The sequence below is a fragment of the Bradyrhizobium sp. USDA 4474 genome, assembly GCF_054057515.1.
Map to the genome: position 1 here is coordinate 506,359 of NZ_JBSRZJ010000002.1, position 224,905 is coordinate 731,263.

Genomic DNA, 224,905 nt, shown 5'->3' on the forward strand with positions numbered 1-224,905 from the left:
GAGGATCTGTCCGACGTTCATGCGCGAGGGCACGCCGAGCGGGTTGAGCACGATGTCGGCATGCGTACCGTCTTCGAGGAACGGCATGTCCTCGATCGGCACGATCTTCGACACCACGCCCTTGTTGCCGTGGCGGCCGGCCATCTTGTCGCCGGGCTGGATCTTGCGCTTCACCGCAACGAAGACCTTGACCATCTTCATCACGCCGGGCGGCAATTCGTCGCCGCGCTGAAGCTTCTCGACCTTGTCGAGGAAGCGCTGTTCAAGCCCCTTCTTCGACTCGTCGTACTGCTTCCGCATGGCCTCGATCTCGGCCATCAGCTTGTCGTTCGGAGACGCGAACAGCCACCACTGCGACTTCGGGTATTCCTCGAGCACCGCACGGGTGATCTTGGTGTCCTTCTTGAAGCCCTTCGGACCGGCAATGCCCTGCCGCCCCTCGAGCAGCTCGGCCAGACGGTTGTAGACGTTGCGGTCCAGGATCGCCTGCTCGTCGTCGCGGTCCTTGGCCAGACGCTCGATCTCTTCCCGCTCGATCGCCAGCGCACGCTCGTCCTTGTCGACGCCGTGGCGGTTGAACACGCGGACTTCCACGATCGTGCCCTGCACGCCCGGGGGAACGCGCAGCGAGGTGTCGCGCACGTCGGAGGCCTTTTCGCCGAAGATGGCGCGCAGGAGCTTTTCTTCCGGCGTCATCGGGCTCTCGCCCTTCGGCGTGATCTTGCCGACCAGGATGTCGCCGGCGCGCACTTCAGCGCCGATGTAGACGATACCGGCTTCGTCGAGGTTCTTCAGCGCTTCTTCCGAAACGTTCGGAATGTCGCGGGTGATTTCCTCGGGTCCGAGCTTGGTGTCGCGGGCCATCACCTCGAATTCTTCGATATGGATCGAGGTGAAGACGTCTTCCTTCACGATCCGCTCGGAGAGCAGGATCGAGTCTTCGAAGTTGTAGCCGTTCCACGGCATGAACGCGACCAGCACGTTGCGGCCGAGCGCGAGCTCGCCGAGATCGGTCGACGGACCGTCAGCGATGATGTCGCCCTTCTTGACGATGTCGCCCACCTTCACCAGCGGACGCTGGTTGATGCAGGTCGACTGGTTGGAGCGCTGGTACTTCATCAGACGGTAGATATCGACGCCCGACTTGGTCGGATCGAGATCTTCCGTCGCACGGATGACGACGCGGGTCGCGTCGATCTGGTCGATCACGCCCGAGCGGCGCGCCGCGATCGCGGCGCCCGAGTCACGCGCAACCACGCCTTCCATGCCGGTGCCGACGAACGGCGCCTCGGCGCGAACCAGCGGCACCGCCTGGCGTTGCATGTTCGAGCCCATCAGCGCGCGATTGGCGTCGTCGTTCTCGAGGAACGGGATCAAGGCCGCGGCGACCGAAACGAGCTGCTTCGGCGACACGTCCATGTAGTCGACCTTGTCGGGCGTCAGCGGCACGACGTCGCGGGTGCCGCTCGCGCGGCAGACCACCAGGTCTTCGGTGAAGCGGCCCTTGGCGTCGACAGGCACGTTGGCCTGAGCGACCGAATAGCGGCCCTCCTCCATCGCCGACAGGTACACGACCTCGTCGGTGACGCGGCCGTCCTTGACCTTGCGATACGGCGTCTCGACGAAGCCGTACTTGTTGACGCGCGCGCAAAGGTGGCGAGCGAGTTGATCAGGCCGATGTTCGGACCTTCCGGCGTCTCGATCGGGCAGATACGGCCGTAATGCGTCGGATGCACGTCGCGCACCTCGAAGCCGGCGCGCTCGCGGGTCAGGCCGCCCGGTCCGAGCGCCGAGAGACGGCGCTTGTGGGTGATCTCGCTGAGCGGGTTGGTCTGGTCCATGAACTGCGAGAGCTGCGAGGAGCCGAAGAACTCGCGGACGGCGGCGGCCGCCGGCTTCGCGTTGATCAGGTCCTGCGGCATGACCGTGTCGATGTCGACCGAGGACATGCGCTCCTTGATCGCGCGCTCCATGCGCAGGAGGCCGATACGGTACTGGTTCTCCATGAGCTCGCCGACCGAGCGCACACGGCGGTTGCCGAGATGGTCGATGTCGTCGATCTCGCCCTTGCCGTCGCGCAGGTCCACCAGCGTCTTGATGACGCAAAGGATGTCTTCCTTGCGCAGCGTGCGCTGGGTGTCGGGCGCATCGAGGTCGAGGCGCATGTTCATCTTGACGCGGCCGACCGCGGAGAGGTCGTAACGCTCGGCGTCGAAGAACAGCGACTGGAACATCGCCTGCGCCGAATCCAGCGTCGGCGGCTCGCCCGGACGCATCACGCGGTAGATGTCGAACAGCGCGTCCTCACGCGTCATGTTCTTGTCGGCCGCGAGCGTGTTGCGGATGTAGGCGCCGACATTGACGTGGTCGATGTCGAGCAGCGGCAGTTCCTTGTAGCCGTGCTCGTTGAGAGCCTTCATCGACTTGTCGGTGATTTCCTCACCGGCTTCAGCATGGATCTCACCGGTCTTCGGGTTGACGAGGTCCTCGGCGAGGTAGTTGCCGACGAGTTCCTCATCCGACAGACGCAGCGCCTTGAGCCCCTTCTCCTGGAGCTGGCGGGCGGCGCGGACGGTGAGCTTCTTGCCGGCCTCGAGCACGACCTTGCCGGTATCGGCGTCGATCAGGTCGTTGATGGTCGAGTAGCCGCGGAAACGGTTGGCGTCGAACGGAACGCGCCAGCCTTCCTTGGTCCGCTTGTAGAGGATCTTCTTGTAGAACGTGGACAGGATCGCCTCGCCGTCGAGGCCGAGGGCGAACATCAGCGACGTCACCGGAATTTTGCGGCGACGGTCGATACGCGCATAGACGATATCCTTGGCGTCGAACTCGATATCGAGCCAGGAGCCGCGATACGGGATCACGCGGGCAGCGAACAGCAGCTTGCCCGACGAATGGGTCTTGCCCTTGTCGTGATCGAAGAACACGCCAGGCGAACGGTGCATCTGCGAGACGATGACGCGCTCGGTACCGTTCACGATGAAGGTGCCGTTCATCGTCATGAGCGGAATATCGCCCATGTAGACGTCCTGCTCCTTGATGTCCTTGACCGACTTCGCCCCGGTTTCTTCGTCGATATCGAACACGATGAGGCGCAGCGTCACCTTGAGGGGTGCCGCGAAGGTCATGCCGCGCTGGCGGCACTCGTCGACGTCATACTTCGGCTGCTCGAACTCGTAGCGGACGAATTCCAGCATCGAGGTGCCCGAGAAGTCGGAGATCGGGAACACGGAACGGAACACGGCCTGCAGGCCCTCGTCGAGGCGCCCGCCGGCGGGTTCGTCGACCATCAGGAACTGGTCATAGGACGCCTTCTGAACCTCGATGAGGTTCGGCATCTCGGCGACTTCCTTGATGTGTCCGAAGAACTTGCGAACGCGTTTGCGACCGGTGAATGTCTGCTGCGCCATCGTGGCCTCTCATTTTCGTCGCCCGCTCCGGGCGAACCGTCCGGAACGCGGCTGCCACCGCTCCCCGGGTTGAATTTTTCGAACCCGCTTTGGGGCCGGAGACTCAGGTTTCAGGCGGGAATGTCCTGAATCTGTTCTTCAGACCTTCAAAACGCAAAACGACGCGCGGGGCGCTAGCGCGCGCCCGCCCGTCACAACGATCGTCTTCACGGACTGAAAAAGCCCGAAATAGCCTGCTCTCCCAACGGCCTACAGGGAAATCCGGTATCCCTGCCCACCGCGCTTTCGTGCTGTCGAACCGATATGGGGCGACAATAATGAAGATTCGAGAGGTTAACCCTCAAATCCCCACACATTTTCGTGTTCAGCCTGCGTCGGGACCATCCGTCGCACGCCTTTTGCATCTGGCGCAGCCCTTTAGGGGGCAGGACCAAGATCCCGGACCGCAGCCCGGGATCTCGCCAGCAAGCGTTGCTTACTTGAGCTCGACCTTGGCGCCAGCCTTCTCGAGCTGGACCTTGATCTTCTCGGCCTCGTCCTTGTTCACGCCTTCCTTGACAGGCTTCGGCGCGCCCTCGACGAGGTCCTTTGCTTCCTTCAGGCCCAGGCCGGTGATGGCGCGGACTTCCTTGATGACCTCGATCTTCTTGTCGCCGGCAGAGGCGAGAACGACCGTGAACTCGGTCTTCTCTTCCGCCGGAGCGGCAGCAGCGCCGCCGCCAGCCGGGCCGGCCACGGCGACAGCCGCGGCAGCCGAAACGCCCCACTTCTCTTCGAGGAGCTTCGCGAGTTCGGCAGCTTCGAGCACGGTGAGGCTCGAGAGGTCGTCAACGATCTTCTGCAAGTCAGCCATTGTTCAGTTTCCTTGAGTGTAAGTCTGGTTCGGGTTTGAGTTTTGCGAAGGGCGTCAGGCCGCTTCGCCCTTAGAGGCATGAGCCTGGATGACGCGCGCGAGCTTGCCCGCGGGCGCGTTGGCGAGCTGAGCGAGCTTGGTCGCCGGGGCCACAAGCAGGCCGACGATCTTGCCGCGCAGTTCATCAAGCGACGGCAGCGAGGCAAGCGCCTTCACGCTGTCGACATTCAGGACGGTCTTTCCCATCGAGCCGCCAATGATGACGAACTTTTCGTTCGCCTTGGCGAATTCGACGGCGACCTTCGGCGCCGCTACCGGATCGTTCGAAGTGGCGATCACGGTCGGCCCCTTCAGCATGGGGCCGATGGCAACGACGTCAGTGCCTTCAAGAGCAATTTTGGCGAGACGGTTCTTCGAGACCTTCACCGAGGCACCAGCCTGCTTCATCTGCATGCGCAGCTTCTGCATCTGGGCAACGGTCAGGCCGGAATATTGGGCAACGATCGCGACGCTCGTGGTCTTGAAGACCCCGTTGAGCTGTTCGACCGCTTCCTTTTTTGCCGCTCGTTCCACAGCAAGCTCTTTCCGGTTGGCGGTCATCGCGAAAAGCGGGACCGCCGGGTTGCACCCATCGCCCCACCCAGAACCTGAACCTCAGGGCCAAAACCCATCGGACACGCGCCGGGCGAGACGACAATTCAAAGCCTGCCCTCCGGGAGCCCATGGGCCCACGGCGTGTCGAGGTCCGAACCAAACTTCTTCCGCGACCACCCCGAGGTGGGACGCGAAGTGAAATCCGGTCTTCACCCGTCTATGCAGGCCATGCGATTAAGCCGTTGAGAACTCGAAATATCCCGCGGGCGCCTGCAGTCTTGGACAGGACAAGGCCAGCCGGCGAACCGCCTGACCTCTGCCCGCATCCCACCGGCCGATGGATTTTCCTTCCTTTCCGGGCAAATCCTTGCGGACGTCCTGAAAAGGAATGATCTCCTGCGTGTCGGGTTTTCGGAATGCGTGCACGAACGCGCCAGCCAGGGCCGGCACGTCCGGAAGCGGTTCTTTAACCGCTCTTTGCCGGATTGCCAAGAGCAAAATTCACACCAGTTCCAATCCGTTGCCATAGGGCCTGAAACGGGCCGATTCAAGCCGGTTTGACCCCAAAAGGCAGCGGCTTGCCCTCGAAGAACGCGCTCAAGTTCGCCAGCACGCAGTCCTGCATGGCGACGTGCGATTCGAGGGTATGGCCGCCGATATGAGGGGCGAGCACCACATTGGGCAGCACCGTCAACGCGTCGGGCGCGTGCGGTTCCTTATCGAAGACGTCGAGGCCGGCGCCCGCGATGGTCTTGTCGGTGAGTGCAGCAACCAGCGCCTTCTCGTCGACGACCGAGCCGCGGGAGATGTTGACGACATAGCCGTCCGCGCCGAGGCGCTTGAGAATGTCGGCATTAACGACGTGCTGGGTCTCGGCCCCAGCGCGGACCGCGACCATCAGCACGCTGCACCAATCGGCCAGCGCCTCCAAGGCGGGAAAATATTGATAGGGCAAGTTGTACTTGCTGCGGCTGCAATAGCCGATTTCGGCCTCGAAGGCGGCACAGCGCGCCGCGATCTTGCGGCCGATCTCGCCCATGCCGTAGATACCGATGCGACGGCCGGCCATGCCGGCCTGCGGGCGCATCATCGGAGACTGTTTCGACGCCGCCCAATCGCCGCTGCGAACATATTGGTCCGCGACCAATATCCGCCGCGTCGCCGCCAGCATCAGGATCATCGCGAGGTCGGCCACTGAGGCCGCATTGGCGCCGGGGCTGTGGCCGACGGCGATGTTGCGGGCAGCTGCCGCCTTCAGGTCGACGCCGTCATAGCCGGTGCCATAGCAGACGATCGCGCCAAGTTTTGGAAACAGGTCCATCGCCTCGGCGCCGAGCGGCGTGCCGCCCGCGGTCAGCAGCGCGCGGATGCCTGCCAGCTCGTCCGCCGAAAACACCTCCCGTGCGGGCTTGCCGGCGGTGTCGAGCAACTCGAAGCGCTCGGCGAACCGCGCCATCATCGTCTTGGGAAAGCGCGAGTAGATCAGGACCTTGTCGGCCATTGCTCTGGTTTCCGGTGAGTGACGCGCACAAGCGACGAGGGGCGGAATCGGTTGCCCAATTCCGCCCCTCGCCTCATGCAATCCCAGGCTTAGCCGAGAATGGTGCCCGGCTCGACCTTCACGCCCGGGCCCATCGTCGAGGACACCGCAACGCGCTGGATGTAGGTCCCCTTGGAGCCAGCCGGCTTCGCCTTCGAGACAGCATCGGCGAGCGCCTTGATGTTCTCGACCAGCTTCTCCTCGGAGAACGAGGCCTTGCCGACGCCGGCCTGCAGGATGCCGGCCTTCTCGACGCGGAACTCGACCGAGCCACCCTTGGCACCCTTCACCGCACCGGTCACGTCCATGGTCACGGTGCCGATCTTCGGGTTCGGCATCAGGCCGCGCGGGCCGAGCACCTTACCGAGACGGCCGACCAGCGGCATCATGTCGGGGGTGGCGATGCAGCGGTCGAAATCGATCGCGCCGTTCTGCACCTTCTCGACCAGGTCTTCGGCGCCGACGACGTCGGCACCGGCGGCCCTGGCTTCGTCAGCCTTGGCGCCGCGGGCGAACACGCCGACGCGGAGCGTACGGCCGGTGCCGTTCGGCAGGGTCACGACGCCGCGGACCATCTGGTCGGCGTGACGCGGATCGACGCCGAGATTGATCGCGACCTCGATGGTCTCGTCGAACTTCGCCTTGGCGCGTTCCTTGACCATCTTGATGGCGTCCGCGAGCGGGTAAAGCTTTTCGCGGTCAACACCTTCGCGGGCTTTGTTCAAACGCTTTCCGATTGCCATGACCGCTTACCCCGCCACTTCCAGACCCATCGAGCGGGCAGAGCCCTCGACCATCTTCATGGCCGATTCGATGGTGTCGCAATTGAGATCCTTCATCTTCTTCTCGGCGATCTCGCGCACTTGCGCCTTGGTCACCTTGCCGGCCTTATCACGGCCCGGCGCCTTCGAGCCGGACTGGATTTTTGCGGCCTGCTTGAGGAAGAAGGACATCGGAGGGGTCTTCATCTCGAACGTGAACGAACGATCGGCGTAGATCGTGATCACGACGGGAATCGGGGTGTTCTTCTCTTCCTTCTGGGTCTGGGCGTTGAACGCCTTGCAGAACTCCATGATGTTGAGACCGCGCTGACCGAGCGCGGGACCGATCGGGGGCGAAGGATTCGCCGCACCGGCCGGGACCTGAAGCTTCAGGTATCCGGTCACTTTCTTTGCCATGTATCACTCCTGTTGTGCCGGCCTTAAGCCGGCGGTTTCAGGTTCGTGGTCTGGGTCGGATGCGGCTGGCAACCGCCCTCTCCCTCCCACGGCCTCTTGTCGCGCGAGGCCTATAGCCTCACGCCTCGTCCGATCAGACCTTCTCGACCTGACCGAATTCCAATTCGACCGGCGTTGCGCGACCGAAGATCGACACCGCGACCTTCACGCGCGAGCGCGCCTCGTCGATTTCCTCGACGACACCCGAGAACGAGGCGAACGGACCGTCGGCCACGCGCACGTTCTCGCCGATCTCGAACGACACCGACGCCTTCGGCCGCTCCACGCCTTCCTGCACCTGGTGCAGGATGCGCATGGCCTCGTTCTCCGAGATCGGCATCGGCTTGTTCTCGGCGCCGAGGAAGCCGGTGACCTTCGGCGTGTTCTTGATCAGATGAAACGCCTCGTCGGTCAGCTTCATCTTCACGAGCACGTAGCCGGGGAAAAACTTGCGCTCGGCGTCGATCTTGCGGCCGCGGCGCACTTCCGTGACCTTCTCGGTCGGAACCAGCACCAGCTCGAACAGCTCCTCGAGCCCGCGCTGCTTGGCCTGCTCGCGGATCGATTCGGCGACCTTTTTCTCGAAGTTCGAATAGGCGTGGACGATGTACCAGCGCTTGTCGGACAGTTGAGCCGTTGCTGTAGCCATCAGTGAATGCCCAAAAGGAAGGTGATGAGATAACGGATGATCTGGTCGGCGGCGAAGAAGAAGATCGAGGCCACGGCGACCATCACGAACACCATGATGGTGGTGATCGTGGTCTCACGACGGGTCGGCCAGGTGACCTTGGCGGTCTCCGAGCGCACTTCCTGCAAGAACTTGAACGGGCTGACTGCCATCGTTTGAGACGCCATTAAGATTTCAGGGATCCGAACAGCCTGATGTGGCCCAGCCCTCTGTCTCGAAGGATGAGCCGGAAACCGGGCTCTGATGTTCGGGGAATTTCTAAGCCGCGCCGGAAATCCGCGTTTAACGGGCCTGCTGCGAGTGCGGGGTATCTACTGCGGTTGGGGCCAAACGTCAAGATGTGGGCGGGGCCGAATGCACACAAGCCCGGCTCTGGGAATTGATGCGGATCAAGGCTTTACCGGGTGCCGATGAACCATGCTCCGAGCTTTCGGCCCGTCAATGTCCTGCCTGTCGATCGTTGGGATCAGCTGGCAGGAGTGGCAGGGCTCGAACCTGCGACCCCCGGTTTTGGAGACCGGTGCTCTACCAATTGAGCTACACTCCTACGGACCCTTGCGTCGCCGCCGGATCAGGGGCGCTTTCAAGCACAGGGGACGGCTAAATTGCAAGGACGGATTGCAAGGGTGAAGCGCGCTGGCTTCGCTTGTTTGTACAGCAGCTTCTGGGCCACTCTCCAATCCCGATAATCAAGAACAACCGGGAGTGCCCATGACTGCCACAGCCACCCAAGCCGCGACCGCCCCGAAAACCCCACCGATTCCCGAAGCTAAGCCCGAGACGCTGGGCCTGTCCCGCTCCCGCCTGCTGGCGATGTCGGGCGCGTTCAAGCGCGAGATCGACAAGGGAACCGTCCCCGGCGTGACTGTGCTGGTGGCCCGCCATGGCCAGGTCGGCTGGTTCGAGGCGCTCGGCAAGCAGAGCCCGGCGGGCCCGGCGATGGCGCTTGATTCGATCTTCCGGCTCTTCTCGATGACCAAGCCGATCGTTTCGGTCGGCATCATGGCGCTGGTCGAGGACGGCCACCTCCTCCTCGGCGATCCCGTCGCCAAATTCATTCCGGAGTTCGCCGACCAGAAAGTTGGCATCGTCAGCGGCGACAAGCTGGAACTGGTTCCGCCAAAGCGGCCGATGACGGTGCAAGACCTGCTCCGCCACACCTCCGGCCTCACCTACGAGCACCAGGGCGACGGGCCCGTGCACAAGCTCTATCAGGAGTCCCGCGTCCGCAGCCGCAAGATCAGCAATGCCGAGCACGCCGCGCTGGTGGCGAGCTTCCCCCTCGTCTGCCACCCCGGCGATGAATTCAACTACAGCCGCTCCACCGACATCCTCGGCCGCATCATCGAAATCGTCAGCGGCAAATCGCTCGGCACCTTCCTGACTGAACGCATCCTCGCGCCCTTGCAGATGACCGAGACCGGCTTCTCCACCTGCGCGGCCAATGCACACAGGCTCGCCCAGCCGTTCGAAACCGATCCCTGGACCGGCGACAAGGTCGCGCTGTTCAACATGCTCGAACGGCCGGTCATGGAATCAGGCGGCGGCGGCCTGGTCTCGACCACGATGGACTACGCCCGCTTCGCTCTGATGCTGCGCAACGGCGGCACGCTCGACGGCGCCAGGATCATCGGGCGCAAGACGCTCGAGCTGATGGCATCCGATCACCTCGGACCCGATGTCGTCGCCAACGGCACGCTGCTCTCGCCCGGCCATGGTTTCGGCCTCGGTTTCGCCGTCCGCCGCGACGCAGGCATCGCGCCCTTTCCGGGCAGCGTCGGCACGTTTTTCTGGAGCGGCATCGCCGGCACGTTCTTCTGGATCGATCCCAAGGAGGACCTGTTCACGGTGTTCATGAGCCAGGGTCCGGGCCAGCGCGATTTTACGCGGACCCTGGTCAGGGATCTGGTATACGCGGCGGTGGATTGAGGCGACGCTCTCGTGCCCCGGACGCGAGAGGGCCCTAGCTGATCGTCGCGCCGCCGTCGATCACCATGGTCTGGCCGGTCATGAAGTCGCCGGCCTTTGAGCCCAGGAAGACGGCGGCGCCAGCGATCTCGTCGGGGATGCCGATGCGCAGCAGCGGCGAGCGCGAGGTCGAGGCCTTCAAATTCTCCGGATTGTCCCACAGCGCTTTCGCGAAATCGGTCTTGATCAGGCCGGGGGCTATGCAGTTCACGCGGATATTGTGCTTGCCGTATTCGCAGGCAAGGTTGCGCGCGAGCTGCATGTCGGCGGCTTTCGAGATCGCGTAGGCGCCGAGGATGGTCGAGCCTTTCAGGCCTCCGATCGAGGAGACGATGATCACAGAGCCGTCCTTGCGCTCGATCATCTGCGGCACCACCATCGAGATCAGCCAATTGTTGGCGACGATATTGTTGTCCAGAATCTTCCTGAACTGATCGTCGGAGATGCCGGCGAGCGGACCGTAATAGGGGTTCGACGCGGCGTTGCAGACCAGCACGTCGATCTTGCCGAAGGCGCGGTTGCTCTCGTCGACGAGGTTCTGCAGATTTTCCTTGGAGGAGATGTTGGCGGCGATCGCGACCGCGGTGCCCTTGCCGAACTTCTCGTTGATGCCCTCGGCGACTTCTTCGCAGACGTCAGCCTTGCGCGAGGAGATCACGACCTTGGCTCCGTGCTCGGCCATGCGCTCGGCGATCGCAAGCCCGATGCCGCGCGTCGAGCCGGTGATGACGGCAACTTTGCCCTTCATGTCGAACAAGGTCATGTTTCTCTCCCAGAGTACGATTTCGATTTGGCTTAAAATTCTACGCCGCGTCCGCGCACGGACAGCGACGTCACGCGAGCTTCTTGACTTCCGGTCCCGCCGGCTGATGCATCTCGGCATGTGCATCGTCGGCGATCCACGGCTGCTGGTTCACCATGGGCAGCCGCCAGACGCTGCGCTCGGGGCTTGCGAAATAATCGAGCCGCGTGATCGAGACGTTGTCGATGTCGAACGACAGCGCCCGTTCGACCTGGCCGTCGAGTGCGAGGCCGATCGCGGCCTTGATGGTGCCGCCATGCGCGACCGCGATCACATCCTGCCCGGCCGCCTCATTGTTGATCCGTTCGACCGTTCGGCGCGTCCTGACATAAAGATCCATGAAACTTTCGCCGCCGGGCGCGGGCTCGTTGATGTCGGCGAACCAGTTCGAGCCGACGGGACGGCTGGCGATGAACGCGGCACGGTTCATGCCCTGCCATCTTCCGAGATTCTGTTCGGCCAGGTCAGCCTCCCACTTCATCGATTCAGGCTTCGGGTAGCCCGCCGCCCAGATCGCTTCGGCTGTTTGATGCGTGCGCATCAGATTGCTCGAATACCAGACCGCCTGGCGCGGCAGCACCTTGGCAACGGCATTGAACACATAGGTGTCGCTGGTGTCGCAGGGGAGATCGCTCTGCCCGTAGATGTTGCCGCCGTCATTGCGCACCGGTGCGTGGCGAACCCACCACCACCGTGTCGTGACTACATCAGGCTTGTCCGCGGTTGCCATTGAAGCTCTTCCATCCCGTGTGATGTCGCTGTACGTGAGTAGCGAACGTGTCTCAAGACACTTTACCGTTTGAAATTCTGTTTGAAATTCCGTCGCGCGGCAAGCGTCGCGCAAGTACCAAAGGAGGAACGCATGGGCCGTCTGCAAGGCAAATCCGTCATCATCACCGGCGCCGGCAGCGGCATCGGTCGCGCAGCTGCGCTGCTGTTCACCAGGGAAGGCGCCAAGCTGATCGCGGTCGATCGCACCGACGCAGTGAAGGAGACCGTCGACGAGGTGAAGAAGGCCGGCGGTGTTGCCGAGGCCATGATCGCCGATGCCGGCTCCGAGAAGGACGTCATCGCCGTGATCGACAAGGCCGTGAACACGCACGGCCGGCTCGACGTGATCTGGGCCAATGCCGGTATTTCCGGCGGACTCGTTCCACTCGGCGAGCAGACCGTGGAACATTGGCAGGAGGTGCTGCGCGTCAATCTGATCGGACCGTTCCTTGCGGTGAAGCATGCGATGCCGCACATGGTGAAGCAGCAATCCGGCGCGATCGTGCTGACCGCATCGGTTGCGGGACTCAAGGCCGGCGCCAGCGGGCATCCCTATGCCGCGAGCAAAGCCGGCGTAATCAGCCTGGTGCAGACCACCGCTTATTCGCTCACCGGCACAGGCGTGCGCATCAATGCAGTGTGCCCCGGCTTGATCGAGACGGGCATGACCAAGCCGATCTTCGACCGCGCCAAGGAGCGCGGCACCCAGGACAAGATCGGCCAGCTCAATCCGCTCAAGCGCCCCGGCCAGCCGCACGAACTTGCCGCGATGGGATTGTTCCTGGCGAGCGACGAAGCGTCCTATGTGAACGGCCAGGCCTTCCCGGTGGATGGCGGGCTGACGGCCTCGATGCCGTATACGGGGAAGCCGGTTTAGCGTCGGTCTCGTGTCCCGGACGCGCTGCAACGCGCGAGCGTTGCTGCGCTGCGTCCGAGGCGCGAGAGCGAAGTTTCGGCGCACAACTTTCTCCACCTCGCGCTCGCAATGACGGAGTATGCGGCAACGACTTCGCTCCTTCGATTCGCATCTTCATTGCAGACACAGCTTCGCATCCTCGCGGCATCTCGCCCGAGCTTTGCTTTGTCGCCTACCCTCAGATGAAAGAGGGCGCAGGGAAGACCGGGTGCTGACCTCGCACCCGCGGTCCACTGTGCGATCTAGTTGCGCTACAAGAGGCTGCACAGCGGCATACAGGTGAAGCCCAAACATCCGGCCTTCCCTGCGCAGTGGTTTGACGGCTTATGTCGTGATCTCCCCGGGGAGCGATGCACTATTGCCCCCGTCGGCTCGCAGATGACTGACACGAGGGCCCGGTTGGGCCACACGCATCACCACGAGCCTTGACGCACAGACTCCGGGCGCCAGGACCACACGATTTTGCCGTACGCGGATCACACCGGTCGTTTGCGCGACGCTTTGCTCACGGTTGCCCGCCCTGCAGAACCCTTCGCGCCGATGCGGCCCACGCCCACCGCCGTCCGGCCCGCGTCGTGACGATCGCGATACGCCCCTCTTCCATGGGCCGGGTTGCCGCGACACATACGCCGTTTCCGAATTTCGGTAAAGTGGAATATTTTCGGATGCACAGCTTGTCCCACGGCTGGGGTGTTTTGCCCGACAGGCAACGCAAGCTGTTGTTGTGGGCTCCGAGGCCCTTCTAGCCTGTGTTGATTTGCCCGACTGGCCGTCACATTGGTATGGTTCATGCAGTAATCTCAGCCTGTTCAGCTCCGACAAGAAATGGCCATGCCCAATCCGATCTTCCCGAGTTCGCGCGCCGACCGCATCCGCAACTTGCTCGCCGAGCTTGTTGCCTTCGACACCGTCAGCGATCGCACCAATCTGCCCCTGATCGCGCATATCGAGAGCTATCTCGCCTTCCTCGGCGTCAAGGGCGAGCGCATCACCGACGAGACCGGCCAGAAGGCTTCGCTCTGGGTCACGATCGGGCCGGAGGACAAGCCCGGCCTCGTGCTGTCGGGCCATACCGACGTCGTGCCTGTCGTCGGCCAGGACTGGAGCCATGATCCGTTCAAGCTCGCCGAACGCGACGGCAGGCTCTACGGCCGCGGCACCACCGACATGAAGGGTTTTGTCGCGGTGTGCCTCGCCATGGTGCCGGAGATGCTGGACGCGAAGCTGACGACGCCGATCCATCTGGCGATCTCCTATGACGAGGAGATCGGCTGCGTCGGCGTGCGGCCGATGCTGGCCGTGGTCGCGAAGAAGAAAGTGAGACCGCTCGGCGCCTTCATCGGCGAGCCGACCGAGATGAAGGTCATCATTGGCCACAAAGGCAAGCACGGCGTGCGAGTGACCTTCCACGGCCTCGCCCGCCACTCCTCGATCGCACCCGATGGCGTCAATGCCATCGAATATGCCGCCGAGCTGATCACCGAGATCCGCCGCCGTGCGGTGAAGCTCGCAAGCGAGGCCGAGCGCAACAGCCTCTACGACGTGCCGCATTCGACGCTGCTGACCAGCATCGTGCATGGCGGCGCGGCGCTGAACATCGTGCCGGATACCTGCACCGTGGACTTCGAATGCCGCGGCATCGGGATCACCGAGTCCAGGGAAGTGACGGACGCGATCATCGCCTGGGCCAAGGCCGAACTCGAGCCTGCGATGAAGGCGAAGAGCCCTGAATGCGGCATCGCGTTCGAGGAGATCCTCGACTACCCCGCCCTCGACACCAAGGCCGACGCCGCCATCGTCACGCTGGCAAAGCAGCTAGCCGGCCGCAACGACCACGCCAAGGTCGCGTTCGGCACCGAAGCCTGCCTGTTCGCCAGCATGGCCGACATCCCCTCGGTGGTGATCGGTCCCGGCTCGATCGCGCAAGCGCATACGCCTGACGAGTTCGTGGAGACGGCCGAGCTTGAGAAGTGCGCCGAGTTCGTGGAGAAGCTGATCGCGCATTGCGCGAAGGCGACGTCGTAGGGGCCGGCGCCTCATCGCTCCTGCAAGGCCAGCCGCACGCCGACGGCGCAGTAGATTGTCCCGACCACCTTGCCCTGCCACTTCACCACGGCGGGATGGCGGCGCAGCAGATTGCCAAGTCGGCCGGCACCGACTGCGAACACGATCGTACTGACGAGGCCGATCAGCACGAAGACAGCCCCGAGCGTGGCGAGCTGAAGTGCCATCGAGCCGTGCTCCGGTCGGACAAACTGCGGCAGGAAGGCGAGGAAGAACAGCGCTGTTTTCGGATTGAGCACCTCGGTCAGCACAGCCTGGCGGAAGGCGCGGCCCGCGCTGATCGGAGGCGCACTGTGCAACTCGATCGGCGCCTTCTCGAGCATGGCGCGAATGCCGAGATAGATCAGGAACGCTGCGCCCGCATATTTGACGATGCTGAACAGCAGTGCCGAGGTTGCGACGATCGCCGACAGGCCCACGATGGCCATCGCGGTGTGGATCAAATCGCCTGCGGCAATCCCCGCCCCTGTCGCGATGCCGACCCTCGTTCCGGAACTGGCCGCGCGCGCCATGGTCAGCAATGTCGCTGGACCGGGAATGAAGACGAACCCGAGCACGATGAGGATATAGGTGATGAGAGTCGTGTGATCGATCATCCGTCATCTCGCGTGGCTTGGGTGCACAAGAATACAATGATCCGCTCGGTTGCGAAAGGCGCCGCCTCCTCGTCATCGCGAGGAGCTCGCGACAAAATTGCGCAGCAATTTTGCGCAGATGCAACGAAGCAATCCAGACTGCCTCCGCGCAAAGATTCTGGATTGCTTCGCTGCGCTCGCAATGACGGAGCGCGCGGGCATGGCGAGGCAGCAAAACAAAAAAAGCGCGGCGATCAATCAGCCGCGCCTTCGTTATTCCTACACCGCGCCCGCCTTCTGCGCATACTCCCACGACGCCTTTGACAGCGGCACGGTGCGCTTGGCGGATTCCAGTGCCTTGGCATTGGCGGCGGTGCCGTCGCGGACACGACCGGCGATTCCCTGCGTGATGCCGGCGAGGCGGAACAGATTGTAGGCGAAGTACCAGTTGAGATCGGGCACCGTCATCTTGGTGACGTTGCAATAGATCCGCGCGGCTTCCTCCACGCTCGGGATGTTGAGCGCCTTGAGGTCGGCGCCGTCGAGCCCCGGCATGATCCACTGCATCAACAGGTAGGTGAAATCGGCCATGGGATCACCGAGCGTCGACAGCTCCCAGTCGAGCACCGCCTGCACGCGCGGTTCCGTTGCATGGAAAATCATGTTGTCGAGGCGATAGTCGCCGTGGACGATCGAGACGCGCGCCTGTTCCGGCACGGTCTTGGGCAGCCATTCGGCGACCTTCTCGAACTCCGGAATGTGCTGGGTTTCGGATGCGCGATACTGCTTGGTCCAGCGGTCGATCTGGCGCGCGAAATAGTTGCCCGGCTTGCCGAAATCGCCGAGGCCGATCGCGCCAGGATCGTACATGTGGAGCTGTGCCAGCGTCTCGATCTTGCTGGTGAAGATTTTTCGCCGCGCGTCGTTGTCCTGGCTCGGCAGCGTCGGATCCCAGAACACGCGGCCGTCCTCCATCGACATGATGTAGAAGGCCGCGCCGATGATGCTGTCGTCCTGGCACAGCGCGTAGGCGTGCGCGACCGGAAAGCCCTGCTTTCCAAGGGCTGCGATGACGCGATATTCGCGATCGACCGCATGCGCCGAGGGCAGCAATTTGCCGAACGGCTTGCGGCGCATCACGTAGGAGCGCGTCGGCGTGTTCAGGCGATAGGTCGGATTGGACTGGCCGCCCTTGAACTGGAGCACGACCAGCGGGCCTGCAAAACCTTCGACGTTGTCGCGCATCCAGGCCTCGAGCCTGAGCTCGTCGAAGCGATGACGCTCCTCGACCGGCTTGGTGCCCGAGAACTCTTCGTCTTTCCTGACGCCATCAGCCACGGTGACGCTCCCTCTTCAGTCCGGATATGATCCTAATCGGTAACCGCTGACGCACTTGCGTCAAGCGGTCACCGAATGCGGGTCATCTCTTGCCGTTTCTTCAGAGCGGGCGCTTCGTCCCGCTCTCTCGCTTAATGCTTGGGAGAATTGGCATACTTCCGAACCTCCAACCTTGCAATGGCGCGATTGTGCACCTCGTCCGGGCCGTCGGCGAGCCGCAGCGTACGGATGTGGGCGTAGTCCTTGGCGAGGCCAGCATCGTCAGAGACGCCCGCGCCACCGAACGCCTGGATCGCCTCGTCGATGATCTTCAGCGCCATGTTCGGTGCTGCGACCTTGATCATCGCGATCTCGGCCTGCGCGGTCTTGTTGCCGACCTTGTCCATCATGTCGGCGGCCTTGAGGCAGAGCAGACGCGTCATCTCGATATTGGTGCGGGCTTCGCCGATGCGCTGCTCCCACACCGAGTGCTCGACGATCCTCTTGCCGAAGGCGGTGCGCGAGGAAAGCCGCTTCACCATCTTTTCCAGCGCTTCCTCGGCCTTGCCGATGGTGCGCATGCAATGGTGAATGCGCCCCGGCCCGAGGCGGCCCTGCGCGATCTCGAAGCCGCGGCCCTCGCCGAGCAGGATGTTCTCCTTGGGCACGCGCACGTTCTCGAGCAGCACCTGGGCGTGGCCGTGCGGCGCGTCGTCAAAGCCGAACACAGGCAGCATCTTTTCGACCTTGATGCCTGGCGTGTCGAGCGGCACCAGGATCTGCGACTGCTGCTGATGCTTGGCGGCGTTGAAATCGGTCTTGCCCATCAGGATCGCGATCTTGCAGCGGGGGTCGCCGACGCCCGACGACCACCATTTGCGGCCGTTGATGACGTAGTGATCGCCGTCCTTCTCGATGCGGGTCTCGATGTTGGTGGCGTCGGAGGACGCGACCGCCGGTTCCGTCATCAGGAAGGCGGAGCGGATCTCGCCGTCCATCAACGGGCGCAGCCATTTGCGCTTCTGCTCCCTGGAGCCGTAGCGGATGAACACTTCCATGTTGCCGGTGTCGGGCGCGGAGCAGTTGAACACTTCGGAGGCCCAGGTGATACGCCCCATCTCTTCCGACAGCAGCGCGTATTCGAGATTGGTCAATCCCGCACCGCGGAATTCGTCATCCTCATGCTCGCTCGGCGGCATGAACATGTTCCAGAGGCCTTCGGCCTTCGCCTTCTTCTTGAGGTCTTCGAGAACAGGGATGACCTTCCAGCGATCGCCACTCTTGTCCTGCTGATCATAGATCGGCACCGCCGGACGCACGTGCTTGGCCATGAAGGATTGCACGCGCTCGAGCCATTCCTTTTGCCTGGGCGACATATCGAAGTCCATGGGACGCTCCTCGTTCTCTCTTTGCGATCTCGTTTGTGGCGGACTGTCCTGCCGCAATGTGCGGCCCGCAAGCGCGAATGCGCGTTTGCGAGCTTCCGGAACCGGTTCGGTCGATGCGAACGGTTGCGATTGCGGATTGACTTTCTCCGACCTTCAAACGATAGTTTCATACACCTGTTTGAATTGCAACTCCCTCCCTGAGGGCAATCCATGGCCAGCGATCATACGAGGTCTGCCATTCTCGCCGCCGCCGAACGGCTCTACTCCGATCGCGGCTTCGGCGACGTCACGCTGCGCGACATCGTCGCGGAGGCAAACGTCAATCTGGCTGCGGTGAATTATCATTTCGGCTCGAAGGACGAACTGATCGCGGAATTATTCGTCACGCGGTCGATCGCGACCAACCGCGAGCGCCTGCGCGAATTGAAGGCGGCCGAAGAAGCAGGCGGCGGACACGCGCCGATCGAGGTGATCTTGCGCGCGCTGGTGGGGCCGACGCTGCGCGGTTGCCTGGGCCCCGAGAACCAGCGCTCCACCGCGGCGCGCTTCATGATCCGCGCATCCATCGAATCCGTGCCGCCGATCCGCCGCATCAAAAACCGCGAGATTGATCACCTGCGCAAATTCGCTGGCGCCATGCGACGGGCCCTGCCCGATCGCAACGATGTCGATATCTATTGGGGCCTGAATTTCGCACTTGCCATGGCGCACCACACCATTCGCGAGAGCGAGCGCCTGACCAAGCTGTCGGACGGCCAATGCGATCTCGACGACGTCGAGGACGTGGTCGCGCGCGTCGTCAGCGTGGCGACGATGGCGCTGACGGCGGGACAGACGGAGTCCGAGGCGCCGTCGAAGGTGGCTGCGCGGTAGCGCTCACATCATCGCGATGCAGTCGATCTCGACGTCGAACGGGCCGAACCATTCCGGCGTGCAGATGAAAATCCGCGCCGGCGGATCGACCGGGAAGTAGCGGGCATAGACCGTGTTGAAGGCGGCGAAATGTTTCGTCGCGGTGCAGTAGACGTTGCACTTCATGACGTTGTCGAGCGAGGCGCCAGCGGTCTGAAGGCACAGCTTCATCTGCTCCATGACGATCTCGCTCTGCCGCTCGATCGGCATTTCCGCAAGCTCGCCCGTTGCCGGATCGAATGGCGGCAGGCCGGCGACGAAGATCATGTTGCCGGCGCGTGTGACGGGTGAGGTCGGCGCCTTCCAGCGATCCAGATAAGACGAGATCGGTTCGACGCGGAGCGCTTCGCGTTTCATGGGCGGCCACCTTCGGTACGAGCGAGACTGTCGCCTGACTACATCATCATGCAGCCGACATGCTTCGCTTCTGATCGAAGTGTGATCGCCCTGAGGAGAGCTAGCTGCGCTGCGGCATCTCCTCGGCCTCTTCCTTGGCGAGCAGCAGCAGCATCTCGATGCCCATGTCGCCTTCCTGCGGCGAGCGGATGAACTTGATCTCTTCGGCACTTTGCCGCAGCGCGGCAATGATTGCCACAGCCTGATTGGCCGTCGCCGCCTCGGTCGCCAGAATGGCCTTCTGGTCTTTCGCTTGGAACCCGATGGTGTAGGACATGATGCACTCCCTCCCGTACCCACCTCGAGGGATCGAATCAGAGTCGCGAGCAAAGCGAAAGCCTGTGTGAGTACGGACCGGAGTTATCTGGGGATTGCGCGCAAGCCCAGGTAAGGCCGCATAAGCGTCACACTGCCGCCGCTCTCGCTAGATGATCCCCTGCTTCTTCAACTCCTCGATCTTCCCCGCGTCATAGCCGAGCTGACCGCCAAGAACTTCCTGGGTGTGCTCGCCGAGCAGCGGCGGCGCGCGGTAGGTCCTGATCGGGGTCTCCGAGAACGTCAGCGCGTTGCGGATCAGCGACAGGTCGGGCGCGAAGGGATGGTCGACCTTCACCCGCATGCCGCGCGACTGCACGTGCGGATCGGCGAACACCTGCTCGAAATTGTTGATCGGGCCGGACGGGACGCCGGCCTCCTCGAGCTTGTCCAGCCAGTAGGCCACCGGCTTGGTCAGGAACAGGCCGGCGAAGATCGCCATGATCTCCTTGCCGTGCACGACGCGGTCGTTGTTCTTGATGAAGCGCTTGTCGTTGGCAAGCTCCGGCCGGCCGAGCACGGCGCAGGTGCGCTGGAACTGGCCGTCGTTGCCGACCACCAGCATCAGCTCGCCGTCGGTGCAGCGGAACACGCCCGCGGGCATGCCGCCATTGCCCCAGGTGCCGCGGCGGGGCGGCGTCTTACCATTGACGAGGAATATCTGCAGCCAGTGCGACAGCGAGGCAATGACGGTGTCGAACAGGCACACGTCGATGTGCTGTCCCTGCCCGCCATTGACGTCGCGATGGTACAACGCCGCGAGCAGCCCGATCGAGGTGTTCATGCCGGTCATGTAGTCGACGATCGACGGGCCGACCTTCATCGGGCCTTCGCCGGGTTCACCGTCGATATGACCCGTGACGCTCATCAGGCCGCCCATCGCCTGGAGGATCGCGTCGTAGCCGGCACGCGGCGCGTAGGGGCCGGTCTGGCCGAAGCCCGTCACCGAGCAATAGATGATCTTGGGATTGATCGCCTTGATCGTCTCGTAGTCGAGGCCGTAGCGCTTGAGATCGCCGACCTTGTAGTTCTCCATGAAGACGTCGGCGTCCTTGGCCAGTTCGCGGATGATCGCCTGCCCCTCCGGCTTGGCGATGTTGACGGTGACCGACTTCTTGTTGCGGTTGGCGCAGAGATAGAACGAATTGTTGTTGTTTGCCTTGCCCTCGGGGTCGGTCAGGTATGGCGGGCCGAAGGCGCGCGCATCGTCGCCGGTGCCGGGCCGCTCGATCTTGATCACGTCCGCGCCGAGATCGCCCAGCATCTGGGCCGACAAGGGCCCGGCGAGCACACGCGTGAGATCAAGGATCTTGATGCCTGAGAGCGGCAGGGCCGACATGTCTTTCCTCCGGGGAACTGGATATTGGCACGGCGGCGAGATCGCGGGCCGCGCTCCCTGCGGATACACCATTTTGCGGCGCCGAGCCCTGCGCGCCGGACATACGGCCATCCCCCCGCCTCGCAGCGGAGGTCCCCCGCGATGCCCGATTCCGCGTTGCGAATATTACCAGATGACCTCACGTCGCGGCGGCCACAGCCAATTGCGGACGCCTCCGTCCAAGCAAAACCAGGATCAGCACCGTCGCGCAGGATATGACCAGCGTCAGGCCAAGCGCGCCGCGGCTGCCGAACTGAGTAAGCAGGCCTGCCAGAAGCGGGGGCGAGATTGCGGAGGCCAGATTGAGCGGCAATGCGATCATCGACATCGCCTTGGCGAATTCGGCCTGGTCGTAGAAGACGAGCGGAATCGTCGCCCGCGCCACAGCCATCGCGCCGCTGCCGGCGCCATAGAGCAAGATGAAGGTCGCAACCGCCCAGGTCGCGCCCTCGCTCAGCATCAAGATCACCATGGCAACGGGAAGCGCGGTGCCAGCGACCAGGCCAGTGGTGATGCCGTCCCATCGCCCGCCGCCGAGGAAGTCGAGGCCGCGCGCGCTGACCTGGATCACGCCCAGCATCGATCCGAATGCGAGCGCCTGCGCCGGCGCAAGGCCCTCCGCCCTCAGCAACTCGAGCAAAATGGCACCGATGCCGAAATTGACGAAGGCGTTCATCGTGATCACGCCGACAACGAGACCGAAGGTACTTTTCGGAATCACAGGCGGCGGCGCAGCCTCGGCGGCGTCGCCACGATCGTCAGTCACAATTTTCCGGCGCGGCGCGACAAACGCATAAAGCGGAAGGTTGATGGCGAGCATCATCGCGGCATAGACCAGACAAGTGCCGCGCCAGCCGAGCCAATCGCCGAGAAACGACGTGGTCGGCCAGAAGATGCTGCTGGAGAGACCCGTCACCAACATCAGGCCGCCGATGGCATTCTTGGAGCCGCGTCCGGCGACCTCGTTCAGCATGATGTAGGCGCCGGTCGACAGCGTGGCGCTGCCGCCCATACCGAGAATGACCCAGCCGGCGAAATAGAGCAGCGGCTCACGCGCGAAAGACAGAACGACGTAGCCCGGCACGGAGACGACGGTGCCCACCATCATCACCTCGCGTGCACCGTGCTGCGCAAAGGCCTTGGCGAGCCAGGGTGCGCACAGACCCATCGTGACATAAAGGACCGAGCTGCCCGCAAACACCGCCGACAGGCTCATGCCGAGATCGGCTCCGAGATCGCGACCGATCACGGCCGGAAGGCCGATCGTTCCCCATCCGATGAGCTGGGTGATTGCAAGCACCAGCAGGACCCCGATCAGCCTGCTGTCGGATTTCAAGAACCGCATTCCAGTCGTCGCCTGCCCGGCAGGCGTCGATTACGCCTGTGAGCCCTGTCTTACCCGGAGAGTCCGCTCACGGGAACGCCGGCCGCCGAATGGCAGAAGGCAGCCGGGAGCATGTCAGGCAGACGTCAGGCCCGGGATGATCGTCCCTACCCCGCGATCCCGAGCAGGGATCGCGCTTCGGCCGCAGTCGCCACGCGCCGGCCGTGGCGCCTGACAGCTTCACAGGCGATGCTCACGAGTTCCGCATTGCTGCGGGCCAGGCGCGTCTTGTCGACCCTGATGTTGTCCTCGAGCCCGGTGCGAACCGCGTCGGCGCCGCGCGCCAGGGCCCAGTCCATCACCTCGGCCTGATGGCGTCCGATCCCGGCCGCCGTCCAGGTCGCTTGCGGGATCAGGCGTCTCAGCTCTCCCAGCAGGATGTCGAGCACATGCTCGTCGGCCGGCATCGCGTTCTTGACGCCCATGACGAATTGTACGTGCGGGCGCGCGTCCATCAACCCCGCTTCGATCAACCGACGGGCGCCGTGAAGATGCGACAGATCGAAGATCTCGATCTCAGGACGGACGCCATTCGCCTTCATGCCGGTGGCGAGAGTCTCGACCAGGGCGGCGCTGTTCTCATAGACGATGGTCGGGAAGTTCACCGAGCCCGTGGAGAGCGAGGCCATGTCGGGCTTGAGATAGAGCGAGGATCCGCGCGCCGAAGGATCGCGGCCGCGCCCTCCGGTCGAGAACTGCACGATCATCCCGGGACAATGCTTCCTGACGCCCTCCTGCACCAGGGCAAAGCGCTCGGGGTCTGAGGACGGCGTTTCGTCGTCGTTGCGAACGTGGATGTGCGCAAGCGTGGCACCGGCCTCGAAGGCCTGGTGCGTCGACTCGATCTGCTCTGCCGGCAAGATCGGCACCGCGGGATTGTCCTTCTTGCGCGGAACGGAGCCGGTGATTGCGACCGCAACAACAGCGGGATTCATCCTGCTAACCTCATCATCATCGCGCTCGCGCGTACAAAGCTTCAATCGACGGTGAGTCCATACCACGAAGCCTCGCCGCTGCGAACATCATCCGTCGCAGCGGCGTTGACTTCAACCGTCAGGTCCGAACGGCGGCAGCACTGTCCTGCGTGTCTTCGCGCCGACGATCGTAGTCGGCCCGCGCCATCGGGACGGCTTTGGGATTACCGAGATCGTCGATGCTAATGCGATAGGTCTCCCGGGCCGTGAGGGCCGCCAGCGCCGCGATGACGGTGATGCCGAAAGCGATCGCCCCCACCGTCAAGGGAATGTTGGCCGAGCCGGGAGGGGCCACGCTCGCAAACAGCGCCGGAAGCAACGCAGTAATGGTCGTTCCGATGTTCTGCGAGATCGCCATCGCCGACACGCGGGTGCGCGTCGGAAACAGCTCCGGATAGAAGCTCGGAAAGATCGCGTTGTAGCCCTGATAGACGACGCCCCACATCAACAGCGAGATCACGATCGCGAGAGGCACGTTCTTGATGCTGATGGCGTAGAGATAGAAGAAGGCGAGCACGCCCGAAAGCAGCGCACCCACGATGATCGGAGGCTTGCGACCGACCTTGTCGGAGAGATTGCCGACGAAGGGAATGACGAACACGGCGACCATGTTGCCGAGCACGGGGATCCACAGATAGACGTCCTTGGCAAAGCCGACGCCGTAGGCCGGCTGGACCGCGTAGGCCGCGCCAAAGATGGTCGCAACGACAGGAATGACGTTCATCAGCGCCATGCAGATGACGCGGAGCATGTCGGGCCAGCTCAGCTTGATTGCCTGGACAATCGGCGCCTGCGGCTTTTCTCCCCGTTCGCCCTCGCGGTCAAAAGCGGGGGTTTCGTCGACTTCGCGGCGAATGATGTAGCCTGCGACGATGACGAAGAAGCTGAGCAGGAACGGAATCCGCCACCCCCAGCTGTTGAAGGCCTCCGTCGGCATATAGGCCGCCAGCGGCAGGAAGACCGCAGCTGCCAGAATCTGTCCGGCCTGCACGCCCTGAAGGGCGAAGCTTGCGTAGAAGCCGCGCCGACCGAACGGTGCGTGCTCCAGGATCATCGAGCTTGCGCCGGAGATTTCGCCGGCCACGGCAAAGCCCTGCACCAGGCGCAGAAGGACCAGCAGAATCGGCGCCAGGATGCCGACCTGCTGATAGGTTGGCAGGATGCCGACCGCCATGGTCGAGATGCCCATCAAGAACATGCAGACGAGCAGAACCGTCTTGCGGCCGTGGGTGTCGCCCCAATGACCGAGCACGAAGGCCCCGATCGGCCGCGCAACATAGCCGACGCCATAGGTCGCAAGCGATGCGACGATCGCAACCGTTGGATTGTCGGACGGGAAGAAGATCTGCGGGAAGACCAGCGATGCCGCAGTCGCGTAGATGAAGAAGTCATAATATTCGAGAGCCGACCCGATCCAGCCGCTTGCAGCAGCCTTCCCGGACTGGCTCATGTGTTGGATCGCGCGCGTCGTAGCCATAGCAAAGTTCCTCCCGATCTGTTCGTTTGTTGTCGTCCCGTCAGCGGGCTTCGTTGGACAATTGGGCAGCAATCCCCGGGCGCTCCTGCGGTGTCCGCGAACGCTGGCATTGCCGGTCGGTGTCTTGAGTGAGTACTACAATAGGCATTCGCCGGCCTAACACAATTACCCAGTTATGCGATAAACCTAACATGATGTTATGGGGCAAGCTCCATCCCGCATGCTGCTGACGACGCCGCGGAATTCATTCCGGCGGATTGAACGTCCGGACGAAATACACGGGATCCCGGCCCTTCCTGAGACGATAGAGCTGCGCCGGGCGGTTCGGGCCACGCCGCATGTTGGCCACCGGCTCGATCATGTCGGCCGACAGGATCCGGGTCCGGAAGGCGCTCTTCTCCAGCGGACGATCGAGTACGATCTCGTAGACACGCTGCAAATCCGGCAGCGTGAATTCCGCCGGCATAAGGTAAGCGGGCAGCGAGGTATACTCCACCTTGTTGCGCAGCCGCTGGATTGCGCTGGCCAGGATGTCGCCATGGTCGAAAGCGAGCTTCTCCTTGAACCCGCCGCCGATCGGACACCATCGCGCATCCGACGTGAGCACGCTCGCGTATGCCGGGATCAGCGCGAAATAAGCGTGCGTCGCCGACCAGCCGCGCGGATCGCGCGTCGCACTTCCCCAGCTGCCGAGCTGCTCAAGGTAAGGGCTGCTGACGCCGCTCTTCTCCTTCAGCTTGCGCGCCGCACATTCCGCAAGATCGCGGTCCTTCGCGACGTCGACGAAGCCGCCCGGCAGCGCCAGGCTCAGCGGAAAGGGTTCATCCTCTCCGGCCGGGCGCTGCACCAGCAACACCTGCAGCCTGTCGTCGAGAATCGCAAAAATCACGACGTCGACCGTGGTCAGCGGCCTCGGGAAGTCCAGATGTCCCGGCTTTCCAAGCCCTTGTCCAGACCCCTGGGTCCGATCCTTGCCCCGCATTGGTAACCTCCCTGTTCGGCCTTGACAGTAGCATACTTAGTTGTACAGTCCAACTTAGTTAGTTGCTCAGACCAACTTATCTAGTTCCTGGAGAAAGCCATGTTCGGCATCCGATTCATCAAGGCCCAGCCCACCACCTATTTGATGAAGTACCGCGCCAGCGCGGTCGTGGCCGAGGGTACCGGGCTCTCGGCGCTCTACTACGCGCCGGTGACCACGCTCGTCGCCGTGCCGGTCGGCAGCCGCGATGCCTCCTTCATCTTGCAGCAGATCGCGCGCGACTTTCAGACGCTCACCGTCCAAGGCCACGTCACCTATCGCGTCCGCGAGCCGAAGAAGGCGGCCTCGATGCTCAATTTCACCCTGAAGTCCGACGGCAAGACTTACGAGACCGACGATCCCGAGAAGCTGCCGGAGCGCATTCTCGGCACGGTCGAGGTGCTCGCGCAGCAGGCGATCAAGGAGCTGACGCTGAAGGATGCGCTGCAGGCCTCCGACCGCATCGCCGACATCGTCGCAGGTGGCTTGCGGGCGCGCGCCGACATCGAAGCCCTCGGCATCGAAATCCTCGGCGTGTCGATCCGCGCCGTCAAGCCGACGCCCGATACAGCCAGGGCGCTGGAAGCACAGGCGCGCGAAGCGATTTTGAAGAATGCGGACGAGGCGATCTTCGCGCGGCGCAATTTCGCCGTCGAGCAGGAGCGCGCCATTCGCGAGAGCGAGCTCGACACCGAGATCGCCGTCGAGCAGAAGAAGCGCTCGATCCGCGAAACTCAGATGGACGCCGAGGCGAGCGTCGCCGCCAAGCGCAACGAGCTGCGTCAGGCCGGCATGGCCGCGGACATTGTGCTGGAAGGCAAGCGCAAGGACTTCGTCGGCCTCAACGCCGAGAACACCCGCACGCTGGCCGATGCCGAGGCCTATCGGGTCGGCGCGCTGATGAAAATCTTCGAGGGCGTCGACACCCGCGTGATCCAGGCGCTCGCAGCCGCGGGCATGCAGCCGGGCCAGCTGATCGCGCAGGCATTCTCCGGCATCGCCGAAAAGGCCGAGAAGATCGGCCAGCTCAACGTCTCGCCCGATCTGCTCAGCCAGCTGCTGGAGAAGCCGAAGCCGACGGAGGCCGCCAATGCCCGCCGCCAATGACCGCAAGATCGTGCTGGTGACGCGCAAGACCAGGCTGGAAGACCTGGTCGCGCGTTACCTGACGGCGGCCCAGGCCCGCTTCCATGTCGAGCATCTCGGCGCCGACTTCTCCGACTATGAGCACGAGCACGAGGTCTATCAGGCGCAGAAGCATGCGACGCTGCAGGCGCTGGAGCAATGGGGGCGGTATCAGGTGATCGAGCGCGGCTTCCTGGCCAGCTTCATCTTCGCGCCCGATGACATCGTCGTCGCGCTGGGCCAGGACGGCGTGGTCGCCAACACGATGAAATATCTCGACGACCATCCGCTTGTCGGCCTCAATCCGGACCCCGCGCGCTACGACGGCATCCTGCTTCCTTTCGCACCGCGCGACCTCGCAAAGCTGCTGCCGGAGGTCGCCGCTGACAAGCGCAGCAGCCAGGCCGTGACGATGGCGGAAGCGCGGCTCAGCGACGGTCAGGTGCTGCACGCCGTGAACGACCTCTTCATCGGCCCCCGCACGCATGTCTCGGCGACCTACGAGATTACCGCCGGCGGGACGACGGAGCGGCAATCCTCGAGCGGGCTGATCGTCTCGACCGGGCTCGGATCGACCGCATGGTTCAAGAGCATCGTCACCGGCTCGCTTGCGATCGCCGGCAGTTTTGGCCGGCCGCCGCCGCTGGGCGGCTACGATGCCTTGCCTTGGGACGCGCCCGAACTGCGCTTCGCCGTGCGCGAGCCCTTTCCGAGCCGCAACTCCCAGACCAATCTCGTCTGCGGCCGCCTCGCGTCCGAGGAGCAGCTGCGCATCCGCTCGCTGATGGCGGAGAATGGCGTCATCTTCAGCGACGGCGTCGAAGCCGACCGCCTCGATTTCAACGCCGGCGCCGAGGTCACGATCGGAATTGCCAGGCGGCGCGGCCGGCTGATCGTTTGACCGGGCTAGATTCCCAGCGCGTTCTCGCCTGCTTCGCGACCCGGCACGCTGACATGGACTTCGTGGCCCTCACGGAGCGCCAGGGACGCTGCGGCGACCGCCGACTCGAACGCGGCTTCCTTCGTGGCGTATCTGCTCCTAACGGTGCCGTCGTGCAGCACGCCCCATTCGTCCTGGACCGGTACGATCGCGTATTGGGCAAGACCCATTATCCCTCTCCTATCGCTGCCGCGGCTTGCCTATCGCTGCGTCACTTGCGGATGCGCCGCCGTCACCCGCCACACCGTATTGCCGCTGTCGTCGGCGACGAGCAGCGCGCCTGATTTATCGATCGCAACGCCGACGGGCCGGCCGCGCGCCTGATTGTCGGTGTTGAGGAAACCGGTGACGACGTCCTGCGCCGGCCCGCTCGGCTTGCCGTCTGTGAACGGCACGTAGACGACCTTGTAGCCATTCAGCACCTGCCGGTTCCAGCTGCCGTGCTCCCCGACGAAGGCGCCGCTGCGATAGGCGTCCGGCAGCTTGCTGCCGCTGGAGAAAGCAAGTCCGAGCGGCGCGACATGCGAGCTCAACGCATAGTCGGGCACGATGGCTTTTTCCACGAGGTCCGGCCGTTGCGGCTTGACGCGGGGATCGATGTGCTGGCCGTAATAGCTGTAGGGCCAGCCGTAGAAGGCCCCCTCCTTCACCGACGTCATGTAGTCAGGCACGAGATCGGGCCCGAGTTCGTCGCGCTCGTTCACCACGGCCCACAACGCGCCGGTCTGCGGCTCGAAGCTGAGACCGTTCGGATTGCGCAAGCCGCTGGCAAAAATCCGCCAGCGGCCGCTGGCGCGATCGACCTCGAGGATGTCGGCGCGATTGTGCTCGGCCTCCATGCCGTTCTCGGTGATGTTGCTGTTGGATCCGACGCCGACATAGAGCTTTGAACCGTCAGGGCTCGCGACGAGACTTTTGGTCCAGTGGTGGTCGATCGGACCGCCGGGCAGCGGCGTCAGCACCGTGCCCGGCTTGGTGATCTTGGTGTCGCCTTCGGCGTAAGGATATTTCATGATCGCGTCGGTATTGGCGACGTAGAGATCGTTGCCGACGAGCGCGACGCCGAACGGAGAATTGAGATGGTCGAGGAAGACGCTCTGCGTATCCGGCACGCCGTCGCCATTGGTATCGCGCAACAGCGTGATGCGATTGCTGGGTCCGGTATCGCCCCCGGAGGTCGCCCAGGACTCGACGTAACCCATCACGATCTCCTTGGGCCGCTTGATCGCGGCAGCCTTCGGCGCCTTGGATTCCACTACCAGCACGTCGCCATTGGGCAGCACGTAGAGCGAGCGCGGGTGCTGCAAGCCGGTCGCGAATGCCTTGGCCTGCAAGCCTTGCGCGACATCAGGCGTCTCGTCCTTCTTCCAGCCGACGATGCGGGCAATGTGCATCGGCGGCAGCAGATATTGCTGGATGTCAGGGAGGACAGGATTGGCGCCGATCTGCGCCTTGGGGTCGCCGCTGCCGTCCTTGCAGCCGGCGAGAAGAGCGAGGAGCGAGGCGCACAGCAGCGCGCGTGTGGGGAAAGACATCATCGCGCAACTCCCACGCCGTGGCGATACACCATGGCCCATCCGAGCCAGCCGGTCACAGGCAGGATCAGCACGGTGAGCACCGAAAGAACGAGCCCCCACGGCCACACCGAGGTCCAGGCATCACGCGTGTGTATCAGCAGATTGATGACGGCAAGGATCATGGCGACGACGTTGCCGATCAGATGCGGCCAGGCCGGCGCCTGCGCGCGCACCAGGCCGTTGCCGAGGAAATCGGTCAGGCCGGCAATCGCCGCCAGCACGCCGAAGATGACGCCGACGAGCAGAAGCCAGGCGGAGAAATCCGCCCACATCATTTCAGCTGAGACGAGATAGGTGATGTCAGTCAGCAGCGCGCCAACGAAGCACGCGATGGGGATCGGCACCAGCATCGGATGAATCGGATGGCCTGCGATTTGCGCCGTCGAGCGCGCGCGCACGATATCTTGCACCGAGGACCTCGTGTGGCATGTCGCCCCGCCCGAACGGCCAACTCGTGCTCGCGGTGATGGTTCCTGGGCTCGTTTGCGCGCGATCTTGACACGACGACCGGAGCGACCGCGAGGAACTCACCGCTATTGGCAGCCTTGAGTTCGACCAGCATCCGGAGACCGCCACATGGACCAGCGAGACGAGGGCCCGTCGTTCAGCCCAGCCTCCAAGCTCGACGGCGTCTCGCGGCGCCAAACCGAGCAGATCGAATCCCAGAGCCGGCCGAACGCCGCACTGATCCACGAGACGATCCGCGCCGAGGGCGAGCAGGAACTGGAGCGGCGATGGTGGGCCATCCTGCTGTCCGGACTCGCCGCCGGCCTTTCGATGGGATTGTCCCTGATCGTCCAGGGTGAGTTTCACGCGCTGATCTCCGACGACGCCGGCCGCCGGCTGATCGCCCCGCTCGGCTACACCGTCGGCTTCCTGATCGTGGTGCTGGGGCGGCAGCAGCTCTTCACCGAGAACACGCTGACGCCGATCCTGCCGCTGCTGCACAACCGGGATCTCGGCACCCTGGCAAGCGTGCTCAAGCTGTGGGCCCTGGTTCTCGTTTCCAACATCGTCGGAACCTGGGCGGTCGGATCCGTGCTCGCGCATACCAGCATCTTCGAACCGCGGATCTTGGACGCTTTCGTCGATCTCAGCCGCCACACCATCGAGGGGACGTTCGCGACGACGCTGGTCCGCGGGATCTTTGCCGGCTGGCTGATCGCCCTGATGGCCTGGCTGCTTCCAGCCACCAAGGGATCGGGCGCGCACATCATTGTCGTGATGACCTATGTGGTCGCGCTCGGCGAGTTCGCGCACATCGTCGCGGGCTCGGTCGAGTGCGCCTTCCTGGTGCAAAGCGGTCGTGCGTCGCTGGCGCAATATGCCTCGGATTTCTTCCTGCCGACCTTGCTGGGCAACATCCTGGGCGGAACGACGCTGGTCGCCCTGCTGAATTACGGGCAGGTCGCGGCCGAAATCGACGATCACCGAGAATAGATCGGGCGGATAGCCGCTTCCCGAAGGGCGCGAAGCTCATCAGGCAGGGAGCGGCCCGACCGCAAGATAAGCTTCATAGGCGCGCTTCAGGCCATCCTGAAGCGACGTCGTCGCGCGCCAGCCGAGCTTATCGAGGCGGCTGATATCAAGCAGCTTGCGCGGTGTGCCGTCAGGGCGCGAAGTATCGAAGGAGATATCGCCGCGATAGCCGACGATCCCGGCGACGACGCGGGCGAACTCGGCGATGGCGATGTCCTCTCCGGTGCCGACGTTGATCAACTCCGCGCCGGAATAGGTCTTCATCAGGTGCACGCAGGCATCCGCCATGTCGTCGACATAGAGGAACTCGCGCCGCGGCGTGCCGGTGCCCCAGACCGCGACGCTCTTCGCACCCGACAGCTTCGCTTCGTGAAAGCGGCGGATCAGTGCAGCCACGACGTGGCTCAATTCAGGATGATAATTGTCCCCGGGACCATAGAGGTTGGTCGGCATCACGCTGATGAAGTCGCTGCCATACTGGCTGCGATAGGCCTCCGCCATCTTGATGCCGGCGATTTTCGCAATCGCATAAGGCTCGTTGGTCGGCTCCAACGGGCCCGTCAGCACGCTGTCCTCGCGCAACGGCTGCGGTGCGAGCTTCGGATAGATGCAGGACGAGCCGAGGAACATCAGCTTCTCGGCGCCATTTTGATGCGCGGCCTGAATCACGTTCGCGGCGATCGCGATGTTGTCGTAGATGAACTCGGCGCGCAGCGTGTTGTTGGCAACGATGCCGCCGACTTTGGCCGCGGCGAGGAAGATCACCTGCGGCCGCGCCTTCGCGAACCAGTCGAACACGGCGGCCTGGTTGCAGAGATCGACCTCGCGCCGGTCGACGGTCACGACGTTCACATTCTCCCGCGCCAGCCGGCGCACGATCGCGCTGCCGACCATGCCGCGATGGCCGGCGACGTAGACGCTCTTGCCGGTCAGCTCAAACGCTGCGCTTGCCATTTGCGACATCCCGCTTGGCATCAGCCAGATCGCTCGCCATCATCTCTTCGACCAGCTGCGTGAAGGTCCGCTTCGGCTTCCAGCCAAGCACCTGCCGCGCCTTGCTGGAATCGCCAATGAGGAGATCGACCTCGGTGGGGCGGAAATAGGTCGGATCGATCTTCACCACGACCTTGCCGCTGATGGCATCGACCCCGGTCTCGTCGACACCTGCGCCGCGCCATTCGACGCGGCGGCCGACTTGCGCAAAGGACAGCTCGACCATCTCGCGCACCGAGTGCATCTCACCGGTGGCGAGCACGAAATCGTCGGGCTTGTCGGCCTGGAGGATCATATGCATGCCCTCGACGTAATCCTTGGCATGGCCCCAGTCGCGCTTGGCCTCGAGATTGCCGAGGTAGAGTGTCTCCTCCAATCCGACTTCGATGCGCGCGACCGCGCGGGTGATCTTGCGCGTGACGAAGGTCTCGCCGCGGATCGGGCTCTCATGGTTGAACAGGATGCCGTTCGAGGCAAACATGCCATAGGCCTCGCGGTAGTTCACCGTGATCCAATAGCCGTAGAGTTTTGCCACGCCGTAAGGCGAGCGCGGGTAGAACGGCGTGGTCTCCCTCTGCGGGATCTCCTGCACGAGACCATAGAGCTCGGAGGTCGAGGCCTGGTAGAACCGCGTCTCCTTCTCCATGCCGAGGATGCGGATCGCTTCCAAGAGGCGCAGCACGCCGATGGCGTCCGCATTGGCGGTATATTCCGGGCTCTCGAAGCTGACGGCGACGTGGCTTTGCGCGGCGAGATTGTAGATCTCGGTCGGGCGGACCTGCTGCACGAGACGGATCAGATTGGTCGAATCCGTCATGTCACCGTAATGCATCAGGAACGGTACGTTGCCGACATGCGGGTCCTGGTAGAGGTGGTCGACGCGCCCGGTGTTGAAAGACGAGGAGCGCCGCTTGATGCCATGGACGATATAGCCGAGCGACAGCAGATGCTCGGCGAGATACGCGCCGTCTTGCCCGGTCACGCCGGTGATCAGAGCAACCCGTTCGCTCATAATATGGACTTGCTCCCAAAGGCACCGCGGCAGGCGCGGTCAGCGCCACGTCAAAAACTCCCCTTCTTTGACATATCGGTCGCCGGGGTCAACCTCGCAGGCTCGCCCCGGGCGGGTTTCCCGGGGCGTCCTGCTCGAATGCGGCCACTGGCAGCGATAATTGCGAGATCCTACTGCGAGCGATCCGAGGTCCAGCCCTTGTAATCCTTGATGTTATCTCGGGTCACAAGCTTCGACGGCAGCAGTTCGACGGTCGAGGCCGGCTTCTGCCCATTGAGAATGCCGACGCCGATCTGCACGGCGCGCCGCGCCATGAAGAACGGATCCTGCGATGCGGATGCCTGGATCTGCGGCGACGCCGGATCCTTCAGCGCAGCCTCGATGTCGGGAGCACCGTCGACGGAAGTGATGATGATGCCGCTGCGGTTTTGCTGTTTCGCCGCGAGATCGGTCCCGATCGCCTGCGGATCATTGATGGCGAAGATCGCATCGATCTTGGGGAAGCGCGTCAGATAGCCCTGCGCGACGGTGAGGCCGCCTTCGCGCGAGCCCTTGCCGTCCTGGTCGCTGGACAGAACCTTGATCCCCGCGTTCTTCCCGAACACGTTTTTGCAACCCGTAACACGGTCGATCACGGCGGAGACCTGCGGCCCATTCTCGATGATGACGTCGCCCTTGCCTCCCAGCTTGTCGACGATGTATTGGCAGGCAATCTCGCCAGCCTGGACGTTGTTGGTGGTCACGGTGGCATCGGCGCCTTCGGCTGCGGTGTCGACCGCGACGACGACGATGCCCGCCGCCTGGGCTTTCTTGATCGCGGGGCCGATCGCCTTGGGATCACCGGGGTTCAACAGGATCAGGTCGACGCCGGCGGCGATGAAATTGTCGATCTGGGTGACCTGCTTGCCGAGGTCGTATTCGAAGCCGACGGTGGTGATCTTCACATTGGGGTTGGTCTTCTTGGCCTCGAACTCGGCGCCCTTCGACAGGGCGACGAAGAACGGATTGCCCATGGACCCCAGCGAGACGCCGATCGATTTGAGCTCCTTGGCAAAGGACGGCGTGGTGGTCAGTGCAAGCGCCACCGCGGCGCCAGCGAGCATTGTCTTCTTCAACATTGTCTTCCTCCCTGGTCTGTCTTCATCCCGGGCACGGCAGACCAGTTGCCGCAACCGAATCTCATATCTCTAGGTTCTGGCCGAGCCTTGCAGCCGGTAGCGATCCAGCGCCACGGCGCCGATGATCACCAGTCCCTTGATCACATATTGCCAGATATCAGAGACGCCTGTCAGGATCAGGCCGTTCGAGAGAACGGCGATGATCAGCGCACCAACCAGCGTTCCCCAGATCGAGCCGATGCCGCCGACGAAAGACGTGCCGCCGAGGATCACCGCGGTAATGGCGTCGAGCTCGTAGCTCTGTCCAAGCTGCAAGCCGTTGGCCGCATAGAGCCGCGCCGCCTGCATGCCGCCGCCGAGGCCGGCCAGCATGCCCGACACGCCATAAACGAAGATCAGAACGGCCCATACCTTGATGCCGGCCAGCCGCGCCGCGCTCTCGTTGCCCCCGACCGCATAGATGTGCACGCCGAGCACGGTCCGGCGCAGCACCAGCCATGACACGAGGATGACGAGCAGCGCGATCACCGAGAGCCACGGGATCGACGCCACGCCGGGCACGAGCGTCAGCGAGCCATTGCCGATGAAGGCATAGGGGATCGACGGATTGAACACGGTGGTGTCGGCGCCGAGCAGCCGCGCCAGGCCGCGCACGGCGGTGAGCGAGCCCAGCGTGACGATGAAGGGCGGCAGGCGCAACAGCGCGATCAGCGCGCCGTTGATGACGCCGAAGCCAAGACCGGTGAGCACCGCGACCGGCAGCCACAGGGCACCGAGCTCGGGCAGCTTGGAAATGGTCAGGCCGGCCATTGCGGACGCCGCCAGGATCGAGCCGACCGAGAGGTCGATGCCGCCGGTGAGGATGACGAAGGTCATGCCCGCAGCGAGCACGGTGTTCACGGCGGCCTGCTGCAGCACGATGCCGAGATTCTGCCCGGTGAAGAACCGGCCGTCCGATAAATAATGAAAGCCGCCGCAGAGCAGCAGCAGCACCGGCAGCATTCCGGCCGCGCGGATCAGCAGCCTGACGCGCTGGCGCTTCGTTGCTTGCGCGGCGGCAAGTCCGTCCGCCGTGGCGGCCTTCGCCGGCGTCGATCCGTTGTCAGGCATCGAGATGCTCCGTCCCCGTGGCAAGCGCCATGATATCCTCTTGAGTTAACGGCGCAGTCTCTGTTCGTCTGACTTCGCCCGCGATATGCCCGGACCGCATCACGATGACACGGTCGCAGATACCGATGATCTCGGGCAGATCCGACGAAATGACCAGGATCGCGGTGCCCGCCTTCGCGAGATTGTCGATGATCGAATAGATTTCGGACTTGGCGCCGACATCGACGCCGCGCGTCGGCTCGTCGAGGATCAGCACCTTCGGCGCAATGGCGAGCAGCCGCGACAACAGCACCTTCTGCTGGTTGCCGCCGGAGAGGCCACCGGCGGGGACACCGACATTGGCGGCGCGGATGCTGAGGCCTGCGAAAGCCCGGTCGGCGCGCTCGCGTGCCTTGTCGCGATCCAGGAACCAGCCGAGCCTGGCATCGCGACCGAGCACGGCGAGATTGATGTTGTCCAGGCACGACATGTCGAGGAACAGGCCCAGCGCCTTGCGGTCCTCGGTCAGATAGGCGATGCCGGCCGCGAGCGCCTCGCCGGGCGTGCGGATGTCGATCGGCTGGCCTTCAAGTTCGAGACGACCCGAAATCTTCGGTGCTGCACCGACGATGAGATGCGCAAGCTCGGTGCGGCCGGCGCCGATCAGGCCGGCAAGGCCCACCACCTCGCCCGCATGCACGGTGAGCGAGCAGCCCTTGACGCGGTGCCCGTCCGCCATGTCGGTGGCGGTCAGCACGGGGTGCCCCTTCCCGGCCTCGGGATCGTGATCCTTCTTGTAGAAGGAGGAGACGTCGCGCCCGACCATCATGCGGACGATGGCATCGGCGCGGATATCCTGCTTGTCGAGCGAGCCGACCAGGCGGCCGTCACGCAGCACGGTGACGCGGTCACCGAGCGCATAGACCTCGTCCATGCGGTGCGAGATGTAGATGATGGCGAGCCCTTCGGCGCGCAGTTGCCGGATCAGCGCGAACAGTCGCTCGCTCTCGCCGGCCGACAGCGCGGTGGTGGGCTCGTCCATGATCAGGATTTTCGAGCGCGTGTGCAGCGCACGCGCAATCTCGACGAGCTGGCGCTGGCCCATGGAAAGATGTGCCACCAGTGTCGATGGCAGGAAGTCGGCGCCCAGGCGCTGCAGAATTGGACCAACGCCCTCACGCATGGTGCCACGCGCCAGCAAACCTGAACGCGAGACCTCGCGACCGAGATAAATATTCTCCGCCACGCTCAGATTGGGGGCCAAAGACAGTTCCTGATAGATGATCGAGATGCCCGCCGCACGCCCGCCGAGCGGCCCCTCGATCCGCGCCGGCTTGCCCTCGATCCGGATTTCACCCCCCGGATCGGGCCGGTAAGCCCCCGACAGGATTTTCATCAGGGTCGATTTGCCCGCGCCGTTCTCACCCATCAAGGCGTGAATCTCGCCGGCATAGACCGTCAGGTCAACCGCGCGCAGTGCCTTGATGCCGAAGAAGGATTTCGACACTCCCCGCATCTCGAGGATCGGATCGTTCATCGTGCCTCCCGGCGCACGTTTCCCCTGTCCGCGTTTGGTTTTTCAAGCACGGTTGGCGTATTAAACAAAACGCCGCTGCACAGGGCAACAGCGAACAGACAGAATTGGGGACGCGAGGCGATGCTAATGGCGCGGCCGATACAATTCGCGCCAGGCGGAAAGCCGCTCGGCATACGCGTCCACCAGCACGCGGTCAGGCTCGAACGTCTCGACGCGGTGCGGGGGCGTGCAGATGGCGGGGATTGCCTCGCCGGTGACAGCAAGCCGCCCTAATCTCGCCGCACCGAACGCAGCCCCGGTTTCGCCGTCGGCAAAGCGATGGATCGGCACGTCAAGCACATTGGCCAGCACCGACAACCAGAACCGGGACCGCGAACCGCCGCCGATCACGTCGGCTTCCGTGACCACGATGCCGGCATCGCCAAGTGCGTCCCGGCAATCCGCGAGTGCGAAGGCGACGCCCTCGAGCACGGCCTGCACGATCGCCGTGCGGTCGGTGCCGTGGTTCAAGCCGTCGAGCATGCCGCGCACGAGGGGGTCATCATGCGGCGTCCGCTCACCCGCGAGATAAGGCAGGAAGCTCACCGGAGACGGCGTCCGCGGCTGCGCCCCCAGCGGCGCCAGCAGTTCGGCCTCGGCGACGCCGAACAGGCGCGCGGCCCAGGCCAGACAGGACGCCGCCGACAGGATCGCGCCGGCCTGGATCCACATGCCGGGAATCGCATGGCAAAAGGTGTGGACCACGCGGTCCGGATTGGCAGCGATATGGTCGGTCGGCACCAGCAAGGCCCCCGAGGTGCCCAGCGAGATGAATCCAGTTCCCGGCCTGATCGCGCCGATGCCGATGGCGCCCGCCGGATTGTCGCCCGCCCCGCCCGCGATCATGGGGCACCTCGCCATGCCCCAGCGCTGCGCCAGGTCAGGTCGCAGCGTTGCCGCCGGCGCACATCCCTCGACCAGACGCGGCATGTGCGCGCGCGACAGGCCCGTCGCAGCCAATGCCGCATCCGACCAGTCCCGGCGCGCCGCGTCGAGCCAGAGGGATCCCGATGCATCCGAGACGTCCTCGATCGCCTCCCCTGACAGCACCAGGCGCAGATAGGCCTTCGGTTGCAGGATAATTGCCGTCGCCGCAAAAATCTCGGGCTCATGCACGGCGACCCAGAGCAGTTTTGGCGCCGTGAATCCGGGCATCGCCTTGTTGCCGGTCGTAGCACGCAAAGCTGGCCAGCGCCGTTCGAGGATCCGACACTCCGCGGCGGAACGTCCGTCGTTCCAGAGGATGCATGGCCGCAGCGGCCTGTCGCGCGCGTCGAGCAGCGTCGCGCCGTGCATCTGGCCTGATAACCCGATGCCTTGGATCGCCGCCAGCTCTTTTCCATGCGACGCCTTCAACGCGTCCAGCGTGGCGAAGGTCGCCTCGATCCACTGTGCGGGATCCTGCTCGAAATAGCCTTGATGCGGCGAGGCGATTGTCAACGCCCGGCTCTCGCTCGCAATCACGCGCTGGGTATGGTCGACCAGAACGGTCTTGACGGCCGAGGTCCCGAGATCGATGCCGAGATACATGACTGAACTGCTTCCCGAATTGGACACGAGCCGCGGTGGCCTTCAGGCCGCTCCCGATGTAATCCAGCCCAGCGAGACGAATATCGATTTCTTCAACTTACGGAAGATTGTCCCGCAAGAAAATGTCGATACGGATTCGCTCCTGATCGTGGCTGATCGGCTCTTCCATGCAATGCGCCAGCAGCACCCGCGCCGCGGAGCGCGCCTCGTGGCCGGGATCCTGATTGATGATGGCGTCGCACGTGCCGCGGACCAGGAAACGTCGCGTGTGCTGCGTCAACTCGTGGGTGATCCACACCACCTCGCGGGCGCGGCCGGACGCCTCGAGCGCATCGGCGATGCCGCGGTTTCCGGCGCCGCAACAATAAATGCCGCGGAGATCGGCATGGCGCTCGAGCAACCCGAGGGTGAGCTCTCGCGTGCGCGCGCTGTCGTCGCGGCCCTCGATGACAGGGAGCGCGCGCAGGTTCGGATACTCGCTCGACAGGATCTGATGGAAGCCGAACTGGCGCTCGGTATGATCGCGCAGCGACAGCGATCCGGCGATCACGGCGACCGTCCCCTCACGCCCGGCAAGGAAGCGCCCCATCAGCGTCGATGCAGTGCGCCCCGCGGCCGGATTGTCGATGCCGACATAGTGCAGGCGGCGCGAGCTCGGCGCATCCGATACAAGGGTCACCACGGCAACGCCACGCCCGCTGAGTTCGTCGATCGCGGCCCGCACCCTGGGATGGTCGAGCGCAATGACCGCGACGCCCTGATAGGCCGGCGACAGATCCTCCAGCACGCCGGCCAGCACGTCAGGATCGAACACGTCGACATGGACGATATCGATGAAGCCGCGCTGACCGGCGAGCCAGTCTGCGGTGCGCTGGACCTGCTCGGTCAGATTGGTCATGAAGCTGTTGCTGCCGGACGGCAGCACGAATGCGAAGCGAAAGCTCTGCCCGCGCGCGAGCCGCGCGGCCGCAACATCCGCATGGTAGCCGAGTTTGGCCACTGCAGCCTCGACACGCGCGACCGTCTTGGCACGCACGCCCTGGCGCCGGTTGACGACGCGATCAACGGTGGCGAGCGAAACGCCCGCCGCACGCGCGACGTCCTCAAGCGTGGCGCGAACCGCCGGTTGCGCCGCACCAGAACTCATTCGCGCGCCGCCCACAGCATGCCGCGGGTCATCAACGTCCGGATCTCCGGGACGTCGAGCTCATAGGCGCGGTGGCCGAGCGAGGAATAGAACACCCTGCCCGCGCCGTATCGTTTTTTCCAGACCACGGGCATCACCACGCCATCGATCCAGGACGCGTGCTCGCCGGTAAAGGTCGTCGTCGCCAACACCTCGATGGCGGGGTCGACATGCATGTAATATTGCTCGGAACGGTGCTCGAAACTCTGCAGGCCCTTCATGATGGGGTCGTCAGGCTTCGTCAAATCGACCTTGTAGTCGATGATGTTGCCGGGATGGGCAACCCATTGCCCGCCGCACAGGAACTGGTAGTCCACGGAATCGCGAAACGCATCGCACATGCCGCCATGGTGACCGGCGAGCCCGACGCCGCCACGCACCGCCGCGCAGAGATTGAGCGCGTCCGCCTTCTCGATCTTCGACATGGTGTAGATCGGGATGATCAACGAGAGATCGTGTATCGCGGGATCGCCGAACGCCTCTGTCGTCGTTTCGATCCGGACCTCAAAGCCTTCCGCCTTCAGCCAGCCGCGGATCATCGAGGCACAGAGATCGGGATCGTGTCCCGGCCAGCCGCCCCAGACTATCAATGCCTTGCGCATGGTCATTCCCTCAGTCGATCTGCCCGGTTTCACGCCCGGCCGGCAGCATCGCCGGCCGCTCGACGCGGTTCTCGATCTTGACGCGCCGTCCTTCGTCGGCGGAGGTCTGGAACGCCTCCATCACCTCCAGCACGTGGAAAGCGAGCGCGCCGCTGGCGCGGTGCGGCCGGTCGTGCAGGATCGCGGACGCCATGTCGGCGACGCCGATGGAGCGGAACTCGCCTTCGACATGACCGTGTGTCAACGGCACGGTTTCCCATTCGCCGCCGGTCTTGGCGACCTGCACCTCGCCGCCGAAGCGGTTCGGGTCGGGCACCAGCATGCTGCCCTTGTCGCCATAGATCTCGATCGGCGCGTGCCGGTGCTTCGGCACATCGAAGCTCATCGCGATCGAAACCACCGCCCCGCTCTCGAATTCGAGCGTCCCTGCGACGTGGGTCGAAACCTCGACCGGGATCAACGTGCCGTTCATCGGCTGGCTGGTGACCAGACGCTCGGATCTTGGGCGCGCGGTCGAGCCCATCACGCTTGCGACTGGACCGAGCAACTGCACGAGATCGGTGATGTAGTACGGGCCCATGTCCAGCATCGGCCCGCCGCCGCGCAGGTAGTAGAATCCCGGCGCCGGATGCCAGCGCTCGTGGCCGGGGCAGCCGAAGAAGGCGCTGCCTGCGACGGGGGTGCCGATCGCGCCGTCATCGATCAGCTTGCGCGCGGTCTGGTGCCCGCCGCCGAGGAACGTGTCGGGCGCACAGCCGACGCGAAGTCCCTTCTGCGCGGCGAGATCCACCACCTTGCGCGCTTCCGCGACGTTGATGCCGAGCGGCTTTTCGGAATGGACATGCTTGCCGGCGTTCAACACCGCGAGGCTGACGTCGGTGTGGGCGAGCGGGACGGTGAGATTGATGACGATCTCGACGTCGTCACGTTTAAGCAGCTGGTCGACCCGCATCGCCGGCAGCCCGAAAGCGGCGCCCTGGCGCTCGGCGACATCGCTGCGCATGTCGGCGAGCGCCCTCACCTCCATCACCGGGAAGCGCTGCGCCGCCTTGATGTAGGCGGTGCTGATCACACCGCAGCCGATGATTCCGACCCCGACTTTTCTCATGATGATCTCCGTGAAGTCCTGGCTGTCTCTTGGCTATCCCTTGACCGCGCCTGCGGTGAGGCCGGCGACGATGTGCTTCTGCGCCAGCAGGAACAGAATGATCGTCGGCAGGATGGTGAGCGTGATGAAGGCGAGGATCAGGTGCCATTCGGACGAATATTCGCCCTGATAAACCATGATGCCGAGCGGCCAGGGATAGAGCGCATCGGTGTTGAGCATCACCAGCGGCAGCAGATAGGCGTTCCAGCTGTTGACGAAGGTGATGGTGCCCACCGTCGCGAGAATCGGCCGCGACAGTGGCAGCGTTACGTGGCGAAAGAACTTGATGTAGCTGCAGCCGTCGACCAGCGCCGCTTCCAGCAGCTCATGGGGAATGTCCTTGAAGAAGCGCCGCAACAGCAGGACGCTCATGGCAAGGCTGAAGGCCACCTGCGGCAGCGCGACGCCGAAATAAGTGTCAAGCAGCCCGAGATCGCGCACCTTGATGAACAATGGCAGCACGGCAGTCGCGGCCGGAAACAACAGGCCGAGGGTCAAATAGCTCAGCAGCATCGAGCTGCCGAAGAACCTGATATGGGCGAAGGTGAACGCCGCCATCGAGGCCACGGTCAGGGTCAACGTCACCGTGAGGGTCGAGATGATCAGCGAGTTGCGCAGGAGCTGCCAGTAACGTCCCGAGAACAGGATGTCCGCATAATTCTGCCACTCCCAATGCTGCGGCAGGCCGAAGGGATTGACGCGCAATTCGCCGAGCGATTTGAAGCCGCCGAGCAGGGTCGCGAGCAGCGGCACCAGCACGAAGATGGCAACGACTGCGAGGAACGCCGCCTTGAACGGTACGGCGGGATCCAACGGCGCGCGATTGGTTTCGGCATTACTCATCGCGCATGAACCATCGCTTGTAGGTGAAGGCAAAGGTTACGCAGATCGCGAACAGGATGACGCCGATGGCGCTGCCATAGCCGACCCGCATGCGCGAGATGCCGTTGTTGTAAAGGAAGCTCACCATGGTGTTGGAGGAATCCGCAGGTCCCCCGCGCGTCAGCGGCATGACGAGATCGAACAGCTGCAGCGAGCCGACGATGGCGAAGAACACCGAGAGCCGGATCGTCGGGTAGAGCAAGGGGATCACGACATGGCGCAACGCCTGCGAGCGTGTCGCACCGTCGATCCGTGCCGCCTCGACGAGGCTCTTGTCGAGGCTCTGGAGCGCTGCGATGAACAGCATCATGTGGAAGCCAAAGTACTTCCACACGATCACGATCAGCACCGCCAGCATCGCCGTATCGGTCGAGGCCAGGAGATGCGGCGGCTCGGCGCCGAAGGTGCGCCAGATCGATGCGACGAGACCGTAATCGCCGTCATAGACGAAGGAGAAGATCAACCCGGTCGCGATCTCCGCGAAAATATAGGGCATGAAGAACAGCATGCGCAGCGCCACCGCGCCGCGAAACTTCTCGGCCAGCATCAAGGCGAGGGTCAGCGCGAGCGGCAGCTGGATCGCGAGCGAGACTGCGATGATCAGCCCGTTATTGCGCAGCGCGAGCCAGAACGCGCGCGTTTCCAGCACGAAGCGATAATTGTCGAAGCCGATCCAGTGGGTCGGCCTGCCGAAACCGTTCCAGCTGAAGCCGGAGTACCAGGCCGCCTCGCCGATCGGCAGCACCACGAACAGCGTGAACAGCAGCAGTGCCGGCGGCAGGAACAGGATCAGCACGGTGAAGCGATTGTCCCAGCTCGGGCCGCGCACGGCGGCCTGGGGGGCCGCCTCGCCAGCAACGCCGACCGGCGATGGCATCGCGATCCGTCGCGCCACGGTCAGTTACCTTGCTTGTACGCCGCCTCGATCGCTTTCGCCGCGTCCTGCGGGCTCATGCTGCCGCCGGCGATCTCCGCCGAGACGTCGTTGACGACGCGGCCGACGGAGGGGCCGAGGCTCTGGTCATAGAAGTTCTGGTGGTACTTCGACTTTGCGAGATTGGACGCGATCAGCTTCATGAAGTCGCTCTTGAGACCCGCCTCGCCGCCCTTGACGACGGGAACGATGAAGTTGCCGGCGGCGAGCCGCGCCTGCACGTCCTTGGAGATGAAGTACTTCAGGAAGTCGACGGCCTCCTTGGGCGAGTCCTTGGTGACCAGCCAGCCGGTGATGCCGCCGAGGGTGTCTGACGGCTCACCCTTGCCGCCGGGTACGACCGGAAAATCGAACCAGCCAAGCTTGTCGTCGGAAAGACCGACCTTGTCGGCGGCGAGCGCGCGCTGGGTGTGATAGAAGGAGGAGATCGCCAGGATCATCGCGGCCTTGCCGTCACCGAAATAGCCGACGGCCTGCGGGTTCTTGAAGCCGAGGAAGCCGTTCTGGAACGGCTGGAGATCGACGAGCTGCTTGAACAGCTCACCGGATTTCTGGAAGGTGTCGCCTGCGAAGCCGCCGTTTTCACCCTTCAGCGCTGCATCGAAGGCCGGCTTGCCGCCAATGCGCACGGCGAGATGGGTCCAGTAGAAATGCAGCGGCCACTTATCGGCGCCGCCAACCACAATCGGCGTAACGCCGGCTGCCTTGAGCGTCTTCACTGCAGCAAGCAGATCATCCCACGTTTTGATCGCCGCGGAATCGACCTTCGCCTTGGCCATCAAATCCTTGTTGTAGAGGAAGCCGACCTGCGAGAGCGAGATCGGAAGTCCGAAGACGCGGCCGTTCTGGGTGAAGGCGGCAAGCGCCGCCGGTGCGATCGTGTCGCTATAGCCGTCGCTCTTCACAGAATCAGTGATATCTTCCAGCACGCCTGCCTCGATCTGGGTCTTCAAGACGCCGCCGGCCCAGCTGTAGATGATGTTCGGCCTGTCCTTGGATTGCAGGATGGTCGGCAGCTTGGCCTTGTAGGCCTCGTTCTCCAGGAACTGCATCTCGACCTTCACGCCGGGATGCGACGCCTCATAGGCGCGCGCGACCTCCTCCCAGATCTTCACCTGGGCCGGATTGACCTCGATGTGCAGCCATTTAACGGTCGTGTCGGCCAACGCGGAATTGGCCAAAAGCAGGCATGCGGCAGCGGTGAGTCCCAGCTTGGCGAGCAGCCTCATCACATCCTCCCAACAGGCTCTTATTGTTGGAGGCGATCCTGCCTGCAAGTTTTGAGGTGCGCAACTAAAATTCTGACCTATGCACCTCACGGAACCGACTAGGCTGACCGCTGCCGACGGCTACGGCTCGTTCGGCACCAAGCGCCGTGATGGCGTCATTGCTTAAGCTGGAGCGCCGCAACGCCGGCGAGACTGAGATCGCTGATCGCAACTCCGGCTGCGCTTGACGCTAGTTCGCGGATGCCCGCCTTACGATCGTTGCAGCACCACGCGATGGCCGCCGTGGAGAAGCGACTCGGCCGCTGCGCGACCTAGTCCGTCGGCGCTGCCGGTGATGAACACGATGGCCATTAGGCCGACTTTCGCTGCGGCCGAGCCGCCGGCTTCTTCGACGCTGCCTCCTTCGGCTTCTTGCCTTCGATTGGCATCAGCATTTCCTTCTGCCCGGCGGAGGCCCTCTTCGGCTTCTTGGCCGGCTTGGGCCCCTTCGCCGGCGCGGCCTCCTTGCCAACGGATCGACGGAGAGCTTCCATGTGATCGACGACGTTCGTCGCCGCCGGCTTTGACTTCGGCGTGATGGGCTTGCCGGCGCGCTTCTGGTTGATGAGGTCGATGAGCGCGGTCTCGTAGTGATCCTCGAATTTCTCAGGCTCGAACCGCCCGGCCTTCTGGTTCACGATGTGCTTGGCGAGATCGAGCATGTCCTTGGTGACCTTCACGTCCTGGATCTCGTCGAAATACTCGGCCTCGCTACGCACCTCGTACGGATAGCGCAGCAGCGTGCCGACCAGACCTTTGTCCATCGGCTCGAGCGCAATGACGTGCTCGCGGTTGGTCAGCACCACCCGGCCGATGGCCACCCTTGTTCATCTCGCGAATGGTCTCTCGGATCACGGCGAAGGCGTCGTGCCCGACCTTGCCGTCAGGGCGGATGTAGTAGGGTCGGATCAGGTAGCGCGGATCGATGTCGCGCTTGTCGACGAACTCATCAATCTCAATGGTGCGTGTGGACTCCAGCGCGATCTCCTCGAGCTCCTCTTTCGTGACCTCGATGAACTGATCTTTCTCGAGCTGGTAACCCTTGACGATGTCCTCGTTCGGCACCTCGTCGCCGGTGTCCGCATCGACCTTCAGGTACTTGATGCGATGGCCGGTCTGCCGGTTGAGCTGATTGAAGGAAATCTTCTCGCTCTCCGAGGTGGCGGGATAGAGCGCGACCGGGCAGGTCACCAGAGACAATCGCAGAAAGCCTTTCCAATTGGCGCGCGGTGCCATGTACGCAGAACTCCGGTCTTGGGGTACTTGAGTCAAGACGAATGGGGGCACCGGGTTCCGACAACCCAGAAAGCCCTACCGCATGATTTCTAAGGGAAGGGGTATCGACTCTTTCGTTCCCGTTACGCTCTGATTGGTGTATCTCTGATCGACCCGCGAGCTGGCGCATGCCGGACCCGAAGCAGATGGAAAGGATGGCCGCTGCTGCCCGCCGACATTCGATGCGGGCCCCTGGATTGGCTCCTGACGCCGATCTGCCGCCGGAATACTGGCGGGCTCTGCTAGAGGACGCTTGCGCGAGCGTTTTTTCGGCGGTGAAGGCGGATGTAAATAGCCGGCGGACCACAGCCCAGGCCGCATCGACAATTTTATGCGGTGCATTGAGCAAATCTGCCGGAATAGTCGCTCGCTACGCTTTTGACTCCGGTCTGTTGCGCCCGTGACCGTTCGGCGCTGGAGAAATGCTTCGCGCGCTGCCCGCGGCGCCGGGTGTGTGATTCCTCACAATTGAATGAACTGGCGATCAAGACGGGCGGCCTCTGGACAGCCGACAAGTGCCAGCGTCGTATCGACCTCGGCACTGAGGATTTCAAGCACGTGACTGGCCCCTTCTTCGCCCGCAGCAGCGAGCCCGTAAAGGATGGCACGTCCCAACAACACCGCTTTGGCACCGAGCGCCAACGCCTTTACCGCATCGGCTCCGCGGCGGATGCCGCCATCGACGAGAAGCGGCGGCATCACCTTCTGGTTCGAGATTTCCGCCAACAAATCTATCGGTGCCGAAACGTCCTCGATCTGCCTTCCGCCATGATTGGACAGAACCACGGCATCGACGCCCAGTTCCTGGCATCGACTTGCGTCGGTCGGAGTCATGATGCCCTTGACGATGAGAATTCCCGGCCAGGCGTCGCGGAGCGCCTGAAGATCCTGCCAGCCGAAGCTGGCATCCATCTGCCGGCGCATCAAGGCTGCTTGCGCGCTCACGTCGGTTGCATTGGGGCTGGCAAAATTTGCGAGCTGGGGCAGCCCATGGCGGATTTGGCTGAGCGCCCACCTTGGATGAGTTAGGGCGTCCAGAACCGATCGGGGAGTCTGGCGGAACGGAATCGCAAACCCGTTTCGCAGATCGCGCTCTCTCTTGCCATTCACCGCAACATCAACGGTGAGAATCAGCACACCGTAACCCGCGTCCTTGGCCCTGCGGACAAGCTGCTGCGCCAGATCTCGCTGCACGACGTAGAGCTGGAACCAAAGGTCGCCACCCGCCCGCTCCGCGACGTCCTCAATTGTCGCGTTCGATGCGGTCGAAAGTACAAACGGGATCCCTGCACTGCGGGCAGCCCGGGCTAACGCTACATCACCGTCAGGCCACAGAGCACCATTCAGGCCTGTCGGTGCGACCACGAAGGGCGTTGGAAGCGTCCGTCCGAACAGAGATATGGACGAGCTGCGCTGGCTGACATCGACAAGCCGTCGAGGCGCAAAATTGATCGCAGCAAAAGCTTTGAGATTTCGGTGCAAACCACGTTCGCTTTCGGCTCCCCCGTCAAGATAGTCGAACACCATTCGTGGAAGGCGACGCCTGGCCAGGCTTCGATAGTCATCTACGTTAATCGGGGTCACCGTAAGCCCTCGAGCCACGCCGTTCTTATCATGGAGGCAACCCCGCACGGTTCTTGGCGAGACGCATCGCGGCTAGTCGTGCCTGCCTTCAAGCATTTTCGCGTGGACCGTTCAAGTCTCGGTGAAAGTGACCGCCGCGTTCTCGTCTTCGCTGAAGCCGACGCTCGTGCGACGCGGGCTGCGGTTGACCATGAGACGGACGACGTCACCGCGGGCGTAGTGCCCCGTGGGGTCATAGGCCGCTTTGGCGATTGCAATCATTGAAAGGTCTACGTCAGCGTAGAGGATGCCTTCCTTGTCCTGTGGCAAATGCTCGCACATCGGCTGGCCATCGGGACCGAAAATCATCGAATAGCCGCCACCTGGCTTTGCTCCCTCCGCGTTCAGCAAATCTGCCCTTTCCGGCGTATCGCAAAGCATGTCGAACATATCCTGACCGGTAATGGCCGACGCATGCAGGACGAAGCAACCTCCCTCCAGCGCGTAGATCTGGCTGGCGGCGAGATTCACCTCATGGCCCAACGCGTAGGCTTTGCCGCGATACAGCGTGAACGATGGCCACGACGCCACGTGAACTTGCTCGTTCATCGCGTACATGGCGTATTTCGACAACGGCTGAATGTGCTCGGCACAGCACAGGGCTCCGAGGCGTCCGACGCTGCTTTCGACGACGCGGAAATCAGACCCATCTCCTTCACCAAATAGCGTACGTTCGACGTGGGTCGGCTTGAGCTTTCGGCGCTTGAAGATGATCTTTCCCGCATCGCTGATCAAAACCTGACTCAGGTAGAGCGTCCCGCCGTCGATTTCGGAGAAGCCCATCACAACATTGATTTTCGCTTCGGCGGCGGCCGCGCAGAGATCGAGTATTTCGGGTCCATCCGCGCGCAGCGAATTGGCGTGATAGCGGGGTACAAACTGCATTCCCCAAGCCGGCGTCCCGAGCCAAAGCCACCAAGGATAGCCTGGAATCCAGACCTCGGGGAATGCCAGCAGCTTCGCCCCCGCTGCACCCGCCTCCTTGATGAAACCAATCGCCTTGGCCACGGCAGCTGGCGCATCCATGAATACCGGCGCGGCCTGAACGACTGCGACCTTGAATTTCGTGTCCTGCATGCGAGATCTCCGAACCAGATTTCAGGTTGTGGGGAATGAAGCGGATCGGTCGAGATCGGACCCGGCCATGCGCCGGCGTATCCGGAACGGATCGAGCCGCCATTTTTCCGGAATGAGGGAAACCGCGCCGCCCGGGGCGGCCACCATGGTCAAGATCGCGAGCAGTCCGACCCCGATGAAGTACCAGGCGCCATAGCCTGCGAAGGTCTCTCGGAGCAGGAAATAGACGATCGTGCCGACGATCGGGCCCTCCAGCGTTCCGATACCCCCGAGAACGGCAATGAAGATCGCCGCAGCGGTCCAGTTCAACGAGAAAGAGGCATCCGGCGTGACCTGAAGCGTATTCATATACGAGACCGCGCCAGCAAGCCCTGAGATGACGGCGCACAGCACCCAAAGCGCGATCTTCGCGCGAGCGACTGGGACACCGCTCGCCAGCGCGGCGGGTTCGGAGTCACGCACGCTCATCAATGCAAGGCCCAGCGAGCCGCGCAGCACTTGTCTGCTTGCGACCAGCGATCCGACGCCGACGAATAGCGCCGCCCAGTAGACTCCCGCATTGCGCGTCCACCGATCGATATCGCTCATCGCTTCCAGCGGCATGCCGCCTCCGGCGCCCAGCCATGGCGAATTCAAGATCAATATCCGCATCATCTCGGCAAGAACCCACGTACCAACCGCGAAGTAAGCGCCGCTCAGACGGAACATCGGCCAGGCCGAGACGAGGGCGAAAACGGCAGCGAAGACCGCGGCGGCAGGCAGCAGCAGAAACGGATTCAGATGCAACTGGTTCGAGAGCGCGAAGAGTGAATACGACCCTACGCCGACGAAGACGTGCAAACCGATAGCGACCAGGCCGCCATAGCCTGCCAGCAGATTCCAGGCGAGCGCGACCGCGAACAGCGTGAAGACTTCGACGAGCAACCTCTGGACGGCGAACGTCGACAGCCAAGGCATCGAAACTGCAAGCGCAGCGACAATGAAGAGCCCCGCGCTGACGGACATCCGCGCCAACGCCGTCCTGGAATTCGCTCGCGACACGGTGACGGTGGTCATGACGACGCCTTTCCAAACAAGCCCTGAGGGCGAGCGAGCAGAGCCACGAGGAACGCGAGGTGACCGAAGAAGGGACCGAGACCCGAGGCGATCTTCGCCCCGAAAAGCTGCGCGACGCCGATCACGAGTCCACCAAACAAGGTGCCCCAGATATTGCCGAGCCCGCCAAGCACAACTGCCTCGAACGAATAGAGCAGCCGCTCGGGCCCCGCCGTTGGTGAGAAGGGTGTCCTGAGGGCGTAGAGCACGGCTGCCACGCCGATCATTGAAAAGATGACCCCGGTCACCATGCCGAAGAGTCGGCGATCATTCACGCCCACCAGCCGTGCGGTGCCGGGATCATCCGATACGGCCCGCGCCTGACGCCCGAAATGGCTGTGACCGACCAGCCAATGCGTCGCACCGAGCAGTGCGATGCTCGCGAGCGCAGAGACGAGGGGAAGGACTCCAATGGAGACGCCAAGAACGTTGAACCCGAGACCTGCGAGATCCCCGGCCTGCAGGCTTCGCGTATCCGCGGTGAAAATCTCCTGAAGGACGTTCTGCAAGACGATGGAGAGGCCGAATGTCAGCAGCAGCGGAGCCAGAGCATCCTTTCCGACAACACGGTTGAGCAGGATGATTTGAAGAATCCAACCGAGCGCGAACATCACCGGTATGACCACGAGCAGCGCGGTCAAGGCACCGACGCCCGCTGCGCTCATGACCACACTGGTCAGATAGGCCCCGACGACGATCAGATCGCCATGGGCGATGTTGATCATGCGCATGACCCCGACGCTCAAGCTCAGGCCAAGCCCGAACAGCGCGTAAAGCGCCCCCAGCATCAGCCCGTTCAACAACGTTTCCGCGGCGATCTGCATCATCAATCTCCGAAATACGCGGCCGATACGCGCGCGTAATCGGCCGTCTTCGAGATGCCCTCGAGCACGATGTTTCCCTTCAGCATGCAGTAGTACCTGGACGATTTGGAGAGCGCGCGACGCACGTTCTGTTCGACAAGGACGACCGCCATGCCCTCCCCGATGACGGTGCCGAGCAGCTCGTAGACCGTCTCGACCGCCACAGGCGAAAGGCCGAGCGATATCTCGTCGCAGAGTAGGAAGTCGGGATTCGTGACGAGCGCCCGGCCGACCGCCACGAGTTGCTGCTGACCGCCGGACAGCGCCGTAGCGGGACGCGCGCGCAACTTCTGAAGAGCCGGCAGTTCCCTATAGAGACGATCTGGCGTCCACGGACCTCGACGGCCGTTTTTCGCGGCGAGAAGCAGATTCTCCTCGACCGTGAGGCTCGGAAACAGCCGACGACCTTCCGGCACCAGCGCAATTCCACGCGTCAGCTGATTGATTTCGGCGGAGCCGCCGACCGGCTTTCCGTCGAGCAGCACGCTCGGAGCGGCAACCGGGACAGAACCGACGATGGCGCGAAGCAGCGTCGATTTTCCGGCGCCGTTCGCGCCGATCAGCGAAACGACCTCGCCGCGTGCGATCGAGAAGTTGATGCCGAACAAGGCCTGGAACATGCCGTAGTTGGCATCGAGATGCTCAGTGCACAGCATGGGACGCCTGCTCGTCGAGATCGGATCCGAGATACACGTCACGAACTTCGCGACTGCTCATGACTGCGGTGGGCGCCCCGTCGCCGAGCAATCTTCCCTCCGAGAGCACGAGCAGGCGATCGGCGGACGAGACCAGCGCATGGACGAGATGTTCGATCCAGATCACGGTCACGCCGGCTCTATGGATCGCGGTGACGAGTTCGAGAAGCTCGCCGACTTCGGCGTCCGTCAACCCACCCGCGACTTCGTCGAGCAGCAGCAACCGCGGTTCGGTGGCAAGTGCCCGCGACAGTTCAAGCCGCTTGCGCTGGAGCAAGGTCAGGCGACCGGCTGCCGTGTCGCCGAGACGCTCGAGGCCGCAACGAACGAGTGCTTCGCGTGCTTTCTGCTCAGCTCGTTTGCCGTGCAGAGCAGCCCCGAAGGTGGCCGCCACGAGCGCGTTCTCGAACACGGTCATGCCCTGGAATGGTTGGGGGATCTGGAATGTCCTGCCGACGCCGGCGCGGCAACGCGCATCGGCGCCGAGCGCGGTGACGTCTTCCCCATCCAGGTAAACCGCTCCGGAATCGCAGCGGAGGTTACCGGAGATCAGGCCGAACAGAGTGGTCTTACCCGCTCCGTTCGGCCCGATGACTCCGACGAATTCGCCTGTCCCGACCTGAAGCGTCAGGCCGGGAATCACGACCATGTCGCGATAGCGCTTGCTGACGTCCCGCAGTGCGAGCAATGCTGTCATGGCCGTCAGCTCTTCAGAAGCTCGAGCTTGCGCTCAATCTTGATTTCGGGCGCCGTGCTGTTGCTCGTGATGAACAGGTGCGGCTTTCCGCCTTCCTCGACATGCCATTGCCCGCCGACGACCCGGATCTTCGAGACGTTGGCGATTCCGCTCGCGCCGAAGTCGAGATTTCCGATGACCGTATCGGTCTTGAGCTTGCGCAGGCTCTCGACGACCTTGCCCGGGGATTTCGGATCGCCGCTTGCCTTCAAGGCTTGAACGCCGGCCTCGAACAAGGCGTGCGCGACGCCGATCGGTTGCGTCCACTCCCGCTTCGTGGTTTCCCGGTAGGAGGCGGCAAGCTCGGCGGCAGTTTGCCCGGTCAGGCTGGAGCGGAACGGGTAGCTCGGCAACCACCAGATCTCGGTGGACATGCCCTCCGCGCGCGGCCCGAGAGCCGCCACACCGCCCGGGAAGAGCAAGGCCTTGGCGATGGTGCAAACCTTCGGCTTGAATCCCATCTGAGCGGATTGATTCAGGAAGGTCGCCCATTCGGGCGGATTGAAAAGGCCGGTGACGATCTCAACGCCTTCCTTCTTGAAGGCCTGGATGTGGGTCGAGAAGTCGTCCGCTCCGACCGGGAAGCGCCCGACGTCGATGATCTTGTAGCCGGCCTTGGCGAAGGCGCCCGGCATGCCTAGCTTCGCATCGCCCATGGCATTGCCGGGAACGTCGTTCGAAAAGACGGAGCCGACCACCTTGTTCGTCCCCGCGTCTTTCCAGATGTCGAGATAGACGGCGGCGATGTCCTCGATCCCCCAGAAGAAATGAAACACGTTCTTGAAGCCCTTGGCCGGATCGCCCTTCATCGGGAACATCCACGCCTGCCACGGGCCCATGGTCGAAATGCAGGGTACGCCGTTGAGCTCGCATTGTTGCGATACGGCCGGACCGATCGAGACCTGCGCAAGCATCAGGTCGATATTCTCCTTGTTGATCAGCTCGGCGGCGAGGTTGGACTGACGATCCGGACTACTCTGATCATCGCGCGCGATGATCTCGACCTCATATTTCGACCCTCCCACCGTCAATCCGCCGGCGAGCGATTTTCTGACCTGATCGAGAATGAAATCGTCCGCCTCGGCAAACGGCGCGAACGGCCCAGTCTTCGGACTGATGTAACCGACGCGAATTTTCTTGTCCGCGGCAGCCCACGCGCGACCGGTCGAGCCGAGCGTCGCCCCCGCCGTCAACGCCGCGGCGGCCTTGAGAAAGTCGCGTCGCGCGGGGTCGGCAATACCGGTCTCGGGGACAAGACTGGGGTTATTCTTCCAAACCATGAATGCTCTCCGATGCAAAGATGCTGACCGAATTGACGGTCCACATTGGTCAGATCTGTCGAAGGCGGCTTGGTTCGGACGGAACAGAAACTTGTCTGAGACGGCTGGACGAGGTGCCCGTGCCACCGGAAAGCAATCCGGGCCAACCCGGGAAATTGGCATATTTCATGCTTGATCGGCCCCGAAATTGAGCAATAAACTTCACACCGGCGGATGATCCTGTCTGTGATGGACCGCCGAAGGGGCACCCAAGAACCCCATCTTAACGGATCGAGGGGAATCAAGAGATGCTTCTGGAAGCCGCAAAAGCTGCTTCGATGCAGCCGTGCTTCGCCTCGACGGCGAGCCTTCCGCCGCGAGAGCGCTTCGACTATTGGCACGACGTTGTGAGCCGCAATCTCGTCGACCTGGACTACCGGCTGATCGGCGAAGCTCAGTTCGATGCGAGCTTCCACTCCACACCCATCAATGGTCTCGACCTGTGCCGCATCAAGGCTTCTCCCCATGTGGCTCAGCGAAGCACTGAAGGCATCTCCCGCGCAGACCACTCGATGCTGGTCTTCAACTTCGTCCTGTCGGGCTCGTTGGTCGCGGAGCAGGATGGGCGCTTGGCGCACCTCAAGGTCGGTGATGGAGCACTGTGTGACGCTACGAGACCCTATAAACTTCAATCAAACGAAGCTTTCGAGGTCGCCTCCGTTCGCCTGCCACGCGAGCAGTGCCTTGGACGAATTCCGCACTTGCATCGCCTTGCCGCGTGCAACTTCAGCGAACGCGGAGAACTGGCGCCGATGGTCTTCGGCTATCTCTCCCATCTCGCCGACCGCGCGCCAAATCTGACCAGCCCCGCTGCAGGTCTCAAGATATCGCAGAACTTCAAGGATCTTCTCCTTGCCATGCTGGCGGAATTGGCCGAAGCGCTCCCCCCATCATTGACGGAGTACCGGAGCCTGGCGCTGATGAGGGTCAAGGATACGGTCGAGCGCAACGTTCACGATTCCGACCTGACACCGGCGACGATCGCAGCCCAGCTCAAGCTGTCGCCTCGCTACATCAACCAGTTGCTCGAAGCCGAGGGGACCTCGTTGTCGCGCTACATATGGTCGAGGCGGCTGGATCGTTGCGCCGAACAGCTGAAGGATCCTGCTTTGCGCGCGCGCGGCGTGTCACAGATCGCAATGGACAACGGGTTCAACGATCTCAGCCATTTCAGCAAGGCCTTCCGGATCAAGTTCGGCGTGGCGCCGCGCGATTATCGAAATGGGAAGGCAATGCATTCCTAGAGTACACGGTCCGACCATCATGGCGGGACTTCCGATCAGCGTTTGCGGCTTCCCGCCGACGTCAGCCGCCTCAACTCGTCCAGCAGTTTCACCGCCGGAACGGCCAGGAGACCTCGCCGGCGGCGAAACGCCACCAGCCTTCGCCTGCCATCGACCCCGGTGATCGAAAGGGGAGCAATGAGACCGGCACGCCGCTCCGGCTCGAACATCGGCTCAGCCATCCAACTCAGAAAGCCGGAATCGACAACGAGACTCTTCAGCACCGTGATCGAGCGGGTTCTGACGATCACGTCGGGCATGCCGAGGCCTTGTTCGGCGAACACACGCTCGACGTGCTGATGCGGACCGGTGCCGGGCGGCGGGATCGTCCATTTCTCGTGAAGCGTATCGGCGAGCGTCAACTTTCGACGACGCCTCAGAGGGTGCCCGGACGAAACGATCACGTGGCTCGTGTCCTCCCAGCAGCAATCTCGGATCGCAACGATTTCGTCCGTGTCGGGCGCTTCCGCGCCCAAGGCGAGATCGATCTCGTGCTTCGACAAACTCGCTGCCAATAAGTCCCAGACGCCTTCAAAGACTTCGAAATGAAGACCGGGCCATTTGGTCAAGGTACGCTCGATCGCGGGCGGCAGGATCGAACTCGCGATGCTCGCCACCGCCCCGACCCGGACGGTCCCCTTCGCTGCGCCGCGCAGCGCCTGAATTTCCTCCAAGGCCTGCGTGGCCTCGACATGCAGCGAAGTCGCGTGCGGCAAGAAGGCTTTTCCGATGTCGGTCAGTTGCATGCCCTTGGAGTGGCGCTCGAAGAGCTCCGCGCCGATTTGCTGCTCCAGCCGTTTGATTGCCCGGCTCAGCGCGGGCTGCGTCATGTTCAACAAGGCAGCCGCCCGGCCAAGGCTCCCCGCCTTGACGATCGTGGTGAAGGTCGTCAGCTGTTCGATGCTCAAGGCCATAACCAAGTGTAATGGCTTTTCCTGATTTATTCAATTCTCTGCAATGACCTCCCTCCCCTAGTCTCCGGCCGAAGACAAAAACGGGATGGGAACGGACATGGCCACTGGGACGGATACGTTCGAGCAACGACGCGTGACTGCGCCGACGGTGCGCGATGCCGTCGTCGACCTGCTGCGTCGTCTCAACATGACGTCTGTCTTCGCCAACCCGGGATCGACGGAATTGCCGTTATTCCGGCACTTCCCCGACGATTTTCGCTACGTGCTCGGACTTCAGGAGGCCGTGGTCGTCGGCATGGCCGACGGCTTTGCGCAGGCAACGCGCAACGCCGCCTTCGTCAACCTGCATTCGGCGGCCGGCGTCGGCAACGCGATGGGAAACATCTTCACCGCGTTCAAGAACCGGACGCCCCTCGTCATCACGGCCGGCCAGCAGGCACGTTCCATCCTCCCTTTCGATCCGTTTCTCGCGTCCAGAGAAGCTACCGAGCTTCCGAAGCCCTATGTGAAGTGGAGCATCGAACCGGCACGCGCCGAGGACGTGCCCCATGCCATCGCGCGTGCCTACTACATCGCGATGACGCAGCCGTGCGGGCCCGTTCTTGTCTCGGTGCCCGTGGACGATTGGGATCGGCCCGCCGAGTATCTGCCGACACGCACGGTCAGCCAGCAGGTCCGCCCCGATCCAGCCATTCTCGACCAGATCGGAAGCGCTCTCGATCGTTCGAAGCGGCCGGCCTTCGTCGTCGGAGCGGCCGTTGATCGCGACGGAGCCTTCGACGAGGTCCGGCAGCTCGCCGAAGCGCACAATGCGCGAGTCTTCACGGCGCCGATGAGCGGCCGCTGCGGCTTCCCCGAGAACCATCGATTGTTTGCCGGGTTCCTGCCAGCAATCCGCGAGAAGATCGTTCAGCTGCTGCAGGGACACGATCTCGTCTTCGCGATCGGCGCGCCGGCATTCTCGTATCATGTCGAGGGGTTCGGTCCGCATCTGCCTGATGGAGCCGAGCTCGTCCAGTTGACCGACGATCCCCAGACCGCCGCATGGACGCCGGAGGGAATGGCTGCGATCGGCAGCGTGCGGCTCGGCCTCCTGGATCTTCTGGCACGTGCCAGGCCACCGACGCGCGCCACTCCTCCTGCTCGCATCATCGCGCGGCGCGTGGAGCCGACGGCACCGCTGTCAACCGCATTCGTGATGCAGACCATCGCCGATACAAAGCCCGCCGACGGCATCATCGTCGAGGAAGCGCCTGGCGCCAGGCCTGTGATGCAGGCGCACTTGCCCATCACGCAGAGCGAAGCCTTCTACACGATGGACAGCGGCGGCCTCGGTTACGGCATGCCGGCGGCCGTCGGCGTGGCCCTCGGAAAGCCGGGACGCCGTGTGGTTGCCCTGATGGGCGACGGCTCGAGCCTCTACTCGATCCAGGCCATCTGGAGCGCAGCACAACTTCGTCTGCCCGTCACCTTCGTCATTCTCAAGAACGGGCGCTACGCCGCGCTGCAGGACTTCGCGCCCGTGTTCGGCTTCAGTTCGCAAGAGCACGTCCAGGGCACCGATCTTCCCGGCCTCGATTTCATCTCGATCGCAAAGGGCCTCGGCTGCTCTGCAGTCCATGCCGGGAGCGCCAAGGGCCTCCACGACGCTTTGACCAAGGCATTTTCGTCCGAGCGACCGACCCTGATCGAAGTCGAGGTCGAGGACAGAGACCTGCACACATAGAACAAAACCGAGGGAGCAGACATGAACACGATTTCGATGTTGATCGGCGGCGAGCAACGAGCGGCCACCGGAAACGCCACGTTCGAGCGCCTCAATCCGCTCGATGGCCAGATTGCAACGCGAGCACCGGCAGCCACAGCGCACGATGCAGTTGCAGCTGTCGAAGCAGCCGCAGCAGCCTTCCCGAGGTGGTCTGCCACAGGTCCCTCGGAGCGCCGTGCCCTTCTGACCAAAGCCGCGCACGCGCTGGAAGCCAAGGCCCCAGCATTTGCCGCATCGATCGCGGCCGAGACCGGCGGCTCGGAGATATGGGCTGGGTTCAACGTCCATCTCGCGGCCGGCATGCTGCTCGAAGCCGCGGCGATGACAACGCAGATCAACGGCGAGATCATTCCCTCTGATGTGCCCGGCAGCTTCGCGATGGCGGTGCGGCAGCCCGCCGGGGTGGTCCTGGGCATGGCGCCCTGGAATGCGCCTGTGATCCTCGGCGTGCGAGCCATCGCGCTGCCGCTGGCTTGCGGCAATACCGTCGTTCTGAAAGGGTCCGAGCTGTGCCCCGCGACGCACGGTCTGATCGTCGAGGCATTCAAGGAAGCCGGTTTTCCCAAGGGCGTCGTCAACTACGTCACCAACGCTCCGTCGGACGCAGGACCTGTCGTCGAAGCGATGATCGCGCATCCCGCCGTGCGCCGGGTCAATTTCACGGGATCGACACGCGTCGGAAAGATCATCGCCGCCGCCTGCGCGAAGTATCTCAAGCCGGCGGTCCTCGAACTCGGGGGCAAGGCGCCACTCGTCGTTCTTGATGACGCCGACATCGACGCTGCCGTGAACGCGGCGGCATTTGGTGCTTTTGCCAATTCGGGACAGATCTGCATGTCGACCGAACGGATCATTGTTGACGAGGCTATCGCCGACGAGTTTGTGCGCCGCCTCGCCGACAAGGCGTCCAAGCTGCCGCTTGGCGATCCGCGAAAGGGCCCCGTCGTTCTCGGCTCGGTCGTCGACATGACCACTGTCAAGCGCTGCAACGACCTCATCGATGACGCACTCGCGAAAGGTGCGAAACTGCTTTGCGGCGGGAAAGCTGAAACCACGCTGATGCCTGCAACGCTGATTGATGGCGTCACATCGGACATGAAAATCTACAGCGAGGAGTCCTTCGGACCGATCAAGCCGATCGTTCGGGTCAGGGGCGAAGACGCGGCGATCGCCTGCGCAAACGACAATGCCTACGGCTTGTCGTCCGCCGTGTTCACCAGGGATACGGCGAGAGGCATGCGCGTCGCCTCGCGCATTCAATCCGGGATCTGCCACATCAATGGCCCCACCGTGCATGACGAGGCTCAGATGCCGTTCGGAGGGGTCAAGGACAGCGGGTACGGACGATTTGGCGGCAAGTCTGGTATCGCCGAGTTCACGGACACCCGCTGGATGACCATTCAGACAAGCGAACGACATTACCCGTTCTGATCAGGCGCGAGCCCGATCTCGATCTCCAATGAAATGATGCCGCCTCCCTCGGGGAGGGGCGAGGAAGCTCGTCCAGATGGAGCACAGAATGTCAGTTCGGCAGCAACAACGCCCTGGGATTGCCATTCTCGGCTCCGGCGCGATGGGATCCTTTTTCGGCGGCTGTCTTGTCGAAGGCGGATCGGACGTCACCCTGATCGACCTGAATGTCCCGCATGTGGAGGCGATCCGAAAGCACGGTCTCGTCCTGAAAACAGACGCGGGCGAGCGGTCCATCCGCGTGCCGGTTCTATTTCCCCACGAAGTAGCGACGGTGTTCGATCTCGTCATCGTCTTCACCAAGTCGATGCACACAACGGCGGCCCTCTCGGCGGTCCGCTCCTGCATCGGCCCGGAGACGGTCTTGCTGAGCCTTCAGAACGGACTCGATAACAAGCTTGCGTTGGCCGCCTTCGCTCGCCCCCAGAACGTCCTGATCGGCATCACGACCTATCCTGCAGACCTCGTCGCGCCGGGTCACGTGGAGTCGCACGGTGCGGGGATCGCCCGGCTGGCGACGACCGCCGAGCCTGCGACGCCGATTCTGAAGCTGCTGCCCGACCTCCTTGCACGCGGAAGATTGAACGCCACCGTCGATCCTCAGGTCGAAACCGCCATCTGGGAAAAGGTCGCGTTCAACGCCGCTCTCAATACGCTTTGCGCGCTCACGCGCTCGACGGTTGGCCAGATCGGCACTGACGCCGCCACGCGGGGCCTGGCGTTCGCCATCGCTGCGGAAGTCTGCAACACCGCTATTGCATGCGGCTTTGCCGTCAATCGTTCGCACGTCGACCAGACCCTGGCGTCCGCCATGCAACATCACACGCACCACAAGCCTTCGATGCTGCAAGACGTGCTCGCCGGAAAACCCACCGAGATCGAGGCGATCTGCGGTGGCGTCGTGAGACACGCAAAGGAACGCGGCCTCTCAACGCCGATGACAGAAACTGTTTTAGCCTTGATCCGGCACATCGACGCAAAGATCGCCCGCAATGCCTGAACAGCAAAGTCCTGTGCAGTGATGCGGGCACAGGAAAGATCGTGTTGGCAGTTCAACCACACGGCGCAAAACAACAGGAGGAACTGAAGTCATGACAGAGTCGTACCCCATGGGTCCCTTGTCTGCTCCGCACATCGCGGCAACCGGCTCCGGACCAACTCGCATTCCTGGTGAGGTTAGAAGCAGCGGCGACAGCGCACATTCCTCACTGGACATCGGGCAGTTCCTTGATGATGGCCCCTGGACCGTCGTGCAGAAAATCGTCGTCTTCATCGCTGCCCTGTCGATCATCATGGACGGGTTCGATGGACAGCTGATCGGCTTCGCTGTGCCAGTTCTGATCAAGGAGTGGGGTGTTACCCGCGGCGACTTTGCTCCCGCCCTTGCAGCCGGGCTGGTCGGAATGGGAATAGGAAGCGCCTTCGCCGGCCTCCTCGCCGACCGGTTCGGACGACGCGGCGCCGTGATCGTCAGCGTGATGGTATTCGGGCTGGCTACCTTCTGCATCGGCTTCGCCGCCAACCTCTGGCAGATCGGCGCGTTGCGCTTTGTTGCGGGACTCGGCATTGGCGGAGCCTTGCCGAGCTCCACCACCGTTGCGGCGGAATTCACACCCGCACGACGGCGGACGCTCGCCATTACGGCGACCATCGTCTGCGTCCCGCTTGGAGGCATGCTCGCCGGCCTTTTCGCCGGCGTGGTCCTGCCGAACCTCGGTTGGAGGGCCCTATTCTTTCTCGGCGGAACTCTGGCCGTGCTCCTGGGCTTCGTTCTGCTCTTCATTCTCCCGGAGACGCCGCGCTTTCTGGCGCGCCGGCCGGCGCGTTGGGCCGAGCTGCGCCGGCTCGTTGGGCGCATGTCGCGACCGGTTACAGCCGACATCGTGTTCACAGATCTAAGCGAGCAAAGAATCGAAAAACGCGAGGGTTTTCCCGCATTGTTCGAAAAGGGTCGGGCTCGCGACACGATCGCGCTCTGGTGCGCCTTCTTTCTCAACCTGCTTGCCGTCTATAGCGCCTTCACGTGGCTGCCGACGATGCTGACGTCCGAAGGGCTGGACGTCGCGATTGCGGGGTCCGGTTTGACGGCCTACAATTTCGGAGGCGTGCTCGGCGCATTAACGTGCGCCATGGCCATCACCCGGTACGGCTCCCGCTGGCCGCTCCTGCTGTGCGGCCTCCTCGGCGCCGCCACCGCGCTTTACCTGACCCGCGTGAACATCGCGCTGGAGGCAAGCATTCTGATAGCAGGATTCGGTGTGCAGGGCTTCTTCGCCAACGCGGTGCAGTCGACCATGTATGCCGTGTGCGCGTATGTCTACCCGACCTCAGTCCGGGCCACGGGCACGGCCTCCGCCCTCGCCTTTGGCCGGCTTGGAGCCATCCTCAGTGCCTTTGCCGGCGCAACGGTGATCACGGTCGGCGGAAAGGACGGTTATCTCCTGATGCTGGGCGTCGCCATGATCGGCCTCACCCTCTCGCTCGCTGTCGTCGGTCGTCATATCCCCGCGCGCAAAACATGACGAGAGGTCGTTGCAGCCGCCCGACACATCAGGAACATTCCGGGAGGAACCCTCAGTGCGAACACAAGTAGGTATCGTTGGAGCTGGTCCGGCGGGGCTAATGCTCTCTCATATGCTGCATCTGAGCGGCATCGAGTCGATCATCATTGAAAGCCGGTCACAGGACCAGATCGAGCAGACGATCCGGGCCGGCGTGCTCGAACAGTCGACCGTAGATCTGATGACCGAGATCGGTGCCGGAGATCGCATGAAACGCGAAGGCTTCGTGCATGGCGGCTTCGAATTGCGTTTCGGCGGCCGCGGGCATCGCATCGATCTCCAGAGCCTGGCAAACGGCCGCAGGATCACGGTCTACCCGCAGCACGAAGTTCTGAAGGACCTGATCGCGCTTCGCTTGCGTACCGGCGGCCAGATTCATTTTGAGGCCAAGGCATCCAGCATCGACGGCCTCACCTCCGACCAGCCCGTCATCCGATTCACCACCAAGCAGGGCGAGACGCGCGAACTGTCCTGCGACTTCGTCGCCGGATGCGATGGCGGTTATGGTGCAAGTCGCGCCGCAATACCGGAACACTCGGTTCGCCGCGACTATTTCCGTGTCTACCCGTTCGGCTGGTTCGGCATCCTGGCCAAGGCACCTCCATCGTCTGAAGAGTTGATCTACACTCACCACGAACGCGGCTTCGCGCTGATCTCGACGAGATCTCCGGACGTGCAGCGCATGTACTTCCAATGCGACCCCACCGACAGCGTCGATAACTGGTCCGATGATCGGATCTGGAATGAGCTGCAGGCCCGGGTAGGCGGCGACGGGTTCGAGCTCAAGACAGGTCCGATCTTTCAGAAGGGGATCATCCCCCTCCGCTCCTTCGTCTGTGAACCGATGCAGCATGGGCGACTGTTCCTTGCGGGCGACGCGGCGCACTCCGTCCCCCCGACCGGCGCCAAGGGCTTGAATCTGGCGGCGGCGGACGTGCACGTCCTCGCCCGGGCCCTGTCCTCGTATTACGCCCAACGATCGACTACGCTCTTGGACTCCTATTCGCACACCGCGCTTCGGCGCGTGTGGCGCGCCCAGCACTTCTCCTGGTGGATGACGTCGATGCTCCATCGCTTCCATGAGGGGACCGAATTCGACCTGAAGCGCCAACTCGCTGAGCTTGAGCTCGTGGCCTCATCCAAAGCGGCCGCGACAACTCTCGCCGAAAACTACGTAGGGATGCCGTTGGCGTGACGCTCCGATCGCCACGACCAGCAATCGAGGGCAATTCGAGTCGTTAGCACTCGCCGGCGTCCGTCCCCTACCGACAACCGGAACACCGACGCTGGAGAACGCCCACGTTAGCGCCGCCTTCAACCGCGTGCGCGTCCATCTCGAACAGGCCGTTCCTCGCCGGCCAGAACGGTGCCTGCTAAACGGAGATGCGATCGCCGCCCATATCGCTGGATCATCCGAGCTGAACACGATAACGACGCTCAGGCCGCCACTGTGCGGTGGTGGCCAGCGGCCTGCCCTCCATCGACATGGAGAATCTCGCCTGTCACGAACCCCGCGCCATCGAGGTACAGCACCGCATCGACCACGTCGGAGATGTCTCCCATCCGGCCCATGGGGTGGAGTGCAGCCAAGGCATGATGCGCCTCCGGCGGATGCATCGGCGTTTTGATGATGCCGGGCGAGACGGCGTTGACGCGGACACCAGTGCTCGCATACTCGATCGCGAGCGCCCTGGTGGCGGCATTCAAGGCGCCTTTGGTAAGCGACGCCAGGGCGGCCGGGACGCTGTTCATCGGCTGATCAACGAGACTCGTCGTGATCGTGACGACATGGCCGCCCCCCTGCCTACCCATGATGTCTAGCGCACGTTGGGTCATGTGAAAGAACCCCTCAACGTTCGTCGAGACGTAGGCTGCATAGTCGGCCCGCGTGTAAGCGGTGAACGGCTTTGCCATGAACATGCCGGCGTTGTTGACCAGCGTATCGACCCGGCCGAAACGCTCGAGCGCCGCGCTGAACACCCGCTGCGCCGTTTGGGCATCGCCGACGTCGCCCGGCACGACCAGCATGTCGGCATCAACGCCTGATTTGATTGATCGGGAGGTCGCGACGACCGCGTAGTTTCGCTGCCGAAAGGCCTTTGCAATTCCGGCGCCGATCCCCTGGGATGCCCCGGTGACGATCGCGACTTTCCGTTCTGTGCCCATGACCGTCGCCCTCATGCTGCGCCGCTTGCCGCAAGTGGATCGTAGCTGTCTTGCCGAAGCATCATGTGGAGTTGCCGTCGCCTCACCCCCATATTGCCGCCGTCAAAGATTGGCAGTGCCAGCGCATCCTGGAGCAGACGAGCGAACGGCGCATCGTGATCGTAGCTGTCGACGCCAACCACCCGCATAAGATCGGTAATCACGCGCACCGCCGCTTCCGAGCCGAAGATTTTCGCCTCGATGGCGAGTTCATCCGCACCCGGCGACTGCGTATCGACCGCGTGACACGCCCGCCAGCTGAGATAACGCGCGGCCTCGATCGTGGTCTTGGCATCGGCCAGCGCATATCCGACCGCCTGATGCTCGATGATCGGGTGAACGCCGCCGCGCTTTTCGGTCCGGGCAAAATGCAGCGCGAACTCAAACGCCGCGCGCATCAGTGCCACGCCGAAGATGCCGACGAGCGCCGCGGTCCCCGTGAAGGCGGCCGCCGTCAGCGCGAGACCCGCCCCCTCCTTACCCAACAGATTACGATGCGGTGTTGCAACATTCTGCAATCCGAACTGCGGGACGAGATGCGCGCGATGGCCGATCGTGTCGATGGCGCATTCGAAGACAAGGCCCTTCACCGGTCCTTCGACAGCAATGATCGAGATCGCTTCACCGGGGGGCGCTGCGGAATCTGTTCGGCACACGACACACAGGACGTCGGCGCCCTCGCGATTCCAGCCGGTGGCTGAGGACACCCATTTCTTGCGGCCGTTGATCACCCAATCGTCGCCCTCGCGTCTCGCGGTGGTGCGAACCCCTTCGCCCGGCGGAGGCGAGCCGGAATTGGCGCTACCGCCGGGCTCGCTGGAGCAGAAACCGGCGAGCGGCGCGCCACTCGTCCTCAGGAACGGCACAAGCAGGCGCCGGCACTGGTCCGGCGAGCCGCCGAGCAGAATCGGGAGCAAGCCGAGCACGGTGCCGAGCATCGTCAGCGTCACGCTGGCGTTCACGCTGTAGAATTCCTCGGCCAGGATCGCCATGTCGATCAAGCCTGAATTTTCGCCCCCCGCCGGCGACGGAATGCATTTGCGCAAATAGCCGGCCGCGACCATCGCCTCATAGGTGGGCCGGGTCGCGAGAAAGCGTTCTTCCGGAGTTGCCAGCAGTTCGGCCCGCCGAGCCTCGCTGAGCACCTCCTTGGCGAACTTGCGCGAAGCGCGCTGAAGATCCCGCTGTTGCGTCGTGAGCGTGAAATCGATCGCCATAGCGATGTCCTCTGATCCCGGATGCCAGCCGTCAGGCATGGCTATCCCTGGCTCGGGAAGAAATCTTGGCCGGCAGCGCCCGATTTCTTGGCGTGGGGTGAACCGGATCAGTCAGGGTGCACTGCTCGCGCGCCGAAACTCGCGCGGAGCCAAACCGTGGCTGCGCTTGAACAGACGGTTGAAATGCGAGACATCGCGAAAGCCCGCGGCGAAAGCGATTTCGGCTATGGTCTTGCGAGCGGACTTGGGGTCAACCAGCACGCGCGTGCAGGCAGCAATCCGCCGGTCGTTGACGTGTTCGTTGACAGAGCGATCCGTCATGGCGAAGAGACGATGCACGTAACGTTCGGAGCAATGGAACTTCGCGGCAAGCGCCACCGCGCCCAGTTCAGAATCCTCACTGTGACGTTCGATATGTTCGATCATCATCGACAGCAGGACGGGGATGTGCACGCGCTCGGCGGACACATCGTTCAGCACGTCGGGCGCGTGTGCGATCAGATCGACCACATGCGCACCGACCGTGGCCGAGGTCATTGAGCGCCGATGGTCCGCCAGACAGATTTCGGCATAGCCGGCAAGGGTCTTCGACAGCGCACGGCCCATCTCCGTCCGAGACAGGTTGAGCCGTGGACGATCGAGCAGCCCACTCGGCAGCAGCCTTCGCGGGACGGCAAAGCAAAAGAGCTTGAAGTTGTGGCAGTTGGCGATCTCGAACGGCTCCGTCGTATCGGCGATGGCGAGATCGCCGGGCGCACAGGTCTGCTCGTGGTTCCGTTGCGTGGTTCGCCCCAGCCCTTCGATCTGGAGATTGAAGAAACAAAGATCGTCGGTGCTCCCGGAAATATGTGAGGCAAGACGACGTACCGTATGCCGCGTCGCGGTCACCAGCGAGACCTGGATTGGCGCAGCGTCAGCTCTGGAAATGGCACCTTCAAACGGCTCGTCCGCAATCCTGCGCGGCTCAAGGCGAACAAATGCCGCGGCAAGGTCGTCCGCCCAGCTTCCAAAGGGTTGATCCGCGCGTCGCGGCCTGGTCGACCATTCCATGAGCACCCCATAGAATTGCAAGGGTCCCGGTCGGCATAGGATATCGCCCGCGCAATGTGCGGTCAAATTCCGGGCAAATGGCAAGTTCGCGCTTCACACCGAAGAGATCGAGGGCGCGAAGCCCGGCATCCGCGGGTACTCGATTCCGCGGGTTCATGGGTGGGTCGCCCCAAGCGTGGCGCTGATGAAGAGGATCTGAACGCCAAACATCGGCGTGATAACAGGCGAAGGGCTGCGCCCTCGTCTTGCGAGCATTGCGCGTCGAAATCCGCCGGTGCTCACACGGATTCGAACGCCGACCTCGAGCCACTCATCAAACAAGGACTCGCTAACACGGGCGCAGGATTCGCGCCTCGTTGTACTGACGTGTATACTCTCCCTATCCGGGTGGTAACCTCATGGACACGCGCGAAGCGATTGGGGTCATAGCCGTCTCTCTCGTCCCGTTTCTGGTCTCGGTTGGAGCGGCGCTCTCGGTTGGGGGGCCCCGGAAATGGCCATTTCTCACCGACGCTTTTTCGCTTCTAGAGCGTTTCACGTTTTGATGGAAGCGTATCCGGCGTTTTCGAAGTAGTTGCTGCATTCGTTGGGCTGGATGGTTGTGATGAGGCCGCCGATATGGCGACAAATGTCGTCGATCGTGCGCTTCTGGGCGGAGCGCATCCAGTGCTTGATCTTGGCGAAGGTTTGTTCGATCGGATTGAGGTCGGGGGAGTATGGCGGTAGGTACCAGAGCCTGGCGCCGGCGGCTTTGATCAGGCTGCGCAGGGCAGCCGATTTATGGCTGCCGAGATTGTCCAAGATGACGATGTCACCCGGCTGAAGCTGCGGGACGAGAACCTGCTGGACATAGGCGCGGAAGCATTCGCCGTTGATCGGGCCATCGAACAGGCAGGGTGCGGTGAGACGGTCACAGCGCAATGCGCCAAGGAATGTCAGCGTCCGCCAGTGACCATGTGGCGTGAAGCTGCGCACCCGCTCGCCTTTTGGTCCCCATCCGCGCAGTGGGGCCATATTGGTTTTGATCCAGGTCTCGTCGATAAAGACCAGGCGCCGGGGATCGAGTTTGGCCTGCCATGAGCGCCAGCGCTGGCGTCTACGCGCGATGTCGGAGCGAGCTCGCTCGAGGGCGAGCAGCGTTTTTTTTGAACCGCAGTCCCTCGCGCCGTAGAAACAGCCAAACCGCATTGTGGGAGACCTTGACCCCGCGCGCGAAAAGCTCGTCCTTGAGGGCGTGAAGCGTCAAATGCGGCGTCTGACTGATCCGCTCCTTGATGAAGGCGCGATGTGGCTCAAGCACGGGCTTGCGATGGCCGCCCATCTTTCCGGGCGCTACCGAGCCGGTCGTCCGATAACGCTGCGACCACTTCACAACCGACGAAACCGCAACCCCAAACCGTGTTGCTACCGAGCGGCAGCTCTCGCCCTTTACAACTGCCGCAACCGCACGCTTACGCAGATCATTGGAAATTGGTCGGACCATCGGATGCTGGCCTCCATCCCAGCCAGCATCTTGAATCATATTCGTCTCCGATCCGGAATCCCTTCCGATTCAATAAATTCGTGAACCGCTCTAGCCAGCTTACTGGCCGGAAAGGGGTTCGGCTTTCTGCTGTGGCTCCCGGTTCCATCGCAGGATGTTGCCGGTTCTTGACCTTGTTCCAGTGCTTCTGCCGACCTGCCTGATAAGGACGGTCACGGCGCTTTCAGACCTATGTTGCAAGCTGTGCGGAATAAATCGGGCCCAAAGTCACCGCATTCGAAACGCGGTTCGGATAGGAGTCTGTCTAGTTATAGCGCATGATCAGGCGTACTTCGTGATCCTCCGTATTTTGGTCACCTTTTGATCGCGATGTGAGTAGTCCAGATTGCGCAGCCAAGGTGTCAGTGATTTCAACAGCACAGCGGATTGCACAATGCGATTGAAAAGCGCTGCATTATTTGCCGTCGGTTTGTTGTTTGGAGGTTTTTGGCTGCACGGCGGCGCGCGATGTCAAACCTCGCTGGCCCCGCCACCTTTGGTGACCCAACAAGGTTCGCCAACACCGGCTACCTGCCAGTGGGGCGGTCTCAGTCTGTGCCGCAACCCGGCGACAGCCAAAGGTTCGTCGTCTCCGCCGACAGTGGCGCCAGAAGTCCCGATGAATCCGCCGCCCGTTATCTTCGCCTCGCCGCCATCGGCGACCACCCAAGGTGCGTCGCCACCGGCTACCAAAAACGCTTCTCGACCAATGGCGATCGATGACGTTCCAGCGCCAAGAGCGGCCGCCAAAAGTTCGGCACGATCCGCAGCCACCAAGCACTCGCCACCGCCTGCCAATGACAAAGACGCGCCGGCACCGGCAACCGGCAACATTTTGGCAACGCCGGCTATAGACATTTTGCCCAAGTCGCGCACGGGCAAGCTGTCTCCGTCGCGGGAGACCGGTCCCGATGGCTTTACAGTAGGTATCGACGATGACGAGCAGACAGGCGAGCCGGCGCTCATTACAACTCGCCCAAAACAGTCCAAGGTCAGGCAAAAGGCCGACGTTGCCGAGAGACCATCGGCGAAACAGTCGCTGAGCGATCAAGCAGAAATTGAGAAGCTGAAGTCCAATCTCACGATCTGCCGAGGCTGCTAGAAGGTAAGGTGCCCGCAGAGCACGCCATCCGGGCGCGCCCCGGCTTCGGCCAAACCGGTTGAGGTGTTGGCGCGAGGCTGAAGATGCGCCGCCTAGCAGGACGCAGCGGACCATCGATGATCCCTCCAGCGCAGGACATTGAGGTGATGAGAGTTCGCGGCATCCTGCCGCCTCCTTGAGAATAGCCCAAACCTCTCGCAAGGTGCGCCTGCCCGCTTCGGCGGCGCCTTGACCGCGAGATCGGCCGCGTCGGCGGCGAATGGGCTCAGCAGTGCCAATCCAGCGGCTGCAGCACGTCACCTTTTCCAAGCGCAGTGATTGCCTTTCGCAATTACGGTCGGTCAAAACGCGCCGCTCAGCTTCTCGGAAAGTACTTTGGTCGCAGAGCACTTCTTTCCATGCTCATTGCAGGGGCCGCAAGATGGTCAAGAGCCGGTCCGGCGGACAGTGGGTAATCCCCGCGTCCTGCCGCTTCAATCATCCCGACGGCAGCTTCGCCGGCGTCGTGCTGACGAGCGTCGACGTCGCCTATTTCATCCGCGGGCCGAGGGCCAGGTGATGCTCGATGTGTCCAAGATCACCACCGTACATCACCCACAGCCGTACCGTGAACATCTGGCTGAGTGGCTGTTAGGCCGGTCGCAGCGACAAGCCGGTCGTCGACAAGAAGGCGCTGGAGCGCAGAAGCAACAAGCTCTCGCGGTTCTGCGAACCTCATCGCGACATGCTGCCGCTGGACGCGTCGGTGACTCCGGCGGCTGGTAGGCTAGATCCAATCGGCCACCTTCGGGAAGCAGGCCCGCTTGCGCTGGCTCCAGACGTAATCCGATCCGCCGCAAGGCGGGCGTGGACGCGTCGTCGCCGGGCATTCGTTCCAGACGCGCGCGCCGGTGCCCCAGCCGTCGACCACACAGGCCCCCATCATGGTTGAGTGACAGCCGGGACCGCAGAGACCGCCGGCGTGGGCGGCGCTGACGGCCCCCAGCAGCAGCACAGATGCGGCGAAGGCCAGCAAGACTCCTGGACGGTGCTTCGTCATACGCGCTCCTCCGTCAGCCGATGCCGTCGCACTGTCAGTGGGTGGTATCGGTCTGCCGCGCAGCATAGCACGAATGCCAATTGCCGTCCTCCGTTAAAACGGGGGACGGCGATGTTTGAATGCGAGCCGCAGAGACGCGGGCCCACCCATTTTTGCGAGCGCGCCGCTCAGCTTCTCGGACAGTAGTTTGGTCGCGCCCGCAGCCTTCAGCTGCACGATCTGATCGGAGACGCTCTGGCCGTCGGTCGAGACCCGCGCATAGCTAATGATATCACTCATGGAAATCCTCACTCTCTTGCGCCGTTGCCCACATCGCCGTGAGCACTTCCGGGCCACCGCGCGCTTGTGAGCTAGATGCTCGAAACGTAGAAGATCGTCCCGTCGGACACGCATGTTGATCTGAGTTTGCGCCCGCCTGGGTGGCGGCGATACGTGTGAGAGATGCGACCGCACCGTCGGCGGCCTTGCGCCTGATTTCGTAGGATCACCAAAGCCGAGTGGGGTTACTCACAGCAGAGACAATGAGGTCGCGATAGAGATGCCGCACGTCTCACAGGAGGCTCACGATCTCGACGAAAACTTAAAACTGACTTTGCACCGCTGCGCGATGACGAACTGGCCGCCCCGCCGTCTCTGGCAAACGATGCCCGATTACGAACGCTAACGACCCGCGCTTCCAGCTGACCTTGCAGGTCGTGCAGTACACGTATCGCGGAACGGTCTAGTCCCGGCCAAGACCGGACGGCCTGTGCCACCCAAGTCCACCGTGATCCTTCGCACAGTGGAACCGAACGATGCGGCCTATATTCCCGAGTGAGTTTCGTAGTGTGGTTATCTCATAACGGGACAGAATATATGACCAAGTTTGCGGAGATCGTTCACGAATTCACTGCCGAAGAACTCGAAGCAATTTGCGGCGGTATGAAATGGGACCAAAACTACAGAAACCCAGAAGTCATTGATGCCCGTGGCGGCTCATTTACGATGTTGGGATGCACCATAACTTACGACCCGAGTGGCAAAGTGACGAGCGTTGGTCGGACATAACGACGACACGCCCTTCGCAATTTGTCGCCGACGCGCATTATCAATAAGCCCAACCAACCGCCGCTCCACCATATCGCCCGCCAAAACGGCTCCCGGGCCGAAGACCGCCCATCAAAGCATGGCAGTCCGTTCGGAGGTAGGGTCCAATATCCGCTCAGGGTCCAATCGGGTCGTTTGGCCCGATCGATGCCGCATGCTGTACCCCTCAACTGCACACGCGTGTTCCAAGAGAAAGCCAATCGCGTCCGTGCTGGTCTGCAAGTGAACCGCCACAACTGCAATAGGCTCATGACTTTGTCCAAAGAGACAGAAGACCCTTTCATTCGGCGGGACTAAAGACTGCGCGGGAAATGCGAGCGGCAGAGCAGGACCGCATAGTCAGCCAAGTCTACAAGGGCACGGCTGCCTTACCGCCACGCTCCGCGCCTTAATTGGCCGCAGTCCATCACTTACATTCGCGGCTTCTGACCTGTCTCACCGTGCTGGTTTTGAGGCAACTCAGCCACACGTGTTCCACCAACCTGGCCGCCGACAACCGCTGCGAGGAAGATGCCTGCGGCCAGTAAGCATCCGCCCACAAATCCGTAAAAGCGCCAGTCCTGATCATTCATGATTTGCTCCTGACGGCTAACGCTACGACGGGAGAAATGTTCTGGGAGCACGGACGCGGAGCATCGGCCCAGCCACTTCTTACCAATCCGAACCGCCACTGGAACTCATCTGCGCAACTGAGAGTTCTATTCGCTTAGGCCGGAAGGAGGCCGAAACCTTGACTCGCTTGCGGCAAGCCATCGACAAACTTGGTCCCTACCAATCACTCACGCTCTTAGCCGTGCCGGTCTGTCTGGTTGAGCCTTTGAAGCTCGTTGCTGTGGCGTTGGCGGGTGAAGGCCACTGGATCACCGGCACAACCATGATCATCGCAGCGTATGCCGCCAGTCTACTCATTGTGGAACGACTGTTCGCGGTGGTGAAGCCGAAGCTACTGAAGCTTCACTGGTTCGCGAAGCTGTGGGCTTGGCTCATTGTCATACGATACAAGCTCACACGTCCGTTTCGGGGCACGTTGGCTTCGTGACGAGCGCATGACGACGTTGAGCACTTGTGAGGAAAGAGCCATTAGCATCCTCCGGGAATTGCAAGCTGCGGAAGACGAGTTGATCGGTAAGACGGTTATCATGACTGACGGCAAAGCTGGAACGATTGATCATGTCCATCTCGACGAAGTGCACGGACTTCGGATTTCAATCGCCGGGCATGAAGGTGAATGGCCGATTTCAACCGTCAAGCTGCTCCAGAACTGATGGCTGAGCATCAACTTCACCGAAACCGCGCCGCCCCGTGACCAAAGCTGGGTTGTGGAAGTCGTTTGACGTCTAGCGTTAACATCAGTCGCGATCTTTCGGAAGATCGGCATGCGGGATGAAAGCGGGGTTGCCGCGGCTGGGGGAAAACCGCAACCATCGGCATGGGCCATGGTCACTGCGCTAGTGATGAGCGGCCCGGGCCCGGCTTGCCCAGCAGCCATACGGCGCCCCCACAAGCAAACCGCAGCCGCCGGCATGGCCATGGTCACGCCGACATTTGATTCGAGCTTCCACTCATTGACGCTATCCGTTCGGCTTACCGTTCCCGAAACGCCCGTGTCATGCTGTCCTCAAGCGGCTTGGCGATGTACTGAAGGAAGGTCCGCTCCGAGGTCTTAATGAAGACTTCGGCCGGCATTCCGGGCGTCGGGCTGAAATTCGGCAGGTTCGCAGCTTCTGCTGCGTTCAGGCGGACCCTCGCGACGTAGACGTCTGTAGGACCCACTTGCATCGACTTGTGCTCATCCGGCAGGGAATCCGCCGAAAGATAGATAACATCGCCGCTGATCATCGGTGTGACGCGTTGGCTGAGAGCGGTAAGCCGCACCATCGCGTGCTGACCTCGCCTCACGCTATCGATATCTTGCGGCCTCACGCGCGCCTCGATGATGAGTTCAGCGTTGAGCGGCAGTATCTCCATGATTGGCTTGCCGGGTTCGACGACGCCTCCTTCGGTGTGATACCGCATCTTGACCACGATACCTTCGACCGGAGCGACTATGTTGATTCGATCGAGCACCGCCTTTGCACTGAGAACCCGCTCGTTGACGTCTGCAAGCTCGCCACGGACATCGCGCAACTGGTCGACCGCCTTCTTCACCGCGTCCCTTCGTAACCCCGTGATTTGCTCCAGCGAACGGGCGATGCGTTCCTTTGCGTCACCAATGTCTGCCATGATCCGTCCGACTTCGCCCTCCAGGTTCGCCTTGGTTCGCTGTAAAAGCAAGACATCCGGCTTCTTCACCAGACCAGATTGGAGAAGACGCTGCTTCGTGTCGATGTCCTCATCGAGGAGCTCCATCTGACGCTTGACACTGTCGAGCTGCACTTTCGAACCCTCGATGCGCTCCTCAATCGCCTTGATGCTCGCCTCGACCGCGGCGATATCGCTCTTCAAATTATTGCGGCGGGCAACAAGCGTCATTCGCTGAGTATTCAGAATCTCGAGGATTTCCGGATCGCTGGCCCTTTCGGTCAACTCGTCCGGAAAGCTGACCGCATCCTGTTCGTGAATTTCGGCCTGCAGGCGCGTGTCCTCTGCAACCAGGCGACTCTGTCGGATCTGTAGCCGTCGCAGTTCAGCCTTCGGCGTCGTGGGATCGAGCTCCATCAACGTCTGGCCGGCCTGCACAACATTGCCTTCCCGCACGGCGATCTTTCGGATCACGCCTCCCTCGAGATGCTGGATCGTCTTGTTTTCACCCGTGGCGACGAACACGCCTGAGGCAACCACCGCACCGGCGATAGGGGCCGTGCTGCCCCACACGCCGAAGCCCATGACGGTCGACGCGATGATCAGGACCCCTCCGAGCGTGGCTGCCTTCGTCGAACGCGGGAGATCCGCATCCCAGGATGGCCTTTCCTGGACCCGTTTTCGCCTGACTGCGTCAATAAGGAACTTCATGAATAAGCCCCTAGGATAAACCGTACGTCACGCATTGAGGATCGGCGGCCCGCCAGCAGACGGTCCGCTCCCATTCGGCGGCTTGCGGCCAGAAAGGAGATGGATCATTTCTTCTCGCGCTCCGAATGCCTGCACCGACCCATTCTGCAGGATCAAGATCTTGTCGACGCTCTGCAGCAGCGCGGGGCGCTGCGTGACCGCAACGATGGTCGTGCCCTTCTGCTTGGCTCGGGACAGCGCCTTGGCCAGCGCGATCTCTCCACTCGTATCGAGATTGGCGTTCGGTTCGTCGAGCACCACGAGACGCGGGCTACCGTAGAACGCGCGAGCTAGTCCGATCCGTTGCCGCTGGCCTCCTGACAAGGGGCTGCCATCCATGCCGATGACGGTTTCGTAACCCTGAGGAAACTCGGCAATCATCTCGTGCACATCAGCGGTTTCCGCTGCATCGAAAATATCGGCGTCGCGTGCATCGTCCCGCATACGCGCAATATTGGCCTTGATGGACGCTGGAAAGAGCTGAACGTCCTGCGGTAGATAGCCGACGCACTCGCCGAACTGGCGCGGATCCCAGTTGCGAAGGTCCATCAGGTCGAGCCTTACGTTGCCGGCGGTGGGCATGATGGACCCGACGAGCATTCTCGCGAGCATGGTCTTGCCCGTGCCGGACGGGCCGACAATCGCGAGGGATTCGCCGGGCTCGAGCTGAAAACTCACGCCGTTCAGGATCACCTTTTTCGTGGCCGACGGCACGTAGAGAATACGCTCTACGCTGAGACGTCCTTCCGGTCTCGGCAGTCGCAGCCGACGCAGATTGAGCGGGGTGTTTTGCAGAAGCGTCCTGATGCGTTGATAGGCGGACCGCGCGTGAACGTAGCTCCGCCAGCCCTCGATCGTGCCTTCAAGCGGGGCGAGCGCGCGGCTGGACACAATGGAGGCGGCAATGATCATGCCACCTGTAAGGTGCGCCTCCAGCGCAAGGACCGCGCCCCAACCGAGGATTGCGATCTGCGTCCCCAACCTCAGGAATTTGGAGAGGCCGGTCATGAAGATGTTGCGGTCCTGAGCGATCACCTGCGCCTTGAGCGATTCAACGGTCTCCTGGCCCCACACTCGAACGCCCTCAGGAATCATGCCCATGGCGTTTATCACTTGCGCGTTGCGTGCCATGGCTTCGGCCTGAAGGTTGGCGCGAGTTACGAAGGCGCTCGCCCGGGTAAACGGATCGGCCGTGACACGCTGGTTCAGCAAGGCCAGCGCGGTCAGGCCAAGACCGGCGGTGGTGACGATCACTCCAAGCTGCGGGTGAATGAGGAACACCACGATCAAATAAACGGGCGCAATTGGCGCATCGAACATCGTCAACAAAACCGGCCCGGTTATGAAGGACCGAAGCTGCTGCAGATCGGCAAGTGTCTGGAATTCCCGGCTCGAGCCGCTTTGTGCCGCCTTCGCCGCCGCACTGAGCACAGGACCGCCCAGCCGCGCCTCGGTGTCAACGGCAACTCGCATGAGAATGAACCGACGCATCATGTCCATGAGCACATGTGCTGCAATCGCAAATATGACAATTGTCGTGAGCATGATCAGGGTATCGACGCTCCGGCTGGTCAGCACGCGATCGGACATGTTGAAGAGGTAGATTGGAATCGACAACGCCAGCAAGTTGACCACGAATGAGAAGAGCCCAATCGTCAGAAAATTTCGTTTGATCGACGCTAGACCTTTGGAAAGAGTTTCCCGGTATTCGTCGCCCCCGGTGGCTTTCTGCAATGGCGACGATCCGCGGCCACCACCGCCTCCGCCGCTCCCGGTTCCACCGCCGTTCGATCCGCCTGAGTTCGATACTTTTCGGTCCTCGGCCGTCGCATTGACCGCCGCCCGCGATCCGTCCCGCATCGCCAGTGGAGGGCTCGCTTGCGGGTCCTTCGAGTGCACCTGCGGATGCCTTGCCTCGGCCCGTTGGCTGAACACCGGGTTGGACGCCCCCATGTCTGCCCGGGGTGACGCCCGGACCTGACCCTGTTCCTCAGGAGCGGCGACGGGGCCATGGTGCGCATCGAACCTTACGACACTCGGCGCGCGCGGATTCCCGCCGGCCCGCGCAGCGTCCGATGAATTTCCGATGCCCCATCTGTCCATCACCCGGCTCTTCCGTTTGTGCTGATCTGCTAATGCATCATGTGTGACATCGGATCATCGTGATGCACCATGGTCGTCACGTGAACGACGGGATGCGGTGTCGGATCCACGATTTTCGTGTCGTTGAGGAATGCGACGATCTCCGGAGCAAGCGCGTGAGGATCGTTCCAGTGCCCGCCGCTTCCACCAGAGCATCCGCCCTGAGGGAGCATGTTCGCCTGAATTAGCACGGAATCGGAGTAAACCTGCCCATCGACAAAGGCCTGATCGGGCTTCACGGAGACGATCGACGCCAGGTTGAGGTCCATATCATGACCGGCAATGACTGACTGCTCCGCCGCACCATTCCCTATGAGTGGATTACCGGGCGCAGGCGACGTCTCCTCCTGCAGCACGTAGTTGCTGTCCTGTAGCAGATTGGTTTGCCAGATTGCGTTGACATCGTAGTAATCGCCAGTCACGTACAAGACATGAAGCGTTCCGCCGTAGCCGTGAATCTGAGATGCCAGCGATGGATCCATGCTGGTCTGGCCATTTTCGATCTGGTTGACGATCTGCTGAAGGCCGCCATTGAGCGGTTTGACGCTCTGGCCTCCGTATGTATCGATCGTCGCCGCATTGATGAGGTGGTTTCCGCCGAGACTGATTGACGGCTCACCAAGTCCGTCGGCGCCGCCCGCGCTATTCGCGGAGTGAATGATGTCGTTATTCACCAGGATATTGTACTGATAGATCATATTGGCGGAGTGGTACGATCCGCCCACGATGATCATATCGTACTTGAAGTCACCGTTCGTGAGCTGAGCCACGTTCATCAGCTGATTCTCGCCAGCCACAACCTCGTAGTGCGTGTCCGAGCTCTTCTGCTCGACGACATCGTTGTTGGAGAGGTAGTTGACCTGCGTCAGCGTGTGGACCTGGTGGTAATTTCCATTGACGACATCGATATCCCACGTTGCGCCAGGCGCTCCCGGAGATCCGGCATAAACCGACGCGTGCTGGACAAACCCGGCAGCGTTGGTCGACTCGTCGGGCGTAAAATGGACGCCGCCGGAGGTTTCGCCGCTGCCGCTCGTTTCGACATGATCTCTATTCGCACTGGCGTTGACCTGGAAGATCGCGTTCGTGGTGTAATCGTTTCCCAGCACGATCATTGTCTTGCAGGCGCTTCCGAGATCAACGATCTGCGCGGCGTTAGTCAGGTGATTGTCTCCGACATCGGCCCATTGTCCGAGCTGGTGACCAGTGTCCCCGGGCTTATGGTCGAGCGGCGATGTCAGATTTTGATGAAGAGCATCCGGCTCCGTCGCGTCGGGCTGCCCGTTCAATTGGTAGCCCTCCTTGACGGACGGGGGATTGCCTGAACCACCATGGCTGTTGTTCCAGTCCTTGTCCGCCGCGCCCAGTGCGGAAACGATCGCGGACGTGTCGTGCGGAAGCTTCCAGGATTCCGGAATGGCATCACTGACCTGGTGGATCATCGTACCAAGCAGTTGATCCGAAATCTGGATGAGGTGGTTCATGATCGGGGGATAGGTGGTCCCGATCAGGTCATTGCCGTCATTGAAAAGCGCGTTGACTTGATGAGTCTCAATCTCGCTTTGCTCGCCACCGGGGTGATACACAACCTTTACGTCGAAGCTGGCGCCGGCACCGCCTCCGCCACCGCCACCGCCACCGCTGAAGAACGGCGGCGGCGCCGGCGGCAGCAATCGATCTGGCGCGTCGGGAACGTCTGCCTCAGGCCATATTATTTTTGGCAGATGTGACTGTGGCACCCGAACGAATTGATGGGTGTCGTCCGGCAGGTTTCCTGGAGGTTCTACGGCGGTGGTCTGAAGATCGTCGAAGCTCAGTGGGGCGCTATTCTGTAGCGGACGTGGCGTATCGTCCCCGTCGGCGGCACGCGCGCCGGGGCCTCCGTCAAGTTGCACACGATCGCGTGCTATGTCATCGAAGAGATGGAGGTAACCGGAAAAATAAGAGATTGCTTCCGTCAAGCCGCCCGGAATCATTGTCGATCTCCGCTGACAGATTGCGTCTCCGCGAGCTTAAGCGCACGTTGCAATACCGCTTGCTGCCAAAACGACGAGGCCCGCGCGGCTCGAAGCCGCGCGGGCCATGGAGACGACTAATGTGTGATGTCGTGCGCGTCGTGCAGGTCGTTCCCTGCCACCTGCATCGTCAGGCTGTTGAACTGGATGTTGGCACCCAGCGTGATCGTCTGCGTGAAGGCAGACTGCGTCAGGGCGGCGTCGGCGTGAGCGGCGATGCCGCTGGCGGACGTACCGGTGACGTCGCCGACATGGCTGTGGTCGGCACTGGAGTCACCGCCAAGGGCCTTGGCCTCCATGCTGAACCCGCCGCCATGCTCGGTCTCGCCACCGGTGAAGGTGACGTTCGCGTTCTCAACATGTCCATTGTTCACCAGGTTATTCACCTGATCGATATTGAACTGGTTGCCGTCGCCGTTCAGCGTTTGGTTCACGACCTGCGGCATGATCAACGAATCGCTGAAGTGGCTCATGTCGTGCATATCGATCACCGGCGAGCTCAGGCCGGTTGCATGCAGATCGAGGTCGACCTTGACGTCCACGTTGACCTTGCTTTCGACGGTGTTCTCGACATTATTGTCGACAGCGTTGTCGACTTTGTTGTGAACGTCGTTGTCGTTGTGGTCGAAGTTGCCGTTGGCGTTCAGATTGCCGTTGGCATTCAGGTTGCCGTTGCCGTTCCAGTTGTCGTTGCTGTTGTCGCTCGAGTTGTCGCTTGAGTTGTAGAGCGCCTGCGAAGCAGTCTGCGTCTGATCCTGACCTTGGCCCTGACCCTGGCCCTGGCCTTGGCCTTGTCCCTGCAGATTCAACTGGCCCTGGCCCTGTCCCTGCAAGTTCAGCTGGCCCTGAGCTTGGCCCTGTAGTTGGCCCTGTTTCTTGGACATGAGATACTCCTGTTTGGGTTTGGAGCATCGTCAACGTTCGCGGTCGCTGATCTTCTGCGTCTGCGGCCTCTCACGTCTTTCGATACTGCTCTGCGTTGAGCCGGGTTCTCCCGACTGCAGACATCGCCTGATGTCCGCGCAGCTAGCATCGTCCAAGTCCTGAGAGGCGTTCAAATGGCTTTCCGAAGTAGTCGGCGTGATCCGTCTACTACCATTGAGGTATCCCGGATGCTTCATTGCTGCAGGTGAGCCTCGAGCTTGGGCAGAAACTCCCAAATATCCCGATTGATGCGGATCATCGCGCGGACCGTCTCGGAAAGCGACTTTAGACGAGCCTCATCGACCGGTCGCGTTTCTCCAAACGCGAGGCTTGCGCGGGTCTGAACGACGCGCATGGATTGGGTCTGGACTATCTCGCCGCTCTCGTCGACCGCATACATGCAATGCGTGAGCTCGTTACGAACCTGCGTCGTGTCGTTGAATCGGTCGATGAGCTTGTTCAAGTCTCTATTAAGAGCTTGATCTCTAATCTTGATCTTGGCCAGCCGTTGAATCAAATCGAGACGGGCTCGCGTCGTGTTCAACGTGGCAAACACCAACGCAGCCGAGGCTTCGTCCGTACTAAGCAAAAGCATCAGAACGTAAATGAACAGGCTCTCATTGTTCGACCAATTGAAGATGAGATTGCCAATGAGCGCGAGAACGTTCGTTCTATGGCCGGCAGACTCCGGCGCGGTCGCCTCAAGCGCGCTGAAATCCGGTTTGGGAGGTAGTCTGCTCACAGTCATTGGCTTGACCCCCGCGTGGACGTCCCGACGACCAGCAGTCCCTTGCCAAGCCGACGAACATTGGCATTCTAGCTTACTTTGACGCTACCGCGCTACGCTCGTTCGCGCCGACGGCCCGCTAGCAATGGTGGAAGCTCGATGCTGAGGTGGCTTTTTACAATGATCGACGTGGCCCGTGTGCGCAATGCCGCAGTCGCGACGATCCAGCCATTGGTTGAGGCAAGCAGATGCCGTCTCGACGACATTCCGAGTTCGATCTGGCTTGAGCCGTATATGATCGGGCTCCTAGGCATGCTGATCACCCTGGCAGCGGAGCGGCAAACGCGCCCAATCAAGGGGGCTGCGATGCGCCAGGTTCAGACAGAAGTATGGCGCACGATTACCGGGTTGGACTATCGGATAGGAGAAGAGATTATGCTTCTCAGTGCCAGCCAGGACGAGCAATTCCTCGCGGGGTGCATGGACGCCGCGAGCATAGCGTCCGATCTATACGACTACGAAGCGGTCGCTCCGCTCGGATTGGATGCCCCGAATCTACAGGGCTCTTCGCTCTCTGCCGATCAAGTCGCAGTTCGTCAGGTCCGGGACATCGTCCGATGGCGCGAGACATTCGACACCTACGTCATGCGTCGGCAGTAATGCCCTTATCGGGCTTCAGCGACTAATTCGATCCCGATCCCCAATTGATCCTCAAGTTACCATCCCCAAGGTGCCTATCGGTTGAAGTTGGAGTAAGCGTCATATGATATGACGGCGGCCGCTTTCTTGGAAGGCCACACTGGTGGACCGGGGCGGCCGCCACGCCGCTGTCACCCACGCTGACGACGAGTACCCCGTCGATGCTTTCACGCGCCAAGCCCTGTTGAACCTCGGCATTGCTGTAGGACCGCGTTGGTGGGAATAGTCCGAGAGCATCGTCGGCTACGACGCCACGCTTGCGCCTTCAGCGATTTGACTTTGGATGTTTATAAGGAGCGGACCAGGGCCGGACACATAAGCAACCATGTGGCTGACTGGGCGGCGTCGCGACATAGAGATAGAGATAGAGATAGAGATAGCGGCAATGCGATCATGGACCTGTCCCCATCATCAGTGCGGAACGTCTGCCCGGTCAAGAAGCGAGGCTGCTCGCTGCGCCACGAGCCGCTCGGTCTCGACGATGACGCGGCGGTCAGGCGCGCGGAAGCGATCCTGCTGCCTGCGTTCGATCGGGCGATACGAAGGTTGCGCCGAAGCTGCAACCAGCGGTCGCCGTTACTGGCACATTGGATTGGGTGTTTGCGGAATATCGCGCCGTCGGCTGGGAGTGGTTGCAGCGTGAGAGAGATATCTTTGCGACGTTCATGGTCGAGCATTATCGAAAGCGAACCACCAATCAAATCATCAGTGGCGCTAAGAAACGCGCACCTATCGCGACAAGGAGGAGAACAGTGCGTGATCTCGGTCCGAATGGAACGGCAGCCCCGCTGGATTCACGGTCCGAATAAGGTCGCGTAAGTTCTTGAAATCATTGGAGCGGGTGAAGGGAATCGAACCCTCGTATTCAGCTTGGAAGGCTGCTGCTCTACCATTGAGCTACACCCGCGACAGGGGCTCCCTAACACGGCCGGGCGGCGGCCTCAACTACCCGAGGCACGGCTTTCGCCGGCTTTCCGGCCTTGCGCACAGGTCCGGTTCCCCCCAGCGGCGCCTCCCCTTAACAGGCACGGCCATCCAGCCTATATTGAGAGCTCCCGCAATCAACGAAAGGAGGTGATCCAGTGTCTTTTACCAAGCGCTGTCACCTCGCTGGGATCGCCCGCTAGGCTTTGAAAGAGGCTTGGCATCGGGGCGCTCTCAGCCCTGGACCAGCGAGCAAGAAATCGGGCGCGACGGGATCTTCCCGCCGCGCCTTTTCATTGGCCTGGCCATTTCGCCGACATGGCGCGCATCCCTCAGAGCGCCGCCTCGCCCCCGAGCATTTCCCGGATCTTCCGCGACAGGTCAGCCTTCCGGTACGGCTTGCGGAGCAACGCCACGCCGGGATCGAGGTGCCCCTCGTGAACGATGGTGTTGTCGGCATAGCCTGAGGTGTAGAGCACCCGCACGCCCGGCCGACGGAGCCGGACAGCGTCTGCCAATTCCCGCCCGTTCATGCCGCCTGGCATGATGATGTCGGTAAACAGAAGATCGAAGCTCGCTCCCCGGTCGACCAACGCCAGCGCGGTTGCGCCATCGCTGGCGATCAGCGTGCGATAGCCGAGGCTGCCGAGCTGCGCGATGACGTAGCCCTGCACCAGCGGATCATCCTCGACCACGAGGATGGTCTCGTGTCCATGCGTCAGCGCGGGCGCCGGCGCCGGCCCGGTTCCCGCGGTCGCATCGCCCGCCGATCGCGGCAGCAACAGCCTCACCACCGTACCGCGTCCCTCTTCGCTCTCGATCGCCACCGTGCCGCCAGTCTGCTTTGCGAAGCCGTAAACCATGCTCAGTCCAAGGCCGGTGCCGCGACCGACACCCTTGGTGGTGAAGAACGGCTCGAACACGCGGTCGCGAATCTCGGCAGGAATGCCGTGCCCGGTGTCGGCGACCGCGACCATGACATAGGAGCCGGCTTCGCCGTCGCCATTGTCCGCGCCATCGAGCTCCCGGTTGGCGGTCTCGAGCGTGAGCCTGCCGCCGTCAGGCATCGCATCGCGCGCGTTGACGGCGAGATTGACGATCGCAGAGGAAAGTTGCGACGGATCAGCCATGGCCGGCCATGCATCATCAGCAAGTCGCGTCACGATCTCGACATGCTCGCCAAGGATCGGCCGCAACAGCTTCACCGCCTCGAGGACGAGCGCGTTGACATCGATCTCGCGTGGCTCCAGCGGCTGGCGGCGGGCGAAGGTCAGGAGCTGCGACGTGATCTCGGCGCCGCGGGAGGCCGCATCGTCGATCAGCGCGGCGATCGAGGCGAGCTCGGGCTTGTCCGCGAGCCCCTCCTGGATGATCTCGATGGTTCCGATGATGACGGTCAGCACGTTGTTGAAGTCGTGCGCGACGCCGCCGGTGAGCTGACCGATCGCATCCATCTTCTGTGACTGGCGAAGCCGCTCCTCGGCCTCGTGCTGCGCGGTGAGATCGGTAGCGGAGCCGCGATAGCCCATGAAACGCCCGTCGTCGCCAAACACCGGCTGCCCGTTGACGCTGAAATAGTGCAAACGCCCGGCCGCATCGCGGCCGCGATACTCGAACTTGCGGAACGGCTCGTGGCGGTCCAGCGTCGCCATGTGGTCGCGCCATTTCTGCGCTTCGGAGTTTTGATCGAAGGCGGCATCCGGACGTCGTTTCCCGATCACGGCCTTACTGTCCATGCCGAATGCACCGGCCCGATCCGATATGTAGGTGAACACGTGATCCGGACCGGTTTCCCAGAACCAGTCGGAGGCGGTCTCGGCATAGTCGCGAAAGCGCTGCTCGCTCGCGCGCGCGTCGTCTTCCGCGCGCCGGCGGATCTTCAGATCACGATCGAGATTCGCATTGGCCTCGCGGAGTTCGCCATAGGCACGCTCCAGGTTGGCACACATGGCGTTGAACGCGTCGATCACCTTATCCAGCTCGTCGGGATCGTCAGGAGGCCGGCGCTCCAGACTTAATGGCGGAGGCGGCCGCGCCAGAGTGTACTTGCTGACGAACTCGGCGATGGCGACCAGGTGCCGGGTCACCAGAATGTGGAACATGTAGATGATGAACAGCGAGACGAGGAACGTCTTTGCCGCCTGACTTGCCAGGATGACGAGGGCCCGGTTCAGCAGTTGCTGATAGATGTCGCTGAGCGTCGCCTCGACATGGAGCACGCCGATTGGACGCGCGGTCCCTTGAACGGTGTAGGTCAGCGGATAGTCGCGCGTCACGACCGAGCGGCTAACGGGTTCGCCGACGGCAACACGGATGGGATGCGGCCGATCGGCGATCTCGCGGACCTCGGCGGCGCGGAGACCGGGCAGCCGCAGGATTCCTTCGAGCTGGAGCTTGAGCTGGTTCTCGTCGAGACTCCACAGGCTCTCGCCGAGGCTGCCCGTGGTGCTGCGACCGACCTCGTCGAGCCTTGTCTCGATCACGCCGACTTCGCGATCGTAGTCCAGATACAGCTGCAGCGCAGTCAGGGTCAGCGTCACGACCGAGGAGAACAGCAGCACGGCTGCAAGCAGGCGTGGCCCGACACCGCTGCGCGCCCCCTTGGATATTCGCGACAAAAACGTCGCGAGCACCGGGGGCGTAAACGCAACCCCGATAGTGCTCAAATCCTGCTCCGCAGCCGCCGGCGCAACAGCGCGGCTGCGATCGGGATTCTCGTCACTTGCCTTGCCCATGCACCCCGTCCCGGAAAATGGCGACATTCCTCTTCGGCCTGCCGGTCGCAGCCGCACACAATTCAACGGTTTTGATTCTCTTTCAGCACGCGTCGCGCGCAGCAATCCTGCCGGCCCTTGGGCGATCTGGGGTCGGCGGGGTCATATCTTGCGCCCAGCGGCAGGATCTTGGCGCAAACTATCACCTCGCGTGCTACAATGACATTGGTGATATCAAGGATAATGGCGGCCGAGCGGTGAGCTTGTGGCTCCGCGGAACGGCCATCTCCGGTAGATGGCGCTCGCATCAGAACTCAATGGTAGCAAGGGACGGCCGAGAAGCGCTCATGTGGCAGATCATCATCATCTGCCTTTCGCTGTTTGTAGCCGGTTCATCCCACGCGCAGTCGGTCATCCGGCTGGCTCGGATCGCCGACATTCCGGATCAATATGTCGGCGGCGAGCTTCTGCGCGCCGTCTACGCCAAGCTGAACATCAAGCTCGAATTCGTGGACGTCCCCGGCAAGCGGGCGCTCGCGCTGTCGAGCGCCGGTGCGGTCGACGGCGAAATCCAGCGGATCGGAACGTTGTCGGCCGAATACCCGACGCTGCTGCAGGTGACGCCAGCGATCAACTACATCGAGCCCGCCGTGTTCACGACCAAGCTCCATTTCGACGTGGATGGCTGGAATTCGATCAGGGCGTTCCGCATCGGAATCGTCCGCGGCGTCGGCTCGTCGGAAGCCGGGACGCGCGGCATGGACAGGGTCACGGCGACGATTGGCATCGAGAATTTGATCAGGATGCTCGATGCCGATCGTTTCGACGTGATCGTCAGCGACCTCTTCAGCGGGCTGGTCGCCGTCCGCAAGCTTAATCTCCAGGGCAGAATCTATCCGCTCTCGCCGCCGCTCGAGCGTATCCGCATCTTCCATTACCTGCACGAGAGCCACCGCGACCTCGTGCCGAAGGTTGGACAGGTGATCGCCCAGATGGAGGCAAGCGGCGAGCTGGCGGCGCTGCGCGAGTCTCTCGTCAGGCAGGTGCTGAGCGCCCCCTGACGATGGCGGCCTCGAGATCGCGAAACCGCGCGCGCAACGCCGACGCCGCAATCCGCGCGGCTGAGAAGCCGAAGACGGCGAGCACAGACGCGCGCTTGCCGCGGCGGCTTTCGACGATGCGCTCGCTACCACTCTCGACCGAACTGCCTAAATTGCGATGATGGCCCGCCCGGTCGTGCAGATCGGCAAGCTCCGACGTCCCTGCTCGCCGTGCATCACAGGGCGCCTCCGATGAGCGATCAACTGCTGTTGTGGCCATCAGTCGCCTCGACATTGGCGAGCGTTCACCCCGAGGGCGGCAATCGGGTTCCAGGGACGGTTTCACCCGGCGCAATATTTTCAGTCTCCCCATTGTCGGCTGCGGCTACGATGATACCGTCCTCGAGCTACGTGCCCAACAGAAGAGGTGGAGATGCTTTACGCGATCCTGGCTTACCACGTGGAAGGCGAGATTTTGTCGTGGACGCCGCAGGAGGACGCCGCCGTCGTCGCCAAAATCATCGAGGTTCAGGAACCCTTGAGGGCCAGCGGAAATCTTGGGCCGGCCGCCCGTCTGGATGACACAAGGAAAGCCCACACCTTGCGTGGCCCCGGCGCGGGAGTCGTCCTGGATGGGCCGTTTGCCGAGACCAAGGAGCAGCTTCTGGGCTTTCATCTCGTCGACTACGACACGGATGAGGAGGCGATCGCGGCCGCGCGCAAGCTGCGTGAGGTCAATCCGAGTGCGGTTTACGAAATCCGACCGATCAAGCTTTACGTCCCGGCCGATGGGTTCGGCGCGCCAGCGACAAAAGGATGATGGATCGCGCGGCGCTTCAGGTCTCGCCCGCCGCCGCCGTATCCAGGCGGCGGCGGATCAGCAGCGCGCCAAAGGCCAGAAACCAGAAATAGGACGCATATTGCGGGGCGAACGCGGCCACTACGGTCCCCGGAACCAATGCAGCCAGCGGGAACAGGGCCGCGATCAGCTGGGAACGGAAGCCTCGCATCACGAGCCACCACAACCATGCATTCAGCCCGGCGATGACGGAGAGATGCAGGCCATACAGCACGGCCACGGCGCTGCTCCTGTCGTAATTGCCATAGAGTCCGTTGGTCACCGGCAGCAGGACGATCGACAGCAGGAACACCAAGTTTAACAGCACGACGTGGCGGCCCGCTTCCGGTTGGCGGGCGAGCCGGCGGTGATGGCTGATCCAGAACACACCGGCGATGATGAAGCTGAGGATCAGGCCGGTCAGGCGCCCGGAGTAGAGTTGGCCGAGATCGCTCCATGTCGGCATCGCCTTGAACTCGCCCGCCTTGGGCAGATCATTGGCGAGCAGCGTCATCGCGACACCAAAGACGGTGTTGCTCAATGATTCCAGCCGGCGCATCTCGAAAAGGTCGGGCGTGGGATCGGCCATCTCTGCAAATCTGTCCGGGCTGGAACTTGAGCTGCCCTTTCCCCTAAATCCTCAGGCGGCTTGCGTCCAGCCGCATTGCGATTCGCCCGGGGATCGTTGATTCTGGCGGCATCACACTGGGGCGATTCGTGACGTCATATCTGGACACGCTCAATGCGGAGCAGCGCCGCGCCGTGGAGCATGGCGTGGCCGATGGCGTGACCGTAGGCACTCCCCTGCTGGTCATTGCGGGCGCGGGCTCCGGCAAGACCAACACGCTTGCCCACCGCGTCGCCCACCTGATCGTCGCGGGCGCCGCCGATCCACGGCGCATCCTGCTGATGACGTTCTCCCGCCGCGCCGCCGCCGAGATGGCCGGACGCGTCGAACGCATCTCCCGCAAAGTGCTCGGCGAGAACAACGCCGCGATCATGCGCGATGCGCTGACCTGGGCCGGCACCTTCCATGGCATCGGCGCGCGGCTGTTGCGCGAATATGCTGAGCGGATCGGCGTCGATCCCGCCTTCACCATCCACGACCGCGAGGATTCCGCCGACCTGATGAACCTGGTCCGGCACGAGCGCGGGCTGTCCAAGACCGAGAGCCGCTTCCCGGCCAAGGGCACCTGCCTGTCGATCTACTCGCGCTGCGTCAATGCCGAGATGGAAATCGAGAAGGTGTTGGGGACGCACTATCCCTGGTGCGCTGGCTGGGCCGCCGAGCTGAAGGGGCTGTTCGCCGCTTACGTCGAGGCAAAGCAGGCCCAACACGTGCTCGATTACGACGATTTGCTGCTCTACTGGTCGCAGATGATGAGCGATGCACTGATCGCTGACGAGATCGGCGGACGCTTCGATCACGTGCTCGTCGACGAATATCAGGACACCAACCGCCTGCAATCCTCGATCCTGCTTGCGCTGAAGCCGGACGGACGCGGGCTCACCGTGGTCGGCGACGACGCGCAGTCGATCTATTCATTCCGCGCCGCCACCGTGCGCAACATCCTGGATTTTCCGCAAAGCTTCTCGCCGCGCGCGGAAATGATCACGCTCGACCGCAACTATCGCTCGACGCAGTCAGTGCTGGCGGCGGCCAACGGCGTCATTGGGCTGGCACGCGAACGCTTCACAAAAAACCTCTGGACCGACCGGACCTCGTCACAGAAGCCGCAGCTCGTCACCGTCCACGACGAGGCCGACCAGGCCCGCTACATCGTCGAGCAGGTGCTCGCCAATCGCGAGCAAGGCGCGCTGCTCAAGCACCAGGCAGTGCTGTTCCGGACGTCCTCGCATTCGGGTCCGCTCGAGATCGAGCTCGCGCGCCGCAACATTCCGTTCGTGAAATTCGGCGGGCTGAAATTCCTCGACGCCGCCCACGTCAAGGACGTGCTGGCGCTGCTGCGCTTCGCCGAGAACCCGCGCGACCGCGTCGCAGGCTTTCGCATCCTGCACCTCTTGCCGGGCATCGGTCCCGCCACCGCGCAGCGCGTGCTCGACCAGATGGCGGAGAGCATGGACCCGCTGCACGCGCTCGGCCAGCTTGCCGCGCCGCCGCGCACCGGCGCTGATTGGACCGACTTCGTCCGTGCTGTCGAAAACCTGCGCTATTCGGAATGGCCTGCGGATCTCGAGCGCGTGCGGCTCTGGTACGAGCCGCATCTCGACCGCCTCCACGAGGACTCCGAGACGCGCCGCGCCGACCTGATGCAGCTCGAGCAGATCGCGAGCGGCTATTCCTCGCGCGCACAATTTTTGACCGAGCTCACGCTCGATCCGCCTGACGCGACCAGCGACAAATCAGGGCCGCCCTTGCGTGACGAGGATTATTTGATCCTCTCGACCATCCATTCAGCCAAAGGCCAGGAATGGAAATCGGTGTTCGTGCTCAACGTTGTCGACGGCTGCATGCCCTCCGACCTCGGCGCCGGCACCAGCGCCGAGCTCGAGGAGGAGCGCCGGCTGCTCTATGTCGCGATGACGCGCGCCAAGGACGATCTGCACCTCTTGGTGCCGCAGCGCTTCTTCGTCCACGGCCAGGCCGCCAACGGCGACCGCCACGTCTACGCCTCGCGCACCCGCTTCATCCCGGAGCAGCTGGTCTATCTGTTCGAGCGCACCGCTTGGCCGAAGGTCTCCGCGGCTGGCACGCGCGCTGCATCGCAGGGACCGAAGATCGACATCGGGGCGCGGATGCGGGGGATGTGGCGGTAGACGCAAGAGATCAGTCTCAGGGCCTGTCAGGATATCAGGAACAACAGAGGTCCTGACATGAAAGCCGTCGTCGTCGAGCAGTACGCCCCTATCGATCAGATCGAACTGAAGGACATCCCGCACCCGCCAGTGGAGTCTGGACAGTTGCGTATCCGGGTGGAAGCTGCCGGTATCGGCTTTGTCGATGGCTTGAAAGTTCAAGGGCTCTACCAAACCAAGGATCCCCTGCCCTTCATTCCGGGGACGGAATTCGCGGGTGTTGTCCAGGAGGCGCCCGGCGCACCGGGCGGCTATCAACCCGGCATGCGCGTAATGGGCATGACGCGGTCGGGCGCGCTCGCCGAGGAGATCGTGGTCAAGCCCGATGCACTCCATCCCTTGCCGGACGGCGTCACCGCCGAAGTCGCCGCATCGTTTCGCGCCAATTACCTGACCGCGCTCTATGCGCTGAGCGGGCGTGCCACGATCGTTGCGGGCGAGCAGTTGCTGGTGCTGGGCGCTGCCGGCGGCACCGGCACCGCGGCCGTGCAGATCGGCAAGCTGCTCGGCGCTCGCGTGATCGCAGCGGCATCGACAGCGGAGAAACGTGAATTCGCGCAGGCGCACGGCGCCGACGCCGTGATCGACTACACCCAGGCCGGCTGGCGCGACACGCTGAAGGAATTGACCGGAGGACACGGCGCCGACGTGATCTTCGATCCCGTCGGCGGCGAGATCTCGGTGCAGGCCTTTCGCTCGATCGCCTGGCGCGGGCGCCATCTGGTCGTCGGCTTCGCCGGCGGTGCGATCCCCGCGCTGCCGTTCAATCTCCCGCTGCTGAAAGGCGGCGCCCTGCTTGGCGTCGATCTCGCACAGATCCCCACGCGCGAGCCCGATTTGCAGAGGCAACTGATGTCGCAGCTGACCGGCTGGCTTGCCGAAGGCAAGCTGAAGCCCGCAGTCGGTCGCGTGTTCGCGCTCGAGGAGTTTCGCGAGGCTTTCAAGACGATGCAGACGCGCGCAGCACTCGGCAAGATGGTGGTGCGTATGCCGGGATAGGCCTCACAAACGGAAACCGAGCATTTCCGAAAGCCGCCTTGTCGCGCGGCGGCGGTCCATTAAATCTGGCCGATCCTCCCCACAGAGACCTGATCGATGACTGCACCGCTCGAATTCGGACTGGATACCTTTGGCGACGTCACCAAGGACGCCACCGGCAACATGCTTGCGCATGCCCAGGTGATCCGCAACGTCGTCGACGAAGCGGTGCTGGCGGACGAGCTCGGCCTCGACTTCATCGGGCTCGGCGAGCATCACCGTTCCGATTTTGCGATCTCCTCGCCCGAGACCGTGCTCGCGGCCATCGCGTCGCGCACCAAGCGCATCCATCTCGGCTCCGCCGTGACGGTGCTGAGCTCGGACGATCCGATCCGCGTCTTCCAGCGCTTTGGCACGCTGGATGCGCTCTCGAACGGCCGCGCCGAAGTGATCCTCGGCCGCGGCTCGTTCACTGAATCCTTTCCGCTGTTCGGCTTCGATTTGGGCAAATACGAGGAACTGTTCGAGGAGAAGCTCGACCTGTTCGCCGCATTGCTGTCGCAGAAGCCGGTGACGTGGCAGGGCAAGCTGCGCCCGCCATTGAAGGATCAGCTGGTCTATCCGCCGGTCGAGAATGGTCAGCTCAAAGCCTGGATCGGCGTCGGCGGCAGTCCGAAATCGGTGGTGCGCGCCGCGCATTACGACCTGCCGCTGATGCTCGCCATCATCGGCGGCGATCCCGAGCGCTTTGCGCCTTACGTCGACCTCTATCACCGCGCCTACAAGGAGTTCGGCCGTCCCGCGCAGCCGATCGGCGTGCACTCCCCCGGTTATGTCGCCGAAACCGATGAGCAGGCGCGCGAAGAGCTGTGGCCCGACTACAAGGCGATGCGCGACCGCATCGGCCGTGAGCGCGGCTGGCCGCCGATGGGCCGCGACGAGTTCATCAGCGAAGCCGAGCACGGCTCGCTCTATGTCGGTGCACCCGAAACCGTCGCACGCAAGATCACCAAGACGGCAAAGGCGCTCGGCGTTGCCCGGTTTCAGCTGAAATACTCGGCGGGACCGTTGCCGCATGAGAAGCTGATGAAGAGCATCGAGCTCTATGGGCGCAAGGTGGTGCCGATGGTGCGGGAGATGATGGGGTAGTGGGCTGAGACAGCCCGCCAGGCCGGCGAACGGCCGGTAAGACTAGTCTTCGACCAACAGCAGTTCTTGTTGCCAAAGATGCGGCTACAAGACAGATCAGCATTGCGGGACGGCCGGTACGCATCCTCACAGGACGATGTCGAACGCGTGGCCGCGCCCGTGAAATACGTTTGCCGTGCCAGCCGACGACTCCTGCAATGGCAATCTGAGGAGGGTGCCCGGCACGAGGTCAGTCATAACGGCATCAGGCCAGACTACCCGCTGCGGCCGAGCCAGCGCTGGGTCGGGAACAGCTGCAATTGCCAGCGTCGAGCGGTCGCACCCCACACGCCGGTGGGCATGAACAGCATGATCAGGATGGCGAGCGTGCCGAGCACGACCAGATAGAGACTGCCAAATTGGGCGAGATAGGTGACGAGCCCCCACAGCAGGAGCACGCCGACCATCGGACCTTCGATGGTGCGCACCCCGCCGATCACGACGATGAAGATGACATAGGCGGTCCAGTCGGTGACGCTGAAGGCCGCATCAGGCGAAATACGCGCCTTCTGCAAATACACCACGGCGCCGACCATGCCGGTGGCGAACGCGACCGCGATCCACAGCACGTGGCGAGTCCGCGTGGTGCGGACGCCGACGCTGCGCGCCGCCGCTGCGTTGTCACGGCTTGCGGCCAGCGCAAGGCCGTGGTGCGAGCGCATGAAGGCGTAGATGCCAAGCGTGACCAGCACGGCGAGCAACAGCGCCAGCCAGTAAACCAGTACGTCACGCGCGGCCGCCGGGCGCAGGCCAAGCAGCGCCTGCACCGCCTTCAGGCCGATCATCTGCGACAGTTCGCCGGGCGAGATCGACATCCCGGTGCCGCCGCCGAGCGACTTGAACTGGGCGCAGATCAGCCGCAACGCTTCGGCGGCGACCCAGCTGCCGATCGCGAAATATGGCCCTTCCAGCCGGAATAGCAGCGGCCCGAGCACCGCCGCGACCAGCGCCGCGAACAGTCCGGCCAGCGGGATCGCCGCAACGGGATCGAGCCCGGCCATCACGATGCCGGCAAACAGCGCATAGGCGCCGAGCCCGACAAACGCCTGCTGCCCGACCGATACCAGCCCGCCCCACCCGGCCAGCACGTTCCAGAGCTGTGCCAAGGTCAGCATGGTGAAGACGAAGATCAGATCCTGGATCAGGTTGCGCGAGGCGATCGCGGGCAAGGCGGCCAGCGCCACGATCAGCGCGATGCCGGCCAGCGCCGCGACGCGCGACAGCCGTGTGCCGACCCGAACCTGCCACACCGGCGCCTCCGCCGGGCGCTGCTCGCGGCTTGCCGGGATATGGATGCTTTCGACGCTCATGTCCGCCTCGCCGGGAACAGGCCGCGCGGCCGCACCATCAGCACGGCAAGGAAGGCGAGATGGCCGGCCAGGATCTGCCATTCCGGATTGATCCGCCCTCCGATCGCCTGCGCCAGCCCGAGCACGATGCCGCCCGCCAGCGTCCCCCACAGGCTGCCGAGCCCGCCGATGATCACCGCCTCGAATGCGTAGAGCAGCCGCGCCGGTCCGATCGACGGATCGAAGCTGGCTCGGATACCGAGCACAATAGCGGCGATCACCGACACTGCGAGCGACAGTCCGACCGCGATGGCGTAGACATTGCGCTCGTTGATGCCCATCAACTGCGCGATCGCGGGATTATCCGCAGTGGCGCGGAAGGCGCGGCCGAGCGAGGTGCGATAGAAGATGAGCTGGAGCAGCGCGACGGCCGCGACCGCCGTCAGCAGCGCGGTCAGCGGCGCCAGCCCGACGCTCAGGCCAGGAGCGAGCGCCACCGACGAGGATTCGAAGGCGCCTGCCTGCAGCCTGCGGCTGTCGGCGCCGTAGCCGAGCAGCAATCCGTTCTGGATCACGATCGACAGGCCGAAGGTGACGAGCAGCGGCGGCAGGATGTCGTCGCCGAGCACCCGCTCCAGCACCAGCCGCTGCAGCACGAAACCGAGCACGAACATCGTGATGACGACCAGCAGGGATGCGACTGCCAACGGCAAACCGAGCGCGTTGGTGGCGCTGAGCACCAGATAGGCGGCAAGCAGGATCAGATCGCCATGCGCCAGATTGACCAGGCGCATGATGCCGAAGATCAGCGACAGGCCGAGCGCGAACAGCGCATAGACGCCGCCGAGCAGCACGCCTTCGATGATGGTGTCGAACCCGCTCATCGCTCCCTCATGCTCCGAAATAGGCCGCGCGGATCGTGTCTTGATCGACATCCCCAGGCCGTCCGCTCAGTGTCACCCGTCCCTCCTGCAAACAGTAGAAGCGATCCGAAGCCCGCAATGCGCGGGCGATGTCCTGCTCGACGAGCACGACGGCGGTGCCGCCGGAGCGGATCTGCGGCAGCATGCGGTAGATGTCCTCCACCACGATCGGCGCGAGGCCGAGGCTGATCTCGTCGCACAGCAGGACCGTTGGGTTGGACATCAGAGCGCGGCCGATCGCCACCATCTGCTGCTGCCCGCCCGACAGCGCCGTGACGGCGCCGCGCCGCCGCTCCTTCAGCACCGGGAACATGCGGTAGACCGCAGCGAGATCCCACGGCGCGCTGCGTTCGCCGCCATATGCGCCGATCAAGAGGTTCTCCTCGACGCTGAGCGAGGGAAACAGCTGGCGGCCCTCCGGCACCAGCGCGAGGCCGAGCCGGACGATGCTGGCGGCGGACGCATCGCCGATCGCCCGTCCCCCGAGGCGGATCGCATCGGGACGGTTCTTCACCAGCCCGGCCAGCGATTTCAGCATGGTCGACTTGCCGGCGCCGTTGGCGCCGATCACAGCGACCGCCTCGCCCTCGTTCAGCTCGAAGTCGATGCCGAACAGCGCCTGGAAGTCGCCGTAGAACGCATCGAGCGCCGTGACATTGAGCAGCACGGTCATGCCGGCACGCCCATATAGATGGTCTCGACCTCGCGCGAGCGCATCACCTCGACTGGTGCGCCCTCGGCGACGACCTTGCCAAAGTTCAAGACGACCAGCCGCTGCACCACCGCGAGCAGCGCATGCACCACGTGCTCGATCCAGATGATGCCGACGCCTTCGGCATGGATGGTGCGGATGGTCTCGACCAGTTCGTGGCATTCGGCATCGGTGAGGCCGCCCGCGATCTCGTCGAGCAACAGTGTGCGCGGCCGGGTGGCGAGCGCCCGCGCCAGCTCCAGTCGCTTGCGATCGAGCAGCGGCAGGCTGCCAGCGAGCCGATTGGCCTTGGCTTCGAGGCCGGTCAGATCGAGCATGCGGCCGCAATGCTGGATCGCATCCGCCTCCGACAGGCCGCCGCCGAACAGCGCGGCGACCGCAAGGTTCTCGAACACCGAAAGATGGTCGAACGGTTGCGGGATCTGGAACGAGCGCCCGATTCCGGCGCGACAGCGTGCCTCGGCCGAGAGACCCGTGATGTCGGCGCCATCGAGAACGATGCGGCCGGCGTCGGGCCGCAGCAGCCCGGTGATCAGGTTGAACAGGGTCGATTTACCGGCGCCGTTCGGCCCGATCACGCCCAGCGCCTCGCCGGAGGACAGCGTCAGGTCGATCGCGTCTGCAACCACGATGGCGCCGAACCGCCTCGAGATGGCATGGAGTGCGAGCATGGTTGCCTACATCCGGTTTCGGCGTAGAGGAGATGCGCAGCAACGCCACGCATCTTCTGCCTTCGATGAAGCAGCTGGCTTGCGCTAACTCAACGCCTGCATGTCGCCGCCGAGCGGAATCTGAGGCGCCAGCTTGTTGTCCGTGATGACCATGTTGTACTTGTCGCCGCTGAGGCGCCACTGGCCTCCGACCAGCGGCGTCTTGGCGATGTTCTTCGCGGCGAACGGCGGCACGGCGCTGGAGCCGAACTCGATCTGGCCGACGATCGTTTCGAGCTTGGTGGCGCCGATCGCCTTCGCGAGCGCCGCGCCGTCGCCCGGATCGCTGGAGCGCTTGATCGCGTCGATCGCGACCTCGAACAGCGAATGCACGAAGCCGATCGGCTGGGTCCATTGCTTGCCGGAGGTCTGCTCATATCCCTTGGCGAGATCGGCGGCGCTGAGGCCGCTGAGGCTCGATTTGTAGGGATGCGTCGGCGTCCACCACACCTCGGTCGAGATGTTGTTGCCGCCCTTGCCGAGCGCCTGCACCGACGCCGGGAATAGCAGCGCCTTGGCGACCGATACGACTTTCGGCTTCAGCCCCTTCTGCCGCGCCTGGTTCCAGAACGTAGTGAAGTCGGGCGGGATGATCACGCCGGTGACGATCTCGGCATCGGCACCACGAAACGCCGCGATCTGCGAGCTGAAATCGTCGGTGAGGTTCTGGAAGCGGCCGGGATCGGTGAGCTTGAAACCCTGCTTGGCCAACACGGGCGGGAAGCCGATGGTGGTGTCGCCCCAGGCGTTGCCGTCGGCATCGTTGGGGAACAGCGCGCCGACCGACTTGTTCGTCGCGACCTGGCTCCACATGCTGGTGAAGACGCCGATCACGTCTTCCAGCCCCCAGAAGTAATGGAAGGTATAGTCGAACGGCTTCCAGCTCTTGGGATCGCCCGGATTGGCCTGCCGGCCGATGAAGTTGGTCTGCCACGGCGCGACGGAAGAGATGCACGGCACCTGCTCGAGCTCGCACTGTGTCGCCACCGGATTGTTGGTTTCGGGCGTGGCGCCGACCACGATCAGGCCGACATTGTCGCGGGTGATCAGCTCCTTGGCGACCTCGGCGGCGCGGTTCGGGTTCGACTGGCTGTCTTTTGTCACCACCTCGACCTGATAGGTTTGTGATCCGACCTTGACGCCATCCTTGATGAACTTTCTGAACTCGCCGAGCACGAAATCGTCAGCTTCGGCAAAGGCCGCCAACGGACCGCTCTTCGGCGAGACATAGCCGATCTTGATCGGCTTGTTGGCCGCGCGCACGGAAGGCGCGAACAATGTCGTCGTGCCTGCGGCGGCGAGACCACCGGCGATGCCCTGCAGCACACGGCGACGATCGAAAGACTTCATGTTCAATAGATTTTTGGTCATTTCCCCTCCCTTGAGGCAAGCCGGTTTTCAAGCCGGCTGCCGTCCATTCCGTTCTGAACAATTATCCGCGCAGCGTCGCATCACGCGGCGGCGACGGACTTCGCCTGAGCCTTCGCGCTACGGCCGAGGATCTGGCCGAGCACGTCGAGCAGCACGTCGGGGGCATTCACTGCCGCCTCTCTGGCGCGCCAGGCGACATACATGTCGGGACGCACCAGCACGCAGCCGTCCTCGTCGACTTCGCTCTGGCGATACCAGTCGGCATAGATGTCGAGCGCGTCGCAGCCCTGTGGACCGATCGTCACCACATCGACCGGCAGGCCGTAGGCCTTCTCGACCGCGGCGGCGGCGGCTTTCCAGCCATCGCCGCCGATCCCAGTGAGTAGCGTGAAGCGGCCCTTTCCGGTGAGATCGAGCGTCGACTTGCGCTGGCCCTGATGCTCGATCCAGACATGCGGCAGATGCGCGCCGGGCCAGGTCGTTGCCTGATAATACAGTTCGTGATCCCTGGTGAAGGCCGGCATCGGCGTGCCGTCGGACACTACGGCGGTCGAGCCGTAGCGCTGGTTCAGCTCGACGCCGTGGCAGTTGAACTCGTAGCTTTTCCTGGCGATGGCCTCATAGAGCTTCTTGCGCCGCGCCTTGCCCTCGGTGGTCGGCGCCTTACGTGCCGCGATCGCCTTGCGGGCCTCGGCTGGATCGGTCGAGGCGACCAGCCCCACCGCCTCGAAGATCGGCGGGAAATCGCCGATACTCTTGTTGGCGCGGGTCACGATCTGCTTGCCGACCGGCTGGCGCTCCGCCGAATAGGTCTCGAGCAGCGACGGTGCCGCATGGCCCTCGAGCACCAGCTTCAGCTTCCAGCACAGATTAAAGGAATCCTGGATCGAGGTGTTGGAGCCGAGGCCGTTGGTCGGCGGATGGCGGTGCACGGCATCGCCGACGCAGAAGACGCGACCGGACGAATAGTGGCCGGCATACATCTCGTTCACGGTCCAGGTCGAGGTGGAGCGGACCTTGACCTCCAGCGCCTCGTCGCCGACGAGATTGCGCACGATCGAGATCGCCTCGTCATTGCTGAGCTTGCGCTCGCCCTGCTCGATGTCGTAGCCCCAGATGATCAGCCATTCGTTCCACGGCCGCACCATGCGGATCAGGCCGGCACCGATGCCGCCAATCTCAGCGCCAGGCTGCAGCACCCAGTACAGCACGCTCGGCCGGTGTGTGACGTATTTGCTCAAGTCGGCCTGCACGATGATGTTCATGCTGCCGGCGCGACCCATCTGCCCCTCCATCGGCAGCCCGATCACCTCGGCAACCCGGCTGCGGCCGCCATCGGCGCCGATCAGATACTTCGCGCGGATCTGGTAGGTCTCCCCGGATAGCCGATCCTTCACCGTTGCCGTGACGCCGTCGGCATCCTGCACCAGGTCGACGAACTCGGTGTTGAAGCAGAGCGAAGTGCCGCGCTGGCCGGCGGCCTCGATCAGGATCGGCTCGAGCAAATTCTGCGGCAGGTCGCAGATCCGGGTCGGGCTGGCGAGATCGTAATCCGCCTTGCGCGAGGGATGATTGCCCCAGGAATAGAGCCGACCGAACTCCTCGCCGGCGAGACTTTCACAGAACACGTTGTTGGCCATCAGATGCTGCGGCACCGCCTGCGCCACCGCCTTGTCCTCGAGGCCGAGATCGCGCAGAACCTCCATCGCACGCTGGTTGGTGATGTGGGCGCGCGGCGTGTCAGCCAGCCAGCCATATTTCGTCACCAAGATGTGCTTGACGCCGTACATGCCGAGCAGGGCCGCCGCCGTCGCGCCGGCCGGGCCGCTGCCGACGACAAGCACATCGGTCTGAACAGGTTTGCTGGTCATCATGCTCTCCTTGCTCGTGTTGTTGGTTGCGATCGTCATTCCGCGGCCATCATCGGCCGGGGCACCAAACCTGCGCCGGGCTTCATCTGGAAGTCGTAGGTCATCAGGTGCCACGGGCCGGAGACCCGCTCGCCGTTCGGCAGCGCTGCTTCGTTGCGCGGCTCGACGCGCGCGATGAGTTCGTCCTTGACGCCGAACACCACGTCGCTGCGCAGATATTGGTCGCCATCGAGGAAGACGTGGGTGATCAGCGGCTCGTAGCCTTCGGCCTTGACCAGGAAGTGCACATGCGCGGGGCGCATCGGGTGACGCTGCGTGGCGGTGATGAGATCGCCGACCGGGCCGTCGGTCGGGATCGGATAGCTGCACGGCAAGATTGTGCGGAACGAGAAGCGGCCGTCAGCATCGGTGACGAAGCGCGCGCGCAGCGACGGCCCGTGGGCCGCATAATCGGCCTTCTGCGAATCGTAGAAGCCGTCATCGTCGGCATGCCAGACGTCGATCTCGGCACCGGCAAGCGGCTTGCCGGCGAGGTCGGTGACGCGGCTCTGCACGAACATCACCTCACCGTCGATGCCCTCGGAGATATTACCACCGTGCGGCGTCACGCGGTGCTCGCCGACATAGAACGGGCCGAGCACCGTGGTCTCGGTTGCGCCCTCGCGCTCACGGTGATTGACGGCGTCGACCAGCATCGAGACGCCGAGCACGTCGGAGAGCAGGATGAACTCCTGGCGCAGCGGCGTGCAGGTCCGGCCGGTGCGGGTCAGGAACTCGATCGCCTGATTCCATTCCTCGAAGGTGAGTTCGGTGCGGCGCACCAGATCGTGGAGCGATTTCACCGTCTCCTCGATGAGGAACTTCAGCCGCTTGTTCGGCGTGTTGGCGAAGCTGCGAACCACCTCGTCAGTGAGGTCATGCTCGTTGAAATTGGCCATCGTGTTGTCCTTGATCCCTGAGGTTCAGTCCTGCGCGGGCGCTTCGCCGCGCCAAGCTGCCGCGATCAATTGCTCGATCGGGGCGCGATCAATCGGTCTTGGATTGCCATATGGCTTGCGCACCGCCATCTCCGCAGCGCGTGCGATGCCGTCCTCGGGCATTCCGATGTCGGCGAGCGCGCGCGGCAGCGCGAGCTTCCGAGCAAGGTCAAACAGGCCCTGCGGAGCATTGGCGCTGTGCAGCGCCCGCGCGGCTCGAGTCATGGCCTCGGGCGCGGCGGCGGCGTTGTAGGCGGCGGCGTGTGGCAGCACGATCGCGTGAGTTTCGGCATGCGGCAGGTTGAACATGCCGCCCAGCACGTGGCAGAGCTTGTGGTGCAGCGACATGCCGACCGCGCCGAGGCAGACGCCGCACAGCCAGGCACCATAGAGCGCATCGCGACGGGCGCCGGGATCGGCGGGCGCCACCATGATGCGCGGCAGCGCGCGGGCGAGCGCGGCGATGCCATCCTCCGCCATCAGCGAGGTCAGGGGATTGGCGTCGGGCGCATAAAGCGCCTCGACGGCGTGGGCGATCGCGTTCAGGCCGCTGGCAGCGGAGATGTGCGGCGGCAGGCTGACGGTGAGATCGACGTCGTAGATGACGGTATCAGGCACCAGATCCTGGGAATGCTGCGTGGTCTTGATGCCGTTGCTGGTCTCGCCAAGAATCGGCGTCATCTCGGAGCCGGCATAGGTGGTCGGCATCGCGATATGCGGCAACCCCGTGCGCAGCGAGAGCGCCTTGCCGAGTCCGACCGTCGAGCCGCCGCCGATCGCGACCAGCCCGTCGATGTCGCGGGACTCCACAATCCGAAGCGCTTCGTTGGTGACTTCAACCGGCGTATGCATGCGAGCGCCGGTAAACAGTCCGGCGAGCCTGTCGCCGAGGCCTGTGCCGAGCCGTCGCCCGAGGTCGTGCTGCTCGCTTGTGGTGAGCACCAACGCCCGCTTGATGCCGAGGCGCTCTGCCTCCTCGCCGAGTCGCGCCGAGGTGCCGGTACCGAACAGGACGCGATATTGCTGCGAGCAATAAGCAAACGCGCCCTTCCCCGCACCACCGGCCATCACAACGGACGTGGCTCCGGCATCGGCCAGCGCGATGCTCATGGCAATCCTCCCAAGCCGCCGAACCGGCGATCTCATGTCGTTGGGAGGAAGCTAGGGGCGGGCTGGCGCGGCGGGCCTGCACGAAACCGAAGAAAATCTGCACAAAACCGGAAAAATAATGCAGGGCTGAATCGGGCCTTCGACCGCCGGGGCCGCGATCAGCGGAAGCTAGTGGCTGTGTCGGTATCGTCCGGGTGTTATGCCAGTAAAGCGGCGGAACATCCGCGTGAAATGCTCTTGATGGGAGAAGCCGCAAGCCAGCGCGATCTCGGCCAGACTCAGGGTCTCGTCGGCAAGCAGCGCCCTGGCGCGCTCTATGCGCAAATTGAGCACGTATTGATAAGGCGAGACGCCGCTGGTCGCCTTGAAAAGCCGCACGAAATACTCGGTGCTGCGGCCACACAGCTGCGCCAGCTGGTCGAGCCGGATATCGCTGTCGATGTTGGCATCAACGAATTCGCGGATCCGCGCCATCTGCTTGACGCTGAGCAGGTTTGGATGCTTGCCGGCCTCCACGCTCGGCTTGTGGAAATTAATCGCGACAAAGCGGTTGGCAATCGCCTGCGCGATCGGATCGACGAACAGCGACGAGGCCGGCAGGCCGCCGGTGATGGTATCGCCGATCGCCGCGGCGAGATGCTCGAGCACAGCGTCCTGATCGCCGAGCATCGGCGCGAGACCACCGATCACGCCGGGTGCCCCGTCAGGGCCGGCGAAAAGGTCGGAGCGCAGATAGATGTGGGTGGATTCCAGCGGCTCGCGCAGGAGCACGTTGCATGCATGGCCCGCCGGCAGGAAGAAAACGCCACCGCGCGGGATGTGCCGAGCAACCGACTTGCCGTCCATCACATACGTGATGTCGACCGGGCCGCCCCGATGTAGCACCATCAGATTGTCTGAAAGTGCGTGGAAGTGCCCATCAAACGGCCGTTCGCGCTGGACCGAGGCAAACGCCGATGACCAGCCGAGCCCTTCGCTCGAGCCGCGGAATTCGGCCTGGAAGCGGTTCAGGATCCCGTGCGTCTCCTGCACCCCAAAATTCGACGTCGCCTGCATCCGACAGACCAAGGGCTCGCGGCTTCGGTGCCGCGGAGTAAAACCCAATGGCCCTCAATTTTCAATCCAATCGCTTCCATCGTTGCTGCAGCGCAATGTCAACACCGGCAACACAGTTCGAAGCTCTCTGAGATTCGTTGCAGGGCTGGACGGCGTCCAATGGAGATCGGTGCGGTCCTCGCGCGCCAGATCGAAGTTCTAACCAATGCTTGCAGCCAAGCGCTTGGCCTCCGTCGTCGCTTGCCGGCGCATCGCTTCGAACTGTTGCCGTTTCGGATCGACGTCTCGATCGGTGGGGAACGACCGAAGTATCTCTCCGAACGACTCTGCGACTTCGTCTTTGAATTCGCCGTGCGGAAGAATGTATGGCTCGTTCCCGACGATTCCTTCGACCACCCGTTCGCCTACGGCGAGAGGGTCCATTCCGGCTTCCAACGGCGAACCGCCGGCCGCGAACGGGCCGCCCGCCGATTGATCAGAACCGAACGTGTTGAGGTGAAGCGTCGTGTCGACGAGATTGCTGCGAACCAGGCCGGGGCAAAGGAGCGAAACGCCAATGTTGTGCGGTCCGAGTGCCATTCGCAACGACTCCGTCAGGCCGCGCACCGCGAATTTGGATGTCGAGTAAATGCCGCCGGGATTGGGAAGAGCGAGGATGCCGGCCATCGAGGAGGTGTTGACGATGTGACCACCTTCTCCATGCGCCCGAATCCGGGGAACGAACGTCGCGACGCCGTTGACGACGCCCCCGACGTTGATGTTCATCACAAAATCCCAATCCGCGAAGCTCGCGTCTTCCATGGGCACCATGCTCGATACGCCTGCATTGTTGCAGAGTATGTGGACCCTGCCGAATACCTTCTCGGTCTCCGTCGCCGCTCGTGCCATTGACTCGCGGTCGGCAACGTCCAGACGGATCAGATGGTAGTTCTTGTTGGAGCGATCGAGGGCGGAAGCCGCCGCATCGAGATGCGATTGACGGACGTCCGCGACAACGACCTTCACCCCATGTTGCAGGAACGCGCGGGCCATTCCGAACCCGATCCCACTCGCGCCTCCCGTGATGAACGCGACCTTATTTTCGATATCTTTCATTTGATGGTGCTCCTGAATCCTTGCGCACGCCCCTCGACGTCATCGCGCCTTCTCGAGCATGAGCGAGAAGGTGGAGTGCAATCCCCGCCACTACGGCCACGGATACCGACCGGCATACTGTGGAACGAATTAGCGTCTCCACCTCCGGCTAGGCTCTTAATCGTAAGTTGCCAGACCCCGCCGCGGATCGCTGTTAGTCCTCGTGGCCCTCGATCATGACGAAATCGGAGGTGCTGGCTTCGTCGCGAATCTTGGCCGCCGCCTGATACTCGGGTGAGTCGTAGCAGGCCTTGGCCATTGCGTAGCTTTCAAACTCGATGACGACGTGACGACGCCCTTGAAGTGCGTCGCCGTGCACTTCGCATGCGCCGTTTCGGACAAGGAACCGCGCCCCGTACTTCTTCAATGGCACGGCGTTGGCCGCGATGTAGTCCTTGTAGCGCTCCGGGCTCGTGACGTTGATGTGACCAACCCAATATCCCTTCTTCGCCATCTCGCACTCCTCCTGCGCTAACGGTCTGCTGACAAACCGGACCACTCACTGGCACCTACCAGCCGCTGCTTCACCACAAGATGCGGCGGCGGGAAGAATCGAATTTATGTTGGCCGTGACCCCACATATTCCGAGATCCATCTTTCCAGGAAAGCAGCGATGTCATCGCTGTTCCTTTCCTGCATCATCAGGTGGCCGTTGCCGCGCAGGCCATGGTCCTCGAGCCGCAGATGGACGGCTCGCACGCCCGCCTGAACGAGATAGTCGACGGTGCCGTGGTCGTGCATGGACCAGGCCGACGCCTCCGATGTCACGACAGCAACGGGCATCGATGCGAGGTTGGGAAGGCGCCTCGCCGGCTCTTTCTGAACGAAGCAGTCCGCCAGCCCAGGTTTCGAAGCCTTGCGGATTTCGCGCCGCAGTTCAGTTGGGCCTTTGAGGGGCGGATCGAACGTCATCGGGATCGCAGTGAGTCCGTAAGAGAGGTCGCCCAGCCCCATCGGCAATTGGGCGAAAGGCGGCCCCATTGGCTCAACCGCGACGATGCCTTTCACCAGGTGCGGTCGACTATCTGCCACGAGCCAACCGAAGGGCGCTCCCATGGAATGGGTGAGCAGGATCGCCGGACCAATGCGATCCAGCAATTCGGCTCCGGCTCGCTGCATAAGCTGTTGCGTCTGTGCCAAAGAGACAAGGAATGGACCTTGCGTCGCGATGAATTGGTCCAGAACTGGATCGCCGACGACACCGGAGCCAGGCCACTGATCATGCTTCTGCGCATTCGGCCAGCTGTTCGGCTGCTTGCCGGGCGCGGTAAACAGCGTCATGGCAAATTCGTAAGTCAGCGGAGGTGTCATGGGACCCAGAGCCTCCGGATGCAGGGGTGAGCGACCATGCCCTGGGCGGTCGACGACATAGACCGGGTAACCCTGTTTCAGAAAGTAAGTGGCCCATCCCGGCCGTCCGTCGGGAGTACCGAGAAAATCCGTTCCCTGCCCCCCACCTCCATGCACCATCACGATGGGATATGGATGCCGGATGTGTTCCGGGATCTGATACTGCACGAACATCTGGCCCGCAGCGATGGTGCCATTCGGTGTCTTCTGGCGGACCAAACCGGTCCAAAAGAATCCCTGATCTGCCAGCACCAAGGGAGCAGTTTTAGCTTCAGTCTGGGTCACGTCCCCCTCCGACTTTCTTCAGAGATCCAGAAAACCGGTCGGCAGCCCAAGATTGCTGCGACCAATGTACTTCGCGAATGTCATGTATTGAGAGGAGATGTGTCCTCGATACATCTGGGCGTCGCCAAAGTATCGAAGCATCCTTGAGCCCTTCCGCGCCGCGGTCGACCCGGCGGTCTGAAACAGGAGCTCGATGGCGTCACAGGCAAGACGTGCGCCGGTCTGCAGCATTCCCCACAGTCGCAAGTTTTCTTCCACGGATGCTTGCAAGCCCGTCCTCGCCCACCGCTGGCAGTAGTCCATGTGCTTGCGCAAACCCTGCAGCAGCACGCCTTCGGCCGCATCGGTCAAGGCTATGGCGCGGCCATAGTTGACCTGGAAATCAGTCTCGAAGGCGCGCTTGATGAAAGGTGGAACAAATGTGTTTTGCGAGAGCAGGATATCGCGATACTCATCGATCGCCGCGCGCGCGGCACCGATGATAGGCGATGTCAGAGACGCGTGATAAGGACCCATGAGAACCCCGACATACATGGGGTTACCATGCAAGCGCGTTCCCGGTGTGCCCTCGGAGAGATCCTGCTTTGCACCCAGCGCGTCGAAGAACGCGGTCATGTGCTCGGGCACGAAGACATTGTCCAGCTTGACGCTGTTCGAGCCGGACCCGCGCATGCCCAAGGTGCGGTCTCCACCCCAATCGCCCAGAATTGTGTATTGCCCCCGCGGCACGACGAAGTTCAGGATTCGCGGCGGGAACGAAGTGTGAAGCAACGTTGCGCCGAGGAAGTGCGTGCTGTGCGGTATTCCCGACGCATACGGCCACACACCATTGATGATATAGCCGCCCTCGACCGGCAGGCACGTGCCCCCGGGGGCAGCCCGGTGCGGTGACGCGAAATGACCGGATGAACCGAAGATTTCGATCTGTGCAGCTTCCGACCAGTGCGAGGCTATGACAGGCGCATGAGAAGCGGCCAACGTCAAGCACCACCCCGCGGACGGATGACCGCGCGAAATCTCCACCATGACGCGAAAAAATGTTTCGTAATCGAACTCGTAGCCACCAAACATTTTGGGCTGCAAGATCCGATAGAATCCGGCATCGATGAACTTCTGCTGGATTTCGTCCGAATAATGTCCCCGCTCATCGGTTTCGTCCTGCGATTCCCGCAGCAGCGTTCTCATCGAAGCCGCGCGGTCCACCAGATCCTGCGGAGTGAGGTGAGGTTCCGGTACCGGCAGGCTCCTGCGCATGGCCTGAACGTTCATTTTCAATCTCCTGATAATTCCGTTGAGCGTGTCGCAGCTAACCGGCGATAGGCATTTATGCCGGCGAGCTCACAATCATTCTTTTGTGGCGCTCGAGCACCCGCGGCGCAGTTTCGTCCAGCATCAGGCAAAGCAAGCCTGCACAAACACAAAGCGTAGCGGCGATCCACATCGAGCTGGACGGACCGAACACGTCGGAAGCGATCCCGGCGAGGGCCGGGCCCGCGAAGCCGCCCGCGAGCTCGCCAACCCCCATGATGAAGCCAAGCGCAGTAGCAACATGGGTCGGCGGGATTGTCTCGGACGGCACAGTGGCCATGAACAACGAGAAGCTGCCAATGGCGAGATTGCCGACACCCATGAGCAACACCATCAAAGGCAACGGTCCGTCGAACATTACGGTTGTCACCGGAGCAATCACGGCAACGAAGCCTGACAGGATGAGAATCGGACGGCGGCCAAAGCGATCCGACAGCGCCGGTACGATGATTGAGGACGCGGCCGTTGCGATACCGGTCGCCGCCACGGCAACGCTCATTGCGCTGGGCGACAGACCGCGAACCTGCACCAGGTAGATCGGAAGGAAGGTTATCTGAATCAGGAGCCAAGACACCATCAGGCAGCTCACGATCGCGCAAACCCAGATGTTGCGATGTTTCAGCATCGTCAAAGGCGGAATCGTGTTGCGCGCTGACGCAGCCGATATCGGAGCGGCACCCGACGAAGGTTCACGGATAAAAGCGACAATCAGGGCCGCCACCACAAAGCCAGGCACCGCCGCAATGTAGAAAGCACTTCTCCAGCCGTAGATCTGCCCAATCGCCACGAGCACCAGAGGAGCAGCAAAATTACTTAGGAGCGCGCTGAAGAAATTCTGCAAAACGCCCATGTTGAAGCCGCGACGGTGCTCCGACGATTCCGCAGCCATGATCGATTGCGCGATCGGAAGTACAGGTCCTTCCGCAAATCCCATAACGAGGCGAGCGGCAAGCAACGTCAGAAACGAATTGGCGAGACCGGATCCTACCGAGCAGATCGAGAAGATCAGTATCGCGCAGACAAGGAGTGTTTTACGATTTTGAAAATAGTCCGAAAGAGTGCCGACGGCGTAGCCGGCGATTGCCCAGGTCAGCGCCAGTCCACCCGCGAGGGCACCGAGCTGAGTGTTGTTCAGCTGCAGCTCAGGCACCAGAAATGGAGATAGAAAGTTCAGCGCCAGACGGTCGAAGAATACGAAGCCAAACGCGGCTCCCATCAAGACGACAACGAGATTTTCATAACTAAAGATGCGAATTCTTGTTCATGATTTCTCCCTAGTGTTTCCCGTTACGGTTGTCTGTGGCCGCGTTCTATGCGCATTGCGCCGGCGCGGCTTCTGATATTTCCTGAGGCGCCAGTCCATTGCGCCGGCTCTCATATAGCCGCCGCATTCTCGCGAACTCGACGACCTGCTCGGCCACGAATGCAAGCTGTTGCGCTATGATCGGATCGCTGCACGCGCCGTCTCCGGAAAATGGCCGCTGCGCGGTGTTAATCACCGCTGAAAATGGAGTCGGCCAACCGCGCAGCGCGTGAACAATGGTCCGCAGAGTCCCCAGCGTCGCGCCCATGGCTTGGGCTCCGCCCGCGCATACGATGGCGCCGACCGCGCGTCCGGCAAGATAGCTGCGAGCATCGGCGCTGAGGTCCTCGGTGTAGTCTATTGCGTTCTTGACCAGGCCGGAGATCGAGCCATGATAGCTCGGGGTGGCAATGATGACCCCGTCTGCTGCGCGTAGTGCTTCGACCAACGCCGTCGCACGCTCCGTACGTTCAATGCTGTCGTAGTGCGGGAGATTCAACGATTGCCCGGCGAAGATCTGCGTTTTCGCACCGAGCCGTGCGGCTTCCGTCAAAGCCAGGCGGAGCGCCCTCTCCGAGGTTGATCCGTCACGCAACGTTCCGCCGAGCCCGACGACGAGGGGTGACCAGTCTTTCATCGCAGCGGCCCACTTCCCCGCGCAGCACGATCACCCGAGGTCCAAGGCTCCTCAAGCGAATGCTGGCCAATTCGGATATGCGAGCACCCTCGCCCGGCATCGAACAATGCCATGCGCGTCTCTCCCTATCGTCGGCGCCATGATTGCGTCTGGCGCCTCTACGTGAGGTGAAAGTAGGACATGCCGGGTGGCTAAGCCTGCACAAACCGGACCGGTTTGCAGGAAACCGACACAAACTGTCCGCTTCGTTTACAGGAAACGAGCCAGCGTTCAGATCGGAAAGGCTGATCGTGGAGTTCTTAATTCATCGCCCGTCGATAAGCGCCCGGCGACAAGCCGGTCATCCGACGGAACGTGTTCGTGAAATGCTGCTGGTGCGCAAACCCGCATCGCCTCGCAACTTCCGCGAGGCTAATGTTTGGAACCGTCAGGAGCAGTTTCGCATGATGAATTCGTACCCCGACAACGTATCGGTGAGGAGACACGCCCAGCGAAGACTTGAACACCCGTATGAAATACTCGGGACTCACGCCGCAGATCGCAGCCAAATCGTCCAGCTTGATGCAATCCGCGATATTGGCTTCGACAAAGTCACGAATCGAGCGGACGCTACGTGCACTCAGCTGGCGTTCCACAGCACACACCGCTTTCCGCTCCCGTGCGTTGAGCACCACAAGGCGATTGGCTATTGCCTGCGCAATCGAATCGGCCAGGAGGGAGCACGAGGTATCGCCCTCACGCACCATTTCTTCCACCACTGCAAGCAGATTGCTGGTTAGGGGCTCCGGCTCGCCCAACAAAGGCAAGAGGCCAAAATCGGAGTTCTGCGCTTTATCTTCAGAGCCGGAAAACAGTTCAGGACGCAGGTACACATGGATCGAATCCAACGGCGTATTCAGCGTCACCTCACAGTCGCGGCGCGGCGGCAGGAAAAAGATTCCCTTCTCCTGCAAGTGCCTGGATACGACGCGCCCATCGATCCGATAGGTAACATCGACTGGTCCGGTAGCTCCAGTCACCAGCAGGGCGTTGGCATTGGCTTCGAAGCGGCCGCTGAACGGCTCTTCCCGCTGAACCGATGCGAACATAGTCGACCAGCCGAGCCCCGCACTGGACGCCTCGCGTTTCACCGCGAACTGTCGCAGCACGGAATGGACCTCGCCTCCGTCGAAAGGCTGCACGGTATGCTCATTTCGTGCTGCGGCTGGCGATGGTGGATCGGAGCGTTTCTGCATTGGCCCTAGCTGCTTGTCAGTTGACGCTGCGACGGTACCGGCCGGGCGTTTGACCCGTCAGCCTGCGGAAGGCACGCGTCAAGTGTTCCTGATGGGAGAAGCCACACCGTAGTGCTATCTCAGCGAGGCCTTCCTGGTCTTGCTCGATCAATCGCTTGGCCCGTTCCACACGGGCCGCGATCACATATTGGTATGGTGATTTGCCCGTCGTTGCCGCAAAAGCCCGAACGAAAGACTTTGTGCCAATGCCGCACACGCTGGCCATCGCAGCAAGGGTAATCTCACCCTCAAGATTGGCTTCTATGAAATCGTTAAGGCGCCGAAGTTCGTAGTCCGGCAGCCCAGCGGTCCGAACCTGCCACGGTTCCCTACTCCTGCTAATCGCGGAGACCCTGTCCGCGAGCGCCCGCGCTATCGGATCGATGAAGAGATCTGAATTCGAGACATTCTCGCAAACCGCCCGCTCAACCGCCTGCGCCAGTTGCTGTATAACCACGTCCCGTTCCACCAGCAGCGGTGTGACGTTCTGAACAGAAACCAAGTTTGCACGAAGATAAATATGCAGAGTATCCAGCGCCCCATGCAATCCCACCTCGCACGCATGACCTGCCGGCAAGAAAAAGATGCTTCCTTTCGGAATGCAACGTGAAGTGACGTGCCCGCCGGATGCGAAGGTCGTCTGCACGGGGCCGCTACGGTGCAACACAATGAGGTCGTCAGCGATAGCTTCGAACCGCCCCTCGAAGGGATTCTCCCTTTGGATCGACGCGTAAATCGACGACCACCCATGCCCCTCGCTCGTTGCACGGATGTCGGCCCCGAATCGTTGCAGAACACCGTGAGTATCGGAGCCTCTAAACTCGCGCTTGGCTTCCATCTCGTGCTCCGCGTGCGTCTGACGGGGCCCACTGCCACGCAATATGCGCGCGTGTTGATCAAGAATGATTCATTATAACCACGATGCTGCAAGCACGCCAGCGCCTTCGCCGGCGGCAAGCTTTGAAGGATTCTCAGGGTCGCCTCTTCGGCATCGCCGGTGATCGCAATGCCTTCGGCTCGGCCCACGCTTGCAACTTCGCGGATCGACTGCTTGGCGAGTTCGAGGAGTTCCGGCCTGTGATAGCGGCTTGCCAACCCGGCCGGGTGACGAATACGATATCCAATCCCGCTGACTGCAACCAGCCACCATACAGCAGCCCGATTGCGCCGGATCCGACAATAGCAACCCCCGTCAATCATCCTCAGTCTTTTGTCCGAGCGGCCGTCTCATGCACCCACTTCCTGCTTCAGCGTCGCACTGCGATTACCCGCATGAGGCGCCTACATTCTCCCTCATCTTTGTACTGAGGCGCTCCAAGGAGCGCGCTCTACGGTTGATCGTCTTGTGCAAGCGGGTCCAGCACCCGGATATTGTCGAGAGCTTTGCCGATGAACATGCTGGACGTCCTGGTCTTTCCTTAGAACGGGTAGTGCTGCGGACCTTCTATCGTTATCCAACGAAGCTCGGTGAATTCGTTGATGACGGCTTTTCCGCCGAAGCGGCCGTACCCGCTGGCCTTTGTGCCGCCGAATGGCATCTGAGCCTCATCGGCGACGGTCGGCCCATTGATGTGGCAGATACCGCTCTGGATACGTTTCGCAATCGTCAGGGCACGGGAAACATCGCGGCCGAAGATCGCGGCGGACAGTCCATATTCAGTGTCGTTGGCGACGCGCACGGCCTCGTCGACGCCGGCGACACGAATGATCGATTTCACGGGTCCGAACGATTCCTCGTTGTAGATTTTCATGTCCGACGTCACGTGGTCGAGCAAGGTGGCTTCGACGACCGTTCCGTTGCGCTTGCCGCCCGCGACGATCTTCGCTCCCTTTGCGGTGGCATCGTTGATGAGCGCATCCATACGCTCGGCGGGCGCCAGATCGACCAATGATCCCAGGACGACATGCTCACGCGGATCGCCAGCCGGCAATGTCGAGGCCTTGGCCGCGAGTTTGGCGACGAACGCATCGGCGATCTTGTGATCCACAATAATGCGCTCCGTGGACATGCAGATCTGCCCCTGATTCATGAAAGCGCCGAAGGCCGCAGCATCGACTGCTTGGTCCAGATCGGCGTCATCCAGAACGACCAAAGGCGCCTTGCCGCCAAGTTCCAGCAGGGCAGGCTTGAGATGCTCCGCCGCGAGCTTGGCGATGATGCGACCGACTTTGGTTGAGCCTGTGAAATTGACCCGGCGTACGGCAGGATTGGAAATCAACGCCTCGACGATCTTCGGCGCGTCCGGAGGTGCATTCGACAGGACGTTGACGACTCCCTTGGGGAAGCCAGCCTCATTCAGAACTTGGCCGATAAGATGATGTGTTCCGGGACAGGTTTCTGACGAACGCAAGATGACCGTGTTGCCGCAGGCGAGCGCCGCCGCGATTGCCCGCGTGCCGAGGATGACCGGGGCGTTCCACGGCGCCATGCCGAGGACGACGCCGGCCGGCTGGCGTACCGCCATCGACCAGATACCGGGCTTATCGGATGGAATGACTTCGCCTGTGATTTGGGTGGTGAGAGCTGCAGCTTCGCGCAAGATGCCGGCGGCGAGATGGACATTGAAGCCAGCCCAAGGCGCCGTCGCCCCGGTCTCCTCGAGCATCAACTTGATAAAGTCATTGGTACGGCTCTCCATAAGATCAGCCGCCTTCAGAAGGAGGCCGCGACGCAGCGAGGGCCCTGTCTCTGACCAGGTCTCGAACGCCTTGGCCGCAGCAGCGACGACCTTCTCGACGTCTGCGAGCGTCGCAGCCGGCGCGCGTGTCGCGACCTTACCGGTCATGGGATCCTTGCGCTCGAAAGTGCCGCCTCCCTCGGCCGCAACCGCACCACCGTCAACGATCAATCCGATATCCATCGATACTCTCCCGATTTTCAAAACATTTATTTCTCTGACCTTGAGGCCGCCCGCTTCGCTGATCTCACCCGCCAGGAACTGCCAGCTCTTCAGTCCCACTCGCCTGTCGTCGCGCTGGGCCCGGAAAGAGGGTCAATGACTGCGAGGCGGAAGCTCGTCTTCGGCCCGCACCGAACTCGCCGCCAGAGCAGCAAATGCCGCCAAGCACGCGAGCGTCGTCGTCGTTTTCATTACAAACTCCTCCCAATCTGCTTCTAATTGCGCGGCGCTCAGGCCTGCGTTCCGCCGTCGATCGGAATGATCGCGCCGGTCATGTATGTGGAAGCGGGCGACGCCAACAGCAGCGCGAGCCCCTTGATCTCATGCAGTTCGGCAAGTCGCCCTAAGGGCACGGTATCTGCAAACGCCGCGGCACCTTCGGGCGTATGCATCCGGCCATTGCCGATATTCGTGCGAAAAGGGCCCGGCGCGATGGCATTGACACGCACATTGTGAGGACCGAGCTCGAGAGCCGCGACGCGCACCACCTGTGCAATGCCGGCCTTTGCCGCGTGGTAGCCGTAACTCGGTAGCGCCGACGCGCGCAGCGCCGCGACGGAAGACGTCACGACGATCGATCCCTGCCGCCGTGGCTTCATGTGTTTTGCCGCCACGCGAATTGTCCGAAAAGCGCCATCAAGATTGACCCGAAGGCAGGCGTCCCAAAGCTCCATGGACGCCACATTGAGCTCGCCTTCGGGCTTGCCGTATCCCGGGCCACCGCTTACGCCCGCGTTCGCAAACACACAATCGAGCCGGCCGTATCTTTCGACGTAAGCATCAACGACAGCTTCGACTTTGCCGGCCTCGGCTATGTCGACGCTGAAGGTCTCAACGGCTCCACCGGCTTCGTCGATGGCAGCCGCCGCCTGCTTCAATTTGCCCTCGTCGATGTCAAGCATTGCGACCCGCCCTCCATTGGCTGCGATCACTTGCGCAATCGCGAGACCAAGGCCAGACGCAGCGCCTGTAACGACGGCGACATGTCCGGACAGGTCAAACAATTCAGCGGCGTTCATCGTGTCTCTCGTCGTTTAACATTCGGTCAGTTTAGACCGTGTACTCATAATTCTTTTCACAGATCAGAGCAGCGCCACAAGATCAGCGAAACTACCGACAAAGGTGGCCTTTAGCTTCCAATCAGTAATGCTATCGTGGCCATTAACAACGTGACCGCGACGGCGGGGACAACGATCCAGAAGGTCTCATTCCTGGTTTCGAACCACTCACAGGCGATATGATACAGCCGCGCCCGCAGCATCTTCATCGCGTTCGAGGCAACCGGCACAATCCAGGCGCAATTCCGAACCGCACGCTCATCGAACGTCCTCATTGGCTGATCAACGGCGGTCCTCTGGTGGATCACATAATTCTCCTTGTCCACACGATACCGACGTCCGCGCATTTATGAGTACACGCCCTAGTCAGCGCGACCAAGCAAGGCGCCGCCATCGATGACGATGTGGGTCCCGGTGACGTAGCTCGACGCTGGCGAAGCCAGGAAAAGCGCCAGCCCCTGTATCTCCTCGGGTCGACCGACGCGGTGAATAGGGCTGCCAGCTTCGAAGCGCTTCTTGAGGTCGGGCGTCGTGAGCTGGGTCAGAAACGGACCCGGCAAGATTGCGTTGACCAGAATGTTGTAGCGGGCGAGCTCAAGTGCGGCCTGCTTGGCGAGGTGCGACACAGCCGCCTTCGATATCTGATAGGGCATACCGACGATAGCACCTGGCCTGACGCTCGCAATCGACGAGGTCAGGATGATGCGTCCGCCGTTCTGTCGCTTCATGTGCGGAACAGCGGCTCGAATGGTCGAAAAGATCGAGGTCAAATTCGTATCGATGACCTTGTCCCACAGCCTGTCCGGGACGGCCTCGATCGCCCCCTCCGGATCCCGTTCGCCGGCCATCGACAGAAATCCCGGTCCGGCATCGATGCCCGCATTGGCGAACACGACATCGAGACGGCCGGTTCGTTCGACCGCTTTGTTGACAGCGGCCTTGACTGCATCGCGATCCGTAACATCGACGGCAACGCCGGCTACATCGCCGCGCACCTTGAGCTCGGACACGGCCTGGTCGAGGCTAGACTCGTCTTTGTCCAGCAAGACGACGCGTGCATCATTGTCGAGCATTGCCTCGGCGAAGGCCCGACCCAGGCCTTTGGCACCGCCGGTAATAACGACAGAAAGGCCGGTGACGTCGAACAGATCCTGGGTTTTCACGTCGAGGCACCTTGTTTCGAGTGACCAACGCCGGATGGGATCCTTGCCGTCCCAGTTCTGCGCCGCTGCGAAGTAGCTGTGATAGATGCCCTCGAGCGCCTCCGTCGTCTCGATCACCTCAAGCATGCCCGGCAAGTCGCGGCGGGTATCGACATAGACGATCCGCACGCCGCGCGGCGAGAGGTCGGAGAACACGACTGGGTAGCCGGCAGCCTCGTAGCGAGCGACGTCCGCATCGAAGTCCTTGGAACAGACGGCCCAGTGATGGAAACCGTGACCTTTGACCTTGACCGTCTCTTGATAGACCGACGGCTTGGTGTCGTGCTGCTCAATGAGCTCGATCATCATGTGGCCGGTAAAGGCGACGGCGAGAGTCAGGCTGATGTCGGTCGGCTGGCCTCGATACACTCCCTTCGCAGGCACGAAAGGACCGCTCACAAACCAAGGCCCGATATTCAGCGCCTTCACATGATGCATCATCGTGTGATCGATGTTTTCGACCGTATAGGCTGCCTGCACCAATCCGCCGACCGGCTGCCCGAACGAGAGTGGCTTCATCGTGCAAAAAACTCCCTACTACCCGCCAAGCGCTCCTTGGCGACCACGAAGTCGAGAACTGCGGGCTCACCGCTTTCGTTGGCCACGAACGCCCGTTCTAGGGCGGCCTCGACCTGGTGGGGATCAGTGACACGCTCGCCGTAGCAGCCGGAGGCGACTGCAAGGCCCGCGTAGTCGAGATCAAGTACGAATTCGGTCCCAATGAACCGCTCATTGAACGCTTCCACTTGGATGTCGCGGATCGAGCCCAAGGCGTGATCGTTGAATATGCACCACGTGACACCGAGCTTGAGTTCGGCGGCAACGGGAAGGATATTCATCACCATCTGGAAGGATCCATCACCCGACGAAGCAGACGGCAGGCCGGTCAGGATAGACGAGGCGTGCGACGGGAAAAGCCGATGCCGCGAAGCCCATTCCATAGAAGCTCGAGGGCACGATCGTCGCGCGTGGCTCAAAGATCTTAAAATACGGGAATGCGCCACCCATACCCTGCGCGAGCACGCCGACGTCGATGGCGACGGTCGCGTTGCGTGGGAACACGCGCTGGATGCGATCGAAGATCCGAATCGGATGAATTGGCGTGGCATTAGAGCTCGCCATGCTTTCGCGCTCTGTTTCGAGCGCAGCGCGCCGGTTCGACAACTCGGCGAGCCACTCCTTGGAGGCCGTGCGCTGACCAGTACCCTTTGTTTTCAACTCCGTGAGAAGATCCTGGAGGACCAGGCGCGCATCTCCCGTGATGCCGATGGTCGCAACGACCGAGCGGCCGAGTTCGTTCGGATCGATATCGATCTGGATATAGGTGGCCGCCGGCGCCGGAATATATTCCGGCTTCCAGTTGTTTTCCTGCTCCTCAAAGCGAGCACCGATGCCGATGACAACGTCGGCATTTGGCAGAAGATACTTTGTGACTTCCTGCCGATGATGACCGATGCCGCCAGCCGTGAGTTCATGATCGTCAGGCAAAATGCCGCGCCCTGCGAGCGTCGTGACGACGGGGCTGCCCAGCATCTCCGCGAGCTGACGCACTTCAGACGTCGCGTTTGCGGCCACGGCGCCGCCACCGGCGACAATTAGCGGCTTTCTAGCCGCGAGAAGAGCCGCCGCCGCGGTCTTGATACGATCGCTATCACCGCGGACCGCAGCGGGTTTGCCGACTGGAAGATAGTCGCCGACGTCAAACTGCATTCTAAGAATATCCGCGGGGATATCGATAAGCACGGGACCCGGCTTGCCCGAGCGGGCAATGGTAAACGCTTGACGCAGGCATTCGACAATGAGGTCCGGTCGATCGACCCGGACGCCCCATTTCGTGATGGCGCCAAAAATCTTGACTTGGTCGATTTCTTGGCTTGCGCCACGATGTGCGTTGCGAGTGGCACCACGGCCCGCGATGATGATCATCGGCAACGCACCGACATAAGCTTCCGCTACGCTCGTGACCAGATTTGTGGCGCCGGGCCCTGCAGTCACACAGCACACGCCAGGCTCGCCGGTAAGCTGCGCATAGCCGGCAGCCATGCTTGCAGCATGCTGCTCGTGCCGCACGAGAATGTGGGAGATCTGCTGTTGTCCGTAGAGAGCGTCGTAAATTCCGATTGTATGGCCGCCAGGCATGCCGAAGATGAACTTCACGCCTTCCGCCTTGAGAACGTCGACGACGGCTTGGCCGCCACTCTTCATCACCATTGACTCGATCCAGTTTTGATCATTGACGACCGCAGCCCCGCTTCGCGCGAGATTTGCTGTGTCGATTAGGGTTGGGCCGAACCGGCTTTCACCAACGGGCATCCGCCATCTTGGAGCGGACGGAACGCTTCATCTCCAGGTACTGTAGCCACTACGTTGTAGAGGTCCCACTTTCCTTTGGACTCCTCGGGCTTCTTGACTTGGAGAAGATAGAGATTGCGCAACACACGGCCATCGATCCGCACCTTCCCGTTTTTGGTTGTGAAGTCATTGACCGGTAGCTCGCGCATCTTTGCGGCGACGGCGTCCGCATCGCGCGATCCGGCGGCGTTGACTGCCTTGAGATAATGGAACACCGCGCTGTACGCCATCGCAGGATCCCAATCCGGCGGATGACCTATCTTTTCTTCGAAGCGCTTCGACCAGGCACGCGTCTCGTCATTCAGGTCCCAATAGAAGGGATTGGCCAGAAGCAAGCCGTGGGCGGTCTTGAGCGTGATGCTTTGGACATGCTCGAGAAAGAGCACGTAAGCCGCGAAGATCGCACCGTTTGAGGTGAGACCGAATTCGACGGCCTGTTTGATGGAGTTGACCGTATCGTCCGAGGAATTTGCAAGGCCGATCACGTTCGGATTGGTCGGCTGCGCCCGCAAGAGGAAGGAGGAGAAGTCGGGAGTGTTCAGCGGCGGGTAGACGGCGCCGAGGACCTTGCCCCCGTTGGCCTCGATTACGGCACTGGTATCGCGCACAAGGGCACGTCCGAATACATAATCGGCGCCGAGGAAGAACCAGCGGTTGCCGCCCCGCTTGAGAACAGCGGCTCCCATTACGTGCGCCAGCGAATACGTGTCGACGGCCCATTGCGTCGTGTAATTATCGCATTTGGGGCCGGTCACGTCGGAACTCAGGGCGCCAACAAATAGCGAAATCTTCTTCTTTTCCTTGGCAAGACTTTGGACCGCGAAAGCAACCGCCGAATTCGGTACGTCGACGACCGCATCGACACCCTCAACGTCATACCAGCGGCGCGCGATGGCCGAGCCGACGTCCGGCTTGTTCTGATGGTCGGCAAAGATAAGTTCGACCTTCTTGCCCAGCACCGGCCCGGCGTCGTCGATTGCCATGCGAACGGCTTCAACGGTCTCGCGACCGCCGGCCACGGCATAAACCGACGACATGTCGTTCATGACGCCGATCTTGATGGGTGCGTCGTCAGCGCGCGCCGAACTCGCCCACATCAACGCACCTGCGAAAACCGCGCCTAGCCACCTCATCGCAAATCTCCTCCCGAGCGAGCGATCCTCCGCGGGCGCGCCCCTTGTGATTTGTGATAACAAATCAAATATGACAGTCAAGAGCCTTGAGCGCGCCCGAGCACGCACGCGCAACCAGCAGCAGCGCAGCACTCCCAGCTTCGTGTTTGAATTTCGATGGTTTGGCAGGACGAGACGGCTAGTGGGCCGGCTGCTTGTCCTGAATTAAGGCCGCGATGATGCGATCGCCACCCTTCATGAGATCTTCTGTTAGCGCTGCCCTTGCTGCCTTGGCATCGCCGGCACTAAGCGCAGCTATAATTCGATGATGGCCGCGGGCGCCTTCCGAGGTCAAGTTGATCGGAATATGGTTGAAAACAGGCCCAATCTGGAGCCACAGCGACTCGATCATGGAAAGTAATAACGGGCTCTTGGCCGCTTCATACACCGTAAAATGGAACTCCTGGTTCAGCGCCCAAAATTGACGCTGCTTATTTCCACTCAAGGATTTAATCTTCTCATGGATGCGCTTGAGGGAAGCAATGACGTCAGGGCTGACGTGCTGACATGCCAGGGCGGCGGCCTCGCCCTCCAGAAGAATCCGAACTCTGCGAATCTCCAAGAACTCATCGATCGTCGTTTCAGGTACGATGACGCGATGGTTGGCGAGCATTTTCAGTGCACGTTCGACGACTAGGCGCCCAATGGCGTCTCGAACCGGCATCGGGCTAACATGTAGGCTTTGCGCCAGGGCTCGGAGCTTCATTTCCGAGCCGGGCGCGAAGCCTCCGGACATGATCATCGTCCGGAGTTCGCGGTACACGCGATCGTTGAGAGTCTCTCGTTCGACAGCGCGAATCGAGCTCTCGAGCCCGACCTTGTCTACCCCTTTAACCATTCGCAGAGCGGCCTCGTCCCCGACAATTCCATCACCTTATCAAGAGACGTGCGCTTGGCAAATCTGACGCCTTCCCCGGATGCGTCCTAGCCGCTCACCGAGGATCCACGCTCCACTCGGCGGCCCGCGGTGCCATGAATCGATTCCCCCCGGTGGGCGCCGCTGCGAACGGGATACCCCGAAAGACCGCGAGACCTCCCTCGTGTCGACCGCGCACCCGGCCTGACGCCGTGAGGACGGTAGGGAATTCGTTGTTGTCCACCGGTCTACTCCTCGCTTGCTGCAGACGTTGATGAGCTTGATCGCACCCGTGGCTGGGCGTTGGCAGCAGAATGTAGGTTGACGCGGGCTGCAAATGACGCGGAGGCTGTCCTTGATCCGCAGTTCAAGTCCGGGGTCAACGTCGCGCCCTCGTATTTGGCGACAATCACGATTGTAGGCTTCCCTAGCGCGAAGCGAGGATGCTGGTCGGTGTCTTTTTGCGGCCTCTTGTCACCATAGGCGAGCATGAACGCCATCCGTCATTTCGTTCTTCCTGGACGTCGCCCAGATCGCTTTTTTTTGATCACCTCACATTCTCCGCTGCCGGCCCAAATCGCTCCCACTTTTCCCCGTCGAACCGAATGAGTTGCTCCTGTTTGATCGGCGCGAAGTCCGTCGGTGACGTGTTGATCGTTATTCCCGGAAGAAGCATGTCGAGCTTCAGATCCTTGAGGCTGGCCGCTTGCTTCATCACGTTCTCTCGCGTGAGATCGTCGCCGCACATCTTGAGCACCTCCGCCAAGGTCTGCGCGACCGAATATCCATAGACCGTGTTGGAATCGGCTTTGTCAGCTCCGGGCATGTATTCGTTCATGAACGTAAGCCAATGCCGGTAGCCCTCGTCGCCGCTCCAGGCCGGGTCGAGCGGATCCTTCAAATATGCGGTCGAGATCACGCCCTTGGCGTTGTCGAGCCCCGCAGGCTTCAAGACTGCGGCCACCGACGTGGAGATGTTGTTCAGGATATGCAGCGGCCGCCATTGCAGCTCACCCGTCTTGCGAATGGCCTGCGCGGCAAATTTAGGCGACGTCACGTCGAAAAACACATTGGCGCCGGATGCCTTCAATTGCGACATCTGGGGATCGATGGTCGGGTCCGTGATCTCATAGGACAATCTGGTTACAGGCTCGAATTTGCCGCCCAGCCCCGCGACGAAACCCTTGACGTAATCCCGTCCCGAGTCGTCGTTCTGCCAAAGTATCCCTATCTTTGCATCGGAAAGCGTTTGAGCGACATACCGGCCATAAATCTGTCCTTCGGCTTGGTAGCTTGGCTGCCAGCCCATCGTCCAGGGAAAGCGCGCCGGGTCGTTCCATCGCTCCGCACCACTGGCCACGAACAATTGCGGCACCTTTTTGCCGTTGAGGTACTTCTGCACAGCGGCATTGTGTGCCGTGCCGAGGATGTTGAAGGTCAGCAGAACCTCATCGCTCTCCACGAGCTTGCGGACTTGCTCGACGGCTTTCGGCGGACTGTAGGCATGATCGTACGAGATGAAGTTGATCTTTCGACCGTTGATGCCTCCGTTCTTGTTGATCATCTCGAAATACGCCGCCTCGACTTTCCCAATCACGGAATAAGCCGATCCCGGCCCGCTATAGGGCATCAGGTTGCCGACCTTGATCTCGGTATCGCTGGCGCCGGGATCATATTGCTTCTGCGCGGATGCGGCCGAAGAAAGGAAAGCGACGCTCAAGGCGACGAACGTCAAGGAGCAGGCGTGTCTCATTGTCAATTCCTCTTCCCAGAGCGGTCACACAAGTCCGAGTTCTTGCAGGAGAGCGTTGCGATCGGCATCGAGCTCTGGGGCAGGCCGATAGTTTGCGAATTGCTCGCCGGCGAACCGGATGGGACAGGCCGCGGTTTTCAACACCATGCCCCCCGGAACCTCCAACGGGACGAACATGTCGCGCGCGTTGAGCTGCGGATCACGCAGTACGCCGGCGATGTCGTTCATCGGTCCGCAGGGAATCCCGGCTTGCGTCAGGATGGGGAGCCATTCCTCGGCGGTTCTGGCTGCCAGCGCCTCTTCGATCCGCGCGGCGAGGGCACGATGATGTTCGCATCGCGACGAATTGGAGAGGAATCGCGGATCGGCTTTGACGTCCCGCATCTGCAGCACATCGCAAAGATCTCTGAACTTCCGGTCGTTGCCGGCGGCGATGATGAGATGCCCGACCTTGCTCTTGAAGACGCCAAATGGCGTGATAGAGGGGTGCCTGGAGCCGATGGGCCCAGGAACGACTTGCTCGACTTGATAGCGGACGAGGGCATTCTCGAGCAGAGATATCTGCGTATCTAGCATGGAAATATCGACGTGCTTACCGCGACCGGTGCGGGCGCGCTCGATCAACGCCGCCTGAACGCCGATCACCGCATGAGTGCCCGCGGCGATGTCGCCGATCGATACTCCGACGCGCGTCGGCGGGCCTCCCTCCTCGCCGGTCAAGCTCATGACACCGCCCATGGCCTGCACGACCATGTCGTAAGCCGGCAGTTCGCGGTAGGGCCCCGTCTGACCAAAGCCAGATATCGACGCCAGAACCAGCCGGGGAAAGCGCGAGCTGAGCGCCTCCCAGCCGTAGCCGAAACGGTCCATGGTACCGGGCGTAAAATTTTCCGCGAGGACATCGGCGTCCAGCAATAGCCGGTCGAATATCGCGCGGTCGGCAGCATCCTTGAGGTTCAGCGCGATCGATTCCTTGCTTCGATTGATCGAGAAGAAATAGCCTGAACTCGGCAAGCCATCGGCGTTCGAGATGAAGGGGCCGATGTGCCGCGCGTCGTCACCGATGCCCGGCATCTCGACCTTTATGACCCGCGCGCCGAGATCCGCGAGCATCATGGTGCAATAGGGTCCCGCCAACACGCGGGTGAGATCGATCACGATCAGTCCAGCGAGTGGCCCCTTTGACCGCGGCTTCAGCGCGGACGCCGGTTGTGAGCGAGGTCGAGTCATCGGCCCTCCAGGTCGGCGCCGAAGCGCGGGGGTCGCTTTTCGACGAAAGCCGCGCTGCCCTCGCGCAGCTCGGCGCCCACGAGGCTCTCACGGTAACGCTGATCGGCAGCAGCACGATCGAAGGAGTTTCTGGCGATCTCGTTGATGGCGCGTTTCATGCCACGCATGGCACCCGGCGCATTGGCAGCGAGAACAGAGGCGAGCTCCTTCACGCGCGCATCGAGGCTGCCCGCAGGAACGGCTTCATCCAGATAGCCGATGCGCAGCATCTCGGCCGCGTCCAGTTTCAGGCCCGTGAGGAACAGCTTCTTTGTCGCCGCTACGCCGAGGCGCGAGGCAAAGCGCATGAGACCGCTGCTGTAATAGTGAAGCCCGAGGCGCGCGGCCGGCATGAACATCTCGCAACTATCTACGCCGATCCTGAAATCGCAGGCGAGCGCAAGATCAGTCGCGCCGCCATAGACTCCGCCGTTCAGCCTGCAGATGCTCGGTATCGCCAGAGCCTCGAGCTGATCGACGACGCTGTCGAAGCCGGAAACATGAACATGTTCCTCAGACGAGGTTCGCGCAGCGATGTCTCCAAGGTCGTATCCGGCGCTGAACGCGCGTCCTTCGCCGGTCAGGATGAGAACTTTCGCACCTGCCTTCTCGATGCCGGCGAAGTGGCCCGACAACACGGCGAGATCGGCTGCGGTGATCTTGTTCATCTGCCGCGGGCGATTGAGCTGGATCGTCGCGATAGGCCCATCCGTCTTCAGCAAAGGGGCGCCGCTCAAATCCACGGAAGTCGTCATCGGCGTTTCCTGTTGTCCTCGTTCTGGGCCCGGATTATATGTATTTTTTCAAGACGTCTACGTATACATAAAGGCATAAGCGTATACATAAGGGCAGCCAATGCGGGTTCGCGTCTCCGATGAGCTTTGTCGACGGATCGAAAGCGATATCGCCGAGGGACGGCTGCTCCCGGGCGACAAGCTGGACGAGCAGAGCCTCGCCAGACGCTTTTCGGTCTCGCGCACGCCAGCGCGGGAAGCGCTGCTTCGCTTGGCCAATGAGGGTCTCGTCAAGTTCAGGTCGCGCCAAGGCGCAACCGTCGCGAGCATGACACCCCAGCGAGCGATCGGCATGGTCGAAATTCTCACTGCGCTCGAAGCGGAGGCTGCCGGTCTGGCGGCGCGCCGAATGACTGTCGCCGAACGAGCCGGCCTGCGTGAGATACACGAGCAGTGCGCACAAGCCGTGCACACCGGCAACACGGCGCGCTACGTCGAACTCAACACCGCATTTCACCAAGCCATCTACGCTGGCGCGCGCAACACGCCGTTGGCCGATCTCGTGACTGAAACCCGCCTTCGGATGCGGTTCTTCCGGCATCAGAGCTTGTCGCGACCGGCCCGCCTGGCGGCATCATTCGGCGAGCACGCTCTGATAGTCAGGGCGATTGAAACAGGGAGCGAAAGTGACGCACAGCAATCGATGCGCGCTCACATCATCGTCGGAGGCAACCTCTTTGCCGACATGGTCGCTTCCATCAAGCCCGAGTGACCGGCTCACAGCGTCTAACCCTGGCCAACCCTCCGTCGATCGAAGGAACTGCAGTTCTGGCCTTCGCGCAGAAGTCCATCGGTTCTAACGCTAAGCGAGCACGCGCCGAAACACTCGGCAGCAACAGAGTTGCCCACTCAACGAACTCAGCAGCTCACATTCTTGCTGGGATCGAACCTTTGCGCAATCAGCTAGACCCTATGACCACTTATACTGCTCAGCGCGTTTTGCGAGAACCGCTTGCAGCCTCTGATCCATAGACCACCTGTCGATCCTGCGGCGAGTGGCCAAGATTAGCTTGCGGGACCGTTCGGCCGGTGCCGTGGAAATCCAAAATATTGCAGCAGCGCAACTGCGAGATTTCGCGCGGGCGCATTGCGCGCTGGAGGCCGTCATCGGTTAGCGCGGCAACTGCCGGCATATGCAAAACGCACACGCAAGCAACAGATCTCCGGCACCACCAAGAGCGTAGTGACCCATCGGTGACCCACGCCAAAATAAGAAGCTTCTTTTGCCATCAAAGCCAGGGGCCGGGGACACTAATATCGTGCAAAATCAAGATGGTGGGGGAGGCAGGACTCGAACCTGCGAAGCCATGAGGCGGCTGATTTACAGTCAGCTCCCTTTGCCACTCGGGACACTCCCCCGCTCGACGGCAGCACAATCGGGCCGGACCTTGCCGGCGGACCGAAAACGGCCATGGAACGTGAAGGCCGCGACAGCCCGGATGGGGGCGCGACCGGGCGCGTTTATGGGCGAAGCGATGGGGCAAAGTCAACCGAGGCGAACAGCTAAAATCGCGATCGCAGCCACCCAAATTGCCATATTCCGGGACCCGTGACACAAGCGAGGCCATGAAGGATCGAAAATTCGTGCCCAAAGGGCCCCGCGGCGGGTCTAAGCCTTTCAACAGACCAGGAAAATCGGCCGGCCGGCCGGCGTGGCGCGAGCGCGATTCGCACCCCGACGGCCCCGTCATCCTCTATGGCTGGCACACCGTCACCATGGCGCTGGCCAACCCCGAGCGGCGGATCCGCAAGCTGACGCTGACCGAGAACGCCGCTCGGCGCCTGGCCGACGAAAACATCGAAACCCGCATCGCACCCGAGATCGTCCGGCCCCAGGAGATCGATCGCCTGCTCTCCCCCGACGCCGTGCATCAGGGCCTGTTGGCCGAAGCCGATCCCCTTCCCTCGCCTGATATCGAGACGCTGAAGCAGGAAGGCATGGTGCTGGTGCTCGACCAGATCACCGATCCGCACAATGTCGGCGCCATCCTGCGCTCCGCCGCGGCGTTCGCGGTCAAGGCGATCGTCACCACTGCGCGCCATAGCCCGGAAGCGACTGGCGTGCTCGCCAAAGCCGCCTCGGGCGCGCTGGAGCTGGTGCCGATGGTCTCAGTGCAAAACCTCGCGCGTGCGCTGACGGCGTTGAACGAGCGCGGCTTCCAGACCGTCGGCCTCGATAGCGAAGGCAGCGAGGATCTCTCCGACGTCTCCCTGCGCGAGCCGCTCGTGCTGGTGCTGGGCGCCGAAGGCAAGGGCCTTCGGCAGTTGACGCGCGAGACGTGCAGCGTCGTGGCGCGGCTCGACATGCCCGGCGCAATCAAGAGCCTCAATGTTTCGAACGCTGCCGCGCTCTCGCTCTATGTCGGCGCTGTCAGGCTCGGGCTGATGAAGCGCTAGAAAGAGAAAGCGCCCGTCCGCATGACGCGAACCGGCGCTTCATCAGTTCAACCGATCAGAGATCAGTAATAGCGGCGCAGCACGCGATGGCCGCCGTAATACGGCTGATAGCGATGGACGTAGCCGTAGCGCGGACCGTAGCCGTAATGCGGACGCGGCAGGTAGCCGTAACGGGGGCCGTAGCCGTAGCGATACGGACGGTAGTACGGGCGATGATGGTAGGGATGGGCGGCAGCGCGATAGCCATAGCCGTAGCCATAATTGGCGGGCGCGACGACCGCGTCTTCCTGGTAGGTCGGATACGGAGCGAAAGCGCCCGGACCGGTATAGGTCGGGCCCTGGTTGACGTAGTAGTACTGCGTCGTCGGCTCGGCCAGGCGCTCATAGCCATAACCATAGCCATAGCCGGCGCCGTAGCCATAACCACCGCAACCAGTGTTGCAGCCGGAGAACACCGGCGCAACCGGCTGGCACGGATTGAAGCCGCAGGCCATGGCCGGCGCGCTGCTCACGAACATCACGGCAGCCGCCGCGACCAGTCCCGAAATCATCTGACGCATTACTCTCTCCTGTTGATTTTCGTGTTGTTTGATTCTGGCGTTCTCAACCCGGCGGTTTGCCGGGTATTCCTGCATGCGGCCGCGGGCGAGCACGGCGCGGATGGTCGTTGATCTCTGGCGCGAGGATCACCGGCGGCGGGTTGACCGGCACATCCATTTGCGGCGGCAGCGGCGCGGACTGCACGCCCAAGCTCTCATGGTAGCTCTCGGCCGGCTTCGGCAATTTGCGGTTTGCGGGCGGCTCGATTTCGAGGCGGCCATAGCCGGGCTGCAAGCCCATGCTTGGATAGTAGTGACCGACATCTGAGGGCTGCCGCTCGGCCACGTAGCGCCCGCCATAGATCGTGGGCTGCACCTGGACGTTCTTGCCAAGGCCCCAGACACCTTCGACAACGGTGTAGGACGCATCGATATTATTGATGATGATAGGCACGCCGGGACGGCCAGGCACCACGATATCGAAGCCGCCGCCGGCCAAAGCCGTTGCGGGCAGTCCGATCAGAAAGGCTGCAAGCGCCAAAGCGCGCATGGAAAAATCCCGGTTGTCCGGATTGCAAGCTATCGGATTGCGACATCGAGAGGGTTAAGGTCAGCCGGCCAAATTCCGGTAAGCCTAACGCGTAAGCGTCGCGCGTCGCTCAAATCCTGCGGCTCGTCCTAGCGAAGCGTTAACGGCGCTGCTGCCGCGAGCGGCCTGGTTCCACCCGCTCACATCGGTTTGACTGCAATTCAGGCCTGCTCTCGGAACGTCCGCCGCTCGCCGACATTTAGCTCCCCGTCAATTCAAAGGGAGACAACAATGACGAAGATGAAGCTCCTCGGCGCAGTCGCGATCGCGACGACCATGGTGACCGGCGCCGCGATGGCGCAAACGGTCGTGGCGAGTCCCGGCGGCTGCGATCCCCAATTTCCCAACGCCAACTGCAGGAATCTCGGTTACTCCGACCACGGCTATCGCCATCACCGGGTAAGCTACCGACAAACTAATCGCGACTGGAATAACGACTGGAACAGGACCCACACCGGATTCTGGCCGACGGACGTCGCGGGCGATGTGGCCGGCGCCGCAATCGGCACCGCGGGCGCGATCGCAACCGCCCCGTTCCGCGCCATGGATAACAGCTACGCCTACGACAATTCCTGGGACAATCGCGGTTGGGATCACCGCACCTATGCCCAGCGCAACGGTTTCGTCTGCACGCCCGGGACTTGGTTCAAGGGCGATGACGGCCGCCGCCACATCTGCCAGTAAGCCGATCCAGAAGCGAGCGACCCCAAACAGGCGGCCTCCGGGCTGCCTGTTTCATGCCCGCAGGAAGCGGGCGGGTTCTGGCACTTTCCGATGAAGTCTGGTATTGCGACGCCCGGGCGGGCAGCCCGGCGCATGCCGGCCCCTGCCCGCTTGCTCAAGGCGTCGCCGGCTTAGCTCAGCGGTAGAGCAGCGGTTTTGTAAACCGAAGGTCGGGGGTTCAATCCCCTCAGCCGGCACCAGCACCCGATCGCGCATTGCTCAGCTTGATGCCTTCGGCAGGCTGCCCTGTTGCAGATGCTCGACATCAAGACCCGTAATCTCCACCCAGGCGTGTTTCGACCGCTCGAACACCGATTTGATCGGCGCCGGAAAATTCGGGTCCGCGATCGCACCGACGGCAACGCCGATCATCCCTGGGAGCTTGTCGGGCGCCCAACAAACCGTCGAGCCGCAATCAGGGCAAAAATAGCAGCGAACCCTGCCGCCGCTCTCGCCGAAGCGAACATACTCCTTCGGCGTCCCCGAGATCGTGACGGCTTCGAGTGGATAGAAGGCACCAACGCCGAATGGCGCGCCGGTCCGGCGCTGGCATGCGAGACAATGACAGGCCGCGACCACGTTGGGCGGCCCCGGTAGCGACAGCGCAATGGCGCCACAACTGCATCTGGCATCGATCATCGAGCATGCTCCTTGCGTCGGGCGCTTTGGTGTCCGGGCGTGTGTGTGTGTGAGGAGGAGGTCGAGAGTGTCGTCGGACAACGCGTGACAGGCGTGCTGGTCCTGCCGCCTCCCACGTCACGACGGTGAGACTATCGGGGGAAGGCTCTCGTCAAGATTCCGTCGCTAGGGCAATATAGACGCGATGCATCACATCGGACAACGTTTCTCCTGCGAGCCCCAGATGATCAGCCGACGCGCGGCTCTGGCCGCTTTCGCTGCACTTTTGTCCCCGGCCACCGCACGCGGCGCGCCGGGCGAGCAGTTCGAGGTCACAAACGGCCAGGACAGCTTGCTGGTGTCGCGCTATGCAGCGAGGGCCGAGGGAAAGCGTCCCGCCGTAATCGCATTGCACGGCGCCCGCGGCATTGAGCTCAGGGCCCGCGCCTATGACCGATATGCCGATGCGCTGGCGGCGCGAGGCATCGACACTTACTTTCTGCGCTACATGACGCCGGCCGATATGGCTGCATTGATATCCACCTCCCATGCGAGCCGTGAGGCCTATGAGAGGACGCGGTTTGACGGCTGGGCCGACACGGTCGCCGCCACCGTGACGGCGGTGCTCGCCCGATCCGACAGTTCGGGACGCATCGGCCTGCTCGGCTTTTCGCTGGGCAGCTACATCGCCGCTGAGGCCGCCGTGCGCGACACCCGGGTCGCAGCCCTCGCGGTGCTCTATGGCGGCATGCCCCAGGACATGACCACCAAGATCAGGCATATGCCGCCGCTGATCGCGCTGCACGGCGAAGCGGACAAGAACGTCCCAATCGAGGAAGGTCGGCAACTCGTCGCGCTCGGGAAGTCAGCCGGCGCCGAGACCGAATTCGTGCCGTATCCCGGCAAGGCCCACGGCTTCGATTTCGCCGACACCGACCCGGCGACGGCGGATGCGATCGGTCGGGTCACGCGGTTCTTCCAAGCCAAACTCGCTGCCTGAATCGATCGGCTCAAGCCGGCTTCTGCCACTCCATGATGTGAAAATACGGCACGCGACGATGACTTGCGATCCTCGCGGGATCGCCTGCCGTGGGCTGTGGTTCGACGAACAGGCGCAACTGGAGGCCCTGATCGAGCAGCAGGGTCATATAGGTGCTGAGTGGACGGTGCCAGTTCTGGACACGGATGCCGCTCCAGCTGACCCAGATCGGCCGCTCGTCCATGTAGTGATCGATCGAAAAGCGTGCGACGCCTTCACCGTCGCGCGTCCAGCCGTCGGGCTGGCCTGCGGTATTGAAGCTCGTCAGGTTGGCGATCAGCAATGTGCCGCCCGGCCGCAGCGCCGCCGCCATCTTTGCGATCGCGGCCGCGAGATCGGGCATGTCGATCAGGCTGAGATAGCTGACCACGAGATCGAAATTCGCATCGACCTCCATCGTCTCGGCACGGCCGAGCCGGTAATCGCCATTCGGGTCGAGCTCTTTGGCGCGCATGAGCAGTGCATCGGTCGGATCAATACCGGTGGTGCGGATGCCTGCGCGCTGCATGATACGGCAAAAGCGGCCCTCGCCGCAGCCGACGTCCAACGCACGGAGGAAGCCGCGCCCCTCGACGCGCGCGCGCATCGGCGCATCAAGCACGCAGCGGCGGCCATAGTCACCATCCTCGCCTTGCTCGACGATCCAGGCGGACGCAGAGGCGCTCCAGCCGTCGCTGACATCCTCGCTCATCGCACTACCCTCGGGAGTTGGCCGCCCGCATCGCGGGACGGCTACTGACCACAGATTGGATCAGAGTACAACACATGAGGTAGCATGCGCTGCTGCCGCAACAGGATCTGCGGCGTCCCGGCGGCGCGAGGCCGCCGGACTTTGGACATCGAGCGGGCTCAGGCCGCGCGCACGGTCCGCAGGAATTTGCCGACTTCGTCCTTCAGCCGGGTGCTGTCCGTCGCCAGCATCTTCGCGGTCGACAGCACCTGCGAGGACGCCGATCCGGTCTCGGTCGCGCCGCGCTGGACGTCCGTAATGTTGGTCGAGACCTGCTGGGTGCCGTGCGCGGCCTGCTGCACGTTGCGCGAGATTTCCTGGGTCGCGGCGCCCTGCTCCTCGACGGCTGCGGCAATGGTCGAGGACACCTCCGACAGCCGCTCGATGGTGGCGGAGATGTCGCGGATCGCCGTCACCGATTCCTGGGTGGCGTTCTGGATGCCGGAGATCTGCTGGCTGATCTCGCCGGTCGCCTTTGCGGTCTGCTCGGCCAGCGTCTTCACCTCGGAGGCGACGACGGCAAAGCCGCGGCCGGCCTCACCGGCGCGCGCCGCCTCGATGGTGGCATTCAGGGCGAGCAGATTGGTTTGGCCCGCAATGGTGTTGATCAGCTCAACGACGTCGCCGATCCGCGTCGCCGCAATCGAGAGCTCGCTGACGCGGTCGGTGGTGGCGCGGGCCTGGTTGACGGCCTCGCTCGCCATCCGCGCGGATTCCTGCACCTGCCGGCTGATCTCGTTGACCGAGGACGACAATTCCTCCGTGGCGGTCGCAACCGACTGGACGTTGCTGGTGGCCTCGCCCGAGGCGACCACGACCACGGAGGTCAGCTCCTGGGCGCGCTGCGCGGTGCTGGCAAGCGTTGAGGACGACGCCTCGAGCTCGGTGGAGGCAGATCCGACAGTATCGATGATCTCGCCGACCGCGCGCTCGAAGCCATCGGCGAGGTTGACCATGTCGCGGCGGCGCTGCTCGGCGGCCTGCTTCTCGGCTTCCACCTGCGCCGCCTTGAGCCGCTCGACCTCGAGCGCGTTGGTCTTGAACACCTCGACCGTCTTGGCCATCTCGCCGATCTCGTCGCGGCGGTCCTTCTCGGGCACTTCGGTCTTCAGGTCATTGCGCGCCAGGCCCTCCATGGCGAGCTTGAGCCGTGCAATCGGACGGGACATCGCCACGAGACCGATGAAGAGCGCGATCGCGATGCCGATGATCAGGCCGCCGGCGCTGACGCTCAATACGGTCCAGATCGCGGATTTGGCCTCGCCCTCGATGGCTTCCTTGCGCTGGGTCACGGCCTTGGCCGTGTGCGTGAACTTGGCAACGCGTTCAAGGGCCGCATCGATCAGCGGGTCACACTCCTTGTGAGCACGATCAGCCGCCTTGGCATTGTCCTCCGGGCTGGTTGCCGCCGCGCCGGCCCGCAGCACCGGATCGCAGCCTGCAAAGACGCCCTTCAACTGCTCGCCGACGCTCCTCGTTTCGGCCGCGCGCGCCGGCTCGTCCTGCTCCGCAGCGGTCAGATATTGGCCGATTTCATTGCGGTTCTGGTCCGCGATTCTGAGGCGATTGGCGTTGCCGGCCTCGGTCGACTCGGTGAACACGGCATAGAGCGCGGCGTGATAGGTCTCGATGCGGCGCTGGGCGCGTATGAGGTTGAGGGAAGCAGACTGCATCGCTGTGACTTCGCTGAAGCCGTCGACCGTCGCCGACAGTTCGCGAATGGCAAACGCGGCAACTGCAAGCAGGGCAACGCCCATCACCGTCACAATCAGCGCAACTTTCATTACGATCCTCAAATTATTCAGAATGCTCATCGCAGCCGCCTTCAAACACTTGGTTCCAGCACTGGAACTCCCATTGCGCGATTGGAACCGAAGAAAATTAACATTTGATAGAAAATGTCGTGGATGCCGTTAGGGGAAAATACCCAATGGGGCGCGTCAGTAAGCCTGGCGTAAGCTTGAGCCTACTTTCAAGGCGTTCCGGCATCCGCAAAGGGCAATTCGCGCCCGCGCTAGCGATCCCGGGAGACCTCGTGGCCGTCATCGGTCCGGGCTTGAGCGCGCACCAGATCCTCGACGAAGGCGATCACCCGCGCCCGCTTCTCCGGCGGGAGTGACAGAAAGGCGCGCACGAGCCGCAGGCCCTGCGCTTCGTTTGACGGGTCGGCCGTGGTGTCCATCGGTGCAATGTCAGACGTCCGGGAAAAATATGCAACCCCCCTGGCGCGCACCGTGCTTGATTCGCGGCCCCGGCTTTGGTGAAATAGTGCCAACAGGGTGGTGGATCATGAAGTGGATCAGGGAGCGCGACGCACTGATCGCGCAAACACTGGCCTTCGTCCAATCGGTGTCCGGCAAGAAGGACGATCTCCGTCAGCGGGATGACGCTCCGGCTGCGCCGGTCCTGGCGACGAAGTTCGTCTCCGTCGAGCCGGCCACCGCCACGGTCGAGCCGCAAGAGGCCGAAGCAGCGCCGCAGCCCTATCCTGTACCTCCGCCCCGGCTCGGTGGCGATTTCCGCAGCGAGATGCAGGCACGTATCGCCAGCTTCAGACAGCATCAGGAGCGCTTCGAGCGCGAGCGGGAGGAATATTGTGCGGCGACCCTAAGCAGGGTCCGCGCCGCGATCAACGACCCTTCTCTCCGTCCGGAAGCCGACAAGTGAGGCTGCCGCCTCGCGGCCCAAAGAGCTTAGAGCCAAGACCTTAGAGCCAAGACCTTACAGCCAAGACCTTACAGCCAAGACCTTACAGCCAAGACCTTACAGCCAAGACCTTACAGCCAAGACCTTACAGCCAAGACCTTACAGCCAAGACCAAACCAGCCAGAGATTGGCCGCGCAGGCGCTGAATAGTCCCAGCGTCAGTGGCAGGAGCATGTGCCCGCAGCAGGTTTTCAGGTCGGTCGTCATGGGCGGAAACATCCGCTGATTCCGCCAAATGAGTCCCCAAGTTTCTTTTTCTCCGGATTCAGGACTCGTTAAGGACTCAGGGCCCGGCTGAAACTGAACCGCATCACCGGCCCCATCACGGCCCCGTGATCGAACCGGAACCGCTCGACCCATGAAGCCGTTAACGCGCTTTCCGGAGCGGAGATCATGCCCTACGCCCTGTTCTGCAATGACAGCCAGATCAGCAAAGCCTATCCGGATGAATGCGACGTCTGGAAGCTCGCGCAACGCAGCGGCCTGGTCGTGGACATCGGCACCGACGATGAGCGGCCGGGTCCGCGAAGGGTGCTCGACAACGACTACGAGATCAAATCCTGCCGGGCCGCCCAAGGCGAGGACCCCGCCCAGAACAAGGCGGACGCTGACCGGGAATCCGGCATGGAGCTTCAGCTCAATTCGTAAGGTCTGGCAGAGGCGCGATCGCCAGAGAGGCCTGCTCACCCGCGATCGCGACACAGGCCTTGCGGCGGTGCAGCCCGCGGATCGCCCCGGTCACCTTCAGCACCTTGCCGGGCGCACAGGAGGCGTCCTTCACGAAGGCGACCTCGTAAGGTGCCAACATCAGCGGCTCGGATTTGAGGATTGTTTGGGCAGAACACGGCACGGCGATCATGCATGAGACCACCACCACCGACGCCAACATACGCATGTTCGTTGTCCCACCAGCCGGCAATTCAGTAATAACGCTTTCCAGAGCGCGAGTTCCGTAAGCCGCAAAAATTATTTTTGCTTTACTCGATCCCCGTGACACCAGTGAGAAAGCCCGTGCCGGACTGTTTGCTTGCAAATGACGCGCCAGATGGTTCACATAATCCAAACAACCCGGCCAAACGAAAGGCCGGCGGGAAGCCGGCCTTTCTCGAATCGTTGTCGTGCTCGTCCGGTCGGCTCAGTAACGCGAGGCCGCCGGACCGCCCCAGCCGAAACGGTAGTTCACACCGACCTTGACGGTATGCTCGTCGTCCCGACCGCGGACGCCGACGATGTCGGCCGGACCCGACGTGAAGGTGGTGCTGCCGAAATTATAATACTGGTATTCGGCCTTGGCCGACCAGTTCGGCGCGAACATGTATTCGAGGCCGGCGCCGACGGTGTAGCCGTCCTTGCTATTGCCGGTGGCGGTGAAGGTCTGCGGGACGCCGGCGATATTGACGCCGAGGCCGCCATTGCGCCAGGCGTAGCCGCCCTTGGCGTAGAGCAGCGTCGGACCCCAGGTGTAGCCGATGCGGCCGGTCACCGAGCCGAGCTGGTCGGTGTTGGAGGTCACCTGCGTGCCCAGCGGGAACGTGACACCGTTGTTGTTGGTCGGCAGCCAGGAATACTGGGCCTCGATACCCAGGACCCAATTGGGCGCGAACTGATAATCGAAGCCGCCCTGCACGCCGCCCATGAAGCGGGCGTCGCTGGATCGGAAGGTGGTGTCGCCGGCGAAGGCGCCGCCGACATGGCCGCCGATGTAGAAGCCGGTCCAGTTGTAGATCACCTGCGGCGGCGTGTAGGCCGGAGCCTTGGTGTAGGTGCGCGGCTGCATGTCGGCTGCGGCCGCCGGTCCGGCCAGCGCGAGCAGAGCTGCTGCACCGAGCAAAATCGTCTTCATGGCTATCCCCGTTCTTTCATTTGCGACACTCGGGAAACAACGTGGCTTGAATTGGGTTGCTTCGCGGCGATGCCGGAACGTTGATCGTTCCTGACTGTGACGGAGCGGCAACATCGCGATTTTGTTCCGTCACGCCCCCACCGCAGACAGATATTTTCGTCCGCGCGGGTCTTGCCGTAACAATTCGTCGCGAGGCAAAAGCGGCCCGTTCAAAGCTCGCCAAAATGTGATGCAGCGGCTCCGGCGGCTGCTGTTCTAGCACCACCCGATGAAGGTGGGCTTTGCACTATCGCGTCATTTTTTCCAGTTCCGGAAAGGGCGCGTAAACCGCACCGGCGCAGAGCTCGCTTGCGCGCTCGATGACGCGATCGGCCCGGCCATTGACGTAGATGATGGCGCGCTCGCGCATCGTCTTGTAGCTGCCGTCGGTCTCGCGGGGCGTGAAGTGCAGGCAGCTGACATAGAACTGCCGGCCACCGACTTCCCGCAGCACCGGATCGGCCATGCTGGCGTCGCGCACACCGACGGGATTGTTGAGATAGCTGCGCATCAGGGCCAGCGCATCGCCACGAAAATTGTCGGGAAACGGCTGAGGCCCTCCAGCCTGGGTCCCCTCCATCAGGGACGGTCGGTCGCCATCACTGCCGAAACAGGCGGTGAGCGCCAAAGGCAGCACCAGGATCGCCGCGCGTTTCGCCAATCGCCCCAAGAATCAAACTCTCCGGCCACCCGCTTCAGAATATGTTCTAGCCTCGAGGTTGCGCAAAGGGAATTCGCTTCCGCCAGCCTGCAGACAGCGCACCGGCCCGCCGCCAGCTCCTCGCGCTTTCGCGCCAGGCATGACGAACGGGCCGGGCCTGAACTCCAGGCGAGACGACGGGGCAATGCCAGGGATGCCGTCTCGCCAGGACCAGTGGTTAGCTGCGCTTCTCGGTGGTCACCGGCTTGGTGAGACCCGACTGCGTCTTCAGCGACTTCTTGACTGACAGATGCTTGTGGTGATGGCGATGCGTCCGCACCATCTTGCGTTCGTCGGGCGTAACGGCGGCGTTCGCGTTCATCGCCTTGGTCTTGGTATCGAGCTTGGCATCAGCCTTCACATCGGCCTTTGCACCCGACTTGATGTCGGCGGTCTTCGCGTCGGGCTTGACGGCAGTGGTCGAGACCTTGCTCTGGGTCTGGTCCGCCTTGATCACCGGCGCTGTCGTCGTGGTCTTGCCGGCTTCAGCGGCGAAGGCCGGGGCTGCGATGACGGAAGCTGCGAGCAAGGCTGCGGAAATGGTCTTCAACATGGTGGTCTCCTCTTGAAGGATCTTGAGGCGGCGCCCTCTCGCCAACTCTTCGATCATGGAGGAGAGCCTAAATGGCGCGCGCTGAACCCGCTCTGAAGCGCACGGCCAGCTTCCGTTCATCTGGATGACAAGTTTGTTATCTTTGCCGGGAATTCGGCCGGGCGACGGCCGGGAATGTTTTTGCCGGCCGGGTGTTCCGGTCTTTGGGCAATCGTGTAGGATCGCCACGTTCCATACGGGAGAACTTTTATGCGCAAACTCTCAACGCTTCTTGTGCCGGGACTTGTCGCCATGAGCTTGGCGGCCGGGCCGGCCCTGACCAGCGCCTATGCCGCGGGGAGTGACGAGCCCTCCTCGCCACCGAAGTCGGACACCTCGACCAAGAAGGGCAAGAAGAAGAGCTCCTCCGTCAACGATCCCAAATTCCTGGCGGCTTATCGCACCGCCTACACCACGATCTACGACAAGAACGACTATGCCAGCGCGATCGGCCAGCTGAAGTCGCTCAACCGCGACGACGTCGCTGACGTTGCCAACCTGATCGGCTACTCGTATCGCAAGCTCGGCGACTACCAGTCGTCGAAGATCTATTACGAGATCGCGCTGAAGGACGATCCGAACCACGTTCGCACCTGGCAGTATTACGGCCTCTGGCAGCTCGAGCAGGGCAACCGCGAGCAGGCGCAGTACCACCTGAACAAGATCGCCTCGCTCGCCGGCACCGACAGCTCCGAGTATCGCTCGCTCGCCGCTGCGCTCGACAAGCCGACCGGCGCGACGCTGGTCTACTGAGACAACCGGATCTTGGCATGGCGCCAACGGGCACAACCTTAACGGTTGTGCCCGTTCTGCTTTCTCGGCTAGCCTTGCTCACCGATCCCCCTCGCCAACCGGTAGCGCAATGGACAATTGGCTGCGATCCGCGATCGACTACATCGGCTCCTGGATTGAATTCCAGCAAACCACGTTCGAGCAACCCGGCGTCATGGTCGCATTCGTCCATCGCGGCGAGGTCGTCGCCGAACATGCCTTCGGGCTTGCCAACCTCGACACCGGCGAGAAGCTCACCCCGCGCCACCGCTTCCGAATCGCCTCGCATTCTAAGAGTTTTACGTCAGCCGGCATCATGAAGCTGCGCGAGCAGCGCAAGCTAAGGCTCGACGATTCCGTCGGCCAATATGTCGGCGGCCTGCATCCACGCATCGCCGAGACGACGATTGCGCAAGTGCTCTCGCATAGTGCCGGGCTGACCCGCGACGGCGCCGATTCCGGCCAGTTCGTCGACAGCCGTCCCTATCTCAACGCCGAAGAGCTGCTCGCCGAGTTGAAGCTGCCGACCGCGATCGAGCCGGGCACGCGCTTCAAATATTCCAACCACGGCTTTGGCCTGATGGGCCTCGTCATTGAAGCGATCACGGCGGAGCCCTACGCCGCCTGGATCAAGCGCGAGATCATCGTACCTGCAGGCCTGCGCGAGACAGAGCCGAGCGCCCCGCTTCCCAAGGAGGCATTGTTTGCACGCGGGCATACGCGCAAGCTGCCGATGGGCGAACGCTGCGTGATCCCAGGCGATAATCCTGCCCACGCAATGGCGTCGGCCGCGGGCTTCGTTGCCACGGCGGCGGACACTGCACGGTTCTTCGCACAGCTCGCGCCTAATGCCAGAAAGAGCGTGCTGTCGGTCGCGAGCCGCCGCGAGATGACGCGCAACCATTGGCGCATCCCGCAGAGCTTCGAGGCCTATTACGGTCTCGGCGTCAACGCCGGAAAGACCGACGGCTGGGACTGGTTCGGCCATGGCGGCGGCTTCCAGGGCTACATCTCGCGGACCTGCTCGATTCCCGAATGCGAGCTATCAATCAGCATTTTCAGCAATTCCATCGACGGCGCGGCACCGTTCTGGATGGACGGCGCGATGCAGATCCTGCGCGTGTTCAAGACCCGCGGCGCACCTGACAGCCGCGTCCGCAACTGGACCGGTCGCTGGTGGACGATCTGGGGCGCGACTGATCTCGTGCCCGCAGGAAACCGCGTGCTGGTCGCCAATCCGCAGTTCAACAATCCCTTCATGGATGCCGGCGAAATCGAAGTCACGGGCCGCGACACCGGCAAGCTCGCCTGGGCCGCCGGCTATTCCAGCCATGGCGAACCGGTGCGCCGCGTCCGGGACAAGCGCGGCAAGGTCAGCGATGTCTGGCTTGCCGGCGCCAACATCAAGCCAGCCAGCGTCGTGGCGCGCGAGATGGCGCGCCGCTATCGATCACGCAGGAAACGCCCTACTCCCTGATCAACGCCTCGACCTCGCTGCGAAACGCCTGCCGCGAGCCGTCGCGCGAATAGAACATGTGACCGCCGGGATAGACGACGAACTTCACGCGCGACGTCGCGAACGCCGGCAGTTGGTCGAGCGCTCGCTGGGTGCCGAAATAGGGCGTGGCGAGATCAAATAGCCCGTGAGCGACCAGCACGTTCAGCTTCGTGTCGGTCGCCAGGATCTGGCGCAGCTCCGACAGCGATTGCGGCGGGTTGATGCCGCCGCCGAAATCCCAGTTGTGCTCGACGGAGCCGTTGAGAACCTCATAGGAGCCATCGGGCCGCCAGTTGAGTTTTCGCGTCAGAACATCGACCGCCGCGCTCGTCAGGGGCGCCTGCAACGCATCGCCCGACGGATCGCCGAAGCGCGAGCTACTCGAATCCGGATAGGGATCGAGACCGCGCACCGAAGCATCGTAGCGTCCGGTTACGATGCCGTTCTTGCGGTCGAGTTCGCGGCGGAATTCGCCGACGTCGAAGCGGCCGGCGAGCCTGCGGCTCACCGCCTTGTCGATGCCGGTGAGTTCGGCGACCCTGTCGGCCAGGCGATTGGTCGCATCCCTGTCCGCCTCGCCCTTGACGAGATCGGCTAAAAATTCGCCGCGCGCATAAGCCTCCACATCGGCGAGATCCGCGCGCTTGACCGGTTCCTTGGCTTCGCGCGCCACCGCCACATAGCTCGGCAGTGTCGCGACATATTGCAGGAGGCTCGTCCCCGTGAACTCGCGGAAGTCAAGCAATGGCGACACCAGGATCAATCCCCTGACGCCGACGCCATGCTGAAGCTGCAGCTGGCGCACGACCTTTGGCCCGCGAATGCCGCCATAGCTCTCGCCGGCAACGTATTTCGGCGAGGTCAGCCGGTTGTGCTTCTCAAGCCAGCGGCGGATCACGAGCGCGATTGAATTGACGTCACCATCGACCGAATAGAACCGTTTTCGCGCATCCTCGCCGCTCGCCAGGACGCGGCTGTAACCGGTGCCGACGGGATCGATGAAAACGAGGTCGGTGAAATCGAGCCAGGTCTCCGCGTTCGGCTTCACCTCAGGCGACGCCGATGGCGCCAGCCCCTCGCCATCCAGCGGCAGCCGCCACGGCCCGACAGCGCCGAACTGAAGCCACGCCGACGAGGCGCCGGGCCCGCCGTTGAACAGGAACGTCACCGGGCGCGTGCCGCGATCGGCGCCGTCGAGTTCGTAAGACGTGGTGGCGATGTCGGCCAGCGGATCGCCCTTGTCGTCGAACACCCGGATTGAGCCAGCGGTCGCGGCGAAGTTGAGCGTTCGACCGGGCAGATTGAGGGTCTGCTTGGTCGTCGAATCTGCGGGGAGACGACGATCGGAAGCCGAAACCTGCGTCGCATTCTGTCCGCTGCCGGCGCGCCCGCCCTTTTGTCCCGCGTTCGCCGCCGCCTCGCTGTGCGACTGCGGCGGATCGTCGGCGCGCGCTGGGCCTGCGAGCGCAAAAAGCGACAGCGCCAGCACCAGTCTCGTCCGGCGCAGCAAAGACAACCTCATGGCCATGCCTGTTCTCCCCTGCCCCGCTCGCGGCGCGTCAGCCGCCGATTTAGCCGCCAATTACGACGGTTTGGGGGATCGAAGGCCCTGGACGGGCGTCCCGTGTCCTTGGGCCCGGCTTTTGTCCTGAACCATGCCGCCTCCACGACGTCAGTGTTTGCTTTGTCGGGCCGTGATCCTCGACAATGCAGGCCAAGGTCGTATAGACGACCTCGGCGGAATTTTCTCGAGCCTGCGACACCTGCTGGAAGCCATGACCAAGCCATCGCGATACGACCGGATCGCCTTCGTCGCCAGCCCGGGCAGCGAAGCACAGGCCGCCTTCGGCCAGCTCACCAAGCAATATGGCAATTGCGCCCCGAACGAAGCCGACGTCGTGGTGGCGCTCGGCGGGGACGGATTGATGCTGCAGACGCTGCACCAGCACATGCATACGGGAAAGCCGATCTACGGCATGCACCGCGGCACAGTCGGCTTCCTCATGAACGAATACTCGACGGTCGACCTGCGCGCCCGGCTCGAAGCTGCGCATGAATCCGAGATCAATCCGCTGCTGATGCGCGCGACCGACGTCGAAGGTCGCGTTCATCTGCATCATGCCATCAACGAGGTCGCGCTGTTCCGGCAGACCTACCAGGCGGCGCGCCTGCGTATCCTGATCGACGAGCGCGAACGCATGGCCGAGCTGATCGCCGACGGCATCATGGTGGCGACGCCGGCCGGCTCGACAGCGTACAATCTGTCTGCGCAGGGCCCGATCTTGCCGATCAACGCCGCATTGCTGGCGCTGACGCCGATCAGCGCTTTCCGCCCCCGGCGCTGGCGCGGCGCGCTGCTGCCCAACACGGCCTACGTCGTGATCGAGGTGCTGGAAGGCGACAAGCGCCCGGTGGCCGCGGTCGCCGACCACGACGAGGTGCGCGATGTCCGCCGCGTCGAGGTGCTTGCCGACCGGACGATTGCGATGCGGATGCTGTTCGATCCAGGCCACAGCCTGGAAGAGCGAATCCTGCGCGAGCAATTCGGCGCCTGAACCGTCCGGCCGGCACCCTGCCGAAGGCCCGGTCGCAACGCTTCGTTAACCCTCGGCACGATATGGTTAACGAAGGTTGACCGCTTTGGCCCGGGCGTCATGTTTCGCATCGACTTCAACAAGCTGCGCTTTCTCGTCTGCGACGACAATCCGCACATGCGCCGCATCCTGCGGACGCTGCTGCATTCGTTCGGCGCGCGCGAAGTCTACGAAGCCGAGGACGGGGCCACCGCGCTGGAAATGTACAGCCATTACGTGCCCGACATCGTCATCACCGACTGGGCGATGCCGATCTTCGACGGGCTCGAACTCGCCCAGATGATCCGGCAGCCGGAATCCAAGGGCAACCCCTACGCACCGATCATCATGCTGACGGGTCACTCCGAGAAGCGCCGCGTCACCGTCGCGCGCGATGCCGGTGTCACCGAATTCCTGGCCAAGCCGATCTCGGCCAAGGGCCTCTATCAACGTATCCTCAACGTGGTCGCCAGTCCCCGGCCCTTCATCAAGACCAAGACCTATTTCGGCCCGGACCGGCGCCGCAACACCAACTCCGCGTATATGGGCCCGGAGCGCCGCGTCGGTGAAAAGCACGAGGTGCTGCAGCAGCCCTCTCTGCTCGACAAGGCCCGCTCTTCCATCTAACGCAACGTCTCCAACGACGAGGCAGGCATCATGGCGAAGAACAGCGCGAAAGACATCGACGTCAAGGCCTTCGCCACGCACCATGTCATCACGCAACCCAACCCGCTGCGTCGAGTTTTGCGCCGGGTCGAAGCGAAAGACATGGACGATCCGGTCGGCCGCGCCGAACAGGCGCTGGCGGGCCTTGCCGGCCAGTTCAAGGACTGGATGGCGACCGAGGTCAACCGGCTCTCGGCAGCCTATGTCGCGATCCGCAACGACGGCTTCACCAAGGCACGGCGCGACGAGCTGTTTCACGCCGCACACGACATCAAGGGCGACGCCGCCACGTTCGGCTTTCCGGCTGCGGCGGGTGTGGCCGAGAGCCTGTGCCGCGTCATCGAGCACGCGCCTGACATCGAGAAGGTGCCTGCCGAGCTGTTCACGCACCACATCACCGCGATCCTCGCCATCGTGCACGAAAACACCAAGCTCGACAGCATCAGCGTCTCCGCCGAGCTCAGCCGTCGCCTGCGCAAGGTCGCCGACGATTACCTCGCCGACGTCAACCGCGACCGCCCCGAGCACCTCGAAGTGATCATGGCGCCGAGCATCGTGCCGACGGAGTAACGACTACCCTCTCTTGCCGTCATTGCGAGGAGCAATTGCGACGAAGCAATCCAGAGTCTTTCTGCGGAAAGATTCTGGATTGCTTCGCTGCGCTCGCAATGACGGAGGTTGTAGGTTCGGCTCGAGCTACGCCGCAATCCGATTGTCATACAAGGGATCGATCGCGTCATCCGCGACCAGCTCGTCGCAGAACAGCCTCGCCTCTTCACGCGCGGACTCGGTTGCGAAGCGACGCAGCAGGACCATCAGCGGCTCGGTCGCGCCGCGATCGGTCTCGCAATGGGTGAGCACGCGCTCGACCATGCGCCGGCGCAGCCGGACCGCCGTATCGTCGGTGTCGACAAAGCCCTGCTCGTGACAGGCATCGAGCGCGACCTGGAATGCTGCGAACGTCGTCTCGGGTAATCCGGCGCGGCGAAGCAGCGCGTGCAGGCTGTTGCCGCCGCGGTCGTGCAGCAGCGCGGAGACACGCGCGAGCGGCAGGTGGGCGAGCTCGGCGAGTGCGGCGTCGAACAGGTCGAGATTGCTCGACAGCAACGCGCGCAGGATCAAGCCTGCGGTGAGCTGGCCGGTGATACGCAGATGCTTGACGAGGTCCTGCATATCGTCGCCGCGTGAGCGCGCCGCGATATTGATGGCGGAGCGATCGCGCGCCTCTGATGTCATGCGCTCGGCACGGTCGGCGCTCAGCCAGTTCCGCGCCACGACGAACTGCGCCAGCGTCTCGGAGAGCTTTGCCACCAGCGCGGCACGCGTGGCGGCCGGAATGTCGTCCAGCACCAGCATCGCCTCGCGGATGGCCGCCAGATGGCCATGGCGCTCGACGATGCGATTCCAGGAGAACGGTGCGAGCTCGGCGTTGGGATTTTCGATCAGCTCCAGCGCGGCGGCCGCGCAGCCGACTTCGGCGATGGCGGCGCAGACCGAGACCGGCAACGCGAAGCGCCGGGCGACCGCACATTGTACGTCGTCGTTACCGGTCGCGACGATGTCGACGAGATCGGCATCGATCAGCAGCGGCGAATGTTCGAGCACGGGCAGCGCCACGGTCGGCTGGTCCGCCGACAACGCCCGCACGATCGAGGCCGGCGCATCGGTGCTGCGCGCAAAAGCCTCGGCCATTGCCTGCCGCACGAGCGGCGAGGGATCGTCGAGCAGCATCAGCAGCGCCCCTTCGGCGGCGACGCGATCGTCGTGGGAAAGGTCAGAGATCAGCCAGGCCCGGGCCAATGCCCGTGTTGCCTCCGCCCGCTCACCTGCTGGCGCGGTCCTGATCCAATGAATGAACTGCCGAACAATCATGGTGCTTCCGGCTTACGCAACGAAAAACGAAGCGGTGACGGCTTGTCACCTGCAATACAAAATAAACCACGACGCTTAACAAAGCGTTCACCATAACTGGCTGGTTTTATTGATGATTTGTTAAGGGCTGGAAGCTGCCGAACGGCGCGGTACGCGCTAGCTCGAGAACGTGCCGCTGCGATCGCTGAAGAGATCGAGCGGTTGCGGCGGGCGCACCTCGGGCGTCGCCGAGGCAACGGACATGAGCGAGGCGTTGTTGCCCCACAGTTTTTGCACCGTCGTCGAGACCGGCTGGGTCGCATCGCCGGGCTGATAGATCGAGCGGAATGCGGGCGCAGCCGGCGTATTGTCTGCGACCGTTGCGGACGATGTCGCGCTCACAGCCGCCACGCCACGTGCATCCGGCAAGGCCTGGAGATAGGCGGCGCTATCCACCGCCGGCGCGGTGGGCTGCACGCCGTTGGCGGCGGCGACCTGCGTTGTCGACGGCGTATCGCCATACATCGCCATGGCGCTGCGCGTGGCCTTCCCATTGGCAGCGCTGACGTAGCGCGCATTCAGCACCGAATAGACTTCGGAGACGCTGCGCGCGCGGCCATCCCTGGCGTAGAAGATCGACCGGTTGGAGGACGCGGCGTTGGGAAACAGCCGCGCACCGACAGCCTGCGGATTGTCCTCCGCGTTGGCGATCAGCTTCGCCGCACCGGCGACGCCCATGAAATGCGCCATGTAGAGTTCGCTGTCGGACGGCCTGCGGCCGAGCAGACCGGTGAGCTTGAAGCTGTTGGACTGCGTCAGCGCCGCGGCCATGCTGGATGCGGCGTCGGGATCATCACGCAGCTTCATGATCGATCGCCTAATGAAGGGATCGTCGACGGTGTAACCACCTGACGGCGTCCTGGTGATCGCGTCGGAATAGTTGCCATAACCGAGCTGGGTGCCTGCCTCTTTCACCGTGCCGAGCCAGGTCTGGTCGATGAACTGATAAAGGCCGTGGGCGGACGAGGTGGTGGCGCCGGCCGAGGGATCGAAATCCGATTCCATCTTGGCGGTGGTCAGCATGTATTCGAAGCTGACGCCGGTCTGGCTCGAGGCCTGCTTGATCGCGCCGGCAACACGCCGCGCACCTTCGGTTGCGGCCGTCTGCGAGGCACTGGAATTGTCGACCGACATGATGGCGTGACCGGCCCGCGCGGCGTATGAGCGGCGCCGGCAATTCGGACGCCTGATGGTCCCACCGTGGGACAGTTATGGTTAATGCGGGGTTAACTCGACGACCGCCGTCATTTCGGGGGCTCGCCGCAGATGCGAACTATTTCTTGTAGACCGCGGTCGGATCGAACAGCCTGTCCGCATCGACGAAGACGAGCTTCGACCCGCCGCCCTCGGCCTCGACCTTGCGATAGAAACAGGACCGGCGGCCGGTGTGGCAGGCCGCGCCGATCTGCTCGACGCGAATCCAGACCGCGTCCTGGTCGCAATCGGTGCGTATCTCGACCACGCGCTGGGTCTGACCCGAGGTCTCACCTTTTCGCCACAAGGCGTTGCGTGAGCGGCTGAAGTACCAGGCTTCGCCGGTTGCAATGGTCTTGCGGAGCGCCTCGTCGTTCATGTGGGCGACCATGAGCACGTCCCCGGTGACGACGTCGGTCGCCACACAGGTCACGAGGCCGCCGGAATCGAACTTTGGAAGGAAGGTGAGGCCTTCCTCGATCTCATGGGAGTGGGCGGGCACCACAAATCTCGCCGGTTGTTCGCGAGGTCAGCGCGGCATGCCTCGCACCATGGACAGGAAACGGGCCTGCTCCGCGGGATTGTCGCGGAACATGCCGGTGTAGCGGCTGGTGAAGGTCGAGGCGCCGTGCTTGGCGACGCCGCGTACCGACATGCAGGTATGCTCGGCCTCGATCAGCACGGCAACGCCGCGCGGCTTCAGGATCTCGTCGATCGCGGCTGCGATCTGCGCCGTCAGATGCTCCTGGGTCTGGAGCCGGCGGGCGAAGATGTCGGTCAGGCGCGCCAGCTTCGACAGACCGACAACACGTTCGACCGGCGTGTAGGCGATGTGCGCCTTGCCGTAGAACGGCATCATGTGGTGCTCGCATTGCGACGTGAATTCGATGTCGCGGACCAGCACGAAGTCATCATAGCCGGCAGTCTCGCCGAAGGTGCGATCGAGCACCTCGGCCGGGCACTGGTGGTAGCCCTGATAGAGCTCGTCGAAAGCCTCGACCACGCGGCGCGGCGTGTCGAGCAGGCCCTCCCGCCCGGTGTTCTCGCCGATATAAGCGAGCAGCGTCTTCACGGCGGCTTCCGCCTCCGCACGCGCGGGGCGCGGCTGGTCGGCCCGGACGGCGGCCGCGAGGAACTCAGACGGATCGAGCTCGGGCGGGCGGCTCTCGGGCTGCCGGTCGGAGGGCTTGCCGGGGCGGATAGATTTGATTGCAGCGTCCATGTCTACTCCGTTCGACGGCCTTACGGCCGGAGTGTCACCGGCAGACGGGGCGGACAACCGCCGGGCGCCTGAAGAGAACAGTGTTTGGCGAAAGGGATCCCCACGCCGGCAGCGCAGATCTGGATCACCCACCGACGCACCGCCGGACTGTTTTTCCGCCAGTTCCGACCTATATAAGACCCTGGACGGCCCTCGCCAAGGCCGATCCGACAGGTAAGTGCTGGGCGCGATCACATGCTGAACGACATCTATAACAAGCGGATCATTGAGCTGGCCGGCAATATTCCGCGCCTGGGACGGTTGGCCGACGCCGATGCCACCGCCACCGCCCACTCCAAGCTGTGCGGTTCGACGGTGAAGATCGACCTCAAAATGGAGGGCGACACCGTTACCGATTTCGCACACGACGTAAAGGCCTGCGCGCTCGGCCAGGCCTCTTCATCCATCATGGCAAGTCATGTGGTCGGCTCGACTGCGAGCGAACTCCGTGAGTTACGCGAAACCGTTCGCAAGATGCTGAAGGAGAATGGTGCGCCTCCTCAAGGCAAATGGGAAGACATCAAGTTCCTCGAGCCGGTCCGCGACTACAAGGCGCGCCACGCCTCGACGCTCCTGACCTTCGATGCCGTGGTGGATGCGATCGGTCAGATCGAGGCCAAGCCGAAGCAGCCGGCCCCTGCGCAGGACTAAAGCGAGGCTGAAGCTCTTACTTCTGCGGCGCCGCAGGTGGTGCCGCCACCCCGCCGGTCGGGACCATGGCTTCCGCCGTTTGGGTGGACTTTGCCGGCTGCGGCTCTCCGCCGAACCTCGCCTGCGTCTTCGGCGCAAGCTCGGCAATCGCAGGCGCTGTGACATCCACGTGCGGCAACACGTCAGTCACGAGGTCCGTCGTCACGAGATTGGTCAGCTTCAACTCAGCAGTGTCGAGCTCGTGCAGATCTTCCCACGGCGGCACGTTGAGCGCCAGCGACAACAGGTCTCCCGCTCCGCCCATGTCGAAGGTGTATTTGGCGAGCCGGCCGATATCGCGTTCCACGATCATCAAATCCTGCGCGCTGTAGCTCGCTGCCTTGGCGTCGTCGGCGCGGTCCCCCATCCAGATCTGATGGACGCGGACATGGGCCGCATCAGGCACATAGCGCTTCTTGCCGGCCAGCAGCAGGAACACGCACATGGATTCGCAATAGGCTTCCGAGCCGACCGCGGGACGGGCGCCCTGCCCACTCTTCTGCTGCGTGATGCCGACGGTGGTGAGAAGGCCGAGATTGCGGAAGCGCCGCCCAAGCGTGATCGCGTCGTTGACGGAACCGCCGCTGGAGTCGAGGACAACCGTCGCACCGCCGAGCTGGCGCCCGCGGGCAAAGTCGTCGAAATCCTTCGGCGTATCTGCGGTGATGATGCCCACCGCGCTAACCCAGCCCCGGCAATTGGGCTCGCAGGCAACCCAGCCGAACTTCATCGGCAGCTTGCGCTCTTCGAGCGAGGCGCCGGCGCTGGCCGAGGAACCGAACGTCGCGGCGGCGCTTGCCAGCACGACACCACAGGCGGCGGTTCCAACCAGCAACCAGCCGCGAAGATTGAGCGACTTCAGAAGTTTCAAAATGATCCCTTCCCCAAGCCCATTGGCGCGATTATCCCCGCTTCGCGCTCGATGAGTCGATCATACAGTCGTATGTTTTCATGACTGTCCTAAAAATGGTATCCGGGGGAATACAGCTCGTCCACAGAGACTTGCTGCACTGCTCCCAAAAAGCATGCAAAATATGGCGCGAAAACAACAGCTTGCTGTTCCCTGCGCCGGAACCGTGCAGCACCTCGCACAGGATCTCGGCACAGCGCCTATGAAGCACTCAACCTGCGAGCAATGTTCCGCTCATCTGGCCGACGCACTGCGACTGCCGCGCAGATTCGGTCGCGCGTTGATCTGGCTTTACCGGCACACGCTGTCACCGCTGGTCGGCTACAATTGCCGCCATCTGCCAACGTGCTCCGTGTATGGCGATGAGGCGATCGAACGGTTCGGACTTTGGGCCGGCGGCTGGATGACTCTCGCGCGCCTGTTGCGCTGCAACCCGTTCGGCACCTCGGGCATCGACAACGTGCCACTTGCCGCACCGCAGGGCGCGCGCTGGTACCTTCCGTGGCGCTATGCGCGCTGGCGCGGCGTCGACGCCGACTAGGGTTGCTGCGGTGCTTTGCGCATCGCTGCCCCGAGCGGAACAGGAACTCCGCTCCTCGCGTTGTTGTGATGCTCCCGCGGGAGGAAACAACAATGCGCTGGAAAATCAGCCCTCATTTTCACTTCAGGCCTGGTGCACATCTCGGTTTTAATCCGAGAGATCACGATCCCAGGACGATCGACATGCTCGCGATCATAGCGCTGCTGGTTCTCGTCGTCGGCTCCGGATGGTATCTGGGCTCAAGCCTTGCCACACCGCCAAGCACGACGGCGTTCATCGTGCCGAGCCAGAGCGTGCACTGGTAGCTAAATTAGCGGAACCAGAAGAAACGTCCGGGCGGCGGCGGGATCGGCTCGGGCGGACGCAGTCGCCTGGGCCGCGCGGGCCTGGGCGCCGGTTCGGTGGACGAGGCCGTCTCCGCAGGCGGTGCTTCACTCCCCGGAATTTTCACCGACAGCAGCAGATTCGACTCGTGCATTCGCCAGCGATAACCGACGCCGAAATCGATCGGCTGAGCGCGCGTGAACAGTTCGGCATAACGATCCTGATAGCGACCAGGGAATTCGTTGATCGGCCCCAGATAGCGGCCGAACGGGAAGAAACGCCATTGCCGCGAATTGTAATTGGCGAGCGGAATGCCGGAATCGTCCTGGATGATGGTCGCACTGTTGGCGAGCAGCCAGTCGCGGGCAACGCTGAAATTGCCCGCGTGCAGGAGATACGACGCGCTCTTGAGCAGGCTGTTGCCCGGCCCGAGCGTGTCGCAGAATTTCAGGAAGCCGGCGGCACGCGCGCCGGAATTGGAAAGATCGGTCGAGAAATAATACAGCGTTCGCGACTCGCCGTCGGGACCTGCGAAGGTGATGCGGACGCCCCGCGTGGCGTTCGGCCCCGGATTGTCGTTGCCGGTATGCACCCCGCCCTTGTCATCGAGCGCGACCATCTCGACATTGCGGATCGTTTTGCCGGAGCGCGCCAGGAAGACGTAGAGGATCGGCAAGGTGCCGTTGACCTGGTTGCTGTGCAGGTCGACCTTCATCTGCTTGGTGATGAAGAAGGAGAAACTCAGGATCGAGCCGAGCGAACGCTCGACATTGTAGAGCGCGGCGTCAACCGAGCCGCGCGACAGCTTCGTCAGATCGGGTACCGCGCCAACCGGCTCCAGCGCACCGAGCACGTAGGTACTGGCCTTGGAATAGAAGGCATTGGCGTAAAGGAAATCCGGGCCGCTGAAAAAATAGAACATGGTCGGCCGCGGCGCGGCCAGATTGACGTCCGACCAGCTCCGGATCTTCGATAGCTGCCGCTGCTCGAGCTGGGCGAAGGCGCCGTCGAAGAATTTTGCGTGATGCTGCCAGGCCGGATCCCTGGTGAGCGCCACCAGCGGCGAGTCCGCCGAAGGCTGCATGCCTGCGAGGATGCGCGCGGTATCGTCGAAAGTAACCTCGGCCGCGCGCACGGACGAGATGGCCGCAGCCATAAGGGCGAGACCGACGGCCGCAATTCTCATGGGTCGAAGCATGTCTATTCGCGATGGTGTGACGTGGCAGCGGCGAACGGCCGCCTGCGGAAAACAGCATAAATGAACAGGCCCGCGAGCATGACGAGCATCCCCGACAGCGACTGCACGGGCCGCTCGGTCAACAGGTAGTACATCATGGACGCGGTCACGAGCAGGAAAATGAGCGGTGTGAACGGGTACCCCCAGGCGCGATACGGCCTTGGCAAATCGGGATCGGTGATGCGCAGCTTGATGACACCCGCCACCGTGAAGAACGAGCAGAACAGCAGCGCGAACTGGATGAAGTCGAGCACCGCCTCGAAGCTGCGCGTGAACAGCAGGAGATTGGCGACCGCAAGCTGAAACAGGATGGCGTAAGCCGGCGCGCCGCTCACCGACCGCTTCGAGAACACGCCCAGCGCCGGGATGTCCTCCCCCATCGTCATCATCACGCGCGGGCCGATCCACATCATCGCACTGATCGAGGAAATCAGCCCGACACAGATCATCGCACCGACGATCCGGCCGCCGAGAGGTCCGAAGATCGCGCTGCCGGCGACGCTCGCGACATCGAGCTGGCCGGCCAGCGCGCTGATCGGCGTCGAATAGAGGAACACCGCGTTGAGCGCGACATACAGCACCAGCACGATCAGCGTGCCCGCGAGCAACGCGCGCGGCAGGCTCCGCTGCGGCGTGTTCATTTCGCCGATGATGTAGGTCGCGGCATTCCAGCCCGAGAACGAGTACATCACGAAGACGAGCCCGATCGCGAACGGCGCACTCACGACATGGGCGAGATCGCCCGCTTGCGGCGCAAACGAGATCGGCTGCGGCGTGCCGATGACGAAGCCGGCTGCGAGGAAAGCGACGATCAGCACGACCTTGAGGATGGTCGAGATCAACTGAAAGGTCGAAGATTGCCTGACGCCGGTCAACTGCACGATCGAGACCAGCCACACCACGCCAATCGCGAGCGGGATCGGCGGCAGATCGGGAATGACCGACTTGGCGTATTCGCCGAAGGCCATGGCGGCCAGCGCCACCGGCGCCGCGAAGCCGACCGTCGCCGAGACCCATCCGGCGAGAAAGCCGAAAGCGGGATGATAGGCGCGGCCGAGGAAGTTGTATTCCCCGCTCGAGCGGGGAAACATCGCCCCCAGCTCGCTGTAGGAGAACACGCCGCACAGCGCGACAATGCCGCCAACGGTCCACAACGCCACGATCGGGAAGCCCGAGGGAATGTCCTTGACCTGGAAGCCAAGGCTCGTGAACACGCCGACACCGATCATGTCGGCAACGACGATCGCGGTCGCGACCAGAACGGAAACCCCGGAACCGCCTCCGGTCAGCCGCCCGCTCCAGGGCGCGGTTCCCGCATCTGATGCCGTCATCGGGGTCCTCGAGCCTCAGGCGTCGCGCCTCGTGCAGATTGGTCCAGTCAATTCAAGCAGGGTTAACAAGGGTTAAATGAGGCGATCCAAGATAGGTAATTGGTCACCTTCGATGCCGCTTTGCAGACGATAAACCCGGGGTCTTCAGCGGAAATGCGTCCGGCCTCCCCACAATCGCGACACGATTGCGTGGTCTTTTTGATCGCTCCGGATGTGGGGAAGTTTCTCCGGACACTTAACGTTGCCTAAACGCGGGTCGGTTCAATTGTCTTAATAATTGCCGATGGTTCGTGACTTGGGTCATGCTTGGGGTCATGGGTGGATGGTCGGGGCCGTTCCGAAAGTGAAAGCAGACATGCGTGCTGACCGGACCAGGACGTCCGGCGTGCGCCGTCGTGCACTTCGGATCGCCCTGATCTCAGGCTTGGTGCCGTCGTCGCTCACGCTGGTTCAATGTGGCCAGTCGCCCAATCCAGCTGCGCTGGCGGCGAGTTCGCAAGCCAATGTCCAGGTGGTTGCGAAGACAAGTCCGCAAGTCTCCAACCAACACGTCGCAAGCGACGACACGTTCGACGATCGCTTTCCTGCCTCGCAGTTCAGGGAGCGCTTCCCTTCGGCGAGCGAGAGTTTCCTGCAACGGCAGATGTCGGACTTCTCGCCCAAGCGCGCCGTGCAGCAGCAGCCCCCGGAACAGGCGCCCTACAAGGTCGCCTCGCTTGCGCCGCAGGTCCCTTACCAGCGTCCGTCGCGCCAGGACCTCACAACGCTTGTCAGCATGAAATCGTCGGCCTTCCCTTATTTCGGCAACAACCCCGCCTCCGACGCGCCCTTCCTCAACATCTCCAGGGGGGACCGCCGCGGGCACCGCAGCTATTCCGGGCGCGTCTTCTGGCAGGACGAGACCTACAACGACAGCCGCGTGCTGGTGCACGTCCCCGAACATTTCGACGTGCGCAAGCCTGGCGTGATCGTGGTGTTCTTCCACGGCAATGGCGCGACGCTCGAGCGCGACGTGCGCGACCGGCAGCTGGTGCCGCAGCAGATCACCGCATCAGGCGCCAACGCCGTGCTGCTCGCGCCGCAGATGGCCGTCGATGCCGCCGATTCCAGTGCCGGAAAGTTCTGGCAGCCTGGCGGCCTCAAGCGCTTCATAGATGAATCGGCCAATCACCTCGCGCAGCTGACCGGCGATCCCAACAGCGCGCGTGCCTTCGCCACCATGCCGATCGTGATCGTGGGCTATAGCGGCGGCTTCCTGCCGACCGCATGGAGCCTCGAGGTCGGCGGCATCAGCGATCGCGTCCGCGGCGTCGTGCTGCTCGATGCGGTCTACGGCGAAATGGACAAGTTCGCATCCTGGATCGAGAGCCACCGCTCTGGCTTCTTCGTCAGCTCCTATACCCACTACACCGCGCGGCGCGACCACGAGCTGATGAGCACGCTCAGGCAGAAGGGCATCGGCGTTTCCGAGGACATGGATGCACCGCTGCGCCCCGGCAGCGTCGTGTTCGTCGAGACCGGCGACGGCATCACCCACCGTGACTACGTCAATCGCGCCTGGACGCAATATCCGCTCAAGGACGTGCTGGTGAAGATGTCGGCAACGCCGGCACTCGCACTGACGCGCGTCGCAGCCACCGCATCACCGACATCGAGCCGCTAGCTGAGCGCCAACGACCGGCCACTCAGCTCTCACTTCCAACTCTTGGGCGGTCGAGCCGTTTCAGCTCTTGGGCAGTTTCGGAATGCTCTCGGCAAAGCCGTTGAAGCAGGCCAGCCGCTCGTCCTCTTCCTTGAGGAAGCGGCAGTCTGAGACACCTTTGGCCTTCGGCGGCTTGGGCTTCGGCGTCGGCGGAAGCACCGCGTCGTAGCAATTGAGACGGTCCTTGGTGCCGTCGTCGGTATCAAGGCAGGCCTGGAGGCGCAGCGCGATCGACTGCGGCTTGCCTTTTGGCGCAGCGACAGCCGGTTTGGCTGCTGCTTCCTTGGTGCCGGCCTTGGTCCCTTTGGGTTTGACCTGCACCAGCGGCTTGTCCCCCACCATCGGTGGCGTGTCGGTTTGCGCAAACGCGGAGGCTGAATAGAGCACCGCGGCAACCGCCAGAATCATCCTCATTTCAGTCAACTCTCTTTGGTCCCCATGTCTGGCGTTCTAGCGCTCTCTCGCGCGGTTTGCCAAGCGTCTTGCGTTCGGGAAACACGGCCATCAGCCCGGGGCGACAGCCGCCGGCCGGGGCCGGCTCGCAAACCACCAGGACCACGGCCAGCACGACGAAGCCGACGGCCACAAAGCCCGTACTGTGCAGCAGTTCGCGGGCAAACAGCGCCCCTCCGACCGCGGAGCCAATGGCCTGGCCGATGTAGAGGACGGAGGTATTGAGCGCGACTGTTGCCGGCGCGAGCGGCGGTGCTGCCGCGACCAGCCGCACCTGCTGCATCGAATTGGTCGAGGCAAAGCCCAGCCCCCACATGGCCACCGCAATCGCCATTAATACCAGTGTGCCCGCGCTGAGCGCCCAACCGGTAATGCCCGCCAATAACAGGCTCGTGAACAACAAAGAGGTCCGGTACGGGCCCCATGTGTCGACGATACGGGTTGCGACGGCAACGCCGAGGAAGCCGCAAACACCATAGATCGCGAACACCATTCCGATCGCGTCCGGGCTTGCGTCGGTCATCTTGTTGAGCAGCGGGCCCATGAAGGTGAACACCACGAACTGGCCGGACATCTGCAGCATCGTGATCGCGAGCAGCAGCAGGATCGTCTTGTTGCGGCCGACCTCGCTCCAGGTCCTCAGATCGACCGGCGTGCCCTTCAATCCGGCCGGCAGGCGCACCAGCAGCAACAGGAAGCTGATGCAACCGAGCGCGCCGATCCCGCCATAGGCGGCGCGCCAACCGTAGCGACTGGCGATGAAGGTGATCAGCGGGAGGCCGACCGCGGCCGCCAGCGACCAGCCAAGGAAGATATAGGCGATCGTGCTGCCGCGGCGCTCCGGCGGCACGATCAGCGCGGCGGTGCCCGCCGCCTGCGGCGTGTACAGCGCGCCGACAGCGAGCATCACCAGCCGGATGACGAGGAGGCTTGCATAGCCGGGCGCAAAGGCCGACGCGAGATTGCCTGATGCAAGCACTGCCAGCGTGGCCGTGAGCAGGAACCCGCCGCTCGATGCGGCTGGTCAGCCACGCCGTCAGCGGCGAGCCGATGCACAGCGTGATCGCGCCGAAGGTGATGAGCAGCCCGGCTGCATGGATGCTGATCCTGAGCCCCGCCGACAATTCCGGCAGCATTCCCGCCGGCGCCAGCACTGAGCAGCCTGTGACGAGATTGCCAAGCATCAGGGCGGTTGCGGTAAAGCGGCCGGCGCGCGGATTTTCCATGCAATTGCATGTAGAGCAGGCCCGCCGCCAGTTAAAGGGCGCGACACGAAATAGTTGGAGGATTGGCTGCGCTTTGCGCGCCACTTTCTTGGAAATGCCGGATTGCGCAGGCCGAATCGCCTGATATATCGCTCGTTCCCGCTTACCTGCGCTCGTTCGCAGGAGTGAGCCTCAGGAGAAAAGCAATGTCCGACCAGCCCAAATCCGAATCCGGCTTCCAATATTCCCTCAGCAATCTGAAGCCCGTGACCCCCGCCGCCAAAGTCACCCTCACCTTCCCCGACGGCGCCCAGCGCCAATATGACCAGAACATCACCGGTCTCGAGATCGCCAAGGGCATCTCGCCCTCGCTCGCCAAGCGCACCGTGGCGATGATGCTCGACGGCGTGCTCACCGATCTCAACGATCCCATCGAGGCCGACGCCAAGCTCAGGCTGATCTCGCGCGACGAGCCGGAGGCGCTGGAGCTGATCCGCCACGACTGCGCGCACGTGCTGGCGGAAGCCGTGCAGACGCTGTGGCCGGGCACGCAGGTCACCATCGGCCCCGTGATCGAGAATGGTTTCTATTACGACTTCTTCCGCAACGAGCCGTTCACGCCGGAAGATTTCGCCGCCATCGAGAAAAAGATGCGCGAGATCATCGCGCGCGACAAACCGTTCACCAAGGAAGTCTGGGACCGGGAAAAGACAAAACAGGTGTTCCGCGACAAGGGCGAGGCCTTCAAGGTCGAGCTGGTCGACGCCATTCCCGGCAACGAGCCGATCAAGATCTACTACCAGGGCGACTGGTTCGATCTGTGCCGCGGTCCGCACATGACCTCGACCGGCAAGGTCGGAGGCGCCTTCAAGCTGATGAAGGTGGCCGGTGCCTATTGGCGCGGAGACAGCAACAACCCGATGCTGACCCGCATCTACGGCACCGCCTTCGCCAAGCAGGAGGACCTCGACGCTTACCTCAAGCAGATCGAGGAAGCCGAGAAGCGCGACCATCGCAAGCTCGGACGCGAGCTCGACCTCTTCCACTTCCAGGAGGAAGGTCCTGGAGTCGTGTTCTGGCACCCGAAGGGCTGGACCATCTTCCAGCAGCTGATCGCCTATATGCGGCGACGCCTGACCGGCGATTACAGCGAGGTCAACGCGCCACAGATCCTCGACAAGTCCCTCTGGGAGACCTCGGGCCATTGGGGCTGGTATCGCGAAAACATGTTCGCAGCGCAGTCGGCCGGCGACGAAGCCGAGGACAAGCGCTGGTTTGCGCTCAAGCCAATGAACTGCCCCGGCCACGTGCAGATCTTCAAGCACGGCCTGAAGAGCTACCGCGACCTGCCCTTGCGTCTCGCCGAGTTCGGCGTTGTGCATCGCTACGAGCCGTCCGGTGCCATGCACGGCCTGATGCGCGTGCGCGGCTTCACCCAGGACGACGCGCATATCTTCTGCACCGAGGACCAGCTCGCGGACGAGTGCCTGAAGATCAACGAACTGATCCTGTCGACCTATTCGGATTTCGGCTTCACCGGCGAACTCACGGTCAAGCTCTCGACCCGGCCGGAGAAGCGCGTCGGCACCGATGCGATGTGGGATCACGCCGAGCGCGTGATGGCCACGGTGCTGCGCGAGATCCAGGCGCAGAACAATCACATCAAGACCGAGATCAATCCAGGCGAAGGCGCCTTCTACGGGCCGAAGTTCGAGTACGTGCTGCGCGACGCCATCGGCCGCGACTGGCAATGCGGCACCACGCAGGTCGACTTCAACCTGCCGGAGCGGTTCGGTGCGTTCTACATCGACCATGACGGCGGCAAGAAGCCGCCTGTCATGGTGCATCGCGCGATCTGCGGCTCGATGGAGCGCTATATCGGCATCCTGATCGAGCACTATGCCGGCAACTTCCCGCTCTGGCTCGCGCCGGTGCAGGCGGTGGTCACCACCATCACCTCGGAAGGCGACGAATACGCGAAGGTGGTGCTGGAGCAGGCGCGGCGCGCAGGGCTTCGGGTCGAGATCGACCTGCGCAACGAAAAGATCAACTACAAGGTCCGCGAGCACTCGCTGGCCAAGATCCCTGCGCTGCTCGTGGTCGGCAGGAAGGAGGCCGAGACGCATTCGGTCTCCGTTCGCCGGCTGGGTAGCGACGGGCAAAAGGTGATGACGACCGAGGAGGCCATCGCCGCCCTGGTCGACGAGGCGACCCCGCCTGACGTCCGGCGCGCGCGCGGCGCGGTCTGATCGCTGAAATCGCTCTAAACTCGCTTTCGGTTGCGGGCGTGCATGCTTATCTCGGCATGGCACGCCCGTCGCCCATCTGAAGAGGCCATCGCAATGCCCGACGCCATCGAAGTCCTGAAAACCCGTCGCTCGGTCAAGCCGCGCGAGATGACCGGACCCGGCCCCTCGCCGGCCGAGCTCGAAACCATTCTCACCATCGGCGCGCGCGTGCCCGACCACGGCAAGCTCGCGCCCTGGCGGTTCATCATTTTCGAGGGCGACGCACGCCAACGCGCGGGCGAGGTGATCGCGAAGGTCTTTGCCCGCAAGAATCCCGGCGCGCCAGCGGCCGATATCGAGACCGAGCGCAAGCGCCTATCCGATGCGCCGCTGGTGATCGGGATCGTCTCCTTCACCAAGCCCCATCCGAAGGTGCCGGCCTGGGAGCAGGAGATGTCGGCCGCCGCCAGCGCCATGAACATCGTGACGGCCGCAACCGCTCTCGGCTACGGTGCCTGCTGGCTGAGCGGCTGGTTCTCCTTCGACCGCGACGTGCTTGAAGGCCTTGGCCTCAAGGCCGACGAAAAGCTCGCGGGCTTCGTTCATATCGGCAAGGCGACCAGGCCGAGCGAGGATCGACCGCGACCGGTCCTTTCCGAAATCGTGACGCGCTTCTAATCGAAGTCTTGTTGACGCCTCTGATGTCTTGCGGCTTTGTTCCCGTGCAGGGAGGAAGCCCGGATGAAGCGTCGTGAATTTCTGGTCGGGGCCGCGATGCTGGCGGGCACGATGACGCGGAGCCGCGCGTCCGACATTCCCGCCCCTTCCGCCGACGGGCTGAGGCGCCTCACCTCGTTCTTCGAGAACGAGGTCACCACCGGCCGCTTGCCGGGAGCCATCGTCCTGATCCATCAGCATGGCAAGCCTGTCTATTTCAAGCTGTTCGGCGTGCGCGATGTCCGGACGCGGCTGTCGATGACGCCTGACACGATCTTCGCGATCCATTCCATGAGCAAGCCGATCACCAGCCTGGCTGCGATGATGCTGATCGACGAGGGCAAGCTCGCGCTGACCGATCCCGTTTCGAAATACATTCCCCTCTTCGCCGGCACGAAGGTCGGAATGGAGATCACCAAGCCCGACGGCTCGCTGGCGCTCGACCTGGTGCCGCCGCTCCATCCGGTGACGATCAGGGATTTGATGCGGCACACCTCGGGCATCAGCTACGACTATATCGGCGGCAAATGGGTCGAGCTCGCCTACAAGGCGGCCAACATTTTTCAGGGCCATTTCGAAAACAGGGAGTTCGCCGAGCGAATCGCCCGGCTGCCGCTGGCGCGGCAGCCGGGCACGCTGTGGCGCTACGGCCATTCCACCGACGTGCTCGGCAGCGTCATCGAGATCATCACGGGGCAGCCGCTGTACGACGCGTTGAAACAACGCATCTTCGATCCGCTCGGCATGACCAGCACCAAGTTCGTGCTGTCGACGCCTGACGAATTCGAGCGGATGGCGCGGCCGCTGCCGACCGACCAGATCCTGCTCGATGCCGAGCGCGAGCGTCTCGAACATCCGGAATGGCAATCGGGTGGTGGCGGCCTGCTCTCGACCATCATCGACTATCAGCGCTTTTCGCAGATGCTGCTCAACGGCGGAGAACTCGAGGGCAAGCGCTATCTCTCGCCGGCCGCCTTCAAGGACATGACGACGGACCAGATCGGGCCAGAGTCCGGCGTCGATCGCGACTATTTCTATTTCCCTGGCGACGGTTTCGGTTATGGCTATGGCCTTGCGGTGCGCACCGATCCCGGCAACGCCAAACCGCCGCCGCCGGGCTCGCTCGGCGAATTGAAGTGGGACTCGGGCAGCGGCACCTATTTCGGCGTCGATCCCAAGCTCGATATGGTCTACGTCCTGATGCAGCAGACCCAGAACGAGCGCGGCCGCATCACGCCGGCGTTCAAGGCGCTGGTCTACGACTGCTACCCGGAAGAGCTACGCCGCCCGTGAGGAACGCTCGCCGAAATCGGCGAGAAGTCTTGCGATCTCGGCGGCGGGCCTCGCGGCGCTGAACAGGAAGCCCTGCACTTCGTTGCAGCCTTCCGCGCGCAGCCAGTCGAGCTGATCCTCGGTCTCGACCCCCTCTGCAGTCGTGGTGATGTTGAGGCTGCGGCCAAGGCCCGAAATCGCACGCACGATCGCGCCGCAATCGGGCCGCCGCGCCAGATCCTTCACGAAGGAGCGGTCGATCTTGATCTTGTCGAACGGGAAACTGCGGAGATAGCTGAGACTGGAATAGCCGGTGCCGAAATCATCCATTGAGATGGACACGCCGAGGTCGCGCAATCGATGCAGGATCGCGAGATTGGCATCCGTCTCCGCGAGGAAGACCGACTCGGTGATCTCGAGCTCGAGCCGCTTCGGCGAGAGGCCGGATTGCGCCAGCGCCGAGACCACGACCTGAACCAGACTGCGGCTACGGAATTGCGCCGGCGACAGATTGACCGCGACTTTGACTTCGTCAGGCCACTTCACCGCCTCGGCACAGGCTTCGCGCAGCACCCATTCGCCGAGCTGGGTGATCAGGCCGATGTCTTCCGCGACCGGAATGAATTCCGCGGGCGAGATCATTCCCTTCTCGGGATGAGGCCAGCGCAACAGCGACTCGAAGCCGGAGATGCGATCGGATGCGATCGCCACCAGCGGCTGATAGTGCAGTTCGAACTCGCCATTGGCAAAGGCGCGACGGAGATCCAGCTCCATATCGCGGCGCTTTTGCGCCTGCAGATCCATCTCGCGCTCGAAGAAATGGTGCATGCCGCCGCCGTCGGACTTTGCCCGGTACAGTGCCATATCGGCGTTGCGCATCAACTCCTCTGACGTGATGCCGTCGCCCGGCGACAGCGCGATCCCGATGCTGGCGCCGATCACCATCTCCTGGCCGTCGATCTCGTAAGGCGCCTTCAGCATGTCGATCAGCAGCGTCGCGCAGGCGCTCGCCTCGTTCGGCGAGACGTCGGATGCGAGGATTACCGCAAACTCGTCACCGCCAAGGCGGGCAGCGAGATTGGCGCCCCGGACCGCAGTGGTCAGACGCTGGGCGACTTCCTTGAGCAGGCGATCGCCCGCCGGATGTCCGAAGGAGTCGTTGATGGTCTTGAACAGGTCGAGGTCGATATAGAGCACACCGACGCGTTTTCCGCCGGCCTGGTCGAGCGCTTGCTTGAGGCGGTCCTGGAAGTGTTCGCGGTTCGGCAGGTCGGTGAGCCCGTCGTGATGCGCCATGTAGGCGATCCGCGCCTCGGCCTTACGCCGCTCGGTGATGTCGGCGACCGCAACCAGATAGCCGTCGCGATCGTTGAAGGTGATGCGGCGGCCGAAGGTGAGCACCTCGATCTCGCTGCCGTCGGCGCGCAGGTGCCGCCAGTTGCGCGAGGAGTGGTAGGTTTCACCGACGCGATCGAGCGCCTCGTCGTGGCTGTCCCACTCGTCCTCGGGCCAGATCTCGTGAAGCTTCATGCGCAGGAAGGCGGCACGGCTGTAGCCGTAATGTTGGACGGCGGCGTCGTTGACGCTCACAAACTCTTTGGTCTCGGCGTCGAACACCCACATCGGCATCGGGTTGCTGTCGAACAGCAGGCGGAACGAGGCGTCGCGCCGCTTCATCGCGGTGACATCGGAGATGGTCAGCGAAATGACGTCGGCGAACGCCGTCGCGCTCATGCGCAGATAGCGGCGATCGGTCTCTATCTCGAGCTGCTCGCCGCGGCCGCCCGACACCGCTTTCAGCAGGAACTCCCTGACGTCGGTCCTGGCGAGCAACGTAGTGCCCTGGCCGATCTGACGCCACAAGAGGCCACCGCTTGCAACATTCAGCAGCAGCTCGGCGCTCTTGTTGTGATGCACGACTTGGAAATCGGACGGATGACCGCTCGCATCGCGCAGCGTCGCCAGTGAGACCACCGCGTCTTCGGTCGCAGAGAAGATCGCATCGAGAAGATTGTATTGGGTGCCGCGCTCATTGACGTAGACGCCGACCAGCGTGGCGCCCCAGCGTGAGGCGGTCGGCAGCGCCAGCAAATCGTAGGTCCGGACCATGCCATCGCGCACGCAATGGGCGCTGGCCTGGTACGGCCGTCCATTCTCGAGCGCACTCGCCGCTGCTTCCGACAGCGCGGTGGCGCAATCGGGCGGCAATTCCGTCAGCGGAATGTCCCAGCGTTCCTCGCCGAGCCATTTTTGCACGTAGCGTCCGCTCCGCGACAGCTCGAGCGTGCCGTCGTCCTTGAGTAACGCGATGTGGTCGGCGAGCCGTCCCAGGCTCCCGAGCATGACATCTTCATAGCGCGGCAGCCGGTCGCCCGGCTTCAACGCGGCATGCCATTTGCGCTGAAGCACCCGGATGTCGTCAAACATTTCGGTGACCGGTTTGCCCGGCATCTTCTTCGCGGCACTCATTGCAGTCCCCAACGCACTATCCCGCTGCATCCAAAGACCGGCCCGCTTAATGGCATGTAAAAAGGACGCAGGCGCGGGTTCCGTGCGGTGATTATGACAGTTTTAAATCCGGCGATGGTTAGTGCGTCTTAGAGACTATGACAGTGGGTTGAATGCGCTGCCCTCGTGTCCCGGACGCGCTGCAGCGCGCGAGCGTTGCTGCGCAGCGTCCAAGGCACGAGAGCGGAGTTTCGGCGCACAACTTTTTCCACACCATCATTGCGAGCGCAGCGAAGCAATCCAGAATCCCTCCGCGGATACATTTCTGGATTGCTTCGCTGCGCTCGCAATGACGAAGTATGCGGCAATGATTCCGCTCCCTTCAATTCGCATCTTTATCGTAGAAACGCCTTCGCATCCTCGCGGCATCTCGCCCGAGCTTTGCGACACATGCGCCGTTGAATTTCGGCAAAGTGGAATATTTTTGACGAAGCGAATTGCCGCGGCCAGCGTGTTTTGCCGGCCGGGCAACGCAAGGGATTGTAGGTGCATCGCTGGCCGCGATTAGTCTTCGCTGGACGCCGTGAAGCGGTTGCGCAGGTATGCCTGCGACAGCAGGAAAAACAGCGCGCGCTCGCCGTGATATTTGGCTGAGGGCCGCGTGCGCTCGAATCCACCGGCAAAGATCTTGCCGGACTGGTCGCAGACCTGCCACCGCCAACCGAACCGTTTGCGCCTGGTGAGGATCACTTCGAACATGCCGACGCGCTAGGTCCCCTGCTCCTTGCCGGTCTCGCAGACCAACAAGGCTGCGCCGGCGTCCCCCATTGGACAGATGCCCGACATATAACCCAGCAGGATGGAAAGCGAATGAAATTGATTATCGGAATTACGTATCTTGCACCGGCAATTGAGGTCCGAACAAGCCGCTAGCCGCTGGCACCGGTGTTTCCGTAGCCGGCGCGCAGTCTAGTAGCGCTCGCAAAGGTCTCCGAAACCGAAACGCAAGACACGAATGGAGGGTAAGCAAACGCTCACCGGACTCCACCGGCGCCTGGCTTTCGTGCACTGGATGAGAAGCGCAGTACGATCTTCACGGGAAGGCTCTCTTCCCGGCCGGTGCTGAACTCGCAACGACGATGTTGACGCAGTGGCGCTGGCTCTCGCGCGGCGTCAGCGCGCGACGACTTCGACTTCGCCATCGACACCGTTGACGACGTTGAAGCCGCGCTCGTAGACCTTGCCCTCGTTCTTGGCGATGGCGCGGTATTCGCCTTCTGAGAGCACGACGCGCGGGAAAGCGCCGATCGATTCCTTGATGACGTCGCCGCCGGGCGTCAGCACCGACCAGGCGGTGTTGGCGAGCGCCTCGCCGCCCTTGTCACTGACGAGCTTGAGCGTGATCACGGCGGCGCGGTGGGTGATGGTGACGTCGGTGAGCTTGCCGGCCTGGACGCGGATGTCCGAGCGCACCACCGAGTTGGCGTCGCCGTAGTTGGAGATGATGTAGTAGGTGCCCTCCGGCAGCAGCACGACGTCGCCGGCGGCGACGTTCGGCACCAGCGACGCGCGCTCGCCGGATTCGAACTGGCTGCCCTTGTAGATCGCGAACGAGATCTGGTTCTGAGGAATGCGGCTGGTGCCGACGCGGCCCTCGATGCGCAGGCCGCCGGCCGGCAGCACGAAGGATTCGCGGTCGGTCTCGGCCTTCAGGCTGACGGTGCGCACCGCACTGACGAGGCCGAAGGCGACGTGCACGACGTAATTGCCCGGCGGCAACACGATGTTGGGCGTGGCGCTGCGATCCTCGCGGATCAGCTTGAAGGTGCCGTTCTCGTCGGGCCGGTCGGCAAACACCCGCCACACCAGGCCGCTGGTGATCGCAGGCGTGTCCTTGCCGTATTTCGCCATCAACGACAGCACGGCCTGCCCGGGCGCGGCCGCATTGAGCGGCGCGGCCGACGGGACGCCGGTCACTGCGGGCGGCATGCTGGGCGTATTGGGCTGGGTCAGGGTCGGCGGCAGGCTGGCAGGGCCGGCGCCTGAACCGGAAGGCGGCGCCAGGCTGACCGCGCCACCGGGATCGGGCACCGAAGCCGGGGGTACCGGCGGCGGACGATCGGAGAAAAGCTGCGCCTGCGCAGTGGTCTGGCCCAGGAGAACGACCCATGCGGACAGGACCAGCGCCGGCAGCAGCTTCCCGCCGCGCCGCCACCGAATGATGCCGTCACCCCCTCGAGTCATGCCACCTGCTTTTCACCGAAAACGCGGCAAATTCAAGCCTCTGAAATCCCCGGGGAATACGGTTCTCTGGAACCGGGTTGACGCCTGCGTGATTACATTAGAGGCAAGCGGCCCTTGCCACACTCCTGCCCCCTGCGTCCCGAACGCTGTAAACCAAGCTTTGCCATCGTTCTGGTGAAGCGGAAGCGCGGTGCCTACTCTGGAGTGAGGACGGCCCGGAGTAGGAGAGTTTCGGTGCTGGATATGTTGAGAGGTCGGGGCGTGAAGAGCGTAAACAGCGAGAAGGTCGGTCTTGGCAGCATCCGCCGACCCGTCCTGGGCCTCGCCCTCGGAGGCGGCGCGGCGCGCGGCTTTGCCCATATCGGTATCATGAGAACGCTGCTGGCCAACGGCATCGTGCCCGACGTCGTGGTCGGCACCTCGATCGGGGCTGCGGTCGGCGGCGCCTATGCGGCCGGACGGCTTGATGCGCTGGAAGACTGGGCCCGCAGCCTGCAGGGCGTGCGCAACATCCTCGGCTATCTCGACATTCGTCTCAACGGCTCCGGCCTGATCGGCGGCGCGAAGCTCGCAAGCCGGCTGGAGGAATCGATCGGCCAGACCATGATCGAGGATCTCCCGATGAAATATGCGTCGGTCGCGACCGAAATCCGGACCGGCCATGAGATCTGGCTGACGCACGGCCGCCTGGTCGAGGCGATGCGCGCCTCCTATGCCCTGCCCGGCATCTTCGCGCCTGTGATGATCGGTGACCGCTGGCTGGTCGACGGCGCGCTGGTGAACCCGGTGCCGGTTTCGGCCGCGCGGGCGCTCGGCGCCGAAATCGTCATCGCGGTCAATCTATCCACCGACATCTTCACGCATTCCACGACGATCTATTCACACGGCGCCATGCGCACCCCGGTCGCAGCCCCGGTCGCCGAGGAAACCCCGGCCAAGCGGCGTTTTCCGCGCATCTTCTCACCGGAGAAAACCGTCAAGCGCGAGTTCTTCGGGACCGCCGGCCGGCCCGGCATTTCCTCGGTGATGGTGGATGCGTTCAACATCATGCAGGACCGCATCACCCGCGCGCGGCTCGCCGGCGATCCGCCGGACCTCCTGATCACGCCTCGGGTCGGCCAGTTCGGCTGGTTCGATTTCCACCGCGCCGACGAATTGATCGCGCACGGCACTCGCGCCGCCGAACGCGTGCTGGAACAGATCCAGGAGACCATCGACGTGCTGGCGCCGGCGCCCGAAGGCGCCGTGCCGAAAGCAGTCGAATAAGATTGGCTCAGGCCGTCTTGATGTAGTCGCGCAGGGCTTCCTGCTCGGACTCGTATTCGCGCACCCGCCATTTGACGATGTCGCCGATCGAAATGAGGCCGACCACTCTGCCGTTCTCGACGACGGGCAGATGGCGGAACTTGCCTGTTGTCATCATCTCCATCAGTTCGGCGACCGTGTCGGTCTCCTTGCAACTCACGACCTTGCGGGTCATGACCTGAGAGACCGGCTCGTCCAGCACGCCGGCCCCGCGCTCGCCGAGCACGCGCACGATGTCGCGTTCGGACAGGATACCCTCGAGCCGGCTCTGGTTCATCACCAGCACCGCGCCGATCTTCTTCTCGGCGAGCAGCTTGACCGCGGCGGCGAGCTTGGCGTCGGGCTCGACGCTCATGATCTGGTGGCCCTTGGTATTGAGAATCGAACGTACCGTCATTGTCGCCTCCCTGAATCGGATCCCGTCCGCTTTGCGCGGTCCGGACTTGTTCGCGAGTCTTCAACTAACAGTTTTGGCGCCGGTTTTGCGTTCAGGCGCTTTGCGAAGCATCGCCTGTACGGGCTTGTCGCTTCGGAACATTCTGCTCGGGAATGATGGATGAATTCGGGCCGCGCCGCAAGCGCCGCTTCAAATACCGCTCGAAATGTCCTGTGATGACGCATCCGCAGCATCATCGCTTCGCACGCGCGGCACGGGATCGAACAGCGCGAACAGCACCAGGCCTGCGAAGAAGCCGCCGATATGCGCTTCCCATGCGACGCCTGCGCTGTCGCCCTCGACGCCGATCGCGCCGACACCGAAGATGATGTTGAGCACGAACCAAACGCCCAGGAAGCCGACGATCCGCTTGTCGCGAAGTGCCTGCAACAGTGGCAGTGCCGGAACCCTGGCGGCGGTATCGGCATCCGAACGGCTGAACGACAGGAAACTGCCACGCACGAAGGCGAACCGGATCGCGGCCGCCATCGCCCCCGACACCGAGGCCGAGGCACCGATCATCGGCACCACGGCATGCTCGTGGGTGACGAGATGGGCGAGCGCGCCGGCCGCCGCCGTCACCGCCAGGAACACGAAGAAGCGCAGCGCGCCGAAGCGGCGCGCCAGCGCGCTCCCGAACGGCAGCAGCCACAGCACGTTGAAGGCGAGATGGGTGAGATTGGCGTGCAACAGCGAATAGGTGACGAAGGTCCATACCTTGGCACCGGCGCCGCCCTCGAACTGCAAATTCACCAGCGAGGAATCGTAGCGCTTCGGGATGAACCCGAACACGTCGATGGTCCAGTTCTCCAGCTCCGGCGGCAGCAGCACCCGCAGATGGATCAACGCCAGCAGGATGACATAGACCGTCAGCGGCCAAGGCAAGGTCAGGATCGGCTCGCGCGGGGCCTCTTCGACGACGACCTGATGGTTCGACGGGAGTTGTGGCGGAGAATCCAAGGCGGTTTCGCTTTCAGGCGCGATCGAGGCAACAGCTTGGAGATAGTCGCCTTTGCCGGCCTTGCGCAAGTGCACAAAAGGAAAAGGCAGGGCCCTGGGAAAGCCCTGCCTGTCCGTGTCGGCCTTCCCGACGCGACGGATGAACAAGGTGTATCCCTACCCCTCCCCGCGATCAGCGACCAAACTGTTTGACGCCCGCGTACAGGCCTCGCCGAGAACCTGGAAAAACCGCGAGGCTTGCGACCGCGATCACCATAGCAGGCGCGCAGCCGATGCAAAGTGCATAGTTAATTTAACGTTAACGACGCAAAGATAGCGCACGGGGCACCGAAAACGCGCTCGCGGCATGGACGCTGCAATTCCCCTCCTGCACAACATCAAAGGGATCTCAGGTGCACTGATGCGGGACAGGTTTGTCCCACGAGGTTGCGCCGAGGGGTGAGCGTCAACAATGAAACATCCGTCGAGCCGCGCGTTCTTTGCGTATTGGGACAAGAAGCGCGGCAGCGCTCGGGCCCCTGACCGGGCCGATATCGACCCGGCCGCCGTGCGCGAACTGCTGGGCGATATCTTCGTCCTGTCCTGCGAGCCGAAAACAGGCTTTCCGTTCCGCGTCGCCGGCACCCGCGTCTGCGCGCTTGCCGGCAGCGATCTCAAGGACCAAGGTTTTGCCGCGCTGTTCGCGGAAGCAAGCCGTCGCGAGATCGAGGAGATCACCACCATCGTCGCCGACGAGACGTTGGGGGCCATCGCCGGCCTCATCGCGGAGCGCGAGGACGGCAGCAAGGCCCATCTCGAGCTGCTGCTGCTGCCCTTCAATGCCCGCCCGCACACGCCGGTGAGCGTGACAGGCGTGCTCGCGCCGTTCGACGACGAATGCGGCGCGCTCGGGCCCTTCACCGTGACGTCCTGGCGCTATCTGCACCAGCCCGAGAAATTGCTGCCGCGCGCGATCCGCAAGCTGCAAATCGCACGCGGGCTGATGGTGTATGAGGGGCTCAGGTAGAGCAGCCGTCCGCGCAAGGTGTGAAAACGGCCTCGACCATCGCCTTCTGAATCGGATGGCGATCAGACACGCCGGGCTGGGGCTTGCGATCCGTTAACGGAACCTTACCTGCTACAACACGTTTGCCAGTTTGCCGCGCGCGTATCTGCACGGCAACGCGGCTCGGCTGGAGACGATGCCGTTTCCCGGCCGCTTCCGTCGAGGGATGGTTACCCGTGATGGAGCACGCGACCAGAGTTGGTAATCGCCTGTTAGCTGCGTTACCGCCGGCCGACTTCGCTTTGCTTGCACCGCATTTGCGGACGGTACCGCTCCCGCACGACGCAGTCCTGGTTCGATCGGGCGATCGGATCGATCAACTCTACTTTCCCTGCAGCGGCGCGGTCGCGCTCATCATGGATCTGCCGAACGGACAGACGGCCGCAACCTCCGTGATCGGCAACGACGGCGCCATCGGACTCTTGACGGCGCTCGGCCCGCTCCGCTCACCCATGACCGCGGTTGTCCGCGTCGCCGGCACCGCGTTGCTAATTCCGCCCGCGAGATTTCAGGCGGCGCTCCAGCGCAGTCCCGCTATCAGAAGTTTGGTTCAGCTTCTCGCCAGGGCGATGATGACACAAGTCCAGCACGTCGCGGCCTGCAATGCGTTGCACTCCGTCGAAGCCCGCCTGGCCCGCTGGCTGCTTCACATTCACGATCGGACGGATGGCGGCGACGTTCTGCCCTTGACGCAAGAGACGTTATCGGAATTGCTCGGCGTCCGCCGCACGACGGTCACGCACGTCGTAGGCGCACTTCGAACGTCAAGGGCCCTGAAATCCAGTCGGCGCGGTCACCTCGAGATCGACAGGCAGCGACTCGAGGCCGTTGCATGCGAGTGCTACAAGGTGATGCACCGCAGGATAGATCGGATCGTTTCGCAGGATGCCTTGAAGCTCCTTCACGCCGCGCCGCCGCCGAACGATTCCATGCCCCCGGACTTCCCGTTCACCAAGGCCGAGTCGTAGACCCAAGCCTCCTTGGCGAACCACTCGTGCGTTGCCGCGCACATCCGGCAATATGTCCGCGAAAAAAACACTGCGCTGCACCTAAATCGTTCGCGATCCATCTCGATACCCGTCGAAATGACCCTTCCCGTTTCCGGGCACTTGATCATCACCATACCCATCTTGGTTCCTCCAGATTTACATCACCTCACGGCGAGGGTGGCCGCCATCGGCTGGACGGCGTCTCTTCTGGCGGAGACGCTCGTCCAGCCGCTTCACGCGGCCGATAGCTTTCAAGCAGTTCTGTGCAGAACCCGGTCGAAGCTCTTCTTGATCGGCTCGGTCGTCTCGATCGCGGCCTTTTGGGCCAGGTCCCAAAGCTCCCGGTTCTGGGCGGAAGCCGCTTCAAAGGTCTTGCGACCATGGGCGGTGGAAAGGTTCACGAGATCCGCAAATGATCTCGCATCAGCGAGCTGGGAGAGGAGATCCAGCGCGGAGGTGGTCCTGGCGTTGGATATTGCGATGACCTTGGTGCCGTATTCGGCGGCATGCTTGGCATTGGTCGAACACGCTTCGTAGAGAGCGCCGGTGATTTCCTCGGAAGTTGCCTTCATCTGCTCGAAATTTGCCTTGGCCCGCGCAGCGGCCGGCTCGGTGAGATTGCCGAAGATCGTCTGGATGTTGAAAAAGGGTACGTCGAATTGGAGCTTTGCGCTTCCGTTGGGCATTCCATTCAGCGGAGCCGAGTTCGTTTCGGCTTTCACATTGGCATCACTCACGGGCTTTCATCCTTTCAAGCGAAACTAGATAATGGATTGAAGACTCCCCGAGGCGTCCGGATGCTTGCCGCACCGGGACGCCAGTGCTCCTACTTTCACGTTGTGGGATGCCGCTGCGGATGCACCGGTCTCGATCCCTGCCTGAGCCAACTATGGCCAAAGACTGTGGACGCTTCGGTTCGCTTTCAGACTCTGTGCTTGATTTTATTCGAATCATGCGACGAGGCGGCGCATGACCGCATTCCGCCTCTTTAAAGTTGCTGCCATCGTATGCGCCAACTTGAGATCAGCACCGGCGTTCGCGCGCCGGGCGACGCCTGCAGCGGCGATGCCCGGCGCGCGCATTATCGCGGGGCGCCGCATTGCGACGGAATAAAATGCACTTGATGATACGGAGCAGCCGAGATGACCGAGCCGCATTGGCGCCACGCGCGTGCCGGAGACCTCCTCGCGATCAGCGCGATCGCAGCGCGGATTCACCCTGAACTCCCCGAGCGTCCCGAAGTGCTCTCGGAGAAGATGCGGCTTTGTCCGGACGGTTGTCGTGTGCTCGCCGCTGGCGACGAGATCGCAGGCTACGGCCTTGCACATCCCTGGATGCAGCGACACGTTCCGCCGCTCGACGGCTTCCTCATCCGATTGCCGGAGGCGGCGGACTGTCTCTATTTGCACGACATCGCCGTGCTGCCCGGCTTCCGCGGTGGCGTGGCGCGCGCGTATGTTGCAGAGATCGAGGGGGTTGCACGTGCGTCAGAGATCACGACCATTGCGCTGGTCTCGGTCTACGGCACGCGCGCCATGTGGCAGCGTTTCGGCTTCCGGCCCGCCGCAGCGGATGCGGCGCTTCGCGACAAGCTCTCGTCATATGGTGCGGGCGCGACCTACATGCTGCGCGCTATTCCGCCACGCGGTCGGCGATGAACGTGCCGTTCGGCTGATGGAAGATGATCTGGCCGACAATCGCGCCCTCCCCGCGAAACTCGACGGCAAATCCTTCCAGCTCGATGATGCGAAACCGACGACCCTGCTGAGGCTCCAGGCGATAGGCCGGCTGATAGTCCGGCTTCAGGATCAGCCGCCCCTCATCGTCCAGCGTTATCCGATGGCTGATCGAGCCGCTCCTGAAGTGCCCGACACAGCGGGCGCGGAATGCGGGATCGAGGCAGTCGCCGGCGGCGCGACGCTCGAAGACGATGTCCTTCACCATCGGCTCCAGCGGAACCGAAAGGTGCACGATCTTGCCTTCGCGGTCGGTCTGGAACGTGATCGGAAGATTGTCCGGGTGCAGCTTGTCGATGATCTCCGGCGTCACGAAGGTCTCGAAATGCCGGTGCGACAGCGGCGCCCCCATTCCGCGCCACGACCAGTGCAGCACGCCGTCCTGCTCGCGGATCGATATCACGCCGTAGGCGGGATGGACGTAGTCTCCCGCGTAGGCCGACAAGGCGTGCGCCGGCCTGGTGTCCTTGTGACGCGATTTCTCGCGCGCCTCCTTGTCGGCCGGGATGTGGGCAATGAAGTCGTCGCGCATCTTGCGAAAGCGCGCGAGCCAGTCGACCGGCTCGCGTCCGCGCAGCCGATCGATGATGTACCATGTGAGGATCGGCGGGATTTCGCTCGGGCTGCGGTTGGTCAGCACGGCAACGCCGATGCCGGCATCGGGCACCAGCGTCATGAACGAACCCCACCCGGTCCATCCGCCACCGTGCGAGATGTGGCGATCCCCGCGATAGGTGTTCGACTGAAAACCCAATCCATAATGCGCATCGCCGAACTCGGAAAATTCCGACTTGCGAATGTGGGCCAGCGGCGCATGCAGCTGCTCGACCAGTGCCGCAGGCAGCAAGCGCTCGCCGGCAAATTCGCCCTTGCCGAGATGCAGCCGCATCCAGTTGGCGAGATCAGCGACCGAGGCGTTGATGGCGCCGGCCGCTGTGGTGCGGATCGGCAACCGCAGCGCCGGCAATCGCGTGTCGACGTTGATCATGTAGGGTTTCGCCGGCTCGGATCCCGCTTCGAGCTCGTCCAGCGCGAAGCTGACGTTCATGCCGAGCCTGCTGGTCAGCCGCCCGCGGACGAAGGCGTCAAAGCTCTGCCCGCTCAATCGCTCGATCAGGAGCCCAACGGCGTTGTAGCAGAGATTGTTGTATTGCCAGGCCGCACGAATATCGCGGCTGAGTTCAAGATGGCGCATCAGCGGCAGCATCTCGGCCGGCGAGAGATCTCCCGGCAAGTGAAGCCAATCGTGCCGCGGCAGCCCCGACTGATGGCTCAACAGGTCGCGAATGGTGACGCGTTCGGCCGCCACCGGATCGGAAAGGCGAAACTCCGGCAAGTAGTCGCGGACCGGCTTGGTCCAGTCCAGCACGCCCTCGTTATGGAGCAGCGCGATCGCGGTCGCGGTGAATGATTTTGTGATCGAGCAGATCACGAAATGCGTCTGCGGCGTGACCGGCAGATCCGCTTCGATGTCGCGCTGGCCATAGCCGCGTGTGAGCACGACCTCGCCGTCCTGCACGATGGCGAGTGCGGCGCCCGGCACTTTCCAGACCGCCATCGCTTCCGCGGCGAGCCGGTCGATGTCGGGGATCAGGGACGCGAGCGAAACATCGGGACGATCGGATGACGTATGCATGACACCTGCAAACCTTGTGAGGTGTGCAGGCTACCGGCTTCAACGTCGAATGGAAACCCGATCGACGGGCCCAAAGTGCGTGCCGCCAGCCGCGGCTGTTCAGCCGCGGTGCTTCTTCTTGCCCTTCTTGCCGGAGGCGCCGGGCCATTCAGTGACCGACGGCGCATGTTTGGCGTCGCCGGATTTGTTGCCGAACTTCTTGTTCTTCTTCCCGAAGGCCGGCTTGCCGAATTTGCCGCCGTCGTAGGGCTTGACGTCAGACTTGGCGTGCGGCTTGCCCTGGTCCCTCGCCTCAGGCTTTCCGCGCGGCCTGTCGTGCTGCTTTCGCTCGTTCGCATTCCAGGGATCGTCGCTGCGGCGAACGACGCGATCGTCGTCACCTTCATCGCGCCGTGGCGCACGAGAGCGCCCCTCCGGCGACGTCTGCTCAAGCGGCGCGCCCGTCATCGCCTCGATGCGGATGCTGTCTTCCTTGTCCGGACGCTTGACCCTGAGGGCAAAGGACTCCGCGACCCTCTCGGAGATCTCGAACTCGGTGGTGGTGTCCGAAATCTTGATCGCCCCGATGTCGCGCTTGTCGATGCCGCCGCGGCGGCAGATCATCGGCAACAGCCAGCGCGCTTCCGCATTCTTGCGACGCCCGATGGCGGCCCGGAACCAGACGGTGGGCTCCGCCATGACGTGCTTTTTCCCTGATTTGACGGGAAGCCGCCGCTCAGACCGGTCATCACCGCGCGGCTTGCGATCGTCGCGCGGCTTGCGATCGTCGCGCGGCGTGCGATCGTCACGTGGCCGGCTGCTGCGCTCGCCGGGATCGATGATGTCTTCAGGCGACGGCAGCCGCGCGCGATAAAGCCGCGCCAGCGCAGCTGCAATATCCTCGGCCGACCGCTCGGCCAGCAAGGCCTTCGCCAGCTCCAGATCGTCTGATGTCGTCTCCTCGGTGAACAGCACGTCCTTCATGCGCTGATGATCGAGCTTGCGGATCTCGTCCGCCTGCGGCGCCATGCCCCAGTTCGCCTCGATGCCGGACAGGCTCAGCAGCACCTCCGCACGCCGCCGCCGTACCGGCGGCACCAGCAGGACGCTGACACCCTTCCGGCCCGCGCGCCCGGTGCGGCCCGAGCGATGCTGCATCACCTCGGGGTCATTCGGCAGGTCCGCGTGAATGACGAGGTCGAGGCTCGGCAGGTCGATGCCGCGGGCGGCAACGTCGGTCGCGACGCAAATGCGGGCGCGCCCGTCCCGGAGCGACTGGAGCGCCAGCGTCCGCTCGTTCTGGGTCAGCTCGCCGGACAATGCGACCACGGAGAAACCACGCTCCAGCAGCGCGGCCTGCAAGTGCCTGACGGCATCGCGCGTGTTGCAGAACACCAGCGCGCTCGGGGACTCGTAGAAGCGCAGCACGTTGACGACCGCATGCTCGACATCACCGGGAGCAACCCGGATGGCACGATACTCGATATCGGCGTGACCGCCCTCGTCGCCCGCGACTTCGATGCGAAACGCATCCTGCTGATATTGTTTTGCCAGCGCCACGATGCCGCGTGGAAAGGTCGCGGAGAACAGCAGCGTGCGGCGCGTCTCCGGCGTGGTCTCGAGGATGAACTCCATGTCCTCGCGAAAACCGAGATTGAGCATCTCGTCGGCCTCGTCGAGCACGACGACCTTCAATTGCGAGATGTCGAGGCGGTTGCGCCGAAGGTGATCGCACAGGCGGCCGGGCGTGCCGACGACGATGTGGGCGCCAGCGGCCAGCTCGCGCTGCTCCCGGCGCGGGTCCATGCCGCCGACGCAGGAGACGACGCGCGCGCTGGCATGAGCATAGAGCCAGGTGAGCTCGCGCTGAACCTGCAAGGCGAGCTCGCGGGTCGGCGCGACGATCAGGGCCAAAGGTGCTGCGGCCCGTTCGAACGTCTCGGCATCGCCGAGCAGGTCCCTGGCCATGGCCAAACCGTAAGCGACGGTTTTGCCGGAGCCTGTTTGCGCCGACACCAGAAGATCGCGTTCGACAGTATCTTCGCCGAGCACGGCGAGCTGAACGGGGGTCGGAGAATCGTAATTGCGCTCAGCCAGGGCACGGGCGAGCGGCGGGGTCAGGGCCGGAAAGGACACGGGATGAAAACCTTGGTTGGTCCGGGCGCGGAACGGAAAGCCGTGGGCCTGGCGCTGCCCTCGCGGCAGAAGACCCGGTCACACCCATGATGATCTTGATTTGGACGCTCTTTACGCCAGCAGCGGCGAAATCACCATGCCTTTGATGCATGGCATTGGCGACAGGGTGAACAGGCCCGGGATGCTCGGCCGGCCATTTTGGGGTGCTTTGGCCGCGGAACGGCGGATTTTGGCGGCCATTTCGCCTAAATTGGGCGCGATCACACGGACCAGGAATGCACGTATGGCCTCATCAGGCGAACGTCGGTGCGGCGACTGCACGCTTTGCTGCAAGGTGATGGCCATCGAGGCGCTCGCCAAGCCGGTGGGCAGCTGGTGCACACATTGCAAGCCCGGCCGCGGCTGCGCGATCTATGGCGATCGGCCCGCCGAATGCGAGGCGTTCGCCTGCCTCTGGCTCGCTAATGGCCTCCTCGACGAACGCTGGAAGCCGAGCCGCTCCAAGCTGGTCCTGACCACGTCCGAGGACGGCGTCGAAATCCGCTGCGACCCCGGCTTTCCCAATGCATGGCGTAGGGAGCCCTACAAAGCCGAGATCCGCGCCTGGGCCGCGGAAGGCGGGCGCAACGAGATGACGGTTGTCGTGATCATCGGCCAGCGCACGATCCTTGTCACGCCGGAGCACGAATTCGATCTCGGCATCGTGGGACCGGATGAGCGCATCGTGCGCGAGCTTGAGGGCACCAAGGTGGTGGGCGCGACGGTGGTGAGGGCGAGTGAGCTTGATGCCACTTCGGAGGTCGGCGGAGCAAGATCGACCAGTTGACGGATAGGTGTCTTGCCACACCGATCATCCGATCGCAGGTTCTGCCTCACGGAAACGGATACGGATCAAACATGGCCGACAGCATATCGCTCGCCGACAAGTTAGCTACCTTCACTGATTATTGGTCGCCGCGCACGATCACGACCTTCAACGGTTGCGACGTGATGGTGGTGAAGGTGAAGGGCGAATTCACCTCGCACAAGCACGACGATACGGACGATTTCTTTCTCGTTCTCAAGGGCCAGTTGGATATCGAGCTGCGCGACCGCACTGTCACGCTCGGACCGGGCGAGCTCTATGTGGTGCCGAAGGGTGTCGAGCATCGCCCGGTGGCGCGCGAGGAGGTTCACCTCATGCTGATCGAGCCGACGGGCACGCCGAATACAGGCGACAAGGCCACGGCCGCAGCGCGCAAGCTCGCATAGAGGGCGCAGCCCTAATCCCTTGACGTCACGAGCCTGCTGAAGCTGCCGGCCAACCGCGCCCTGACCCGCACGAGAGAGTCCTTCGCGGCGCGGCTTAGGGCGCGGATGGCGCGCCAGGCTTCCGTTGCCTCCAGCCACGCCTTCATCTCGGTGAACTTGCCGTAGCACCATGCGAACGCCGGAATTCGCATCAGCTTGTCGCGGGTGAGATGGAACAGGCGCTCGACCAGCACCAGCTTGAGCAGCTCGCAGCCGACGAACGCCGCCACGCCGCTCAGGAACTGACCCGTTGCGACGAGATAGGCCGCCAGCGGCTTGATCGGCTCCAGAATGATCACCGGCACGGAAAACAGCGCGAGCGACGGATATGGCGGCAGCGATCTGATCCAGGCGCGCAGCCGCTTGAATTCGAAATGCCGGGCAATCCAGCGGGAGATTGGCATTGCCACGGCCATGAACACCGCATCCACCAGGAAGTAGATGGCCGCCAGGATGTAAGTGACCGGTTTCAGGACTTGCTTCACGGTACCTCTCCCGTGAACTGAAAGCCGGAACTCGGGCCTAAGTTTCACCCCGGCGTGAATAACTCGAGGATTTTCGACGGAACTTTTGGGGCGTTCGGCGCGGCCGGATCAGATCTCGGCATAGATTTCCAGAAGATTGCCGTCGGGGTCCCGGAAAAACAGCGTCCGATGCCCAAACGACTGGTTCGTCGGCGGCGACAACAGCGCCACGCCCTGCCGCACGAGCTCGTCGGCGCAGGCATCGACCTCGGCTGGAGAGACCTTGAAGGCCAGTTGCAGTGAGGCACTCCCCGCCGGTATCGGCGCGTCAGCCGCTGTGCGGCTTGGTCGCGCCAACGCGAGCGTGTTGCTGCCGAGCCCGTACTCGATCCAGTTCGGCGACAGCTCGCGCCGCACAGACAGAGCGAGCACGTCTTCATAGAAGCGGCGCATCGCCGCCATATCGCGCACGAAGATGACGCTGTAGTCGATGGCGCGGATGGCGCTGAAGACAGAGCGACGCTTGGGTCCGGATGCTTGTCCGTTTGTCATCGTGGCCTTTTGTTCCAATCGCCGGTTCGCGGGACCGGCCGCCCAGATCACGCTGCATCCGGGCTACAGTCCTACTCCACCAGATCCGGCCACGGCACGATGGTCGATTTCACCGTCTTCATCGCCATCGCGTCCTTCACGGCTTGCGAGACGCCCGCTTCCGTGAACGGATAGATCGTCTGCATCTTCAGCCAGGGATATTTGTCGCGGGTGCGGTAGAGCATGTCGACGCCGAGCGGGAGATCATTGCCTGTGAAACCCCACGAGCCCAGCACGTTGAGGTCCTTGGTGCAGATGCGGTGCCATGAGGTCTCGATCGAGCCGGCATCGGTGAACTGGCCCATCTCGACGTAGGTGCCGCCGTCGCGCAGCATCTCGATGCCTTCGGGGCCGGCGCTCGGATGGCCCGAGCAATCCATGACGAGGTCGGCGCCGAAGCCGCCGACGATCTCGCGGACACGGGCGATGCGCGCCTCGGGCGATTTGATCGCCTCGATGTTCACTGTCGCTTCCGCGCCGAACTCACGGGCGAGCTCGAGCCGCGGCTCTTCCGGCGCACCGACGCAGATCACGCGCCCTGCTCCCATCTCCTTTGCTGCCGCCACCGCCAGAATGCCGATCGGGCCGGAGCCCTGGATCACCACCGTGTCGGCCCAGCTGAAGCCGCCGGCGCGGGTCGCCCGATTGAAGGCACGGATGCAGGAGGTCAGCGGCTCGGACAATGCGCCGAGCCGCAGCGACATGTCGTCGGGCAGCTTGTAGATCTTGGTGCCCGGCAGCATGTTGAGATCGACATAGACATACTCGGCCCAGCCGCCCCACATGTGCGGCGGCTTGTCGAAGCCGAGATAGCGGCCGTAATAGACCGGCGTCAGGCATTTGTTGGCGGTCAGCGGATAGTGGATGCAGTAATGGCAGCGCCCGCACGGCATCAGCGGCGGGATCATCACCTTCGATCCGACCTCGAGCGGCTTGCTCATGAAGTCTTCGGTGAACTCGTCGCCGCATTCGACGATGACACCGCCGAGCTCGTGGCCGAGCGTGAACGGCCACGGCAGCGGTTTCGGCCAATGCCCCTTGAGGATATGCAGATCGGTGCCGCAGACGCCGCACGCACCGATCTTGATCAGCGCACCCTTGCGGCCGACCTTCGGCCACGGCACCGTCTTGATCACGGGCTCGGTGCCCGGTCCGGCGTGGGTGCAGACGCGGATCTGGTCCATGGCAGTTTCCTCGCGGCCCGCTTGTTGTGGTTAATTGGTTGCGGGCTCGCGATCAGCCTATGACAGCCGCGCGACGTTGGAAACAGCAACGCAGATGTTGACACGCCGCGGTTGTGTCCGCAGGTTGCGTGCACCGGGGCAAAGCCTGCTTCGGGTTTTCGCGGCGTCCTGCGCCGCTCTCAGCCGGGATCATCAGATGGAGACGCGACCGGGCTCGGAACGAATCTTTGTCGCGCCTGACACCGATCCGCTGGACGGACATGTGCAATGGGCACCGGAGAAATCGCTGTGGCTGGCGGGCGGGCATGACCATGGCCGCCATCGTGCTTGCGCCGATCTGCTTCTCCTGGTCGGCATTTACGCTCTTCCTCGCGGCCAGCGCCATCACGCTCTGCGCCGGGCATTCCGTCGGCATGCATCGGAAGCTGATCCATGCGAGCTTCGACTGTCCGCTCTGGCTCGAACATCTCTTCGTCTATCTCGGCACGCTTGTCGGCATGGCCGGCCCGTTCGGCATGATCCGCCTGCACGACTTTCGCGACTGGGCGCAGCGCCAGGGCGCGTGCCACGACTATTCCCGCCATCACGCCGGCTTCTGGCGCGATGCATGGTGGCAATTGCATTGCCGCCTGGTGTTGCGCCATCCGCCGGACTTCCGGCTCGAGCCGAGGCTCGCCGGTGACCGGTTCTATGCCTTCGTCGAACGCACATGGATGTTGCAGCAATTGCCGTGGGCTCTCCTCTTCTTCGCGATCGGCGGCATGGACTGGCTGGTCTGGGCATCTGCGTGCGCGTCAGCGTCTGCGTCACCGGAACTGGCTGGTCGGCCACTTCTCCCACACCAGAGGCGAGCAAATCTGGATCATCGATGGCGTCGCCGCCCAGGGCTACATTGTCCGCCTCGCCGCGCTGATCAGCATGGGCGAGAACTGGCACAACAACCATCATGCCTATCCGGGCTCGGCGAAGATGGGGCTGTTGCCGGGACAGGTCGATCCCGGCTGGTGGCTGATCCGGCGCTTGAAGCCGTCGGGCTCGTCTGGAATGTCAGGACGCCGCACAATCTGCCGGAGCGGCCCGGGCTGCGGCGGCTGACGGAGGCGACGTTCACAGGATTGGTCGAGCCGTCACAAGAGCTGATTGGACGCTAATCTCCGCGCGCCTCATAGTGGCTGGGCTCATGAGCCACAATTCCGGAAAGAGAGTCAGTTGCGTGCTCGACCTGTCTACAGACGATCTCGAATTCGCCACCCGCCGAGTGGTCGCGACACCGATGCGGTCTTCTCCTGCGTTGGACGCCCGGATCGGGCGAACGATCTACGTCAAGGATGAAACCGTTCAACACGGAGGATCGTTCAAGTTTCGGGGGGCGATTCTCGGAGCCAAAAATGCAGCGCATGGTGTGGTGGCAGCGGGAGCCGGCAACTTTCCGATTGCTGTCGGCTTGGCCGCTCGAGCGCTCGACAAACCTGTATGCCTGGTCGTCCCCCACGACGTGCCGGAGTTCAAGAGAGCGCAGGTGATAGAAACAGGAGCCGAGATAGCGTTCACGGACCGCTCGGATCTCGTGGCACGGGCTCGATTGGAAGCCCAGCATCGGGGCTGGAGCAACTTGCATGCTTTCGAAAGCACAGAGATGGTCATGGGGAGTTACACTTTGGGCTCGGAGATCGCGGCCGCCATCCGAGAGAAAGGCGCAGGCAGGGATGCTATCGTCGTGGCTTGTGGCGGTGGCGGACTGGCGGCAGGTGTCACCCTTGCCTTGCGATCCCGATCGATCGACGCAGCCATCTACGTCGTCGAACCGCAAACGCACCGGCGCTATGCCAAGGCCCGCGAAGCCGGGGAGCCGATCACGATCAGTCCCTCCGGAGAGACCATCTGCGATGCGCTGCAATCGCGTCAGATCGGTGCCCTCGCATTCGACGTGCTTGAAAGATCAAACGTCCATGTGTCTGCCGTCGGCGATGGTCTTGTGAGGGCGGCAAGGGGACTTCTGCGAGAGATGTATGGCATCCGTGCAGAGCCCAGCGGCGCTCTGGCGATGGGGGCGGTGCTGGGAGGTGTCGTGGGCAAAGGGCACGATCGCTTATGGGTGATTGCCTGCGGAGGCAACGTACCTTCCTCCGGCGATGAGAGTTGACGGGCTTGCATGAACGAGCCGGAGACCGCTGTGCCGGATTGCGCTACGCTCCATCCGGGCTACGGCATTGAAATCACTTAGATAATTTAGGTCGCGCCCATCTTACCCCCGATCTAACCCCCGCGATCTGGCGCGGCCAAGCCCCTATTTTCCCCAAGCCAGCCTTCATTCGACGCGCGCATCAGATGCGACTTCGGGTGCGGTCTCGTATCAACCCTAGCCTCCTGCGACTTCGGTGTCGTACAGTCCGCTCGCAACTGGAACGCGCAGTGGGGGGCTTGAGATGGCCAAGGCAGCGGCGAGCGGTATCTCGCTCGGCTACAGAGACACGTGCATCGTGAAGGGAATGCTTGCGCGTGGAGATCGCCAACACGACATCGCATCATATTTTGGCGTCAATGGCGGTCGCATTGCGGAGATCGCGAGCGGTGGCGGCAACTATCCGAATGCTCAACCGTCGTCTGATGCTGATCTTCCGCCGGAAGGGCCGTACCTCACGCGCTTCGCTGTGAAAGGCATAATCGACACGCTCAACGAAGCCATCGAAGCGCTCGACATGGCGGCGGCCGAGGAGGACATCGCTGACGTAAAAGCGGCCATCCTGCTAGCTCGCGATACTATACAAGCGAAGATCGACGCGCTGGAAGAAGCCTAGAGGACTCAAGTCTTCAACCTCGCGAGCGAGCACATTGCACGGCGCTCGCGGTTTGGTTCACTTTTCATCTCTGACTTCGCCAGCGCCGTAGCTTTCCTGACGGCGTCTTATCGCGTGAGCAAGTTCGGGTTCAGCCGACACGATACAAGGTTGTCCCAACAGAGTTTTCGGGTGCAATAAGCCTCGTAAACGTCGATCTCGATTCGATGTCGAGAGCAGCATCAGGGTCTTTTTCCAGATGGGTGAAAGCAAACAGAAGCGCCGAGTACATGCCGCCGTACTCAGCCGTTGCCCGCTATGCATCTATTGCGGCGGCGACCAACTTGCGACGACTGTCGATCACGTTCCGCCGATCATCATGTTCGAACAGCGCCAGCGTCCTAAAGGTTTGGAATTTGGTAGTTGCGAGCCATGCAACGTCGGCACCAAGCACGCAGATCTAGTGGCGGCTATGATTGGCCGGTCTATGCCGGATTCGGGAACGGAAGCGGGCCGCGCTGAGATGAAAAACATCTTTTCGGCCGTCAACAATAACATCCCCGGATTGTTGCAGGAAATGTACTTGTCTCCCGAGCAGCAGTCGTCCGCTGCATGGCAAGAGGAAATTGGCGGCGTACTCCGTGCCAATGGCCCGCTGGTCTCAGCTCACATGCAGACTTTCGCGTTCAAGATCGGATTTTCGCTCTACTACGAACTGACAAAAACAATTCTCCCGAAGGCAGGCGGAATCGTCGCGCGCTGGTTTTCAAACTACGACCGTCTCGATGGTACCTTTCCCCAAAGCGTTTTCGAGCACCTATTACCGCCGACGACATTACGCCAAGGAAAATTTGAGGTATCTGACCAGTTCGAATATCAGTGGCGAATCGCGGAAGACGAGCGCATGGCAATGTTTCTTGCCACCTTTCGTCGTTCATTCGCAGTGCTTGCTTTCGCGACAGTCGACAGAGGCTTGTTCGACGTCGAGACCAAGCATCCTTTCAGGATCTGCGCGCCCGGCGAACTGACCAGCACTCTAAGCGCGATCATTCCCTGACGAGATCGGAGAGGATTTGGATAATTACACCGGGTTAAAGTCAGCAAAGAGCTTTTGATAATCGTCTCCAAAGAGCGGCTTACGCGGCTGTTTGAACTTCTGTGAAAGGTAAGGCCGCCATTCCCAGTCCTGCTTTTCTTTGTCTAGCAACTTGCCGTCCATCACCGTCGCTATAGGCGTCTCGTCCATAATCTGAAGGCCAAGTTCGAAGTCTGTTACTGGCCAGACCGAGTACGGCATTTTCACTAGATATTCCTCCGGTACTCCGTCCTCGGCCATCTTCTTCCTGACCAAGTCCCGAAAAAAGCCGTACATCACGGGCCCATGCATATGCCAATTCTCCAAAGTCACAACGCATGGATAGATTTTGGTGTCCGGCGTGACCTTGAAGTGTGAGTAGTGTCCCGCAATGCAGTCCTGAATCGTTCGGTAGGTTTGCACGACGGCTGACGCCATATAGGCAATATCCTCTTGGAGCGGCGATGTATCGGTGAGGGCTTTCTTGCTATCCATCCTCATGCGCTTGACTTTGCACTCGATGAACAATGCAGAATTGGCATCGTCCGATACGATCCAATCAACCGAACGCTTTTCATCCTTCCCTATCTTGTAGGGGCGCTCTTCATGAATGCTCAGCGACGGAGCGGCCGCGCGCACAGCTTCGCCAATGTATGCTTGATAGGAATCTCCAAATAGATTTGCGAACTCGGGCACCCCGATAAAATCGTAGTACAGCCCGGAAGTGAAACGCCAGAACAGCAGCGTCGGAATTGGGCACACCGCGATGTCGGCCGTTCCTGAACACATCAGGATTATGGGTCGCGCGCGCAGGGAACTGTAGGCGTAAGCAAAGCTCTCGTTATATTGTTGCTCGCGATTGAGTTTTGATTTCAGCGTAGAGAGATCTTCCGCGATCAGGGAGAAGACCGCATTATACTTTTCCATTGGCAATTCTGCGATCTCACTTTTTAATGGCAAGCGCAGCGAGTGCGAACCTAAAAAATGACCCAACATCGAAGTGCAGCAAGCCATCAGCTCGTAGATCGTCACCCCGTGTTGCTGCACGCAGATCTGACTAATCGCGGGCACATTGAGGATTTTGTGGTAACGCACAATGGCATCCGCGTGCGGGCCGTTTCCTTGCCATTCAAAAGTGCGGTGCGCGATTCGAACCAGCTCCACCAACACGTTGTCGGGCGAGCCATACTCACCATAGATCTCCTGCTCCAGCCGATTGATACTATCTATGATGCTTGCGAGCGTCCTCCACTGCCGCAACGATGTTCCCTTTTTCGCAATTACCCCGCTATGCAGGAGAACTTCTTTTGCTAGGAGCATCAACAGCCATTCATTTATCCATGCGCGCTGCACGTCTTGCTCGTAGAACCGGCGGTCCACTTCAATGTCGGGCGGAATCTTGAAGTCAGGGACCTGCAAATACTGCGTGTAAGCCCAGATAACGCGGAGGGATTCCTCTCGCGCCAGTTCGCCGACCTTTTTCCGGAGCTGTTTGTACAGGTTGAAAATTCGATCAGGTAACATCGCGGTTCGCTGGCATCGCCAAAAAAGTGACTCCTAACATGATTCTACGGTTGCGGGTACGCCCGGACCTTGACACGCTTGGTTGCGGGCGCAAATTGCATCGAACAGGAAAATTGCCATGACAATTCCGCCGGATATGCAAACCGAGCTGGATAAGTTCGACAAGATCAGCGAGGTCGCGCTCACCGATTTTACTCGGAAGTTGGACGCGGAGACGCCGCCTCCCATGCTCTTTCACTACACGGATGACATGGGGCTCAAGGGCATCCTCGAACACGGCAACATTCGACTGACAAGCATTTCGAACCTGAACGATCCTGCTGAATTAAAGCACGGCTTTTCTCATGCCGTCGAAATCATAAATAGACGCGCCGCCACCGGGCCCGGTGAAAGCAAGCTGTTTGCCCAGCAGTTCGAACGCTTCCTGATCGATGGTGGTATCGAGGCCGCAGCGCATTACTTTGTATGCTGCTTTAGTGCGGCAGGAGATGATCTAGGGCAGTGGCGCTCCTATGCTGATAACGGCCGTGGCTACGCGCTTGGCTTCGATACCTCTCTCTTAGAGGATGCATTCATCAAGGCGTCAGGTCTGCCCGATTCAAACAACTCGACCTTTCACGTGAAGTACAGCGACGCAACAGCCGTTCAGTTGCACACCGAAATCATTGACAGTATGTTTCACTTAATTTCATTGCCGCGCGGCAAAAAACTCGATAGTCCGACATTGCACGAGTATATGGGCGACTTACTCGTCCTTACTTGGATGCATTGTCTCCGAAGTGCGCTGTTCTTCAAGCACGAGGCTTACTCCAACGAGGCTGAGTATCGCTTCCTGCAAATTCACAAGGCGGGGCCGCATCCAGCGCCGGAAGTAAAGTACCGGACGAGACCGTACGAGCTGGTCCGATACCGTGAGTTCGATTGGCGCACGGCTTCAGCCAAGTCGTTGAAAAAGATCATTGTTGGACCGGCGGCCGATAAGGCGAAAGCGCCGTTGTTCGCAAAGGACTGCCTTCGCGCGTTTCACACCAGCGAGGCGGTCGAGATCGCGTTTTCCACAATTCCCTATCGGTCCTAGGCGTGAGCGGGCTCTAGATAGCCGTGCTCGCGATTCCAAAAGTCGTAGAAGGATTTTCTTTTAAGTTTGCAACGCCCCGCGCTGGAACTGGCTATCCATCCCGTTTTCGGAAAGCGCCCCCCGGCTCCCGTTTGGCCTGCGGAGAGGCCTCTACAGAGGTGTCGCCTATGCAATACCTTTCTTGCTTCCTGCGCGATGACTCACCTCCGTAACTAGAGGATTTGATTGATTTATTCGCCATTTGCGAGGTGGATTTAGGGCCTATCGCCGTACAGCTCCACGAGAAGCCTTTCCGCTTGGGGCTCGCTTAACCCGGCGAACCTCGGTGCCAGCCCGAAGACCTGTTCACGCAGATCGATCAGCCGGGATCGCTCCATGATGTCCAGCACGAAGAGGCTGAGCTTGTCGCGGTCATTGCGCTCGTCCATGGCGCCTCTCCAGAAATTGCGGGACCTCGACGACCTCGCCGCGATGAGCCTTGGCGATGGTCAGCTCGGCGCGGAGTTCGCCGAGTTCGTCGCGGAGCTTCTCGACCTCTGCGGCCACGCGCTTCCTCTCGTGGGAAATTACTTTGCTGTGTGCATCCAAGCGGGCTTCGTCGTGCTCGGCCATCGCGGCGGAGATCCGGCTGTCAACGAAGATCCGCGCTTGCATCTGGGCGTGATACCTCGCCAGCACTTCCCGCACCTCTCGTTCTCGCCGCTCGACGTTCGCGCGGTGTCTGGCTTGCTCGCTCGCTTCCATCCGCTGGCGCCGAGCCTCAAGGCTCATCCGGTGAGGTATAGGCTCATCGTGATGCATGACGACCGCCGCAGCTTCGACGCTTCGTTGCTCGGCTCGGTAGCCGTCGCGATCCAAGAGCAGGCAGCTCCGCGCCTTCGCCTCGGCAAATGCGGCTCGATTGTCGGCATCCATGACGGTCACCACGCCGTTGTAGTCAACCAAGCGACACTGGCCGGATGTCGTCGCGCCCAAGTCAACTCAAGGCGAGGCCTGAGCCCGACACAGTTCGTTTGAAACAACGACTTGGCTGGCGTCGCGGGGACGTTCGGCGTGCCAGCGGTGCCGAGATCGGTCGGTGTGTCGCTCATATGCAGAACTGCGTCGGTCGAAACTCCAACTTCTATCGAGCCGGTCGCGCTGACGACGGCGCTCGGTGCGATTGCAATCAGGTCATCTGGGGCAACTGCATTGGATGGCAGGATGGCGAACGACTGCCCCGTCGCGAGAGTGAACGACCGAAGCGGCATGGTCCTCGCGCGCGCGGGGGCTGCGACAAGAATAATTGGATCCGTGCCGCTGACCACAGCGACGACCCCAGTCAGCGTCTCGATGTCCGCGATCATCGCGGCGGCCGGATCTGTCGCGGTGCTTGCGGGACTGGCTGTGATGCCGTTGCGTAGTCCTGCGGGCCGTTCTTCAGGGATCGCGGGGTTTGCATCGAACAGCGCGGCATCTGCGTTCAGTCCGATGGACCGCATCAAGGTATCCTTGACCATCGCCTCCGCATTGCCGCCGCTGCCGCTGATCATTTCATCGGTCAAAAGCGCGACATTCGCGAGTTTGGCAGGTTCTAAAACAAGAGGCGACGTCGCCAGCGAGTAGACCGGGACCGGCCTCCCTTGACCGACAAACGAGGCGTAACTGACAGACGCCATGAACGAGGGGACACTGATCTTGCCGAAGCCGTTGAATTTAAGTTGCAGGGTCTTTCGAAGCAGGATTGCGGCTGCCGAGATCGGCGCTAGCGATTGTAGCAAGTATTCGGTCAGCGTCTGCACTAGCGCCGGGGCGCTCGCTGTATCGGTCGGGCTGACACCGGCCCTGATCAGCCAACCGCGCTCAATCGGCTCGACGTCTCGCGTCAACCGCTCGACGGCGCTGTCGCCCTTGTACCACTCCGAAGCGACTACTACCGGGTCTTGTCGGGGCGATTTTGGACGTTCAGTGGCAATGACATGCACGGTAACCGCGCGCATCAGCGTATCGATGCTCTCGCGGCGGAGCGCGTCCGGGTCTTGCCTGAACGGAACTCCTTGTCGCGCGGGTGCAGTGCTCATGCTAGGTAGGATGCCACGACTTCCCGGCTTGCGATGAAGATCGGTCACGGTTTATTTTTTGCCGCCTCCGCCACCATTGCTCCCAGCGCCAGCCCGATCTTGCTGCGGTCGCTGCTCTCGCTGTCGAGCAGCCAGCGACTTGCGATCAGCATCTCGATCACGTCGGCGCTGATCTCGACCGATACCGCCATCCGTCCGGCATCAAGCCGTCGGCGATATTCCCGCTGCGCCAGCCGTCGCCGTTCGCGCTTGTCGATGCGCGGTCGGGCGGCAGCCGGTGGGCGGTGGAGCATGACTCTACCTTGAGATTGAAAGCCCGGCGAAACTCCGGGGTTTTGTCCGTTCGGGGCCGAGACCACATTGCGGTCGCGGCGCACTACCGCATTCTCTGCCGTTCATTCGTTTAATCGCTTCATCGCTTCCGCCAGCGCCTGTTCGCATTTCAGAACATCGTCCTGACATTCCCGCATCCACACCATCGCCGCCGCGAAAGCCTGTTGCCGTTCAGTGAGTTCGACGTTCATCTCCGATAGTCTCGTCCGAGCGCCGTCGAGCGCGCGCCGGGCCTGATCGACGGCGCGCGCTTTCTCAGCAGCCTGCTGTTTCTCTGCTCTCGCTCTCGCCGCCTCTTGCGCCTCGATCTCCAGCGCCTCGATGCGGGCGATGGTGCAACGCGACCTCGCGGCGAGCGTGAAGATCGCATGCGCCCGGCGGTCCCAGTCGTCCTGCTGCCTGCTTACGATCTCCAGCACCTCGCTTGGGGCAGGAGTGAATTTCAGCGAGCCGACAATCTGCCAGATCGCAGCATCGAGCGCGGGCAAGGTCATTTCGACGCTGCGGACATTCTCGACCACAGTGCGGATGTAAACTTCGGGATCTCCCGGAGCCGCATTCGGAAACGCGCCGAGTAAAACTGCAACTCGCTCGCCGACCACGCTGAGCCTCAGATCATCGCCATCGTAATTGGAATCAGGATCAAAGCGGGCCAGAGCGGCTTCGCACTGGGCGAGCGTTGTGACGTCGGCCTCGTTCAGTGTCGCGTCTCGCTTGGCGTCGGCGAAAAGTTTGGCGATCATCTCGCGGTCCTGCATCACCTCGGCCCGCGCCCGGATCGTGCCGGGCAACTCGTCCAATTCAACTGCACGTCGGGCCAGCCTGTCTGCGTCCTCGGCAAAGGCCTTCAGCGCGCGAAGGGGATGGCCGGGATATCGATTGATCGGGACGACGTTGCTCACTGGCCGTCTCCGTCGTCTCTGGTCATCGCCAGCGTCATGCCGAACAGGGAGGGCTTGCCGCTGTTGCCCTGCCACTTTCGTGACGGCGGTTGATTTTTCCACGCCCCGTTTCGCAACCACTTCTCAAGCGGTTGGAGTTTATCTGGAGGTCGAGCAGCTACCCATCTGCGCGCCGAAGCGATAAGTTGGTCGCGGATCTCGGGCGTGTAGATCTCGACGAAAGACTGCCACGCTGCTGCGCGGCTCTCGCCATAGGGACGACGCCAAATCGTCAGCAGCACTTCGAAAGTTTCCCGCGCGCCGCCGTCAGGCACGAGCGCGCCGGGGATGACAGCGAGCGAAGGCGAGCGCTCTCTCTCCCCTGTGGCTGGCGTGGTAGCGCCAGCCACCGCAGTTCTGTTCGCAGTTAAACGCTTTTTGTCTGCCACCTTGGTGGCAGGGTTTTTTGTCGCCGCTGTCAGGGTTTTATTGTCACCCCGGTCAGGGTTTTCAGCGCTAAACCCTGACAGAACTGCGTCAGGGTATTTTAGAATGTAGTGGTTGCTCCGCTTCCGTCCTCCGCCGCTGCTGATGCTGATCCAGCCCACCCGCTCAAGCAGCGCGACCTGTCGATAGGCGGACCGTTCCGAGATCTTGCTGCCGGTGGCGATCTTGGCGATGCCCGGATTGCACTGGCCCGTCCGGACGTGCAAATGCAGGCCGATCCGGATGGCGACCCGCGCGGCGACATGGGACAGATCGGCGCTCAGGATAGCTTTCAGCCAGTCGTCGCGCTCGGGGAAGGTGCTTGGCTGGCGGAGACTGTTGTCCGGCATTGATAGCGCCCGGTGTTCGGTGCTACACCGTCGCAGCCCGGCAAGGCGCAGATGACGAAGTAGCGATCAGATGATTTCCACCGCCCCGGATGTCCCCGTCCGGGGCGGTCGCGAGTTCAGACTTCGGCGGTGGCACGGCGCTGGCGCGAGCGGCGTCGCTCGACTCGGGCCACGGTTTCAGCGCGAACGCGCTCCGCATTGGCTTCGGCGCGTGCGACGCGCTCGGCGCGTAGGGCCTTAACCTCGCGCTCGATGAAAGAGACGCGCTTGGTGCGGCGGCCCGGTGCAGTCATTGGAATTTTCAGAGCCATCAACTCGGGGTCTTCATAGGCGGTCGAAACTGAAATGCCGCCCATGATTGCTCGTGTCCTGTCGAGGTTGATCAGCTCATCATCGTCACGGATGCGTTTGGGGATGTGGTCCGCCATGTCATGCCTCGCGATCAATCATCAGCAAGAGCCAACATGCACAACAAGTGGAGCGCTTGCCATGAGTTGCAGCGCGTCGGCCGGACCATAAAAGTAGGGAGGTGCTTTTGTCGTTTGGCGACAAAAGTCGGGGTTACTTTTGTCGCTTCGAATTTTGATGGCGTTCGAAAGCCCGCGTGACAGCATCTTGCGTCTTGCGCTCAGCCTTGGCCACGAGGCGAATAGCCTTGGCCCGGCTAGCTCCGCATCCGATTAGCGTGGCGACGAAGGACCCCGTGTCTTGCTTCGGACGATGACGCGGTCGTTTTGCGGATTCGGCCGTCAGCAGGTCGCGTAGCCGCGCCAGCAGCTCGCGCAGGGTCTCAGGTGGAATGCCGTATGCGTCGGGATGATCAAGCAACTCCCCGACGACGATCAGCATCACCCGGTCATCCACGACCGTCACCGCGCAACGGGACCACCTTGCGGTCGGCTGGCGCGGTCGGCGTGGCGCAATGCGTGGCCCAATGCTGCATCAACCTGCGCCGCTTCTCCAACAGGTCACCGCGCGCATAGGCGGCTTCGGTCTGGTTGCCAATGGCGTGCGCCAGCGCCACTTCCAAAAGTTCACGCGGCGCGTTGGTGCGCTCGCCACCCCAGTCGCGAAATGCGCTACGCATACCGTGAACGGTGAAGGCGTCGCCGCCGTGCCTGTGCAATGCCTTGCGCAGGGTCATGGCGACGATGGGTCTGTCGCCCTTCACGGTAAACAGGTACTCGCCGCTCCTTGGCAGACGCTTCAGCAGCGCCAGCGCCTCGGCTGACAGCGGTACGCGATGCTCGCGCTTACGCTTCATGCGGCTCGGCGGCACCGTCCAGATTTTGGCATTGAGATCGATTTCGTCCCACCGCGCCCCGCGCGCCTCTTGGCTCCGCATGCACGTCAGGATCGCGAAGGCGAGGCACAGCTCCGGGATGGAGTCGGTGGCGATCAACTTTCTGTAGAGGTCCGGCACCGCGTTGTGACCGATGGCGGCGTGATGCACGACTGGTTTCAGCTTGCGCGGATGCGGCAGGGTCTTGTCGAGGTGATTCTTCCAGTCGGTCGGCAACGGCCCCGGTGAACGCAGGCCTCGCGTCTGAGCCCAGCCCAACACCTCGCCGATGCGGCTGCGGACGCGATCCATGGTGATCGGCGCCCGCTTCCAGTCCGGTTCGATCACCTTCAGCACCATGCCGACGTCAATGTCGGCTACCGCGACGCCCATCAGGGGCTTGCAATAGGTGTTCATCGAGTTCTGCCACTGCTTGAAATGCTTAGCGCGCCAGCCGTCACCGTTGCTGGTCAGGAAGCCGTCGAGCGCTTGACGGAAGGTTGCGGTGTGCAGCTCGGCAGCGCGGGCGGCCATGCGCCCGGTGTCGCGATGGTTGATCGGATCGATCCCGGCCGCGACCAGCTTACGGGCTTCGTTGGCTTTGGTACGAGCCTCGGCGAGACTGACGACTCGCGCGCTGCCAATTCCCATGAACCGCTCGCGCTTGTCGATCTGGTAGCGATATAGCCACGCCTTGGTAACGACGCCCTTGGTCTGCGTCGGTGTAGCCTGTAGCATCAGGCCGCCGCCGTCGTAGAATTTGCCGGGCACTTTTAGGCCTTTCACGAAGGTCGCCGAGAGCCTGTCCCATGTCCGCATTTTTTCGTACCCCCGGTCTATCCCCCGGTCCAATCTCGGAACGGGTCGGAATTAGATGGGGCATAATACAATCAACCAGAAAAGGCCTGAAGCGAAAAAGCCTATAAACAAAGGCATTTTCGCGTCATCTCGCACTCAACCAGAGCCAACCGGAAGCAACCGGAAATAGGGTAGCCCGGACGCTCCATCCGGGCTACGGCGCCTGCCACAAGCTCCATCGTCATCCTGAGGTGCTCTCCTTGCGATGCGTCAGCATCGCAAGGAGAGCCTTGAAGGATAGGCTGCGGGCGCTTGCGGGTCATCCTTCGAGGCTCGCTTCGCTCGCACCTCCAGCGACAACCGCTTCGCGGTTGCGCGGGATGACGGTTGAGTGTGTTGCGGCAGTGCATGGCTGGTGTTCGAGCACACCCAATTGTCTTGAGCCGCCCACACCGAACGTGTAAGGCCCCAAGAGTCCTTTCCTGGTGCCCGCTTGAACCCCCTTCCGCAAAACCCCATGACCGCGTCCGGATCGTTCGCGGCGATGAAGTCCGTGCCTTATCGGCTGCAGTTCATCGCCTATGTGCTGGCGATGATGGCCGACAATATCGAGCATGTGATCAGCTATTGGGTGGTGTTCCAGAAATTCCACTCGCCGACGCTGGGCGGCTTTGCGGTGCTGTCGCACTGGCTGCCCTTCCTGCTGCTCTCGGTCGCGGTCGGCGGGCTGGCCGACCGGTTCGATCCGCGCCGCATCATCCAGTGCGGCATGCTGCTGTTCATCGTGGCATCAAGTGGATGGGGCTTCTTCTTCATCACCGACACCATCCAGATGTGGCACGCGATGCTGCTGCTGGTGATCCATGGCTGCGCGGGTGTCCTTTGGCAAACACCGAACCAGCTGCTGCTCTACGACCTCGTCGGCCCCGCAGACCTTCCGAGCGCGGTCCGGCTGAACGCGATGGCGCGCTATCTCGGCATCCTGGTCGGACCTGCGGTCGGCGGAATCATCATGCTGACGCTCGGCGCCTCGCACGGCATCATCTTCAACACGCTGTTCTATCTGCCGATGCTGCTGTGGCTGTTCTGGGCGCCGGTGCGCGACAGCAGCCTCGCTGTCAGGCGGTTCGCGGTGCGCGGCCTTGCCGACATCCTGCTGACCATCCGCGCCATCGGCACCCAGCCGGTGCTGACCGCGATGACATGGCTTGCCGGGCTCACCTCCTTCATGATCGGCAACGCCTATCACGCCCAGATGCCGGGCTTTGCCGGCGATCTCGGCCATGGCGATCCCGGCGTGTCCTACAGCGTGCTGCTGGCAGCCGACGCCGCCGGGGCACTGCTCGCCGGCATTGCGCTGGAATCCTGGGGACGCCTCAAGGGCACGCCGCGTACCGCGATCCTGCTCGCGACCTTCTGGAGCCTGGCCCTGCTCGGGTTCGCGGCGGTGCGGATCTATCCGGTCGCGATCGCGCTGCTGTTCGGCGCCGGCTTCTTCGAGCTGTCCTTCAACACCATGGCGCAGGCGCTGGTGCAGCTGAATGCGCCTTCTGACATCCGCGGCCGCGTCGTCGGGCTCTACAATATGGCCGGGCTCGGCATGCGGGCCTTCAGCGGCATCACCGTCGGCGTGTTTGGCGCGGCGATCGGCATTCACTGGTCGCTGGGACTCTCGGCCGCCGCGCTGCTGGGGCTGCTGTGTCTGCTTTACGGGCGGGCGACCAGGAAAGCCTAGGGCGCAGCCCGATACCGTCCGCCCCGGATGTGGCTTTTTCAACGCGTCGTGTCGCTCGGTATTCGCCGCGCCAGATCATAACGCGGCATTAACCCTATGCAGCTTAGGGTGGTGTTGGACTCCGCCAGGCGGGGGGTCGGGTTGTGAAAATGGCGTTGGCGAACAAAAAATTTCTTCCAGCCGCAGAGGAACGTCGGCGTTTCCAGCGGGTGAAGGTGCACCTGCTCGGCCGTTACATGCTGCCGGATCGCCGGGAATTCCCCTGTCAGGTGATCAATATGTCGCCCGGCGGGCTCGCGCTGCTGGCGCCCGGCATCGGCAATGTCGGCGATCGCGTGGTCGCCTATCTCGACCATATCGGCCGGGTCGAGGGCAAGATCACAAGGATCATCGACAACGGCTTCGCCATGACGGTGGGCGCGACGCCGCGCAAGCGCGACAAGCTCGCGGCCCAGCTGACCTGGCTTGCCAACCGCGACATCCTCAATCTGCCGGAAGACCGCCGCCACGACCGCGTCGTGCCGCGCAACCCGATCGCGGTTCTGACGCTCGAGGACGGTACCAAGATGACCTGTCGCATCATCGACCTGTCGCTGTCGGGCGCAGCCATTGCCGCGGAGAACCGCCCACCGCTGAGATCGACCGTATTGCTCGGCCGGGTCCAGGGGCGCGTGGTCCGAAACCTCGAAGACGGCTTCGCACTCGAGTTCCTGCATTCGCAGCCGATCGAGACTCTCGAAGAGAGCGTTACCGCGCGGTAAAGCGAAAGCACAGCAAAACCCCGGCTTTTCCAGCCTCAAAGGCGGCCTCCGCGATGCGGAAGCCGCCTTTTTTCGTATCTTGACGCGACCGCACGCGGGTTAACGTGCGACCTGCTCCCGGCAGAAACCCCAGTTCCGCCAGCGTGCGCGCGTTAATTGCTACAATTTGAATCAATTGCAGTCGTTTCAAATTTTAGTCGAATTCACTTCAAGTATAGATCGATTTGGCCGCGACTTTTACTTGTATTCGTCTCGACTTGACTTGACTGACTTAGCGGCAACTCAAAAGCTCCGTGCGAGATGTGGTCCCAACAAGAAACGGGGGCCGCAATGTTGGACTTCACGGGACAGGGGAAGGCACTGGCACTTGTTGCCATGCTGTTCGGGATCAGCGCGACAGCGCAGGCCGGCGAAGGCCGTCTGCTCTACGCGAGCCTCGGCGACACCACGCGTGCGCCGATCGGCTGGGTCGAGTTTTGTGCCGAGAATGCCGCCGAATGTCAGGGCGGGCCGACGCAGCCGCGCGACATCGTGATGTCGCAGACCGCGTGGCGCGACCTGACCAAGGTCAATCGCTGGGTCAACGAGACGATCAAGCCTTTGACCGACCAGGACCACTGGGGCGTCGTGGAGAAATGGTCGCTGCCGACTGACGGTTACGGCGACTGCGAAGACTACGTGTTGTTGAAGCGCAAGATGCTGATGGATGCCGGTTGGCCGCGTGAGGCCCTGCTCATCACCGTCGTGCGCGACAGGAAGGGCGAAGGACATGCGGTGCTGACGGTGAAGACCGACAAGGGCGAGTTCGTTCTCGACAATCAGAACGAGAACGTCGTCGCCTGGACGGAGACCGGCTACCGCTTCGTCAAGCGCCAGTCGCAGGCCGATCCCAATGTCTGGGTCTCGCTCGGCGATACCAGGCCGGCGGTCTCCACCGCCAGCGCAAGAGATCAGTAGTTGAGAGAGAAACGAGTTACGCGACCGGTCACATCCCCACCCCTCCCCGTCCCAGACCGGATCGCGCGCGGCCAGGCTTCCCCCAAAGCCTGGCCGCAACAATTTTGGGGCGGTCGGGTCAGCGGTGCCAGACTGTTCCTGTAGGTTCTGCCAGCCTTGATGGGATCTTCGACCAGCCTGATGGCGTCGCGCGGATTGCCGTCGACCACCAGGAGATCGGCGAGCGCGCCTCCCCAACCACTCCGAGCTTGTTTGAGCCGCTACGCGATTGCAGCCTTTGACCGCCACGCCAGAGTGAGCCAGCCGGTGCCGTGCGACTGCAGGTCGAGGCCATCGCACCACTCCGCGGAACGGATCTCAACAGAAGATGACTTGGGCTGAAGAACTCAACGTCGGCTCCGTTCCAGAGCTCGATACGCTCCGATCATTTTGCGTGCAGAACCCGCAGCCAGCCAATTTGCAACCGCAGGACTTTTCGCACTTCAGCCATTTCCTGCGAGAGCGCTTGTTCTTCTCCGACAGGTAAGCACGACTGTCGCGCTGGCGTCGAACTCGACTCACTCAAACGACCGGCATTCGCGCGACAGGAGTGATCGAGCAGATGTTGCAACGCCGCCATGTGGGAGTACGATCGCCACCATGATCTCGTGGGGATGGGCGGCACAAGGGTTGAAAGCGAGGGGCGAGACCTGAACGACGAGGCGTAACATGGTGGCGCAAACGAGTGACGGACGTATCCTGCTGGTCAAGAAGCTCGGCGGACTCATCGCAATCATCATCGGATGCCTGCTGACCGCGGTCGGCGTGACCTTTGAATCCAGTGGAACGACTTTCGTAGGCGTTCTCTTCCTGGTGGCGGGCGCTGTTTTGCTTGTGCTGAAGATCATCAGGCGGAACGACGGATCGTCGCTGCCATAGCGGGCCGGCGCGGTTCGCTTATGCACCCAGCACGTCCGCGAGCCGCAGTTCGTCAGCAGCGGGATCTTTCAGGAACAGCTCGGCCTCGATCTCGTTCAGATGCGACAGCATCTGGGCGCGCGCGGTCTCTCCGTCGCCCTTGCGGATCGCGGTGACGATCCCGGCATGATGATCGGTGCCGCAAGCCGGCGTGTCGTGGCGGCGATAGAGCAGGATGATCAGCGACGAGCGCGCGATCAGCTCCTTCAGGAAACCGAGATATATGCTGTGGCCGCTCATCTCGGCGATAAGGCGATGAAAATCGCCGGACAGCCGGACCGAGGCGCGCGCATCGCCGCGCGCCTCGGCCTCGCGCTCCTCGGTGAGGTGTTGCTGCAGGCGATCGATCCACGTCGGCGACACCGCGTCGACGGCGTGGTCGACGATGGTCGGCTCGATCAGGCGGCGCGCCTCGAACACCTCGCGCGCGTCAGCCGGCGTCGGGCGCGCGACGAAGGCGCCGCGGTTCTTCTCGATGTTGACGATGCCCTCGTGCGCGAGCTGCTGGAGCGCGGTGCGAACCAGCGTGCGGCTTGCGCCATAGATCTCGCCGATCTCGTCCTCGCCGAGCTTGGTGCCCGGCAACAGACGGTGCTCGAGGATTGCCGCGGTCACACCCTCCCTGATCCGGATAACGCGATCGCCCACGTCGGGCGCGTCGGATCTCGGGCGGGATTTGGCGGCCATTAGTTCGAAGTCTGGGTTTGAGGACTCGATCGGAGATGGTCAGTCCCGGATCGTAAACGATGAGTTGTATCCAATCACAGGCGAAACTTTATACAATCTTCGCCCATTTCGTGTGCACACCCCGCCCGCCCCCTGCGCCGCACAAATGTTCCGAAGTTCGATCTAACGACCTGACTTCGCTGCACAGTTTTCCAATTTGGCAATTTTGGCGCTGTTGGCACGGACCTTGCGGAGAGGGGCAGAACATCGCCTCTCTCGCGGACATGCCATGGCCACTCCCGCCGCTCTCGAACTGGTTGCCGTCACCAAGCGCTATGACACCACGCTGGCGGTCGACAATGTCAATCTGAAGATCCCCGCCGGCACCTATTGCTGCCTGCTCGGCCCGTCCGGCTGCGGCAAAACCTCGACGCTGCGCATGATTGCCGGCCATGAGGCAGTCAGCGAGGGCGACATCATCCTGGGCCCGCAGAACGTGACCGATTTGGCGCCCGCCAGCCGCGGCACGGCGATGATGTTCCAGTCCTACGCGCTGTTTCCGCATCTGAGCGTGCTCGACAATGTTGCTTTTGCCCTGAAAATGCGCGGCATCGACCGCGCGACCAGGCACAAGCGCGCCGGCGAGCTTCTGGAACTGGTGGCGATGAGCCCCTACGCGGGTCGCCTGCCCGCCCAGCTCTCCGGCGGCCAGCAGCAGCGCGTCGCACTCGCGCGTGCACTGATCACCGAGCCGCAGATCCTCCTCCTCGACGAGCCGCTGTCCGCGCTCGATCCATTCCTGCGCGTCAAGATGCGCGGCGAGCTCAAACGGCTGCAGCGCGAGCTCGGCATCAGCTTCATCCAGGTCACCCACGGCCAGGAGGAGGCGATGGCGCTTGCCGACCACATCGTGGTGATGAATCAGGGCAAGATCGAGCAGCAGGGCACGGCCCGCGACATCTTCCACCATCCCCGCACCGAATTCGTGGCGCGCTTCATCGGCGGTCACAACGTCCTCAGCGACGCCGGAAAACTCATCGCCGTGCGCGCCGATCAGCTCGGCATCAAGCCGGTCACTGACGGCGCGTTCGGCGCGCCGGCGCTGCTGACCCAGACCGAGTACCAGGGCTCTTATGTCGCCGTCTCGCTCACGCTCGACGACGGCACCGCCCTGTTCTCCCACGTTCCCGAAGCCACCTTCGATGTCCATCCGTTCCGGCCGGGCGATCGCGTGCTGGCCACCTGGGATCCCGCCAAGGCGCAACGTCTGCAATAGCGCCGTCATCACAGAAAATGCGCAACACAGAGGAGTGACTGGAATGACAAAGACCACCAAGACATCGGGCGTCAGCCGCCGCACGCTGCTCAAGGGCACCGCGGGTCTCGCGGGCCTCGCCGCCGGCTCCGGCGCCATCACCGGCTTCCCCTACGTAATGTCGGCCGAGCCGAAGGTGCTGCGCTATCTCGGCACCGCCGTGAACGAGGGCGACGACATCTCCAAGCAGTGCCTGAAGGACACCGGCATCAAGATCGACTACATCACCGCGACCACCGACGACGTCACCAAGCGCGTGATGACCCAGCCGAACTCCTTCGACGTGCTGGACACCGAATATTTCTCGCTGAAGAAGATCGTTCCGTCGGGCAACATCCTTGCCCTCGACGCCAAGAAGATCAAGGAATTCGACAACATCACGCCTGTCTTCACCAAGGGCGAGACGCCCGGCGGCAAGAAGATCGGCGGCCAGGGCACCGCGCCGTGGAAAGTGCTCTATCTCGAGGGCAAGGATTCCAAGAAATTCGCGACGTCGCCGACCGAGTACGTCACGCTGATCCCGACCGTGTACAACGCCGACACGCTTGGCATCCGTCCCGACCTCATCAAGCGCCCGATCAACTCCTGGGCTGAGCTGCTCAACCCCGAGTTCAAGGGCAAGGCCTCGATCCTCAACATCCCCTCGATCGGCATTATGGATGCCGCGATGGTCGTGGAAGCCACCGGCAAGTACAAATATGCCGACAAGGGCAACATGACCAAGGAAGAGATCGATCTCACCATGAAGGTGATGACCGAGGCGAAGAAGGCCGGACAGTTCCGCGCGTTCTGGAAGGACTTCAACGAAAGCGTCAACCTGATGGCTTCGGGTGAGACCGTGATCCAGTCGATGTGGTCGCCGGCGGTGACGAAGGTGCGTTCGATGGGCATCGCCTGCACCTTCCAGCCGCTCAAGGAAGGCTACCGCTCCTGGGCATCGGGCTTCTGCGTCTCCAAGGGCGTGTCCGGTCCGAAGCTCGATTGGGCCTACGAGTTCGTCAACTGGTTCTTGTCAGGCTATGCCGGCGCCTATCTCAATCGCCAAGGCTACTACTCGGCCGTGCTCTCGACCGCAAAGGCCAACATGGAGCCGTACGAGTGGGCCTACTGGATGGAGGGCAAGCCCGCCGAGAAGGACATCAAGGCGCCCGACGGCTCGCTGCTGGAGAAGGCAGGTTCCGTGCGCGACGGCGGCTCCTACGAGGACCGCATGGGAGGAGTGGCGTGCTGGAACGCCGTGATGGACGAGAACGACTACATGGTTCGCAAGTGGAACGAGTTCATCGCCGCGTGATGGATACGTCGGAGGACATCCTGCAACAGGCGCCCCCGGACATTGTCCGGGGGACCGACACGAGGCGCGCGGCCAAATCCGCGCGCCTGTCGCCCTCCTTCGTCTCCTGGCTACAGGCCGGGCCGATGATGCTGGTGTTTGTCGCCTTCTTCCTGATCCCGCTCGTCTTCGTCGTCATTGTCTCCTTCTGGGACTACAACGAATACCAATTGCTGCCGGCGCTCTCGGGCCGCGGCTACACCGACACGTTCGAAGGCTGCATCGCGCAGCTCCCCGATCTCTGCACCATCGCAAAAACCTATTTGAAGACGCTGAAGCTGTGCTTCCTGGTCTGGGCCATCACGCTCTTCATCGGCTTCTGGGTCGCCTATTTCCTCGCCTTCCACGTCAAATCCAAGACCTGGCAGATGGGACTCTCGCTGCTCTGTACGATCCCGTTCTGGACCTCCAACGTGATCCGCATGATCGCCTGGATCCCGCTGCTTGGGCGCAACGGGCTGGTGAATTCCGGACTGATGAAGACGGGCCTGATCAACCAGCCGCTGGAGTGGCTGCTGTTCTCCGAATTCTCGGTGGTGCTGGCGCTGGTGCACCTCTTCACCTTCTTCATGGTCGTGCCGATCTTCAATTCGATGATCCGCATCGACAAATCGCTGATCGAAGCGGCCTATGACGCCGGCGCCACCGGCTTCCAGACGCTGGTCAACGTCATCGTTCCCCTGGCGAAGCCCGGAATCGTGATCGGCTCGATCTTCGTCATCACCATCGTGATGGGCGACTTCATCACCATCGGCGTGATGGGCGGCCAGCAGATCGCGGCGGCCGGCAAGATCATCGAGACGCGGGTGAACGCGCTGCAATTCCCGGCCGCAGCCGCCAACGCCGTGATCCTGCTCGTCATCACGTTCCTGATCATCACCATGATGTCGCGCATCGTCGACATCAAGAAGGAGCTCTAGGCGATGAAGGAAGGGCGCCCCCGCAGCTTCTATATTCTCGCGATCTTCTTCGCAGCCTACGTGCTGTTTCTTTATGGCCCGATGATTGCGATCTACGTGTTGTCGTTCCAGGGGCCCCAAGGTGGCCTCACCTTCCCGATGAACGGCGTGTCGACCTATTGGCTGACAAAGCTGTTCCAGGGCACCGGCATCATCGATCTCGGCGCGTCCTTCCGCCGCTCGCTGTTGCTTGGCGTCATCGTGATGGCTGTCACGGTCGTGCTGTCGATTGCCGCCGGCATGGCCTTCCGCAGGAAGTTCAGGGCGCAGAGCATTCTGTTCTATTCGGCGATTGCGAGCCTGATCGTGCCCTCGATCATCACCTCGCTCGGGATCTCGCTTGAATTCCGTATCATCGACGATCTGATCAAGGCGCATTGGAACGAGAATTTCGAGACATCGATGGGCCTGCTGACCTCCGGTCTCGGTGCGCATCTGACCTGGACGCTGCCGTTCGGCCTGCTGATCATGTTCGCGATCTTCAACCGCTTCGATCCCCGGCTCGAGGAGGCCGCACGCGATCTCGGTGCGACGCCGTGGCAAACGTTCCGCCATGTCGTGCTGCCGATCATCCTGCCGTCGGTGATCGGTATCGGTCTGTTCGGCTTCACGCTGTCCTGGGACGAACTCGCGCGCTCCAGCCAGGCGATCGGTGCGGTCAATACATTGCCGCTCGATCTCCAGGGCCTCACCACGACAGTGACGAACCCGGACATCTATGCGCTCGGCACGATCATCTCCGCGGTCTCCTTCGCTGTGATCGCGCTCGCGCTCGGCACGATCCACATGCTCAACAAGCGCCAGGCGGCCAAGGGCTCGGACGCCGGCAAAGGACTCCTCTGATCGCGATGCGGCTTCACGTCGTCAATCCCAACACCACCGCGTCGATGACGGCGAAGATCGCCGCAGCGGCACGGGCGGTCGCGCTGCCCGATACCGTGATCGACGCGCGCCAGCCGGCGATGGGCCCGGTCTCGATCGAGGGATTCTACGACGAGGCCTTCGCCGTCCCGGGCATGCTCGGCTGCATCCGCGAGGCCGACCGCGACGGCGCGAATGCCCACATCATCGCCTGCTTCGACGACACCGGCCTCGATGCCGCGCGCGCGGCGGCACAAGCGCCTGTCATCGGTATCGGCGAAGCGGGCTTCCACATCGCAAGCCTGATCGCCGCACGCTTTGCCGTGGTGACGACGCTCGGTGTCTCCATCGTGCCGATCGAACATAATCTGCGGAAGTACGGCCTCGCCGAGCGTTGCGCCCGCGTCCGCGCCGCCGAGGTCCCTGTGCTCGCGCTCGAAGAGCGCAACTCAGACGCCCTTGGAAAGATCTCCGCGGAGATCACCGCCGCGATCCGAAACGATCGTGCTGAAGCAATCGTGCTCGGCTGTGCCGGCATGGCCGATCTTGCCGCCGAACTCGCCGACACACACGGCCTGCCCGTGGTCGACGGCGTCGCGGCTGCGGTGACGCTGGCCGAGGGACTGGTGCGGCTCGGGTTGAAGACCTCGCGGCTCGGCCCGTACGCGGCGCCGAGGCCGAAGCCCTATGCCGGTCCGTTCGCGCCATTCCAGCCCTAGCCTGGCCCCGCCGATGGTCCGTCAGGCGAAGACCGCCGGTGACCGGCACCGGCCTCGTCGGCCTACTCGTCTTTGCCACCGATGTCATGGAGCGCGCGACCTGGTAGAGCAACAGGTCCACGTTTTCTTCTTCGGCCGGTGACTTCGGTCGCAGGAGCCGTCCCTCTGGTCAATCGCGTTTTTTCCACCGACGGCCACCTTTTCGTCCCATTTGTTGCTGAACGGTAACCCTTTCGGGACGTCCCGGCTGCCCTGTTTCTCGTGCTGCCGCTCTTCGCCACTCGCCAAGTTTCAATTTGGGTTTTGTCAGCGATGATCGATCTCGCAGAGGACACACCGTCCAATCCATTCGTCCGCCTCGGCGCCCAGCCGATCGCGTTGACGGCTGCCGCGCTGCTGCTGCTGATCGCCGGGGTCACCTCGATCGCGATCTGGCGGGCTTATACCGGCGCTGCCCCCGAAACGGACCGGGCGGTCGCGTCGCGGCAGCTCCAGGTGCGGGCGGCGCAAGCCTCCGAGCAACTCGTCGAGAAGACCAAGGGGCTGGAGGCGACCCAACAGGAATCGATCGACCAGCTCCAGGTCGTTCAGGACCAGCTTTTGACCATGAAGCGGCTGCTCGCCTCGCAACAGGCCGACACCAAGCGCCTGTCAGAACAGGTGGCCAATCTGAACGACGCCATCGACGGGTTGCGGCAATCCTTTGCCAGTGTTCGCGCCAACGAGGCTGACGCGCCCGCAGTTACCCCGAGGAAACCGGCGCGCCACCGTGTCCATGCCAGCGCCCGCAAACGCGCAAGCGGCTGATTGGATCCCTCGCTACGGGCTTTTATTTTTGTCAGATGTGAAATGGATCACACTCGCCCGTATGATTCCGCGCGATGCTGGCCCATACCGGATGGCGTGAGCCGATTTCAATATCCGGGGCTGGCAAGGTCGTTGACGGTATACTGCGTCAACGGCCTTGTTTTTTGGCTCCGTATTCTGCTGCCTCAATCGGCCGGCTTTATTCACATACCTGAACGCGGCGAACGCGCCAGCCCCACTGCGTCATGACCCGCTGCCGCACGAGGTAGCACTGCGAGCCATAGCCGCCATCGTCATATCCCGCGCCGTAATAATAGGGGTCGCCGTAGTACGGGTAGCCATAGCCATAGGCACCAAAATAGCCGGCGCCCGCGATACCGGCACCAAGGGCGACACCGGGCCAGAAACCGCCGCCATGCCAGCCGTGACCCCAGCCGCCGCCCCAATGGCCACCACCACCCCAATGGCCGCCGCCACCGAAACCAGCCCGCGCCTGCGCCGCCTCGGGCGCTGCGAGGCCGACTGCCGCGACGGCCAGCGCGGCCATGATCATCTTGCGTAACATCAACTCACCCTCCGCGTGGACACGTTCCACACTTCAAAACAGGTGCAAGCTAGTGTCACTCCGGATTTGATGATAGGCGCGCCGGCTCACTTCCGCGCGAGCGTCGGCAGCCGCGGTGACATCTCGCGCTTGGCGATGCGGTCGAGGACCGCCGCGACATATTTCGCGACGTCGCCGCTGAACAATCGGCTCTTGTTGGCCTTCATTGCGACCACGGCGGCCTTGCCGTCGAGCATGATCAGGCCCTGCGGCATGCTGTTGATCGCGGCGGCGAGCTGCCACTTCTTGGCCTGGTACTTGTCGTTGAACTGGTCGCGCTCGTTGCACAATGTCGGACAGGCGGGCCAACACCGAGGCCCGCATCACGACGACGTTCAAGCCGGCGCGACGAGCTCAAGCATGAACAGATAGCCCGCGGCGAGCGGTTCTCGTCCACGGCCTCGGCGAGTTCACGGTGACGGCGCACCGGACCATCGGCGAACTGCTTGGCCGCACCAACTCGGGCCCGGCCCGATCACCGGGCATGGCCTCAGCCGATCCGCTTGAGGCCCTTTTTGAAGCGCGGGCCGTTGGCGACGTAAAACCTCGCCGCACTTCCCATCTTCTGCACCTGGGGCTCGTCGAGTGTGCGGATCACGCGCGCGGGCGAGCCGATGATCAGCGAACGTTCGGGAAATTCCTTGCCCTCGGTGATCACGGAGCCGGCGCCGACGATGCTGTTGCGGCCGATCTTCGCGCCGTTCATCACGATCGAGCCCATGCCGATCAGCGCGCCCTCCTCGATGGTGCAGCCATGCAGGATGACGTTGTGACCGACGGTGCAGTTCCTGCCGACGACCAGCGGAAAGCCGAGATCGGTGTGGCAGGTCGAGCCGTCCTGCACATTGGCGCCCTCGCCGATCTCGATCCACTCATTGTCGCCACGCAGCACCGCACCGAACCAGACGCTCGCACCCGGCTTCAAGCGCACGCGGCCGATCACGGTCGCAGTTTCCGCGATGAAATAGTCGCCGTCAGAGGGAAGATCGGGCGCCTGCCCGTCGAGCTCGTAGATCGCCATGGAGGTCTCCTGTCGCGTCAAACCCAGCCATAGCGAAACGACGGCGCGGAGGCAAAGGTCGCCGCAGCGGGCCCCCTGCAAACGTCAGCCCAGGACGCCGGTGGCGCGCAGCGTCATCAGGAAGAAAGTGCCGCTCATCATGCTCCAGAAGCCGGCAATGACGGTGGCCATCATCACGAATTCGAAGCGGCGGCTTTCCAGCCGCATGCCGCGCAGCGTGTTGCGCATGATGATGAAGGGCGCGGCAAACACCAGGAACGGCACCGCTGCAAATGTCCGGGGGGCGACGCCCTCCTGCAACAGCCCGAAACCTGCGGGCCGCTGCGACATCGCCTGGTATCCATTGGCGAGCGCGCCCGCGAGCGCGAAGCCGATGCAGATCGCGAACAAGGTGTTGAGAGCTTCAGGTGTCATCGGAACAGTCCGCCCATACGCAACGCGAGGAGCCTTCCTGTGACAAATCGTGCCGGTTAACGCTACATTATCCTTAAGCGAAGGTTAACGGCGCCCCCGCCCGACGCAGAGCCGCCTTGTTCCCGGCAGGATCGGAACGTTCCGCGAAATCGCCGTCACGTGCCATATTCGCCGGTGATTCGTCGGCCAGCGGCCGACCCGGCCCATTTGCGTGACGTCATGACGGTGTTTTCGGCAACCTCCCCTCGCTCGCCCAAGGCAAGCGCAAGAACGCGCCCGCGGGCGCATTTCGTCCCGCTCGCGCTCACGGGCGTGTTCGCGGCGGGTGCGGTCGCGCTGGTCGCCTATCTGCTGTGGCCGACCTGGAGCCCGGGCGGCGTTGATGCGCCGGACAAGCTGCCCGTCAGCGTCGGCGGGACGCTGTTCAACCTGCCGATCTCCGCGATCCGGATGAAGATCCAGCGGCACTCCGGACCGCAGGAGCGCATCGATCTCGATTTCCTCTATCCCTCGCTCGACGCACCGAGCGGCCCGACGCATGTGACCGCCGATACCGTCAACACGGCCATGCAGCCGATCGACCGCATCTTCCTCTCGATCGCGGCACATCACGATGCGCTTTCGCCCGAGCAACGCACCGCGACCATCTATCCCCACTATCTCGACCAGTCCGTGACGACACCTGCCGATGGATTGACGATGCGCCCGTTCCGCAGCGACACGCCCTATGGCAGCGAGGATCTCTATTCCGCCACCAGCCCCGCGCTGACTGCGCGCTGCACGCGCGATGCAGCCACACCCGGGATGTGCCTGTCGGAGCGCCGCGTCGACGGCGCCGACCTCACCTTCCGCTTTCCGCGCAGCTGGCTGTCGCAATGGCGCGACGTCGCGGACGCCATGGACAAGCTGACCGCGCAGTTGCTCGGGCCGAAGGCGTAAGCGCGGCCTCGATAACAAAAAGTCGAAAACAACCCCATGCACAGTAGCCGGGGCCGGCGACGGTTCGTATTTACCGAATTATGACTTGACCCGTCGGGCAAAACAGGGGCACGATGGCATCATCGCACGATCCCCCGGCCCCCGCGCAGTTCAGTCGCTCCCTCGTCGCGCTCCTCCCAGCGATAGTCCGGCAGATCCAGCCTGTCCGCGATGTCGCGGCCGACTACAAGTCTGGCCGCACCGGGCAACGAGAACGCCCTGACGACCTGGTTTCGAAACCACAGGCCGCGCGACGTCCTCGGCGCGAAGGCAGCGGCAAAGCGCTTCGTTCCGCGCTGCTTCCTGGAGATATAGCTCCGCAATCGCGTCTCGTAGGCGCTGAATGCTTCGCAGTAGCTGCCGCCAGCGCGTGCGAGCTCACCGGCAAGCACGTAGGCGGAGATCATGGCGAGCGCCGAGCCCTGCCCCGCGACCAGCGACACGCAGAAGGCCGCATCGCCAATCAGGGCAACGCGCCCTCGCGACCAGCGGTCCATCTCGATCTGGCTGACACGATCGAAATACAACTCGTTCGCACGATCCAGTTCGCCGGCGATCGCCGGCCACTCCCATCGCGCGGCGCGATAGACGTCACGCAGCTTCGCCTTCTGCTCGGCAACCGTGGCGGGCCATCGATCGGTGTCACCGGTGAAAATGCAAACGAACAGCGTTCGGTCATCACGCAGGGTAAAGCGCCCGATCATGCGGCCCGGCTTGGCGTACATGAGGTACGTGTTCTCGTCGCGCCTGTCGTAACCGTCGGTCTCGAATGCGGCGACACCGTAGCCGAGATGCCGTTCGAAAGCCTGTTGCGGCCCGAAGGCAAGACGCCGTACCTGTGAATGTAGACCGTCGGCGCCGACCACGAGATCGAAGTGGCGCTCTCCACCACGCCGCAGGCGAACCCTGACCTCGTCGGCCCGCTCCTCGAGCGCGACGATCTCGTCGCCGAAGAGGACCTCGATGGAATCGGCAGATGCCTCGTACAGCAAGCGCGACAGATCGCTTCGCGCCAGCGTGACGTAACGTCCACCCGTGAGTTCGTCGAATACGCGTGTGCCGAAGCCGGCAACGCGCCCGCCGTCATCGTCGACGATGCGCATCTCGCGCACGTGATAGCCGGCGCGATTGATCGCCGGCAGCAGCCCCATGCGTTCTGCAATGTCGTAACCCAGTCCCCAGAAGTCGATGACGTAGCCGCCGCGACGAAGCGCGGGCGCACGCTCGACCAGCGTCGGCACGTAGCCGGCACGCTGCAGCCAATAGGCCAATGTCGGCCCCGCGATCCCCGCCCCGGAGATCAGCACAGATTTCATGAAGGGAATATGGGACGGGCGGCGACCGATTACACCGCCGCGTCAATCACCAAATGATGACCGCGGAGTTCCGCGTCACGTCACCGGCCGGCCTACTCCTGATCGACCAGATCGTCTTCCAGGATCGCCATCTGAAACTGGAACGAGCGATCATCATCCTCGTCGTCGACGAACAACACGCCGATGAACTCCTCGCCGATATAGACCTCGGCGGAATCGTCCTTCTTCGGCCGGGGCACGACGCGGATCTTGGGATTGCCGAATACGCGCTTCAGATACGCATCTAACTTTCTGACTTCTTTGACGTCCACGGCAAGTCTCCGATCAAAATTGGTCGGCGGGTTTTAGGACGAGACGCGACGAACCGCCAGCATGAATTGCCAAAGAATTTGGGGGACGAAAAGGCCGGAGAATCCGGCCCTCGAGCTCACGAATTCAAAGACCCATCGCGTTGATCATCTGGTCCATGGTGCGCGACGGCTCGGCACAGCCGGCCTCGCCGACGATCTTGGCCGGCACGCCGGCGACCGTGACGTTGTGCGGCACCGGCTTCACCACGACCGAGCCGGCCGCGATGCGCGCGCAATGGCCGATCTCGATGTTGCCGAGGATCTTTGCGCCGGCGCCGATCAACACGCCATGACGAATCTTGGGATGGCGATCCTCGTTCTCCTTGCCGGTGCCGCCGAGCGTGACGCCATGCAGGATCGAGACGTCGTCCTCGATCACAGCGGTCTCGCCGCAGACGAAGCCGGTGGCGTGGTCGAGGAAGACGCCGCGGCCGATGCGCGCGGCCGGATTGATGTCGGTCTGGAACACCGCCGACGCGCGGCTCTGCAGGTAATACGCGAAATCCTTGCGGCCCTTCAGATAGAGCCAGTGCGCCAGGCGATGGGTCTGGAGCGCGTGAAAGCCCTTGAAATAGAGCAAGGGATCGATGAAGCGCGAGGTGGCGGGATCGCGGTCGTAAACGGCGACGAGATCGGCGCGGAAGGCGTTGCCCAAATCGGGATCGTCGCGCAAGGCTTCGTCGAAGGTCTGCCGCACCAGATCGCCCGACAGCGCGGAGTGATCGAGCCGGTCGGCGACCCGATGGACCACCGAATCTTCCAGGCGGCTGTGATGCAGCACGGTCGAGTAGATGAAGGTCGCAAGCTCGGGCTCGCGGTGGACGATGTCCTCGGCCTCGCCGCGGATCCGATCCCAGATCGGATCGAGCGTCGCGAGCTTTCCTCCCGGATTGACCTGATGCACTGCCATGGAATCTGCTCTTTCGAATTGGCTCGTTTGGCTGGCTCTATAGCATAGTCTAGACGACAAAGTCCTGACGGGCTTGCCTGAGAGTGAACAGCACCTTGCCCCGCAGAAGCATGCCAACGCCTTGAAACACAAAGGTTTCCCAGAACGCCCCCGAGCGGCGAGGTCGGCTCAAAGTGGTCAGAGTTTCGCCAAATTCAAGCCGGGCGGCGTCAAACTATTGGTGAATTTCGCCTCAACCACTATTGCGGGCATGGTCGGCACGAGGACGGAGCAATCTTGAGCATCACCACCGATCAATTGCGCGCGCGCGCCGCGGGTACCCTTTGGCTGCGGTTGGCGGCGGTGGCTCTGCCCCTCCTCATGATCGCACCGGCGTTCTGGAATGGTTATCCGCTGCTGCAGTGGGATACCGGCGGCTATCTGGCGCGCTGGTACGAGGGTTATCTCGTTCCCAGCCGCTCCACGGTCTTCGGCCTTTATCTGCATTATGGCGAGAATTTCGGGTTCTGGATCAACCTCGCGGTGCAGTCGCTGGCGACGCTGTGGCTGCTGCAGCTGACGCTGCGCGTGCTCTCGATGATGCAGACGTTCCGCTTCGTCGCGATCAGCTTGTTACTGATCCTGTCGACGGCCCTGCCCTGGCTCGCCAGCATGCTGCTCACCGACATCTTCGCGGGCCTTTCGATCCTGTCGCTGTTCCTGCTCGTCATCGGCGGACCGCGGACATCGGTGCTCGAAAAGATCTCGCTGTTCGTCTTCACCGCCTTTGCCGCCGCAACCCACAGCGCCACGCTCGGCGTGCTGCTCGGGCTCTGCGTGGCCGGCTGGATGGCGCGGCCGTTGCTCGGACGTCGCGTCCCGATCGCCGGGCTGGCCTACGCGAGCATGACCATCATAGCCGGCAGCCTGATGCTGCTGTCGGCCAACCACGCTCTGTCGGGGAAATGGGCCTGGACACCCGGCGGCTACGGCGTCGCCTTCGGCCGCATGATGCAGGACGGCATCGTGGCGCGTTTCCTCGATGACCATTGCGCGCGCGAGGACTTCAAGCTTTGTCCCTATCGCAACGAATTGCCGGCGACGGCCGACGAATTCCTGTGGGGCAACAGCATGTTCAACACGCTCGGCCGCTTCGACGGGCTCAATGACGAGATGGGCACCATCGTCGTGCGATCGCTCGCCGATTATCCGGTCTGGCAGGCCGGCGCGGCGCTGCGGGCGATGGGCCAGCAATTGCTCCACGTGGCGACCGGCGAAGGCGCCAGCGTCTGGATCCCGCACACCTATGGCATCATCGAACGCTACATCCCGGGGCAGGTCGCGCCGATGCGCGCGGCACGCCAGCAGCATTGGGGCCTCAATTTCGACTACGTCAACTGGCTGCACGTCCCGGTCGCGCTGGTCTCGATGCTGGGACTGCTCGCGCTGCTCGGACATGCGCTCGCCCATCGCAGGCTCGACGACCTGTCGCTGCTCGCGGCGTCCGTGACGCTCGCGCTGCTGGGCAATGCCTTCATCTGCGGCGTGATCTCGGGCCCGCACGACCGCTATGGCGCACGGATGGTGTGGGTGGCGACCTTCGTGGTGCTGATGGCGCTGTTTCGATCGATCGGCGGTGAACCAGCGGACGACGAATCAGCCGCGGCGTGAGAGGAAGTCGAGCACGCCTGATTTGTAGACCTTGTCGCCGACGGCCCGCATGTGATCGCGGCCCGGTATATCGAGCACTTCCGACCCGGGGATGATCGCGCCAAGCGCGCTGGCCGAACCCGCAACATCGTCGGTCGAGCCGACCGCGATCAGCACCGGCACGTCGATCCGCGCGGCCTCTTGCCTGGTCATGAGCTCGCGCGTGCCGCGCAGGCAGGCGGCGAGCGCACGCCGGTCGGAACGGGTTTGGTCTGCAAACGCACGAAAGGTGCGGCCGACCGGATCGCCGACGTCGCCGAGCGAGGGCGCCTCCAGCGCCTTCGCGACGTTCTCGCCGGGCCCCGTGCCCTCGATCAGGCCGCCGATGCCGATGCCGCCGAGAATCGCCGAGCGCAGCCGCTGCGGCTCGTTGAGGCCGAGCCAGGCCGTCATCCGCCCGCCCATCGAATAGCCCATGATGTCGGCCTGCGGGATGGCGAGATGATCCATCAACGCCAGCACGTCGCCGGCCATGGTGGGAATCGAGTATTGCGCGGGATCGTAAAGCTTTGCGCTCTCGCCATGGCCACGATTATCCAGTGCAATGACGCGGCGGCCGTTCTTGCGCAGCTCCGAGACCCAGGTCGGATAGACCCAGTTCACGTTCTTGCTCGAGGCAAAGCCGTGCACCAGGATGATCGGATCGCCCTCGCCTTCGTCGAGATAGGCAATTTCAACGGCGCCGTTGTGAAAGCTCGGCATCAGCAGTTCCGGATTGTTGGGAGGAAGAGTTGATCTTAGGCTGTTGCGGCCGCACTGGCCAGAGCGGCCTCGGCCGCAGCCTGGGCCCGGCGGAGCCGCCGCGCCCGCCTGCGATCGCACCAGGCCTGGGTCAGGCGCTCGGCGGTCGCCTTGATCGAGGACAGCAGGCCGAACAGCGTCAGGGCAGCGCCGAACAGCCACAGCGTGAGATCGAACGCCCCGCCGACGAGCAGCAGCGCACCGCGGCCGAGCACTTTCATGATCGCGCGCGTCTTGCTGCCTTGCGCTTCCGCAAGCCGCGCCGCGCGCGAAACATCCTTCGGCCCTTCGGCGATCCGCAGCGTATCCATTGCGCCGCGCGCACCTGATTTCTCGGCGACACGCGTGACATCCTTGCCGAGCCGGACCAGCGCGCCGGCTTTCTCGACGCGGAACGCGGCCTTGATCGCGCTCATGGTCTCTCCCGGCCGCAGCACCGAACCGGAGGCGACGGCGTTCTGCAGCATCGGCGCGTCGACCACCTCGCGCGCGGAGCGGCCGGCCCATGCGGCGAGACCTTCGCCGAGCCGTCCGACCTTGCGGGCATCCTTCACCAGCGTCAGCCCGGCGCGCACAGGCGCCGCGCCGCCGGCCGACACGTAGGTCACGGCTGTCACCGCGAGGCCTGCGGTGGCGAGGCCAAGCACCAGGCGGTCGGTGTCCTCGCCCATGGCGAGATGCTTGCCCTCGCGCACGACGTCCCTGATATCGCCGATCACGAAGAGATCGCCGGCCACCGTCCCGGACAGGCTCGCGACGTCGTCGGCATTGCCGGTGACGAGCCCGGTGGCAAAGCGCCTGGCGAAATGCGCCGAGGAATTTTCCACTTTGACGGCATCGGCGACCCGGCTCAGAAGATCGTCGGGCAGCGCGATGTTGCGATCCCGTGCGAGCGCGACAAAGCTGTCGGCGAGATCGGCGTCACCGGCGTGAAGCGCCGCCTCGATATTGTCCTGAACCAGGCGGTCGTTGTTTGCGAGGGCCGCATCGAGCTTGAGTTCGGACAGGGCCGCCGGATCATCCTGGACGGCGAGAACAGCGCCGGCCTGCCGGGCATGCGGCACTACTTGGGCGAGTACAAGGCTGCATGCAGCAATGCCCGTCAATGCTGAGCTGATTCGCAGCCACTTCATGCTGAAAGCCCTGGACATTCGCTGGATCACTTGCGCGGGTCTTTGCGCCCGATGGTGGTCTTTCGTCACGATTTCGCGTGTCCACAGACATGGTATGCCAAAATTGCGACACAACGTCCCCGACGAAAGAAGGGCTTCTCTGAGGCGACAAGATTGTGTCGAATTTGCATGAGCAAATGAGCATGGGGCAATTGCGAACCTTTCGGTTCCGCCGGGCTAGCAATCACCTGCACCCATCAGTATGGTCCGCGGCGTCAATAATATGCCGCGTCACCGCTGATTGTGTCTGCCGCCATTGCCACTCCAGGATGAACTACGATGTCCGACCATGTCGTCCCGCACTTCCATAACGATGCCGGTGTCCCCGTCATCGAGATCGGCTCGCAAGAGTTCATGTGCGTCGGCGCCAATCCTCCGTTCGATCATCCGCATGTGTTCCTGGACCTCGGCAACGACAACGAGATCATCTGCCCGTACTGCTCGACGCTGTACCGCTTCGCCGCCGACCTGAAGGCGGGCGAAGCCCGCCCCCCCGAATGCGTCTTGAAGGACAAGGTGGCCTGACCGTTCGCTTCGGTCAGGGGTGGCCCTCCCGCGAACGATCGTCATTGCCGGTGCCGGTATCGGAGGACTGACGGCTGCGCTCGCACTGGCGCAGCGCGGTTTCCGCATCGTCGTGCTGGAAAAGGCCGAGCGGCTCGAGGACATCGGCGCCGGCCTGCAACTCTCCCCCAATGCCAGCCGCGTGCTGGTCGAACTCGGCCTGACGGAGCGGCTGAAGCTGCGCGCGGTCGTCCCGGAAGCGGTCTCGATCATGAGTGCGCGCACCGGCGGCGAAGTGCTGCGGATGCCGCTCGGCGAGGCCGCCTCGGCGCGCGCCGGCGCTCCCTATTGGGTGATGCATCGGGCCGACCTGCAATCGGCGCTGTCAGGCGCGGTCGCAGACCATCCCGATATCGATTTGAAATTGGGGGCCACATTCGAAGATGTCGCGCCCCACGCCAAGGGACTGACGGTGGTCCATCGCAGCGGGACCATCCGCCGCAGCGATCTCGCCAGCGCGCTGATCGGCGCCGATGGCATCTGGTCCACGCTCCGCCAGCATCTCTTTCCCGAGGTGCAGCCGCGCTTCTCCGGGCTGATCGCCTGGCGCGGCACGCTCGATGCCACGCAGCTGCCGAAGGAGTTTACGGCGCGGCGGGTGCAGCTCTGGATGGGCTCGAACGCCCATCTCGTCACCTATCCGATCGCGGGCGGCCGCCAGCTCAACGTGGTGGCGGTGCTGCCGGGGACCTGGAACAGGCCGGGCTGGAGCGCGGCAGGCGATCCCTTGGAGGTGATGGAGGCATTCGCCGCACCGCGCTGGCCGCCGACCGCGCGAATGATGCTGGCCGCCGTCGACAGCTGGCGCAAATGGGCGCTGTTCGGCGTGCCCGAGGGCTGCCCGTGGAGCAAGGGCCCGGTCGCGCTGCTGGGCGACGCCGTGCATGCGATGCTGCCGTTCGCCGCCCAAGGCGCGGGCATGGCGATCGAGGATGCCGCGGTGCTGGCCCGGCATCTGAGCCTCGAGGACGCGCAGGATGCGGCCGGCGTCACGGCGGCGCTGAAGCGGTTTGGTCAGGCGCGTCAGGCGCGTGTCAGGAAGGTGCAGCGCACCGCGCGGCAGCAGGGCCGCATCTATCATCTGGGCGGCCCGTTCGCGATCGCGCGCGATCTTGCGATCCGAGCGCTTGGCCCAGACCGCATGCTGGCCCGGCAGGACTGGATCTACGGCTGGCGCCCTAGCGTTTCGGAGCGGGCTTGATGTCCGGCCGCTGCGGGGTCGCGGCAGCAGGCGTTGCGTCAGGCGGCGTCTCCCGGCACCTGTTGCGGCGCCAGGCGTCCTCGGCCATTTGCGCCGAACCGCGCACCGCGACGTAGTCGTTGCGATAGGCGAGCTCGGACACGACGGCGCCGCCGGTGCCGGTCTCGGCCTTGTCCATCAGCTTCTGCAATTCCACGGTGCGGTTGGCGAGCGACTTTCGCTCCGCCTCGAGCTGCTTGCAGTCGTACAATTCGTATCTGGCGGGATCGGCAAAGGCCGGAGCGATCGTCTCGCTCACGCCGGCACAGCCGGACAGTGCGAAGCCCGCCACGACCAGCGCGGCAGCCGCGCAACCGAGGCGCAGGGACAAGGAATGCGAAACAAGCATGGGCAGAAAAATAGTCCCCGTGAATTGAGAATGCCTAAAGCAGGGCCAGATGTCCGGATTGAGGCTTTGCCTTGTGCCGCCGGCTCGCTTAAGGAAGACACGCCTCCGGCGCAACGCCTCGATTCCAGATCGCCGGACGGGACTTAAGTGTTTGATCTCGTTGGATCAAGCGGGCATGGCGGAATTGGTAGACGCAAGGGACTTAAAATCCCTCGGTGCGCAAGCGCTGTGCCGGTTCGACCCCGGCTGCCCGCACCAGCGATTCGTCACGATTGCGCGCCTTCCGTCTCGAGGCGCTTCGGGTCGGCGCGGAAATCCAGCAACAGGATCCAGTAGCCAAGGAGGGCAATGATGAGGAGGATGAAGCTGCCCTCGAATGCCATTCCCAAGAGCGAGATCACTGCCGGAAAGGCGAGGCCGACGACGACAAATGCGGCGAGTGCCAGGGCCGGAAGATCGACGACGAGTATCGCAGCGTAAAGCGCGAGCTCGAAATAGGCATATTCCTTCAGGCGCGGCGAGCTGAGATAAAGCGCAAACATCGCCAGCACAGTGATACGCATGGCCGTGCGGGGATGATCGATCAGCCCGCGATCCAGTCGCGCCAGCAGCGATCCGCCTTCCCGCGCCGGTTGGCCGTCGACCAGGCGCAGGACGGACACGACGAAGGGCACGAGCACGAGAGCGGATGCAAACAGCGCGTAGACCGCGAATGCCGCTGTCTTGCTGCCGCCAAGGCCGGCATGATCCATGAGGTTCCGCGCAAGCAGCAACAACGATGGATTGATCTCGAAGAGATCGACCACGTGCTGGTCGGGAATCTGTCCCGCCATTGCAAGCTGCCAGCTCGCGAACAGGTCGGGGTACAGCAGCCGCGAGATGAGGATCGGCAATGCGAAACCGAAAGCGGCCACCGCGATCAACGCAAGCTTCGGACCACGCCGCAGCGGCAGGAAATAGAGCGCGGCCAACACGGGCAAGAACACCAGCTTGAACGACGTCACGAGACCGAGCAACGCAGCGCCGGCGAGCCGCAGGGGATAGCTCGGATCCTGCGTCGCTCCAGGAGCAGAGGGACGAAGCAAAAGCTGCAACGCGATCGCCGTAAGCAGGCCGCTCAGAATCGCGAAATTTCCCGTCGCTTGCACCCATTCGTAACCGATGAATGCGCCGAGCGCGCAGAGCCCCCTGAGTGCAACCTCGCGCGCACTCAGACGCGTCCGGCCAAGACCTGGCAAGAGCAACGCGCAGAGCGCGGCAAGCGCAAGAAACAGGCTCCTGTAGTGACCGACGAAGAAGCCGCCCGCGCAGAGCGGACGGAAAACGTCCAGCGTCAGCGGCAGGTAGGGATAGGACAGCTTGGTGCCCTTCAGATTCTTGACGTAGTACGGATCCAGCCCGTCGACATGCGCATCGACCGCGGCGCAATTGACGCGAATATCCCAGCCGTATTTGACATCCAGCGCAGCGTCGCCGGCGAGATTGGCGAACACCAGGAACGCGACCAGGCCGACGAGACAGGCAAGCCAGGTCTTCCGCCATGCGGTCTTCTCGGATGACCGCATCCATCGTGCGGGACTGGTGATATCGGACACTTTGATGCTTGCCTTGATGGCCTGTTTCCGCCGACGCTCCGGGTGGCGCCCCTCCGGCACAATGGCCGGGATCAATTGCGGATTCATCTCACCGGGGTGCGGTCCTGCTCCTATGGTGAATCGACCGTTGCCGACCTGGGGGGCACAGCGGAAATCATGAACCAACGACCTTTCTTTCCGTCGTGGAACCGCGTTGTCACAGCTTCGATTTACACAACCTTAGATTATTGCACTCTACAGCGTAGCAAGTCTGCTTCCGGACGAGCAGGCCCAAAAGCATCGCGGACCTTTGACCGTCCGTTTCCACCGTAAGGGACCGAGATGGATGCGCGCGCGAGCTGGAGCAGCAGGCAAGACGGCAGCTCCGGCACCGTCCAGTCCAGGTCAACCTTCGGAACCTATGCGTTCCTGATCACCTTTGCCTGTGCCTTTTACCTATCCAATGCATCGCTCCTGCTTGGTCATTATGACCTGGGATGGCACCTCGCCGCCGGCGACTTGATCCGAGCGCACGCGGCCATTCCCTTCCAGGACCCCTGGTCGTTCACCCTCGGCGACAAGCAGTGGTTCAATCTCTCCTGGCTTTGGGACGTGATCGCCAGTCGGCTGGTGCAATCGACCGGCCTGACGGGTCTCGTTCTGCTCGTGGTGGCGTGCGGCGGAATGATCGTCGGATGTCTTGCATCCGCCTGTCTGAGCCGCGGAGCTTCGGCGATCTCCGTTTGCATCGCCGTCTTCGCTGCGGGCCTGCTCTATCCCGCTTATGAGGCGGCCCCCAACATCTATCTCGCCGCTTCGCCCAACGTCGCGACGATGCTGTTCTGCGTGGTCTTCTACAGGGCGTGCCTCGCGGGAACCAAATCGTTGCTGTTGCTGCCCGCGATGATGGTGCTTTGGGTGAATTTGCACGGCGGCTTCCTGATCGGATTCCTCGTCATCGGCGTGTTCTGCGGCACCGCTCTGCTTCAGCAGGATTGGCCGCGCTGCAAACGATATGGCCTTGCGGGACTAGGCTGCGCGGCCGCAGTGCTCGTCAATCCGCTGGGCTGGCGCATCTATGACGGCGTGACGGCGACGATGGGCCACTTCGTGCAGGCCAACATCGGCGAATGGCTGCCCTACTCCCACAATGTTGAAATGCCCGGAAGCATCCCCGGCATGATCTACATGGCGGCCTTTGTAGCGCTCGAGGTGTGTCGCGGACGGCAGTCTCCCATTCCCTTGCAGTCGAGACTGCTCGCCTGGCTCTTCCTCCTGCTGGGCTTCTATCAATTCAGGTACATGTCCTTCTTCTTCCTGTTTTCTGCACTCCCGCTGGCCCTCCACATCGATCAGTTCCTGCCGGGAAGCCCCCCGGCGCGCGAGATTCAGAAATCACTGCTGATTGCAGGCCTGACCGGGGCGCTCGCGCTGCCGATGATCTTCCTGCATGTGGCGCCGGAGCTCGAACTTCCGCAAATGGTGTCGGAACAGGATGCCGACCACCTCAAGGCGCACCTGCCTCATGCGCGGCTCCTGAACCACTGGAACGCTGGCGGGCTCTTGATCTATTACACCCGCGGCGCGGTGCCCCTGTTCGTCGACGGTCGGGCGGCGACGGCCTATCCCGACGATCTGCTGCACGACTATTTCAAGCTGGTCCGAGAAGACATCGACGAGACGGCCTGGGACACCATCATCGACAAATATCGGATCGATGCGGTGCTCTGGGTGAAGGATCACAAGCAGCTGCGCCAGTTCCTGGTGGAAAGACGGGGCTGGCGCGAAAACTATGCGGGCCAGTATGTGAGCGTTTACGTCAAGCCGTAGCTGGGCTGAGCTCAACGCCTCCATCGGCCGCGTCTTCACCATTTGTTGTCCGTCCGGAGTCCCGCCGGACAGCCATCCCGAAACATGGGTTGTGCGATGCAGCACGGGCTTTAGATATACCCTCTGAAATCAGAGGTGAGCTGCTTGTCCGACGTCAATGCCGACGATTGGGTGTCCGCCGGACACCGCCCCATGGGGTTTCCCGAATTCGTCATCGTGATCGCGTCCATCATGGCGCTGAATCCGCTTGCGATGGACATGATGCTGCCGGCGCTGCCCAACATCGGCGCGGCCTTCGACATTCCCAATGCCAACCATCTCCAGCTCGTGCTGTCGACCTTCCTGATCGGCTTCGGCGCGGGGCAGTTCGTCATGGGCCCGCTGTCGGACCGGTTCGGACGACGGCCGGTGCTGCTCGGCGGCATGGCAGTCTACGTGGTCGCAAGCGTGCTGGCGGTCGCGGCGCCCTCGTTCGAAACCCTGCTGCTCGCCCGTGCGCTTCAGGGCCTCGGCACCTCGGCAACGCGCGTGATCGCGACCTCGATCGTGCGCGACTGCTATGCCGGACGTCGCATGGCAAGCGTGATGTCGCTTGCGATGATGGTGTTCATCGCCGTGCCTGTGATCGCGCCGTCGTTCGGACAGGCGGTGCTGCTGGTCACGCAATGGCGCGGCATCTTCGTCGTGCTGATGCTGTACGGCTTGCTCGCACTGGCATGGAGCGTGCTGCGGCTGCCTGAAACCCTTCCCGAACAGGACCGCCGGTCGCTCGCGCCCGCCGACGTGTTCTCGGCCTTCCGGCAGACCGTCACCCACCGCCAGACCATCGGCTATGCAACGGCCGCCGGTTGCGTCATCGGCGCGCTGTTCGCCTTCGTCTTCTCGGCGCAGCAGGTGTTCACCGGCATCTATCATCTCGGCCACTATTTCCCGCTCGCCTTTGCCGCGATCGCGGCTGGCACCGCGCTTGCCGGCTTCATCAATGCAAAGCTGGTCGGGCGGCTCGGAATGCGCGTGATCTCGCATGGCGCGCTGACGCTCTACACTCTGGTCGCGGCCGCAATGCTGCTGAGCGAAATCCTCGGCATCTTGCCGTTGTCCCTGTTCATGGTGCTGTCGGCCCTGATGATGTTCTCGTTCGGCATGATGGTCGCCAATTTCACCGCGCTCGCGATGGAGCCGCAGGGTCACATCGCCGGCACCGCCTCCTCGCTCTACGGTTCGATCACCACGCTGATCGGCATCGTGGTCGGAACAGCGATCGGCCAGAGCTTCGACGGCACGCTGCTGCCGTTCTCGGTCGGCTTCTTCCTGTCGACGCTTGCCGCGCTCGCGATCGTGCTGGTGGTCGAGAAGGGGCGGCTGTTCAAGCCTCGGCACCGCCCCATCGTGTGAGGAACCTCGTGCGCCCATCGATGTTGTCGTGCAGCAAATTCGAGAGGCGGATTCAGATGGAATTGGAACAGCGCGACGAACGTTACGAGTCGAACCCGCAGCGCACGGAACCTGTGGCGAGGCGCGGCGAACAAGCCGCGGTCAAGCCGCCCTTTGCGAGCGAAGGGCTCGAGCAGGTCCGCGACAGCCATTGCTGAGACACCGGCTCTAATCCAGGCTGCGCTTGCTGGCACTGAGGTCCTGCGCGGCACTCTCGGGTGATGCGTCGGGCGGCACCATCAGCGCAATTACATGACGCCTCACCCCGGACCGCCCCCACAGCGAGGCCTGTACGGTAAATTCGCGCCTGACACAATTGCCGGCGCGTGAGGACACGGATTCCATCCAGCGGCTGCAGTCGTGCTGGCCCTCGAAACAGAGTGCGGCCCAACCGCGACCGGCCGTGGCCTTGCGCTGCAGTCCCCAATTATGTTGATGCGCGAACGGCCGTGCATAAGGCGGATGATCCGGACTGTAGAAGGCCGTGGCGAAAGCAAGTGAATCGTCGCCGCTGACCGCACTGAGCGCCTCGCCGGTCAGTTCGTGCCATTGCCGGGTGAGTTCGCTTGCGGCTTGCGCGTAAAAATTCCGCCCCTCCTCGTAACCGTGGACATTGCGATAGACGGCGTGGATGGGTGCTGCGACCAGGACGGCGACGAGCGCAACGCCGGCCGCAATGACCGTGACGTTGACCGTGTAGAAGCGCTCCACCGGAAAGCGCGCGCCGCAAACGATCAGCACGACGAACAGGAACAATCCCTGCAAGGCCCACAGCGAAGGCAGATCCGTGCCCATCGCAAGCGATGTCAGGATCGGCAGGACGATGGTGCCGACGGCGACATAGAACAGAAGCCAGAGGCCCGGGCTCATAGCCGCGAAGTCGGCCGGAAACTGTCTGAGCCGCGTGCCCGCGATGAACACCCAGATGACGGCGGCGACGCTGATGGCCGCAATGAGGCCCAGCAGAAAATTCTTCGCGTCGCCGAGCGAGCTCACGGTATCGCTGTTGGCATGGGCCAGCGCGTAGCTGAAGGTCGACGCGCCCGTGGTCGCGAGCCAGTAGATGTGCGGCGACAGCACCGCAAGCCCGGTGACGGCCGAAATCCAGGGTGAGGCCGAGGTGAAATAGGCGCGACGCGCCGGATGCACGAGCGCGGCAAATCCAAAGCTCGCGACCAGGAAGACCGAGTAGTATTTTCCGACCATCGCGAGCGCCGCGGTGCATCCGGCCGCAATCGCCCATCCCGCATGGCGAGTCTCGAAGGCGCGCAGGAAGCACCACGTGGCAAGCGGCCAGACCGCGAGCAGCACGGTGTTGGCATTAAATCGCTGGGCGTGGAACTGATAGACCGGCGTCAGCATCAGAAGCAGCAGCACCAGGACGCGCTTGTGACCGGTGACGAATTGCCGCGCCACGCAATCGACGAAGAACAGCGCGAGCCCCGCATTCACCATCGCCATGAGTTGCAGCGAGAAATCGCTGAGCGGGAACAGGATGGTCCAGCTTGCTGCGGCCCAGCCCATCAACGGCGGGTGCTTGTGATAGCCGAAGGCGAAATTGCGTCCCAGCGTCCAGGCCTCGAGCGTATCAGGGTGCAGGCCGCCACCGGCATAGGCCACGGCGAGATACAGAGTCCACACCGCGACGAAGCTCGCAATGAGAAGCGGCACGGCCCAGCCCGCCTCCACGCCATCGAGCCAGCGCAACAGCGGACGGCGCCAGCGCGCCGGCGTGCGATCCGACCGTTCGGCCATCGCCTGGAATGCAAAATCGAGTGGCAACTTCTTCAAATCGACGGGAGGAAAGTGATGTCCGGGGACATACCATCTATTTCAGATCAGAAACAAATGGCAATGATTGGAAACTGGAACCCTGGCTGCCCTCCGACGAGACAGCGGCAAGAGAAACGGCGCCGCTGATGACAGCGGCGCCGCGGATGTCAGAGACGAAAGGTGCAGACGCACCGTTCCGTCGACCGACTTTCCTTACTCCGACTTGCCTTACTCCGATTTGCCTTACTCCGATTTGTCGATGTTCCAGAAGATCGGGGTCGCCGGGCCGTCGAGCACGCCGGTGAGCGACTTCCGCCACGCGCTCGGTGCCAGGTACTGCCCGAGCGGGATGTAGATCACCTGGTCATAGGCTTCCTTCTGGATCTCGGTCGCGATCTTCTTCTGATCGTCGAGCGAGGCCGCGCGCACGAAGTCGTCCTTGAGCTTCTCGATCTTGGCGTCTTCCGCCCAGCCGAACCAGCCGCCCTTCTTGCCCTGGCCGCCGATCGAGAGATTGGCGATCGGGTTGGACACGTCGGCGCTGACCCAGTTGGTGAAGAACATGTTCCAGCCGCCCTCCTTCGGCGGCTTCTGGCTGGCTCTGCGGCTCACCACCGTCTGCCAGTCGGTCGCTTGCGCGTCGACCTTGAAGCCGGCTTCGCGGAGCAGCTGCACCGCGACCGTCGGCTGCGCCTTCAGCGTCACAACGTCGCCGGGCACCATGACGACAACGGGCGTGCCGTCATAGCCGGACTCGGCAAGCAGCTTCTTGGCTTCCGCCATGCCGTTGCCCTTGACCAGCGATTCGGAGCCGACGTCGGTCGCGAACGGCGTGTCGCAGATGAAGAAGGCGCCGCAGATCTTGTAGTACTTGGGATTGCCGACGAGCGCATCGAGCACGTCCTTCTGGTTCATGGCCAGAAGGGCGGCGCGGCGGATCTTCTGGTTATCGAAGGGCGGATACAGGAAGTTCATGCGGCCGAGCGTCTGGTAACCGAACTTGTTCAGCGTCTCGACCTTGAGGTCGGGATTGCCCTCGAGCACCGGCAAGAGATCCCACGGCGGCACTTCCATGAAGTCGATGTCGCCGGATTGCAGCGCGTTCACCGCAGTCTGCGAGTCCGGCATGGTGATCCACTCGACCCGGTCTACCTTCACGACCTTGCCGCCGGCAGTCCAGCTCGCCGGCTCCTTGCGCGGCACGTAGTCGGTGTTCTTTTCATAGACCGCCTTCACGCCGGGCTGGAATTCGCCCTGCACGAACTTGAACGGGCCCGAGCCGATCTGTTCGGGGATCTGCTTGTCCGGCGGCGTCTCGGCGAGGCGCTTCGGCATCATGAAAGCCACGCGCGAAGAGGGTTTTCCGATGGAGTCCAGCACGAGGCCGTAGGGCTCCTTCAGCTTCAGCGTGATGGTCTTGGCGTCGGTCGCCTCGATGCTCGCAGTGAACTGCATCATCTGCTGGCCCATGCCGTCGACCGCGGCCCAGCGCTTCAGCGAGGCGACGCAATCCTCAGCCGTCACGGGCGTGCCATCATGCCACTTCAGGCCGTCGCGCAGCGTGAACGTATAGGTGAGCTTGTCGTCGGAGATCTTCCAGTCGGCCATCTGCGGCTGGATCTTGAAGTTCGAATCCGTCGCGATCAGCGTGTCATACACCATGTAGCCATGATCACGCGTGATGTAGGCGGTGGTGAAGATCGGATCGATGATGCGCAAATCCGAATGCATCACCGCGGTGACGGTTTTGCCCGCTGCGAACACCGGCGATGCCATCGCCGTTGCGAGCGCGACCACCGACAGTGCAAGGGTGGAGGCGAACGCGCGACGCCCCCGGCGCATCAAGCTCAACATCGAAAGTTTCTCCTGACGTGAAACTGTTCAAAGGCAGGTTATTCGTTGAGCATGAGGTTCGTTCTTTGGGCGAACCAACCTCACGCAATGCCTTTGTCTTTCCGAGACTTGCAGACAGTCTTGAGCGCGTCAATCCGGTTTCAATGCAAGCCCCGGCATCGCACGCACGGGCTCCACAAGGATCGGTTTGGCTCTACAACTTCTCCCGCTTGTCCTGCCGACGCTCATGCAATGCGCATTCCATCTTCAAGCTTGAGAGACATTCAGATGAATCCAGCCAATCTTCCCTTCGATTCCGAGGCCATGCTCGAAGGCCTGCGCAAGTGGGTGGAATGCGAGAGCCCGACATGGGACGCAGGTGCCGTCAACCGCATGCTCGATATCGCAGCGCGGGATATGGCGATCATGGGTGCGACCATCGAGCGCATCGCCGGCCGTCAGGGCTTTGGCGGCGTCATCCGCGCGCGTTTCCCGCATCCCAGGCAAGGCGAGCCGGGCGTCCTGATCGCCGGCCACATGGATACCGTGCACCCGGTCGGCACGATCGAGAAGCTGAAATGGCGGCGCGAGGGCAACAGATGCTACGGCCCCGGCATCTTCGACATGAAAGGCGGCAACTATCTCGCGCTCGAAGCGATCCGGCAACTTGCGCGGGCGTCGTTCACCACGCCCCTGCCGATCACCATCCTGTTCACGCCGGACGAGGAGGTCGGCACGCCCTCGACACGCGACATCATCGAGGCGGAAGCGGCGCGCAACAAATATGTGCTGGTGCCGGAGCCTGGCCGCGCGGACAACGGCGTCACGACCGGACGTTACGCCATCGCGCGATTCAATTTGGAAGCGACGGGACGGCCGAGTCACGCGGGCGCAACGCTGTCGGCAGGACGCTCGGCGATCCGCGAAATGGCGCGGCAAATCCTCGCGATCGACGCGATGACGACGGAGGACTGCACCTTCTCCGTCGGAATCGTGCATGGCGGCCAATGGGTCAACTGCGTTGCCACGACTGCCACCGGCGAAGCGCTTTCGATGGCGAAGCGCCAGGCCGATCTCGACCGAGGCGTGGAGCGCATGCTGGCACTATCGGGCACTGCCAATGACATCACGTTCAGGGTGACGCGCGGGGTGACGCGGCCGGTGTGGGAACCGGATGCCGGCACGATGGCGCTGTATGAAAAGGCGCGCGGCGTCGCCAAATCTCTCGGCGCGGAATTACCGCATGCGAGCTCCGGAGGCGGCTCAGACGGCAATTTCACCGGCGCGATGGGCATTCCGACGCTCGACGGCCTGGGCGTGCGTGGAGCCAATGCTCACACGCTGGAAGAGTATATCGAGGTCGAGAGTCTCGTTGAGCGTGGCCGGCTGATGGCGGGGCTGCTCGCGACGCTGGAGTGACGCTACTGCGATCACCGCCGTCATGCCCGGGTCAAGCCCGGGCATGACGGGCATACGAAGTTCCGGCTGGATGGCACGGGAATTGCTGAAATGTTAGGTTGGTGGCAGAACGGACAACGACCGCTGTCGACGATTTGACTCTCATCTGAACGGATCCCGCTTGCTCGGATATCTCATTCGCCGAATCTTCGCCGCGGTGCCCGTGATGGGCGTCGTCGCGCTGTTTGTGTTCCTGCTGCTGCGGCTGACGCCGGGCGATCCGGCCGCGATCCTCGCCGGCGACAACGCGACGCCGGAAAGGCTCGAGCGCATCCGCACCTCGCTCGGCCTCAACGAGCCCCTGATCGTGCAGTTCATCACCTGGGTGAACAAGCTGCTGCATGGCGATCTCGGAACATCGCTGATCTCCAACCTGCCGGTCATGAAGATGATTGGCCAGCGCGTCGAGCCGTCGATCTCGATCGCGCTCTCGACCATCATCCTCGCGGTCATCGTGGCCGTGCCCTTGGGCGTCGTCGCGGCCTGGAAGCACGGCACCTGGATCGACCGCTTCGTCATGGGGCTTTCCGTGCTCGGCTTCTCGGTGCCGGTGTTCGTGGTCGGTTATGTCCTGATCGAAGTCTTTGCGATCGACCTGCGCTGGGTGCCGGTGCAGGGCTTCAAGAGCATCTCGGCCGGCTTCGGCCCCTTCCTCGAGCGCATCATCCTGCCGACCTGTGCGCTCTCCTTCATCTATATCGCGCTGATCGCGCGCATGACCCGCGCGGCGATGCTCGACGTGCTCGGCGAAGACTACGTCCCGGACGGCGCGCGCCAAAGGCATCAACGAGGTCGCAGTGATGATGCGGCACGCGTTGCGCAATGCCGCAGTGCCCGTGATCACCGTCATCGGCACCGGCTTTGCGCTGCTGATTTCCGGCGTCGTCGTCACCGAAAGCGTGTTCAACATCCCCGGCATCGGCCGTCTCACCGTGGACGCGGTGCTGGCGCGCGACTATCCGGTGATCCAGGCGATGATCCTCTTGACCTCGCTGATTTACGTCGTCGTCAATCTGCTGATCGACGTCGCCTACACGCTGCTCGATCCCCGGATCAGGTACTGAGGCTAGGGACAACAACAAAATGACCGTCGACAGCCTCCCCCAATCCTCCATTCCGATCACGTCGCCGCTGCGGCCCCGCTTCGGCTTTCTCACCTCGACGCCGATCATCGCGGCGGCCACGATCCTGCTCGCGCTGATCGTGCTGACCTCGATCCTGGCGCCGCTGATCGCGCCGCATGATCCGATCCAGCTTGCGCCGTCGCAACGGCTGAGGCCAGCCTCGGCGCAGTTCCTGCTCGGCACCGACGCCTATGGCCGTGACCTGCTGTCGCGCGTCATCTATGGCGGCCGCATCTCCCTGCTGATCGGCATCGGCTCGGCGGTTCTGTCGGTCGTCATTGGCCTCGCGATCGGCCTCGTCTCCGGCTTCTTCAAGCTGATCGATTCCGTGCTGATGCGCGTCATGGACGGCCTGATGGCCATGCCGAGCATTTTGCTCGCGATCGCCGTGGTGTCGCTGTCGGGCGCCAGCATCTGGACCGTGCTGATCGCGATCACCATTCCTGAAATCCCGCGCGTGGCGCGCCTGGTGCGCTCGGTGGTGCTGTCCGCGCGCGAGGAGCCTTACGTCGAAGCCGCAATCTCCGTCGGCTCCAGCCTGCCAAAAATCATGTGGCGGCACCTGATGCCAAACACGATCGCGCCGATGATCGTCCAGGGCACCTATGTCTGCGCGTCGGCGATCCTCACCGAGGCGATCCTGTCCTTCCTCGGCGCCGGCATCTCGCCGGAGACGCCGACCTGGGGCAACATCATGGCCGAGGGCCGCCAGTATTTTCAGCTCAAGCCGACGCTGATCTTCTGGCCGGGCCTTCTGCTCTCGATCGCCATCCTCAGCATCAACCTGATCGGCGACGCCGCTCGCGATGCCCTCGATCCCCGCATGAAGCAGCGGGAGGGCAAGTGATGAGCGATCAAGTGATGACCAAGGACGTCGTTCTCGACATCCACAACCTCGTCGTCTCCGTCGGCAACAAGCCGGGCGCGCCAAAGATCATCGACGGCATCTCGATCCAGGCGCACGAAGGCGAGACACTGTGCCTCGTCGGCGAAAGCGGCTCGGGCAAATCGGTGACCTCGCTGACCACCATGGGTCTCTTGCCGAAGGGCACGCTGGTCCCATCAGGCGGCAGCGTCAAGCTCGTCGGCGAGGAGATCCTCACCACGACCGACCGCCGCCTACGCCAGCTGCGCGCAACCAGGATGGCGATGATCTTCCAGGAGCCGATGACTGCGCTCAATCCGGTGGTGCCGGTCGGCCGCCAGATCGACGAGGTCCTGCGCGCCCACACCAAGCTCGACGGCAAGGCACGGAGGAAGCGCATCCTCGACATGATGGAGCAGGTGCATCTGCCCCAGGTCGAGCGCATCTTCGCCTCCTACCCGCACCGCCTCTCCGGCGGCCAGCGCCAGCGCATCATGATCGCGATGGCCCTGGTGCTGGAGCCGAAGCTCTTGATCGCGGATGAGCCAACCACCGCGCTCGACGTCACCACGCAGAAGCAGATCCTGTCGCTGATCCGCGAGCTCCAGCGCGACCATGGCACGGCCGTGCTGTTCATCACCCACGACATGGGCGTGGTCGCGGAAATCGCCGACCGCGTCGCGGTGATGCGACAGGGCCGGCTGGTCGAAACCGGTCCGCTCGAGACCGTGTTGCGCAATCCCACGATGGAATACACCCGCAACCTGCTCGCCTCGGTGCCGAGCCTGGTGCCGCGGCCACCGCGCCAGGCGAGCAAGGAACCTGTCGTGCTCGAGGCCAACGACCTCAGCAAGATCTACAAGGAGCGCACGTTCTTCGGCCAGGGACGCGAGGTCATTGCCGCCGACAGGGTGACGCTGACGCTGCGCAAGGGCCGCACGCTCGGCATCGTCGGCGAGAGCGGCTCGGGCAAGTCCACCGTCGCGCGCTGCATTGTCCGTCTGATCGATCCGACCTCCGGCGGTGTCCGCCTCGCCGGCCGCGAGATCGCCGACATCTCGCGTCGTCTGCTGCAGCCGCACCGGCAGAAGATCCAGATCGTGTTCCAGGATCCCTACCGTTCGCTCAACCCGCGCATCAGCGTCGGCGAGAGCATTGCGGAAGGCCCGATCAACTACGGCACCTCGCACGCTGCTGCGATGAAGCGGGCGCGCGAGCTGCTCGAGCTCGTCGGCCTGCCGGCCGATGCCGTGTCGCGCTATCCGCACCAGTTCTCCGGCGGCCAGCGCCAGCGCATCGCCATTGCGCGCGCGCTCGCACTCGACCCGGACGTGCTGGTCGCGGACGAAGCGGTCTCCGCGCTCGATGTCTCCGTGCAAGCGCAGGTGCTGAAACTGCTCGATGAGATCCAGAAGCGGCTCGGCATCGCCATCCTGTTCATCACCCACGATCTGCGCGTCGCCGCACAAATCTGCGACGAGGTGGTGGTGATGCAGCACGGCCGCGTTGTCGAACAGGGACCGGCCGCCGAAGTGCTGACGCATCCGCAGCAGGCCTACACCAAAGCGCTGCTGGATGCGGCACCGGGGCGCAACTGGGACTTTGCGAATTTCCGGCCGGTGGCGGAGGGCATGGGGGCCGCGGTGTAGCGACATCCTCCGCTGTCGTCCCGGCGAACGCCGGGACCCATGCCACGGAATCTCTCGATTGCGAGTGGGAGTCCCGAACGACCGATCTTCGCAAAACTCCTCCCCGGGGTCATGGGTCCCGGCCTTCGCCGGGACGACGCCGAGAATGTTGAAGCGCCTTCCTAGACAACACTTATCCGCAGCATTCCCAAAATGGCTTGAGGCCATGCGCGGCGCGATTGTCTGCCTTGCTTGCTCTTGTCGCAAAGGCGGGTAACGTCGCGCTCGCCAGCTCATGGGACCAGCATTGATGACACGTATCGCCGTCGGCGGCTTCCTGCACGAGACCAACACCTTCGCTCCGACGAAGGCGACGTATGCCGACTTCCAGCATGGCGGCGGCTGGCCGGCGATGACCGTGGGACCCGACGTGCTGAAGGTGATGCGGCGCATCAATGTCGGGCTCGCCGGGTTCGTCGACAGTGCCGAAGCCAATGGCTGGGAACTCGTCCCGACCATCGCCTGCGGCGCGAGCCCGTCCGCGCATGTCACCAAGGACGCCTTCGAGCGCATCGTGAAGGTGATGGTGGACGGCATCAAAGCCGCCGGCCCGATCGACGCTGTTTATCTCGATCTGCACGGTGCCATGGTGACCGAGCATCTCGACGACGGCGAAGGCGAGATTTTGGCGCGGGTACGCCGCATCATCGGCAAGAATATTCCGCTGGTCGCGAGCCTCGACCTGCACGCCAACGTCACGCCGGCGATGATGGACCATGCGGACGCCTTGATCGCCTACCGCACCTATCCGCACGTCGACATGGCCGAGACCGGCCGCGCCTCGGCAAGGCACCTCGCGCTGCTCCTGAAGACGACGGAACGCTTCGCAAAATCGTTCCGCCAGTTGCCATTTCTGATCGCGATCAGCTGGCAATGCACCAATGACTTCCCTGCCAAGGGCATCTACGAAAAATTGGCAGCGCTGGAGAGTGAAACGGTTCCGACGTTGTCCTTCGCGCCCGGCTTCCCCGCCGCCGATTTCCGCGACTGCGGACCGAGCGTGTTCGCCTATGGCAAGACGCAGGACGACGCCGACCGCGCCGCTGATGCGCTCGTCAAGCTGATCGAAAGCCACGAGGACGATTTCGACGGCAAGATCTGGACTCCCGACGACGGCGTGCGCCACGCCATGGAACTTGCGAAGAGCGCGAGCAAGCCGATCATCATCGCCGACACGCAGGACAATCCCGGTGCAGGCGGCGATTCCGACACCACGGGCATGCTGCGCGCGCTGGTGCGCAACAGGGCGAGCGCGGCGACCGGCGCGATCTACGATCCCGTCTCGGCCAAGGCCGCGCATGCGGCGGGTGTCGGCGCGACGATCACGCTCTCACTCGGCGGCAAGTCAGGCATTCCCGGTGACGAGCCCTACACCGAGAGCTTCGTCGTCGAACAACTCTCGGACGGCCGGTTCATCGCGCCCGGCCCCTATTTTGGCGGACGCGAGATGGAGATGGGGCCCTCGGCGTGCCTGCGCATCGGCGACGTCCGCGTGGTCGTGAGTTCGCACAAGGCCCAGCTCGCCGACCAGGCGATGTATCGCTATGTCGGGATCGAGCCGACGAAAGAAAAAATTCTGGTCAACAAGAGCTCGGTGCATTTCCGCGCCGATTTCGAGCCGATCGCGGAGAAGCTGATGATCTGCGCCGCGCCGGGCGCGATGCCGGCCGATACCGCGTCCCTGCCCTGGACGCGCCTGCGTCCCGGCATCCGCATCAAGCCGAACGGCCCCGTTTTCACGCCCCCTTCACGCTAACAGGACAGGACACATGCCCACCATCGACCGCATCGACGGTTACGCCGACGAACTCACCGCCATCAGGCGCGACCTGCACGCCCAT

At 62.9% G+C, this 224,905-nt stretch carries 216 protein-coding genes, 5 tRNA genes and 5 pseudogenes (2 of these 226 running past the window's edge); 79 read left to right on the forward strand and 147 right to left on the reverse strand.

Annotated elements, in window-relative coordinates; all coding sequences use genetic code 11:
• From rpoB to ACVW16_RS04205, 9 genes and pseudogenes are all read right to left on the reverse strand, one after another.
• Positions 1–3,410, reverse strand: a pseudogene (gene rpoB, locus ACVW16_RS04165) (DNA-directed RNA polymerase subunit beta) (it extends 717 nt beyond the left edge of the window).
• Between the two features lie 475 nt (positions 3,411–3,885).
• A complete protein-coding gene (gene rplL / locus ACVW16_RS04170) occupies positions 3,886–4,263 on the reverse strand; it encodes a 50S ribosomal protein L7/L12 (protein WP_008136432.1) in 378 nt (125 codons plus the stop codon).
• A 54-nt stretch (positions 4,264–4,317) separates the two neighbouring features.
• A complete protein-coding gene (gene rplJ, locus ACVW16_RS04175) occupies positions 4,318–4,836 on the reverse strand; it encodes a 50S ribosomal protein L10 (protein WP_456704087.1) in 519 nt (172 codons plus the stop codon).
• A 568-nt stretch (positions 4,837–5,404) separates the two neighbouring features.
• Positions 5,405–6,358: a 2-hydroxyacid dehydrogenase gene (locus tag ACVW16_RS04180; RefSeq protein WP_456735445.1), complete on the reverse strand. Its 954-nt coding sequence runs from the start codon at positions 6,356–6,358 to the stop codon at positions 5,405–5,407.
• 89 nt (positions 6,359–6,447) lie between these two features.
• Entirely contained in the window at positions 6,448–7,140 is a 693-nt protein-coding gene (gene rplA / locus ACVW16_RS04185) for a 50S ribosomal protein L1 (protein WP_456704089.1), read from the reverse strand.
• Positions 7,141–7,146: 6 nt separating this feature from the next.
• A complete protein-coding gene (gene rplK / locus ACVW16_RS04190) occupies positions 7,147–7,575 on the reverse strand; it encodes a 50S ribosomal protein L11 (protein ID WP_008136439.1) in 429 nt (142 codons plus the stop codon).
• Positions 7,576–7,708: 133 nt separating this feature from the next.
• On the reverse strand, positions 7,709–8,263 hold the full coding sequence (gene nusG / locus ACVW16_RS04195) for a transcription termination/antitermination protein NusG (RefSeq protein ID WP_092228471.1): 555 nt from the start codon (positions 8,261–8,263) through the stop codon (positions 7,709–7,711).
• A complete protein-coding gene (gene secE / locus ACVW16_RS04200; RefSeq protein ID WP_007611620.1) occupies positions 8,263–8,454 on the reverse strand; it encodes a preprotein translocase subunit SecE in 192 nt (63 codons plus the stop codon). Before secE ends, nusG begins: the two co-directional genes overlap by 1 nt.
• 319 nt (positions 8,455–8,773) lie before the next feature.
• Positions 8,774–8,849 (reverse strand) — tRNA-Trp (locus ACVW16_RS04205).
• A 164-nt stretch (positions 8,850–9,013) separates the two neighbouring features.
• Here ACVW16_RS04205 and ACVW16_RS04210 point away from each other — a divergent pair.
• A complete protein-coding gene (locus tag ACVW16_RS04210) occupies positions 9,014–10,231 on the forward strand; it encodes a serine hydrolase domain-containing protein (protein WP_456704136.1) in 1,218 nt (405 codons plus the stop codon).
• A 34-nt stretch (positions 10,232–10,265) separates the two neighbouring features.
• Here the strand turns inward: ACVW16_RS04210 and ACVW16_RS04215 are convergent, their stop codons facing one another.
• Both ACVW16_RS04215 and ACVW16_RS04220 read right to left on the reverse strand, forming a co-directional pair.
• On the reverse strand, positions 10,266–11,033 hold the full coding sequence (locus ACVW16_RS04215; protein ID WP_456735446.1) for an SDR family NAD(P)-dependent oxidoreductase: 768 nt from the start codon (positions 11,031–11,033) through the stop codon (positions 10,266–10,268).
• Between the two features lie 70 nt (positions 11,034–11,103).
• The gene (locus ACVW16_RS04220; protein ID WP_456704138.1) at positions 11,104–11,802 is read right to left on the reverse strand and encodes a histidine phosphatase family protein; all 699 of its coding nucleotides are present in this window, start codon (positions 11,800–11,802) and stop codon (positions 11,104–11,106) included.
• Positions 11,803–11,934: 132 nt separating this feature from the next.
• Between ACVW16_RS04220 and ACVW16_RS04225 the strand changes: the two genes are divergently transcribed.
• Entirely contained in the window at positions 11,935–12,720 is a 786-nt protein-coding gene (locus tag ACVW16_RS04225) for an SDR family NAD(P)-dependent oxidoreductase (protein ID WP_456735447.1), read from the forward strand.
• 870 nt (positions 12,721–13,590) lie between these two features.
• Positions 13,591–14,784: an acetylornithine deacetylase gene (argE, locus tag ACVW16_RS04230; RefSeq protein WP_456735448.1), complete on the forward strand. Its 1,194-nt coding sequence runs from the start codon at positions 13,591–13,593 to the stop codon at positions 14,782–14,784.
• 11 nt (positions 14,785–14,795) lie between these two features.
• On the opposite strand, the gene ACVW16_RS04235 is transcribed toward argE, so the two are convergent.
• The 3 genes from ACVW16_RS04235 to ACVW16_RS04245 form a co-directional block, all read right to left on the reverse strand.
• Positions 14,796–15,419, reverse strand: a complete 624-nt coding sequence (locus ACVW16_RS04235) for a LysE family translocator (protein WP_456704141.1) — start codon at positions 15,417–15,419, stop codon at positions 14,796–14,798.
• Between the two features lie 258 nt (positions 15,420–15,677).
• Positions 15,678–16,736, reverse strand: coding sequence for a phosphotransferase family protein (locus tag ACVW16_RS04240; RefSeq protein WP_456735449.1), 1,059 nt, complete (start codon positions 16,734–16,736; stop codon positions 15,678–15,680).
• A gap of 131 nt (positions 16,737–16,867) precedes the next feature.
• Positions 16,868–18,103, reverse strand: a complete 1,236-nt coding sequence (locus ACVW16_RS04245) for an acyl-CoA dehydrogenase family protein (protein WP_456704143.1) — start codon at positions 18,101–18,103, stop codon at positions 16,868–16,870.
• 210 nt (positions 18,104–18,313) lie between these two features.
• Here ACVW16_RS04245 and ACVW16_RS04250 point away from each other — a divergent pair, with 210 nt between their 5' ends.
• A complete protein-coding gene (locus ACVW16_RS04250; protein WP_456802232.1) occupies positions 18,314–18,976 on the forward strand; it encodes a TetR/AcrR family transcriptional regulator in 663 nt (220 codons plus the stop codon).
• A 3-nt stretch (positions 18,977–18,979) separates the two neighbouring features.
• Here the strand turns inward: ACVW16_RS04250 and ACVW16_RS04255 are convergent, their stop codons facing one another.
• The 7 genes from ACVW16_RS04255 to ACVW16_RS04285 all read right to left on the reverse strand — a co-directional run bounded on the left by ACVW16_RS04255 (position 18,980) and on the right by ACVW16_RS04285 (position 25,921).
• Entirely contained in the window at positions 18,980–19,372 is a 393-nt protein-coding gene (locus ACVW16_RS04255; RefSeq protein ID WP_456735451.1) for a RidA family protein, read from the reverse strand.
• A 100-nt stretch (positions 19,373–19,472) separates the two neighbouring features.
• Positions 19,473–19,688, reverse strand: coding sequence for a hypothetical protein (locus ACVW16_RS04260; RefSeq protein WP_456704146.1), 216 nt, complete (start codon positions 19,686–19,688; stop codon positions 19,473–19,475).
• A 147-nt stretch (positions 19,689–19,835) separates the two neighbouring features.
• Positions 19,836–21,065: a CaiB/BaiF CoA transferase family protein gene (locus tag ACVW16_RS04265; protein WP_456735452.1), complete on the reverse strand. Its 1,230-nt coding sequence runs from the start codon at positions 21,063–21,065 to the stop codon at positions 19,836–19,838.
• A 178-nt stretch (positions 21,066–21,243) separates the two neighbouring features.
• Positions 21,244–22,449: an MFS transporter gene (locus ACVW16_RS04270; protein ID WP_456735453.1), complete on the reverse strand. Its 1,206-nt coding sequence runs from the start codon at positions 22,447–22,449 to the stop codon at positions 21,244–21,246.
• A 146-nt stretch (positions 22,450–22,595) separates the two neighbouring features.
• Complete coding sequence (locus ACVW16_RS04275) at positions 22,596–23,423, reverse strand: 3-keto-5-aminohexanoate cleavage protein (protein ID WP_456704149.1); 828 nt, start codon at positions 23,421–23,423, stop codon at positions 22,596–22,598.
• A 118-nt stretch (positions 23,424–23,541) separates the two neighbouring features.
• The gene (locus ACVW16_RS04280; RefSeq protein WP_456704150.1) at positions 23,542–24,939 is read right to left on the reverse strand and encodes an MFS transporter; all 1,398 of its coding nucleotides are present in this window, start codon (positions 24,937–24,939) and stop codon (positions 23,542–23,544) included.
• A 244-nt stretch (positions 24,940–25,183) separates the two neighbouring features.
• On the reverse strand, positions 25,184–25,921 hold the full coding sequence (locus tag ACVW16_RS04285; RefSeq protein ID WP_456704151.1) for an NUDIX hydrolase: 738 nt from the start codon (positions 25,919–25,921) through the stop codon (positions 25,184–25,186).
• Between the two features lie 99 nt (positions 25,922–26,020).
• On the opposite strand from ACVW16_RS04285, the gene ACVW16_RS04290 reads away from it, so the two are divergent.
• Positions 26,021–27,067: an SPFH domain-containing protein gene (locus ACVW16_RS04290; protein WP_456735454.1), complete on the forward strand. Its 1,047-nt coding sequence runs from the start codon at positions 26,021–26,023 to the stop codon at positions 27,065–27,067.
• A complete protein-coding gene (locus ACVW16_RS04295) occupies positions 27,051–27,986 on the forward strand; it encodes a sugar kinase (RefSeq protein ID WP_456735455.1) in 936 nt (311 codons plus the stop codon). The genes ACVW16_RS04290 and ACVW16_RS04295 overlap by 17 nt, the downstream gene beginning before the upstream one ends.
• A 5-nt stretch (positions 27,987–27,991) precedes the next feature.
• Here the strand turns inward: ACVW16_RS04295 and ACVW16_RS04300 are convergent, their stop codons facing one another.
• The 3 genes from ACVW16_RS04300 to ACVW16_RS04310 are packed head-to-tail and all read right to left on the reverse strand — an operon-like array spanning position 27,992 to position 30,012.
• On the reverse strand, positions 27,992–28,195 hold the full coding sequence (locus ACVW16_RS04300; RefSeq protein WP_456704154.1) for a hypothetical protein: 204 nt from the start codon (positions 28,193–28,195) through the stop codon (positions 27,992–27,994).
• A 30-nt stretch (positions 28,196–28,225) separates the two neighbouring features.
• Positions 28,226–29,563 (reverse strand): PQQ-dependent sugar dehydrogenase, encoded by a 1,338-nt coding sequence (locus ACVW16_RS04305; RefSeq protein ID WP_456704155.1) that lies wholly within the window; start codon positions 29,561–29,563, stop codon positions 28,226–28,228.
• Positions 29,560–30,012, reverse strand: coding sequence for a DUF2231 domain-containing protein (locus ACVW16_RS04310; protein ID WP_456735456.1), 453 nt, complete (start codon positions 30,010–30,012; stop codon positions 29,560–29,562). Before ACVW16_RS04310 ends, ACVW16_RS04305 begins: the two co-directional genes overlap by 4 nt.
• 166 nt (positions 30,013–30,178) lie before the next feature.
• On the opposite strand from ACVW16_RS04310, the gene ACVW16_RS04315 reads away from it, so the two are divergent.
• Complete coding sequence (locus ACVW16_RS04315; protein WP_456704157.1) at positions 30,179–31,042, forward strand: formate/nitrite transporter family protein; 864 nt, start codon at positions 30,179–30,181, stop codon at positions 31,040–31,042.
• A 39-nt stretch (positions 31,043–31,081) separates the two neighbouring features.
• On the opposite strand, the gene fcl is transcribed toward ACVW16_RS04315, so the two are convergent.
• The 21 genes and pseudogenes from fcl to ACVW16_RS04420 form a co-directional block, all read right to left on the reverse strand.
• Positions 31,082–32,035 carry a GDP-L-fucose synthase gene (gene fcl / locus ACVW16_RS04320; RefSeq protein WP_456704158.1) on the reverse strand — a complete coding sequence of 318 codons (954 nt, stop codon included), beginning with the start codon at positions 32,033–32,035 and terminating at the stop codon, positions 31,082–31,084.
• Complete coding sequence (gene gmd / locus ACVW16_RS04325) at positions 32,016–33,086, reverse strand: GDP-mannose 4,6-dehydratase (protein WP_456704159.1); 1,071 nt, start codon at positions 33,084–33,086, stop codon at positions 32,016–32,018. The genes fcl and gmd overlap by 20 nt, the downstream gene beginning before the upstream one ends.
• A gap of 170 nt (positions 33,087–33,256) precedes the next feature.
• Positions 33,257–34,204, reverse strand: coding sequence for an ABC transporter substrate-binding protein (locus tag ACVW16_RS04330; protein WP_092228496.1), 948 nt, complete (start codon positions 34,202–34,204; stop codon positions 33,257–33,259).
• Between the two features lie 69 nt (positions 34,205–34,273).
• Positions 34,274–35,314: an ABC transporter permease subunit gene (locus ACVW16_RS04335; protein ID WP_092228497.1), complete on the reverse strand. Its 1,041-nt coding sequence runs from the start codon at positions 35,312–35,314 to the stop codon at positions 34,274–34,276.
• Entirely contained in the window at positions 35,307–36,830 is a 1,524-nt protein-coding gene (locus ACVW16_RS04340) for a sugar ABC transporter ATP-binding protein (RefSeq protein WP_456704160.1), read from the reverse strand. The genes ACVW16_RS04335 and ACVW16_RS04340 overlap by 8 nt, the downstream gene beginning before the upstream one ends.
• Before the next feature lie 123 nt (positions 36,831–36,953).
• Positions 36,954–38,399, reverse strand: a complete 1,446-nt coding sequence (gene xylB / locus ACVW16_RS04345) for a xylulokinase (protein WP_456735457.1) — start codon at positions 38,397–38,399, stop codon at positions 36,954–36,956.
• Positions 38,400–38,496: 97 nt separating this feature from the next.
• Complete coding sequence (locus ACVW16_RS04350; protein WP_456735458.1) at positions 38,497–39,546, reverse strand: LacI family DNA-binding transcriptional regulator; 1,050 nt, start codon at positions 39,544–39,546, stop codon at positions 38,497–38,499.
• Positions 39,543–40,187: a ThuA domain-containing protein gene (locus tag ACVW16_RS04355; protein WP_456735459.1), complete on the reverse strand. Its 645-nt coding sequence runs from the start codon at positions 40,185–40,187 to the stop codon at positions 39,543–39,545. Before ACVW16_RS04355 ends, ACVW16_RS04350 begins: the two co-directional genes overlap by 4 nt.
• A gap of 10 nt (positions 40,188–40,197) precedes the next feature.
• Complete coding sequence (locus ACVW16_RS04360) at positions 40,198–41,295, reverse strand: Gfo/Idh/MocA family protein (protein WP_456735460.1); 1,098 nt, start codon at positions 41,293–41,295, stop codon at positions 40,198–40,200.
• 33 nt (positions 41,296–41,328) lie between these two features.
• A complete protein-coding gene (locus ACVW16_RS04365) occupies positions 41,329–42,177 on the reverse strand; it encodes a carbohydrate ABC transporter permease (protein WP_456735461.1) in 849 nt (282 codons plus the stop codon).
• Entirely contained in the window at positions 42,170–43,111 is a 942-nt protein-coding gene (locus tag ACVW16_RS04370; protein WP_456802233.1) for a carbohydrate ABC transporter permease, read from the reverse strand. The genes ACVW16_RS04365 and ACVW16_RS04370 overlap by 8 nt, the downstream gene beginning before the upstream one ends.
• Positions 43,112–43,113: 2 nt before the next feature.
• Positions 43,114–44,379 carry an extracellular solute-binding protein gene (locus tag ACVW16_RS04375; protein ID WP_456704167.1) on the reverse strand — a complete coding sequence of 422 codons (1,266 nt, stop codon included), beginning with the start codon at positions 44,377–44,379 and terminating at the stop codon, positions 43,114–43,116.
• A gap of 185 nt (positions 44,380–44,564) precedes the next feature.
• Positions 44,565–44,730 (reverse strand): annotated as a pseudogene (locus ACVW16_RS04380) (SDR family NAD(P)-dependent oxidoreductase); the annotation flags it as partial.
• Positions 44,730–45,654 (reverse strand): annotated as a pseudogene (ku, locus tag ACVW16_RS04385) (non-homologous end joining protein Ku). The pseudogenes ACVW16_RS04380 and ku, both read right to left, overlap by 1 nt.
• 501 nt (positions 45,655–46,155) lie before the next feature.
• Positions 46,156–47,325, reverse strand: a complete 1,170-nt coding sequence (locus ACVW16_RS04390) for an alpha-hydroxy-acid oxidizing protein (protein ID WP_456735463.1) — start codon at positions 47,323–47,325, stop codon at positions 46,156–46,158.
• Between the two features lie 63 nt (positions 47,326–47,388).
• Entirely contained in the window at positions 47,389–48,393 is a 1,005-nt protein-coding gene (locus ACVW16_RS04395; RefSeq protein WP_456735464.1) for a nitrilase, read from the reverse strand.
• A gap of 21 nt (positions 48,394–48,414) precedes the next feature.
• Entirely contained in the window at positions 48,415–49,449 is a 1,035-nt protein-coding gene (locus ACVW16_RS04400) for a branched-chain amino acid ABC transporter permease (RefSeq protein WP_456735465.1), read from the reverse strand.
• Positions 49,446–50,315 carry a branched-chain amino acid ABC transporter permease gene (locus ACVW16_RS04405; protein WP_456704172.1) on the reverse strand — a complete coding sequence of 290 codons (870 nt, stop codon included), beginning with the start codon at positions 50,313–50,315 and terminating at the stop codon, positions 49,446–49,448. Before ACVW16_RS04405 ends, ACVW16_RS04400 begins: the two co-directional genes overlap by 4 nt.
• Entirely contained in the window at positions 50,315–51,007 is a 693-nt protein-coding gene (locus ACVW16_RS04410) for a branched-chain amino acid ABC transporter ATP-binding protein (protein ID WP_456735466.1), read from the reverse strand. Before ACVW16_RS04410 ends, ACVW16_RS04405 begins: the two co-directional genes overlap by 1 nt.
• Positions 50,994–51,743, reverse strand: a complete 750-nt coding sequence (locus tag ACVW16_RS04415; protein WP_456802234.1) for an ABC transporter ATP-binding protein — start codon at positions 51,741–51,743, stop codon at positions 50,994–50,996. The genes ACVW16_RS04410 and ACVW16_RS04415 overlap by 14 nt, the downstream gene beginning before the upstream one ends.
• Before the next feature lie 5 nt (positions 51,744–51,748).
• Complete coding sequence (locus ACVW16_RS04420) at positions 51,749–53,062, reverse strand: ABC transporter substrate-binding protein (protein ID WP_456735468.1); 1,314 nt, start codon at positions 53,060–53,062, stop codon at positions 51,749–51,751.
• 287 nt (positions 53,063–53,349) lie between these two features.
• Here ACVW16_RS04420 and ACVW16_RS04425 point away from each other — a divergent pair, with 287 nt between their 5' ends.
• Positions 53,350–54,345: an AraC-like ligand-binding domain-containing protein gene (locus ACVW16_RS04425; protein WP_456770097.1), complete on the forward strand. Its 996-nt coding sequence runs from the start codon at positions 53,350–53,352 to the stop codon at positions 54,343–54,345.
• Between the two features lie 35 nt (positions 54,346–54,380).
• Here the strand turns inward: ACVW16_RS04425 and ACVW16_RS04430 are convergent, their stop codons facing one another.
• The gene (locus ACVW16_RS04430; RefSeq protein ID WP_456705313.1) at positions 54,381–55,298 is read right to left on the reverse strand and encodes a LysR family transcriptional regulator; all 918 of its coding nucleotides are present in this window, start codon (positions 55,296–55,298) and stop codon (positions 54,381–54,383) included.
• A 97-nt stretch (positions 55,299–55,395) separates the two neighbouring features.
• Here ACVW16_RS04430 and mdlC point away from each other — a divergent pair, with 97 nt between their 5' ends.
• The 5 genes from mdlC to ACVW16_RS04455 all read left to right on the forward strand — a co-directional run bounded on the left by mdlC (position 55,396) and on the right by ACVW16_RS04455 (position 62,292).
• Positions 55,396–57,024, forward strand: coding sequence for a benzoylformate decarboxylase (gene mdlC / locus ACVW16_RS04435; protein WP_456704177.1), 1,629 nt, complete (start codon positions 55,396–55,398; stop codon positions 57,022–57,024).
• A gap of 21 nt (positions 57,025–57,045) precedes the next feature.
• Complete coding sequence (locus ACVW16_RS04440) at positions 57,046–58,497, forward strand: aldehyde dehydrogenase (protein WP_456735470.1); 1,452 nt, start codon at positions 57,046–57,048, stop codon at positions 58,495–58,497.
• An 88-nt stretch (positions 58,498–58,585) separates the two neighbouring features.
• Positions 58,586–59,536, forward strand: a complete 951-nt coding sequence (locus ACVW16_RS04445) for a ketopantoate reductase family protein (protein WP_456704179.1) — start codon at positions 58,586–58,588, stop codon at positions 59,534–59,536.
• 250 nt (positions 59,537–59,786) lie between these two features.
• Positions 59,787–61,058: an MFS transporter gene (locus tag ACVW16_RS04450; protein ID WP_456802235.1), complete on the forward strand. Its 1,272-nt coding sequence runs from the start codon at positions 59,787–59,789 to the stop codon at positions 61,056–61,058.
• 55 nt (positions 61,059–61,113) lie between these two features.
• Positions 61,114–62,292 carry a 4-hydroxybenzoate 3-monooxygenase gene (locus ACVW16_RS04455; RefSeq protein WP_456738183.1) on the forward strand — a complete coding sequence of 393 codons (1,179 nt, stop codon included), beginning with the start codon at positions 61,114–61,116 and terminating at the stop codon, positions 62,290–62,292.
• 242 nt (positions 62,293–62,534) lie between these two features.
• On the opposite strand, the gene ACVW16_RS04460 is transcribed toward ACVW16_RS04455, so the two are convergent.
• The 4 genes from ACVW16_RS04460 to ACVW16_RS04475 all read right to left on the reverse strand — a co-directional run bounded on the left by ACVW16_RS04460 (position 62,535) and on the right by ACVW16_RS04475 (position 67,052).
• On the reverse strand, positions 62,535–63,263 hold the full coding sequence (locus ACVW16_RS04460) for an SDR family NAD(P)-dependent oxidoreductase (RefSeq protein ID WP_456735473.1): 729 nt from the start codon (positions 63,261–63,263) through the stop codon (positions 62,535–62,537).
• Between the two features lie 11 nt (positions 63,264–63,274).
• The gene (locus ACVW16_RS04465) at positions 63,275–64,519 is read right to left on the reverse strand and encodes an acyl-CoA dehydrogenase family protein (protein ID WP_456735474.1); all 1,245 of its coding nucleotides are present in this window, start codon (positions 64,517–64,519) and stop codon (positions 63,275–63,277) included.
• Positions 64,520–64,630: 111 nt separating this feature from the next.
• Entirely contained in the window at positions 64,631–65,569 is a 939-nt protein-coding gene (locus ACVW16_RS04470) for a helix-turn-helix domain-containing protein (RefSeq protein ID WP_456735475.1), read from the reverse strand.
• A 534-nt stretch (positions 65,570–66,103) separates the two neighbouring features.
• A protein-coding gene (locus ACVW16_RS04475) for an IS630 family transposase (protein WP_456738136.1) occupies positions 66,104–67,052 on the reverse strand; the annotation gives its coding sequence in 2 pieces (ribosomal slippage) (positions 66,104–66,715 and positions 66,717–67,052; 948 coding nt in all).
• Between the two features lie 433 nt (positions 67,053–67,485).
• On the opposite strand from ACVW16_RS04475, the gene ACVW16_RS04480 reads away from it, so the two are divergent.
• Both ACVW16_RS04480 and ACVW16_RS04485 read left to right on the forward strand, forming a co-directional pair.
• Complete coding sequence (locus ACVW16_RS04480) at positions 67,486–68,193, forward strand: hypothetical protein (RefSeq protein WP_456735476.1); 708 nt, start codon at positions 67,486–67,488, stop codon at positions 68,191–68,193.
• Positions 68,194–68,614: 421 nt separating this feature from the next.
• Positions 68,615–68,752: a hypothetical protein gene (locus ACVW16_RS04485; RefSeq protein WP_456705369.1), complete on the forward strand. Its 138-nt coding sequence runs from the start codon at positions 68,615–68,617 to the stop codon at positions 68,750–68,752.
• A gap of 207 nt (positions 68,753–68,959) precedes the next feature.
• Here ACVW16_RS04485 and ACVW16_RS04490 read toward each other — a convergent pair whose 3' ends face one another.
• A complete protein-coding gene (locus tag ACVW16_RS04490; protein ID WP_456735477.1) occupies positions 68,960–69,232 on the reverse strand; it encodes a hypothetical protein in 273 nt (90 codons plus the stop codon).
• Between the two features lie 93 nt (positions 69,233–69,325).
• Complete coding sequence (locus ACVW16_RS04495; RefSeq protein WP_456735478.1) at positions 69,326–69,511, reverse strand: recombinase family protein; 186 nt, start codon at positions 69,509–69,511, stop codon at positions 69,326–69,328.
• 576 nt (positions 69,512–70,087) lie between these two features.
• Between ACVW16_RS04495 and ACVW16_RS04500 the strand changes: the two genes are divergently transcribed.
• Positions 70,088–70,279, forward strand: coding sequence for a hypothetical protein (locus ACVW16_RS04500; RefSeq protein WP_456704186.1), 192 nt, complete (start codon positions 70,088–70,090; stop codon positions 70,277–70,279).
• A 449-nt stretch (positions 70,280–70,728) separates the two neighbouring features.
• Here the strand turns inward: ACVW16_RS04500 and ACVW16_RS04505 are convergent, their stop codons facing one another.
• A complete protein-coding gene (locus ACVW16_RS04505; RefSeq protein ID WP_456738619.1) occupies positions 70,729–70,890 on the reverse strand; it encodes a hypothetical protein in 162 nt (53 codons plus the stop codon).
• Between the two features lie 158 nt (positions 70,891–71,048).
• Between ACVW16_RS04505 and ACVW16_RS04510 the strand changes: the two genes are divergently transcribed.
• Together ACVW16_RS04510 and ACVW16_RS04515 are read left to right on the forward strand one after the other, a co-directional pair.
• Positions 71,049–71,357: a hypothetical protein gene (locus tag ACVW16_RS04510; protein WP_456735480.1), complete on the forward strand. Its 309-nt coding sequence runs from the start codon at positions 71,049–71,051 to the stop codon at positions 71,355–71,357.
• A 7-nt stretch (positions 71,358–71,364) separates the two neighbouring features.
• Complete coding sequence (locus ACVW16_RS04515) at positions 71,365–71,583, forward strand: PRC-barrel domain containing protein (RefSeq protein ID WP_456735481.1); 219 nt, start codon at positions 71,365–71,367, stop codon at positions 71,581–71,583.
• 319 nt (positions 71,584–71,902) lie between these two features.
• On the opposite strand, the gene ACVW16_RS04520 is transcribed toward ACVW16_RS04515, so the two are convergent.
• The 5 genes from ACVW16_RS04520 to ACVW16_RS04540 all read right to left on the reverse strand — a co-directional run bounded on the left by ACVW16_RS04520 (position 71,903) and on the right by ACVW16_RS04540 (position 79,138).
• Positions 71,903–73,270, reverse strand: coding sequence for an HlyD family type I secretion periplasmic adaptor subunit (locus ACVW16_RS04520; protein ID WP_456704190.1), 1,368 nt, complete (start codon positions 73,268–73,270; stop codon positions 71,903–71,905).
• 27 nt (positions 73,271–73,297) lie between these two features.
• On the reverse strand, positions 73,298–75,412 hold the full coding sequence (locus ACVW16_RS04525) for a type I secretion system permease/ATPase (RefSeq protein WP_456735482.1): 2,115 nt from the start codon (positions 75,410–75,412) through the stop codon (positions 73,298–73,300).
• 29 nt (positions 75,413–75,441) lie between these two features.
• The gene (locus tag ACVW16_RS04530) at positions 75,442–77,427 is read right to left on the reverse strand and encodes a hypothetical protein (protein WP_456735483.1); all 1,986 of its coding nucleotides are present in this window, start codon (positions 77,425–77,427) and stop codon (positions 75,442–75,444) included.
• Positions 77,428–77,543: 116 nt separating this feature from the next.
• Positions 77,544–78,350 (reverse strand): hypothetical protein, encoded by an 807-nt coding sequence (locus ACVW16_RS04535; protein ID WP_456704193.1) that lies wholly within the window; start codon positions 78,348–78,350, stop codon positions 77,544–77,546.
• Positions 78,351–78,583: 233 nt separating this feature from the next.
• Positions 78,584–79,138, reverse strand: a complete 555-nt coding sequence (locus tag ACVW16_RS04540) for a hypothetical protein (RefSeq protein WP_456704194.1) — start codon at positions 79,136–79,138, stop codon at positions 78,584–78,586.
• Positions 79,139–79,297: 159 nt separating this feature from the next.
• Between ACVW16_RS04540 and ACVW16_RS04545 the strand changes: the two genes are divergently transcribed.
• Positions 79,298–79,777 (forward strand): hypothetical protein, encoded by a 480-nt coding sequence (locus ACVW16_RS04545; RefSeq protein ID WP_456704195.1) that lies wholly within the window; start codon positions 79,298–79,300, stop codon positions 79,775–79,777.
• Positions 79,778–80,649: 872 nt separating this feature from the next.
• Here the strand turns inward: ACVW16_RS04545 and ACVW16_RS04550 are convergent.
• Together ACVW16_RS04550 and ACVW16_RS04555 are read right to left on the reverse strand one after the other, a co-directional pair.
• A tRNA-Gly gene (locus ACVW16_RS04550) sits at positions 80,650–80,723 on the reverse strand.
• A gap of 349 nt (positions 80,724–81,072) precedes the next feature.
• Positions 81,073–83,475 carry an ATP-binding protein gene (locus ACVW16_RS04555; protein WP_456735484.1) on the reverse strand — a complete coding sequence of 801 codons (2,403 nt, stop codon included), beginning with the start codon at positions 83,473–83,475 and terminating at the stop codon, positions 81,073–81,075.
• Between the two features lie 326 nt (positions 83,476–83,801).
• On the opposite strand from ACVW16_RS04555, the gene ACVW16_RS04560 reads away from it, so the two are divergent.
• Together ACVW16_RS04560 and ACVW16_RS04565 are read left to right on the forward strand one after the other, a co-directional pair.
• A complete protein-coding gene (locus ACVW16_RS04560; protein WP_456735485.1) occupies positions 83,802–84,515 on the forward strand; it encodes a substrate-binding periplasmic protein in 714 nt (237 codons plus the stop codon).
• A gap of 412 nt (positions 84,516–84,927) precedes the next feature.
• Positions 84,928–85,314, forward strand: coding sequence for a YciI family protein (locus ACVW16_RS04565; protein ID WP_456735487.1), 387 nt, complete (start codon positions 84,928–84,930; stop codon positions 85,312–85,314).
• 16 nt (positions 85,315–85,330) lie between these two features.
• Here the strand turns inward: ACVW16_RS04565 and ACVW16_RS04570 are convergent, their stop codons facing one another.
• On the reverse strand, positions 85,331–85,921 hold the full coding sequence (locus ACVW16_RS04570) for a TMEM175 family protein (protein WP_456735488.1): 591 nt from the start codon (positions 85,919–85,921) through the stop codon (positions 85,331–85,333).
• A 128-nt stretch (positions 85,922–86,049) separates the two neighbouring features.
• Between ACVW16_RS04570 and ACVW16_RS04575 the strand changes: the two genes are divergently transcribed.
• The 3 genes from ACVW16_RS04575 (at position 86,050) to ACVW16_RS04585 (ending at position 90,276) form a co-directional block, all read left to right on the forward strand.
• Positions 86,050–88,110 (forward strand): ATP-dependent helicase, encoded by a 2,061-nt coding sequence (locus ACVW16_RS04575; RefSeq protein WP_456735489.1) that lies wholly within the window; start codon positions 86,050–86,052, stop codon positions 88,108–88,110.
• Between the two features lie 57 nt (positions 88,111–88,167).
• Positions 88,168–89,148: an NADPH:quinone oxidoreductase family protein gene (locus ACVW16_RS04580; protein ID WP_456735490.1), complete on the forward strand. Its 981-nt coding sequence runs from the start codon at positions 88,168–88,170 to the stop codon at positions 89,146–89,148.
• Positions 89,149–89,244: 96 nt separating this feature from the next.
• Positions 89,245–90,276, forward strand: a complete 1,032-nt coding sequence (locus tag ACVW16_RS04585; protein ID WP_456735491.1) for an LLM class flavin-dependent oxidoreductase — start codon at positions 89,245–89,247, stop codon at positions 90,274–90,276.
• A gap of 254 nt (positions 90,277–90,530) precedes the next feature.
• Here ACVW16_RS04585 and ACVW16_RS04590 read toward each other — a convergent pair whose 3' ends face one another.
• The 29 genes from ACVW16_RS04590 to ACVW16_RS04730 form a co-directional block, all read right to left on the reverse strand.
• The gene (locus ACVW16_RS04590) at positions 90,531–91,625 is read right to left on the reverse strand and encodes a branched-chain amino acid ABC transporter permease (protein ID WP_456735492.1); all 1,095 of its coding nucleotides are present in this window, start codon (positions 91,623–91,625) and stop codon (positions 90,531–90,533) included.
• Complete coding sequence (locus ACVW16_RS04595) at positions 91,622–92,488, reverse strand: branched-chain amino acid ABC transporter permease (RefSeq protein WP_456704205.1); 867 nt, start codon at positions 92,486–92,488, stop codon at positions 91,622–91,624. The genes ACVW16_RS04590 and ACVW16_RS04595 overlap by 4 nt, the downstream gene beginning before the upstream one ends.
• A 7-nt stretch (positions 92,489–92,495) precedes the next feature.
• The gene (locus ACVW16_RS04600) at positions 92,496–93,200 is read right to left on the reverse strand and encodes an ABC transporter ATP-binding protein (protein WP_456704206.1); all 705 of its coding nucleotides are present in this window, start codon (positions 93,198–93,200) and stop codon (positions 92,496–92,498) included.
• Positions 93,197–93,910, reverse strand: coding sequence for an ABC transporter ATP-binding protein (locus ACVW16_RS04605; RefSeq protein ID WP_456735493.1), 714 nt, complete (start codon positions 93,908–93,910; stop codon positions 93,197–93,199). Before ACVW16_RS04605 ends, ACVW16_RS04600 begins: the two co-directional genes overlap by 4 nt.
• Positions 93,911–93,994: 84 nt before the next feature.
• On the reverse strand, positions 93,995–95,320 hold the full coding sequence (locus tag ACVW16_RS04610; RefSeq protein WP_456704208.1) for an ABC transporter substrate-binding protein: 1,326 nt from the start codon (positions 95,318–95,320) through the stop codon (positions 93,995–93,997).
• Positions 95,321–95,400: 80 nt separating this feature from the next.
• Positions 95,401–97,191, reverse strand: coding sequence for an FAD-dependent oxidoreductase (locus ACVW16_RS04615; protein WP_456748986.1), 1,791 nt, complete (start codon positions 97,189–97,191; stop codon positions 95,401–95,403).
• A 35-nt stretch (positions 97,192–97,226) separates the two neighbouring features.
• Positions 97,227–98,129, reverse strand: coding sequence for an intradiol ring-cleavage dioxygenase (locus ACVW16_RS04620; RefSeq protein ID WP_456704210.1), 903 nt, complete (start codon positions 98,127–98,129; stop codon positions 97,227–97,229).
• A gap of 24 nt (positions 98,130–98,153) precedes the next feature.
• Positions 98,154–99,236 (reverse strand): maleylacetate reductase, encoded by a 1,083-nt coding sequence (locus tag ACVW16_RS04625; protein ID WP_456738184.1) that lies wholly within the window; start codon positions 99,234–99,236, stop codon positions 98,154–98,156.
• Between the two features lie 210 nt (positions 99,237–99,446).
• Positions 99,447–100,334: a helix-turn-helix transcriptional regulator gene (locus ACVW16_RS04630; protein WP_456735495.1), complete on the reverse strand. Its 888-nt coding sequence runs from the start codon at positions 100,332–100,334 to the stop codon at positions 99,447–99,449.
• 198 nt (positions 100,335–100,532) lie between these two features.
• Positions 100,533–101,429 (reverse strand): SDR family oxidoreductase, encoded by an 897-nt coding sequence (locus tag ACVW16_RS04635; protein ID WP_456738620.1) that lies wholly within the window; start codon positions 101,427–101,429, stop codon positions 100,533–100,535.
• Between the two features lie 193 nt (positions 101,430–101,622).
• Positions 101,623–101,922, reverse strand: a complete 300-nt coding sequence (locus ACVW16_RS04640; RefSeq protein WP_456704213.1) for a DUF1330 domain-containing protein — start codon at positions 101,920–101,922, stop codon at positions 101,623–101,625.
• Between the two features lie 104 nt (positions 101,923–102,026).
• A complete protein-coding gene (locus ACVW16_RS04645; protein WP_456735497.1) occupies positions 102,027–103,103 on the reverse strand; it encodes an alpha/beta hydrolase in 1,077 nt (358 codons plus the stop codon).
• An 18-nt stretch (positions 103,104–103,121) separates the two neighbouring features.
• The gene (locus tag ACVW16_RS04650; RefSeq protein ID WP_456735498.1) at positions 103,122–104,372 is read right to left on the reverse strand and encodes an acyl-CoA dehydrogenase family protein; all 1,251 of its coding nucleotides are present in this window, start codon (positions 104,370–104,372) and stop codon (positions 103,122–103,124) included.
• Positions 104,373–104,427: 55 nt separating this feature from the next.
• Positions 104,428–105,627, reverse strand: a complete 1,200-nt coding sequence (locus ACVW16_RS04655) for an MFS transporter (protein WP_456735499.1) — start codon at positions 105,625–105,627, stop codon at positions 104,428–104,430.
• A gap of 94 nt (positions 105,628–105,721) precedes the next feature.
• Positions 105,722–106,351, reverse strand: coding sequence for an NADPH-dependent FMN reductase (locus ACVW16_RS04660; RefSeq protein ID WP_456704217.1), 630 nt, complete (start codon positions 106,349–106,351; stop codon positions 105,722–105,724).
• Positions 106,352–106,650: 299 nt separating this feature from the next.
• Complete coding sequence (locus ACVW16_RS04665) at positions 106,651–107,532, reverse strand: helix-turn-helix domain-containing protein (protein WP_456738622.1); 882 nt, start codon at positions 107,530–107,532, stop codon at positions 106,651–106,653.
• 70 nt (positions 107,533–107,602) lie between these two features.
• Positions 107,603–108,463: a helix-turn-helix domain-containing protein gene (locus ACVW16_RS04670; RefSeq protein WP_456735501.1), complete on the reverse strand. Its 861-nt coding sequence runs from the start codon at positions 108,461–108,463 to the stop codon at positions 107,603–107,605.
• Between the two features lie 133 nt (positions 108,464–108,596).
• The gene (locus ACVW16_RS04675; protein ID WP_456735502.1) at positions 108,597–108,821 is read right to left on the reverse strand and encodes a 2-dehydropantoate 2-reductase N-terminal domain-containing protein; all 225 of its coding nucleotides are present in this window, start codon (positions 108,819–108,821) and stop codon (positions 108,597–108,599) included.
• Positions 108,822–109,043: 222 nt separating this feature from the next.
• Positions 109,044–110,486 (reverse strand): aldehyde dehydrogenase, encoded by a 1,443-nt coding sequence (locus tag ACVW16_RS04680; RefSeq protein WP_456738185.1) that lies wholly within the window; start codon positions 110,484–110,486, stop codon positions 109,044–109,046.
• 269 nt (positions 110,487–110,755) lie between these two features.
• Positions 110,756–111,544, reverse strand: a complete 789-nt coding sequence (locus tag ACVW16_RS04685) for an SDR family NAD(P)-dependent oxidoreductase (RefSeq protein ID WP_456735503.1) — start codon at positions 111,542–111,544, stop codon at positions 110,756–110,758.
• A 401-nt stretch (positions 111,545–111,945) separates the two neighbouring features.
• Positions 111,946–113,304 (reverse strand): SDR family oxidoreductase, encoded by a 1,359-nt coding sequence (locus tag ACVW16_RS04690; RefSeq protein WP_456735504.1) that lies wholly within the window; start codon positions 113,302–113,304, stop codon positions 111,946–111,948.
• Complete coding sequence (locus ACVW16_RS04695) at positions 113,301–113,630, reverse strand: thiamine pyrophosphate-dependent enzyme (RefSeq protein ID WP_456802236.1); 330 nt, start codon at positions 113,628–113,630, stop codon at positions 113,301–113,303. Before ACVW16_RS04695 ends, ACVW16_RS04690 begins: the two co-directional genes overlap by 4 nt.
• A gap of 13 nt (positions 113,631–113,643) precedes the next feature.
• Entirely contained in the window at positions 113,644–115,098 is a 1,455-nt protein-coding gene (locus ACVW16_RS04700) for a thiamine pyrophosphate-binding protein (RefSeq protein WP_456802237.1), read from the reverse strand.
• Positions 115,062–116,270, reverse strand: a complete 1,209-nt coding sequence (locus ACVW16_RS04705; RefSeq protein WP_456735505.1) for an ABC transporter substrate-binding protein — start codon at positions 116,268–116,270, stop codon at positions 115,062–115,064. The genes ACVW16_RS04700 and ACVW16_RS04705 overlap by 37 nt, the downstream gene beginning before the upstream one ends.
• 178 nt (positions 116,271–116,448) lie before the next feature.
• Positions 116,449–117,147 (reverse strand): GntR family transcriptional regulator, encoded by a 699-nt coding sequence (locus ACVW16_RS04710; protein WP_456735506.1) that lies wholly within the window; start codon positions 117,145–117,147, stop codon positions 116,449–116,451.
• A gap of 94 nt (positions 117,148–117,241) precedes the next feature.
• Positions 117,242–117,409 (reverse strand): carboxylesterase family protein, encoded by a 168-nt coding sequence (locus ACVW16_RS04715; protein WP_456735507.1) that lies wholly within the window; start codon positions 117,407–117,409, stop codon positions 117,242–117,244.
• 303 nt (positions 117,410–117,712) lie between these two features.
• Positions 117,713–118,918, reverse strand: a complete 1,206-nt coding sequence (locus tag ACVW16_RS04720; protein WP_456735508.1) for an ABC transporter substrate-binding protein — start codon at positions 118,916–118,918, stop codon at positions 117,713–117,715.
• 24 nt (positions 118,919–118,942) lie between these two features.
• The gene (locus ACVW16_RS04725; protein ID WP_456735509.1) at positions 118,943–120,148 is read right to left on the reverse strand and encodes a CaiB/BaiF CoA transferase family protein; all 1,206 of its coding nucleotides are present in this window, start codon (positions 120,146–120,148) and stop codon (positions 118,943–118,945) included.
• Complete coding sequence (locus ACVW16_RS04730; RefSeq protein WP_456802238.1) at positions 120,145–120,942, reverse strand: enoyl-CoA hydratase/isomerase family protein; 798 nt, start codon at positions 120,940–120,942, stop codon at positions 120,145–120,147. The genes ACVW16_RS04725 and ACVW16_RS04730 overlap by 4 nt, the downstream gene beginning before the upstream one ends.
• 100 nt (positions 120,943–121,042) lie before the next feature.
• Between ACVW16_RS04730 and ACVW16_RS04735 the strand changes: the two genes are divergently transcribed.
• Positions 121,043–121,693 carry a GntR family transcriptional regulator gene (locus tag ACVW16_RS04735; protein WP_456704230.1) on the forward strand — a complete coding sequence of 217 codons (651 nt, stop codon included), beginning with the start codon at positions 121,043–121,045 and terminating at the stop codon, positions 121,691–121,693.
• A 561-nt stretch (positions 121,694–122,254) separates the two neighbouring features.
• Here the strand turns inward: ACVW16_RS04735 and ACVW16_RS04740 are convergent.
• Positions 122,255–122,340: transfer RNA gene (locus tag ACVW16_RS04740), tRNA-Tyr, on the reverse strand.
• A 207-nt stretch (positions 122,341–122,547) separates the two neighbouring features.
• On the opposite strand from ACVW16_RS04740, the gene rlmB reads away from it, so the two are divergent.
• Positions 122,548–123,378 (forward strand): 23S rRNA (guanosine(2251)-2'-O)-methyltransferase RlmB, encoded by an 831-nt coding sequence (gene rlmB / locus ACVW16_RS04745; protein ID WP_456704231.1) that lies wholly within the window; start codon positions 122,548–122,550, stop codon positions 123,376–123,378.
• A 62-nt stretch (positions 123,379–123,440) separates the two neighbouring features.
• On the opposite strand, the gene ACVW16_RS04750 is transcribed toward rlmB, so the two are convergent.
• Both ACVW16_RS04750 and ACVW16_RS04755 read right to left on the reverse strand, forming a co-directional pair.
• On the reverse strand, positions 123,441–123,938 hold the full coding sequence (locus ACVW16_RS04750; RefSeq protein ID WP_456735510.1) for a hypothetical protein: 498 nt from the start codon (positions 123,936–123,938) through the stop codon (positions 123,441–123,443).
• A gap of 43 nt (positions 123,939–123,981) precedes the next feature.
• Complete coding sequence (locus tag ACVW16_RS04755) at positions 123,982–124,467, reverse strand: hypothetical protein (RefSeq protein ID WP_456704233.1); 486 nt, start codon at positions 124,465–124,467, stop codon at positions 123,982–123,984.
• Positions 124,468–124,737: 270 nt separating this feature from the next.
• On the opposite strand from ACVW16_RS04755, the gene ACVW16_RS04760 reads away from it, so the two are divergent.
• Positions 124,738–125,190: a hypothetical protein gene (locus ACVW16_RS04760; RefSeq protein ID WP_456704234.1), complete on the forward strand. Its 453-nt coding sequence runs from the start codon at positions 124,738–124,740 to the stop codon at positions 125,188–125,190.
• Positions 125,191–125,354: 164 nt separating this feature from the next.
• A tRNA-Thr gene (locus tag ACVW16_RS04765) sits at positions 125,355–125,429 on the forward strand.
• A 19-nt stretch (positions 125,430–125,448) separates the two neighbouring features.
• Here ACVW16_RS04765 and ACVW16_RS04770 read toward each other — a convergent pair.
• On the reverse strand, positions 125,449–125,868 hold the full coding sequence (locus ACVW16_RS04770) for a GFA family protein (protein WP_456704235.1): 420 nt from the start codon (positions 125,866–125,868) through the stop codon (positions 125,449–125,451).
• Positions 125,869–126,091: 223 nt separating this feature from the next.
• On the opposite strand from ACVW16_RS04770, the gene ACVW16_RS04775 reads away from it, so the two are divergent.
• Positions 126,092–126,847, forward strand: a complete 756-nt coding sequence (locus ACVW16_RS04775) for a dienelactone hydrolase family protein (protein ID WP_456735511.1) — start codon at positions 126,092–126,094, stop codon at positions 126,845–126,847.
• Between the two features lie 10 nt (positions 126,848–126,857).
• On the opposite strand, the gene ACVW16_RS04780 is transcribed toward ACVW16_RS04775, so the two are convergent.
• From ACVW16_RS04780 to ACVW16_RS04790, 3 genes are all read right to left on the reverse strand, one after another.
• Entirely contained in the window at positions 126,858–127,577 is a 720-nt protein-coding gene (locus ACVW16_RS04780) for a class I SAM-dependent methyltransferase (RefSeq protein ID WP_456704237.1), read from the reverse strand.
• 158 nt (positions 127,578–127,735) lie between these two features.
• Positions 127,736–129,430 carry a methyl-accepting chemotaxis protein gene (locus ACVW16_RS04785; RefSeq protein ID WP_456735512.1) on the reverse strand — a complete coding sequence of 565 codons (1,695 nt, stop codon included), beginning with the start codon at positions 129,428–129,430 and terminating at the stop codon, positions 127,736–127,738.
• A 200-nt stretch (positions 129,431–129,630) separates the two neighbouring features.
• Positions 129,631–129,798 (reverse strand): hypothetical protein, encoded by a 168-nt coding sequence (locus ACVW16_RS04790; protein ID WP_456704239.1) that lies wholly within the window; start codon positions 129,796–129,798, stop codon positions 129,631–129,633.
• 107 nt (positions 129,799–129,905) lie between these two features.
• Here ACVW16_RS04790 and ACVW16_RS04795 point away from each other — a divergent pair, with 107 nt between their 5' ends.
• Both ACVW16_RS04795 and ACVW16_RS04800 read left to right on the forward strand, forming a co-directional pair.
• Positions 129,906–130,283 (forward strand): hypothetical protein, encoded by a 378-nt coding sequence (locus ACVW16_RS04795; RefSeq protein WP_456735513.1) that lies wholly within the window; start codon positions 129,906–129,908, stop codon positions 130,281–130,283.
• 432 nt (positions 130,284–130,715) lie between these two features.
• A complete protein-coding gene (locus ACVW16_RS04800) occupies positions 130,716–130,970 on the forward strand; it encodes a hypothetical protein (RefSeq protein WP_456704241.1) in 255 nt (84 codons plus the stop codon).
• On the opposite strand, the gene ACVW16_RS04805 is transcribed toward ACVW16_RS04800, so the two are convergent.
• The 4 genes from ACVW16_RS04805 to ACVW16_RS04820 all read right to left on the reverse strand — a co-directional run bounded on the left by ACVW16_RS04805 (position 130,960) and on the right by ACVW16_RS04820 (position 133,457).
• Positions 130,960–131,217, reverse strand: coding sequence for a hypothetical protein (locus tag ACVW16_RS04805; RefSeq protein ID WP_456704242.1), 258 nt, complete (start codon positions 131,215–131,217; stop codon positions 130,960–130,962). The two genes, ACVW16_RS04800 and ACVW16_RS04805, sit on opposite strands and share 11 nt — an antisense overlap.
• Before the next feature lie 240 nt (positions 131,218–131,457).
• Positions 131,458–132,165 carry an outer membrane protein gene (locus ACVW16_RS04810; RefSeq protein WP_456704243.1) on the reverse strand — a complete coding sequence of 236 codons (708 nt, stop codon included), beginning with the start codon at positions 132,163–132,165 and terminating at the stop codon, positions 131,458–131,460.
• A 286-nt stretch (positions 132,166–132,451) separates the two neighbouring features.
• Positions 132,452–132,874, reverse strand: coding sequence for a hypothetical protein (locus ACVW16_RS04815; protein WP_456704244.1), 423 nt, complete (start codon positions 132,872–132,874; stop codon positions 132,452–132,454).
• Between the two features lie 208 nt (positions 132,875–133,082).
• The gene (locus ACVW16_RS04820; protein WP_456735514.1) at positions 133,083–133,457 is read right to left on the reverse strand and encodes a His-rich protein BRANT; all 375 of its coding nucleotides are present in this window, start codon (positions 133,455–133,457) and stop codon (positions 133,083–133,085) included.
• Positions 133,458–133,706: 249 nt separating this feature from the next.
• Between ACVW16_RS04820 and ACVW16_RS04825 the strand changes: the two genes are divergently transcribed.
• Together ACVW16_RS04825 and ACVW16_RS04830 are read left to right on the forward strand one after the other, a co-directional pair.
• A complete protein-coding gene (locus tag ACVW16_RS04825) occupies positions 133,707–134,249 on the forward strand; it encodes a tetratricopeptide repeat protein (RefSeq protein WP_456704246.1) in 543 nt (180 codons plus the stop codon).
• Between the two features lie 109 nt (positions 134,250–134,358).
• Positions 134,359–135,744 (forward strand): serine hydrolase domain-containing protein, encoded by a 1,386-nt coding sequence (locus tag ACVW16_RS04830; RefSeq protein WP_456704247.1) that lies wholly within the window; start codon positions 134,359–134,361, stop codon positions 135,742–135,744.
• Here ACVW16_RS04830 and ACVW16_RS04835 read toward each other — a convergent pair.
• Complete coding sequence (locus ACVW16_RS04835; protein WP_456735516.1) at positions 135,734–137,293, reverse strand: S10 family peptidase; 1,560 nt, start codon at positions 137,291–137,293, stop codon at positions 135,734–135,736. The genes ACVW16_RS04830 and ACVW16_RS04835 overlap by 11 nt on opposite strands.
• A 247-nt stretch (positions 137,294–137,540) precedes the next feature.
• On the opposite strand from ACVW16_RS04835, the gene ACVW16_RS04840 reads away from it, so the two are divergent.
• The 3 genes from ACVW16_RS04840 (at position 137,541) to ACVW16_RS04850 (ending at position 139,574) form a co-directional block, all read left to right on the forward strand.
• Complete coding sequence (locus tag ACVW16_RS04840) at positions 137,541–138,320, forward strand: NAD kinase (protein WP_456704249.1); 780 nt, start codon at positions 137,541–137,543, stop codon at positions 138,318–138,320.
• Between the two features lie 99 nt (positions 138,321–138,419).
• On the forward strand, positions 138,420–138,965 hold the full coding sequence (locus tag ACVW16_RS04845; RefSeq protein ID WP_008133731.1) for a response regulator: 546 nt from the start codon (positions 138,420–138,422) through the stop codon (positions 138,963–138,965).
• Between the two features lie 30 nt (positions 138,966–138,995).
• The gene (locus tag ACVW16_RS04850; RefSeq protein ID WP_456735517.1) at positions 138,996–139,574 is read left to right on the forward strand and encodes an Hpt domain-containing protein; all 579 of its coding nucleotides are present in this window, start codon (positions 138,996–138,998) and stop codon (positions 139,572–139,574) included.
• A 126-nt stretch (positions 139,575–139,700) separates the two neighbouring features.
• Here the strand turns inward: ACVW16_RS04850 and ACVW16_RS04855 are convergent, their stop codons facing one another.
• The 4 genes from ACVW16_RS04855 to folE form a co-directional block, all read right to left on the reverse strand.
• Positions 139,701–140,876, reverse strand: a complete 1,176-nt coding sequence (locus tag ACVW16_RS04855) for a DUF2336 domain-containing protein (protein WP_456735518.1) — start codon at positions 140,874–140,876, stop codon at positions 139,701–139,703.
• Between the two features lie 156 nt (positions 140,877–141,032).
• Positions 141,033–142,049 carry a lytic transglycosylase domain-containing protein gene (locus tag ACVW16_RS04860; RefSeq protein WP_456735519.1) on the reverse strand — a complete coding sequence of 339 codons (1,017 nt, stop codon included), beginning with the start codon at positions 142,047–142,049 and terminating at the stop codon, positions 141,033–141,035.
• A 139-nt stretch (positions 142,050–142,188) separates the two neighbouring features.
• On the reverse strand, positions 142,189–142,611 hold the full coding sequence (hisI, locus tag ACVW16_RS04865; RefSeq protein ID WP_456704253.1) for a phosphoribosyl-AMP cyclohydrolase: 423 nt from the start codon (positions 142,609–142,611) through the stop codon (positions 142,189–142,191).
• Positions 142,612–142,638: 27 nt separating this feature from the next.
• Positions 142,639–143,331 (reverse strand): GTP cyclohydrolase I FolE, encoded by a 693-nt coding sequence (gene folE / locus ACVW16_RS04870; RefSeq protein WP_456704254.1) that lies wholly within the window; start codon positions 143,329–143,331, stop codon positions 142,639–142,641.
• Between the two features lie 234 nt (positions 143,332–143,565).
• On the opposite strand from folE, the gene ACVW16_RS04875 reads away from it, so the two are divergent.
• Positions 143,566–144,021, forward strand: coding sequence for an iron-sulfur cluster assembly scaffold protein (locus ACVW16_RS04875; RefSeq protein WP_456704255.1), 456 nt, complete (start codon positions 143,566–143,568; stop codon positions 144,019–144,021).
• Positions 144,022–144,037: 16 nt separating this feature from the next.
• Here the strand turns inward: ACVW16_RS04875 and ACVW16_RS04880 are convergent, their stop codons facing one another.
• Positions 144,038–144,931, reverse strand: coding sequence for a hypothetical protein (locus ACVW16_RS04880; protein ID WP_456704256.1), 894 nt, complete (start codon positions 144,929–144,931; stop codon positions 144,038–144,040).
• Between the two features lie 241 nt (positions 144,932–145,172).
• Between ACVW16_RS04880 and yidD the strand changes: the two genes are divergently transcribed.
• Both yidD and ACVW16_RS04890 read left to right on the forward strand, forming a co-directional pair.
• A complete protein-coding gene (gene yidD / locus ACVW16_RS04885; RefSeq protein WP_456735520.1) occupies positions 145,173–145,511 on the forward strand; it encodes a membrane protein insertion efficiency factor YidD in 339 nt (112 codons plus the stop codon).
• Positions 145,512–145,603: 92 nt separating this feature from the next.
• On the forward strand, positions 145,604–145,816 hold the full coding sequence (locus ACVW16_RS04890; protein WP_456735521.1) for a hypothetical protein: 213 nt from the start codon (positions 145,604–145,606) through the stop codon (positions 145,814–145,816).
• 5 nt (positions 145,817–145,821) lie between these two features.
• On the opposite strand, the gene ACVW16_RS04895 is transcribed toward ACVW16_RS04890, so the two are convergent.
• Positions 145,822–147,033, reverse strand: coding sequence for a hypothetical protein (locus tag ACVW16_RS04895; RefSeq protein WP_456738624.1), 1,212 nt, complete (start codon positions 147,031–147,033; stop codon positions 145,822–145,824).
• Between the two features lie 2 nt (positions 147,034–147,035).
• The gene (locus ACVW16_RS04900; protein WP_456802239.1) at positions 147,036–148,403 is read right to left on the reverse strand and encodes an APC family permease; all 1,368 of its coding nucleotides are present in this window, start codon (positions 148,401–148,403) and stop codon (positions 147,036–147,038) included.
• Positions 148,404–148,758: 355 nt separating this feature from the next.
• Between ACVW16_RS04900 and ACVW16_RS04905 the strand changes: the two genes are divergently transcribed.
• Complete coding sequence (locus tag ACVW16_RS04905) at positions 148,759–150,066, forward strand: alpha/beta hydrolase (RefSeq protein ID WP_456735524.1); 1,308 nt, start codon at positions 148,759–148,761, stop codon at positions 150,064–150,066.
• Between the two features lie 60 nt (positions 150,067–150,126).
• Here the strand turns inward: ACVW16_RS04905 and ACVW16_RS04910 are convergent, their stop codons facing one another.
• Positions 150,127–150,519 carry a hypothetical protein gene (locus ACVW16_RS04910; protein ID WP_456704262.1) on the reverse strand — a complete coding sequence of 131 codons (393 nt, stop codon included), beginning with the start codon at positions 150,517–150,519 and terminating at the stop codon, positions 150,127–150,129.
• A 90-nt stretch (positions 150,520–150,609) separates the two neighbouring features.
• A pseudogene (locus ACVW16_RS04915) lies at positions 150,610–151,784 on the reverse strand (MFS transporter).
• Between the two features lie 185 nt (positions 151,785–151,969).
• Between ACVW16_RS04915 and thrS the strand changes: the two are divergent.
• From thrS to ACVW16_RS04930, 3 genes are all read left to right on the forward strand, one after another.
• Positions 151,970–154,012, forward strand: coding sequence for a threonine--tRNA ligase (gene thrS, locus ACVW16_RS04920; RefSeq protein WP_456735526.1), 2,043 nt, complete (start codon positions 151,970–151,972; stop codon positions 154,010–154,012).
• A gap of 93 nt (positions 154,013–154,105) precedes the next feature.
• Positions 154,106–154,669 (forward strand): nitroreductase family protein, encoded by a 564-nt coding sequence (locus ACVW16_RS04925; RefSeq protein WP_456735527.1) that lies wholly within the window; start codon positions 154,106–154,108, stop codon positions 154,667–154,669.
• A 63-nt stretch (positions 154,670–154,732) separates the two neighbouring features.
• Positions 154,733–156,001, forward strand: coding sequence for a serine hydrolase domain-containing protein (locus ACVW16_RS04930; RefSeq protein ID WP_456735528.1), 1,269 nt, complete (start codon positions 154,733–154,735; stop codon positions 155,999–156,001).
• On the opposite strand, the gene ACVW16_RS04935 is transcribed toward ACVW16_RS04930, so the two are convergent.
• The 3 genes from ACVW16_RS04935 to ACVW16_RS04945 all read right to left on the reverse strand — a co-directional run bounded on the left by ACVW16_RS04935 (position 155,987) and on the right by ACVW16_RS04945 (position 160,672).
• Positions 155,987–158,449, reverse strand: coding sequence for a putative bifunctional diguanylate cyclase/phosphodiesterase (locus tag ACVW16_RS04935; protein ID WP_456735529.1), 2,463 nt, complete (start codon positions 158,447–158,449; stop codon positions 155,987–155,989). The two genes, ACVW16_RS04930 and ACVW16_RS04935, sit on opposite strands and share 15 nt — an antisense overlap.
• A 543-nt stretch (positions 158,450–158,992) precedes the next feature.
• Positions 158,993–159,187: a hypothetical protein gene (locus tag ACVW16_RS04940; RefSeq protein WP_456704268.1), complete on the reverse strand. Its 195-nt coding sequence runs from the start codon at positions 159,185–159,187 to the stop codon at positions 158,993–158,995.
• A 414-nt stretch (positions 159,188–159,601) separates the two neighbouring features.
• Positions 159,602–160,672 carry a hypothetical protein gene (locus ACVW16_RS04945; RefSeq protein ID WP_456704269.1) on the reverse strand — a complete coding sequence of 357 codons (1,071 nt, stop codon included), beginning with the start codon at positions 160,670–160,672 and terminating at the stop codon, positions 159,602–159,604.
• Between the two features lie 234 nt (positions 160,673–160,906).
• Here ACVW16_RS04945 and ACVW16_RS04950 point away from each other — a divergent pair, with 234 nt between their 5' ends.
• Complete coding sequence (locus ACVW16_RS04950; protein ID WP_456735530.1) at positions 160,907–161,938, forward strand: patatin-like phospholipase family protein; 1,032 nt, start codon at positions 160,907–160,909, stop codon at positions 161,936–161,938.
• Between the two features lie 7 nt (positions 161,939–161,945).
• Here the strand turns inward: ACVW16_RS04950 and ACVW16_RS04955 are convergent, their stop codons facing one another.
• A complete protein-coding gene (locus ACVW16_RS04955) occupies positions 161,946–162,374 on the reverse strand; it encodes a CBS domain-containing protein (RefSeq protein ID WP_456704270.1) in 429 nt (142 codons plus the stop codon).
• Between the two features lie 189 nt (positions 162,375–162,563).
• Entirely contained in the window at positions 162,564–163,373 is an 810-nt protein-coding gene (locus tag ACVW16_RS04960; RefSeq protein ID WP_456705318.1) for a rhomboid family intramembrane serine protease, read from the reverse strand.
• 451 nt (positions 163,374–163,824) lie between these two features.
• Between ACVW16_RS04960 and ACVW16_RS04965 the strand changes: the two genes are divergently transcribed.
• Together ACVW16_RS04965 and ACVW16_RS04970 are read left to right on the forward strand one after the other, a co-directional pair.
• Positions 163,825–164,379, forward strand: a complete 555-nt coding sequence (locus tag ACVW16_RS04965; protein ID WP_456735531.1) for a PAS domain-containing protein — start codon at positions 163,825–163,827, stop codon at positions 164,377–164,379.
• 218 nt (positions 164,380–164,597) lie between these two features.
• Positions 164,598–165,386, forward strand: a complete 789-nt coding sequence (locus ACVW16_RS04970) for a Crp/Fnr family transcriptional regulator (RefSeq protein WP_456705319.1) — start codon at positions 164,598–164,600, stop codon at positions 165,384–165,386.
• Positions 165,387–165,658: 272 nt separating this feature from the next.
• Here ACVW16_RS04970 and ACVW16_RS04975 read toward each other — a convergent pair whose 3' ends face one another.
• Entirely contained in the window at positions 165,659–166,144 is a 486-nt protein-coding gene (locus ACVW16_RS04975) for a phasin (RefSeq protein ID WP_456735533.1), read from the reverse strand.
• Positions 166,145–166,376: 232 nt separating this feature from the next.
• Here ACVW16_RS04975 and ACVW16_RS04980 point away from each other — a divergent pair, with 232 nt between their 5' ends.
• On the forward strand, positions 166,377–166,520 hold the full coding sequence (locus ACVW16_RS04980; RefSeq protein ID WP_456704273.1) for a hypothetical protein: 144 nt from the start codon (positions 166,377–166,379) through the stop codon (positions 166,518–166,520).
• Positions 166,521–166,549: 29 nt separating this feature from the next.
• Positions 166,550–167,065, forward strand: coding sequence for a GNAT family N-acetyltransferase (locus tag ACVW16_RS04985; protein WP_456735534.1), 516 nt, complete (start codon positions 166,550–166,552; stop codon positions 167,063–167,065).
• Here the strand turns inward: ACVW16_RS04985 and ACVW16_RS04990 are convergent.
• Complete coding sequence (locus ACVW16_RS04990) at positions 167,040–168,779, reverse strand: serine hydrolase (protein WP_456735535.1); 1,740 nt, start codon at positions 168,777–168,779, stop codon at positions 167,040–167,042. The two genes, ACVW16_RS04985 and ACVW16_RS04990, sit on opposite strands and share 26 nt — an antisense overlap.
• A 99-nt stretch (positions 168,780–168,878) precedes the next feature.
• On the reverse strand, positions 168,879–170,894 hold the full coding sequence (locus ACVW16_RS04995; protein WP_456735536.1) for a DEAD/DEAH box helicase: 2,016 nt from the start codon (positions 170,892–170,894) through the stop codon (positions 168,879–168,881).
• 100 nt (positions 170,895–170,994) lie between these two features.
• On the opposite strand from ACVW16_RS04995, the gene ACVW16_RS05000 reads away from it, so the two are divergent.
• Entirely contained in the window at positions 170,995–171,720 is a 726-nt protein-coding gene (locus ACVW16_RS05000; RefSeq protein ID WP_456802240.1) for a hypothetical protein, read from the forward strand.
• Between the two features lie 71 nt (positions 171,721–171,791).
• Positions 171,792–172,145: a cupin domain-containing protein gene (locus ACVW16_RS05005; RefSeq protein ID WP_456735538.1), complete on the forward strand. Its 354-nt coding sequence runs from the start codon at positions 171,792–171,794 to the stop codon at positions 172,143–172,145.
• A gap of 11 nt (positions 172,146–172,156) precedes the next feature.
• On the opposite strand, the gene ACVW16_RS05010 is transcribed toward ACVW16_RS05005, so the two are convergent.
• The 3 genes from ACVW16_RS05010 to ACVW16_RS05020 all read right to left on the reverse strand — a co-directional run bounded on the left by ACVW16_RS05010 (position 172,157) and on the right by ACVW16_RS05020 (position 174,423).
• The gene (locus ACVW16_RS05010) at positions 172,157–172,669 is read right to left on the reverse strand and encodes a hypothetical protein (protein ID WP_456704280.1); all 513 of its coding nucleotides are present in this window, start codon (positions 172,667–172,669) and stop codon (positions 172,157–172,159) included.
• 108 nt (positions 172,670–172,777) lie between these two features.
• Positions 172,778–173,200, reverse strand: coding sequence for a VOC family protein (locus ACVW16_RS05015; protein ID WP_456738187.1), 423 nt, complete (start codon positions 173,198–173,200; stop codon positions 172,778–172,780).
• A 71-nt stretch (positions 173,201–173,271) separates the two neighbouring features.
• Positions 173,272–174,423, reverse strand: a complete 1,152-nt coding sequence (locus tag ACVW16_RS05020) for a zinc-binding dehydrogenase (RefSeq protein ID WP_456735539.1) — start codon at positions 174,421–174,423, stop codon at positions 173,272–173,274.
• Between the two features lie 305 nt (positions 174,424–174,728).
• Here ACVW16_RS05020 and ACVW16_RS05025 point away from each other — a divergent pair, with 305 nt between their 5' ends.
• The 4 genes from ACVW16_RS05025 (at position 174,729) to ACVW16_RS05040 (ending at position 178,257) form a co-directional block, all read left to right on the forward strand.
• On the forward strand, positions 174,729–175,574 hold the full coding sequence (locus ACVW16_RS05025; RefSeq protein ID WP_456735540.1) for an acyl-CoA desaturase: 846 nt from the start codon (positions 174,729–174,731) through the stop codon (positions 175,572–175,574).
• A gap of 29 nt (positions 175,575–175,603) precedes the next feature.
• Entirely contained in the window at positions 175,604–176,566 is a 963-nt protein-coding gene (locus ACVW16_RS05030; RefSeq protein ID WP_456735541.1) for a pyridoxal-phosphate dependent enzyme, read from the forward strand.
• 283 nt (positions 176,567–176,849) lie between these two features.
• Positions 176,850–177,221: a hypothetical protein gene (locus ACVW16_RS05035; protein ID WP_456737214.1), complete on the forward strand. Its 372-nt coding sequence runs from the start codon at positions 176,850–176,852 to the stop codon at positions 177,219–177,221.
• 238 nt (positions 177,222–177,459) lie between these two features.
• Complete coding sequence (locus ACVW16_RS05040) at positions 177,460–178,257, forward strand: hypothetical protein (protein ID WP_456737213.1); 798 nt, start codon at positions 177,460–177,462, stop codon at positions 178,255–178,257.
• A 24-nt stretch (positions 178,258–178,281) separates the two neighbouring features.
• On the opposite strand, the gene ACVW16_RS05045 is transcribed toward ACVW16_RS05040, so the two are convergent.
• Positions 178,282–179,799, reverse strand: a complete 1,518-nt coding sequence (locus ACVW16_RS05045; RefSeq protein WP_456737212.1) for a hypothetical protein — start codon at positions 179,797–179,799, stop codon at positions 178,282–178,284.
• Positions 179,800–179,917: 118 nt separating this feature from the next.
• On the opposite strand from ACVW16_RS05045, the gene ACVW16_RS05050 reads away from it, so the two are divergent.
• Positions 179,918–180,877, forward strand: coding sequence for a DUF2971 domain-containing protein (locus tag ACVW16_RS05050; RefSeq protein ID WP_456737211.1), 960 nt, complete (start codon positions 179,918–179,920; stop codon positions 180,875–180,877).
• A gap of 254 nt (positions 180,878–181,131) precedes the next feature.
• On the opposite strand, the gene ACVW16_RS05055 is transcribed toward ACVW16_RS05050, so the two are convergent.
• The 9 genes from ACVW16_RS05055 to ACVW16_RS05095 all read right to left on the reverse strand — a co-directional run bounded on the left by ACVW16_RS05055 (position 181,132) and on the right by ACVW16_RS05095 (position 187,088).
• Positions 181,132–181,305, reverse strand: coding sequence for a hypothetical protein (locus ACVW16_RS05055; protein ID WP_456737210.1), 174 nt, complete (start codon positions 181,303–181,305; stop codon positions 181,132–181,134).
• On the reverse strand, positions 181,289–181,792 hold the full coding sequence (locus tag ACVW16_RS05060) for a hypothetical protein (RefSeq protein ID WP_456737209.1): 504 nt from the start codon (positions 181,790–181,792) through the stop codon (positions 181,289–181,291). The genes ACVW16_RS05055 and ACVW16_RS05060 overlap by 17 nt, the downstream gene beginning before the upstream one ends.
• Positions 181,793–181,797: 5 nt before the next feature.
• On the reverse strand, positions 181,798–182,856 hold the full coding sequence (locus ACVW16_RS05065) for a hypothetical protein (protein WP_456737208.1): 1,059 nt from the start codon (positions 182,854–182,856) through the stop codon (positions 181,798–181,800).
• Between the two features lie 125 nt (positions 182,857–182,981).
• Positions 182,982–183,230: a hypothetical protein gene (locus ACVW16_RS05070; RefSeq protein WP_456802241.1), complete on the reverse strand. Its 249-nt coding sequence runs from the start codon at positions 183,228–183,230 to the stop codon at positions 182,982–182,984.
• Positions 183,231–183,332: 102 nt separating this feature from the next.
• Entirely contained in the window at positions 183,333–184,274 is a 942-nt protein-coding gene (locus ACVW16_RS05075) for a hypothetical protein (RefSeq protein ID WP_456737206.1), read from the reverse strand.
• Positions 184,169–184,987, reverse strand: coding sequence for a hypothetical protein (locus ACVW16_RS05080; protein ID WP_456737205.1), 819 nt, complete (start codon positions 184,985–184,987; stop codon positions 184,169–184,171). Before ACVW16_RS05080 ends, ACVW16_RS05075 begins: the two co-directional genes overlap by 106 nt.
• A 116-nt stretch (positions 184,988–185,103) precedes the next feature.
• On the reverse strand, positions 185,104–185,415 hold the full coding sequence (locus ACVW16_RS05085) for a hypothetical protein (protein WP_456737204.1): 312 nt from the start codon (positions 185,413–185,415) through the stop codon (positions 185,104–185,106).
• A 133-nt stretch (positions 185,416–185,548) separates the two neighbouring features.
• A complete protein-coding gene (locus ACVW16_RS05090; protein WP_456737203.1) occupies positions 185,549–185,836 on the reverse strand; it encodes a hypothetical protein in 288 nt (95 codons plus the stop codon).
• Positions 185,837–185,843: 7 nt separating this feature from the next.
• A complete protein-coding gene (locus tag ACVW16_RS05095; protein WP_456738281.1) occupies positions 185,844–187,088 on the reverse strand; it encodes a tyrosine-type recombinase/integrase in 1,245 nt (414 codons plus the stop codon).
• Positions 187,089–187,584: 496 nt separating this feature from the next.
• On the opposite strand from ACVW16_RS05095, the gene ACVW16_RS05100 reads away from it, so the two are divergent.
• Positions 187,585–188,802: an MFS transporter gene (locus tag ACVW16_RS05100; protein ID WP_456735542.1), complete on the forward strand. Its 1,218-nt coding sequence runs from the start codon at positions 187,585–187,587 to the stop codon at positions 188,800–188,802.
• Positions 188,803–188,951: 149 nt separating this feature from the next.
• Complete coding sequence (locus tag ACVW16_RS05105; protein WP_456735543.1) at positions 188,952–189,563, forward strand: PilZ domain-containing protein; 612 nt, start codon at positions 188,952–188,954, stop codon at positions 189,561–189,563.
• Here ACVW16_RS05105 and ACVW16_RS05110 read toward each other — a convergent pair.
• The gene (locus ACVW16_RS05110) at positions 189,550–189,753 is read right to left on the reverse strand and encodes a hypothetical protein (protein ID WP_456735544.1); all 204 of its coding nucleotides are present in this window, start codon (positions 189,751–189,753) and stop codon (positions 189,550–189,552) included. The genes ACVW16_RS05105 and ACVW16_RS05110 overlap by 14 nt on opposite strands.
• Before the next feature lie 140 nt (positions 189,754–189,893).
• On the opposite strand from ACVW16_RS05110, the gene ACVW16_RS05115 reads away from it, so the two are divergent.
• Positions 189,894–190,520, forward strand: coding sequence for a transglutaminase-like cysteine peptidase (locus ACVW16_RS05115; RefSeq protein ID WP_456704286.1), 627 nt, complete (start codon positions 189,894–189,896; stop codon positions 190,518–190,520).
• A gap of 708 nt (positions 190,521–191,228) precedes the next feature.
• The gene (locus tag ACVW16_RS05120) at positions 191,229–191,438 is read left to right on the forward strand and encodes a hypothetical protein (RefSeq protein WP_456704287.1); all 210 of its coding nucleotides are present in this window, start codon (positions 191,229–191,231) and stop codon (positions 191,436–191,438) included.
• 18 nt (positions 191,439–191,456) lie between these two features.
• On the opposite strand, the gene ACVW16_RS05125 is transcribed toward ACVW16_RS05120, so the two are convergent.
• Positions 191,457–192,164, reverse strand: a complete 708-nt coding sequence (locus tag ACVW16_RS05125; RefSeq protein WP_456704288.1) for a GntR family transcriptional regulator — start codon at positions 192,162–192,164, stop codon at positions 191,457–191,459.
• Positions 192,165–192,432: 268 nt separating this feature from the next.
• On the opposite strand from ACVW16_RS05125, the gene ACVW16_RS05130 reads away from it, so the two are divergent.
• From ACVW16_RS05130 to ACVW16_RS05155, 6 genes are all read left to right on the forward strand, one after another.
• On the forward strand, positions 192,433–193,419 hold the full coding sequence (locus ACVW16_RS05130) for an ABC transporter ATP-binding protein (protein ID WP_456704289.1): 987 nt from the start codon (positions 192,433–192,435) through the stop codon (positions 193,417–193,419).
• Between the two features lie 43 nt (positions 193,420–193,462).
• Positions 193,463–194,752, forward strand: a complete 1,290-nt coding sequence (locus tag ACVW16_RS05135; protein ID WP_456704290.1) for an ABC transporter substrate-binding protein — start codon at positions 193,463–193,465, stop codon at positions 194,750–194,752.
• The gene (locus ACVW16_RS05140) at positions 194,752–195,711 is read left to right on the forward strand and encodes an ABC transporter permease (RefSeq protein ID WP_456738188.1); all 960 of its coding nucleotides are present in this window, start codon (positions 194,752–194,754) and stop codon (positions 195,709–195,711) included. The genes ACVW16_RS05135 and ACVW16_RS05140 overlap by 1 nt, the downstream gene beginning before the upstream one ends.
• A 3-nt stretch (positions 195,712–195,714) precedes the next feature.
• The gene (locus ACVW16_RS05145; RefSeq protein WP_456704291.1) at positions 195,715–196,593 is read left to right on the forward strand and encodes an ABC transporter permease; all 879 of its coding nucleotides are present in this window, start codon (positions 195,715–195,717) and stop codon (positions 196,591–196,593) included.
• 5 nt (positions 196,594–196,598) lie between these two features.
• On the forward strand, positions 196,599–197,330 hold the full coding sequence (locus tag ACVW16_RS05150; RefSeq protein ID WP_456704292.1) for an aspartate/glutamate racemase family protein: 732 nt from the start codon (positions 196,599–196,601) through the stop codon (positions 197,328–197,330).
• A 312-nt stretch (positions 197,331–197,642) separates the two neighbouring features.
• The gene (locus tag ACVW16_RS05155) at positions 197,643–198,137 is read left to right on the forward strand and encodes a hypothetical protein (RefSeq protein WP_456705321.1); all 495 of its coding nucleotides are present in this window, start codon (positions 197,643–197,645) and stop codon (positions 198,135–198,137) included.
• Positions 198,138–198,336: 199 nt separating this feature from the next.
• Here ACVW16_RS05155 and ACVW16_RS05160 read toward each other — a convergent pair whose 3' ends face one another.
• From ACVW16_RS05160 to ACVW16_RS05175, 4 genes are all read right to left on the reverse strand, one after another.
• The gene (locus ACVW16_RS05160; protein ID WP_456735545.1) at positions 198,337–198,702 is read right to left on the reverse strand and encodes a hypothetical protein; all 366 of its coding nucleotides are present in this window, start codon (positions 198,700–198,702) and stop codon (positions 198,337–198,339) included.
• Positions 198,703–198,788: 86 nt separating this feature from the next.
• Positions 198,789–199,031: a hypothetical protein gene (locus ACVW16_RS05165; RefSeq protein ID WP_456735546.1), complete on the reverse strand. Its 243-nt coding sequence runs from the start codon at positions 199,029–199,031 to the stop codon at positions 198,789–198,791.
• A 200-nt stretch (positions 199,032–199,231) separates the two neighbouring features.
• Positions 199,232–199,762: a gamma carbonic anhydrase family protein gene (locus tag ACVW16_RS05170; RefSeq protein WP_456704295.1), complete on the reverse strand. Its 531-nt coding sequence runs from the start codon at positions 199,760–199,762 to the stop codon at positions 199,232–199,234.
• An 84-nt stretch (positions 199,763–199,846) separates the two neighbouring features.
• Positions 199,847–200,176: a DUF6949 family protein gene (locus tag ACVW16_RS05175; protein WP_092228601.1), complete on the reverse strand. Its 330-nt coding sequence runs from the start codon at positions 200,174–200,176 to the stop codon at positions 199,847–199,849.
• 219 nt (positions 200,177–200,395) lie between these two features.
• Here ACVW16_RS05175 and ACVW16_RS05180 point away from each other — a divergent pair, with 219 nt between their 5' ends.
• Positions 200,396–201,115, forward strand: coding sequence for a hypothetical protein (locus ACVW16_RS05180; protein WP_456735547.1), 720 nt, complete (start codon positions 200,396–200,398; stop codon positions 201,113–201,115).
• 119 nt (positions 201,116–201,234) lie between these two features.
• Here the strand turns inward: ACVW16_RS05180 and ACVW16_RS05185 are convergent, their stop codons facing one another.
• From ACVW16_RS05185 to cysE, 3 genes are all read right to left on the reverse strand, one after another.
• A complete protein-coding gene (locus tag ACVW16_RS05185) occupies positions 201,235–202,470 on the reverse strand; it encodes an FAD-binding domain (protein ID WP_456735548.1) in 1,236 nt (411 codons plus the stop codon).
• Between the two features lie 92 nt (positions 202,471–202,562).
• Positions 202,563–202,781 carry a DUF3126 family protein gene (locus ACVW16_RS05190; protein WP_007602550.1) on the reverse strand — a complete coding sequence of 73 codons (219 nt, stop codon included), beginning with the start codon at positions 202,779–202,781 and terminating at the stop codon, positions 202,563–202,565.
• Between the two features lie 124 nt (positions 202,782–202,905).
• Positions 202,906–203,730 (reverse strand): serine O-acetyltransferase, encoded by an 825-nt coding sequence (cysE, locus tag ACVW16_RS05195; protein WP_456704298.1) that lies wholly within the window; start codon positions 203,728–203,730, stop codon positions 202,906–202,908.
• Positions 203,731–204,006: 276 nt separating this feature from the next.
• On the opposite strand from cysE, the gene ACVW16_RS05200 reads away from it, so the two are divergent.
• Positions 204,007–205,380, forward strand: coding sequence for a hypothetical protein (locus ACVW16_RS05200; protein WP_456704299.1), 1,374 nt, complete (start codon positions 204,007–204,009; stop codon positions 205,378–205,380).
• On the opposite strand, the gene ACVW16_RS05205 is transcribed toward ACVW16_RS05200, so the two are convergent.
• Complete coding sequence (locus ACVW16_RS05205) at positions 205,366–206,121, reverse strand: alpha/beta fold hydrolase (RefSeq protein ID WP_456704300.1); 756 nt, start codon at positions 206,119–206,121, stop codon at positions 205,366–205,368. The two genes, ACVW16_RS05200 and ACVW16_RS05205, sit on opposite strands and share 15 nt — an antisense overlap.
• A gap of 35 nt (positions 206,122–206,156) precedes the next feature.
• A complete protein-coding gene (locus ACVW16_RS05210; RefSeq protein WP_456735549.1) occupies positions 206,157–207,293 on the reverse strand; it encodes a hypothetical protein in 1,137 nt (378 codons plus the stop codon).
• 318 nt (positions 207,294–207,611) lie between these two features.
• Between ACVW16_RS05210 and ACVW16_RS05215 the strand changes: the two genes are divergently transcribed.
• Positions 207,612–207,857 carry a zinc-finger domain-containing protein gene (locus tag ACVW16_RS05215; protein WP_007602543.1) on the forward strand — a complete coding sequence of 82 codons (246 nt, stop codon included), beginning with the start codon at positions 207,612–207,614 and terminating at the stop codon, positions 207,855–207,857.
• Positions 207,858–207,876: 19 nt separating this feature from the next.
• The gene (locus tag ACVW16_RS05220) at positions 207,877–209,097 is read left to right on the forward strand and encodes an FAD-dependent monooxygenase (RefSeq protein WP_456735550.1); all 1,221 of its coding nucleotides are present in this window, start codon (positions 207,877–207,879) and stop codon (positions 209,095–209,097) included.
• Here the strand turns inward: ACVW16_RS05220 and ACVW16_RS05225 are convergent.
• Entirely contained in the window at positions 209,075–209,485 is a 411-nt protein-coding gene (locus ACVW16_RS05225) for a twin-arginine translocation pathway signal (protein ID WP_456735551.1), read from the reverse strand. The two genes, ACVW16_RS05220 and ACVW16_RS05225, sit on opposite strands and share 23 nt — an antisense overlap.
• Positions 209,486–209,654: 169 nt before the next feature.
• On the opposite strand from ACVW16_RS05225, the gene ACVW16_RS05230 reads away from it, so the two are divergent.
• Positions 209,655–209,743 (forward strand) — tRNA-Leu (locus tag ACVW16_RS05230).
• A gap of 8 nt (positions 209,744–209,751) precedes the next feature.
• Here the strand turns inward: ACVW16_RS05230 and ACVW16_RS05235 are convergent.
• Positions 209,752–211,050 carry a hypothetical protein gene (locus tag ACVW16_RS05235; RefSeq protein ID WP_456735552.1) on the reverse strand — a complete coding sequence of 433 codons (1,299 nt, stop codon included), beginning with the start codon at positions 211,048–211,050 and terminating at the stop codon, positions 209,752–209,754.
• Positions 211,051–211,401: 351 nt separating this feature from the next.
• Between ACVW16_RS05235 and ACVW16_RS05240 the strand changes: the two genes are divergently transcribed.
• From ACVW16_RS05240 to ACVW16_RS05250, 3 genes are all read left to right on the forward strand, one after another.
• Positions 211,402–212,889: a hypothetical protein gene (locus ACVW16_RS05240; protein ID WP_456802242.1), complete on the forward strand. Its 1,488-nt coding sequence runs from the start codon at positions 211,402–211,404 to the stop codon at positions 212,887–212,889.
• A gap of 144 nt (positions 212,890–213,033) precedes the next feature.
• Positions 213,034–214,284 carry a multidrug effflux MFS transporter gene (locus ACVW16_RS05245; protein ID WP_456735554.1) on the forward strand — a complete coding sequence of 417 codons (1,251 nt, stop codon included), beginning with the start codon at positions 213,034–213,036 and terminating at the stop codon, positions 214,282–214,284.
• Between the two features lie 56 nt (positions 214,285–214,340).
• Positions 214,341–214,481, forward strand: a complete 141-nt coding sequence (locus ACVW16_RS05250) for a hypothetical protein (RefSeq protein ID WP_456735555.1) — start codon at positions 214,341–214,343, stop codon at positions 214,479–214,481.
• 10 nt (positions 214,482–214,491) lie between these two features.
• Here the strand turns inward: ACVW16_RS05250 and ACVW16_RS05255 are convergent, their stop codons facing one another.
• Positions 214,492–216,078: a glycosyltransferase family 39 protein gene (locus ACVW16_RS05255; protein WP_456735556.1), complete on the reverse strand. Its 1,587-nt coding sequence runs from the start codon at positions 216,076–216,078 to the stop codon at positions 214,492–214,494.
• A 261-nt stretch (positions 216,079–216,339) separates the two neighbouring features.
• The gene (locus ACVW16_RS05260) at positions 216,340–217,950 is read right to left on the reverse strand and encodes an ABC transporter substrate-binding protein (RefSeq protein WP_456704308.1); all 1,611 of its coding nucleotides are present in this window, start codon (positions 217,948–217,950) and stop codon (positions 216,340–216,342) included.
• 267 nt (positions 217,951–218,217) lie between these two features.
• On the opposite strand from ACVW16_RS05260, the gene ACVW16_RS05265 reads away from it, so the two are divergent.
• From ACVW16_RS05265 to ACVW16_RS05290, 6 genes and pseudogenes are all read left to right on the forward strand, one after another.
• Positions 218,218–219,348, forward strand: coding sequence for a M20/M25/M40 family metallo-hydrolase (locus ACVW16_RS05265; protein ID WP_456735557.1), 1,131 nt, complete (start codon positions 218,218–218,220; stop codon positions 219,346–219,348).
• 160 nt (positions 219,349–219,508) lie between these two features.
• A pseudogene (locus tag ACVW16_RS05270) lies at positions 219,509–220,451 on the forward strand (ABC transporter permease).
• A gap of 19 nt (positions 220,452–220,470) precedes the next feature.
• A complete protein-coding gene (locus tag ACVW16_RS05275) occupies positions 220,471–221,358 on the forward strand; it encodes an ABC transporter permease (protein ID WP_456704311.1) in 888 nt (295 codons plus the stop codon).
• Positions 221,358–223,025 (forward strand): ABC transporter ATP-binding protein, encoded by a 1,668-nt coding sequence (locus ACVW16_RS05280; RefSeq protein WP_456735558.1) that lies wholly within the window; start codon positions 221,358–221,360, stop codon positions 223,023–223,025. Before ACVW16_RS05275 ends, ACVW16_RS05280 begins: the two co-directional genes overlap by 1 nt.
• A gap of 289 nt (positions 223,026–223,314) precedes the next feature.
• Positions 223,315–224,820, forward strand: coding sequence for a M81 family metallopeptidase (locus ACVW16_RS05285; RefSeq protein ID WP_456735559.1), 1,506 nt, complete (start codon positions 223,315–223,317; stop codon positions 224,818–224,820).
• A gap of 13 nt (positions 224,821–224,833) precedes the next feature.
• Positions 224,834–224,905, forward strand: partial view of a M20 aminoacylase family protein gene (locus tag ACVW16_RS05290; protein ID WP_456704314.1) — the 5' end (the start) only. 1,092 nt of this gene lie beyond the right edge of the window; the window shows 72 of its 1,164 coding nt (coding positions 1–72); the start codon lies at positions 224,834–224,836; its stop codon lies off the right edge, out of view.

Bases quoted from the DNA above. Each gene is read 5' to 3' on its own strand.
- rplL (WP_008136432.1), bottom strand. From the start codon at position 4,263: ATGGCTGACTTGCAGAAGATCGTTGACGACCTCTCGAGCCTCACCGTG.
- ACVW16_RS04180 (WP_456735445.1), bottom strand. From the start codon at position 6,358: ATGGCCGACAAGGTCCTGATCTACTCGCGCTTTCCCAAGACGATGATG.
- rplA (WP_456704089.1), bottom strand. From the start codon at position 7,140: ATGGCAATCGGAAAGCGTTTGAACAAAGCCCGCGAAGGTGTTGACCGC.
- rplK (WP_008136439.1), bottom strand. From the start codon at position 7,575: ATGGCAAAGAAAGTGACCGGATACCTGAAGCTTCAGGTCCCGGCCGGT.
- nusG (WP_092228471.1), bottom strand. From the start codon at position 8,263: ATGGCTACAGCAACGGCTCAACTGTCCGACAAGCGCTGGTACATCGTC.
- secE (WP_007611620.1), bottom strand. From the start codon at position 8,454: ATGGCAGTCAGCCCGTTCAAGTTCTTGCAGGAAGTGCGCTCGGAGACC.
- ACVW16_RS04210 (WP_456704136.1), top strand. From the start codon at position 9,014: ATGACTGCCACAGCCACCCAAGCCGCGACCGCCCCGAAAACCCCACCG.
- ACVW16_RS04215 (WP_456735446.1), bottom strand. From the start codon at position 11,033: ATGACCTTGTTCGACATGAAGGGCAAAGTTGCCGTCATCACCGGCTCG.
- ACVW16_RS04220 (WP_456704138.1), bottom strand. From the start codon at position 11,802: ATGGCAACCGCGGACAAGCCTGATGTAGTCACGACACGGTGGTGGTGG.
- ACVW16_RS04225 (WP_456735447.1), top strand. From the start codon at position 11,935: ATGGGCCGTCTGCAAGGCAAATCCGTCATCATCACCGGCGCCGGCAGC.
- argE (WP_456735448.1), top strand. From the start codon at position 13,591: ATGCCCAATCCGATCTTCCCGAGTTCGCGCGCCGACCGCATCCGCAAC.
- ACVW16_RS04235 (WP_456704141.1), bottom strand. From the start codon at position 15,419: ATGATCGATCACACGACTCTCATCACCTATATCCTCATCGTGCTCGGG.
- ACVW16_RS04245 (WP_456704143.1), bottom strand. From the start codon at position 18,103: ATGGACTTCGATATGTCGCCCAGGCAAAAGGAATGGCTCGAGCGCGTG.
- ACVW16_RS04250 (WP_456802232.1), top strand. From the start codon at position 18,314: ATGGCCAGCGATCATACGAGGTCTGCCATTCTCGCCGCCGCCGAACGG.
- ACVW16_RS04255 (WP_456735451.1), bottom strand. From the start codon at position 19,372: ATGAAACGCGAAGCGCTCCGCGTCGAACCGATCTCGTCTTATCTGGAT.
- ACVW16_RS04260 (WP_456704146.1), bottom strand. From the start codon at position 19,688: ATGTCCTACACCATCGGGTTCCAAGCGAAAGACCAGAAGGCCATTCTG.
- ACVW16_RS04265 (WP_456735452.1), bottom strand. From the start codon at position 21,065: ATGTCGGCCCTGCCGCTCTCAGGCATCAAGATCCTTGATCTCACGCGT.
- ACVW16_RS04270 (WP_456735453.1), bottom strand. From the start codon at position 22,449: ATGCGGTTCTTGAAATCCGACAGCAGGCTGATCGGGGTCCTGCTGGTG.
- ACVW16_RS04275 (WP_456704149.1), bottom strand. From the start codon at position 23,423: ATGAATCCCGCTGTTGTTGCGGTCGCAATCACCGGCTCCGTTCCGCGC.
- ACVW16_RS04280 (WP_456704150.1), bottom strand. From the start codon at position 24,939: ATGGCTACGACGCGCGCGATCCAACACATGAGCCAGTCCGGGAAGGCT.
- ACVW16_RS04285 (WP_456704151.1), bottom strand. From the start codon at position 25,921: ATGCGGGGCAAGGATCGGACCCAGGGGTCTGGACAAGGGCTTGGAAAG.
- ACVW16_RS04290 (WP_456735454.1), top strand. From the start codon at position 26,021: ATGTTCGGCATCCGATTCATCAAGGCCCAGCCCACCACCTATTTGATG.
- ACVW16_RS04295 (WP_456735455.1), top strand. From the start codon at position 27,051: ATGCCCGCCGCCAATGACCGCAAGATCGTGCTGGTGACGCGCAAGACC.
- ACVW16_RS04300 (WP_456704154.1), bottom strand. From the start codon at position 28,195: ATGGGTCTTGCCCAATACGCGATCGTACCGGTCCAGGACGAATGGGGC.
- ACVW16_RS04305 (WP_456704155.1), bottom strand. From the start codon at position 29,563: ATGATGTCTTTCCCCACACGCGCGCTGCTGTGCGCCTCGCTCCTCGCT.
- ACVW16_RS04315 (WP_456704157.1), top strand. From the start codon at position 30,179: ATGGACCAGCGAGACGAGGGCCCGTCGTTCAGCCCAGCCTCCAAGCTC.
- fcl (WP_456704158.1), bottom strand. From the start codon at position 32,035: ATGGCAAGCGCAGCGTTTGAGCTGACCGGCAAGAGCGTCTACGTCGCC.
- gmd (WP_456704159.1), bottom strand. From the start codon at position 33,086: ATGAGCGAACGGGTTGCTCTGATCACCGGCGTGACCGGGCAAGACGGC.
- ACVW16_RS04330 (WP_092228496.1), bottom strand. From the start codon at position 34,204: ATGTTGAAGAAGACAATGCTCGCTGGCGCCGCGGTGGCGCTTGCACTG.
- ACVW16_RS04335 (WP_092228497.1), bottom strand. From the start codon at position 35,314: ATGCCTGACAACGGATCGACGCCGGCGAAGGCCGCCACGGCGGACGGA.
- ACVW16_RS04340 (WP_456704160.1), bottom strand. From the start codon at position 36,830: ATGAACGATCCGATCCTCGAGATGCGGGGAGTGTCGAAATCCTTCTTC.
- xylB (WP_456735457.1), bottom strand. From the start codon at position 38,399: ATGTATCTCGGCATCGATCTCGGGACCTCGGCCGTCAAGACCGTTCTG.
- ACVW16_RS04350 (WP_456735458.1), bottom strand. From the start codon at position 39,546: ATGAGTTCTGGTGCGGCGCAACCGGCGGTTCGCGCCACGCTTGAGGAC.
- ACVW16_RS04355 (WP_456735459.1), bottom strand. From the start codon at position 40,187: ATGCGCAAGGCATTGATAGTCTGGGGCGGCTGGCCGGGACACGATCCC.
- ACVW16_RS04360 (WP_456735460.1), bottom strand. From the start codon at position 41,295: ATGAGAAAAGTCGGGGTCGGAATCATCGGCTGCGGTGTGATCAGCACC.
- ACVW16_RS04365 (WP_456735461.1), bottom strand. From the start codon at position 42,177: ATGAGTAATGCCGAAACCAATCGCGCGCCGTTGGATCCCGCCGTACCG.
- ACVW16_RS04375 (WP_456704167.1), bottom strand. From the start codon at position 44,379: ATGAGGCTGCTCGCCAAGCTGGGACTCACCGCTGCCGCATGCCTGCTT.
- ACVW16_RS04395 (WP_456735464.1), bottom strand. From the start codon at position 48,393: ATGCAGGACACGAAATTCAAGGTCGCAGTCGTTCAGGCCGCGCCGGTA.
- ACVW16_RS04400 (WP_456735465.1), bottom strand. From the start codon at position 49,449: ATGACCACCGTCACCGTGTCGCGAGCGAATTCCAGGACGGCGTTGGCG.
- ACVW16_RS04405 (WP_456704172.1), bottom strand. From the start codon at position 50,315: ATGATGCAGATCGCCGCGGAAACGTTGTTGAACGGGCTGATGCTGGGG.
- ACVW16_RS04410 (WP_456735466.1), bottom strand. From the start codon at position 51,007: ATGCTGTGCACTGAGCATCTCGATGCCAACTACGGCATGTTCCAGGCC.
- ACVW16_RS04415 (WP_456802234.1), bottom strand. From the start codon at position 51,743: ATGACAGCATTGCTCGCACTGCGGGACGTCAGCAAGCGCTATCGCGAC.
- ACVW16_RS04420 (WP_456735468.1), bottom strand. From the start codon at position 53,062: ATGGTTTGGAAGAATAACCCCAGTCTTGTCCCCGAGACCGGTATTGCC.
- ACVW16_RS04425 (WP_456770097.1), top strand. From the start codon at position 53,350: ATGCTTCTGGAAGCCGCAAAAGCTGCTTCGATGCAGCCGTGCTTCGCC.
- ACVW16_RS04430 (WP_456705313.1), bottom strand. From the start codon at position 55,298: ATGGCCTTGAGCATCGAACAGCTGACGACCTTCACCACGATCGTCAAG.
- mdlC (WP_456704177.1), top strand. From the start codon at position 55,396: ATGGCCACTGGGACGGATACGTTCGAGCAACGACGCGTGACTGCGCCG.
- ACVW16_RS04440 (WP_456735470.1), top strand. From the start codon at position 57,046: ATGAACACGATTTCGATGTTGATCGGCGGCGAGCAACGAGCGGCCACC.
- ACVW16_RS04445 (WP_456704179.1), top strand. From the start codon at position 58,586: ATGTCAGTTCGGCAGCAACAACGCCCTGGGATTGCCATTCTCGGCTCC.
- ACVW16_RS04460 (WP_456735473.1), bottom strand. From the start codon at position 63,263: ATGGGCACAGAACGGAAAGTCGCGATCGTCACCGGGGCATCCCAGGGG.
- ACVW16_RS04465 (WP_456735474.1), bottom strand. From the start codon at position 64,519: ATGGCGATCGATTTCACGCTCACGACGCAACAGCGGGATCTTCAGCGC.
- ACVW16_RS04470 (WP_456735475.1), bottom strand. From the start codon at position 65,569: ATGGAATGGTCGACCAGGCCGCGACGCGCGGATCAACCCTTTGGAAGC.
- ACVW16_RS04480 (WP_456735476.1), top strand. From the start codon at position 67,486: ATGCGATTGAAAAGCGCTGCATTATTTGCCGTCGGTTTGTTGTTTGGA.
- ACVW16_RS04485 (WP_456705369.1), top strand. From the start codon at position 68,615: ATGGTCAAGAGCCGGTCCGGCGGACAGTGGGTAATCCCCGCGTCCTGC.
- ACVW16_RS04490 (WP_456735477.1), bottom strand. From the start codon at position 69,232: ATGACGAAGCACCGTCCAGGAGTCTTGCTGGCCTTCGCCGCATCTGTG.
- ACVW16_RS04495 (WP_456735478.1), bottom strand. From the start codon at position 69,511: ATGAGTGATATCATTAGCTATGCGCGGGTCTCGACCGACGGCCAGAGC.
- ACVW16_RS04500 (WP_456704186.1), top strand. From the start codon at position 70,088: ATGACCAAGTTTGCGGAGATCGTTCACGAATTCACTGCCGAAGAACTC.
- ACVW16_RS04505 (WP_456738619.1), bottom strand. From the start codon at position 70,890: ATGAATGATCAGGACTGGCGCTTTTACGGATTTGTGGGCGGATGCTTA.
- ACVW16_RS04515 (WP_456735481.1), top strand. From the start codon at position 71,365: ATGACGACGTTGAGCACTTGTGAGGAAAGAGCCATTAGCATCCTCCGG.
- ACVW16_RS04520 (WP_456704190.1), bottom strand. From the start codon at position 73,270: ATGAAGTTCCTTATTGACGCAGTCAGGCGAAAACGGGTCCAGGAAAGG.
- ACVW16_RS04525 (WP_456735482.1), bottom strand. From the start codon at position 75,412: ATGGACAGATGGGGCATCGGAAATTCATCGGACGCTGCGCGGGCCGGC.
- ACVW16_RS04530 (WP_456735483.1), bottom strand. From the start codon at position 77,427: ATGATTCCGGGCGGCTTGACGGAAGCAATCTCTTATTTTTCCGGTTAC.
- ACVW16_RS04535 (WP_456704193.1), bottom strand. From the start codon at position 78,350: ATGTCCAAGAAACAGGGCCAACTACAGGGCCAAGCTCAGGGCCAGCTG.
- ACVW16_RS04540 (WP_456704194.1), bottom strand. From the start codon at position 79,138: ATGACTGTGAGCAGACTACCTCCCAAACCGGATTTCAGCGCGCTTGAG.
- ACVW16_RS04545 (WP_456704195.1), top strand. From the start codon at position 79,298: ATGATCGACGTGGCCCGTGTGCGCAATGCCGCAGTCGCGACGATCCAG.
- ACVW16_RS04555 (WP_456735484.1), bottom strand. From the start codon at position 83,475: ATGGGCAAGGCAAGTGACGAGAATCCCGATCGCAGCCGCGCTGTTGCG.
- ACVW16_RS04560 (WP_456735485.1), top strand. From the start codon at position 83,802: ATGTGGCAGATCATCATCATCTGCCTTTCGCTGTTTGTAGCCGGTTCA.
- ACVW16_RS04565 (WP_456735487.1), top strand. From the start codon at position 84,928: ATGCTTTACGCGATCCTGGCTTACCACGTGGAAGGCGAGATTTTGTCG.
- ACVW16_RS04570 (WP_456735488.1), bottom strand. From the start codon at position 85,921: ATGGCCGATCCCACGCCCGACCTTTTCGAGATGCGCCGGCTGGAATCA.
- ACVW16_RS04580 (WP_456735490.1), top strand. From the start codon at position 88,168: ATGAAAGCCGTCGTCGTCGAGCAGTACGCCCCTATCGATCAGATCGAA.
- ACVW16_RS04585 (WP_456735491.1), top strand. From the start codon at position 89,245: ATGACTGCACCGCTCGAATTCGGACTGGATACCTTTGGCGACGTCACC.
- ACVW16_RS04590 (WP_456735492.1), bottom strand. From the start codon at position 91,625: ATGAGCGTCGAAAGCATCCATATCCCGGCAAGCCGCGAGCAGCGCCCG.
- ACVW16_RS04595 (WP_456704205.1), bottom strand. From the start codon at position 92,488: ATGAGCGGGTTCGACACCATCATCGAAGGCGTGCTGCTCGGCGGCGTC.
- ACVW16_RS04600 (WP_456704206.1), bottom strand. From the start codon at position 93,200: ATGACCGTGCTGCTCAATGTCACGGCGCTCGATGCGTTCTACGGCGAC.
- ACVW16_RS04605 (WP_456735493.1), bottom strand. From the start codon at position 93,910: ATGCTCGCACTCCATGCCATCTCGAGGCGGTTCGGCGCCATCGTGGTT.
- ACVW16_RS04610 (WP_456704208.1), bottom strand. From the start codon at position 95,320: ATGACCAAAAATCTATTGAACATGAAGTCTTTCGATCGTCGCCGTGTG.
- ACVW16_RS04615 (WP_456748986.1), bottom strand. From the start codon at position 97,191: ATGACCAGCAAACCTGTTCAGACCGATGTGCTTGTCGTCGGCAGCGGC.
- ACVW16_RS04620 (WP_456704210.1), bottom strand. From the start codon at position 98,129: ATGGCCAATTTCAACGAGCATGACCTCACTGACGAGGTGGTTCGCAGC.
- ACVW16_RS04625 (WP_456738184.1), bottom strand. From the start codon at position 99,236: ATGGCCGGTGGTGCGGGGAAGGGCGCGTTTGCTTATTGCTCGCAGCAA.
- ACVW16_RS04630 (WP_456735495.1), bottom strand. From the start codon at position 100,334: ATGCAGGCGACGTCGAATTTTGGGGTGCAGGAGACGCACGGGATCCTG.
- ACVW16_RS04635 (WP_456738620.1), bottom strand. From the start codon at position 101,429: ATGAAAGATATCGAAAATAAGGTCGCGTTCATCACGGGAGGCGCGAGT.
- ACVW16_RS04640 (WP_456704213.1), bottom strand. From the start codon at position 101,922: ATGGCGAAGAAGGGATATTGGGTTGGTCACATCAACGTCACGAGCCCG.
- ACVW16_RS04650 (WP_456735498.1), bottom strand. From the start codon at position 104,372: ATGAACGTTCAGGCCATGCGCAGGAGCCTGCCGGTACCGGAACCTCAC.
- ACVW16_RS04655 (WP_456735499.1), bottom strand. From the start codon at position 105,627: ATGGGAGCCGCGTTTGGCTTCGTATTCTTCGACCGTCTGGCGCTGAAC.
- ACVW16_RS04660 (WP_456704217.1), bottom strand. From the start codon at position 106,351: ATGAAAGACTGGTCACCCCTCGTCGTCGGGCTCGGCGGAACGTTGCGT.
- ACVW16_RS04670 (WP_456735501.1), bottom strand. From the start codon at position 108,463: ATGGAAGCCAAGCGCGAGTTTAGAGGCTCCGATACTCACGGTGTTCTG.
- ACVW16_RS04680 (WP_456738185.1), bottom strand. From the start codon at position 110,486: ATGGATATCGGATTGATCGTTGACGGTGGTGCGGTTGCGGCCGAGGGA.
- ACVW16_RS04685 (WP_456735503.1), bottom strand. From the start codon at position 111,544: ATGAACGCCGCTGAATTGTTTGACCTGTCCGGACATGTCGCCGTCGTT.
- ACVW16_RS04690 (WP_456735504.1), bottom strand. From the start codon at position 113,304: ATGAAGCCACTCTCGTTCGGGCAGCCGGTCGGCGGATTGGTGCAGGCA.
- ACVW16_RS04695 (WP_456802236.1), bottom strand. From the start codon at position 113,630: ATGGTGATGAATATCCTTCCCGTTGCCGCCGAACTCAAGCTCGGTGTC.
- ACVW16_RS04700 (WP_456802237.1), bottom strand. From the start codon at position 115,098: ATGCCCGTTGGTGAAAGCCGGTTCGGCCCAACCCTAATCGACACAGCA.
- ACVW16_RS04705 (WP_456735505.1), bottom strand. From the start codon at position 116,270: ATGAGGTGGCTAGGCGCGGTTTTCGCAGGTGCGTTGATGTGGGCGAGT.
- ACVW16_RS04710 (WP_456735506.1), bottom strand. From the start codon at position 117,147: ATGGTTAAAGGGGTAGACAAGGTCGGGCTCGAGAGCTCGATTCGCGCT.
- ACVW16_RS04720 (WP_456735508.1), bottom strand. From the start codon at position 118,918: ATGAGACACGCCTGCTCCTTGACGTTCGTCGCCTTGAGCGTCGCTTTC.
- ACVW16_RS04725 (WP_456735509.1), bottom strand. From the start codon at position 120,148: ATGACTCGACCTCGCTCACAACCGGCGTCCGCGCTGAAGCCGCGGTCA.
- ACVW16_RS04730 (WP_456802238.1), bottom strand. From the start codon at position 120,942: ATGACGACTTCCGTGGATTTGAGCGGCGCCCCTTTGCTGAAGACGGAT.
- ACVW16_RS04735 (WP_456704230.1), top strand. From the start codon at position 121,043: ATGCGGGTTCGCGTCTCCGATGAGCTTTGTCGACGGATCGAAAGCGAT.
- rlmB (WP_456704231.1), top strand. From the start codon at position 122,548: ATGAAGGATCGAAAATTCGTGCCCAAAGGGCCCCGCGGCGGGTCTAAG.
- ACVW16_RS04750 (WP_456735510.1), bottom strand. From the start codon at position 123,938: ATGCGTCAGATGATTTCGGGACTGGTCGCGGCGGCTGCCGTGATGTTC.
- ACVW16_RS04755 (WP_456704233.1), bottom strand. From the start codon at position 124,467: ATGCGCGCTTTGGCGCTTGCAGCCTTTCTGATCGGACTGCCCGCAACG.
- ACVW16_RS04760 (WP_456704234.1), top strand. From the start codon at position 124,738: ATGACGAAGATGAAGCTCCTCGGCGCAGTCGCGATCGCGACGACCATG.
- ACVW16_RS04770 (WP_456704235.1), bottom strand. From the start codon at position 125,868: ATGATCGATGCCAGATGCAGTTGTGGCGCCATTGCGCTGTCGCTACCG.
- ACVW16_RS04775 (WP_456735511.1), top strand. From the start codon at position 126,092: ATGATCAGCCGACGCGCGGCTCTGGCCGCTTTCGCTGCACTTTTGTCC.
- ACVW16_RS04780 (WP_456704237.1), bottom strand. From the start codon at position 127,577: ATGAGCGAGGATGTCAGCGACGGCTGGAGCGCCTCTGCGTCCGCCTGG.
- ACVW16_RS04785 (WP_456735512.1), bottom strand. From the start codon at position 129,430: ATGAGCATTCTGAATAATTTGAGGATCGTAATGAAAGTTGCGCTGATT.
- ACVW16_RS04790 (WP_456704239.1), bottom strand. From the start codon at position 129,798: ATGGACACCACGGCCGACCCGTCAAACGAAGCGCAGGGCCTGCGGCTC.
- ACVW16_RS04795 (WP_456735513.1), top strand. From the start codon at position 129,906: ATGAAGTGGATCAGGGAGCGCGACGCACTGATCGCGCAAACACTGGCC.
- ACVW16_RS04800 (WP_456704241.1), top strand. From the start codon at position 130,716: ATGCCCTACGCCCTGTTCTGCAATGACAGCCAGATCAGCAAAGCCTAT.
- ACVW16_RS04805 (WP_456704242.1), bottom strand. From the start codon at position 131,217: ATGCGTATGTTGGCGTCGGTGGTGGTGGTCTCATGCATGATCGCCGTG.
- ACVW16_RS04810 (WP_456704243.1), bottom strand. From the start codon at position 132,165: ATGAAGACGATTTTGCTCGGTGCAGCAGCTCTGCTCGCGCTGGCCGGA.
- ACVW16_RS04820 (WP_456735514.1), bottom strand. From the start codon at position 133,457: ATGTTGAAGACCATTTCCGCAGCCTTGCTCGCAGCTTCCGTCATCGCA.
- ACVW16_RS04825 (WP_456704246.1), top strand. From the start codon at position 133,707: ATGCGCAAACTCTCAACGCTTCTTGTGCCGGGACTTGTCGCCATGAGC.
- ACVW16_RS04830 (WP_456704247.1), top strand. From the start codon at position 134,359: ATGGACAATTGGCTGCGATCCGCGATCGACTACATCGGCTCCTGGATT.
- ACVW16_RS04835 (WP_456735516.1), bottom strand. From the start codon at position 137,293: ATGGCCATGAGGTTGTCTTTGCTGCGCCGGACGAGACTGGTGCTGGCG.
- ACVW16_RS04840 (WP_456704249.1), top strand. From the start codon at position 137,541: ATGACCAAGCCATCGCGATACGACCGGATCGCCTTCGTCGCCAGCCCG.
- ACVW16_RS04845 (WP_008133731.1), top strand. From the start codon at position 138,420: ATGTTTCGCATCGACTTCAACAAGCTGCGCTTTCTCGTCTGCGACGAC.
- ACVW16_RS04850 (WP_456735517.1), top strand. From the start codon at position 138,996: ATGGCGAAGAACAGCGCGAAAGACATCGACGTCAAGGCCTTCGCCACG.
- ACVW16_RS04855 (WP_456735518.1), bottom strand. From the start codon at position 140,876: ATGATTGTTCGGCAGTTCATTCATTGGATCAGGACCGCGCCAGCAGGT.
- ACVW16_RS04860 (WP_456735519.1), bottom strand. From the start codon at position 142,049: ATGTCGGTCGACAATTCCAGTGCCTCGCAGACGGCCGCAACCGAAGGT.
- folE (WP_456704254.1), bottom strand. From the start codon at position 143,331: ATGGACGCTGCAATCAAATCTATCCGCCCCGGCAAGCCCTCCGACCGG.
- ACVW16_RS04875 (WP_456704255.1), top strand. From the start codon at position 143,566: ATGCTGAACGACATCTATAACAAGCGGATCATTGAGCTGGCCGGCAAT.
- yidD (WP_456735520.1), top strand. From the start codon at position 145,173: ATGAAGCACTCAACCTGCGAGCAATGTTCCGCTCATCTGGCCGACGCA.
- ACVW16_RS04890 (WP_456735521.1), top strand. From the start codon at position 145,604: ATGCGCTGGAAAATCAGCCCTCATTTTCACTTCAGGCCTGGTGCACAT.
- ACVW16_RS04895 (WP_456738624.1), bottom strand. From the start codon at position 147,033: ATGCTTCGACCCATGAGAATTGCGGCCGTCGGTCTCGCCCTTATGGCT.
- ACVW16_RS04900 (WP_456802239.1), bottom strand. From the start codon at position 148,403: ATGACGGCATCAGATGCGGGAACCGCGCCCTGGAGCGGGCGGCTGACC.
- ACVW16_RS04905 (WP_456735524.1), top strand. From the start codon at position 148,759: ATGCGTGCTGACCGGACCAGGACGTCCGGCGTGCGCCGTCGTGCACTT.
- ACVW16_RS04910 (WP_456704262.1), bottom strand. From the start codon at position 150,519: ATGAGGATGATTCTGGCGGTTGCCGCGGTGCTCTATTCAGCCTCCGCG.
- thrS (WP_456735526.1), top strand. From the start codon at position 151,970: ATGTCCGACCAGCCCAAATCCGAATCCGGCTTCCAATATTCCCTCAGC.
- ACVW16_RS04925 (WP_456735527.1), top strand. From the start codon at position 154,106: ATGCCCGACGCCATCGAAGTCCTGAAAACCCGTCGCTCGGTCAAGCCG.
- ACVW16_RS04930 (WP_456735528.1), top strand. From the start codon at position 154,733: ATGAAGCGTCGTGAATTTCTGGTCGGGGCCGCGATGCTGGCGGGCACG.
- ACVW16_RS04935 (WP_456735529.1), bottom strand. From the start codon at position 158,449: ATGAGTGCCGCGAAGAAGATGCCGGGCAAACCGGTCACCGAAATGTTT.
- ACVW16_RS04940 (WP_456704268.1), bottom strand. From the start codon at position 159,187: ATGTTCGAAGTGATCCTCACCAGGCGCAAACGGTTCGGTTGGCGGTGG.
- ACVW16_RS04945 (WP_456704269.1), bottom strand. From the start codon at position 160,672: ATGACTCGAGGGGGTGACGGCATCATTCGGTGGCGGCGCGGCGGGAAG.
- ACVW16_RS04955 (WP_456704270.1), bottom strand. From the start codon at position 162,374: ATGACGGTACGTTCGATTCTCAATACCAAGGGCCACCAGATCATGAGC.
- ACVW16_RS04965 (WP_456735531.1), top strand. From the start codon at position 163,825: ATGAAACATCCGTCGAGCCGCGCGTTCTTTGCGTATTGGGACAAGAAG.
- ACVW16_RS04970 (WP_456705319.1), top strand. From the start codon at position 164,598: ATGGAGCACGCGACCAGAGTTGGTAATCGCCTGTTAGCTGCGTTACCG.
- ACVW16_RS04980 (WP_456704273.1), top strand. From the start codon at position 166,377: ATGACCGCATTCCGCCTCTTTAAAGTTGCTGCCATCGTATGCGCCAAC.
- ACVW16_RS04985 (WP_456735534.1), top strand. From the start codon at position 166,550: ATGACCGAGCCGCATTGGCGCCACGCGCGTGCCGGAGACCTCCTCGCG.
- ACVW16_RS04990 (WP_456735535.1), bottom strand. From the start codon at position 168,779: ATGCATACGTCATCCGATCGTCCCGATGTTTCGCTCGCGTCCCTGATC.
- ACVW16_RS05005 (WP_456735538.1), top strand. From the start codon at position 171,792: ATGGCCGACAGCATATCGCTCGCCGACAAGTTAGCTACCTTCACTGAT.
- ACVW16_RS05015 (WP_456738187.1), bottom strand. From the start codon at position 173,200: ATGACAAACGGACAAGCATCCGGACCCAAGCGTCGCTCTGTCTTCAGC.
- ACVW16_RS05020 (WP_456735539.1), bottom strand. From the start codon at position 174,423: ATGGACCAGATCCGCGTCTGCACCCACGCCGGACCGGGCACCGAGCCC.
- ACVW16_RS05025 (WP_456735540.1), top strand. From the start codon at position 174,729: ATGACCATGGCCGCCATCGTGCTTGCGCCGATCTGCTTCTCCTGGTCG.
- ACVW16_RS05030 (WP_456735541.1), top strand. From the start codon at position 175,604: ATGAGCCACAATTCCGGAAAGAGAGTCAGTTGCGTGCTCGACCTGTCT.
- ACVW16_RS05035 (WP_456737214.1), top strand. From the start codon at position 176,850: ATGGCCAAGGCAGCGGCGAGCGGTATCTCGCTCGGCTACAGAGACACG.
- ACVW16_RS05040 (WP_456737213.1), top strand. From the start codon at position 177,460: ATGGGTGAAAGCAAACAGAAGCGCCGAGTACATGCCGCCGTACTCAGC.
- ACVW16_RS05045 (WP_456737212.1), bottom strand. From the start codon at position 179,799: ATGTTACCTGATCGAATTTTCAACCTGTACAAACAGCTCCGGAAAAAG.
- ACVW16_RS05050 (WP_456737211.1), top strand. From the start codon at position 179,918: ATGACAATTCCGCCGGATATGCAAACCGAGCTGGATAAGTTCGACAAG.
- ACVW16_RS05055 (WP_456737210.1), bottom strand. From the start codon at position 181,305: ATGGACGAGCGCAATGACCGCGACAAGCTCAGCCTCTTCGTGCTGGAC.
- ACVW16_RS05060 (WP_456737209.1), bottom strand. From the start codon at position 181,792: ATGGATGCCGACAATCGAGCCGCATTTGCCGAGGCGAAGGCGCGGAGC.
- ACVW16_RS05065 (WP_456737208.1), bottom strand. From the start codon at position 182,856: ATGCGCGCGGTTACCGTGCATGTCATTGCCACTGAACGTCCAAAATCG.
- ACVW16_RS05070 (WP_456802241.1), bottom strand. From the start codon at position 183,230: ATGCTCCACCGCCCACCGGCTGCCGCCCGACCGCGCATCGACAAGCGC.
- ACVW16_RS05080 (WP_456737205.1), bottom strand. From the start codon at position 184,987: ATGCCGGACAACAGTCTCCGCCAGCCAAGCACCTTCCCCGAGCGCGAC.
- ACVW16_RS05085 (WP_456737204.1), bottom strand. From the start codon at position 185,415: ATGGCGGACCACATCCCCAAACGCATCCGTGACGATGATGAGCTGATC.
- ACVW16_RS05090 (WP_456737203.1), bottom strand. From the start codon at position 185,836: ATGCTGATCGTCGTCGGGGAGTTGCTTGATCATCCCGACGCATACGGC.
- ACVW16_RS05095 (WP_456738281.1), bottom strand. From the start codon at position 187,088: ATGCGGACATGGGACAGGCTCTCGGCGACCTTCGTGAAAGGCCTAAAA.
- ACVW16_RS05100 (WP_456735542.1), top strand. From the start codon at position 187,585: ATGACCGCGTCCGGATCGTTCGCGGCGATGAAGTCCGTGCCTTATCGG.
- ACVW16_RS05105 (WP_456735543.1), top strand. From the start codon at position 188,952: ATGGCGTTGGCGAACAAAAAATTTCTTCCAGCCGCAGAGGAACGTCGG.
- ACVW16_RS05115 (WP_456704286.1), top strand. From the start codon at position 189,894: ATGTTGGACTTCACGGGACAGGGGAAGGCACTGGCACTTGTTGCCATG.
- ACVW16_RS05120 (WP_456704287.1), top strand. From the start codon at position 191,229: ATGGTGGCGCAAACGAGTGACGGACGTATCCTGCTGGTCAAGAAGCTC.
- ACVW16_RS05125 (WP_456704288.1), bottom strand. From the start codon at position 192,164: ATGGCCGCCAAATCCCGCCCGAGATCCGACGCGCCCGACGTGGGCGAT.
- ACVW16_RS05130 (WP_456704289.1), top strand. From the start codon at position 192,433: ATGGCCACTCCCGCCGCTCTCGAACTGGTTGCCGTCACCAAGCGCTAT.
- ACVW16_RS05135 (WP_456704290.1), top strand. From the start codon at position 193,463: ATGACAAAGACCACCAAGACATCGGGCGTCAGCCGCCGCACGCTGCTC.
- ACVW16_RS05140 (WP_456738188.1), top strand. From the start codon at position 194,752: ATGGATACGTCGGAGGACATCCTGCAACAGGCGCCCCCGGACATTGTC.
- ACVW16_RS05145 (WP_456704291.1), top strand. From the start codon at position 195,715: ATGAAGGAAGGGCGCCCCCGCAGCTTCTATATTCTCGCGATCTTCTTC.
- ACVW16_RS05150 (WP_456704292.1), top strand. From the start codon at position 196,599: ATGCGGCTTCACGTCGTCAATCCCAACACCACCGCGTCGATGACGGCG.
- ACVW16_RS05155 (WP_456705321.1), top strand. From the start codon at position 197,643: ATGATCGATCTCGCAGAGGACACACCGTCCAATCCATTCGTCCGCCTC.
- ACVW16_RS05160 (WP_456735545.1), bottom strand. From the start codon at position 198,702: ATGTTACGCAAGATGATCATGGCCGCGCTGGCCGTCGCGGCAGTCGGC.
- ACVW16_RS05170 (WP_456704295.1), bottom strand. From the start codon at position 199,762: ATGGCGATCTACGAGCTCGACGGGCAGGCGCCCGATCTTCCCTCTGAC.
- ACVW16_RS05175 (WP_092228601.1), bottom strand. From the start codon at position 200,176: ATGACACCTGAAGCTCTCAACACCTTGTTCGCGATCTGCATCGGCTTC.
- ACVW16_RS05180 (WP_456735547.1), top strand. From the start codon at position 200,396: ATGACGGTGTTTTCGGCAACCTCCCCTCGCTCGCCCAAGGCAAGCGCA.
- ACVW16_RS05185 (WP_456735548.1), bottom strand. From the start codon at position 202,470: ATGAAATCTGTGCTGATCTCCGGGGCGGGGATCGCGGGGCCGACATTG.
- cysE (WP_456704298.1), bottom strand. From the start codon at position 203,730: ATGGCAGTGCATCAGGTCAATCCGGGAGGAAAGCTCGCGACGCTCGAT.
- ACVW16_RS05205 (WP_456704300.1), bottom strand. From the start codon at position 206,121: ATGCCGAGCTTTCACAACGGCGCCGTTGAAATTGCCTATCTCGACGAA.
- ACVW16_RS05210 (WP_456735549.1), bottom strand. From the start codon at position 207,293: ATGAAGTGGCTGCGAATCAGCTCAGCATTGACGGGCATTGCTGCATGC.
- ACVW16_RS05215 (WP_007602543.1), top strand. From the start codon at position 207,612: ATGTCCGACCATGTCGTCCCGCACTTCCATAACGATGCCGGTGTCCCC.
- ACVW16_RS05225 (WP_456735551.1), bottom strand. From the start codon at position 209,485: ATGCTTGTTTCGCATTCCTTGTCCCTGCGCCTCGGTTGCGCGGCTGCC.
- ACVW16_RS05235 (WP_456735552.1), bottom strand. From the start codon at position 211,050: ATGCGGTCATCCGAGAAGACCGCATGGCGGAAGACCTGGCTTGCCTGT.
- ACVW16_RS05240 (WP_456802242.1), top strand. From the start codon at position 211,402: ATGGATGCGCGCGCGAGCTGGAGCAGCAGGCAAGACGGCAGCTCCGGC.
- ACVW16_RS05250 (WP_456735555.1), top strand. From the start codon at position 214,341: ATGGAATTGGAACAGCGCGACGAACGTTACGAGTCGAACCCGCAGCGC.
- ACVW16_RS05255 (WP_456735556.1), bottom strand. From the start codon at position 216,078: ATGGCCGAACGGTCGGATCGCACGCCGGCGCGCTGGCGCCGTCCGCTG.
- ACVW16_RS05260 (WP_456704308.1), bottom strand. From the start codon at position 217,950: ATGTTGAGCTTGATGCGCCGGGGGCGTCGCGCGTTCGCCTCCACCCTT.
- ACVW16_RS05265 (WP_456735557.1), top strand. From the start codon at position 218,218: ATGAATCCAGCCAATCTTCCCTTCGATTCCGAGGCCATGCTCGAAGGC.
- ACVW16_RS05275 (WP_456704311.1), top strand. From the start codon at position 220,471: ATGACCGTCGACAGCCTCCCCCAATCCTCCATTCCGATCACGTCGCCG.
- ACVW16_RS05280 (WP_456735558.1), top strand. From the start codon at position 221,358: ATGAGCGATCAAGTGATGACCAAGGACGTCGTTCTCGACATCCACAAC.
- ACVW16_RS05285 (WP_456735559.1), top strand. From the start codon at position 223,315: ATGACACGTATCGCCGTCGGCGGCTTCCTGCACGAGACCAACACCTTC.